The sequence below is a fragment of the Flavobacterium xueshanense genome, from assembly GCF_900112975.1.
GTDB lineage: Bacteria > Bacteroidota > Bacteroidia > Flavobacteriales > Flavobacteriaceae > Flavobacterium > Flavobacterium xueshanense.
This window is the reverse complement of sequence record NZ_FONQ01000001.1, coordinates 1-230,686: the sequence shown is the minus strand read 5'-3', so window position 1 is coordinate 230,686 and position 230,686 is coordinate 1. Positions and strand designations below refer to the sequence as shown.

Annotated in this window: 185 protein-coding genes, 9 tRNA genes and 4 pseudogenes (1 of these 198 cut by a window edge); 128 read left to right on the top strand and 70 right to left on the bottom strand. The window is 34.4% G+C overall.

The window, feature by feature from the left end; genetic code table 11:
• From gpmI to BMZ76_RS00990, 3 genes are all read right to left on the bottom strand, one after another.
• Positions 1-63, bottom strand: partial view of a 2,3-bisphosphoglycerate-independent phosphoglycerate mutase gene (gene gpmI, locus BMZ76_RS01000; RefSeq protein WP_091202663.1) — the 5' end (the start) only. It extends 1,455 nt beyond the left edge of the window; 63 of the gene's 1,518 nt are visible here — the first part of the coding sequence; the start codon lies at positions 61-63; the stop codon falls past the left edge of the window.
• Between the two features lie 140 nt (positions 64-203).
• Positions 204-2,609: a DUF5916 domain-containing protein gene (locus tag BMZ76_RS00995; RefSeq protein WP_091202660.1), complete on the bottom strand. Its 2,406-nt coding sequence runs from the start codon at positions 2,607-2,609 to the stop codon at positions 204-206.
• A 134-nt stretch (positions 2,610-2,743) separates the two neighbouring features.
• On the bottom strand, positions 2,744-5,137 hold the full coding sequence (locus tag BMZ76_RS00990; protein ID WP_091202658.1) for a DUF5916 domain-containing protein: 2,394 nt from the start codon (positions 5,135-5,137) through the stop codon (positions 2,744-2,746).
• A 188-nt stretch (positions 5,138-5,325) separates the two neighbouring features.
• Between BMZ76_RS00990 and BMZ76_RS00985 the strand changes: the two genes are divergently transcribed.
• Complete coding sequence (locus tag BMZ76_RS00985; protein ID WP_091202656.1) at positions 5,326-6,048, top strand: murein L,D-transpeptidase catalytic domain family protein; 723 nt, start codon at positions 5,326-5,328, stop codon at positions 6,046-6,048.
• Here BMZ76_RS00985 and BMZ76_RS00980 read toward each other — a convergent pair.
• Positions 6,037-7,626, bottom strand: coding sequence for a L,D-transpeptidase family protein (locus BMZ76_RS00980; protein ID WP_091202654.1), 1,590 nt, complete (start codon positions 7,624-7,626; stop codon positions 6,037-6,039). The genes BMZ76_RS00985 and BMZ76_RS00980 overlap by 12 nt on opposite strands.
• A gap of 190 nt (positions 7,627-7,816) precedes the next feature.
• Entirely contained in the window at positions 7,817-8,062 is a 246-nt protein-coding gene (locus BMZ76_RS00975; protein ID WP_091202651.1) for a hypothetical protein, read from the bottom strand.
• A 172-nt stretch (positions 8,063-8,234) separates the two neighbouring features.
• Between BMZ76_RS00975 and BMZ76_RS00970 the strand changes: the two genes are divergently transcribed.
• Together BMZ76_RS00970 and BMZ76_RS00965 are read left to right on the top strand one after the other, a co-directional pair.
• Positions 8,235-8,307, top strand: a tRNA-Gly gene (locus BMZ76_RS00970).
• 45 nt (positions 8,308-8,352) lie between these two features.
• Positions 8,353-8,428, top strand: a tRNA-Gly gene (locus BMZ76_RS00965).
• A 158-nt stretch (positions 8,429-8,586) separates the two neighbouring features.
• On the opposite strand, the gene pepE is transcribed toward BMZ76_RS00965, so the two are convergent.
• Positions 8,587-9,294: a dipeptidase PepE gene (pepE, locus tag BMZ76_RS00960; protein WP_091202648.1), complete on the bottom strand. Its 708-nt coding sequence runs from the start codon at positions 9,292-9,294 to the stop codon at positions 8,587-8,589.
• Between the two features lie 143 nt (positions 9,295-9,437).
• Between pepE and BMZ76_RS00955 the strand changes: the two genes are divergently transcribed.
• From BMZ76_RS00955 to BMZ76_RS00920, 8 genes are all read left to right on the top strand, one after another.
• The gene (locus BMZ76_RS00955; protein WP_244281723.1) at positions 9,438-10,196 is read left to right on the top strand and encodes a hypothetical protein; all 759 of its coding nucleotides are present in this window, start codon (positions 9,438-9,440) and stop codon (positions 10,194-10,196) included.
• Positions 10,186-10,914 carry a peptidase associated/transthyretin-like domain-containing protein gene (locus tag BMZ76_RS00950; protein ID WP_091203082.1) on the top strand — a complete coding sequence of 243 codons (729 nt, stop codon included), beginning with the start codon at positions 10,186-10,188 and terminating at the stop codon, positions 10,912-10,914. Before BMZ76_RS00955 ends, BMZ76_RS00950 begins: the two co-directional genes overlap by 11 nt.
• The gene (locus BMZ76_RS00945; RefSeq protein WP_091202646.1) at positions 10,901-11,662 is read left to right on the top strand and encodes a peptidase associated/transthyretin-like domain-containing protein; all 762 of its coding nucleotides are present in this window, start codon (positions 10,901-10,903) and stop codon (positions 11,660-11,662) included. Before BMZ76_RS00950 ends, BMZ76_RS00945 begins: the two co-directional genes overlap by 14 nt.
• A 34-nt stretch (positions 11,663-11,696) precedes the next feature.
• Entirely contained in the window at positions 11,697-12,452 is a 756-nt protein-coding gene (locus tag BMZ76_RS00940; RefSeq protein WP_244281722.1) for a BamP family beta-barrel-assembly machinery protein, read from the top strand.
• A complete protein-coding gene (locus BMZ76_RS00935) occupies positions 12,449-12,952 on the top strand; it encodes a DUF6702 family protein (protein WP_091202644.1) in 504 nt (167 codons plus the stop codon). Before BMZ76_RS00940 ends, BMZ76_RS00935 begins: the two co-directional genes overlap by 4 nt.
• Before the next feature lie 64 nt (positions 12,953-13,016).
• Positions 13,017-15,260 carry a M1 family metallopeptidase gene (locus BMZ76_RS00930; protein ID WP_091202641.1) on the top strand — a complete coding sequence of 748 codons (2,244 nt, stop codon included), beginning with the start codon at positions 13,017-13,019 and terminating at the stop codon, positions 15,258-15,260.
• 111 nt (positions 15,261-15,371) lie between these two features.
• Complete coding sequence (locus BMZ76_RS00925) at positions 15,372-15,773, top strand: twin-arginine translocase TatA/TatE family subunit (RefSeq protein ID WP_091202638.1); 402 nt, start codon at positions 15,372-15,374, stop codon at positions 15,771-15,773.
• Positions 15,773-16,348, top strand: coding sequence for a phosphatase PAP2 family protein (locus BMZ76_RS00920; protein WP_091202636.1), 576 nt, complete (start codon positions 15,773-15,775; stop codon positions 16,346-16,348). The genes BMZ76_RS00925 and BMZ76_RS00920 overlap by 1 nt, the downstream gene beginning before the upstream one ends.
• 115 nt (positions 16,349-16,463) lie before the next feature.
• Here BMZ76_RS00920 and BMZ76_RS00915 read toward each other — a convergent pair whose 3' ends face one another.
• A complete protein-coding gene (locus tag BMZ76_RS00915) occupies positions 16,464-17,105 on the bottom strand; it encodes an O-methyltransferase (protein ID WP_091202634.1) in 642 nt (213 codons plus the stop codon).
• A gap of 82 nt (positions 17,106-17,187) precedes the next feature.
• On the opposite strand from BMZ76_RS00915, the gene rlmN reads away from it, so the two are divergent.
• The 6 genes from rlmN to dnaG all read left to right on the top strand — a co-directional run bounded on the left by rlmN (position 17,188) and on the right by dnaG (position 24,677).
• The gene (gene rlmN, locus BMZ76_RS00910) at positions 17,188-18,231 is read left to right on the top strand and encodes a dual-specificity RNA methyltransferase RlmN (RefSeq protein ID WP_091202631.1); all 1,044 of its coding nucleotides are present in this window, start codon (positions 17,188-17,190) and stop codon (positions 18,229-18,231) included.
• 211 nt (positions 18,232-18,442) lie between these two features.
• On the top strand, positions 18,443-19,420 hold the full coding sequence (locus tag BMZ76_RS00905) for a polyprenyl synthetase family protein (RefSeq protein WP_091202629.1): 978 nt from the start codon (positions 18,443-18,445) through the stop codon (positions 19,418-19,420).
• Between the two features lie 250 nt (positions 19,421-19,670).
• Positions 19,671-20,231: an RNA polymerase sigma factor gene (locus BMZ76_RS00900; protein ID WP_091202627.1), complete on the top strand. Its 561-nt coding sequence runs from the start codon at positions 19,671-19,673 to the stop codon at positions 20,229-20,231.
• Positions 20,218-20,937, top strand: coding sequence for a hypothetical protein (locus BMZ76_RS00895; protein ID WP_091202625.1), 720 nt, complete (start codon positions 20,218-20,220; stop codon positions 20,935-20,937). The genes BMZ76_RS00900 and BMZ76_RS00895 overlap by 14 nt, the downstream gene beginning before the upstream one ends.
• Positions 20,938-20,971: 34 nt before the next feature.
• Positions 20,972-22,567, top strand: a complete 1,596-nt coding sequence (locus BMZ76_RS00890; protein WP_143071034.1) for a coiled-coil domain-containing protein — start codon at positions 20,972-20,974, stop codon at positions 22,565-22,567.
• Between the two features lie 133 nt (positions 22,568-22,700).
• Positions 22,701-24,677, top strand: a complete 1,977-nt coding sequence (gene dnaG, locus BMZ76_RS00885; protein ID WP_091203080.1) for a DNA primase — start codon at positions 22,701-22,703, stop codon at positions 24,675-24,677.
• Positions 24,678-24,804: 127 nt separating this feature from the next.
• Here the strand turns inward: dnaG and BMZ76_RS00880 are convergent, their stop codons facing one another.
• Together BMZ76_RS00880 and nadE are read right to left on the bottom strand one after the other, a co-directional pair.
• Entirely contained in the window at positions 24,805-25,434 is a 630-nt protein-coding gene (locus BMZ76_RS00880; protein WP_091202619.1) for a response regulator transcription factor, read from the bottom strand.
• Between the two features lie 97 nt (positions 25,435-25,531).
• Positions 25,532-26,329: an NAD(+) synthase gene (nadE, locus tag BMZ76_RS00875; protein WP_091202617.1), complete on the bottom strand. Its 798-nt coding sequence runs from the start codon at positions 26,327-26,329 to the stop codon at positions 25,532-25,534.
• Between the two features lie 100 nt (positions 26,330-26,429).
• Between nadE and gldB the strand changes: the two genes are divergently transcribed.
• Both gldB and gldC read left to right on the top strand, forming a co-directional pair.
• On the top strand, positions 26,430-27,386 hold the full coding sequence (gldB, locus tag BMZ76_RS00870; protein WP_091202614.1) for a gliding motility lipoprotein GldB: 957 nt from the start codon (positions 26,430-26,432) through the stop codon (positions 27,384-27,386).
• On the top strand, positions 27,386-27,721 hold the full coding sequence (gene gldC / locus BMZ76_RS00865) for a gliding motility protein GldC (RefSeq protein WP_091202611.1): 336 nt from the start codon (positions 27,386-27,388) through the stop codon (positions 27,719-27,721). Before gldB ends, gldC begins: the two co-directional genes overlap by 1 nt.
• Before the next feature lie 80 nt (positions 27,722-27,801).
• Here gldC and yihA read toward each other — a convergent pair whose 3' ends face one another.
• Together yihA and BMZ76_RS00855 are read right to left on the bottom strand one after the other, a co-directional pair.
• Positions 27,802-28,422, bottom strand: coding sequence for a ribosome biogenesis GTP-binding protein YihA/YsxC (gene yihA / locus BMZ76_RS00860; protein ID WP_091202609.1), 621 nt, complete (start codon positions 28,420-28,422; stop codon positions 27,802-27,804).
• Between the two features lie 31 nt (positions 28,423-28,453).
• The gene (locus tag BMZ76_RS00855; protein WP_091203079.1) at positions 28,454-29,227 is read right to left on the bottom strand and encodes an alpha/beta fold hydrolase; all 774 of its coding nucleotides are present in this window, start codon (positions 29,225-29,227) and stop codon (positions 28,454-28,456) included.
• A gap of 370 nt (positions 29,228-29,597) precedes the next feature.
• Between BMZ76_RS00855 and mraZ the strand changes: the two genes are divergently transcribed.
• From mraZ to BMZ76_RS00770, 16 genes are all read left to right on the top strand, one after another.
• Positions 29,598-30,071 (top strand): division/cell wall cluster transcriptional repressor MraZ, encoded by a 474-nt coding sequence (gene mraZ, locus BMZ76_RS00850; protein WP_091202606.1) that lies wholly within the window; start codon positions 29,598-29,600, stop codon positions 30,069-30,071.
• Positions 30,046-30,954, top strand: a complete 909-nt coding sequence (gene rsmH, locus BMZ76_RS00845; RefSeq protein WP_208857619.1) for a 16S rRNA (cytosine(1402)-N(4))-methyltransferase RsmH — start codon at positions 30,046-30,048, stop codon at positions 30,952-30,954. The genes mraZ and rsmH overlap by 26 nt, the downstream gene beginning before the upstream one ends.
• Positions 30,955-31,062: 108 nt before the next feature.
• Positions 31,063-31,410 (top strand): FtsL-like putative cell division protein, encoded by a 348-nt coding sequence (locus tag BMZ76_RS00840; RefSeq protein WP_091202604.1) that lies wholly within the window; start codon positions 31,063-31,065, stop codon positions 31,408-31,410.
• A complete protein-coding gene (locus BMZ76_RS00835; protein WP_091202601.1) occupies positions 31,401-33,404 on the top strand; it encodes a penicillin-binding protein in 2,004 nt (667 codons plus the stop codon). Before BMZ76_RS00840 ends, BMZ76_RS00835 begins: the two co-directional genes overlap by 10 nt.
• Positions 33,401-34,864, top strand: a complete 1,464-nt coding sequence (locus BMZ76_RS00830) for a UDP-N-acetylmuramoyl-L-alanyl-D-glutamate--2,6-diaminopimelate ligase (RefSeq protein ID WP_091202599.1) — start codon at positions 33,401-33,403, stop codon at positions 34,862-34,864. The genes BMZ76_RS00835 and BMZ76_RS00830 overlap by 4 nt, the downstream gene beginning before the upstream one ends.
• Positions 34,865-34,870: 6 nt before the next feature.
• A complete protein-coding gene (mraY, locus tag BMZ76_RS00825; RefSeq protein WP_091202596.1) occupies positions 34,871-36,100 on the top strand; it encodes a phospho-N-acetylmuramoyl-pentapeptide-transferase in 1,230 nt (409 codons plus the stop codon).
• Position 36,101: 1 nt separating this feature from the next.
• Positions 36,102-37,433 carry a UDP-N-acetylmuramoyl-L-alanine--D-glutamate ligase gene (murD, locus tag BMZ76_RS00820; protein WP_091202593.1) on the top strand — a complete coding sequence of 444 codons (1,332 nt, stop codon included), beginning with the start codon at positions 36,102-36,104 and terminating at the stop codon, positions 37,431-37,433.
• 73 nt (positions 37,434-37,506) lie between these two features.
• The gene (locus tag BMZ76_RS00815) at positions 37,507-38,793 is read left to right on the top strand and encodes an FtsW/RodA/SpoVE family cell cycle protein (RefSeq protein WP_091202591.1); all 1,287 of its coding nucleotides are present in this window, start codon (positions 37,507-37,509) and stop codon (positions 38,791-38,793) included.
• Positions 38,794-38,843: 50 nt separating this feature from the next.
• On the top strand, positions 38,844-39,935 hold the full coding sequence (gene murG / locus BMZ76_RS00810; RefSeq protein ID WP_091202588.1) for an undecaprenyldiphospho-muramoylpentapeptide beta-N-acetylglucosaminyltransferase: 1,092 nt from the start codon (positions 38,844-38,846) through the stop codon (positions 39,933-39,935).
• Between the two features lie 35 nt (positions 39,936-39,970).
• Positions 39,971-41,320 (top strand): UDP-N-acetylmuramate--L-alanine ligase, encoded by a 1,350-nt coding sequence (gene murC / locus BMZ76_RS00805; RefSeq protein ID WP_091202586.1) that lies wholly within the window; start codon positions 39,971-39,973, stop codon positions 41,318-41,320.
• Positions 41,307-42,029: a cell division protein FtsQ/DivIB gene (locus BMZ76_RS00800; protein ID WP_091202583.1), complete on the top strand. Its 723-nt coding sequence runs from the start codon at positions 41,307-41,309 to the stop codon at positions 42,027-42,029. The genes murC and BMZ76_RS00800 overlap by 14 nt, the downstream gene beginning before the upstream one ends.
• A 6-nt stretch (positions 42,030-42,035) precedes the next feature.
• Positions 42,036-43,415 carry a cell division protein FtsA gene (gene ftsA / locus BMZ76_RS00795; RefSeq protein WP_091202581.1) on the top strand — a complete coding sequence of 460 codons (1,380 nt, stop codon included), beginning with the start codon at positions 42,036-42,038 and terminating at the stop codon, positions 43,413-43,415.
• Positions 43,416-43,471: 56 nt separating this feature from the next.
• Positions 43,472-45,409: a cell division protein FtsZ gene (gene ftsZ / locus BMZ76_RS00790; RefSeq protein WP_091202578.1), complete on the top strand. Its 1,938-nt coding sequence runs from the start codon at positions 43,472-43,474 to the stop codon at positions 45,407-45,409.
• Positions 45,410-45,672: 263 nt separating this feature from the next.
• Complete coding sequence (locus BMZ76_RS00780) at positions 45,673-46,122, top strand: GatB/YqeY domain-containing protein (RefSeq protein ID WP_091202573.1); 450 nt, start codon at positions 45,673-45,675, stop codon at positions 46,120-46,122.
• Positions 46,123-46,189: 67 nt separating this feature from the next.
• A tRNA-Arg gene (locus BMZ76_RS00775) sits at positions 46,190-46,263 on the top strand.
• An 83-nt stretch (positions 46,264-46,346) separates the two neighbouring features.
• Positions 46,347-47,147 (top strand): zinc-dependent peptidase, encoded by an 801-nt coding sequence (locus tag BMZ76_RS00770; RefSeq protein ID WP_091202571.1) that lies wholly within the window; start codon positions 46,347-46,349, stop codon positions 47,145-47,147.
• A gap of 35 nt (positions 47,148-47,182) precedes the next feature.
• Here the strand turns inward: BMZ76_RS00770 and rpe are convergent, their stop codons facing one another.
• The 5 genes from rpe to BMZ76_RS00745 all read right to left on the bottom strand — a co-directional run bounded on the left by rpe (position 47,183) and on the right by BMZ76_RS00745 (position 52,550).
• On the bottom strand, positions 47,183-47,845 hold the full coding sequence (gene rpe / locus BMZ76_RS00765; RefSeq protein ID WP_091202568.1) for a ribulose-phosphate 3-epimerase: 663 nt from the start codon (positions 47,843-47,845) through the stop codon (positions 47,183-47,185).
• Positions 47,846-48,286: 441 nt separating this feature from the next.
• The gene (locus BMZ76_RS00760; protein WP_007137700.1) at positions 48,287-49,150 is read right to left on the bottom strand and encodes a sigma-70 family RNA polymerase sigma factor; all 864 of its coding nucleotides are present in this window, start codon (positions 49,148-49,150) and stop codon (positions 48,287-48,289) included.
• 164 nt (positions 49,151-49,314) lie between these two features.
• Complete coding sequence (locus BMZ76_RS00755) at positions 49,315-51,450, bottom strand: polyribonucleotide nucleotidyltransferase (RefSeq protein ID WP_091202566.1); 2,136 nt, start codon at positions 51,448-51,450, stop codon at positions 49,315-49,317.
• Between the two features lie 235 nt (positions 51,451-51,685).
• Entirely contained in the window at positions 51,686-51,952 is a 267-nt protein-coding gene (gene rpsO, locus BMZ76_RS00750) for a 30S ribosomal protein S15 (protein ID WP_091202563.1), read from the bottom strand.
• Between the two features lie 136 nt (positions 51,953-52,088).
• A complete protein-coding gene (locus tag BMZ76_RS00745; protein ID WP_091202561.1) occupies positions 52,089-52,550 on the bottom strand; it encodes a GAF domain-containing protein in 462 nt (153 codons plus the stop codon).
• Between the two features lie 74 nt (positions 52,551-52,624).
• On the opposite strand from BMZ76_RS00745, the gene xrtF reads away from it, so the two are divergent.
• The 5 genes from xrtF (at position 52,625) to BMZ76_RS00720 (ending at position 56,784) form a co-directional block, all read left to right on the top strand.
• Positions 52,625-53,161: an exosortase family protein XrtF gene (xrtF, locus tag BMZ76_RS00740; RefSeq protein WP_091202558.1), complete on the top strand. Its 537-nt coding sequence runs from the start codon at positions 52,625-52,627 to the stop codon at positions 53,159-53,161.
• Positions 53,151-53,594: an exosortase F system-associated membrane protein gene (locus BMZ76_RS00735; RefSeq protein ID WP_091202556.1), complete on the top strand. Its 444-nt coding sequence runs from the start codon at positions 53,151-53,153 to the stop codon at positions 53,592-53,594. The genes xrtF and BMZ76_RS00735 overlap by 11 nt, the downstream gene beginning before the upstream one ends.
• Positions 53,595-53,777: 183 nt before the next feature.
• Complete coding sequence (locus BMZ76_RS00730) at positions 53,778-54,482, top strand: restriction endonuclease (protein ID WP_244281721.1); 705 nt, start codon at positions 53,778-53,780, stop codon at positions 54,480-54,482.
• 43 nt (positions 54,483-54,525) lie between these two features.
• On the top strand, positions 54,526-55,881 hold the full coding sequence (locus BMZ76_RS00725; protein ID WP_091202554.1) for an MBL fold metallo-hydrolase RNA specificity domain-containing protein: 1,356 nt from the start codon (positions 54,526-54,528) through the stop codon (positions 55,879-55,881).
• A gap of 222 nt (positions 55,882-56,103) precedes the next feature.
• Positions 56,104-56,784 (top strand): DedA family protein, encoded by a 681-nt coding sequence (locus tag BMZ76_RS00720; protein WP_091202551.1) that lies wholly within the window; start codon positions 56,104-56,106, stop codon positions 56,782-56,784.
• A 69-nt stretch (positions 56,785-56,853) separates the two neighbouring features.
• Here the strand turns inward: BMZ76_RS00720 and groL are convergent, their stop codons facing one another.
• From groL to miaB, 8 genes and pseudogenes are all read right to left on the bottom strand, one after another.
• A complete protein-coding gene (gene groL / locus BMZ76_RS00715; RefSeq protein WP_091202549.1) occupies positions 56,854-58,482 on the bottom strand; it encodes a chaperonin GroEL in 1,629 nt (542 codons plus the stop codon).
• A 136-nt stretch (positions 58,483-58,618) separates the two neighbouring features.
• Positions 58,619-58,894, bottom strand: a complete 276-nt coding sequence (locus BMZ76_RS00710; protein WP_091202546.1) for a co-chaperone GroES — start codon at positions 58,892-58,894, stop codon at positions 58,619-58,621.
• Between the two features lie 135 nt (positions 58,895-59,029).
• Positions 59,030-59,374: a preprotein translocase subunit SecG gene (secG, locus tag BMZ76_RS00705; RefSeq protein WP_091202544.1), complete on the bottom strand. Its 345-nt coding sequence runs from the start codon at positions 59,372-59,374 to the stop codon at positions 59,030-59,032.
• Positions 59,375-59,377: 3 nt separating this feature from the next.
• Entirely contained in the window at positions 59,378-60,229 is an 852-nt protein-coding gene (locus BMZ76_RS00700; RefSeq protein ID WP_091202541.1) for a tetratricopeptide repeat protein, read from the bottom strand.
• Between the two features lie 69 nt (positions 60,230-60,298).
• On the bottom strand, positions 60,299-60,802 hold the full coding sequence (locus BMZ76_RS00695) for an LptE family protein (RefSeq protein WP_091202539.1): 504 nt from the start codon (positions 60,800-60,802) through the stop codon (positions 60,299-60,301).
• 100 nt (positions 60,803-60,902) lie between these two features.
• Positions 60,903-62,159 (bottom strand): sigma-54 interaction domain-containing protein, encoded by a 1,257-nt coding sequence (locus BMZ76_RS00690; protein WP_091202537.1) that lies wholly within the window; start codon positions 62,157-62,159, stop codon positions 60,903-60,905.
• Between the two features lie 49 nt (positions 62,160-62,208).
• Positions 62,209-62,534 (bottom strand): annotated as a pseudogene (locus BMZ76_RS00685) (GxxExxY protein).
• A gap of 130 nt (positions 62,535-62,664) precedes the next feature.
• The gene (gene miaB / locus BMZ76_RS00680) at positions 62,665-64,110 is read right to left on the bottom strand and encodes a tRNA (N6-isopentenyl adenosine(37)-C2)-methylthiotransferase MiaB (RefSeq protein ID WP_091202535.1); all 1,446 of its coding nucleotides are present in this window, start codon (positions 64,108-64,110) and stop codon (positions 62,665-62,667) included.
• A gap of 230 nt (positions 64,111-64,340) precedes the next feature.
• Here miaB and topA point away from each other — a divergent pair, with 230 nt between their 5' ends.
• The 7 genes from topA to BMZ76_RS00645 all read left to right on the top strand — a co-directional run bounded on the left by topA (position 64,341) and on the right by BMZ76_RS00645 (position 74,072).
• Positions 64,341-66,869 (top strand): type I DNA topoisomerase, encoded by a 2,529-nt coding sequence (gene topA, locus BMZ76_RS00675; protein ID WP_091202532.1) that lies wholly within the window; start codon positions 64,341-64,343, stop codon positions 66,867-66,869.
• Between the two features lie 3 nt (positions 66,870-66,872).
• On the top strand, positions 66,873-68,024 hold the full coding sequence (locus BMZ76_RS00670; RefSeq protein ID WP_091202529.1) for a formimidoylglutamase: 1,152 nt from the start codon (positions 66,873-66,875) through the stop codon (positions 68,022-68,024).
• Positions 68,025-68,296: 272 nt separating this feature from the next.
• Positions 68,297-69,700, top strand: coding sequence for a T9SS ring complex lipoprotein PorK/GldK (gene porK / locus BMZ76_RS00665; RefSeq protein ID WP_091202526.1), 1,404 nt, complete (start codon positions 68,297-68,299; stop codon positions 69,698-69,700).
• A 44-nt stretch (positions 69,701-69,744) separates the two neighbouring features.
• Positions 69,745-70,392, top strand: a complete 648-nt coding sequence (gene porL / locus BMZ76_RS00660) for a type IX secretion system motor protein PorL/GldL (RefSeq protein ID WP_091202524.1) — start codon at positions 69,745-69,747, stop codon at positions 70,390-70,392.
• A gap of 45 nt (positions 70,393-70,437) precedes the next feature.
• On the top strand, positions 70,438-71,982 hold the full coding sequence (gene porM, locus BMZ76_RS00655) for a type IX secretion system motor protein PorM/GldM (RefSeq protein ID WP_091202521.1): 1,545 nt from the start codon (positions 70,438-70,440) through the stop codon (positions 71,980-71,982).
• A 47-nt stretch (positions 71,983-72,029) separates the two neighbouring features.
• A complete protein-coding gene (gene porN / locus BMZ76_RS00650) occupies positions 72,030-72,920 on the top strand; it encodes a type IX secretion system ring subunit PorN/GldN (protein WP_091203077.1) in 891 nt (296 codons plus the stop codon).
• Positions 72,921-73,019: 99 nt separating this feature from the next.
• Positions 73,020-74,072, top strand: coding sequence for an NAD(P)/FAD-dependent oxidoreductase (locus BMZ76_RS00645; RefSeq protein ID WP_091202518.1), 1,053 nt, complete (start codon positions 73,020-73,022; stop codon positions 74,070-74,072).
• A gap of 2 nt (positions 74,073-74,074) precedes the next feature.
• Here the strand turns inward: BMZ76_RS00645 and BMZ76_RS00640 are convergent, their stop codons facing one another.
• A complete protein-coding gene (locus tag BMZ76_RS00640) occupies positions 74,075-74,458 on the bottom strand; it encodes a DUF983 domain-containing protein (protein ID WP_091203076.1) in 384 nt (127 codons plus the stop codon).
• Positions 74,459-74,543: 85 nt separating this feature from the next.
• Between BMZ76_RS00640 and BMZ76_RS00635 the strand changes: the two genes are divergently transcribed.
• Positions 74,544-76,451, top strand: a complete 1,908-nt coding sequence (locus BMZ76_RS00635; protein ID WP_091202515.1) for an ABC transporter ATP-binding protein — start codon at positions 74,544-74,546, stop codon at positions 76,449-76,451.
• Between the two features lie 30 nt (positions 76,452-76,481).
• On the opposite strand, the gene BMZ76_RS00630 is transcribed toward BMZ76_RS00635, so the two are convergent.
• Positions 76,482-77,450, bottom strand: coding sequence for an App1 family protein (locus BMZ76_RS00630; RefSeq protein WP_091202513.1), 969 nt, complete (start codon positions 77,448-77,450; stop codon positions 76,482-76,484).
• Between the two features lie 64 nt (positions 77,451-77,514).
• Here BMZ76_RS00630 and BMZ76_RS00625 point away from each other — a divergent pair, with 64 nt between their 5' ends.
• Complete coding sequence (locus BMZ76_RS00625) at positions 77,515-78,405, top strand: diacylglycerol/lipid kinase family protein (protein WP_091202510.1); 891 nt, start codon at positions 77,515-77,517, stop codon at positions 78,403-78,405.
• On the opposite strand, the gene BMZ76_RS00620 is transcribed toward BMZ76_RS00625, so the two are convergent.
• Positions 78,398-79,546, bottom strand: a complete 1,149-nt coding sequence (locus BMZ76_RS00620; protein WP_091202507.1) for an 8-amino-7-oxononanoate synthase — start codon at positions 79,544-79,546, stop codon at positions 78,398-78,400. The two genes, BMZ76_RS00625 and BMZ76_RS00620, sit on opposite strands and share 8 nt — an antisense overlap.
• 97 nt (positions 79,547-79,643) lie before the next feature.
• Between BMZ76_RS00620 and BMZ76_RS00615 the strand changes: the two genes are divergently transcribed.
• Positions 79,644-79,922 (top strand): 4a-hydroxytetrahydrobiopterin dehydratase, encoded by a 279-nt coding sequence (locus tag BMZ76_RS00615; RefSeq protein ID WP_091202504.1) that lies wholly within the window; start codon positions 79,644-79,646, stop codon positions 79,920-79,922.
• A gap of 58 nt (positions 79,923-79,980) precedes the next feature.
• Here BMZ76_RS00615 and BMZ76_RS16335 read toward each other — a convergent pair whose 3' ends face one another.
• Entirely contained in the window at positions 79,981-80,229 is a 249-nt protein-coding gene (locus BMZ76_RS16335) for a DUF1761 domain-containing protein (protein WP_317615037.1), read from the bottom strand.
• A 412-nt stretch (positions 80,230-80,641) separates the two neighbouring features.
• On the opposite strand from BMZ76_RS16335, the gene BMZ76_RS00605 reads away from it, so the two are divergent.
• On the top strand, positions 80,642-81,496 hold the full coding sequence (locus BMZ76_RS00605) for a leucine-rich repeat domain-containing protein (RefSeq protein ID WP_091202502.1): 855 nt from the start codon (positions 80,642-80,644) through the stop codon (positions 81,494-81,496).
• A 1,385-nt stretch (positions 81,497-82,881) separates the two neighbouring features.
• Here BMZ76_RS00605 and BMZ76_RS00600 read toward each other — a convergent pair.
• The 7 genes from BMZ76_RS00600 to BMZ76_RS00570 all read right to left on the bottom strand — a co-directional run bounded on the left by BMZ76_RS00600 (position 82,882) and on the right by BMZ76_RS00570 (position 96,295).
• A complete protein-coding gene (locus BMZ76_RS00600; protein WP_091202500.1) occupies positions 82,882-84,153 on the bottom strand; it encodes an acyltransferase family protein in 1,272 nt (423 codons plus the stop codon).
• A 79-nt stretch (positions 84,154-84,232) separates the two neighbouring features.
• Positions 84,233-87,232 carry a serine hydrolase domain-containing protein gene (locus BMZ76_RS00595; protein ID WP_091202496.1) on the bottom strand — a complete coding sequence of 1,000 codons (3,000 nt, stop codon included), beginning with the start codon at positions 87,230-87,232 and terminating at the stop codon, positions 84,233-84,235.
• 53 nt (positions 87,233-87,285) lie between these two features.
• Complete coding sequence (locus BMZ76_RS00590) at positions 87,286-88,794, bottom strand: sodium:solute symporter (protein ID WP_091202494.1); 1,509 nt, start codon at positions 88,792-88,794, stop codon at positions 87,286-87,288.
• A gap of 63 nt (positions 88,795-88,857) precedes the next feature.
• A complete protein-coding gene (gene murQ, locus BMZ76_RS00585; RefSeq protein WP_091202489.1) occupies positions 88,858-89,685 on the bottom strand; it encodes an N-acetylmuramic acid 6-phosphate etherase in 828 nt (275 codons plus the stop codon).
• Between the two features lie 112 nt (positions 89,686-89,797).
• Positions 89,798-90,997, bottom strand: a complete 1,200-nt coding sequence (locus tag BMZ76_RS00580) for an exo-beta-N-acetylmuramidase NamZ family protein (protein WP_091202487.1) — start codon at positions 90,995-90,997, stop codon at positions 89,798-89,800.
• 273 nt (positions 90,998-91,270) lie between these two features.
• On the bottom strand, positions 91,271-93,004 hold the full coding sequence (locus tag BMZ76_RS00575; RefSeq protein WP_091202484.1) for a RagB/SusD family nutrient uptake outer membrane protein: 1,734 nt from the start codon (positions 93,002-93,004) through the stop codon (positions 91,271-91,273).
• Positions 93,005-93,028: 24 nt separating this feature from the next.
• Entirely contained in the window at positions 93,029-96,295 is a 3,267-nt protein-coding gene (locus BMZ76_RS00570) for a SusC/RagA family TonB-linked outer membrane protein (RefSeq protein WP_091202481.1), read from the bottom strand.
• Positions 96,296-96,539: 244 nt separating this feature from the next.
• Here BMZ76_RS00570 and BMZ76_RS00565 point away from each other — a divergent pair, with 244 nt between their 5' ends.
• From BMZ76_RS00565 to BMZ76_RS00525, 9 genes are all read left to right on the top strand, one after another.
• Entirely contained in the window at positions 96,540-97,289 is a 750-nt protein-coding gene (locus tag BMZ76_RS00565) for a DeoR/GlpR family DNA-binding transcription regulator (protein WP_091202479.1), read from the top strand.
• A 132-nt stretch (positions 97,290-97,421) separates the two neighbouring features.
• A complete protein-coding gene (nagB, locus tag BMZ76_RS00560) occupies positions 97,422-99,347 on the top strand; it encodes a glucosamine-6-phosphate deaminase (protein ID WP_091202476.1) in 1,926 nt (641 codons plus the stop codon).
• Between the two features lie 171 nt (positions 99,348-99,518).
• Positions 99,519-102,434 carry an FAD-binding and (Fe-S)-binding domain-containing protein gene (locus BMZ76_RS00555; protein WP_091202473.1) on the top strand — a complete coding sequence of 972 codons (2,916 nt, stop codon included), beginning with the start codon at positions 99,519-99,521 and terminating at the stop codon, positions 102,432-102,434.
• A 79-nt stretch (positions 102,435-102,513) separates the two neighbouring features.
• Positions 102,514-103,341 carry an alpha/beta hydrolase gene (locus tag BMZ76_RS00550; protein ID WP_091202471.1) on the top strand — a complete coding sequence of 276 codons (828 nt, stop codon included), beginning with the start codon at positions 102,514-102,516 and terminating at the stop codon, positions 103,339-103,341.
• Positions 103,342-103,351: 10 nt separating this feature from the next.
• The gene (locus BMZ76_RS00545) at positions 103,352-105,190 is read left to right on the top strand and encodes an outer membrane protein assembly factor BamB family protein (protein WP_091202470.1); all 1,839 of its coding nucleotides are present in this window, start codon (positions 103,352-103,354) and stop codon (positions 105,188-105,190) included.
• Positions 105,191-105,402: 212 nt separating this feature from the next.
• Positions 105,403-106,884, top strand: a complete 1,482-nt coding sequence (locus BMZ76_RS00540; RefSeq protein WP_091202467.1) for a glycoside hydrolase family 10-like protein — start codon at positions 105,403-105,405, stop codon at positions 106,882-106,884.
• A 13-nt stretch (positions 106,885-106,897) separates the two neighbouring features.
• Positions 106,898-109,402: a beta-N-acetylhexosaminidase gene (locus BMZ76_RS00535; RefSeq protein WP_091202465.1), complete on the top strand. Its 2,505-nt coding sequence runs from the start codon at positions 106,898-106,900 to the stop codon at positions 109,400-109,402.
• 7 nt (positions 109,403-109,409) lie between these two features.
• A complete protein-coding gene (locus BMZ76_RS00530) occupies positions 109,410-110,714 on the top strand; it encodes a serine hydrolase domain-containing protein (protein ID WP_091202463.1) in 1,305 nt (434 codons plus the stop codon).
• 45 nt (positions 110,715-110,759) lie between these two features.
• The gene (locus tag BMZ76_RS00525) at positions 110,760-111,902 is read left to right on the top strand and encodes an exo-beta-N-acetylmuramidase NamZ family protein (RefSeq protein WP_091202460.1); all 1,143 of its coding nucleotides are present in this window, start codon (positions 110,760-110,762) and stop codon (positions 111,900-111,902) included.
• A gap of 306 nt (positions 111,903-112,208) precedes the next feature.
• Here the strand turns inward: BMZ76_RS00525 and BMZ76_RS00520 are convergent.
• Both BMZ76_RS00520 and BMZ76_RS00515 read right to left on the bottom strand, forming a co-directional pair.
• Positions 112,209-112,281 (bottom strand) — tRNA-Met (locus BMZ76_RS00520).
• A gap of 32 nt (positions 112,282-112,313) precedes the next feature.
• Positions 112,314-112,386 (bottom strand) — tRNA-Met (locus BMZ76_RS00515).
• 117 nt (positions 112,387-112,503) lie between these two features.
• Here BMZ76_RS00515 and era point away from each other — a divergent pair.
• The gene (era, locus tag BMZ76_RS00510) at positions 112,504-113,385 is read left to right on the top strand and encodes a GTPase Era (RefSeq protein WP_091202458.1); all 882 of its coding nucleotides are present in this window, start codon (positions 112,504-112,506) and stop codon (positions 113,383-113,385) included.
• Positions 113,386-113,547: 162 nt separating this feature from the next.
• Here era and BMZ76_RS00505 read toward each other — a convergent pair whose 3' ends face one another.
• A complete protein-coding gene (locus tag BMZ76_RS00505) occupies positions 113,548-114,111 on the bottom strand; it encodes a hypothetical protein (RefSeq protein WP_091202453.1) in 564 nt (187 codons plus the stop codon).
• Between the two features lie 41 nt (positions 114,112-114,152).
• On the opposite strand from BMZ76_RS00505, the gene der reads away from it, so the two are divergent.
• Complete coding sequence (gene der, locus BMZ76_RS00500) at positions 114,153-115,463, top strand: ribosome biogenesis GTPase Der (RefSeq protein ID WP_039109002.1); 1,311 nt, start codon at positions 114,153-114,155, stop codon at positions 115,461-115,463.
• A gap of 81 nt (positions 115,464-115,544) precedes the next feature.
• Positions 115,545-116,336, top strand: a complete 792-nt coding sequence (locus BMZ76_RS00495) for an SDR family oxidoreductase (protein ID WP_091202451.1) — start codon at positions 115,545-115,547, stop codon at positions 116,334-116,336.
• 97 nt (positions 116,337-116,433) lie between these two features.
• Here the strand turns inward: BMZ76_RS00495 and BMZ76_RS00490 are convergent, their stop codons facing one another.
• The 8 genes and pseudogenes from BMZ76_RS00490 to BMZ76_RS00455 all read right to left on the bottom strand — a co-directional run bounded on the left by BMZ76_RS00490 (position 116,434) and on the right by BMZ76_RS00455 (position 121,850).
• Complete coding sequence (locus tag BMZ76_RS00490; protein WP_091203075.1) at positions 116,434-116,676, bottom strand: hypothetical protein; 243 nt, start codon at positions 116,674-116,676, stop codon at positions 116,434-116,436.
• Between the two features lie 133 nt (positions 116,677-116,809).
• Positions 116,810-117,550, bottom strand: a complete 741-nt coding sequence (locus tag BMZ76_RS00485; RefSeq protein ID WP_091202449.1) for a DUF2490 domain-containing protein — start codon at positions 117,548-117,550, stop codon at positions 116,810-116,812.
• 190 nt (positions 117,551-117,740) lie between these two features.
• Positions 117,741-118,361 (bottom strand): annotated as a pseudogene (locus BMZ76_RS00480) (TonB-dependent receptor domain-containing protein); the annotation flags it as partial.
• A 155-nt stretch (positions 118,362-118,516) separates the two neighbouring features.
• Positions 118,517-119,326 (bottom strand): TPM domain-containing protein, encoded by an 810-nt coding sequence (locus BMZ76_RS00475; RefSeq protein ID WP_091202447.1) that lies wholly within the window; start codon positions 119,324-119,326, stop codon positions 118,517-118,519.
• Positions 119,326-119,763 carry a TPM domain-containing protein gene (locus BMZ76_RS00470; RefSeq protein ID WP_091202446.1) on the bottom strand — a complete coding sequence of 146 codons (438 nt, stop codon included), beginning with the start codon at positions 119,761-119,763 and terminating at the stop codon, positions 119,326-119,328. Before BMZ76_RS00470 ends, BMZ76_RS00475 begins: the two co-directional genes overlap by 1 nt.
• Before the next feature lie 11 nt (positions 119,764-119,774).
• On the bottom strand, positions 119,775-120,362 hold the full coding sequence (locus BMZ76_RS00465) for a LemA family protein (RefSeq protein WP_091202444.1): 588 nt from the start codon (positions 120,360-120,362) through the stop codon (positions 119,775-119,777).
• Positions 120,363-120,438: 76 nt separating this feature from the next.
• Positions 120,439-120,771, bottom strand: a complete 333-nt coding sequence (locus tag BMZ76_RS00460) for a MerR family transcriptional regulator (RefSeq protein ID WP_091202441.1) — start codon at positions 120,769-120,771, stop codon at positions 120,439-120,441.
• 101 nt (positions 120,772-120,872) lie between these two features.
• Positions 120,873-121,850, bottom strand: a complete 978-nt coding sequence (locus tag BMZ76_RS00455; protein ID WP_091202438.1) for a M23 family metallopeptidase — start codon at positions 121,848-121,850, stop codon at positions 120,873-120,875.
• Positions 121,851-122,190: 340 nt separating this feature from the next.
• Here BMZ76_RS00455 and alaS point away from each other — a divergent pair, with 340 nt between their 5' ends.
• The 4 genes from alaS (at position 122,191) to BMZ76_RS00435 (ending at position 127,569) form a co-directional block, all read left to right on the top strand.
• The gene (alaS, locus tag BMZ76_RS00450) at positions 122,191-124,845 is read left to right on the top strand and encodes an alanine--tRNA ligase (RefSeq protein ID WP_091202434.1); all 2,655 of its coding nucleotides are present in this window, start codon (positions 122,191-122,193) and stop codon (positions 124,843-124,845) included.
• Positions 124,846-125,080: 235 nt separating this feature from the next.
• Positions 125,081-125,860: a hypothetical protein gene (locus tag BMZ76_RS00445; protein ID WP_091202432.1), complete on the top strand. Its 780-nt coding sequence runs from the start codon at positions 125,081-125,083 to the stop codon at positions 125,858-125,860.
• 129 nt (positions 125,861-125,989) lie between these two features.
• Positions 125,990-126,946 carry a GSCFA domain-containing protein gene (locus BMZ76_RS00440; RefSeq protein ID WP_091202431.1) on the top strand — a complete coding sequence of 319 codons (957 nt, stop codon included), beginning with the start codon at positions 125,990-125,992 and terminating at the stop codon, positions 126,944-126,946.
• 2 nt (positions 126,947-126,948) lie between these two features.
• Positions 126,949-127,569 (top strand): DUF4230 domain-containing protein, encoded by a 621-nt coding sequence (locus BMZ76_RS00435; RefSeq protein ID WP_091202430.1) that lies wholly within the window; start codon positions 126,949-126,951, stop codon positions 127,567-127,569.
• Positions 127,570-127,641: 72 nt separating this feature from the next.
• Here the strand turns inward: BMZ76_RS00435 and BMZ76_RS00430 are convergent, their stop codons facing one another.
• The 8 genes from BMZ76_RS00430 to BMZ76_RS00400 form a co-directional block, all read right to left on the bottom strand.
• The gene (locus BMZ76_RS00430; RefSeq protein ID WP_091203074.1) at positions 127,642-129,399 is read right to left on the bottom strand and encodes an aromatic amino acid hydroxylase; all 1,758 of its coding nucleotides are present in this window, start codon (positions 129,397-129,399) and stop codon (positions 127,642-127,644) included.
• A 326-nt stretch (positions 129,400-129,725) separates the two neighbouring features.
• Positions 129,726-130,223 (bottom strand): hypothetical protein, encoded by a 498-nt coding sequence (locus tag BMZ76_RS00425; protein WP_143071033.1) that lies wholly within the window; start codon positions 130,221-130,223, stop codon positions 129,726-129,728.
• A gap of 90 nt (positions 130,224-130,313) precedes the next feature.
• Positions 130,314-131,447 carry an esterase-like activity of phytase family protein gene (locus BMZ76_RS00420; RefSeq protein WP_091202428.1) on the bottom strand — a complete coding sequence of 378 codons (1,134 nt, stop codon included), beginning with the start codon at positions 131,445-131,447 and terminating at the stop codon, positions 130,314-130,316.
• Positions 131,448-131,508: 61 nt separating this feature from the next.
• Positions 131,509-131,910, bottom strand: coding sequence for a group III truncated hemoglobin (locus tag BMZ76_RS00415; protein ID WP_091202427.1), 402 nt, complete (start codon positions 131,908-131,910; stop codon positions 131,509-131,511).
• A 60-nt stretch (positions 131,911-131,970) separates the two neighbouring features.
• Positions 131,971-132,507: a DUF4136 domain-containing protein gene (locus BMZ76_RS00410; RefSeq protein ID WP_091202426.1), complete on the bottom strand. Its 537-nt coding sequence runs from the start codon at positions 132,505-132,507 to the stop codon at positions 131,971-131,973.
• 49 nt (positions 132,508-132,556) lie between these two features.
• Positions 132,557-134,539: a urocanate hydratase gene (locus BMZ76_RS00405; RefSeq protein ID WP_091202420.1), complete on the bottom strand. Its 1,983-nt coding sequence runs from the start codon at positions 134,537-134,539 to the stop codon at positions 132,557-132,559.
• Between the two features lie 223 nt (positions 134,540-134,762).
• Complete coding sequence (locus BMZ76_RS15810; RefSeq protein ID WP_167547395.1) at positions 134,763-134,939, bottom strand: C1orf53 family protein; 177 nt, start codon at positions 134,937-134,939, stop codon at positions 134,763-134,765.
• A 250-nt stretch (positions 134,940-135,189) separates the two neighbouring features.
• Positions 135,190-139,203, bottom strand: coding sequence for a GEVED domain-containing protein (locus BMZ76_RS00400; RefSeq protein WP_091202418.1), 4,014 nt, complete (start codon positions 139,201-139,203; stop codon positions 135,190-135,192).
• 516 nt (positions 139,204-139,719) lie between these two features.
• Here BMZ76_RS00400 and BMZ76_RS00395 point away from each other — a divergent pair.
• From BMZ76_RS00395 to hemL, 9 genes are all read left to right on the top strand, one after another.
• The gene (locus BMZ76_RS00395; RefSeq protein WP_091202416.1) at positions 139,720-140,055 is read left to right on the top strand and encodes a hypothetical protein; all 336 of its coding nucleotides are present in this window, start codon (positions 139,720-139,722) and stop codon (positions 140,053-140,055) included.
• Positions 140,056-140,642: 587 nt separating this feature from the next.
• Positions 140,643-142,196: an ice-binding family protein gene (locus tag BMZ76_RS00390; protein WP_091202414.1), complete on the top strand. Its 1,554-nt coding sequence runs from the start codon at positions 140,643-140,645 to the stop codon at positions 142,194-142,196.
• A 412-nt stretch (positions 142,197-142,608) separates the two neighbouring features.
• Positions 142,609-143,553 (top strand): ice-binding family protein, encoded by a 945-nt coding sequence (locus BMZ76_RS00385; protein ID WP_143071032.1) that lies wholly within the window; start codon positions 142,609-142,611, stop codon positions 143,551-143,553.
• Positions 143,493-144,029: an ice-binding family protein gene (locus BMZ76_RS00380; protein ID WP_091202407.1), complete on the top strand. Its 537-nt coding sequence runs from the start codon at positions 143,493-143,495 to the stop codon at positions 144,027-144,029. Before BMZ76_RS00385 ends, BMZ76_RS00380 begins: the two co-directional genes overlap by 61 nt.
• A gap of 651 nt (positions 144,030-144,680) precedes the next feature.
• Complete coding sequence (locus tag BMZ76_RS00370; protein WP_143071031.1) at positions 144,681-146,516, top strand: T9SS type A sorting domain-containing protein; 1,836 nt, start codon at positions 144,681-144,683, stop codon at positions 146,514-146,516.
• A 431-nt stretch (positions 146,517-146,947) separates the two neighbouring features.
• Positions 146,948-148,780 (top strand): T9SS type A sorting domain-containing protein, encoded by a 1,833-nt coding sequence (locus tag BMZ76_RS00365; protein ID WP_091202401.1) that lies wholly within the window; start codon positions 146,948-146,950, stop codon positions 148,778-148,780.
• Positions 148,781-148,870: 90 nt separating this feature from the next.
• Entirely contained in the window at positions 148,871-149,767 is an 897-nt protein-coding gene (locus BMZ76_RS00360; RefSeq protein WP_091202398.1) for a 1-aminocyclopropane-1-carboxylate deaminase/D-cysteine desulfhydrase, read from the top strand.
• Entirely contained in the window at positions 149,760-150,698 is a 939-nt protein-coding gene (locus BMZ76_RS00355) for a glucosaminidase domain-containing protein (protein ID WP_091202397.1), read from the top strand. The genes BMZ76_RS00360 and BMZ76_RS00355 overlap by 8 nt, the downstream gene beginning before the upstream one ends.
• 43 nt (positions 150,699-150,741) lie before the next feature.
• Positions 150,742-152,028 (top strand): glutamate-1-semialdehyde 2,1-aminomutase, encoded by a 1,287-nt coding sequence (gene hemL, locus BMZ76_RS00350; protein ID WP_091202395.1) that lies wholly within the window; start codon positions 150,742-150,744, stop codon positions 152,026-152,028.
• A gap of 65 nt (positions 152,029-152,093) precedes the next feature.
• Here the strand turns inward: hemL and BMZ76_RS00345 are convergent, their stop codons facing one another.
• Positions 152,094-152,558: a hypothetical protein gene (locus BMZ76_RS00345; RefSeq protein ID WP_091202394.1), complete on the bottom strand. Its 465-nt coding sequence runs from the start codon at positions 152,556-152,558 to the stop codon at positions 152,094-152,096.
• Positions 152,559-152,751: 193 nt separating this feature from the next.
• On the opposite strand from BMZ76_RS00345, the gene BMZ76_RS00340 reads away from it, so the two are divergent.
• The 8 genes from BMZ76_RS00340 (at position 152,752) to BMZ76_RS00305 (ending at position 159,777) form a co-directional block, all read left to right on the top strand.
• A complete protein-coding gene (locus BMZ76_RS00340; protein ID WP_091202393.1) occupies positions 152,752-153,240 on the top strand; it encodes a c-type cytochrome in 489 nt (162 codons plus the stop codon).
• 15 nt (positions 153,241-153,255) lie between these two features.
• A complete protein-coding gene (gene nosZ, locus BMZ76_RS00335; protein WP_091202392.1) occupies positions 153,256-155,229 on the top strand; it encodes a Sec-dependent nitrous-oxide reductase in 1,974 nt (657 codons plus the stop codon).
• A 64-nt stretch (positions 155,230-155,293) separates the two neighbouring features.
• Positions 155,294-156,310 carry a nitrous oxide reductase accessory protein NosL gene (locus tag BMZ76_RS00330; RefSeq protein ID WP_244281720.1) on the top strand — a complete coding sequence of 339 codons (1,017 nt, stop codon included), beginning with the start codon at positions 155,294-155,296 and terminating at the stop codon, positions 156,308-156,310.
• A gap of 81 nt (positions 156,311-156,391) precedes the next feature.
• Positions 156,392-157,621, top strand: coding sequence for a nitrous oxide reductase family maturation protein NosD (locus BMZ76_RS00325; protein WP_091202391.1), 1,230 nt, complete (start codon positions 156,392-156,394; stop codon positions 157,619-157,621).
• The gene (locus BMZ76_RS00320) at positions 157,618-158,340 is read left to right on the top strand and encodes an ABC transporter ATP-binding protein (protein ID WP_091202389.1); all 723 of its coding nucleotides are present in this window, start codon (positions 157,618-157,620) and stop codon (positions 158,338-158,340) included. The genes BMZ76_RS00325 and BMZ76_RS00320 overlap by 4 nt, the downstream gene beginning before the upstream one ends.
• Positions 158,324-159,091, top strand: a complete 768-nt coding sequence (locus BMZ76_RS00315) for an ABC transporter permease subunit (protein ID WP_091202386.1) — start codon at positions 158,324-158,326, stop codon at positions 159,089-159,091. Before BMZ76_RS00320 ends, BMZ76_RS00315 begins: the two co-directional genes overlap by 17 nt.
• Positions 159,091-159,384, top strand: a complete 294-nt coding sequence (locus tag BMZ76_RS00310) for a cupin domain-containing protein (RefSeq protein ID WP_091202384.1) — start codon at positions 159,091-159,093, stop codon at positions 159,382-159,384. Before BMZ76_RS00315 ends, BMZ76_RS00310 begins: the two co-directional genes overlap by 1 nt.
• A gap of 12 nt (positions 159,385-159,396) precedes the next feature.
• Positions 159,397-159,777 (top strand): group III truncated hemoglobin, encoded by a 381-nt coding sequence (locus tag BMZ76_RS00305; protein ID WP_091202381.1) that lies wholly within the window; start codon positions 159,397-159,399, stop codon positions 159,775-159,777.
• 60 nt (positions 159,778-159,837) lie between these two features.
• On the opposite strand, the gene BMZ76_RS00300 is transcribed toward BMZ76_RS00305, so the two are convergent.
• From BMZ76_RS00300 to BMZ76_RS00290, 3 genes are all read right to left on the bottom strand, one after another.
• Entirely contained in the window at positions 159,838-160,392 is a 555-nt protein-coding gene (locus tag BMZ76_RS00300) for a fasciclin domain-containing protein (RefSeq protein ID WP_091202380.1), read from the bottom strand.
• A gap of 67 nt (positions 160,393-160,459) precedes the next feature.
• The gene (locus tag BMZ76_RS00295; protein WP_143071030.1) at positions 160,460-161,692 is read right to left on the bottom strand and encodes a hypothetical protein; all 1,233 of its coding nucleotides are present in this window, start codon (positions 161,690-161,692) and stop codon (positions 160,460-160,462) included.
• 7 nt (positions 161,693-161,699) lie between these two features.
• Positions 161,700-162,293, bottom strand: coding sequence for a Crp/Fnr family transcriptional regulator (locus BMZ76_RS00290; protein ID WP_091202374.1), 594 nt, complete (start codon positions 162,291-162,293; stop codon positions 161,700-161,702).
• Between the two features lie 257 nt (positions 162,294-162,550).
• Here BMZ76_RS00290 and BMZ76_RS00285 point away from each other — a divergent pair, with 257 nt between their 5' ends.
• The 4 genes from BMZ76_RS00285 (at position 162,551) to BMZ76_RS00270 (ending at position 167,906) form a co-directional block, all read left to right on the top strand.
• Positions 162,551-164,365, top strand: a complete 1,815-nt coding sequence (locus BMZ76_RS00285) for a hypothetical protein (protein ID WP_091202372.1) — start codon at positions 162,551-162,553, stop codon at positions 164,363-164,365.
• Positions 164,366-164,495: 130 nt separating this feature from the next.
• Complete coding sequence (locus tag BMZ76_RS00280; protein ID WP_091202366.1) at positions 164,496-164,837, top strand: hypothetical protein; 342 nt, start codon at positions 164,496-164,498, stop codon at positions 164,835-164,837.
• Positions 164,838-164,972: 135 nt separating this feature from the next.
• Positions 164,973-165,821, top strand: coding sequence for a hypothetical protein (locus BMZ76_RS00275; protein WP_091203071.1), 849 nt, complete (start codon positions 164,973-164,975; stop codon positions 165,819-165,821).
• Positions 165,822-165,908: 87 nt separating this feature from the next.
• Positions 165,909-167,906 (top strand): TonB-copper family protein, encoded by a 1,998-nt coding sequence (locus BMZ76_RS00270; protein WP_244281719.1) that lies wholly within the window; start codon positions 165,909-165,911, stop codon positions 167,904-167,906.
• A gap of 160 nt (positions 167,907-168,066) precedes the next feature.
• Here the strand turns inward: BMZ76_RS00270 and BMZ76_RS00265 are convergent, their stop codons facing one another.
• From BMZ76_RS00265 to lysS, 3 genes are all read right to left on the bottom strand, one after another.
• Complete coding sequence (locus BMZ76_RS00265; RefSeq protein WP_091202360.1) at positions 168,067-168,429, bottom strand: DUF5615 family PIN-like protein; 363 nt, start codon at positions 168,427-168,429, stop codon at positions 168,067-168,069.
• Positions 168,429-168,659 carry a DUF433 domain-containing protein gene (locus BMZ76_RS00260; RefSeq protein WP_091202359.1) on the bottom strand — a complete coding sequence of 77 codons (231 nt, stop codon included), beginning with the start codon at positions 168,657-168,659 and terminating at the stop codon, positions 168,429-168,431. Before BMZ76_RS00260 ends, BMZ76_RS00265 begins: the two co-directional genes overlap by 1 nt.
• A 95-nt stretch (positions 168,660-168,754) precedes the next feature.
• Positions 168,755-170,464 carry a lysine--tRNA ligase gene (gene lysS / locus BMZ76_RS00255; protein ID WP_091202358.1) on the bottom strand — a complete coding sequence of 570 codons (1,710 nt, stop codon included), beginning with the start codon at positions 170,462-170,464 and terminating at the stop codon, positions 168,755-168,757.
• A gap of 265 nt (positions 170,465-170,729) precedes the next feature.
• On the opposite strand from lysS, the gene BMZ76_RS00245 reads away from it, so the two are divergent.
• From BMZ76_RS00245 to lipB, 3 genes are all read left to right on the top strand, one after another.
• Positions 170,730-171,455 carry a hypothetical protein gene (locus BMZ76_RS00245; protein WP_091202351.1) on the top strand — a complete coding sequence of 242 codons (726 nt, stop codon included), beginning with the start codon at positions 170,730-170,732 and terminating at the stop codon, positions 171,453-171,455.
• 273 nt (positions 171,456-171,728) lie between these two features.
• Positions 171,729-172,838 (top strand): glutathione-independent formaldehyde dehydrogenase, encoded by a 1,110-nt coding sequence (locus BMZ76_RS00240; RefSeq protein ID WP_244281718.1) that lies wholly within the window; start codon positions 171,729-171,731, stop codon positions 172,836-172,838.
• A 223-nt stretch (positions 172,839-173,061) separates the two neighbouring features.
• Positions 173,062-173,793, top strand: coding sequence for a lipoyl(octanoyl) transferase LipB (gene lipB / locus BMZ76_RS00235; protein WP_091203070.1), 732 nt, complete (start codon positions 173,062-173,064; stop codon positions 173,791-173,793).
• On the opposite strand, the gene BMZ76_RS00230 is transcribed toward lipB, so the two are convergent.
• On the bottom strand, positions 173,790-174,449 hold the full coding sequence (locus tag BMZ76_RS00230; RefSeq protein ID WP_091202348.1) for a ribonuclease HII: 660 nt from the start codon (positions 174,447-174,449) through the stop codon (positions 173,790-173,792). The two genes, lipB and BMZ76_RS00230, sit on opposite strands and share 4 nt — an antisense overlap.
• A gap of 199 nt (positions 174,450-174,648) precedes the next feature.
• Here BMZ76_RS00230 and BMZ76_RS00225 point away from each other — a divergent pair, with 199 nt between their 5' ends.
• From BMZ76_RS00225 to BMZ76_RS00215, 3 genes and pseudogenes are all read left to right on the top strand, one after another.
• Complete coding sequence (locus tag BMZ76_RS00225) at positions 174,649-177,753, top strand: SusC/RagA family TonB-linked outer membrane protein (protein WP_091202347.1); 3,105 nt, start codon at positions 174,649-174,651, stop codon at positions 177,751-177,753.
• A 4-nt stretch (positions 177,754-177,757) separates the two neighbouring features.
• Entirely contained in the window at positions 177,758-179,308 is a 1,551-nt protein-coding gene (locus BMZ76_RS00220; protein ID WP_091202346.1) for a RagB/SusD family nutrient uptake outer membrane protein, read from the top strand.
• A gap of 253 nt (positions 179,309-179,561) precedes the next feature.
• Positions 179,562-179,867, top strand: a pseudogene (locus BMZ76_RS00215) (lipoyl protein ligase domain-containing protein); the annotation flags it as partial.
• Positions 179,868-179,874: 7 nt separating this feature from the next.
• Here BMZ76_RS00215 and BMZ76_RS00210 read toward each other — a convergent pair.
• Positions 179,875-180,534, bottom strand: a pseudogene (locus BMZ76_RS00210) (ribonuclease HII).
• 198 nt (positions 180,535-180,732) lie between these two features.
• Here BMZ76_RS00210 and BMZ76_RS00205 point away from each other — a divergent pair.
• From BMZ76_RS00205 to BMZ76_RS00170, 8 genes are all read left to right on the top strand, one after another.
• Positions 180,733-183,768 (top strand): SusC/RagA family TonB-linked outer membrane protein, encoded by a 3,036-nt coding sequence (locus tag BMZ76_RS00205; RefSeq protein ID WP_091202345.1) that lies wholly within the window; start codon positions 180,733-180,735, stop codon positions 183,766-183,768.
• Positions 183,769-183,779: 11 nt separating this feature from the next.
• Complete coding sequence (locus tag BMZ76_RS00200) at positions 183,780-185,219, top strand: RagB/SusD family nutrient uptake outer membrane protein (protein WP_091202344.1); 1,440 nt, start codon at positions 183,780-183,782, stop codon at positions 185,217-185,219.
• 115 nt (positions 185,220-185,334) lie between these two features.
• Positions 185,335-187,200 carry a S8 family serine peptidase gene (locus BMZ76_RS00195; RefSeq protein ID WP_091202343.1) on the top strand — a complete coding sequence of 622 codons (1,866 nt, stop codon included), beginning with the start codon at positions 185,335-185,337 and terminating at the stop codon, positions 187,198-187,200.
• Between the two features lie 120 nt (positions 187,201-187,320).
• A complete protein-coding gene (locus BMZ76_RS00190; protein ID WP_091202341.1) occupies positions 187,321-189,279 on the top strand; it encodes a putative porin in 1,959 nt (652 codons plus the stop codon).
• Positions 189,280-189,485: 206 nt separating this feature from the next.
• Complete coding sequence (locus BMZ76_RS00185; RefSeq protein WP_091202340.1) at positions 189,486-190,847, top strand: pyridoxal-phosphate dependent enzyme; 1,362 nt, start codon at positions 189,486-189,488, stop codon at positions 190,845-190,847.
• 99 nt (positions 190,848-190,946) lie between these two features.
• Complete coding sequence (locus BMZ76_RS00180; RefSeq protein ID WP_091202339.1) at positions 190,947-191,429, top strand: 3'-5' exonuclease; 483 nt, start codon at positions 190,947-190,949, stop codon at positions 191,427-191,429.
• Positions 191,430-191,558: 129 nt separating this feature from the next.
• Positions 191,559-192,839 (top strand): DUF2851 family protein, encoded by a 1,281-nt coding sequence (locus BMZ76_RS00175; protein WP_091203069.1) that lies wholly within the window; start codon positions 191,559-191,561, stop codon positions 192,837-192,839.
• 55 nt (positions 192,840-192,894) lie between these two features.
• The gene (locus tag BMZ76_RS00170) at positions 192,895-193,122 is read left to right on the top strand and encodes a PspC family transcriptional regulator (protein ID WP_091202338.1); all 228 of its coding nucleotides are present in this window, start codon (positions 192,895-192,897) and stop codon (positions 193,120-193,122) included.
• Positions 193,123-193,197: 75 nt separating this feature from the next.
• Here BMZ76_RS00170 and BMZ76_RS00165 read toward each other — a convergent pair whose 3' ends face one another.
• Positions 193,198-194,649, bottom strand: coding sequence for an amino acid permease (locus BMZ76_RS00165; protein ID WP_091202337.1), 1,452 nt, complete (start codon positions 194,647-194,649; stop codon positions 193,198-193,200).
• A gap of 256 nt (positions 194,650-194,905) precedes the next feature.
• Here BMZ76_RS00165 and BMZ76_RS00160 point away from each other — a divergent pair, with 256 nt between their 5' ends.
• From BMZ76_RS00160 to BMZ76_RS00065, 20 genes are all read left to right on the top strand, one after another.
• A complete protein-coding gene (locus BMZ76_RS00160; RefSeq protein WP_091202336.1) occupies positions 194,906-195,802 on the top strand; it encodes a ComEA family DNA-binding protein in 897 nt (298 codons plus the stop codon).
• 167 nt (positions 195,803-195,969) lie between these two features.
• Entirely contained in the window at positions 195,970-197,139 is a 1,170-nt protein-coding gene (locus BMZ76_RS00155) for an acyl-CoA dehydrogenase family protein (RefSeq protein WP_091202334.1), read from the top strand.
• 325 nt (positions 197,140-197,464) lie between these two features.
• The gene (rpsU, locus tag BMZ76_RS00150) at positions 197,465-197,659 is read left to right on the top strand and encodes a 30S ribosomal protein S21 (protein ID WP_035670421.1); all 195 of its coding nucleotides are present in this window, start codon (positions 197,465-197,467) and stop codon (positions 197,657-197,659) included.
• Positions 197,660-197,726: 67 nt separating this feature from the next.
• Positions 197,727-198,623 carry a tyrosine-type recombinase/integrase gene (locus BMZ76_RS00145; RefSeq protein WP_091202333.1) on the top strand — a complete coding sequence of 299 codons (897 nt, stop codon included), beginning with the start codon at positions 197,727-197,729 and terminating at the stop codon, positions 198,621-198,623.
• Between the two features lie 30 nt (positions 198,624-198,653).
• On the top strand, positions 198,654-198,956 hold the full coding sequence (gene hpf / locus BMZ76_RS00140; protein ID WP_091202332.1) for a ribosome hibernation-promoting factor, HPF/YfiA family: 303 nt from the start codon (positions 198,654-198,656) through the stop codon (positions 198,954-198,956).
• Positions 198,957-199,046: 90 nt separating this feature from the next.
• A tRNA-Thr gene (locus BMZ76_RS00135) sits at positions 199,047-199,120 on the top strand.
• 33 nt (positions 199,121-199,153) lie between these two features.
• Positions 199,154-199,234, top strand: a tRNA-Tyr gene (locus BMZ76_RS00130).
• Positions 199,235-199,298: 64 nt separating this feature from the next.
• A tRNA-Thr gene (locus BMZ76_RS00125) sits at positions 199,299-199,370 on the top strand.
• A 54-nt stretch (positions 199,371-199,424) separates the two neighbouring features.
• A complete protein-coding gene (gene tuf / locus BMZ76_RS00120; RefSeq protein ID WP_091202331.1) occupies positions 199,425-200,612 on the top strand; it encodes an elongation factor Tu in 1,188 nt (395 codons plus the stop codon).
• A 63-nt stretch (positions 200,613-200,675) separates the two neighbouring features.
• Positions 200,676-200,746 (top strand) — tRNA-Trp (locus BMZ76_RS00115).
• 17 nt (positions 200,747-200,763) lie between these two features.
• Complete coding sequence (gene secE, locus BMZ76_RS00110) at positions 200,764-200,961, top strand: preprotein translocase subunit SecE (protein WP_091202330.1); 198 nt, start codon at positions 200,764-200,766, stop codon at positions 200,959-200,961.
• A 10-nt stretch (positions 200,962-200,971) separates the two neighbouring features.
• Positions 200,972-201,523: a transcription termination/antitermination protein NusG gene (gene nusG / locus BMZ76_RS00105; protein ID WP_091202329.1), complete on the top strand. Its 552-nt coding sequence runs from the start codon at positions 200,972-200,974 to the stop codon at positions 201,521-201,523.
• A gap of 68 nt (positions 201,524-201,591) precedes the next feature.
• Positions 201,592-202,029, top strand: a complete 438-nt coding sequence (gene rplK, locus BMZ76_RS00100; RefSeq protein WP_035639405.1) for a 50S ribosomal protein L11 — start codon at positions 201,592-201,594, stop codon at positions 202,027-202,029.
• A 13-nt stretch (positions 202,030-202,042) separates the two neighbouring features.
• Complete coding sequence (gene rplA, locus BMZ76_RS00095; RefSeq protein WP_091202328.1) at positions 202,043-202,732, top strand: 50S ribosomal protein L1; 690 nt, start codon at positions 202,043-202,045, stop codon at positions 202,730-202,732.
• 22 nt (positions 202,733-202,754) lie between these two features.
• Positions 202,755-203,267, top strand: a complete 513-nt coding sequence (rplJ, locus tag BMZ76_RS00090; RefSeq protein WP_091202327.1) for a 50S ribosomal protein L10 — start codon at positions 202,755-202,757, stop codon at positions 203,265-203,267.
• A gap of 90 nt (positions 203,268-203,357) precedes the next feature.
• A complete protein-coding gene (gene rplL / locus BMZ76_RS00085) occupies positions 203,358-203,726 on the top strand; it encodes a 50S ribosomal protein L7/L12 (RefSeq protein ID WP_091202326.1) in 369 nt (122 codons plus the stop codon).
• A 275-nt stretch (positions 203,727-204,001) separates the two neighbouring features.
• Complete coding sequence (gene rpoB, locus BMZ76_RS00080) at positions 204,002-207,814, top strand: DNA-directed RNA polymerase subunit beta (RefSeq protein WP_091202325.1); 3,813 nt, start codon at positions 204,002-204,004, stop codon at positions 207,812-207,814.
• Positions 207,815-208,055: 241 nt separating this feature from the next.
• A complete protein-coding gene (gene rpoC, locus BMZ76_RS00075) occupies positions 208,056-212,369 on the top strand; it encodes a DNA-directed RNA polymerase subunit beta' (RefSeq protein ID WP_091203068.1) in 4,314 nt (1,437 codons plus the stop codon).
• Position 212,370: 1 nt separating this feature from the next.
• Positions 212,371-212,682: a DUF3467 domain-containing protein gene (locus BMZ76_RS00070; protein ID WP_073354716.1), complete on the top strand. Its 312-nt coding sequence runs from the start codon at positions 212,371-212,373 to the stop codon at positions 212,680-212,682.
• 450 nt (positions 212,683-213,132) lie between these two features.
• The gene (locus BMZ76_RS00065; RefSeq protein ID WP_091202323.1) at positions 213,133-213,492 is read left to right on the top strand and encodes a hypothetical protein; all 360 of its coding nucleotides are present in this window, start codon (positions 213,133-213,135) and stop codon (positions 213,490-213,492) included.
• Positions 213,493-213,610: 118 nt separating this feature from the next.
• Here BMZ76_RS00065 and BMZ76_RS00060 read toward each other — a convergent pair whose 3' ends face one another.
• A complete protein-coding gene (locus tag BMZ76_RS00060; RefSeq protein ID WP_091202322.1) occupies positions 213,611-215,200 on the bottom strand; it encodes a peptide chain release factor 3 in 1,590 nt (529 codons plus the stop codon).
• Between the two features lie 391 nt (positions 215,201-215,591).
• On the opposite strand from BMZ76_RS00060, the gene BMZ76_RS00055 reads away from it, so the two are divergent.
• The 5 genes from BMZ76_RS00055 (at position 215,592) to BMZ76_RS00035 (ending at position 225,864) form a co-directional block, all read left to right on the top strand.
• Positions 215,592-217,022, top strand: a complete 1,431-nt coding sequence (locus BMZ76_RS00055; RefSeq protein WP_091202321.1) for a peptidylprolyl isomerase — start codon at positions 215,592-215,594, stop codon at positions 217,020-217,022.
• A 119-nt stretch (positions 217,023-217,141) separates the two neighbouring features.
• Positions 217,142-218,095 carry an AAA family ATPase gene (locus tag BMZ76_RS00050; protein WP_091202320.1) on the top strand — a complete coding sequence of 318 codons (954 nt, stop codon included), beginning with the start codon at positions 217,142-217,144 and terminating at the stop codon, positions 218,093-218,095.
• Between the two features lie 397 nt (positions 218,096-218,492).
• Positions 218,493-221,264, top strand: a complete 2,772-nt coding sequence (locus BMZ76_RS00045) for a bifunctional aconitate hydratase 2/2-methylisocitrate dehydratase (RefSeq protein WP_091202319.1) — start codon at positions 218,493-218,495, stop codon at positions 221,262-221,264.
• Positions 221,265-221,386: 122 nt separating this feature from the next.
• Entirely contained in the window at positions 221,387-223,654 is a 2,268-nt protein-coding gene (locus tag BMZ76_RS00040; RefSeq protein WP_091202318.1) for an aconitate hydratase, read from the top strand.
• Between the two features lie 713 nt (positions 223,655-224,367).
• Positions 224,368-225,864, top strand: coding sequence for a peptidoglycan endopeptidase (locus tag BMZ76_RS00035; RefSeq protein WP_091202317.1), 1,497 nt, complete (start codon positions 224,368-224,370; stop codon positions 225,862-225,864).
• A 64-nt stretch (positions 225,865-225,928) separates the two neighbouring features.
• On the opposite strand, the gene BMZ76_RS00030 is transcribed toward BMZ76_RS00035, so the two are convergent.
• The 4 genes from BMZ76_RS00030 to BMZ76_RS00015 all read right to left on the bottom strand — a co-directional run bounded on the left by BMZ76_RS00030 (position 225,929) and on the right by BMZ76_RS00015 (position 229,836).
• Entirely contained in the window at positions 225,929-226,438 is a 510-nt protein-coding gene (locus tag BMZ76_RS00030) for a pyridoxamine 5'-phosphate oxidase family protein (protein WP_091202316.1), read from the bottom strand.
• 203 nt (positions 226,439-226,641) lie between these two features.
• Positions 226,642-227,103, bottom strand: a complete 462-nt coding sequence (locus BMZ76_RS00025) for a VOC family protein (RefSeq protein WP_091202315.1) — start codon at positions 227,101-227,103, stop codon at positions 226,642-226,644.
• 82 nt (positions 227,104-227,185) lie between these two features.
• On the bottom strand, positions 227,186-228,238 hold the full coding sequence (locus tag BMZ76_RS00020; RefSeq protein WP_091202314.1) for a glycosyltransferase family 9 protein: 1,053 nt from the start codon (positions 228,236-228,238) through the stop codon (positions 227,186-227,188).
• 278 nt (positions 228,239-228,516) lie between these two features.
• Entirely contained in the window at positions 228,517-229,836 is a 1,320-nt protein-coding gene (locus BMZ76_RS00015; protein ID WP_091202313.1) for a serine hydrolase, read from the bottom strand.
• 261 nt (positions 229,837-230,097) lie between these two features.
• Between BMZ76_RS00015 and BMZ76_RS00010 the strand changes: the two genes are divergently transcribed.
• Positions 230,098-230,325: a CDGSH iron-sulfur domain-containing protein gene (locus tag BMZ76_RS00010; protein WP_091202311.1), complete on the top strand. Its 228-nt coding sequence runs from the start codon at positions 230,098-230,100 to the stop codon at positions 230,323-230,325.
• Positions 230,326-230,392: 67 nt separating this feature from the next.
• Here the strand turns inward: BMZ76_RS00010 and BMZ76_RS00005 are convergent.
• Positions 230,393-230,686, bottom strand: a 294-nt coding sequence (locus tag BMZ76_RS00005) for an integrase core domain-containing protein (RefSeq protein ID WP_143071029.1), incomplete at its 5' end; no start/stop codon positions are given.

Genomic DNA, 230,686 nt, shown 5'->3' with positions numbered 1-230,686 from the left:
TATCTTAGGGTCAGGAGATTTCCCCCAACCGTCCAGAATCATAAGAATTACTTTTTTGTTCATTATACTTTATTTTAAACAAAGATAAAGTATTTCTAAAAATGTTCGATTGAATGGAAATCACTATTATACATTCAGTGGTTATCCATCACAAAAAATGATTATTTTGTTGCGGATAGTTGTCTTTTTTATAGTTAATGCATTTAGAATTTATTCTTAACCTGATTGTAGTCTATAAAATAACGCACACTTATCGAGAAAACATGACTCAAGGCATCGTTATTCAGTAAATTGGTGATATTCTCAGTAAATTCTTTATTGATGTTTCTGTCAAAACCACCTGCATTATTTCGATATAAAACAGAAACTTGACTTCCCGGCGCAAACCACCAAGAATAAGACAAATCAGCATTCCAGGAATAAAAACTCGAGTTTTTGTTGTCTGTGTATCCGGCAAAATCAGCCAGTCTTCCGTTTTGTAGTAATGATAAAGCGTTTTTATTTTCGGCATACGACCAGTATTGACGTAAAGCAATATTAAATGTCATTTGACTGTTCAGTGAATACTTCCCGGAAAGCGTATTGGAATACGTAATTACATTTCTATTCGCAAAAATTATAGTATTTGGCGTAGCTGAATTGAGGTCGTCATTAATGCTGTCAATGTAGCCTTTATTATTGTTTTGTCTAAAAAAGTTAAAGTTGTAATTCAGTGATAATCTATCATTAAAACGATATCTTGGACCGACAGAAAAACCATAGGAATTTCTTCCAGCTTCATCAAAAACAGCGTAAGATGGATTGAAATCAATAGCGAAACTATTGTTGTAATTGGTCGAAATGTATATAAATCCCCCAATCTTCGTAGGTTTTATAACGTATCTGTCAGTGGTTCTCGGTTCATAATAATCATAAGTTTCTACCGGATTAGCATCGAATCCTATTCCTAAATAATGATTTTTTTTAGTATTCGAATTAATCTGAAATTTGATATTGCCGGACTGTAACTTACCGGTTTCTTTTTGAAATTGCGAATAAGTGTTTATTCTGGCATTGAAGGAGTTAAAATACTTCGTTGGATTGAGGATTCGGTAACTGGTGTTACCATATAGACTGTAATAGTTAGTCTCAAAGTTAATTCCTAAATCATTGTTATCAAAATCTTTGGTTGTGATGTCAGCTCCAACACCATAACGGAATTTGCCACTGGTTTCGGAGAAATTCAATTGGGAATTAATTCCTTTTTTATCTTCTGCACGATTGATGTAACTGTATTTGAAATCACCCGCAAGGTTGTAGGTGTTTTTCTTGGTATTCAAATCCCAGACTAATGCCGTCACATTTCCATCTCTAAAACTCCCGTTTCTGGTAACATTTGTGTTTACAAATGCAACGGAGGAATTTTTGCGAAAGCGCTGGTCTAGTACCAAAACATTGTAATTAGCAAGTGGTTCTATTTCATTTCTGATTTCGCCGCTTTCACCGTTGTATATAGACGTGGGTGTTTTTTTCGTGACAGCGTTTAAAATTCCTACTCCTAATCCATCTTTAGTTCTGCCCGAAATTTTAAATGCATTGATAAGACTAACATTTGGCGTCTCTGTAAATGATTCATTTTCATTTAACTTGTATGTTGGAACGCCCCCAATTCGTCTTGAATAAACTAAATTCCCTTTACTGAACAAATCAGTTCCTTCCGTGAAAAAAGGTCTGTTTTCATTAAATTGTTGTTCAAATGGACCTAAATTCAGGATTTGATCATCGTATTTTGTTTGTCCAAAATCAGGAATTAAAATCATATCCAGAGTAAAAGCGTCATTTATTCCATACTTTAAATCCAATCCGCCTTTAAGCGTTCCGTATGTTTTTTGTCTCGCGTCAGCATTTACATAAAAAGAAGAATATGGTAAAAGAAAAAGTCGGGTAGGTGGTTTTATGTTTTCAATTCCTTCCAAAACTCCGGTTTGTTGGGTGAAAGTTCCTAGTTTAGAATCAATGAAATTCCAAGTGTATTTATGACGGTCTCGTCTTATTTCTCTGAAAAAATTAAGTCCCCAAGTTTGTTTGTTTTCTCCAGAAAAACGCAGTGCAGCATACGGAATCCGCATTTCTACCACCCAGCCTTTATCCGTAATGATAGCTTTGCTTTTCCAAACTGCGTCCCACGAATAATCCTCGCCATTGGTATCAGTAGTGATACAATCGGCCTGACCATCAGCAGCATTTACAAAAAACTGAAAATCTTGCTGTCCGTCATTGAACCCATTGATAAAAACACCAAAAACGTCAGAGGTTCCAAAATTATCCCGTTGCGTAATTTCTCTTAAGATTTTTTCAGGATTGTCATCGAGCATCAGCGCTCCGATATAGATAGCGTCATTATCGTATAATATCCGAATTTCAGTTTTCTTATTTTCAGGAATTGTTTTGCCATTGTCAGGTTCAAACATAATAAAATCCGAAGCTACTGCCGCAGATTGCCAAATCGTTTCATCTAAGTTTCCATCAACTTCAATTTTTTCTGAAATGAATTTGGTTTGTAATGTTTTTTTTTGGCTGTAGCCAATAAAAGATAGTAAAAGACAACAAAAGAGGAAGTGATTTTTCATGAAACGATTGATTGATGATTGATGCTAAATTATCAAAACCAAAATAGTTTCAAAGGCAGTAATCACCAATCCACTGAATAGTTTGAATGAATAGACTCCATTTTTAATGATATGTTACAGTTTGATTTAAAAAATTAAAATTTATTTTTTACTGAATTGTAATCAATAAAATAGCGAATGCTTACAGAAAGCACGTTAGTCAGGTCACTATTAAAGATATTTTTAAGATTTTTAGACAAATCTTTTTCTACTACGCTAGCTCTTTCTAAACCATAATTACGGTACAAAATAGATATTTCGCTTCCCGGAGCAAACCACCATGAATACGATAAATCAAAGTTCCAGGAATTAAAATTCCTATCTTTATTTTGTGCGTAAGTGCTGTTTGGGGTCAGATAACCACTGTCTTGTAAAGTGAAAAACTCATGGTTTTTAGAATACGACCAATAATACCTTGCCGTTAAATTGATGGTCATTTTGTTGTTTAGAGCATATTTTCCAGTAAAATCATGCTGAGCAGTTTCTCTGGTACGTTCGGCAAAAAATATCCCGGTTTTGTCAGTGTCAACCCAGCCACGATCGTTAGTTTTGTTAAAATATTCCAATACATAAGTAAGAGAAAATCTGTCATTAAATCTGTATTTTGGACTTATGTACAACCCATAAACGTTTCTGTCTTTCTCATTGAATATTGTTATTGACGGTTGCAGAATTATGGTGAACGGATTATTGTCATTGGAAGTGAAATTTACAGCTGTAAAAACTTTTTGTGGCAAAAACACATATTTACCATATTCACGGGGTTCATAAAAATCATATGTTTTGAATGGTGAAAATTCAACAACAAACTCTAAAGCGTCGTTACTTAATGTTCTTGCTTTAATTTCTGTCCCAAAAGCTCCGGTTTGTAATTTTCCAGAGGTGTTGTCCATTTCAAAATTAATATATTGATTGATCCTGAAAGTATTAAAAAGTTTAATTGGATTTACAATTCTGTAGCTTCCATTGGCATAAGCATTATGATAATTGGAATAAAAATTGATTCCCAAATCATTAATATCATAATTTTCTGAAACATATTTTCCGGAAAACCCATAACGATATTTCCCACTCGTTTTTGCAAAACCTATTTCGGTTTTAAAACCATCGTAATCTTCAAGAGCGTTGATAACGCTGTATTTGAAATCCCCATACAAATTATAGGTATTTTGTTTTGTATTTAAATCAAATAATAAAGCAGAGGAATTTGCATCTCTGAAATCGCCATTTCGGGTGGTATTTGCATTTACAAAAGAAACAGATGAGTTTTGGTTGAAACGTTGATCCAAAACAAACATATTATAATTAGTCAATGGTTCAATTACTTCTTTTCTGATTTCTCCTGTGTCATTATTTTTTATAGTAGCCTTTGTTTTTTCAGTAACGGCATTCAGGAATCCAATTCCTAATCCTTTCTCAGTACGACCTGATATTTTTATGGCATTCAATAAATCTACGGTACTTGGATAATTAGTGGTTTCTTCTTCATTGGCAAGGAGTAATTCTGTAGTGGAACCGCCACCAATTCTTCGGGAATAAAACAAACCTCCTTTGCTAAATAAATCAGTTCCTTCAGTAAAAAAAGGTCTGTTTTCTTCGAACTGTTGCTCGAAAGGTTCTAAATATAATATTGCATTATCAAATTTTGTCTGTCCAAAATCAGGCACCAAAATTGCATCTAATGTAAAGGAATCGTTGATGCCGTATTTTATATCCAACCCAGCTTTTAAAGTAATACCAGAACCAATATCACTTTGTTGGTAGTAAGCAGATGAATAAGGAATTAAAAAAAGTCGAGTAGGAGTTTGTATGTTTTCAATTCCTTGAAGAATTCCTGCTTGTGGAATTACGGCCCCAATTTTAGTGTCAATCCTATTCCAAGTATATTTTTGCACATCGCGCTTAATTTCGCGCATAAAGTTTAATCCCCAATTTTGTTTGTCAGCTTTTGAAAAACGTAAAGCTGCATAAGGAATTTTCATTTCCACAACCCAACCCAATTCGGTTATCGCAACTTCACTGTCCCAAATGGCATCCCAAGTAAAATCTTCATAATCCTCGGTCGCTAAACAATCCATTTGTACACCTGCAGCACTCACGAAAAATCTAAAATCCTGTTGACCATCATTAAAACCATTGATGTAAACGGAGAAATGATCCGAAACCCCAAAAACATCTCTATTGGTTATTTCTTTCTGAATTTTGCCGGGTTCGTTATCATATAGCATTGCCGATATGTAAATAGCATCGTTGTCATACAGCACTTTTACCTCTGTTTTTTTATCATTGTTTATGGGTTTTCCATTATCAGGTTCAAACATGATAAAATCTGAGGCAATTGAAGCCGATTCCCAGATTTGCTCATTGATCTTTCCGTCGATTGTAATGTTTTCTGTGATGGATTTTGCCTGAAGTGTCTTTTTTTGGCTAAAAGCAGTATGGCTAAAGAATATTAAAAAAAATAGAGCTGCAGAAGATAATTTTGACATAAATTGGGATTGAATATGAACAAAAATAGAAAAATTAACATAGAAATTGCCTTTTTTAGGATTACTCACTCAATAATTAGTCGTAGTTTTCGTTATTGTAAAACTAAAGTTTTGTTAAATGCGATTTGATTCCTATTTATTGGCGTACGTTTGCAATCCCGAATTAATCTATAACTTAAAGATAACCAATGATTTACACGATACTTCCTGCTGTTTTGTTTATGCTTGCTTCATTATCTCCAAGTAAAATAAGTTTCTCTGAACTAAAGAATGTTAAACCAATAGTTTATTCTAAGGTGTTAGAAACTAGTGTTGAGAGTAAAATTGAAATAGCCTACAATAATTTACATTCTGACAAATTTGCTTTACCAAAACTGGAAAGTTTTGCTGTTGCCTTGAAAGGATATTATTCTTTGAAAGAAAAAGGATTGATTAAGAAAGACATTTTAACTTTGGTCGATTTTAGTTTATCATCCAATACCAAAAGACTTTGGGTAATTGATTTAACTACTGGAAATGTATTGTTTCATTCTCTTGTTGCTCATGGAAGAAATACAGGCGAAGAATTCGCTAATAATTTTTCAAACTCAGCTGAATCTTTTAAAAGCAGTTTAGGATTTTATGCTACAGGTGAAATTTACAATGGCAAACACGGCACGTCACTTCGTTTAGACGGTTTAGAAAAAGGAGTAAATGACAATGCAAGAGCAAGAGGTGTAGTAATGCACGCGGCTGATTACGTTTCTAATTCGTTTATTAAAAATAACCACAGATTGGGAAGAAGTCAAGGCTGTCCTGCTGTTCCTACTGAATTATCCAAAGAGATTATCAGTGTTATAAAAGACAAATCATGTTTCTTTATCTATCATCCATCAAGAGTTTCTAAATTTGGAGCAAAATCAATTTCGTAATTTATCGTACAAAGCAGCATCAAGATTGTAAATGTCATCTCTAAAAATTAATTTATTGTTCTCGCTCCAAGCGGTCCAATACAATAAGTGAAATGCGATTTCTTTTCTGATATTAACAAATTTTGTTCTCTCGTTTTGTAATGTCTCTGTAATTTCCCCCAGATTCCAATTGACTTCGTCGTTTAGTATATATTCTGTTAACTCTAATGGATTGTCTACTCTGACGCAGCCAGAACTTAATGAACGGTCTATTTTGTCAAAATAATCCCTGTGATTCGTGTCGTGTAAATAAACGGAAAAACGGTTTGGGAAAATGATTTTTACCATGCCCAACGAATTGAAAGTACCCGGGCTTTGCACGTAGCGATACGTTTTAGCCTGAGACAATTGCCATTCATAAGGACTTACAATTCTTCCATTACTATCGTAAACTTTAATATTTGATTGAGTCAAGTAGCTTCGGCTTTTTAGAATAGCGGGAATTACATCTTCTCTCAGGATGGTTGGCGGAACCGTCCAGGTTGGGTTAAAAACGACTTGTGTCAATTTAGAACTCAATACAGGTGTTTTTCTTTTTGCTCTTCCTACAATGACTCTGTGCGTTCTCAACGTATCGTTGTTGTTAACTAGTGTCAACTTGTAATCAGGAATATTAATGATTATGTATTCCTTTCCCATTTGTTTTGGATACCATCTCCAGCGTTCCAGATTTACGAGAATTTGTTGTGTTCGTTGGTTTCTAGAAAAATTAAGGGAAGCAATTGTTCCGGCTCCAATTTTTGCATCGGCGGCTAAACCGTGCCGACTTTGAAATTTTTTTAAGGCATTCGCCGTTTCTTCATCGTAAACTAAGGAAAGGCTATCTTTAGGTTGCAACTCTTTCCAATAAATTAATCGCTTCTTGATGGCAATCAGAGAAGGATTGGTGTCATTAGGAGTTATTATTTTTGTGAATTTTATAGGCTTGAAATCATCTTTTGGAAAAGCATTAATTTGTCGAAGAGCTTTTTTTAATCTTTTGTAAACAATATGATTGGGTTTCAGTTGTTCTATCGTGTAAGCCAAAGAATCGGTTTGTAGTAATAGGGCAACTGTTGCATTTAAGTCAATATAGTTTTCTTTCAAATCCCAGTTTTTGTATAATTTTCGGGGATTTAGTCTTCCGTTAGTGAGATGTGAGATGTATTTTTGCAAACAGGAGGTCAATAAAATGTCATATTCTGCAATGTCTAAAGAGTCTAGAGTTGTCGCTCTTTTTTCAAAATCATATAATGTTTTTAAGTTGTAATCCTCCGGATTGAGTCCCTCTTCATCTGATTTGAGAAGCTCGGCTAAAATTATTTTCCTCTTTTTTTCTGATTGCCAAACCGTTCTGTAATTTGTGGAGATATAAAAATCCTTTAGCACTTTGTTGTGCAGCGAAATTACAACAACAGAATCAATGTTAGTTGGTTTTCCTTCCGGTTGCACACGAGGTTTTACAATCTCTTTTTTCAAGATTACCTCACTTTCTAGTGCTTCTTTCTTGCAGCTAATAAAGGTACACAGTAACACAATCAGAAATAAATTATTCATCATTTATAACTTTAAACATGACAATATGTTCCTCGACTCCTTGTATTTCAAAAGGCAGTCCTTTTGTTTGTTATTCCATTTTTGTATAAAAACAAATGGGTTCCTTTATGGCATTGAGCCAGATTAAATTTGGTTTTTGTTTGCTGCACTGTTTTTCAACATGAATAATCAGTTTTTCGCCCAAATCTTTTTTTTAATGCTGTTCCAAAACGGATATTTTCCGAATTTGAAATTGTTTTTCAATGATAAATGAATTATTTTTTGCTTCAAAAAAGGAAACCTCTCCCAAGAGATTATCGGAGTCATACAGTTCAGAATGAACAGTAGTTTCTAAAGGATCGCGATCAAAATGACAACTTTCTATGGGTTTTTTAGCCCGAAGAACAGGATGGCGCACCGGAAATGTCTTCAAAGCAGTTATTTGTTTGATGTTTTTCATTGTTTTGTAAAAATATTTTTTGGGTACTATAAAGGTATAATATTTTCATATTAAATTCTTTATGATTTGAATCTCCTTAATTAAAAGAAACTGTGGGAGTATGTTTGCGACTTTTTAAGAAAAAAACTTGCATTGAAGCAAACTTATTAATTATATTTGCACCGTTGTTGATGCGAAAGTAGCTCAGTTGGTAGAGCTCCAGCCTTCCAAGCTGGTTGTCGCGAGTTCGAGCCTCGTCTTTCGCTCTAAGTTTCAAGTTTTACTTTGAAATTTTATTTTATTGTTATAATGCGAAAGTAGCTCAGTTGGTAGAGCTCCAGCCTTCCAAGCTGGTTGTCGCGAGTTCGAGCCTCGTCTTTCGCTCCAAAAACCTCAAACTTTTGTTTGAGGTTTTTTATTTTAAGGTTGTGCGAGTCCCGAAGCTTTGAGATATTCGGTTAACAGATTGATATGGGAAGCCTCGGCTTTAACTCTTCAAAGCCGAAATTTAATTGTTTCGGCTTTTTTTATTTAATTTTTCAACATTACTTTATAAAGTTCAAATTAGTTCCCGTTTCTAATTCTTCAATTTCTTGATTTTGTCTAAAGAGTCTAGCGGTAAGATTGCCTTTCAAAATGATTTTATCTCCTTTTACGTCAAGCCAACTGCCTTCTCTCAAACCTAAAACCGGAACAGTATTAAAAGCATGGTATTCCATAATTCGGGTTTCTCTGGTTTCTCCCATGTGTTTGGAACTGGTGTCGGGATCTAAATAGTGGGGATTCAAATTGAAAGGAATTAATCCCAGAGTTTTAAAACTTGGCGGATAAACTATCGGCATGTCGTTTGTGGTTTGCATTGTAAGTCCACAAATATTGCTTCCTGCGCTTGTTCCTAAATAAGGAGTGCCGTTTTTCACAACTTCCGAAAGGATTTCCATAACATTGTTCTTATGTAATTGCAATACAAGTACAAAAGTGTTTCCGCCGCCCGTGAAAATTCCTTCTGCATTTTTTATTGCTTGTACGGCATCCTCAAATTCATGAATTCCGATTACTTTTTTATTTATTTTGGCGAAAGCTAGGCTTACCATTGTGGTATATTCCTCATGCGAAATACCGCCAGGTCTAGCGTAAGGAATAAAAAGAATCGTATTGCAGTTTTGAAAATGCAATTGCAATTCCGGTAATAAATACTCCAGATAATTCTCGTTTGCAAGCGTAGAGCTACTTGCGATTAGTATATTTTTCATTTTTGGTGGATAATTTGTGCTAAAGGTATTAAATCAGTCTTTTTTATTTCAAATTTTTAATTAACATTTTTTTACCAACCCATTAATAATTTATTTGGAATGCATTAAGATACTTTTACGAGGTGTCAATAATGACTGTTTGAATGATGATTAGAATTGTGTATTTATTTTTGGCTTTTGCTGCGACGAATGTTCTGTCGCAAGAGGCGCCCCGAACGCAATTGAACGGAAGAGTGACTGCAGATGTTTCGGTTTTGGAAGGTATTTATATCATAAATAAAAAAACACAGAGGGCTTCTGTTACAAATCAAGAAGGTAATTTCTCAATTCAGGCAGCAGTGGGTGATACGTTGCTGTTTTCGGCATCGCAATTCAAGGAAACTAAGTTACTTTTGACCCACGACCATTTTGCTCAAGGAATTCTTTATGTGAAAGTGACGCCTTTGATGAATCAATTGCGTGAGGTGATTGTTCGAAATGGGATTAACGCCGTTTCATTAGGAATTGTTCCCAAAGGACAAAAAATATATACTCCAGCAGAACGAAAGTTGTATACTGCCACTCATCTCAATGCTAGTGCTAATGTGGGTAGCATGATGGGAGGATCTATTTCCGCAGATCCATTATTGAATTGGTTTTCGGGAAGAACGAAAATGCTGAAAAAAGAACTTGAAATCGAGAAGAAAGAATCCTATTTGAGACAATTAGAGAATCTGTTTGCCACGGATTATTTTGTAAGTACATTAAAAATACCGGCGGAATATGTCAAAGGATTTCAATACTATAGCATCGAAAATGAACGCTTTGTCACTGTTTTAAAATCTAAGAACGTTACAATGACTACTTTTTTGATAGGAGATTTAGCAACAAAGTATAAAGAAATAATTGCCAGTGAAAATTAAAAATACGTTACAGTTTATAATCCTTTTATTGGTTCAAGTTACTTTTGGACAGAGTAATATTATAAAGGGAATTCGGGGAAAAATCACCGCAGATTCTGTTGCAGTGGATCGCATTACTATTGTAAATGTGTCAACAGAAAAAGCAACGGTTTCAGATGTTAATGGCTTTTTTACAATTCCCGTAAAAGAAGGCGATGATTTGGTTTTCACAGCCGTTAATTTAGAAGGTCTTCGCAGGAAAATTAACAAACAGGATATGCTGCAGGAAGTTATTTCGGTTTTGATGATTCCTAAAAGCATTGTTTTGAAAGAGGTTGTAGTCAATGAATCTGCTATTTCGGCCGAGAGTTTAGGCATTATTCCCTATGGTCAAAAAAAATACAGCGCCGCTGAAAGAAAATTATACACTGCAACTTCAGGTGGAGGAATCGATGGATTGTTGAACACTATTTCTGGACGAAAAGCCATGCTGAAAAAAGAAATTATAATTGAGAAGAAAGAACAGTTATTGGCGAGAATTGATGTGCTTTTTGAAGATAAATACTATACGGAAACATTAAGAATACCGGCGGATTATATCAAAGGGTTCCAATATTATTGTGTTGATGATGCTGCTTTTGCAAACGCACTACGAGATAAAAACAAGACATTGGTTATGTATTTAATTGTCAAACTTGCAGAAAATTATAACGAAATAATAGTCCTTGAAAATAATTAGCATTTTAACGGGGATGTTATTATTACTGTGCCAGATTTCTTTTGGACAAACTCTCGATGAAAAGCTGCTGCAAGGAAAAATCAGAGTAGATTCTGTTGGCGCAAATGGAATAAATATCTTAAATTTAACAAACGGAAAAACAACACAAACAAATAATTCTGGAGAATTTTTTATTTTGGCGAAAGCCAATGACATATTGGTCTTCACTGCTGTAAATCTTAAAAAGTATAGGGAAACAATCAGCTCTACTGATTTTGAACTTGGGAAGCTTTCAATTATTCTGGAGCCTAAAATTACAGAATTGAAGGAGGTAATTGTAAATAAAAATGAAATTAACGCGCTTTCATTGGGTGTTGTAACTAGAAACCCGGTGAAATACAGTCCTGCAGAACGAAGGTTGAGAACCGCTGGAGATTTCAAACCGATAGAATTATTGCAGCTTTTAGGTGGTTCGATGCCATTGGATCCGCTGATAAACAAGATCAATGGAAGAACGAAACGGCTTAAGAAATTAGTTGTTTTGGAGAAAAAAGAAAATTTTATCAAATTGATTTCTAAATTGTACAATCAAGAATACTTTACGGTTCAACTTGGAATTGCAAATGATTATGTAAATGGGTTTAAATATTTCATAGTGGAAAATGAAAATTTTTTGAAAGTTTTAGAATCCAAAAATGAAGAAAGAACCTCGTTTTTTATGGTAGCTTTGGCGCAAGAATATAAAGACATACTAAACAATGAAAATTGACTGGAGTATAAAACACAAAACTTAAAACATCGAGATGAAAACGACAATAAAAATTCTTTGTTTGCTTTTCTTTTGCCAACTTTCTTTTGGACAAAACGAAAACAGAAAGTCATTGCACGGTCAGTTTGTAAATGAATTAGCTTTGGTGGATAACGGTTATGTTTTTAATCTGAATTCGAAAACGAGAACTTTCATCAGCAATCAGGGTTTTTTTGATATTATGGCTAAGGCCAAAGATACTTTGCTGGTTTCAAGCCCTTCTTTTAAGTCCAAAAAAATAGTACTTCAGGGAAAAGATTTCTCAAAATCGTTGTTTGTAGTTGCTTTAGAAACGCAAACTACACTTTTGAAAGAAGTAATTGTAAAAGGCAAAACGGATATAAAGCCAGCCATTGGCAATTCTCAGGGAATTGTAGACATGCAATTTACTGACGATGCGAAATCTTCACCGGTAAACAGAACCATGCCTTCGGACGGAACTATAGAAAATGGAATGGATTTTGTTAAAATATTTAAAATGGTTTCCAAAGTATTTAAAAAAGATATGTCTGAACAAGCAGAATTGAATGCGCAAGTAGATTTTTCTGATGCAGTTTCGAAAGGTTTGGACCGCTATTTTTTTACCAATACCTTGAAGTTGAAAACGGAAGAAATTGGCCTTTTTCTGGATTACTGCGAAAATGATCCAAAATCAAAAAATCTTTTGAAAGAAGAAGATGAGTTTTTACTAATCGATTTTTTAATCACCAAGAACGAAGAATTTAAAAGAATTACTACTATACAAAAATGAAAAAAACAATATTAATTACTTTTTTTGGGTTACTATCTTTAACGTTAGCATCTTTTAACGTACATAAGTTTTATGTGGCATTGTATCAAGTGAATTACGCTCCGGAAAAGAAAATGCTTCAAATAACAGCTCGTATATTCGTAGATGATTTAAATAATGCCGTTGGGAAAAAGTATGGTAAGAAAATTAATTTAGGTTCAGAAAATGAAACTGTCGAAGATGTAACTCTTTTAAAAAAATACTTCTATGAAAAATTCTACATCAAGGTAAACGGTCAGACAAAGCCCGTCAATTTTTTAAGTAAAGAGATGGAAGGCGATGTTCTCATCTGTTACTTCAGCATGAAAGAAATCCAAAAAATAAATGCGATGGAAATCTATAATGCAGTAATCACCGAAGGCAATTCAGAGCAACAGAACATTATGCATTTTAATGTTTCGGGAGTCAAAAACACGTTGCTTTTTACGGAGTCTTCATCCAAGGGAATGTTAAAATATTAATTAATTTAGATACATCTACTTAAAATTATTATTTTCACGCATTGAAATAACCAGATTTCCAACTATGAAAAAATTATCTTTATTATTATTTTTTCCTGCATTATTGTTTGCACAGGAAAAAATGGCTCCAGTCGCGCCAAAACCAACCGGAAAGTACGACACCAATAAGTTTAGCCAAATGTATGATTTGTTAGCAACTCCTAATATGTTTCGTACCGCTTCAGGGGCTCCAGGTCCAGCTTATTACCAACAACAAGCGGATTATAAAATCAACATTGAGCTTGACGACAAAAATTCTAGATTAAGCGGTTCAGAAACCGTTACGTATTATAATAATTCCCCGGACACTTTAGAATATTTATGGGTACAGTTGGACCAAAATCAAGCTGCTAAAAACTCACAGACTCCATTGGCAGAAAGCCAAAGAATGGAACAGGTTTTTCCGGCAGGGAACTTTGCTAATAAATTTTTGAAACAAGAATTAGAGCGTGGGTTCAACATCGAGTTTGTGAAAGATGTTAAAGGAAATTCATTGTCGTATACCATCAATCAAACGATGATGCGTATCAATTTGGCAACGCCGATGAAACCTGGTGAAAAATTTTCTTTTGCAATCAAATGGTCTTACAACATCAACAACTACAGACAAGATGGTGGTCGTTCAGGATATGAATTATTCGAAAAAGACGGAAATAAATTATATGTAATTGCTCAGTTCTATCCTAGAATGGCGGTTTATAATGATGTGGAAGGATGGCAGAATATGCAGTTTTGGGGAACAGGAGAATTTACGTTGCCTTTTGGAAATTTTGATGTAAATATTACCGTGCCTGCGGACCACGTTATGGAAGCAACAGGAGAGCTGATGAACAGAAGCGAAGTCTTTACTCCGGAACAAGTGAAAAGATATGAATTAGCTATGAAATCATACGATAATCCAGTTGTTATCGTAACACAAGCGGAAGCAGAAGCAACCGAAAAAGGATTTTCTGATAAGAAGAAAACATGGAGATTTAGTGCTAAAAACGTAAGGGATTTTGGAATTGCAACTTCAAGAAAATTCATTTATGATGCTATGGCAGTGAAATTGAGTGAGAAAACGGTAATGGCAATTTCAGTTTATCCTAAAGAGAGTAATCCTTTGTGGGGAGAAACTTCTACAAGAACGGTAGCACATACTCTAAAAAGTTATTCAGCTCATACATTTGATTATCCTTATCCAAAAGCGGTTTCAGTATCTGCAGAAGATCAAGGTATGGAATACCCAATGATTTGTTGGAATTATGGTCGTCCTGACGAAAAAGGAGTGACCAGCGAACGCATTAAAAATGGTATGATTGGAGTAGTGGTGCATGAAGTAGGACACAATTTTTTCCCTATGATTGTCAATTCTGATGAGCGTCAGTGGTCGTGGATGGATGAAGGATTGAATACCTTTATGCAATACATGGCCGAGCAGGAAATGGGGACGAATTTCCCTTCCAGTCGTGGTCCTGCAAGCAAAATTGTTCCTTATATGAGTGGTGATCAAAATTTTTTAGAGCCTATTATGTCTAACTCTGAAACAATAGTTCAATTTGGTGCAAACGCTTATGGTAAGCCGGCAACAGGATTGAATATTCTTAGAGAAACAATCATGGGAAGAGAATTATTTGACCATGCTTTTAAAGTATACGCAAACCGATGGAAATTTAAGCATCCTACTCCGGAAGACTTTTTTAGGACCATGGAAGATGCATCGGCAGTAGATTTAGACTGGTTTTTTAGAGGATGGTTTTACTCCACTGATTTTGTAGATATCGGAGTGAAAGAAGTAAAACAATATTACGTATCTGAGGCTGCAACTAAAGAATTAAAAGACGCTGTCGTTAGAAGAGGACGTTTTGGTCAGGAAAAAGGACCTTTCGTGTATTTAGTTCCTGGATCTAGCGAAGAATTATCATCTAAAGATAAGAAAGCATTAGCTATTTCAGATGTAAATTTATTATCGGAGTATGTAAATAAAAATTTTACTGCTGATGAAAAAATAAAATTAAAATCACCTAAATATTTCTACGAAGTAGAGTTCAACAAGCCGGGAGGAATGTTAATGCCAATTATTGTTGAGTTAACTTATGATGATAATTCAAAAGAAACATTCAAATATCCAGCTCAAATTTGGAGAAAAAATAATGATACCGCTAAAAAAGTATATGCAACTGAAAAAGCAATTAAAAAAATCCAAGTGGATCCAAAGTTAGAAACGGCGGATATCGATGTGAAAAATAATACTTGGCCGAAAGAAGAAGTAAAGTCCAAATTCGACTAGACAAACAAATATTGAAAATGAAGACTCTGAAAAGAGTCTTTTTTTTTATGAAAAAATTAAAAGTCAAAGATTCAAATTTTAATATCTTTGTAACAATAAAAATAAAAAAATATGTTTGGTATAGGTGGAGGCGAATTAATTTTTATCATGTTTATAGTACTCATGCTTTTTGGGTCAGATAAAATACCGGAAATTGCCCGCACGATGGGTAAAGCAATGGCGCAGTTGAAAAATGCTACAAATGATATCAAAAGTGAAATTCAAAAAGGAGCAGAGGCCAATGGATTTGACACAAAATCATTAAGCGATTTCAGAGGCAATATTACTTCAGAAATTAATAAAGCCAAGGAAAATCTATTGGGTGATACGTCGCAATTTAACGACATAACCGGAAATATCACCTCCGAAATTAATAAAGCTAAAGACAATTTATTGGCAGATACTACCGCTCCTATTGAAACTGCAAAAGAAGTAATAGAAGACATTACAGGGCCTATAAAACGTCAGGTGTAATGTTAGAAAATTTTCTTTCCTTGGATACGGAATTATTTGTTTTTTTAAATGGCTTAGGATCAAAGACCTATGACGGACTTTGGTTAATCATTACCAAACAAAGCAATTGGATTCCACTATTTTTACTTTTGCTGTATATTATTTTTAAAAAACTGGGAGCAAAACAAACGCTGTATTTATTGTTGTTTGTAGCAGTATTGGTTACCTTTACAGATCAAACGACAAATTTGTTCAAGAACGGAGTTCAACGGTTACGGCCTTGTAATAATCCGGAAATCAATTCTTATATACGCATCGTTCAAATCCGAAACTCATTTAGTTTTTTCTCGGGACACGCAGCAAACTCCATGGCAGTTGCGACATTTTTATATTTTAATTTTAAAGATAAAATCAAATTTTTCGGTTTTCTGTTTATATGGCCGTTAATTTTTGCTTACAGCAGAATCTATCTGGGACTGCATTATCCATTAGACATTTTAACCGGCTATTTGTTCGGATTCATTTCTGGATTTTTGATTTTTATTGTATACAAAATAGCACAAGAAAGATATTTTCCGCAACCTATTAATTGGTAGGAGCAATTTCCTGCTGTCCGCTGTATCTTTTCTAGTCCTGAAAAAAGCTCAGGACTAGAAAAGGATGCCGCTTCCATCAGGGCTAGCACATTTGTTATTAATAGAACTTTTTATATTAAAGAACTCTGCTTACCGTTAATCCATCGCGAATAGGTAGTAAAACGGTTTCTACTCGGGGATCCGTTGCTAATAATTGATTGTATTCCAGCAATATTTTTGTGCTCAAATCTTTAGGATTCAGTGGTTCCAAAACTTTTCCGCTCCATAGGACATTGTCCGATAAAATTATGCCGCCTTTATTCATTTTTGGAAGAATCAATTCAAAATAGTTGAGGTAATTTTCCTTATCGGCGTCAATAAAAACCAAATCAAATTTGAAGTCAAGCGTTGGAATAATGTCAACTGCTTCCCCCAAATGCTGAATGATTTGTTTCCCCCAAGGTGATTTGTCAAAATGTTTTCTTTGAAAATCAAGTAATTCTTCTTTGATGTCAATTGTATGCAACTGTCCGTTTTCCTGCATGCCTTCGCACAAACACAACGCGGAATAACCAGTATATGTTCCAATTTCCAGAATATTAACCGGTCGAATCAATTTAGATAACATACTCAGAACCCGACCTTGAAAATGCCCGCTCAACATTCGAGGCAGCAGAATTTTTTGGTAAGTTTCTTTGTTTAAAGCCGCCAGTAAAGCTGGTTCTTTTTCAGAATTTTGTTCGATATAATCTTCTAATTGTTGGGAAATGAAATGCATTTTTTAGAAATTTTTTCAATTGAGAGCAAAGTTATCAAATTATCAAATCAACAAATCAACAAATTGTCATTAAATTTGCACCATGGAAATTGAGAAAAAAGACATACGATCTTTATCAAAAGAACAAATTCGCGATTTTTTTGTCGCTAATAATGATAAAGCCTTTCGGGGTAACCAAGTCTATGAATGGTTGTGGAGCAAGGGTGCACATAGTTTTGAGGACATGACAAATGTTTCTAAAGGAACACGTAGTATGCTGGAAACGCATTTTGTCATCAATCACATCAAAGTGGATACCATGCAGCGCAGTGAAGACGGAACCGTGAAAAATGCGGTACGTTTGCATGATGGTTTGGTAGTGGAGTCGGTTTTGATACCCACAAATACAAGAACTACAGCTTGTGTTTCCAGTCAAGTAGGTTGTAGTTTGGATTGTAATTTTTGCGCCACAGCGCAACTGAAAAGAATGCGAAATCTGGATCCGGCTGAAATTTATGATCAAGTAATCGCCATTGATAAAGAAAGCCGTTTGTACTACAATCATCCGTTGTCGAATATTGTTTTTATGGGAATGGGTGAGCCGCTTATGAATTACAACAATGTATTGAAGGCAATCGAAATGATAACGTCTTTGGAAGGTTTAGGAATGTCTCCCAAGAGAATTATGCTTTCAACTTCTGGAGTGCCAAAAATGATTAAAAAACTCGCTGATGATGACGTGAAATTCAAATTAGCAGTTTCATTACACTCAGCAATCGATGAAATACGTTCCCGAATAATGCCGTTTAGTGCTAATTTTCCTTTGGCAGATTTACGCGAATCACTAGAATATTGGTACCGAAAAACCAAAAGCAAAATTTCTTACGAATATGTCGTTTGGAAAGATATTAATGATAATAAGGCTTCAATCGATGCTTTGGTAAAGTTTTGTAAATACGTTCCTTGTAAAGTGAATCTGATCGAATACAATCCAATTGACGATGGAGAATTTCAGCAAGCTTCCGAAGAATCAATTAATGCATACATAAAAGCACTGGAAGCAAGCGGAATTGTGGTAAAAGTGCGAAGAAGCCGCGGAAAAGACATCGATGCTGCCTGTGGGCAACTCGCCAACAAAGAAGCATAAAAAGGTGTCCACGAATTATGAAAATTCATAGCGATAACTATTGCTTTGAATTACGTAATTTTTTTTTCAGCTAGACAATTTCGTGGAATTCAATTTAATTAATTAATAGAATTTGAGTTAATTCAAGTAATTTGTGGCTAAAAATTTTAAAAGTGAATGCTGTCAAATAGTTGCTGTTTTTTTATTTGGAAAGCAGTATATTTGAACTCCAATGAATATTACTTCACAAATAAAACAGCCCATCTTTGACGAAATGGAACTTTTTGAAAAAAAGTTCTACGAATCGATGACTTCACAAGTAGCTTTATTAAATAGAATTACGTATTATATCGTCAACAGAAAAGGAAAACAAATGCGTCCTATGTTTGTTTTTCTGACTGCCAAAATGGTTTCAGCTGGAATAGTAAACGGAAGAACCTATCGTGGAGCTTGCGTTATCGAGCTGATTCATACCGCCACATTAGTTCACGATGATGTAGTAGATGACAGTAATCGCAGAAGAGGTTTTTTCTCCCTTAATGCACTTTGGAAAAATAAAATTGCTGTCTTGGTTGGTGATTATTTATTGTCCAAAGGATTATTACTTTCTATCGATAACGGAGATTTCGATTTGCTTCGAATTATTTCTGTCGCGGTTCGTGAAATGAGCGAAGGCGAATTACTTCAAATTGAAAAAGCAAGAAGACTTGACATCACAGAGGATATTTATTATGAAATTATTCGACAAAAGACAGCGACACTTATTGCTGCTTGTTGTGCTCTAGGGGCGAGATCCGTTATCGAGGATGAAATTCAGGTAGAAAACATGCGGAAATTTGGAGAACTCATTGGCATGGCTTTCCAAATAAAAGATGATTTATTCGATTACACCGATGAAGCTATTGGGAAACCAACAGGAATTGATATCAAAGAACAAAAGATGACTTTACCGCTCATTTATGTTTTGAATACATGTACTTCAAAAGAGAAAACATGGCTTATCAATTCCATTAAAAATCATAATAAGGATAAAAAACGCGTGAAAGAAGTTATTGCTTTTGTAAAAAACAATAACGGTTTGCTTTATGCGGAACAAAAAATGGTTGAATTTCAGCAAGAAGCACTTTTGTTGCTGGATAATTATCCAAATTCGGAGTTTAAAGACGCATTAATTTTGATGGTTAATTACGTCATTGAAAGAAAAAAGTAATTCTTTTTTAAAACATTTTCTCTCGTTACCGATTGCTTTCATTGACTTTTTTTTTATTCCAACTTTAAAATCAAAAAATTTTATAGATAAGATGCAACCTTTTTGTATTATTATTCGTCTATGTTAATAGAGATGAGGTTCAATATCAAGTATCAATTGCAATAGCAATGAGAAATATTGAAATTGAAATTGAAATTGAAATTGAAATTGAAATTGAAATTGAAATTGATTTTTGCCATTGAAATTATTTATGAAAGTAATCAACTTACATCACGAGGAAAATGAATTAATCCAGTTGGCTGTCGAAAACAATCGACTGGCGCAACAGCAGATTTATACCCAATTTTCTCCAAAAATGTTAAGCGTTTGCCGCCAATACATAAAAGACATTCATCAGGCCGAAGATGTCATGATTACTGCTTTTATGAAAGTGTTTACGAATTTGAAGAATTTTCAGCATAAAGGAAGTTTCGAAGGTTGGATTAGGAGAATCATGGTAAATGAATGTATTTCTTTTATTCGAGTTGAAAAAAAACTGAAATATAGTGAAGAGGAAACCTATTTTGAAGAAAGCTGCAATAACATAGAAAGCCAATTTTCAATAGACGACATTCAATTTATGATTGATAGTTTGCCGGATGGTTATAAAATGGTTTTTAATTTATATGTTATTGAAGGATACAAACATCACGAAATTGCAACTATGTTAGGGATTAAGGAAGGAACATCCAAATCGCAATTATCACATGCTAGGAAAATGTTGCAAGGGCAGATTAATACGTTAAAAAATTACGAGTATGGAACCGAATAAATTAGAAACACAGTTCAAGGAGCAATTAAATTCTAGGGAAATCAAACCATCAGAAATGGCTTGGGGCAAACTGGATGCAATACTTACGGCTGCTGAAAAACCAAAAGCGAAATTCCCTTGGTTGTTTATAGCGGCAAGTTTTGTTGGATTTTTATTGATAGGGACAGTTTTTTTTAAAGGTTTCGAAACTGTAAAAATAAGTACGGATACTCCGGTAGTTTTGGAACAAAAAAAAGAGGTCAATAATTTAAATGAGCCAGAAATAATCAATGAAGCAGTTTTGCCTGGCCAAATTAAAAAAACAAAAATGCAGGAACATGAAGTTGTTGCCGACAATACTATTTTAAAAAAGCATCCAAAGCAACTTAATACTAACGAGGAAGAGGTTTCGATAATCAATCCAACAAAAGAGAATAACGCTAAAGTGAATTCTTCTGAAAACAAGAATTATCAATCAACAAGTGTTAATAAATATGTTTCAGCAGAAAAATTATTGGCAGAAGTTAGCAACACTAAATTTGAACCTAAAGCTACTGATAAATCAATTGAAAAAACTAGAAAAGCTATTTCAATCAATCCACATAGTTTATTGTCAAATGCTGAAACAGAATTAAATCAATCTTTTAGAGAATCAGCATTGGACAAATTCAACAAAAATTTTAATGCTATAAAAACAGTTTTAGTCAATAGAAATTACGAAGAATAAATATAAATCAATCATCAATCAAAAAACGAAAATCATGCAGAAAATCATTTTAGTTACAATAATAATGCTGCTTGCGATGGCAACTAAATTAAGTGCTCAAGAAGTAAATTCAGAAAAATATTCGGTAGAATGGAGTTACAGACAACCTGAAATAGAAAGTTATGAAATAGGTCCTGATAAAAGTCCTGAATTTATAAATCAAAACATTTTAACAATTAAATCAGTTAAAAGTCAAATTATTGGTTTCGGGAATATTATGAAATCCATTACATCTGATCTGTATTTAGGGAAAACAGTTAAAATGACGGGTTATGTGAAAAGTAATAAAGTAAGATCGTGGGCTGGACTTTGGATGCGCGTAAATTATTATGATACTGCCGTTCTCTCTTTTGATAACATGCAAAAAAGAGCCATCAAAGGAACAACTGATTGGACTAAATATGAAGTAGTTTTGTTTGTACCGATGGAAGCAACATCGATATCTTATGGAGTTTTATTAAATGGAACAGGTCAAATTTGGTTTAAAGACATTACACTTGAAGTTGTTGATGATAGCGTTCCTGAAACGGGTTTGGTAAAAGGTAGGGAGCACGGAGGAATTTCATTTGAAAAAAGAGCAAAAGCAATTGCCAATCAAATTAAAACAATAACAGACGCTCAGAAAAATGCTTTAAAAACTGAAATTGATGCATTAGACAAAGAAGTTGCTAAAGGAATAATTTCTAAAGAAAAAGCGGAAGAACTCAAATTGAAAAAAGCGGAAGAACGCGCCGCTAATATTGAAACAAAAGTCGCTATTGAAGAAGTAAAATTAAATGAATTGATTCAAGATAAAGTGGATGGAAAGTTTGATGAGAAAAATGGAAATAATAGTGGTGGTACAAGTATCATTATAGGAAGTAGTACTGATTCCATTGGGAAGAATAAAAGAGAAATCAATATTACATCCATGAAAGTTTACAACGGCCAAAGAGACAAAGAAGACCGACAATCAAAACGAACTACAAGTCAGGTGGTTTTTGCTACAGGATTGAATAATGTGGTAACTAATAAAAGTGTCGAAAAATCAGATTTCAGGTATTTAGGTTCTGATTTTTCTGAAATAGGCGTTTCTTATAATAGCAGAATCGCAAAAAATAATAATTTACTTCATGCTAAATATGGCTTGTCTGTAATGTACAATAATCTTCGTCCTACTGATAATCGCAGTTTTATAATCAATGGGAATCAGACTAATCTTGCGATAAATCCTATTGATATAAAAGATTCTCGTTTCAGGAATGTATATTTAGTGGCGCCAATTCATTTAGAGTTTGATTTTTCGGGTAAAAAAATGAAAGACAATATACCATTTTTCAGAACGCATCAAAGTGTTCGTTTTGGTATCGGTGGTTATGCAGGAATCAATTTGAAGTCTAAGCAAATTATAAAGTATGATGACAATGATTTGAAAGCTACTGAAAGAACTAAAGGGGATTTTAATGCCAGTAATTTTATTTATGGTTTGAGTTCTTATATTGGATATAGATCGACCAGTTTGTACTTGAAATATGATTTGAATCCTTTGTTTAAAGAGAATTTGGTAAAGCAAAACAACGTTTCGTTAGGACTGCGTTTTGATTTCAATTAGAAATTGTTTTAGTTAGTTTTATACTTTATAAAGCACTTTGAAAGAAGTGCTTTTTTTGTTTTTAGATATTGAATTATGAACTTTGATTTGCGTATTTTTACACACTTTTCAACTATTAAATATTTTATCCAATTTGATTTCAAAAGCCACTATTGATACTGTTTTCGAAACTGCTCGAGTTGAGGAGGTTATTGGCGATTTTGTAAACTTAAAACGAGCAGGAAGTAACTGGAAGGGATTGAGTCCTTTTTCTGAAGAGCGTTCTCCTTCGTTTATGGTTTCGCCGGCTAAAGGAATTTGGAAAGATTTTAGCTCAGGAAAAGGTGGGAATTCTGTTGCTTTCCTGATGGAGCATTCTCATTTTACGTACCCGGAAGCCATTCGGTATTTAGCTAAAAAATACAATATTGAAATTGAAGAAACGGAACAAACAGATGAAGAAAAAGCCATTACTGATGTTCGGGAAAGTATGTATTTGGTTTCTGAATATGCAAAAACCTATTTTAATAACACCCTTTTAAATTCTGAAGAAGGCAAAGCAATTGGGTATTCTTATTTTAAAGAAAGAGGATTTACGAATGACACTATTAAGAAGTTTAGTTTAGGATATTCGCCTGAAAGTTGGGATGCTTTTACCAAAGAAGCCTTAGGGAAAGGATATAAATTAGAGTTTCTAGAAAGTACAGGACTCACAATACCACGAGATGACAGGCCGTTCGATAGGTTCAAAGGGCGCGTAATGTTCCCCATCGAAAGCATGTCAGGAAGAGTGCTCGGTTTTGGAGGTCGTATTCTTACCAATGATAAAAAAGCGGCAAAATACCTGAATTCCCCTGAAAGTGAAATTTACCACAAAAGCAAAGTGTTGTATGGTATTTTTCAAGCCAAACAATCCATTGCGAAATTAAATAATTGTTACTTAGTTGAAGGATATACAGATGTAATTCAGTTTAATCAATCTGGAATTGAGAATGTTGTAGCTTCGTCTGGAACTGCACTGACGCCAGACCAAATACGATTAATTAATAGATTGACTAAGAATATAACAGTACTTTTTGACGGAGATGCAGCCGGTTTACGGGCATCAGTTCGAGGAATCGATTTGATTCTTGAAGAAGGGATGAATGTAAAAGTCTGTACTTTTCCTGATGGTGAAGATCCGGACAGCTTTGCCAAAAAAACATCGTATGATGATTTAGTTTTATACCTGGAAACTAACGCTAAGGATTTTATTCAGTTCAAGGCCTCCCTTTTAATGAATGAAGCCAAGAATGATCCTATCAAAAAAGCCGACTTAATTCGGGATATGGTTGTGAGTATTTCGAAAATTCCAGACAGGATTCAACGTGAAATTTATATTCAGGAATGTTCCCGAATTATGGATATTTCGGAGCAGGTTTTGCACAGTACCTTGGCGCAATTAGTTCAAAAAGATGTTGTTGAAGTTGGAAAAAAACAAAAGCAGGAGCAAAAAGCTTTCGAAATTGTGAAAAATGAAAATCCATTTGAAGCTGAAAAAGTAGATACTTTAGGTAATGTAGAACGTGAAATTATAAAAATACTTTTGTTATATGGTAATATTTCTGAAGTATTTGAAGAAGTTTTAATTGGTACAAATTCTGAAGGTGAGGTTGATGATTTGACTGAACAGATAGAGACTAAGGTTTGTCAAAAAATATATTTAAGTTTACAGCAGGATGAAGTAGAATTTGCGTCAATTTTATTTAGAAATATTTATAATGATTTAATAAATGTTTATTTGCAAAATGAAAGTTTTAATTTAGAGCAATATATGATGCATTTAAATCCTGAATTTGCCCAAGCAATTGCAGATATAATAATGGATGATGAAGAACATGTATTGCATAACTGGCAGGGGCAAAATATCTTTCCTAAAACTAAATTAGAAACGTTAAATCAGTTTGTTACGGATAATTTATTTACTTTAAGGTGGTTTTTGATTAGTCAATTTATAGAAAACTCTAAAAACTCTGTTTCAAGAGAGCCTGGAGCTGATAACATTGGCTTTTTGACAGAAGCAAATGATTATAATGGTCTGTTAAAAAAATTTTCTTACAAAACGGGAAGAGTAGTGGTTCGTTATCATTAGAATTAAAAAACTCCATATCATCTGAAGCGAATTCAGATAATACAGAGTCTTTGAATTTAATAATGGATTACAATATCTTAATCCATTCTTTTTCAAAAAAAATAGGAAGAGTAATGTCTAAATATTACTAAACAATCTCTAATTTTTTAGCTTTGTCTACTAAATCTACAAGATTAGTAACGTTCAGTTTGGTCAATAATCGCAGTTTGTACGTACTAATCGTTTTTTCGTTAAGGTTTAAAATTTCAGCAATTTCATGATTCTTTTTTCCTCCACTTAAATAACGTAAAACTTCTACCTCACGGTTAGAAAGCTTGCGGTACAAACGTTCGCTTTTACTTTGTTTAGCAATCAAGGCTAAGTTTTTCTTCACGGTTTCATTCATGATTATCTTACCTTGGGAAACTTTTATAATCGAAATTCCTAAAGTTTCTAACTTTTCTGATTTATGCACAAAGCCAGATACTCCGGCTTTTATGGCATTTGGCGCATAAATTTGTTCTGAAAGCCCACTGAAAATAATAATTTTTGTTTTTGGAAAGTTTTTTAAGACCGCTTTAATCTCAAAAATACTGGAAAGACCTTCCAGCTCCAAATCTAATACTAATACATCAATGTCTTTTGTTTGAAGGATATCCCGTACCATCAAGAAATTGCCGACATTGGCAACTATTGAGATGTCTGCATTATCTTTAAAGTAAGATTTTACTCCAAAATGCACAACAGGGTAGTTATCGGCTATACATACTTTAATCATAATTTTAAATTTTTAGAATTGTTTGTAATTGGAAATGTAAAATTAATAAATAAATTCTGTAATTAATTGTAAATCAATATAAAATATCATTTCTTTATCATTTTGTGATAAAACAAACGGGAATTGGCATCATTTTATGTTGATTGATGGTATTTAATCGTTTGTAAATTTCAAAAACAATTTTTTCTCTTCCTGAAAAATCTTTCGCTGTTTTACCGGCCTCATTTGCTAACATCGCCCACTCTAATTCATCATAACTAGCTCCTAACTGATCTTCATCGCTTCTGTCGTCACCAAATAATCCATCAGTTGGTGATGCGTTTAATATAGACTCCGGAACTTTTAAATAATTTGCTAAAAGAAAGACTTCAGACTTCATTAAATCAGCTATTGGACTTAAATCTACTCCTCCGTCGCCATATTTTGTATAAAAACCCACTCCAAAATCTTCTACTTTGTTTCCGGTACCAGCAACTAATAAACCATGTATTCCTGCGAAATAATATAAAGTGGTCATCCTTAATCTTGCACGAGTATTTGCAAGTGCGAGATGAACTTTTGCGGTGTTTGAATCATCAGGAACTACATTTTTGAACGTTTCAAAAAGATTCGACAAGTCGGCTTCTGTACTGATTACGTTAGGAAATCGTTGTTTTAATTGTTCTATATGTTCACGCGCTCGTGTTACATGGCAAGCTGCCTGATGAATGGGCATTTCCACACATAAAACTTTTAATCCTGTTTGCGCACACAATGTTGAGGTAACTGCTGAATCAACTCCACCTGAAATGCCAATTACAAATCCATTTACTTTTGCATTTTCAGCGTATGTTTTTAACCAGTTTACAATTTGATTATTTACTTTGTCAACTTCGATTGTACTTTTTTTAGTCATAATAATTTACGTTTTAAAAAGCAGGAATGTATATTTGCAAAATCAATTCATTATGCATTCGTTTCCCAGGATTCTTAGGAAACAAATTTAATTAATATATATGAAAAAATATGTGTTTCTTGTAGTCTTTTGTCTCGTTATTTTATCCTGTAACAAGAAAACTAAAGTTGAAAGTGCTGTTACCGCGATTCCTTTGAATATAAAGGTGGAGCGTTTTGATAAGATATTTTTTGAAACGGAACCAAAAGATTTAGAGAAAGTAAAAAAAGAATTTCCATTTTTTTTTCCGGCCGGAAATGACAATAGTGTTTGGTTGAATAAAATGCGAGATCCGTTATGGAGAGAATTGTATACAGAAGTTCAAAAAAAATATGCTGATTTTGAACCTGTGAAACAGGAACTTAATAAACTCTTTAAACATATTAAATATTATTTTCCAGAGACAAAATCACCAAAAGTAATTACCATAATCTCCGAAATGGATTATAATAATAAAGCTATTTATGCGGATAGTATGGTAATTGTTTCACTGGAATTGTATTTAGGAAAAGGACATAAGTTTTATCAGTTTCCAAATTATTTAAAACAAAATTTTGAGGAAAGACAAATCGCTCCGGATGTAGTTTCAAGTTTTTCAGCACGCAAAATCCCAATTGTAACGGAAAAAGATTTGTTGAGTCAAATGATTTATTACGGAAAGCAATTGTATTTAAAGGATTTACTTTTGCCCGAATATACTGATGCCGAAAAGATGGGGTATACTCCTGAACAAATAAAGTGGTGTCAAGAAAATGAAAGTTACATGTGGCGTTATTTTATTGAAAAAGAAATGCTTTACAGTAATGATCAAAAGTTAATTCCCCGATTTATAAATCCTGCTCCATTTTCTAAATTTTATTTGGAAATTGATAATGAATCGCCGGGACAAGTTGGAGCCTGGATTGGTTGGCAAATGGTTCGCTCTTACATGAAAAATAATGAAGTGCCTATTGCTGATTTGCTAAAAACAAGTGCAAAAGAAATATTTGTGAAATCAAAATACAAACCCAAAAAATAATGTCAAATAAAAATACATCAGAAATTAAATTTCTAATTGAATTAGATGAAAATCGTGTTCCGGAAAAATTAATGTGGTCTGCGAAAGACGGTGGAGTAGAACAAGAAGAGGCAAAAGCAATTATGCTGTCGGTTTGGGACAGCAAGGCAAAAGAGAGTATGCGAATCGATTTATGGACCAAAGATATGCCAGTGGATGAGATGAAAATTTTCTTTCACCAGACTTTAGTGGCCATGTCAGAAACATTCAAGCGCGCTACTGATGATGAGAAAATGGCGGATACGATGAAAGATTTCTGTGATTATTTTGCAGAGAAACTGGATTTGAAAAAATAGAGTAACTTCAATTCTAAAAATAAAATCCCAAAACTTTAAAACTTAAGTTTTGGGATTTTTTATACTTTCTTTATTGGTTTCTAAAACTGACTGTTATTCTTGAAAACCTCTTGATTTACTTCGTCAATGTAGCTTAATAATTCTTCTTTTCCTGTAGATTCAGTTGCTGAAGTCACAAAGTAGTGTGGCATTTCGGCCCAATTGTTAGCAAACATTTTCTTTTTGTAAGCTGCAACATGCGAATCAATTTTTACCTTACTGATTTTATCTGCTTTGGTGAAAACAATGCAAAAAGGAATTTCGCTTTCGCCCATATAGGACATAAATTCGATATCGATGGTTTGCGCTTCATGACGAATGTCAATCAGAACAAATGCACAAACTAATTGCTCTCTGGTTTCAAAATAATCAGTAATGAATTCCTGAAATATAGATTTCGTTTTTTTAGAAACTTTGGCGTATCCATAACCGGGTAAATCGACTAAGAACCAATTGTTGTTAATCAGGAAATGATTGATCAATTGAGTTTTTCCTGGTCTTCCAGATGTTTTTGCTAATTTTTTCTGGTTTGTTATCATGTTGATCAACGAGGATTTCCCAACATTTGATCGGCCAATAAAAGCATATTCAGGTAAAAAATCTTTTGGACATTTACTTACATCAGAGTTGCTGATAACAAATTCGGCGGTATTAATTTTCATTTTTTCTAAGTGTAAAATTCTCCTATTAAGTTTAATGTACTGCTAAATGGGTGTTTGTCAACCATTCTTCTAACAAACGATTAAACTCATCTGGATGTTCCATCATGGCAGCATGGCCACATTTGTCAATCCAATATAAAGTAGAATTAGGTAATAATTTATGAAACTCTTCTGCAACATCTGGAGGCGTAACTTTGTCATTTTTTCCCCAAATGATACAAGTTTGAACATGCATTTTTGGCAAATCTTTTGCCATATTATGACGAATCGCACTTTTGGCAATTGTCAGTGTTTTTATCAATTTTATTCGGTCATTTACAGATTCGTAAACTTCATCAACAAGTTCTTTGGTAGCTACTTTCGGGTCATAAAATACATCTTCTGCTTTTTTCTTAATGTATTCGTAATCTCCTCTTTTTGGATAACTGTCACCCATGGCACTTTCATAAAGTCCTGAACTACCAGTAATAACTAGACCTGCAACTTTTTCGGGATACATTTTAGTGTGGTACAAAGCGATATGACCACCTAATGAATTTCCTAAAAGTATGACGCGTTCTAAACCTTTGAATGTGATAAAGTCTTTAACATATTTTGCAAAACTTTTTACATTCGTTTTCAGAATATTTTGAGTGTATATGGGTAAGTCTGGAATGATTATTTTATATCCTTTTGTAGAGAAGTAACTGGCAACAGCGTCAAAATTACTGAGTCCTCCCATCAATCCATGCAAGATGACAATTGGAGTTCCTTCACCAGCTTCATAATAGCTGTACCTACCTTCTTTTTTATAGTGTTTTTCCATTTTTTTTGACTGCGGATTTTCAATTTTGACAAATATAGGTTTTAATAAATAAAAATGAATTTTTACAACAATTTTTAATTGTAAAATTATCCTTGTTGATGTAAAAACAGCTTGATTTTTTTCCAAAATGAAGGTACTTTTTCGCTTTTTATTTACCATTTAAAATTGAAAATTCCTTGAATTTTATCCTCTTTTTTTTATAACATTATGTTTCTTACAAATAAAATAAAATAGGGCTAATGTTCTGATTGTGCATAAATTATACGTTTTTGTCTAAAAGTGGTTAAACTTATTAACAAAGTGGTATATAGTGGTAAATTGTGGTAATATTTTTTATATTTTTGCTCTACACCATTTAATACTTTTTTGCTTGGATACAATTGTCGGGACATATGAATGTAAAGTCGATGCAAAAGGAAGGCTGCTTATGCCAGCACCCTTAAAAAAGCAGTTGGCTACTTCACTTCAAAACGGATTCGTTTTGAAGCGTTCTGTTTTTCAGCCTTGTCTGGAATTATATCCTATGCAGGAATGGGATTTGATGATGCAAAAAATCAATAAACTAAATCGATTTGTAAAGAAAAACAATGACTTTATCCGCCGGTTTACTGCTGGTGTCAAAGTGGTTGAAATCGATGCTTTGGGACGATTATTAGTACCTAAGGATTTAGTGACTTTTGCCAGTATTGCAAAAGAAGTGGTCTTCTCATCAGCAGTGAATATTGTTGAGATTTGGGATAAAGATTTATACGAAAAATCAATAAGTGGCGAAGATGTTGATTTTGCAGATTTGGCCGAAGAAGTAATGGGAAATATAAATGACGACGACAATGGAATATCATAATCCGGTTTTGCTTCAAGCATCTGTAGATGGTTTAAATATTATGCCTGACGGCATTTATGTTGATGTAACTTTTGGCGGAGGCGGTCATTCAAAAGAAATTTTGAAACGGCTTGGGCCAAACGGAAAGTTATTTGCTTTTGATCAGGACCAAGACGCGCTGGCAAATACCCTGCAAGACGAAAGATTTACGCTGATAAATGAAAATTTCCGTTTTATAAAACGGTTTTTGCGTTTTTATGGGGTGAAAAGTGTGGATGGAATTTTAGCTGATCTAGGAGTTTCGTCCCATCAGTTTGATGTTCCTGAAAGAGGTTTTTCTACTCGTTTTGATGCTGGATTGGATATGCGAATGAGTCAGAAAAATGATTTGAATGCCTTCCGCGTGGTGAATGAATATGATGAGGCGAATTTAAAGAGAGTTTTTTTGGATTATGGAGAATTAAAAAATGCTCCCGTTTTGGCAAGAACAATTATAGAAGCCAGAGAACTAAAGCCCATCAAAACAACAGATGAATTGAAAGAGGTTTTGGCGCGCTATTTACCTGAAAGAGTCAAAAATAAAATTTTGGCGCAGATCTATCAGGCGATCCGAATTGAAGTGAATCAAGAGATGGATGTTTTGAAAGAATTTTTGGAACAATCCTTAGAAATATTGAATCCGGGAGGAAAATTGAGTGTAATATCCTACCATTCTTTAGAGGACAGATTAGTAAAAAGGTTTGTAAAAAACGGAATGTTTGAGGGAGAACCTGAACGCGATTTTTTTGGAAATTTTTCTGTTCCTTTTAAAACCATTGGAAAACTAATTGTTCCGGATGCTGCTGAAATAAAAGAAAATAATAGAGCCAGAAGTGCAAAATTAAGAATTGCTGAGAAGAGATAAGTACAACTCAGTTTCCCGAAAAGGGAATTTTCCTAATTGAGACAAGATAAATACTAATTTTTAACATCCCGGCGCCCTTTCCTTTGGAGAGAATCGGGGAGAGGACAAATGAAAAACGGAGTTTACAGCCTATTAAAAGCAAGGTTTCTTATCAATGATGATGCGGTTAAGAATTGGCGTTTCATCGTTTTTATAATTCTTTTGGCTATCGTTATGATCGCGAATACCCAGCGATTTGAGCAAAAAGTATTTAAGATTGCTGAGTTGACCAACAAAGTAAAGGAATTGCGTTCTGAATTCGTTGATAGACGTTCCGAGTTAATGAAATTAAAAATGGAGTCGACTGTATCTGAAAAAATGATAGAAAAAGAAATTTTTCCATCAACAGTTCCACCTATCAAAATAAAAGTTAAAAAAGAAAAAGAGAAAAATCTTTTAGAAAAAATATGGCAGTAGAAGATAAATATATATCCTACAGAATTTATCTGGTAGCTTTTGTCATCTTTTTGATGGCCATAGCAATTGCTGTAAAATTAACAAATATTCAGTGGGTTGAAGGCGACTATTACAGAAAGTTAGCGAAAGAAAGAACCGTTAGAAATTTTGTGATTCCTGCCAATAAAGGAAATATTTATTCTGCGGATGGAAGCCTATTGGCTACCTCAATCCCAAACTATGAAATCCGTTTTGATGCTGTGGCTCCAAAGGCCGAATCTTTTGAAAAAAATGTTAAATCACTTTCGGATTCATTGGCTACTATTTTAGGAAAGTCATCTGGTTTTTTTGAAAACGAATTGCGAAAAGCCAGAGCAAATAAAAATAGATATTATTTGATAGCTCGTAATTTGAGTTACACGCAGTATTTTAAAATAAAAGGATTTCCATTGTTTAATTTGGGTGCTTACAAGGGAGGAATTATAATTGAACAAGAAACCGTAAGAGAACATCCGATAGGGAAAATTGCTGAGCGTACCGTAGGTTACGAACGAACTTCTAACGGAGAATCACTCGATGGAAAAGGAATCGAATGGGCTTTTAGAAAATATCTGAATGGAAAAGACGGTAAGATTTTAAAGCAAAAAATAGCAAAAGGGCAGTGGAAACCCATACGCGACATTAATGAAGTAGATCCTCAAGATGGGTATGATGTCATATCAACAATAGACGTTTATGTTCAGGATATAGCACATCACGCTTTGCTAAAACAATTGGAATTATATCAGGCTGATCATGGTTGCGTTGTGGTTATGGAAACAAAAACGGGTCATGTTAAAGCAATTTCTAATCTGGGAAGAGCTAATGACGGAACCTATTATGAAACCACAAACTATGCAGTAGCCGAATCGCATGAGCCGGGTTCTACGTATAAATTAGCAGATTTAATGGCGCTGCTTGAAGATAAAAAGGCGGATACCAGTTCAGTTTATGACAGTAAAGGCGGAGTGGTTATGTATTCTGGGGAAAAAGTGGAAGATTCCCATAAAGGTGGCTATGGAAAAATTTCATTGGCAAGAGGTTTCGAACTTTCATCTAATACTGTTTTGGTTCAAGCGGTTTATAATGCGTATAAAGATGAACCTTTAAAATTTGTCAATCATCTTAATAATTTTGGATTAAATAAAACTTTAGGACTTTCCATCAAAGGGGAAGGCATACCTTATATTCCGCAACCAAGTGATAAAAATTGGTCAAAAATTTCACTGCCTTGGATGGCTTTTGGATATGGGGTCCATATTACCCCATTGCAAACATTAGCTTTTTATAATGCAGTTGCTAATGATGGTGAAATGGTAAAGCCTCAATTTGTTTCTGAAATCAAAGAATGGAATAGGACCATCAAAAAATATGAGAAAGAAGTTTTGAATCCGAGAATTTGTTCCCCACAAACTATTTCTAAATTAAGAGCAGTTCTGGCAAATGTTGTAAAAAAGGGAACGGCCTCAAAATTATATTCTAAAGATTTTTCTATGGCAGGAAAAACAGGAACAGCGGCGGTGAATTACGGAAAGGCTGGAGGAGTTGGAAAATATTATGCGTCGTCTTTTGTGGGCTACTTCCCGGCAGACAAACCAATGTATTCTTGTATAGTTGTGGTGCATAAACCAAGTACAGCACTCAATAATTATTATGGTGCAGATGTGGCAGGGCCAGTTTTTAAAAGGATTGCACAAAAAATATTTACCGATGCGCCTTCGACAAATGAAATTAAAAACTTAGACAGAAAAATTCCAAAACAAGAAAGTAATTACGATTCCTATTTTGTAAAATTCCAAAAGAAACAACAATTAATTCCGGATTTAAAAGGAATGTCCGGAATGGATGCTGTTGCTTTATTAGGAAATTTAGGAATGAAAGTAAGAGTAATCGGCGTTGGAAAAGTAAAAAAACAATCAGTAGAGGCTGGACAGAATTTAGTAAAGAACACAACGATACTATTGGAATTATCATGAGTATACTAAAAGATATATTGTACAAAGTAGCTATCGAAGCTATAAAAGGTTCGACGGATATTGCTATCAACAAAATGGATTTTGATTCTCGAAAAATCGAGGCTAATGATATTTTTGTGGCTATTCGTGGTGCCGTTTCGGATGGTCATGATTTTATTGAAAAAGCAATTCAGCGAGGAGCTGTTGCCATTGTATGCGATACATTTCCAGAAAATATTGCTAAAGGAATTACTTATGTTCAGGTAAAAGATACGAATTCAGCGCTGGCATTTATGGCTGCAAATTATTTCGGAGATCCATCTCAAAACTTGAAATTGGTTGGAATAACAGGAACAAACGGTAAAACTACCATTGCTTCTTTATTGTACCAATTGTTTAAAAAAGCAGGTTTTAAAGTTGGGTTACTTTCGACAGTTAAAATATTGGTTGACGAAATAGAATATAAAGCGACACACACTACTCCAGATTCAATTACGATAAATCATTATCTGAAGGAAATGGTCAAAAACGGAGTTGATTACTGTTTTATGGAAGTAAGTTCTCATGGAATTCATCAAAAAAGAACGGAAGCATTGCATTTTGTCGGTGGAATTTTTACCAATTTGTCTCACGATCATTTGGATTATCATCCATCTTTTGCAGAATATAGAGATGTGAAAAAATCATTCTTTGATAATTTGCCTAAAACAGCCTTTATATTGTCCAATATTGATGATAAAAATGGACAAGTGATGTTGCAGAATACTGCGGCAAAAAAATTGACTTATGCTTTAAAATCGTATGCCGATTATAAAGCGCAAATCCTCGAAAATCAGTTGTCAGGTTTGTTGTTGAAAATAAACGGAAATGAAGTTTGGGTAAAACTAATCGGAACATTTAATGCCTATAATTTGTTGGCTATTTATGGAACTGCGATTGAATTGGGAATGGAAAGTTTAGAAGTACTTCGCTTGTTGTCTGATTTAGAAAGTGTTTCGGGACGTTTTCAATTTATTGTTTCGGCTTCAAATATTACGGCGATTGTGGATTATGCGCATACACCAGATGCATTAGAAAATGTGCTAAAAACCATCAATGACATTCGTACCAAAAACGAACAACTAATCACGGTTGTAGGTTGTGGAGGAAATAGAGATAAAACCAAGCGACCAATTATGGCTGATATTGCATCGGAGATAAGTGATAAAGCAATTTTTACTTCGGATAATCCAAGAAATGAAGATCCTGTAGTAATTATTACTGAAATGGAACAAGGTGTTGCTCCTCAGAATTATAAAAAAGTGTTGACCATAACCGACAGAAAACAAGCTATAAAAACGGCATGTCAATTAGCTCAGCCCAATGATATTATTTTAATTGCCGGGAAAGGGCATGAGACATATCAGGAAATAAATGGTGTTCGTCATGATTTTGACGACATGAAAATAGTAAAAGAGATATTAGACCAACTCCAAAAATAAAGAAATATGCTGTATTATTTATTTGAATATTTAGACAAAACATTGGATGTACCGGGTACGGGTGTATTTCAGTATATCACTTTTAGATCAGCATTAGCATTTTTGCTGTCTTTGCTTTTGTCAACCATTTATGGAAAAAGAATTATCCGTTTTTTGCAAAGACAACAAGTGGGAGAAACTGTTCGTGAACTTGGTTTAGCTGGTCAAAACGAAAAAGCGGGAACACCAACGATGGGTGGATTAATTATCATATTCGCCACTTTAGTTCCAGTTGTTCTTTTTGCAAAATTGCATAATATATACATTGTTTTGCTGATTGTTACCACACTTTGGATGGGGACAATTGGGTTCATAGATGATTATATTAAAATTTTCAAAAAAGATAAAGAAGGTTTAAAAGGAATATTTAAAGTTTTTGGGCAAGTTGGCTTGGGTTTAATTGTAGGGATTGTTCTTTATTTCAGCCCTGCAGTTACCGTACGTACGGATACAGGAAAATCGGATATTTTTAGAGAGCCGACAGAAACTGTGATTTTGCCAGCGCCAGTAGAAGAAAAATCCACGGTAACTACAATTCCTTTCTTCAAAAATAATGAATTTGACTATGCGGAATTACTGGCTTGGACAGGTGAAGGATATGAAAAATGGGCTTGGTTGATTTTTATTCCGGTGGTGATTTTTATCATTACCGCAGTTTCTAACGGAGCTAATCTGACCGATGGTATTGACGGCTTGGCTGCGGGGACATCAGCTATTTCAGTGCTGGCTCTGGGAATATTTACATTCGTTTCGGGGAATATTATTTTCTCGAATTATCTGAATATTATGTACATCCCTAATTCAGGGGAAATGACGGTTTTTATAGCTGCTTTTGTGGGATCATTGATAGGATTTCTGTGGTATAACTCGTATCCGGCATCCGTTTTTATGGGCGATACAGGGAGTTTGACTATAGGCGGAATTATTGCCGTTCTTGCAATAGCGGTCCGTAAAGAAATGCTGATTCCATTATTGTGCGGAATTTTTCTGGTCGAAAATTTCTCAGTTGTGCTTCAGGTAAGTTATTTTAAATACACTAAGAAACGCTTTGGCGAAGGCCGAAGAATATTTCTAATGTCGCCTTTACACCATCATTATCAGAAAAAGGGATATCACGAAAGTAAAATTGTCACCCGTTTTTGGATTGTTGCTATCATGCTGGCCATATTGTCAATTGTCACTTTAAAATTAAGATAACATGAGGCTAGTAATTTTAGGAGGAGGCGAAAGCGGTGTTGGAACTGCGATTTTGGGTAAGAAAAAAGGATATGAAGTTTTTGTGTCTGATTTTGGAAAAATAAAAGAAAATTACAAAGAGGTTCTTATTATAAATGGAATAGCCTGGGAAGAGGAGAAGCATACAGAAGATTTGATTTTGAATGCAGATGTGGTTATGAAAAGCCCTGGAATTCCGGATAAATCTCCAATAGTGAAACTGCTTTTAAAAAAAGGAATTTCAGTAATTTCAGAAATTGAATTTGCTGCACCTTTTACCGATGCAACAATTATAGGAATTACCGGTAGTAATGGAAAAACAACTACGACCATGCTCACGCATCATTTGCTGAAATCAGCAGGATTAAATGTGGGACTTGGAGGAAATATAGGTAAAAGTTTTGCCTGGCAAATTGCCGATAATAAATACGATTCGTATGTACTAGAGTTGAGTAGTTTTCAATTGGACGGAATAGTGAATTTCAAACCGCAAATCGCCATTATTACAAACATCAGTCCGGATCATTTAGATCGATATGATTATAAATATGAAAATTATATTGATTCAAAATTTAGAATTACGATGAATCAAACTGAGGACGATTATCTCATCTATGATGCGGATGATGAAGCCATGAACGATTGGTTTAAAACGCACACAACAAAAGCAAAATTAATTCCTTTTTCATTGACTAAAACTTTCAGCGAAGGGGCTTATTTAAAAAACAATAAAATGGAAATAAAGATCAATCAAGAGGAGTTTACAATGGACACAGAACACATTGCTTTAGAAGGAAAACATAATATGAAAAATGCAATGGCAGCAACCTCTGTGGCAAAATTAATGCAAATACGAAAGGCTACAATTCGGGAAAGTCTTTCTAATTTTCAAGGAGTAGAACACCGTCTTGAGAAAGTTTTGAAAATCCAGAACGTTCAATACATTAATGATTCAAAAGCAACGAATGTAAACGCTACTTTTTTTGCTTTAGACAGTATGAATACGCCTACAGTTTGGATTGTTGGTGGAGTTGATAAAGGAAATGATTACAATGAATTAATGTCACTAGTTCGTGAGAAGGTAAAAGCTATTATTTGCCTTGGAGTAGATAACAAAAAAATTATCGATGTTTTTGGGAATGTAGTTGATATGATGATTGAGGTAGATAATATGAGTGATGCAGTGCGAATGGCACAACGATTATCAGAAAAAGGTGATGCCGTTTTATTGTCACCAGCTTGTGCCAGTTTCGATTTGTTCGAAAACTATGAAGATAGAGGAAAGCAATTCAAACAGGCCGTTAAGAATTTATAGAAATGTTTAAGGTTTAAATCGCAAGGTTGAAAAACTTTAAATTTTAAACATAAAAACTTTAAACAAATAAAAAATGAAACAACTAATAAACAATTTAAAAGGAGATAAAGGGATTTGGTCATTTGTGGCCTTATTGGCCTTGTTTTCGTTTATGCCTGTTTTTAGTGCGAGCAGTAATTTGGCCTACATTGGTCAGGGAAATGGGAATACATTAGGTTATTTGGTTAAGCATATCATGCATATTGGTATTGGTTTTACTATAATTTTTATGGTGCACAAAATACCGTATCATTATTTTAAGGCTGTTTCTAAAGGAGCACTGTATGTCGTTTGGGTATTATTGGCATATACATTAGTAAAGGGAACAGTAATTGCCGGTGCTAACGCGAGTCGATGGATTCAGGTGCCATTTATTGGGGTTACGTTTCAAACTTCAACATTGGCGGCAATGGTTTTGTTTATATTTGTTGCCCGCTATCTGTCTAAAACACGAGAAGTTCCTATTGATTTTAAGTCTTCAGTTTGGGAGCTTTGGGTTCCGGTTTTCATTACGTTACTATTTATTTTACCGGCTAACTTTTCTACAACGGCATTGATTTTTTCGATGGTATTAATGTTGGTTTTTATTGGTAAATATCCGTTGCGATACATAGGAATTGTGATCGGATCAGGAATAGTTTTTTTGGCTTTTTTCATTCTTATTGCTAAAGCATTTCCAGATGCATTTCCTAACCGTGTGGATACTTGGATCAGTCGTATTGATAATTTTACCAGTGATAAACCAGGCGAAGATGATTATCAAATAGAGAAAGCTAAAATTGCCATAGCTTCAGGTAAAATATATGGATTAGGACCTGGAAAAAGTGTTCAAAAGAACTTTCTGCCACAATCATCTTCCGATTTTATTTTTGCGATAATTGTTGAAGAATATGGACTCATAGGAGGTTTAGGAGTTTTAGCACTGTATTTATTGTTGCTGTTTCGATTTGTGATTGCTTCGCATAAAGCCAAATCTCTTTTTGGAAAATTAGTAGTGGTCGGGTTGGGTTTCCCCATGATATTCCAGGCAATGGTAAACATGGCTGTTGCGGTAGAGTTATTGCCAGTAACTGGGCAAACGTTGCCATTGATAAGTAGCGGAGGAAGTTCTATCTGGATGACCTGTTTTGCACTTGGGATTATTATCAGTGTGACCAAAAAGGAAGAAGAAATTGCGCAGGAATTAAAAGATGCTGCCAAAAGAGAAGAAGCCCTTCAAAAATTAATTGACAGGGAATTAGATGAGGAAGGTGCTATAGCCGGAGGATATTCTATTGAAGATAAAGCTACAAATCCAATGCAGGCAGTATTAAATAAATAATTTATTTGTAAAGTAGTTTAAAAAAATACAACTCAGTAACTTAACAAGAAATGAAACAGTATCGATTCATATTAAGCGGTGGCGGAACGGGAGGACATATCTATCCGGCAATTGCTATTGCAAATGAATTAAAATCTCGATTTCCAGATGCAGAATTTCTTTTTGTTGGGGCTAAAGATAAAATGGAAATGCAAAAAGTTCCTCAGGCTGGTTACAAAATCATTGGACTTTGGATTGCAGGATTGCAAAGAAGAATAACCCTTGATAATGCGCTTTTCCCTGTTAAACTTCTTTCAAGTTTATTGCAATCCAGAACAATAATAAAGAATTTCAAACCAGATGTGGTGATTGGTACGGGAGGATTTGCAAGCGGTCCTTTATTGCAGGTAGCCGAGATTGCAGGAATTCCTACCGTTATTCAAGAACAAAATTCATATCCTGGAATTACAAATAAATTGTTGAGCAAGAATGCAAATAAAATTTGTGTTGCTTATGAAAATTTAGAACGTTTTTTTCCAAAGCAGAAAATGATTTTGACCGGAAATCCAGTACGTCAGGATTTAATTGCTATTGACGGTAAAAGAGAAGAGGCGCTACGTTATTTTAATTTAGATCCTAATAAAAAAACACTTTTGGTTTTAGGGGGAAGTTTGGGTTCGAGAAGAGTAAATCAGTTAATTGCGAAAGAGATTTTAACTTTTGCTGCTCATAATGTACAAGTGATTTGGCAATGCGGTAAACTGTATTTTGAAGATTATAAGCGTTTTGAAGAGAATGAAAATATCCAAATTCACTTTTTTATTGACAAGATGGATTTAGCGTACGCCGCTTCGGATGTTATTATTTCTCGTGCTGGAGCATCTTCAGTTTCGGAATTATGTATTGTGGGTAAACCGGTAATTTTCATTCCATCTCCCAATGTGGCTGAAGATCATCAAACTAAAAATGCTCAGGCTGTTGTTGATAAAAAAGGTGCTATTTTACTTAAAGAATCGGAGCTTGATTCGCAATTTGGTTCGGTATTTGAATCCCTGCTGAACGATCAGGAAAAGCAAAATCAATTGGGAGCACATATAAAACTGTTGGCTTTGCCCGAAGCAACAAAACAAATTGTTGATGAAATAGTAAAGTTAATTAACTAGAAAAAAAAGATAAGAGACCAAAGACACATACAAAAATGAACTTGAATCAAATACATAACGTCTATTTTATAGGAATCGGAGGCATCGGAATGAGTAATCTTGCGCGTTATTTCAAGAATTTGGGTAAGCAAGTTTCGGGATATGATAAAACGCCTTCCGTTCTTACTAATGAATTGATGAAAAGCGGGATTACAATTCATTTTGAAGATAATATTGATTTGATTCCAAAGGATTTTTACATTGAAAATACTTTGGTTATTATCACGCCTGCAGTTCCAATCACGCATTCAGAATGGAATTATTTTTTGGAAAGAGATTATGAAATAAAAAAGAGAGCTGAAGTTTTAGGGTTAATTACCAAAGACACTTTTTGTTTTGCGGTAGCCGGAACACATGGTAAAACAACGACATCTGGAATTTTAGGGCATATTTTGCACGAAAGTGGTGCTGATGTCACAGCCTTTATTGGTGGTATAGTCGAAAATTATAATTCTAATTTGATAGGAAGCGGAACGACAATAACTGTTGTAGAAGCAGATGAATTTGATCGTTCATTCCTGCATTTGCATCCTAATATTGCCTGTATTACTTCAATGGATGCAGATCATTTGGATATTTATGGAACTAGCAAGGCTTTAGAAGAATCTTTCATAGAATTTGCTTCAAAAATTGAAGATAAAAGCAAGCTTTTTATAACTAAAGAATTACCGTTAGAAGGTGTTATTTGCGCGGTAAATGAAGAGGCAGTTTATAAAGCATTTAATGTCAGAATAGGAAACGGCAGTTATGTTTTTGATGTGCAAACTCCGTCTGAAACAATCAAGGATTTGCATTTTGGATTGCCAGGAAAACATAATTTAATGAATGCGTTGATGGCTATTGCAATGGCAAATTTATTCGGCACCCCAACCGATGCCATTGCAAAAGCCATAGCATCATTTAAAGGAATAAAAAGAAGATTTTCGTACCAGATTAAAACGGATGCTAAAGTTTATATAGATGATTATGCACACCATCCTACGGAGATAAATGCCGTGTATCAAGCGGTGAGGGAATTGTATCCAAACCAAAAAGTTTTGGCAGTTTTTCAACCACATTTATTTAGTAGAACAAGAGATTTTGCCGATGATTTCGCTAAAAGTTTATCTGCTTTTGATGAGGTTGTTTTATTAGATATTTATCCGGCTCGCGAACAGCCTATGGAAGGAATTACCTCACAGTGGTTGATGGGTAAAATGACAAATAATAATAAGAAAATTGTTGCTAAAAATAATTTAATTCCAGCAATTTTAGAAAGTACATCAACCATTATTGTGACTATTGGAGCGGGAGATATTGGAGAATTGGTTCCATTAATAAAAAAAGCGATAGATGAAACTCTTTAATTGGACAAACATTCGATTAATACTAATGATTGTATTGGTTATTTTTCTGTTTTCATTTACTTCAAAACGAAATGAAAACAGGAAATTGAAAAAATCCGTCATTGTTTTTGTAGGAGATAGCGCTCCTTTTGTGAAACAAGAAACGGTTAATAAATTGTTAATAGAAAATAATAAAGAGGTATCCAGCATTCAAAAAGTTAATTTAGATTTGAATAAACTGGAAGCAGCTATTGATGCGCAAGAAATGATTGAAAAATCAGACGTATTTGTGAGTATCGATGGCGTGTTAAAAGCGGTGGTAAAACAAAAAACTCCTATTGTTAGAGTTTTTGATGATGGCGGTTCTTTTTATATTGATTATAAGGGAAATAGAATGCCATTGTCAACTAATTTTACAGCTAGAGTTCCACTTGTTTCAGGAGCGATAAATAATAAAAATAACGAAAATTTAGCCGACTTATTTCGCATAATTTATGATGATGCATTTTTGAAAAAAAACATCATCGGAATTGAAATTATGCCTAACGGAAGTTTAAAAATGCACAACAGGAATTTTGATTATCAAATAGATTTTGGTAAAGTGATAAATGTGGAGCGTAAATTTAAAAATTACAAAGCTTTTTTTCAAAAAGCAGTTTTTGATAGTTCGTTATATAAATATAAAAAAATTGACCTCCGATTTACGGATCAAGTAGTTTGCACTAAATAATAGATAATGGAAAAAGAGAACATTGCAGTAGGTCTAGATATTGGGACGACTAAAATTGTTGCCATGATAGGCAAGAAGAATGAATACGGCAAACTAGAAATTTTAGGTGTTGGAAAATCTAAAAGTTTAGGTGTGGCTAGAGGTGTCGTAAATAACATCACACAAACCATACAGTCAATACAGCAAGCAATTCAAGAGGCAGAGAATAATTCAGGCTTTAAAATAAAAGATGTTGTGGTGGGAATTGCGGGGCAACACATCCGCAGTATTCAACATACAGATTACATCAGCAGACACAATCCCGAAGAAGTTATTGGCGGGAATGATATTCAGCTTTTGATTGATCAAGTCAATAAATTGGCAATGTTACCGGGTGAAGAAATAATACACGTATTGCCTCAAGAATTTAAAATTGACGGACAATCTGAAATAAAAGAGCCTATAGGAATGTATGGCGGGAGATTAGAATCCAGTTTTCATGTTGTAGTTGGACAAGCTTCTTCTATTCGAAATGTAGGCAGATGTATTCAAAGTTCTGGAATTGAATTGTCAGGTTTGACATTAGAGCCTTTAGCTTCTGCTGATGCCGTTTTAAGTCAGGAGGAAAAAGAAGCGGGAGTTGCATTAATCGATATCGGTGGTGGAACAACTGATTTGGCTATTTTCAAAGATGGTATTATTCGTCATACGGCAGTAATTCCTTTTGGAGGAAATGTGATTACGGATGATATCAAAGAAGGTTGTTCAATCATTGAAAAGCAAGCTGAATTGCTGAAAGTTAAATTTGGTTCCGCTTGGCCGGGAGAAAATAAAGACAACGAAATTGTTTCTATTCCAGGATTGAGAGGCAGAGAGCCAAAAGAGATTTCATTAAAAAATCTTTCTAAAATAATTCATGCTCGTGTTGTGGAGATTGTTGATCAAGTTTTTACGGAAGTGAAAGCATACGGTCACGAGGATCCTCGTAAAAAACTTATTGCAGGAATTGTGCTTACTGGCGGTGGCGCACAATTGAAACACATCAAACAGTTAGTGGAATATATCACAGGAATGGATACTAGAATTGGATATCCAAACGAACATCTGGCTGGAAATTCAGATGAAGAGATTTCAAGTCCTTTATATGCAACTGCAGTAGGATTAGTGATGAAAAGCATTGAGAATAAAACACAAAGTGCCGTGAGATTGGATATCGTGGAACAGCCTAAAGTTCCTGTTTACAGACAGGCAGTTGTTCAGACTCCAGTGTATGACGCTCCGGAAAAGGTAGAGGAAGAAGATCAAAATGCGAGTGAAAAACAAAATTCTACCGTAAACAGAATACAGCGAAATTTCTTTGATCGTTATGTCGACAAGATTAAAGATTTTTTAGATAATGCAGAATAAGGGATCAGCCCCAAAAAATATAAGGATTAATATAACAATTTCAAAAACCAAATAAAATGATGAGCGACTCAGAATTTGGAAGTATTTCATTTGATTTACCAAAGAACCAATCAAATGTGATAAAAGTTATAGGAGTAGGTGGAGGCGGAAGTAACGCCATAAATCACATGTTCAAGCAAGGAATTAAAGGGGTGGATTTTATCGTATGTAATACGGATTCTCAAGCTTTACAGAGCAGTTCTGTACCTAATAAAATTCAGTTGGGAGTACATTTGACAGAAGGACTTGGTGCTGGAGCAAACCCTGATGTAGGGCAGCAATCTGCTATTGAAAGTATTTCCGAGATCGAAAAAATGTTGGACCGCAATACTAAAATGGTTTTCATTACTGCAGGTATGGGTGGTGGAACCGGAACTGGTGCTGCACCTGTAATTGCACAATTGGCTAAAGAAAGAGATATTCTTACAGTTGGAATTGTGACATTGCCTTTCCTTTTTGAAGGGAAAGTCCGTCAGGAACAAGCCTTGATTGGTATCGAAAAATTACGCAAACAAGTTGATTCACTAATTGTTATCAACAACAATAAATTAAGAGAAGTATATGGAAATCTTGGTTTCAAAGCCGGGTTTTCAAAAGCAGATGAAGTTTTGGCTACAGCCTCACGAGGAATTGCTGAAGTAATTACGCATCACTATACTCAGAATATCGATTTACGAGATGCTAAAACAGTATTGTATAATAGCGGGACGGCTATTATGGGGTCTTCTGTTTCATCAGGTGAAAATAGAGCTAAGGAAGCTATTGTTGCAGCCTTGGATTCTCCGTTGTTAAATGATAATAAAATTACAGGTGCCAAAAACGTATTGTTGCTTATCGTTTCTGGAACTAATGAAATCACGATTGACGAAATTGGAGAAATCAATGATCATATTCAAATAGAAGCGGGTCATAATGCTAATATTATTATGGGAGTTGGTGAAGATGAATCTCTTGGAGACTCAATTGCAGTAACTATCATTGCTACGGGTTTTGATATTGAACAACAAAATGGAATCGTTAATACGGAGCCAAAAAAAATAATTCACACACTGGAGGATGAACAAAGAAGTGTACACAATTTAAGTAACAAAACGGTTGCTGGATTTGATTTTAATATGGAATCTTCACCGGTTTCTAACTCAAATGACAGAATTGTTTTTGATTTAGTCGAAGATACAGTTGTTGTGCCGGAACCTGTTGTTACCGCGCCAACAATCAATAATGATGAATTGATTATTATGTCTAAATTTATTAAAAATTTAGATGTTACTTTCGAAATCGTTTCTCCAATTACAGATATTGATTTTACTTTTTCATCTCCTGTAGCTGAAGTAAAAGCGGTACAGCCAAAAGCAGTTGAAAGACAAGAGCAAACTACGTTCTCATTTGATTTACCACTTTTTAAAACAGAACCGGTAGCGCAAGTTGAGGAAAATAAAGTTATGTTTGAACTAACAAATGAAACATGTGACATTAAAGTAAATGAAGCAGTTCAGTTTGTTCCCGTAACCGAATTGTCAGACAACGGAATCATCAAATATTCTTTAGAAGAATACATGGAAGCGGAGCCTGATTTCATAACTAAGCCAGTTGTAAAAGCACCAGAAATTGTTGTTCCGGCGGAGTTAAATATCACAATGAAACATGTAGAGCGATTTGATAATACGGCGGTTGATTTTGAAGATATTTCTGCTACCGAAATGACAATCGAAGAATCGTTGCGAATGAGAGCTGACGAAAGAAGAAAAAAATTAAAAGAATTCAATTATAAGTTTCATAATAATGTTTCTAAAATTGATGAGTATGAAAAAGAACCTGCTTACAAAAGATTAGGAATTGACATCTCAAACAATCAATTGAATACTATAAATTCAAGAATATCTGTTGGAACCGACAGCAATAACGATTTGCAGTTGCGTTCAAACAACTCATATTTACACGATAACGTAGATTAATTAACTCAAATCAAAATGAGGCAGCCCGAAAATTAAATTCAATTTTCGGGTTATTTTTTTGTACCGCGAGAATGAATCGATCTGTTGTAAATCCCAGTAAAATTCTTTAAATTTGTCGGGATTTAATCCAGTAGTCGTTGCAAGTCCCGCAAAAAAAAAACAGGCGTTTTTCTTTATCATCTGGGGCAAAAAATTATTATGAGAAGTAGTATTTCAACAATCGATTATACAAACATCGATTAACCAAATTAACAAAAGAAAATATGAGTTTATCAGAACAAATTATGGACGAAATAAAAACCGCCATGAGAGCCAAAGATACATTTGCACTTGAAGCTTTGAGAGCTATCAAATCTGAAATCTTATTAGCACAAACAGCAACAGGATCTAAGGAAGAAATTACAGAAGATGATGAGGTTAAATTGCTTCAAAGACTAGTGAAAACCCGTAAGGAAAGCGCTAGAATTTTTACAGAGCAAAACAGAATGGATTTAGCTGAACCAGAATTGGCTCAAATTGCAGTAATTGAGAAATTCTTGCCGGCACAATTAAGTGAGGCTGAAGTAGAAGCAGTGATTGCAAAAATCATCGCCGAAACAGGTGCGTCAGGAATTGCATCAATGGGAAAAGTAATGGGTTTAGCGGCTGCACAATTAGGAGGAACTGCTGAAGGAAAAACTATTTCTACTATTGTAAAAAAATTGCTAACATAAATTAAATTTTTAGATTATTTGATATTTGGATTTTTCCAATATTCTAAAAATCTAAAAATTTTAAACTGGCTGCGTAGTTCAACTGGATAGAATATCAGATTTCGACTCTGAGGGTTGCAGGTTCGAACCCTGTCGCGGTCACAAAGATAGATACAAATGCTTCAAAAAAATTCAAGTAAACTTGGTTGTTTTGAAGCATTTTCATTTTATAAAGGGTACAAAATATGATAATTCAACTTTTTATTTTCCTTTTGTTTGGGGTGTTATTCCTTGTGGTAATTATTTTCGGAATTTTGGAGCCTATTTATTTGTTGCTGTTCAATAAACCGCTTTATATTCATTGGTATCCTTTTTCCAAGAAATTGAAATCAAACCAACGCCAAATTTTAGTAAATTATTTTCCGTTTTATTGTAGGCTTGCCCCAAAAAGAAAAATGTATTTTGAACATCGGGTGAATGTGTTTATTGCGAACTATCAATTTACCGGTAAAGAGATTTTCATTACTGAAGACATGCAAATTTTGATTGCCGGAACGTATGTAATGTTAACTTTTGGAATGAGAAATTATCTAATCCGTTTGTTCGATAAAATAATTATTTATCCTTCCAGTTATTTGTCTACTGTGAATCAAGTGTATCATAAAGGAGAATTTAATCCTAAAATGAAAGCAATCGTTTTTTCATGGGAAGATTTTTTACTTGGTCTTGGGACTTCAAATGATAATATTAATTTGGGTTTACATGAGTTTTCACATGTGTTGCATTTTCATTGTTTAAAAAGCAATGATTCAAGCGCAATTGTGTTTTTTGATGCATTTAATGAAGTCTTGAAATATTACAGCGATCCAGTTTTGAAAATCGACCCGACTAAAAATAATTATTTTAGAGTGTATGCGTTTGAAAATCAATTTGAATTTTTATCGGTAATTCTGGAACATTTTTTTGAGACGCCCCGTATTTTTAAAAGTTCCCATCCTGAATTGTATGAGCATGTTGCTACAATGATTAATTTCAAAGAAGAATAGTTGAAATAAAAAATGGCGCTTGAAGCGCCATTTTTTTAGAAGTTTGTGAGTTTCTTTAAATCGTGTATCGTTTGGGTTGGATTTTCTGCTTTGAAAACAAAACTTCCTGCTACTAAAACATCCGCTCCGGCTTCTACAAGTTGTTTTGCATTTTTATTGGTAACGCCACCATCTACTTCAATAAGTGTTCTGGCCCCTTTTTTGGTGATTAAAGCTTTTAGCTTTTCAATTTTAGCATAGGTGTTTTCTATAAAAGATTGGCCTCCAAAACCAGGATTTACACTCATAATACAAACCAAATCGATATCATTGATTACATCTTCCAATAAATCAATATTAGTATGTGGATTAATAGCAACTCCAGCTTTCATTCCCTCGGCTTTGATTGCTTGTAGCGTTCTGTGAAGGTGTGTACAAGCTTCATAGTGTACACTTAGAATATTAGCGCCTAATTCAGCAAAGGTTTTTATGTAACGGTCAGGATCTACAATCATCAAGTGTACGTCAATTGTTTTTTTTGCATGACGGCTGATGGCTTCCAAAACTGGCATTCCATAAGAAATATTGGGAACAAAAACGCCATCCATAATATCAATATGAAACCAATCGGCTTCACTGTTGTTAATCATTTCAATGTCGCGTTGTAAGTTGGCAAAATCAGCAGCGAGCACTGATGGTGCAATAAGTGTATTCTTCATTGTATAGTTGTTTAATCTGAATTTATTTCAGATTCTTAAGTTGTTGTTTGTGCAAAAGTAGTTTTTTTGCAGCAATTGGAGAAAGTTTTTTATAGATTCAATTAGTGAATCACCCTGCGATTTGCGTAAAGGATAGAGGCGGTATCCTCGAAATGTAACGGAGAGATAAAGCCGAAAGCCTGACCCGAAGTTTTTACAGAGGGGTACGCCATATTAGTAAAAAGTGAAAAGTGAAAAGTGAAAAGTGAAAAGTGAAAAGTGAAAAGTGAAAAGAATTCAAATTAAAAAAAACAAAACTCCGGTAATCAGCCGGAGTTTCAATCATCAATCAAAAAACGAACAGTTAATCAGACCGTCGTTACTTATTAGTCGAACGCAGAAAGTCAAAAATCATATTGTTGTTGGACGATATAATTTTTGACTTTATGGCAGTTGACTATTTTATCCTAAATACGTTTTTAGTATTTTACTTCTAGAAGTGTGTTTCAATCTACGGATTGCTTTTTCCTTGATTTGACGTACACGCTCACGAGTTAAGTCGAAAGTTTCTCCAATTTCCTCTAATGTCATTGGGTGTTGATCGCCAAGACCAAAGTACAAACGAACAACATCAGCCTCTCTTGGAGTCAATGTTTCCAAAGAACGCTCGATTTCGGTACGCAATGATTCGTGGATTAATTCTCTGTCTGGATTTGGAGATTCACCAGAACGTAAAACGTCATAAAGGTTAGAATCTTCTCCTTCTACAAGAGGCGCATCCATTGATAAGTGACGACCAGAGTTTTTCATGCTCTCTTTTACGTCATTTACGGTCATATCAAGTTCTTTTGCAATTTCCTCAGCAGATGGTGGACGCTCGTTAGATTGTTCTAATAAAGCGTACATTTTGTTGATTTTATTGATAGAACCAATTTTGTTCAAAGGCAAACGAACGATACGGGATTGTTCAGCCAAAGCTTGTAATATAGATTGACGAATCCACCAAACGGCATATGAAATGAATTTGAAACCACGTGTTTCATCAAAACGCTGTGCTGCTTTTATCAATCCTAAATTTCCTTCATTAATTAAATCAGGAAGTGTAAGTCCTTGATTTTGGTATTGTTTTGCTACCGAAACAACGAAACGTAAATTAGCTTTTGTCAATTTTTCTAGGGCTTTTTGATCCCCAGCTTTTATCTTTTGTGCTAATTCTACCTCTTCGTCAGCGGTAATAAGGTCAACTTTTCCAATTTCTTGTAAATATTTGTCTAATGATGCAGTTTCACGATTTGTAACCTGCTTGGTGATTTTAAGTTGTCTCATGTTTTTGTCTCCTCAATTTTTTAAGTGTACAAATGGTTATACGTATGGAGTTTCAAAAAAGTTACAATTGTTTTGAAAATAATTTAATTATAAGCGAAAAACCCCAATTCAAATACATGAATTGGGGTTTTCTATAAATAAACCTTTAGTAAACTAAGATCTGATTACTCTTTTCTTTCCTCACGTGGAGGTCTTGGCATAAGTGCTTTTCTTGACACTTTTTCTTTTCTTGTTTTTGGATCCAATCCTAAGTATTTTACTTCGAATACATCACCCATTTTTACTACATCAGAAACATTTTCAGTGCGTTCCCAAGCAAGTTCCGATACGTGTAATAAAACTTCGTTTCCTGGAGCGGCAGTATATTCTACTACTGCACCAAAATCTAGCATTTTGATTACTTTCACTTCGTAAGCTTCTCCCATTTGAGGTTTGAAAGTAATTGACTTAATTTTAGCCAATACTGCTTCAATTCCGGCAGGGTCAGTTCCTAAGATTTCGATAACTCCTTGTTCGTCCACTTCGTTGATTACGATAGTCGTTCCAGTAGCTTTTTGTAATTCTTGAATTACTTTTCCTCCAGGTCCAATCAATGCACCAATAAAGTTGCCAGGAATTGTTCTAGTAATGATTTTTGGAGCATACGCTTTAACATCTGCTTTTGGCTCAGCTAAAGTTTCGATTAATTTTCCAAGGATATGCAAACGACCGTCACGAGCTTGCGCTAAAGCAGCTTCCATAATCTCGTATTTCAATCCGTCAATCTTGATGTCCATTTGACACGCTGTAATTCCTACAGAAGTACCAGTTACCTTGAAATCCATATCTCCTAAGTGATCCTCATCACCAAGAATATCAGACAATACAGCAAAACGTTCTCCATCAGTAATTAATCCCATTGCAATTCCAGAAACTGGACGAATCATTTGGATACCTGCATCCATAAGTGCTAATGTTCCAGCGCAAACGGTAGCCATAGAAGAAGAACCATTTGATTCTAAAACTTCAGATACTACACGAATGGTATAAGGACAATCAGCAGGAATCATGTTTTTTAATGCTCGTTGAGCCAAGTTTCCGTGACCTACTTCTCTTCTTGAAGTTCCTCTCAAAGGACGTGCTTCACCAGTTGAGAAAGGAGGGAAGTTATAATGTAAGTAGAATTTTTCTTCACCTTGTTGTGATGGAGAGTCAATTTGGTTTGCTTCTCTAGAGGTTCCTAAAGTAGCTGTTGCCAATGCTTGTGTTTCTCCACGTGTAAACAATGCTGATCCATGTACCGATGGTAAATAATCTACTTCACACCAGATTGGTCTGATTTCGGTAGTTTTTCTTCCGTCTAAACGTGTTCCTAAATCCAGGGTTACGTTACGAACCGCTTCTTTGTTAGTTTTGTAAAAATATTTAGAAACTAAATCGCCATTTGCGGCTAATTCTTCTTCTGTAAATAATGCTTTTACTTCTTCTTTTACTTCTGCAAATGAAGCAGTACGTGCTTGTTTTGAAGAACCTTTGCTTGCAATAGCATAAATTTTATCGTAAGATGCATCTTTTACTTTAGCATAAATAGTCTCATCTTCTCTTTCTTCTTCATAAGTACGAACTTCTTTTTTTCCAAAAGCAGCTTGCAAACGTAGTTGAGCACCAATTTGGTTTTTAATGTGTTCGTGTGCAAATTTAATTGCTTCTAACATTTCTGCTTCTGAAATTTCTTTCATTTCACCTTCTACCATTGCGATAGAATCCATAGAAGCTCCAATCATCATATCAATGTCAGATAATGCTAATTGTGCGCGACTTGGATTGATGATGAATTTACCATCAATTCTTCCAACTCTAGCTTCAGAGATTAATGTTTCAAAAGGAATGTCAGACAAAGCTAAAGCTGCAGAAGCGGCTAAACCTGCTAATGCATCTGGCATTACATCTTCGTCATGAGACATTAATTGAATCATCACTTGAACTTCGGCATGATAATCATCCGGGAAAAGTGGACGCAATACACGGTCTACTAAACGCATTGTTAACACTTCGTTATCGCTTGGACGCGCTTCTCTTTTGAAGAAACCACCAGGGAAACGTCCTGCTGCAGCAAATTTTTCACGATAATCTACCGTAAGTGGTAAAAAGTCGATACCAGGACTTGCTTTTCTTGAAGATACAACTGTTCCTAAAATAACAGTTTTGCCTATTCTTACTACTACAGATCCATCCGCTTGTTTGGCTAAACGACCTGTCTCGATTGTGATGTTTCTGCCATCACCTAAATCGATACTTTCTACAAATAATTGTGGAATCATAAATTTTATTTATTAGTTAAACATGGGTTTTAGTTGTGTTGTAGTTGTTGTTTTGCGTAGTTAATGCCTAAAACCCAATGAAAAACAAACTTTTTTTATTGATCTATACTAATTAGTACAAACTTTATGGTGAAGTCTTGATTCTAATCCCTTTTGTGTCAGGACTAAAATAGAATCATTAGACTTTAAATTGTAAAATAAAAAAAGAGGCACTTTCGCACCTCTTTTATATTGATTATTTTCTGATATTCAATACTTTGATAATTTCACGATATCTGTTGATTTCTGTCTTCTTCAAGTAATCCAATAAAGATCTTCTTTTACCTACTAGCAATACTAATGAACGCTCTGTATTATAATCATGACGATTTTTTTTCAAGTGCTCTGTTAAGTGGCTAATTCTGAAAGTGAATAAAGCAATTTGAGCTTCTGATTTTCCAGTGTTTGTTTTTTCTCCGTGTTGAGCGAAGATTTCTTCTTTAATCTCTTTAGTTAAATACATTCCAATATTTGTTTAATGATTTTTATGTATGTCTTACAGCTATTGTAGGACGGGTGCAAAAGTAAAAAATAATTATGACACGAACAAAATAAACCTTTCTTTATTTTTCAAACGGGCGAAGCAATTATGAATTATTTTACTTTACAAACAACTGTGCCACTTCCTTATTTACAAACTCTAAAAATAATTCATCGTCTTTAGTAAATGGATCCAAGACATGGCTATCAATATCAATTTGTCCTATATTCTCGCCATTTACAAAAAGGGGTACCACAATTTCTGATTTTACAGTAAAACTGCACGCTATATAATTGTCCTGTGCTGCTACGTCAGGGACTACAAAATTTTCGTTGGAAACGGCAACTTGTCCGCAAATTCCTTTTCCGAAAGGGATTACAGTATGATCCGTTTCAGCTCCTACATAAGGCCCTAAGTGCAATGTTTTAGACTCGTGATTTGCAAAATAAAATCCAACCCAATTATAATAATCTATGGAGTCGCTTAACAATTGACAAATAGATAAAAGTTTTTTGTCTCTGGATTGCGTTGTATTTAATGTGATTTCGGTTACTTTTGGTTGTAATTCTTGAAATGTCATGTTTTTTATTTTATTTATGCAAAAGTATTTAAAGTCAGTTTCAAAAATTACATAAATTTGTTAAAAGATAGATTTTGAAAAAATATTTTATTCTCTACAAACCGTTTTTGCTTTTTCTGGGCACCTTTTTTTTGACATATATAGTACTGACTTTTTTGTATCAGCAATATCTTAAAGGTTTTGAGGAAAATAAAATAGATTCTATCACAAGAATGGTGAGTGAAAATACCGGACAAGTGTTGCAACTTTTTACTGACGAATCTTCAATTGAAGAAAGTGCGGAACATCCTTACATGAAGTTGTTTTATGAGCAGAAATATGTTGCCCGAATTGTGGAAGGCTGTAATGCAATCAGCGTAATTATTTTATTTATTTCATTTGTGGTTGCTTTTTCCGAAAAATTAAAAGCGTCTTTACTTTTTATCTTTGGCGGAAGCCTGCTTATTTATGTACTGAATGTTTTTAGAATTGCAACTTTAAGTGCGCTTATTTTTTATTTTCCAAAACAAGAGCCATTTCTACATGGAGTCTTTTTTCCTTTGTATATTTACGGTGTAGTTTTTATTTTATGGTTAATTTGGGTTCGTAAATTTTCAAGATATGCTTCTTAAGATATTAAATAACAAACTAAGATTAATACAATTCCTTTTTTTGGTTTTACTGTTAGTGCTTATTCGTGCTTTTGAAAATCAGTTGTTTTATGATCCTTTTTTAGATTTCTTCAAAAATGATTTTACTAAATTAAGGTTGCCAAATGTCAATTCAACCCAATTGTTCTTGGCATTATTATTTCGGTATACATTAAATACCGCTATTTCAGTGAGTATTATTTATGTCATTTTCAAAGAAATAGTGATGGTGAAGTTTGCCTTTGTTCTGTATTATTTCCTTTTTTTGATTTTAATTGTTGCTTTTTTCTACATTATTTTCTTCACTCGTGAAAACCATAATTGGGTTCTATTTTATATCCGTCGGTTTTTGATTCAGCCTATTTTTTTATTATTGTTTGTTGCCGGTTTTTATTATCAAAAACAAAACAGATAATTTTTTTATCTGTCTTTAATATTGGTTTAAGTAATTGTTTATCATAACATTATCAACATGAAAATAGTAAAACATTTGGGAGATATTGTCGAATTTAATTTGGACAAACTTAAAAAATAACTTTTAAAGTCTGGCGCCAATGCGCTGGAGGTAGACTCGATTTTGCATGCCATAAAAAAACAAATGTATGAGGGAATTGTTACCAAACAAATTTATAAAATGGCTTTTTCATTATTGAAGAAAACGGCTAATTCCCATGCGGCACGTTATAATTTGAGAGAAGCAATTCGGCTTTTAGGTCCTGCAGGTTTCTTCTTCGAAAAATATATAGGACGGATTTTTTCTTCGGAAAATTATAAAACGATAACCAATTTGACTTTACAAGGAAAATGTGTTTCAAATGAAATAGATGTTTTGGTCAAAAAAAATGAAATTATCGCCATGGTCGAATGTAAGTATCATGCCGGCAGAGATGTTGCTTCGGATGTGAAAGTTCCGATGTGTATTTTGTCCCGTTTTAATGACATTAAGGAAAGAAATCATCCCATTTTTGATAGAAAAGAGATCGTGTCCAAATGTTGGATTGTGACCAATAATCGGTTTACAGCAGATGCAATTACTTTTGCTAAATGTTCCGGATTGAGTTTGTTGAGTTGGAATTATCCTGAAGATAACAATTTGAAAACTAAGAATGACAGTAATTCTCTTTATCCCGTAACCTGTTTGACGACCTTGTCCATCGCTGAAAAAGATAAATTATTGATCTTGGATATTATTTTAGTAAAAGAAATTATAAATAATTCGGATTGTTTAAACAGAATAGGATTGAGTCCTAATCGGATAAAAAACGTGTTAAAAGAAGCGTCAGAATTGTGTAAGTATATTTAAAAGGAGTGATTACTGAGATTGTTAAATTTTAAATTTAAATCAAATGAAAGTTAAATTTATTGGTGGAGCGGGCACTGTGACCGGTTCTAAAACATTAATCGAAAGCAATGGAATTCGGATTTTGATTGATTGCGGATTATTCCAAGGATTAAAACCTTTGCGGGATCTCAATTGGGATCCGCTACCAGTTTTGCCTTCCACAATAGATTTTGTGTTGCTGACACATGGGCATTTAGATCATTGCGGCTGGTTACCCAGATTAGTCAAGCAAGGATTTTCTGGGAAAATATATTGCACCAGTCCCACAAAAGATATTACTAAACTAATTCTTCTAGATAGCGCTAAAATTCAGGAAGAAGAAGCTAAAAATGCGAACGAAGGGAAATATTCTAAGCATGAAATTGCCCAGTCACTGTATAATGTGGAACAAGCTGAAAAAGTTTTTCCGCTATTTAGAGTAATCAAAACCAATGAGCCAATACCTTTGGATGCGCAAATTGAAGCAGTGTATACTAATGCGGGACATATTCTGGGTGCTTGCAGTATTGCGTTAACCCTTGAAAATAAAACATTAGTTTTTTCCGGAGATATTGGTCGGGATGATGATGTGTTGATGTATCCGCCAACTAAACCCAAAAAAGCTGATTATGTTTTTCTCGAAAGTACCTATGGTGATCGGATCCATCCTAAAACGGATGCCAAATTAGAATTGGAAATATACATTAATAACGCGGTTGACAAAGGTGGAACGATTATTATTCCGAGTTTTGCCGTAGAGCGTGCCCAAACCATCATGTACTTGTTGTGGCAGCTCAGGGAAGAAGATAGAATTCCTAATATTCCATACATCATTGACACTCCAATGGGAATTAATGCGCTAAATATTTTTTCTAGTAACCAACAATGGCATAAGTTGTCCTTGGAAGAATGTGCCGAAATGAGTAAAATGTTCTCGTTAGTTTCGGACTATCAGGAAACCATGGAGGTTATTTATGATGAACAACCTAAAGTAGTAATTGCTGCCAGCGGAATGCTCACGGGAGGAAGAGTATTGAGTTATTTAGAGCAGTATATCATTTTGCCACAAACTACTGTAATTATTGTAGGATATCAAGCCGAAGGAACACGCGGAAGAAAATTGCTGGAAGGGGCGAAAAAAATTAAAATTCATGGACAATATTATCCGGTAAAGGCAAAAATTTTAGAAATACAGGGCTTGTCAGCACATGGTGATCAAAATGATTTACTCAATTGGTTATCAGAATTAGAAAATAAACCAACCAAAATATTCTTAGTTCATGGTGAAAATGAGCCGCTGGATGAACTCCGTATAAAAGTCCATGAAAAATATGGTTTTGATTGTAAAGTTCCTTTAATAGGCCAAGAGTTTGAGTTGTGATTAGTTTTGCGTAAGTGATTTCTATTTCTTGCACCAAGTAGCTTAGTGGGAAAACATACAATTTTTTGGAAGATTTTTATAAATGAGCCTGTACTAAGTATTTCTAAATAGAAGCGTGGTGTTCAACCGTTAATAAAACTTTAAAATAAAGCAATAAATTGTTCTTAAGATATATTATCCGTACTTTCACGCACAAATAATTTTAGCATAAAACACCGTAGAATGAACGATTTTGATTGGAAGAATTTAATTGACCCACTTTTTTATATTCATTTTGATGTTAATGGGATTAAACTGGGAATCTATATAGTTTTATTTATCGTATTTGCCGAAACAGGTCTCTTTGCGGGTTTCTTTTTACCTGGAGATAGTCTTTTGTTTTTGGCGGGAATTTACAGCCGAGAATTAATAGAAAACATTCTATTTATTGATAATGATTTTATAAATGTTGTACTTTTATCAACGCTTGTAGCGTTATCAGGAATTTTAGGAAATATTGTAGGATACTGGTTTGGATCAAAAAGCGGATACTATTTGTACAATAAGGAAGATAGTTTTTGGTTTAAGAAAAAATATTTGGTTCAATCAAAAGACTTTTTTGAAAAATACGGTGGAAAAGCAATCATCTTCGCCCGTTTTCTTCCAATATTAAGAACCTTTGCACCCATCGTAGCTGGAATTGTATCCATGGACAAACAAAAATTCATGTTTTATAATGTCCTAAGTTCATTTATCTGGTCTTTCACTTTAATTTTTGCCGGACATTATTTATATGGTTTCTTGCTTGAAAATTATCGGATTGATTTAAAAGAACACATCGAGTTAATTGTATTAATTTTAGTTGCAATTACTGTTCTGCCCGTAATTTACAAGTTTAGTAAGAAATCAAAAGTGCAAGAATAAACAAATTAACTCATAAAAAAACCGTCCCGATTTTATCGGGACGGTTTTTTTATATAAAGGAAAATGCTATTACATCATTCCTGGCATACCACCACCCATTGGGTTTCCACCACCATTATCTTCTTTGATATCAATCAAAGCACATTCAGTAGTCAATATCATTCCGGCAACCGAAGCTGCGTTTTCTAATGCTACACGCGTTACTTTTTTAGGATCAATAATTCCTGCTTTAAGCATATCAACATATTCATCCGTTTTTGCGTTGTATCCAAAATCACCCGAACCTTCAGCAACTTTTGCAACAACAACTGAACCTTCAAGTCCGGCATTTTCAACAATTGTTCTTAATGGAGATTCTACTGCACGAGATACAATTTGAATTCCGGTTGCTTCATCAGCATTATCAGCTTTAATAGCGCTAAGTGCGTTTTTAGCTCTCAATAAAGCAACACCACCACCAGCAACAATTCCTTCTTCAACAGCAGCACGAGTTGCGTGAAGCGCATCATCAACTCTGTCTTTTTTCTCTTTCATTTCTACTTCAGAAGCAGCACCAACATAAAGTACAGCAACTCCCCCAGCTAATTTAGCCAAACGTTCTTGCAACTTTTCTTTGTCATAATCAGAAGTTGTAGCTTCCATTTGACCTTTAATTTGGTTTACACGATTTTTGATCATATCAGCTTCACCAGCTCCACTTACAATCGTTGTATTGTCTTTGTCGATAGTCACTTTTTTAGCAGTTCCTAACATCTCGATAGTTGTGTTCTCTAAAGTGTATCCTCTTTCTTCTGAAATTACAGTTCCTCCAGTTAAGATAGCGATATCTTCCAACATTGCTTTTCTTCTGTCTCCAAAACCAGGCGCTTTTACAGCAGCGATTTTCAGGGCTCCACGTAATTTATTTACCACCAATGTAGATAATGCTTCGCCATCAACATCTTCAGCAATAATTAATAATGGTTTTCCAGATTGAGCAACTGGCTCCAAAACGGGTAATAATTCTTTTAAAGAAGATACTTTTTTGTCATACAAAAGGATGTAAGGATTTTCCAATTCTACTTCCATTTTTTCTGAATTAGTCACAAAATAAGGAGAAAGATATCCTCTGTCAAATTGCATCCCTTCTACAACATCAACATACGTATCCGTTCCTTTGGCTTCCTCGACAGTAATAACACCTTCTTTTCCAACTTTTGCGAAAGCAGTAGCGATTAATTCACCAATTACTTCGTCGTTATTAGCTGAAATTGAAGCAATTTGTTTTATTTTTTCAGAATCACTTCCTACTACTTTTGCTTGTTTTGCTAAGTCAGCTACAATAGCTTCAACCGCTTTGTCAATACCACGTTTCAAATCCATAGGATTTGCTCCCGCAGCGACGTTTTTCAAACCTTCTTTTACAATTGCTTGTGCCAAAACTGTTGCAGTTGTAGTTCCGTCTCCAGCTAAATCATTAGTTTTAGATGCTACTTCTTTCACCATTTGAGCGCCCATGTTTTCCAATGGATCTTTCAATTCAATTTCTTTTGCAACAGTAACACCATCTTTAGTAACAGTTGGTCCACCAAAAGCTTTTCCAATAATTACGTTACGACCTTTTGGTCCTAGCGTTACTTTTACTGCATTTGCTAATGCATCAACACCACGTTTTAATCCGTCACGTGCTTCAATATCAAATTTTATATCTTTTGCCATTTTTGTTGTCATTGCGAGGTACGAAGCGATCGCATCCTCATTATTAATTTAATTTTTTTTAAGTTCCCTTCACCAGTTCCAGCAAAGCTATCGAGTTAAATTGTCTCGATACTTAATTTTTCAGATTGAATACTATTTAGATAATTGCTAAAATATCGTCTTCACGCATAATCAAATAATCTTTTCCTTCCAGTTTTAATTCAGTACCGGCGTATTTTCCGTAAAGGACAGAATCACCAATTTTTACAGTCATGGTGTGGTCTTTTGTTCCGTTTCCAACAGCAACAACAGTCCCTTTTTGTGGTTTTTCTTTGGCTGTATCTGGAATAAAAATCCCTGAAGCAGTTTTTGTTTCAGCAGCAACGGGCGCGATAAGAACTCTGTCTGAAAGTGGTTTGATGTTTAAAGCCATAATTTTATAATTTATATTATTTATTTTAACTGCGATAAAGATTTCAGAAATTGTGCCATCCTACTAACACTGACATAATTTCTTATAAAAAATGCCAGCTTTGACAGGCTGGCATTTAGATTACGTTGTAATGATTTATTGCGCTGGATTTGTTGCGGCAGGTGTGTTTTGTGCAGGAGCAACTGGCGTGTTTGTTGCTGGTACGGAACTTCCTGTGTTTTCAATGATTTTCGAATCTGTATCACTTAATGTTCCTGTAAAGCTTAAGCTTGAAAGTAATATAAGTGCAATTAGTATAGTTGCTAATGTCCATGTGCTTTTGTCTAAAAAGTCAGTGGTTTTTTGTACTCCACCTAACATTTGAGCACCACCTATTGTAGAGGATAATCCGCCACCTTTAGGGTTTTGAACCATGATAACTACGATTAATAGAAAACAAACTATAGTTATTAAAACTAAAAAAATTGAAAATGTGCTCATTGTTTAATTATTATTATGTTGTAAAATCTTAATATCCGATATGCGGTCTGCAAAGAAACTACTTTTTTCTGGATATTTCAAAATTAATATTTCATAAGCTTGAATCGCTTTTTGATATTTTTTTTGTTCCAAATAAACACGGGCTAAAGTCTCTGTCATCAGCGAAGAATTGTCCGCTGCATTTTGGTCGAAATTAGCAGTAGAAGGCACTCCATGTTTTACTGGAGAAATCTTCGGACTCTTTTCAATAAATTTATCGATAAGTTCTATTTTTTTCCTCTTGTCGGCATCTATAAGTGGAGCAGGTTCATTAATTGGTTGCTCACTTTCTCTTTTGATAGGTTCCGTACGCGAAAGCTGAAGCCATTCTTGGAAGGAATGTTGTTCCTTTTTGGAGAAATCCAACGGTGTACCAATGGCTAACTTTTCTTCAACTGTTGTTGGACAATCCTTTTTTTCGATTGGAGAAGCTTCCTTTATTGAAGTCAGAATAGATTGTTCTAATGTGGTTATTTTAAGTTCTAATTTTTCTTTAGCAATAATAATTTCACTATCGATCACTTCTAGGTCTAGAATTTCGAGGGCTTTTCTATCGTACAGACTTTTATGAATTGACGTAAAAGTATCCGATGTGATGAAATCAAATAAAACCAATCTATCCGTTGAATAGGCTGCCGTTATTTTTAAAGCAGCATTGTATTTAAAACTATTTTGATTATAAAGTCCTTTTAATTGAATCGCTCTGGCACTTTGAAAATATGGAAACTCTTCCAATACTTTTTCTAAAGCTTCCGTTTGCTTTTCATGGACAGCATCGGGTTTGTTAATCAAATAAGTATAATCGGTTACGTTCATTTTTAATGTTTAATTGTGGAATTATTAAACTGTTTAATCGATCAAACAGTTCAATAATTAAACTTTAATTTACCATTTAGCTAATGACTCATTAAAGATATCTTGTGTTATTCTTTCAAAAATATCTTTCAAAGCTGAGTTTAATGTAGCTCCTGTTAATTGTTGTTCTGCAGGATAATCATAGAAAAATGTGAATGGTTTTTCAAAATCATCTGCTTCTTTTTTCTTATTGGTAAAACGAACATTCACTCGAATCGTCAGACGGTTTTGAGCAGCTCTCTGATCCGCGGTTGCTGTCATTGGACTTATTCTGTAATCTACAATTTCTCCTTCGTACGTCAAATCAGCACCGTTTTTGACCAAGTTCAAATTGGTTTGGTTCAAAATCAAATCTTGAAGTTCTAATGTAAAGGTGCGGTCAATTCCGGGTTCAATTAGTTCCGCATTATTCTGAAAAAAGCCCACTTGAAATGTTTCGGCATCAATTTTACCGGTTCCTGTAAAGTTATAAACCGAGCAGCTGTTGATACTCACTATAATTATCGAAAGAAGAATAAGTTTTATTTGTTTCATTTTCTATTTTAAAAATTGCTTCGCCAGTGTGCTAAAACTTTGGTCAAATATATTCATTTTCAATCAAAGCATATACGTCCTTGTGTCTTTGTTAAAAAAACTACAAATCAAATTGCTTAATTTTTCTGTATAAAGTTCTTTCAGAAATGCCCAATTCATCCGCGGCAGCTTTTCGTTTTCCTTTGTTTTTTTCTAATGATTTTATAATCATTTCGATTTCTTTTTGTTCTAAACGCAAGGTTTCTTCTTCCTCGACAGTTTCTGCAAAAAGATAATTGTCGTCCTGTTCTTGATATAAATCCTCATTGTTTTGAGCCGCTATTAATGATGCTCTCGGTTCTTCTTCAAAATCTATTTCACTATCGCTTTCTTTTGAACCGTATATTTTTTTAATCAAATTTTGATTCGTCTCTTGTACTTTTGAACCTCCATTTTGAATCAATTCCAGCGTTAATTTTTTCAAATCATTCAAATCACTTTTCATGTCGAAAAGCACTTTGTACAAAATTTCCCTTTCGGTACTAAAATCCGTTTCGCTTTTTTTGTCTTTAATTACAGAAGGTAAATTGCTTCCCTGCGCTGGCAAATAAGATTGTAAGGTCACGGCAGATATATCTCTGTTTGTTTCCAAAACGGAGATTTGTTCCGCTACATTTCGCAATTGTCGGATGTTTCCGCTCCAACGAAATTTTTGCAGTAACTGAACCGCATTTTCGTCTAGTTTCAAAGGAGGCATTTTATATTTATGAGCAAAATCAGCAACGAATTTCCTAAACAATAAATGAATGTCATCTTTTCGATCGCGCAAAGGCGGCAAAGTAATATCCACCGTACTCAAACGATAATATAAATCTTCACGGAATTTACCTTTTTCGATAGCATCAAATAAATTAACATTGGTTGCAGCAACGATTCGCACATCAGTTTTCTGCACTTGTGAAGAGCCTACTTTTATAAACTCCCCATTTTCAAGAACACGTAACAAACGCACCTGAGTGGTTAACGGTAATTCACCAACTTCATCCAGAAAAATAGTTCCACCGTCAGCGACTTCAAAATAGCCTTCACGGGTTCCTGTTGCTCCGGTAAAAGCACCTTTTTCATGTCCAAAGAGTTCACTGTCTATTGTTCCTTCAGGAATCGCACCACAGTTTACGGCAATATATTTTCCGTGCTTTCTATGCGAAAGCGAATGAATAATTCTGGGAATATTCTCTTTTCCAACTCCGCTTTCTCCTGCTACTAGTACCGTAATGTCCGTAGGAGCTACCTGAATGGCTTTTTCTATCGCACGATTAAGCTTCGGATCATTTCCGATAATCTCAAATCGTTGTTTTATGTTTTGAACTGATTCCATATGTTTTTTCTCAACCACAAATTACACAAATTTTCGCAAATGGATAATTTTAGGTATTTATTAATCTTTTGTGAACTAACGATTTATTTTGAAAGTTTGCAATTATTCCAACGGGAGTAGTGGCTAATTTTACGTAATTTAATGTTTGCGCAAGATGATCATTGATGATTTCTTTTATTGATTTTACTTTTAGAATAATATCGGTATACACAACAAAGTCGGCGTAAATTTATGAGGCAAAATAATTCCCTTGTATTCCACACTATATTCTTTTTCTCTTTCGTAAGGAATATTATGATTTTTGAATTCTATTTCTAATGCATCTTTATACACAATTTCAAGTAAACCAAGTCCTAATATTCGATGGACTTCCATACAAATACCAACTATTTCGTAGTTTTCATTTTTTTTGTAATAATATTCATTAGACTCATTGATATTAGATTTTTTAATTTAATGAATTTGTGGGAATTTGTGGGAATTTGTGAAATTTGTGGTAACAAAATCAATTCATTTCACTCAAACCAACTGCTGTTCCTTTTAAGGTTCCGCTGGTGCAGCTTTCAATTTTAACTAAAACAAAAGCACCGATTTTATAATCTTCTTTTGGAAAAACTACCGTAATACTTTGTGAATTCCTTCCAGAAAACTCTTCTGTTGATTTTTTTGAAACTTTTTCTATCAAAACTTCTACTGTTTGACCAATGAATTCCTTAGCGCGCAACCAAGCGTGTTTTTGTTGTAAATCGACAATTTCCTGCAATCTTCGCGCTTTAGTTTCTTCGGTAACATCATCTTCCATTTTCCTTCCTGCCAAGGTTCCCGGACGTTCTGAATACGAATACATATATCCAAAATTATATTTCACATATTCCATCAAACTCAAGGTGTCTTGATGATCTTCTTCGGTTTCTGTTGGAAAACCTGAAATCATATCCTGTGAAATTGAACCATTCGGAATAATAGCCCTGATTTTATCAATCAAAGTCATGTATTCTTCACGCGTGTGCAAACGATTCATTGCCGCTAAAATTCTATTGCTTCCTGATTGAACCGGCAAGTGAATGTGCTTACATATATTAGGATGTTTTGCAATCACGTGCAAAATACTTTCGTGCATATCTTGTGGATTTGATGTCGAAAATCGGATTCTCATTTTTGGGAAATCAATAGCCACCATTTCTAACAATTGATCAAAATCAACTGCAGTAGCTTTTTGCATTTCGGTTGCATTTTCAAAATCTTTTTTCAATCCGCCGCCGTACCATAAATAACTATCCACATTTTGTCCCAAAAGTGTAATTTCCTTAAACCCTTTGTCCCACAAATCCTTAATCTCCTTAATAATGCTTTGCGGTTCCCGGCTGCGTTCTCGTCCGCGGGTAAAAGGTACCACGCAAAACGTACACATATTATCGCAACCACGGGTGATAGAAACTAAAGCCGTAATTCCGTTGCTCATCAATCGCACCGGCGAAATATCGCCATAGGTTTCGTCTTTCGACAAAATCACATTAATTGCATCGCGACCTTCTTCTACTTCTTGCAAAAGGTTCGGTAAATCTTTATAGGCATCAGGACCCACAACTAGGTCTACAATTTTTTCTTCTTCGAGGAATTGACTTTTCAATCGTTCCGCCATACAGCCTAAAACGCCTACTTTCATTTTTGGATTGATGCGTTTGACGGCATTGTATTTTTCTAAACGTTTGCGAATTGTTTGCTCTGCTTTATCCCGAATCGAACAGGTATTCACCAAAACTAAATCGGCTTCTTCCAGAATTTGCGTCGTATTATATCCGTTTCCGGATAATATAGAAGCTACAATTTCGCTATCTGAAAAATTCATTGCGCAACCGTAACTCTCAATAAAAAGTTTCTTCGTGTTCTCGGGTTTATTTTCTAAAACAAGACTTTCTCCTTGTTTGCTTTCTTCAATAATCTTTTCCATCCTATATTTTAAAAGTGCAAAGATAAGGGAATTCAAATAAATATGACAAGATGTCAGATTAAGAATTAACAATGTTTTAAGTCGTTTTATAAAACTGATAAATTGGTCCAAAATTTATTAAATTTAAATGTGTCAAAACCCGCAATTCAACGATTAAATTGACTTTTAAAATTTAAAAAACTCAAAATTTAAAAAAATCATATACTTTTGCCGACATAAACAATCGGAATATGGCAAAGAATTTAGTTATAGTGGAATCACCTGCAAAGGCAAAAACAATTGAAAAATTTCTGGGAAGTGATTTCCAAGTGGAGTCAAGTTATGGACATATTGCCGACTTGCCATCTAAAGAAATTGGAGTAGATGTGGAAAATGGTTTCAAACCTAAATATGAAGTTTCAGCCGATAAAAAAGCATTGGTCACCAAATTAAAAGGACTAGCGAAAAAAGCTGAAATGGTTTGGTTAGCAAGTGATGAGGATCGCGAGGGTGAAGCTATTTCTTGGCATTTAGCCGAAGAATTAAAATTAGACAAAACCAAAACTAAGCGAATTGTTTTTCACGAAATTACTAAAACAGCGATTTTAAAAGCGATTGATAATCCAAGAGAAATCGATTATAATTTAGTCAATGCACAACAAGCACGTCGTGTTTTGGACAGATTGGTTGGTTATGAATTGTCGCCTGTACTTTGGAGAAAAATAAAAGGAGGACTTTCTGCGGGTCGTGTACAATCAGTATCCGTTCGTTTGGTTGTAGAGCGCGAAAGAGAAATTCAGAATTTCAAAGCCGTAGCGACATATTCTATTGTAGCAGAATTCACTAATGAATCTGGAAAAACATTCAAAGCAAAACTTCCTAAAAATTTTAGTACTAAAAAAGAAGCTGAAGATTTTTTAAATAAAAATATAGGTTCTACATATAAGGTAGCCGATTTAGAAACGAAGCCTACCAAAAAATCACCAACTGGTCCATTTACAACGTCAACTTTGCAGCAAGAAGCCGCACGTAAATTGTATTTGCCTGTTGGAATTACGATGCAACTAGCACAACGGTTATACGAAGCCGGACTTATCACGTACATGAGAACGGATAGTGTGAACTTATCCAAAGATGCGATGGAAGCTGCTCAGGCAGAAATAATCAAATCCTACGGAAAAGAGTTTTCTAAACCTCGAACTTTTGTCAATAAAAGCAAAGGAGCACAGGAAGCGCATGAGGCGATTCGTCCTACGGACATGTCACGTCATACGGTAGATATTGACAGAGATCAAGCGCGTTTATATGATTTGATTTGGAAGAGAACGTTGGCTTCTCAAATGAGTGATGCACAATTAGAACGTACTAACGTGAAAATTGAAGCGAACAATCACGGTGAAATTTTTACTGCATCAGGTGAAGTATTGCTTTTTGAAGGTTTCTTAAAAGTATACTTGGAAGGTCATGATGACGATGAAGAAGAGCAGGAAGGCATGTTGCCGGCGATGAAAGTCAACGAGAAATTACAGAACAATTACATCTCAGCAACCGAAAGATATTCTCGTGCAGCTGCAAGATATACGGAGGCTTCTTTGGTAAAAAAATTAGAAGAACTTGGGATTGGACGTCCTTCTACTTACGCACCGACGATTTCTACGATTATAAACAGAAATTATGTGGAGAAAGGAAATCTTGACGGTCAGGAACGTAATTATACGCAGCTAACATTGCAATCCGGGAAAGTAGGAGAGAAGTTGCTAAAAGAAAATACAGGTTCTGATAAAGGAAAATTGGTGCCTACAGATATTGGAACGATTGTTACTGATTTCTTGGTGAAGAATTTCGGAAACATTTTAGATTATAATTTCACTGCAAAAGTAGAACAGGATTTCGATGAAATTGCCGAAGGAAATATTGAATGGACAAAAATGATGCAGGAGTTTTACGATAATTTTCACCCAACGGTAAAAGATGTCGAGGCCAATGCTGAAAGAGAAAGTGGTGAACGAATTCTGGGAACAGATCCAAAAACCGGTAAGCCAGTTTCGGTGCGTTTAGGGAAATTTGGACCAATGGCTCAAATTGGAGCTGCAGATGATGAAGAGAAAAAATTCGCCAGTTTAATGACGGATCAAAATATTGGAAACATCACTTTAGAGGAAACGTTGAATTTGTTTTTGTTGCCAAAAAATTTGGGTGAATATAAAGGAGAAGAAGTTGAGGTAAGTAATGGACGTTATGGTCCTTATATTCGTCATGGTGCGGCTTTCGTTTCTTTGCCAAAAGGCGAAAATCCATTAGACGTAGATTTTGAAAGAGCTCAAGAATTAATTGATGAAAAAACGCTGGCTGATGCGCCAATAGCAGTTTATAAAGGCGAAGGCGTTCAAAAAGGAACCGGTCGTTTTGGTCCTTTTATAAAATGGGACGGCTTATTTATAAATGTGAGTAAGAAATACAATTTTGATAATCTGTCTCAATCGGATATTGAAGCGTTGATTGAGGATAAATTGCAAAAGAATATCGATAAGGTTTTGCACAACTGGGAAGACGAAGGGATTCTAGTCGAAAAAGCCCGTTGGGGACGCTCGGTTATTACCAAAGGAAAAACCAAAATTGAATTGAGTAAAGATGTTGATGCTACTAAATTGACATTGGCAGAAGTTCAGGAAATGATTGCCAAGAAAACGCCTGCAAAAAAAGTAGCTGCAAAAAAAGCACCTGCAAAAAAAGCAGTGGCAAAGAAACCAGCAGTTAAGAAACCCGTAGCAAAAAAGTAAAGAATGGAATTTGATTTTCTGAAACCCGTAGATGATGAAATCCTAGAGTTTATAAACGGATTGACTTCGCAGCAACTGGGAAGTAAAATAGTTTTGCACACCAATGAACAATTCCCTGATTTAAACAAAATTGAAATTGCTGTAATAGGCGTTTTAGAAAATCGAGGAGATAAAAAAGCGGTGTCAGATGTTGATTTAATACCGCTCAGAAAAGAGTTGTATGGTTTGTTTCCCGGTAATTGGGATGCTTCAATTGCGGATTTGGGTGATATTCTCGCCGGAAATTCAGCTGCGGACACTTATTTTGCAGTAAAAAAAGTTGTTGCAGGATTAATCAAGAAAAAAATAATACCAATTGTAATCGGTGGTTCTCAAGATATAACTTATGCGCTTTATAGAGCCTACGATGATTTGGAGCAAATGGTAAATTTAGTTTCTATCGATAGTAAATTTGATTTTGGTAAAGATGAGGAGGAACTTTCTGCTGCTTCTTATTTGACAAAAATAATTGTAGACGAACCCAATAATCTTTTTAACTATTGTAACATAGGCTATCAGACTTATTTTAATTCGCAGGAAGAAATAGATTTGATTGAAAAATTATTTTTTGATGGGTATCGATTAGGAGAAGTTTCGAATAATATTGCTATTTCAGAGCCAGTTTTCAGAGATGCTGATTTGGTAAGTATTGATCTAAATTCAGTTAAATCTTGTGATTCAGGAAATTTTATTTCATTTCAGCCAAATGGTTTTAATGGAAAAGAGATTTGCTCTTTGTCTCGATACGCTGGAATAAGTGATAAAGTATCGTCATTTGGGATTTTTAATCACAATAATTCGAAACAAGAATCGGTGCTGATTGCACAGGTAATTTGGTATTTTATTGAAGGTTTTCATTATCGTTCCAATGAATATCCTTTTGGAAGCAAAGAAAACTATTTAAAATACATTGTTCCATTGGAGGGAGAGGAACTTGTTTTCTATAAAAGTGGCAAAACGGATCGCTGGTGGATAGAAATTCCATTTATTTCTAATGGTAATAATAAATTAAAAAGAAATACGTTATTACCATGTTCTTATGATGAATATTTAATGGCCTGCAATCAAGAATTACCTGAAAGGTGGTGGAAAGCACAGCGTAAGAATATTTTATAAATGCTGGAACTAGATTTACAATTCAATCCTTAAAAAAGGTTTGAAAACTAATGTGTTTTATAGTAGGTTTACCTTTCTGAAATGCATGAAAAAATTCGATTTAAATGTATTTTATCGGTTATTTTAGTATTTTATCGATAATATATTTTTTTTGTATTTTATTTAACATTAGTTTTGAACTTGAATTAATTTCACAATAAAAATATTGTTTTATAAATAAATAATAAATAGGTTTACACACTTTAAAATAATGAATAGATAACAAAATTTATATGAAGAAGTTCATTGCATATACGTCAATTTTGGCCCTTTTGATCGGCTGCGGTAAATCAAGCGATAAAGGAGAATTAGTTGGTATTAATGGCGGCAAATGGCATCCTGAAAAACCGTATGGAATGGCTTTGATTCCCGGTGGTTCTTTTATCATGGGTAAATCAGATGATGATTTAGCTAATGTGGAAGATGCTCCTACAAAAACAGTAACCGTTCGTTCCTTTTATATGGATGAAACGGAAATCACTAATAGTGAATACCGTCAGTTTGTAGAATGGGTAAAAGACTCTACTATGAGAGTTCGGTTAGCAATTATGGCAGACATGAGCGGACAAACAGCTGATCCGGGAGCTGCTAAAGGTAAAAATAGCGGAAGTATTGGTGATTTTGCTTTTAATGATTCTGATCCGGAAAAAATGACGGCGTATGATAAATACATGTATGATAATTATTATAGTGTAGGAACTGCTGATGATCCTTACGCGGGAAGAAAACTGAACAAAAAAGTAAAATTAATCAAAGATACTAAGTTGTATCCGGATGCGGAGTATGCTGAAGTAATGGATTCAATGTACTTGCCAATAGAGGAATCCTACAATGGGTTAAGAACTATTGATGTTAATAAATTGAAATTCCGTTATTCTTGGATGGATATTCAGGCTGCTGCCAAAGCAAAAGTCGGAAGAAGAAAAGATTTTATCAAAACGGAAGAAGTTAACGTTTATCCAGACACTACTGTATGGATAAAAGATTTTGCTTATTCGTACAACGAACCAATGCATAATGATTATTTCTGGCACAAAGCCTACGGAGATTATCCTGTGGTAGGTGTGAAATGGACCCAAGCGAAAGCATTTTGTGCCTGGAGAACATTGAATAAAAATAGTTACGTAAAATCGAAAAAGAAAGGACAAGATTTGATTAATTCTTTCCGATTGCCAACTGAAGCGGAATGGGAATATTCTGCCAGAGGAGGTCTTGAGTCTGCAACATATCCTTGGGGTGGACCATATACTAAAAATGACAGAGGTTGTTTCTTAGCTAATTTTAAACCAAACAGAGGAGATTATGCAGCTGATGAAGCTTTGTACACTGTGGAGGCAAAATCGTATGAGCCTAATGGTTATAATCTTTATAATATGGCTGGAAATGTATCTGAATGGACTGATTCTTCGTATGATCCAAATGCTTATGAATACGTTTCCTCAATGAATCCAAATGTTCAGGATGGCTCAAATAAACGAAAAGTACTTCGCGGTGGTTCATGGAAAGATGTTGCTTATTTCTTACAGGTAAGCACACGAGACTATGAATATGCAGATTCTGCAAGAAGTTACGTCGGTTTTAGAACTGTTCAGGATTATATGGGAGTTCAAACCACGGGAAACGGAAAAAAGAAATAATTAAAAAAAGAAACCAAATCTATTAAATTTTTAAAAACACTATTATGGCATTATTAAGCAAAAAAGCAATGAATTTCGCATACGGTATGGGAGCGGCGGTTGTAATCATTGGAGCATTATTCAAAATTACCCATATTGAATTTGGATTCTTAACAGGTAACTTAATGCTTACGATAGGTCTTGTTGTTGAAGCACTAATTTTTGCGCTTTCAGCATTCGAACCAGTTGATAATGATTTAGATTGGACTTTGGTTTATCCAGAATTAGCTAATGGTCAAGCTAAACCGGCTACCAAAAAAGTGGAGACACCTTCTGATGCACAAGGATTATTGTCTCAAAAGTTAGATGTTATGTTAAAAGATGCTAAAATTGATGGGGAATTAATGGCAAGCTTAGGAAACAGCATTAAAAATTTCGAATCAGCTGCAAAAGGAATTGCACCTACTGTTGATTCTATTGCATCTACAAAAAAATACAGTGAAGAATTAAGTTTAGCTGCAGCACAAATGGAATCATTGAACAGTTTGTATAAAATACAATTGCAAAGCGCTTCCAGAAATGCTCAAATAAATGAGGAAGTTGCTGAAAATAACTTAAAATTAAAAGATCAAATGCTGTCATTGACTTCTAATCTATCGTCTTTAAACAACGTATATGGTGGAATGCTTTCTGCAATGAATAATAAAGGATAATTAGTTTCGAACTATAAAAAAACAATAAACTAATTATTAGAAAATATGGCAGGAGGAAAACTAACCCCTAGGCAGAAGATGATTAACCTAATGTACTTGGTTTTTATCGCGATGTTAGCATTAAATATGTCCAAAGAAGTATTGTCGGCTTTTGGATTGATGAATGAAAAATTTGAAGGTTCAAACATTTCAGCTGAGCAGTCAAACGCTCAAATGTTAGCTGGTTTAGATGCAAAAGCTGCTGAAGCAGGTGGAGAATTTACTACAGCGTCAGCAACAGCTCATAAAGTAGAAACAATAACAAAAAACTTTTACGATTATATTGCAAAAATAAAGTCAGAAGTTTTAGTAGGGACAGAAGTTGATCCTGAAACTGGGAAATTACCTTACGAGGCAATGGACAAAGGAGATAATATCGATAATTTATGGTTTAGCCCTGCAGGTTATTCGGCTAAAGGAAACGAAGTTGTAGCTACGATTGAAAAGTATAAATCAGATATGAAATTAGCATTAGGTAATAATAAAAAATTATCACCTATTTTATCTGAAGTTGATTCTAAATTTAGTTTGGCTGATGTTAAAAATAAAGATGGTATCGCAGTTGATTATTTAGATTATCATTTTAAAGGCTTTCCAGCTGTTGCCTCTTTAGCAAAATTATCTGCTTGGCAGAATGATGTAAAAAAAGCGGAAACAGATGTTTATAATACATTGTTAGGGAAAGCGGCTGTTGCTGCAGCTTCTTACAGTAATTATCAGGCAATTGTTGTACTTGAAAAAAGCGCTTATTTTCAAGGAGAGCAAATAACTGGTAAAGTAGTTTTAGGTAGATATGATGAAAACACTAAACCTACGTCTTTCTCTGGTCCTGGGAAAATTGTAAATGGCCAAGCTGTGATTTCTATGACCGCTGGTGGTGTTGGTGAACAAAACATCAATGGACAGTTTACTTTCTTAGAAGACGGAAAAAATATCCCGCTTAAGTTTCAAGGGAAATATGTGGTTGTTTCTCGTCCGGTATCGGCAACAATTTCTGCTGATAAAATGAATGTCGTTTACAGAGGAGTTGTAAATCCTATGACAGTTTCTTTTGCAGGCATTCCTGATGCAAACGTCAGTGCTTCCGCACCAGGCTTATCAAAGGCAGGAGGTCAAGGAAAGTTTAAGATGAGTCCGCAAGGAGGAAATGAAGTAGTAATAAATGTAAGTGGTAAGATGGCTGATGGAAAATCAGTTACAGATAGAAGAGTTTTTAGAATCAAAGGTATTCCTGGTCCTACTGGAACTATTAGAGGAGAAATGGGCGTGGTAAAAGGGCCTAAATCAAATTTAGAAATAGCAACAATTGGAGCCAAATTAGTTGATTTTGATTTTGAAGTTGGTTTGAATGTTGTGGGGTTTAATTTGAAAGTTACTGGTCAGCCTACTGTGGTTGTTTCAGGAAACAGATTGAATGCACAATGTAAAGCCGTTCTTTCAAAAGCAGGAAGAGGAGATCAGGTTACTATCTCTGAAATTAAAACAAAACTTGAAGGTGCAGGTAGTTATTTATTACCAAGAACCGCTCCGGTAATTTTTGAAATACAATAATAAGTAGATTTTTATAAACCTACTTCAATTCTTATTTGGATAACATGATGAATGTAAGAAATTTTTTAATCGCTATTATCTCTATTACGGGAAGTTTTGCGTCATTTGCGCAATCTAATTTGCTTAATGCCAAAACTCCGGATCAAATAGGACTTAAAACTGCTGCGCAACTTGACTCAGATAATGATAAACCATTAGCTTACGGTTATGTGCATGATAGAGATGTCTTAATGGGTAAGACTACTTGGGAGATTATTGACTTAAGCGAAAAGATTAATTTTGCGTTGTATTTTCCAATTGATACTGCAAATATTGGTTCCGGTAGAAGGTCATTGTATGATGTATTGACCAAAGCAATGAAAAATGGCGAAATCACTGAAGTGTATACAGATAGTTATTTTAATACTAAAAAATCGTTGCAAGACATACAGGGTTCATTAACTCGAATAGACACCACCGATGCAGGAAGAGAGCAAATTAACGCAGGAAATCAAATCTCTGATGAGTACATTTTAAGACAAGATTTATCTGCTCAAGATGTTTCTCAATATAAAATAAAAGGATACTGGTATTTTGATAAGCGTCAGAGTGAACTTAAATACCGTTTGTTGGGAATTTGTCCTGTGACGCCTGATGTGTATTCAATGAATAGCGACGAGAAAGATTATATTGAGTTATTTTGGATATTTTTCCCTGCTGCAAGAGAAGTTTTGCATGATGCGAAAGCTTTTAACGACAAAAATTCAGCGATGCCTGTTTCTTTCGATCAAATCTTAAATTCAAGACGTTTCAATAGTGTTATCTACAAGGAAGAAAATGTATATGGAGATAGAAATATCGATGAATACATGAAAGATAATGCTCAAAACCAATTGTTGGAATCGGAAAGAGTAAAAGACAAGATTCGAAATTTCGAATCGGATATGTGGAATTATTAAAATCTGTTTCATAAATTTATTAATCAACTCTTACCGTAATGGTAAGAGTTTTTTGTTTTAAAATGCTTTCTTTGTATTTAGTTTTAAATGAATTTTTAGATGATTGATTATTTAATTATTGGTTCTGGTTTAGCAGGTATTTCATTTGCAGAGGTTGCTTTGCGCGATGACAAATCTATTTTTGTTTTGGATAATAATTCTCAAAATTCATCGAAAATCGCCGGTGGATTGTATAATCCGGTAATTCTTAAACGTTTTAGTGAAGTGTGGAATGCGCAAGAGCAATTAATAGTGATGAATGATTTCTATTCTTTATTGGAAGAGAAACTTAAATGTAAAGTAGATTTTAAAAAGCCCATTTTAAGAAAATTTTTTTCAGTCGAAGAACAGAATAATTGGTTTGCCGCTTCGGATAAAGTTGGACTTGCTCCATTTTTATCAACTGAATTGATTTCTAAAAAATATGGAGCCATCGATTCTCCCTATGGTTATGGTGAAGTTTTGCAAACAGGTTATGTTGACACAGCTTTGTTGTTAAATAAATATAAAGAATATTTAATTCAAAATAATCTGTTTTTAGAAGAAGCATTTGATTATAACGCGCTTAAAAGCGAGTCAGATGGTATTCGTTATAAAGATATTCAAGCGAAACACATCATTTTTGCTGAAGGTTTTGGTATGCATGCAAATCCTTATTTTAAGTATTTGCCTTTGGACGGTACTAAAGGAGAACTTTTTACTATAAAAGCACCTCAACTGGATTTAGATGTAATTGTAAATACTAGTATTTTTATTTTGCCTCTTGGTAATGATTTATTCAAAGTTGGCGCTACCTATAACTGGAAAGATAAAACGGACTTGCCTACTGAAGAAGGAAAAACGGAATTAATAGAAAGAATTAAAGAAATTATTACGTGTGATTTTGAGATTGTGGAGCACTTTGCAGGTGTTCGTCCAACGGTAAAAGACAGAAGACCATTAGTGGGAACGCATAAAGATCATAATTCGATACATATCCTGAATGGTTTGGGAACTAGAGGGGTTATGCTCGGGCCGTCAATGGCGAAAGCATTATTTGACCACATAGAAAACCAAACTCCGTTAAACCCAGTAATTGATGTTAAACGATTTAAAACAAAAGAAAAGAAATAATATTACTTATGTTTTGCGTTTGGGTCGTACGAAACAAACATATTGATGTAGATGTTTCTGGACAAACGTAAAACAAAAGGGAAAGATAGTATCAAGGATGCTATGATAACAATAAAAGCCACTTTAAGATTGGAATCAAAAAATACAAACGAGATTATAAAAGCGGCAATTCCTATGGCAACATTTAATCCGTAACTAACGTACATGGCACCATAAAAAAAAGAGGGTTCGATTTGATAATGTAAACCACAATGACTGCAATTTTCGTTCATTTTTAATATTTTATTGAAATGCAGAGGATTTTTGTCTAAATACATACTCTCATTCTGACATTTAGGACAAGTTCCTGTTAAAATGCTATATAATTTGGATCCTTTTTTTAACATTTGCAAAAAATTTAATTTTCCTTTTTTGATACCGAAAATTCGGTACACAAATTTACACAATTGTAAAGGAATAAAATCACAATACATGCTTAATATACACAATTTATCCGTTTCGTTTGGTGGTTCTTATTTATTTGAGGAAGTTACTTTTCGATTGGGTGCCGGGGACAGAGTGGGCCTGGTTGGGAAAAACGGAGCCGGAAAATCGACTATGCTTAAAATGTTAGCGAGAGATTTTGCCCCTGATTCGGGTGTTATTTCTCAAGAGAAAGATATTCGAATGGGATTCTTGCGTCAGGATATTGATTTTGAACAAGGAAGAACAGTTCTGGAGGAAGCTTACGAAGCTTTTACGGAGATAAAAATTGTTGAAAAAAAGCTTGAAGAAATCAATCATCTTTTAGTAACGCGTACGGATTATGAAAGTGACGAATATAGCCAAATAATAGAAGACTTATCTGAGTTTACACACCGTTTTGAATTATTGGGAGGTTATAATTATGTGGGTGATACGGAAAAAATCCTTCTTGGATTAGGTTTCAAAAGAGAAGTTTTCGATAATCAAACGGAGACTTTCTCCGGAGGATGGAGAATGCGTATCGAATTAGCCAAATTATTATTGCAGGCCAATGATGTTTTGCTGCTAGATGAGCCCACGAATCACTTGGATATTGAAAGTATCATCTGGTTAGAAAGTTTTCTTCGTAATTATCCGGGAGTTGTGGTGATTGTTTCGCACGATAAAATGTTTTTGGATAATGTAACGAATAGAACTATCGAAATTTCCCTTGGTAAAGCCTATGATTTCAATAAGCCATATTCTCAATATTTAGAATTACGTCATGAAATTCGCGAAAAGCAATTGGCAACGCAAAAAAATCAAGCCAAAAAAATTGAAGAAACAGAGAAATTAATTGAAAAATTCCGTGCCAAAGCTTCCAAAGCTTCGATGGCACAGTCGTTGATAAAAAAATTAGATAAAGTCGAACGTATCGAAGTTGACGAAGATGATAACTCAGTGATGAATATCTCTTTTCCAGTTTCAAAAGAACCGGGTAGAGTGGTGATTGAAGCTGAGAATGTAACTAAAAGCTACGGTGATACTACGATTTTGAAAGATATCAATTTGTTAGTGGAGCGTGGAAGTAAGATTGCTTTCGTTGGACAAAACGGACAAGGAAAATCAACTTTTATTAAAGCTATTGTTGACGAATTTGAATACCAAGGAAATATTAAATTGGGTCATAATGTACAGCTGGGTTATTTTGCGCAAAATCAGGCGGAATATCTGGATGGTGAAATTACATTATTGCAAACCATGGAGGATGCCGCAGCGGACACAAACCGAATGAAAGTTCGTGATATGCTGGGTTCTTTCTTGTTTCGAGGCGATGATGTGGAAAAAAAGGTAAAAGTCCTTTCTGGAGGCGAAAGAAACCGTTTAGCGTTGTGTAAATTATTGTTGCAGCCGATTAATGTTTTGTTGATGGATGAGCCTACGAATCACCTGGATATTAAATCTAAGAATGTTTTGAAAGCCGCACTTCAAAAATTTGGGGGAACTTTATTGTTGGTTTCTCACGATAGGGATTTCTTGCAGGGAATGTCAAATTTGGTTTATGAATTTAAAGATCAAAAAATAAAAGAATATTTAGGCGATATCAACTATTTCTTAGAGCAACGCAATATGGAGAATATGCGTGAAGTCGAGAAAAAAGATGCTGAAAAAGCAGTTGCACCAAAAGAAAGTAACAAAGCTTCTTATGAAGATCAAAAGAAAGGGAAAGCTTTACAAAACAAATTGAGTAAAGTAGAAAGTCAAATCAAACAATTAGAAAAGGACATTCAACAAGATGATAAAATGCTGGCATCTAATTATGATAAGCACATTGAAGATGCGAAGTTTTTCACTGCTTACAACAAGAAAAAATCAGAGTTAGATAAACTGCTCTTAGAATGGGAAGTTGTTCAGGAAGAAATAGATAATTTATAAAAAAGAGAGTTCCATTTTGGAACTCTTTTTTTATACAATAATTCCAATCGATTTGGAGTGCGCGATTGCTTCACTGCTATTTTTGAAGTAACAAATTGAAACGTTTAAGGTTTCTAAATTTTTCATCACATTTATTACTTTTTCTTTTTGCGTTGAACCAGTCTGTCGGATATATACGGCTTTTACGGTGACCGGAAAAATTTTGCAAATGGCTTCGTATAAGTAAGGATCATGTTGTGAATCATCGCCAAGAAGCACATATTCTAGATTGGGGTAAAACTCCAATATGTGTTTTATTTTATCAAATTTATGATTGTGATTTCCGCTGCCGGTCAAGAAAAAGTCAGTGAGACTCGTTTTAATGTCCTTCAAAAGTAACACCGCTTTAGGCAGTTCGTGAAGTTCGGTGAATTTTGTGATGAAGCGGTATAAATTCCACTCGCTGCTGGAAACATAGAAAAAAGCATTAAACTCCTCCTTTTTTTCTCTTCCAGCAGTACTTAAAGCCTGATAATGGGTAACAACATCATCATATATTTTTCTTTTATTTACGTTTTTAAATAACAAAACATATAATTTTTTCAATGGATTCAGTGTGTGAGAAACTAAAAAAGTATCATCAATATCGGATATGATTCCGAGATTTCCTTTGTGTGGCCGAATGTAACTGTCTTTTGTAGTGATGGTTCCGTTTTTATAAACAATACTCACTTCATAATCGATCCAGCCGTAATTCTTGTCTTGGTCTAATGGAACACAAAATTTAAAATAGCCATCCACAAGTGTTTTGGTATGAATTTTGGAATTGTTGTGTTTTAAATAAACATCAGCGTTAGCCTGCGTTTTTATTTGAAACATTTTGATAACAGAAGTGGCATTTTTTAGATTCTTTTTTTGAAAATTATATTCTTCTACCGATGTTGGTTTGAAAACATGCCCCATGACAATTAATTCTTGTTCATTCGCGTAGCCTCGGTATAATTTTAAAATTGGTTTCATATATTGTATTACTTTTGATAAAAGGTCAATTTATAGGTTTTTAATCAATAAAAGAAGAAAAAGTTTGAAAAAAAATATCATGTTGGTTGTAAATCCTATCTCTGGCGCTGTCGATAAGTCAGAACTTATTGATGCTGCTACTGTTTTTGCAGACAAAGAAAATTTAAATCTTGTAATTTATAATACTTCAGGGATTTCAGATAGTGAAAACATAAAAGTGCTTTATGATACCTACATTCCAAAACGAATTATTGTGGCTGGTGGTGACGGAACCATAAAAATGGTTGCTGAAGCTATGGAAACACACGATGTTATTATTGGTATTTTGCCAGCTGGTTCTGCTAACGGTTTAGCAGTAGATTTGAATTTACCATCGACCATTGAAGAAAACTTAGAAATCGCTTTTCACAATGATTTTATGGAAATAGATATGATTTCCATCAACGGGAAAAAAAGCATTCATTTAAGTGATTTGGGTGTAAATGCAGAAATGATAAAGAACTACGAAAGCGGAAGCATTCGAGGTAAATGGGGATATGCTTTGCAAACATTGTCTACTTTGATTGATTTAGACGATCCGTTTATTGCAACAATTACTGGTGATTTTCCAACGATAGAATGTGAGGCTAGAATGATAGTTATAGCAAATTCTCAAAAATACGGCACCGGAGTTTCCATAAACCCAAATGGAATTATGGACGACGGAAAGTTTGAATTGGTTATTTTGAAAAATATGGATTTATTAGTACTTGGTAAAATCATCACTGGAAATATGCCTTTAGATAACAATGATGTTGAAATTATTTCTACTGATAAAGCATTTGTTATTACCAATATTCCGGTTAGTTTTCAAATTGACGGCGAATATTGTGGAACAGAAACGAAACTGAATATCGAAATTTTACCTAAACAAATGAAAGTTGCAATTCCCAATCCAATAACTGAAATTATTTAAACGGATTGCGTTCTTGCCACACAGTTTCAGGTTCTAAATATTTGAATATTTTAGGAAGATATAAATTTACAATCTTGGAACTATGATCCATCAATCCGAACATTTTTACAGGTTTAGCACCAACTGAACTTTTAATTTCCAAAGCCGTTCTGGCAAAGATAATTTCCTTGAAATTTTTATTGATGGAGTAGGCAATCATGTCGTACAGCATGTTTAGATACAGCATTTTTTCACGCTGAATACTTTCGTCGTAACCCAGAAAATAAGTGTCCATCACTTCTCCGTTTTTTATTAAAGTATTAAATCCAATGAGTTTTTCGTTGATAAAATAGCCATAAAAAAGAAATTTATCTTTAAAGATTTCTTTAAAAACCCTAAAATGATTCTTCGGTAAAAAGAAAGTGTTGAAAGGGGCATTTTTGGCTACGTGAAAATACAGCTCGTAAATAGTATCTTCAAGAGCAATAATGTCTTCCAGATGCAATTTTCTTTTCTCAACCAATGCTGCTTTTTTTCGGGCTCTTTTATATTGATCTCTGTATTTTTTTGAAAGTGATTCTATGTAATCTTGCTCAGATTGCCATTTTTCATTAATTGAGAAAACCATGTTGGGTTGCGTCGAAAATTGATAATCATTTTGGAATTCAGGAATGTCAAAATTTTTTATTTCTTTCTTGTCGAAATCTTTGTACGTGGTAATGTGAATCTTTATGCCTTTGGATTTAAAGATTTTTTTTAATTCCGATGTAGCTGCATGTAAGGCTTGCATTGCTCCCTTATTATCAACAGCATTGGACAAGGCAAATGAATTTTGGCCGGTCAGCATATTGTTGCCAATAACAAGTACATGGGAAGCAAAGTTTCTGAAAATAATATTTCGTACAGCGGTTTTAATACATTTGTCGCGTTCACCAAAAGATTCTAATGCAATCAAATCCAAAAATTGCGAAAGTGCGATGCCTACCAAAATCTCATTGTCGAAAATTCCGATGAAATTACAAATCATATTTTCAGGGGAAGATTTTTCTAAAACTTGTAGGTATTTCTTAGATAAAAAAATTGTTGAAACAGCTAAATCATCCCATTTTTCAGGAAGTTGAGCGGTTGAGCTGTAAATTTTGAAGGAATAAGCTGTATTCAATTTGTTTGGAAATATTTTTCCAAAATTAGTTAATAAAGTTAAAGTATTATGGATTGTCTCTAATTTACTTAACTTTATATAAATAAAAAAACAAATTATGAAAACCTATTCAGAGGAATCTATTCAAACCGAGTTGAAAGTACTAAAAGATTGGAAGTTTATCAATAACGGAATAGAGAAAAACTTTAAATTCTTAGATTTTACTCAAGCTCTTGGTTTTATCGTGAAAGTAGGATTAACAGCTGAGAAAAGCAATCACCACCCGGAATTATTCAATGTGTACAACAAAGTTACGATTCGCCTGACCACACATGATGCTGGAGGTATAACTGATAAGGACGTTGATTTGGCAAAAGCCATAGAAAAAATTCAATAAAAATAAATTTTGACTAGCTTATTGATAGCCGAAATTTATTTCAAATCAAAACGAATGTTTATTTCCAGGCACATATAATTCCACCCATAATTGTAAGGCACATTATCCAAAATCCAACCGTTACAAACGTGTATTTGAAACTTCTTCTTTCATACAAAGCATTTGTTGCAATAATTGGTAAAGCAAAAAAGAGTCCAGTCATAAATCCTTGTAAAGCTCCATTTTTTAAGGTTCTAAATGCGGTTCCATAATCATTCATGAATGCAGAGTAGGATGGTTTGGCAATGCTGGAATCTCCTCCAATCATGCCTATTGTGCCCTTTTGATGTATGGTTAATTATTGCAGAACAAAGCTTATAAAAAAAGCATAAAGTAATGAAGTTCCAAATATCATAAGCACATTTCCTCCTTTCAGGTTTTGTAGGTAAGACCTGATTCCTTCATCCAAATAGTTCCAAAAACTTTTGGGCGGTACCAAAAAAATCTGATTATAAGTGTCGATAAAGCCGCAACAAATAGTGTTAAGAAATTGATTTCCATAAATTTGGTTTTGTGGTCATTAAATCAAATTTAATGAATTATAAATTAACGACAAAAAAGTAAAATTGTAAGTTTTTACAGTATATAAAAAACAAAACAATGTAGTTTATCGGTTTTATTTGCAGATCAACTGTAATTAAAGTAGTTTTAGGTACACAAAAAGAAAAAACATCTTAATAATGAAAAAAATAACCACTTTATTATTCATCCTTTTATTTTCTATTTCGATGTTTGCCAATGTGTCCCAATCAGAAAAAGATGCGTTAATTAAACTGTACCAATCGACTAATGGAAACCAATGGACTGTAAAATGGGATTTATTATCGCCAGTTTCTACTTGGTACGGAGTTAAGGTATTGGATGAAAAAGTAATTTCCGTTCGTTTAGCTGATAATAATCTAGTGGGTGAGATTCCCGTTGAAATTGTGAACTTGGTGAGTCTTCAAGAATTGGATTTACACAAAAATCAAATTTCAGGAAATATTCCTTCGACGATCGGAAAACTAAAAGAAATGAAAGTGTTGAATCTTTCGTTCAATAAATTATCAGGAACAATTCCACCTTCAGTTTGCGAAATGAGTAATTTGAAAGATTTAGAGTTGTATATGAATTCTCTATCAGGAGAATTACCAATGCAAATTGGAGCTTTGAAGCAATTAGAAATATTATCATTATTTAATAACGAAATTGAGGGAGAAATTCCAAATTCGCTTTATGACATCAAAACAATAAAAACATTACTTCTTAACAGTAATAAACTTGTGGGAGAATTAAGTCGCGATGTAGAGAACATGACCTCTCTGGAAAACCTTAGTTTGTTTGACAATAAAATGATTGGACAGGTTCCAATGCAATTGGAAAAATTAGATCATCTTAAAGAAATGAACATTTCTTACAACAGATTTAACGGTCTTGTATCTAAAGATTTAGCTGTTTTGGATACCTTGAACATGACGATGTTAAATGAGCAGGGAATTACAGTTTTATTGGATGTGACGACCGACAGAAATTCAGCCATTGTTTCAGAAGATTAAATTTCAAACAAATAACAGATACGTACTTTTAACAAAATAGAATTTAGTTGATTTTTGGTTATGTTAATTTTAATAAACGTAGTTGGTAAAAAACCTGTGAGACTTGTTTCATAGGTTTTTTTTATTAGGTAAATTGAGGACTTTATTTATTACTTATTCGCATTAATTCATTAAATAACAGAACGTTTTTTAACGTGTTAACTATTTAAGAATTTTTAGCTGAGTTTAAAAGGTTATCCAATTCAATACATATTTTTTTTTGTTCTTTACATAAATTTTAAATCTGTCGACACATTTTCTTTCTTAATGTTTCTAAAGATTAATGTCTTTCAAATTAATTTTTCAAAAGTTAATTGAAGTGTAAATAGGTTTCTTAATCCAATCCATTTTAGTTTTCTCTTTTTGAAGTTGTAAAAGTAGCGTTCCAGAAAATAATTGAAAGAGAAATAATTGAAAAAGAATTGAAGTTGTAAAAACATGAAGATAAATAAGGTAACTATTTCTTATGCCAGTTTCTGCCAAAAGGATTCTTAACAGAGGTAAAGATCATACATATAATTCCGAACCGTATTATTGATATTGTTTTGGCTTTTAAAAATATTACGTTTTCTTCCATTACTTAAGTCTAAAAGATTTTACAAATTCTAAACAACAAATTTATAAAAGGTTTTAAAACAAAAAAAGCTCCAGATTTCTCTGAAGCTTTCTAGTAGCGGGTAATCTTGAAAAATCTAACGAATTTCTTGAAGATTATTATAAAATTGTTAGTGTTAAATTAATTGAATCTAAGAACCAATAAAAAGGGATCCTCATGGCAGTCCAACTTTTGATATCAGTGATAAATACAAGTCGTTTGGAACTTTAACCCTATTTCTAATTTCTTGACACTCTCTTTTTAATGCTTTTACAGTTGTCATCACTACAGAATTTTTTTCATTTTCAAAATTAGAGAAAGCTCTTTCTTTTGATAGATTTTATTACCAAAAAAGAATCTATTTTCTTTAGTTGACCATACTTTTTTGAATACGGTTAAATCATTGACAGATGCTGGGGTAATTTGCTGTTCCTCTTGTAATGCAAATAAGTAAATTGTCATAATTTCTTGATCTGTTAAATCTTACTTGTAATTATTGCGGAATCGCTGACAGGTATATTTTAAAATTTTTTCAAATTGTTCGCAAATTGTTGAATAAATTTGGATTAATTTTAAGGCTTTAGTTTGAATAATCACATGTTTAAAAGTGGTTCGAATACACCTTAAATGTACTGATTTTCGGACTTTAAAACAGATTGTATGAAAGAAATTTCTTTCTATTTTGTTATATCTGCAGCTTCTATTTTAATCTTTGATTCGCATTGTATGTTATTTTCGACCGAAATAGCGATTACACTTTAAAAATCATTTTGTTTTTATAGAAAATCCAAAGTATAAAGGACCAAAAAACAGCATAAACTAATGCGTAAGTCAAGGAAGCATCCAATGGATTGCTAAAAAGAGGAACAATATTATGATTATAAATATAACTCTGAAGATTAATTTTTTCAGTTGCTATTTCTGGATTTTTAATCTTAATGGCGCTTAAAACTCTTGGAATAATGCCAGAAAAGAAAAATACAATCATGGGATTTACCCCCCAAATTAAAAACAGTTTAATCCATTTTTTATAATTTAAAACATCAATTATCCAGTATAATAGGGTTAAGCATATTGTGGCAATACCAGCAGTATACAATACATAAGAGCTTGTCCAAAGTGATTTGTTTATAGGAAATACGATGCTCCAAAGCAAACCTGTACTCAGTAAAGCAATTCCTATTATAGCTGTTTTTTTGATAATTTCAATTTTTGGAATTTTTAAGTTTAATACCTGACCTATGAGCATTCCAAAAATCCCAGTTGCAATAGCAGGTAAAGTACTCAAAATTCCTTCTGGATCCCAAGTTTTGGAATAACTCCATAAATGACCTTTTAAGACTAAATTATCCAACCAGGCAGCTAAATTGGTGCCTTTTTCAAAATTTGCGGCACCAAATCCCGGAACGGGAACAAAAGCCATTACGATCCAGTAACCCAATAAAATTGCGGCAGCAACCAAAAGTTGTATTTTCAGATTTGTTTTTAAATATAAAAGAGAGACAAAAAAATATACAATTCCTATTCGCTGTAAAACTCCCGGGATTCGTACATCCTGAAATGTTTCAATTTGACTGTATGCTAAGATTAGTAATATTGCAAAAATTCCAAAAACGAGATAGGTTTTAATTTTTAAACTAAAGTTCCCTAAAAGTGCATAAGCGACTGCAAAGGTTATAATTAGCCTGAGTAGTAACAAGGAAATCCCCTCTAAGCCCAATAATTCAATTCTACTAAAATAATTTAAAAATAATCCCAAACAGAAAATTCGTAAGGATCGAACTATAATTTTATTAAAAACTGCATAGTCAAATTGTTTCGTTGGCATTGCAAAAGGGATTGCGCTACCCATTATAAAAATAAAAAATGGAAAAACTAAATCGGTCGGAGTACAGCCGTGCCATTCTGCGTGTGCCAAAGGCGGATAAATAGCAGTCCAACTTCCCGGGTTGTTGACAATAGTCATTAATAAAATGGTAAATCCTCTGAATACATCTAGTGAAATTAAACGCTCTTTTGTCATTTTTTTGTTTAGATTATTGGGTTAATTTAATCATTTGAAACACACTTTATTTGAGTTTAGTAAGATGGTGTCAACAATTTTATTTGATTATAGCTTCCTGAATTATTTGCTGAATGTCTTCACGAATTTTTTCTTTAGATAATTTATTTCCTTCACCAGAAACTTCCGGATAGGTTCTATTGGATAGGAAAACATAGACGATTTTTGTTTCGGGATCGACCCAGGCTATGTTCCCGGTGAATCCGGTATGACCAAAACTGGATTCAGAAACACAGGTACAGGTAGATCCTTCTTTTCCAATTCTTTTATCAAAACCTAAACCTCTATGAACTCCTTCAGAACTGTAATAGGAAGTGTTGAAGGCATCGAATGTTTTTTCGGAAAAATATTGCCTATTGCCGTAATTTCCTTTTTGTAAAAAAAGCTGCATCATTTTGGCGACATCCATAGCGTTAGAAAAAATTCCGGCATGACCGGCTATTCCACCTTCCATTGCCGCTGCCATATCATGAACGTATCCCTGAACAACTTGGTGTCTAAAATAACTGTCAACTTCAGTCGGTGCAATTCCATTTTTATCAAATTTTTTTAAGGGATTGTAAAGAGTATTATTCATTCCAAGTGAGCTGTAAAAATTTTTCTGGCTTAAAACTTCTAATTTCTTTTTAGTTTTTCTTTCGAGGTATTCTTTCAGGATAATGAAAGTGAAATCGCTGTATTTGTATTCTCTTTTAATGGACAATGGGCTATTGGCAATGATTTTCATTATGGTATCGTGATAATCATTTCTAATAAAAAGACCGTCGGCTACTTTTGTGGAAAATTGGGAGTCAGCTATTTTGTTATAATATTTTTCCAAAGGCTTGTTTTCAGTGTCCAAGGTTGCTTTGTAAAATGGAATCCAGGCCTGAAGCCCCGCATAGTGGGTCAGTAAATCCTTGAAGTTGATGTTTTCTTTATTTGTTTTTGCAAAAAGAGGAACCATTTTTTTTAATTTGGTATCCAGATTCACTTTATTTTGATCGTATAATTGCATCACGTTAGGCAGCGTCGAAATCATTTTTGAAATCGAGGCTACATCATATAAGTCCGAATTTAAAACTTTCGTGGTATTATCATAAGTATGGTAACCATAGGATTTCTGGAAAATCACATTTCCTTTTCGAGCGACAAGCACCTGCATTCCGGGAGTCATTTTACCATCAATTGCTTTTTGAGCTATAGCATCGATTTTAGATAAAATCAGTGGATTCATTCCTTCATTTTCTGGGGTTGTAAAACCCAAACGGTTTAATTTTTTGGTTGATAAGCCCTCATTTGTATGGAAGGATGAATTAATGGATACGGGCAATTTTCCTTTGGCTTCGATAGCTCCAAATAGTAATTCTGCTGAAACTACCTGACTTATATCAGAGTTTTGGTAAGAAACTACTAATCCGTCAATGTCGTCAAAATTAGTGATTGGCAATAGGGAGTAAGGTTTTGTGAAAATATCTAAAATTACTTTGTTGTGCTTTGCAATTTTTTGTAACCAAAGCAATTCAGTTTCCGTAAAATTCTGTTTTTCCCAAGTTTTGTTTAATTTATGGAAACCAATGATAACAGTATTGTATTTTTTTAATTCGGTGTTTAGACTAGCAATATCGGTGTTTGATATTTCGGTCACTTCGGTATATTTTTTTAATGTTGTTAAAAAAGCGCTGTTGACATCATCTCCCAGTTTTACGTATGCAATTTTTTGATCTAAATTTTTGATAGGAAGTATTTCTTTTTCATTTTTTAAAACGGTAATAGCATTTTCATACAATTGATAGTGCAAAGCATCATTGTGTGAAGGATTGATATCATTGTATAAGTTTGCTATGTCGATTGCCTTGTATTTATTTAATCCTGCTTTAAATTTATAATGTAATATTTTTTTTACCGAATAGGACAAACGTTGCTCCGTAATAACACCATCATTATAGGCCGTTTCAAGTTTTTGGACTGCTATTGGAATATCTTCCGGACAAAGTAAAATATCATTACCAGCAAGAAGTGCAGCTAATTCCAGATCACCAGGAGCTTTGAAATTGCTTGCCGCTTTCATTGCTAAACCATCGGTAAAAATTAAACCATCAAAACCTAATTGCTTTTGAAGTAGATTGGTTACCACATTATAAGAAGCTGAAGAAGGATAGTTTTCCTTTGGTTCTAAGCTAGGAATGTTTAGATGTGCAACCATTACAGATACTAATCCTTCATCAAACATTCTTTTGTATGGATACAATTCAACCAAATCAATTCGTTCTTTTGAGAAATTAACTAGAGGTAATGTCAGGTGCGAATCGGTTGATGTATCTCCATGACCGGGAAAATGTTTTCCGGTGCTAAAAACGCCCTGGCTTTGAACTCCTTTCATTAAAGCGACAGCTTTGTTACCAACATTAAGTTTGTTTTCACCAAAAGAGCGGTTTCCAATAATAGGATTTTTAGGATTGGTATTAATGTCAAGGACTGGGGCAAAGTTGAAATGAATTCCCATTCGCTTGCTTTCACTGGCCATATTCTTTCCTACATTTTCAATTAAATTTAAGTTTTGAATTGCTCCCAAAGTCATATTCCAAGGATAACGATATGTAGAATCTAATCGCATACTTAAGCCCCATTCTGCATCAAGGCCAATGAACAAAGGAACTTTGGCTTTAGACTGATATTGATTTGTTAATTTAGCCTGACGAACTGGTCCGCCTTGAAAAAAAATTACACCACCTATTTTATAATTTTCAATTAATGCCTTGGTTGTATTTTCATGAACGGAATCTTTATTGGAATATGCCGAAATCATAAATAGTTGCCCTATTTTTTCCTGAAGCGACATCTTATTGTAAATGCTGTCGGCCCAAATCGTTTCCCTTTCAGAATTTTTAAAAAAAGTCTTTCTTTCTGATTTATTTTTAGGAATATAAATATCTATCTCTTCTGAAAAGGAAGCTTTTTTTAAAGCGGTAATTGTATTATTTTTTTTAAAAGTAGCACAATTGGTAATCAAAAATATAAATGCGGCGTAAAGGCTAATCTTTATAAAGTAATTTTTCATCGAATTATTTTTAGTGCAATTGATTGTTTAATTATATATGTTTTTAATGGGATTTAAAAACTAATTTTTTTAATGCTTTGGGAGCTTGTCAGGAATAATCCTAAGTAAGTTAAAAGTCCGTTTAGCACTATTAATTCATTATCAAACACATAACCCGAAAATAATATTTTAGAGTTTTCATTTATAATGTACGTTAAGAAAGGGGCTAACAGGCATATAAATGGGACTAATTTATCATTTACGTTTCTTGATTTTTGAAACAGACCAAAAGCATATAATCCTAATAAAGGACCATAAGTGTAAGATGCAACCTTAAATATCATTCCAACAACAGAGCTATCATTGATTGAATTAAAAACGAGTATTACAAAGAAGATTAATGCTGAAAAACTGAGGTGAACAATATGCCTTTTACGAACGGAATTTTGTTTATGGCTATTTTCGGCTTTGCTCATTCCCAAAAAATCTACACAAAAAGAGGTGGTTAAAGCCGTCAGAGCAGAATCAGTAGTGGCAAAAGTGGCTGCAATAATTCCTAATAAAAATATAATTGCCGGAATTGTTGCTAAATGATTCAATGCGATTTCAGGAAAAAGCAAATCAGTTCTGGGTTTATTTGTAATTAAATCAACAGGGACTGCAATTCCGTTTTTTTCTGCATAAATATATAGTAAAGCACCAACACTTAAAAAGAAAATATTGATTATAACGAAGATTCCCGTAAAGGTAAACATGTTTTTTTGTGCATCACCAATGTTCTTACAGCTCAGATTTTTTTGCATTAAATCTTGATCCAGCCCAGTCATGGCTATAGTAACGAACATTCCTCCTAATATTTGTTTTACAAAATGAAATTTACTTCCTAAAAAATCATCAAAGAAAAATATTTGTGAATAATTACTGTTTTTAACTTCGTTAAAAGCGCTAACGGCACTTAAATTCATGCTGTCGCAAATAAAATAGATCGTAAGGAAAACCGATGTCACTAGGAAAAAAGTCTGCAAGGTATCCGTAATAATGATTGTTTTCAATCCACCTCTGTAAGTGTAAGAAAAAATGAGCATTAAGGAGATTAATACGGTTAACGCAAACGGAATATTATAATAATCAAATACAAAACGCTGTAATACTATTACCACTAAATAGAGTCTGAATGCAGAGCTTATCGTTCTGCTAATCAAGAAAATAGTAGCGGCTGTTTTGTAGCTGTAAAGCCCCATTCTCTGTTCTATATATCCATAAATAGAGGTTAGATTCATTCTATAATACAGTGGTAATAATAACTTTGTAATTATTATAAATCCGATAGCATTACCCAGTACAAACTGAAAATATTTGAATTGTTCGCCACTCGCGGCGCCTACTTCTCCCGGAACAGATATAAAAGTTACACCGGAAAGAGCGGTTCCTATCATTCCAAAAGCAACTAGATACCATTTTGAATTTTTATTGGCGGTAAAAAAAGCATCATTCCCATCATCATTTTTGCTGACTCTATGTGAAATGTAGAATAATGTAGCGAAATAAACGATGATAAGGATTAGGATTGCACTTGGAGTCATTTTGTATCTTTATGGGTTTACTGTTTTTTAAGAATCTGTAATAGACTTTAAATAGTTTGTTGATTAAATCTCTAGATTTTTATTTTCAGCCAGTAAAACGGCTCTGACACTTTTATGTTTTTTTAGTAATTCAGAAGCTAATTTCTCGTCAATGTGTAGTTCTTCTACAATCATCTCAACACCTCTTTGTACTAGTTTTTTATTAGACAATTGCATGTCAATCATTTTGTTGCCGTAAATACGCCCTAGTTTAATCATAACAGATGTTGAAATCATGTTTAAAACTAATTTTTGTGATGTTCCAGCTTTCATTCTAGTGCTTCCGGTAAGGAATTCTGGACCTACAATCAATTCTATAGGATAATCAGCTTGTTTTGAAATCAGACTTTCACTATTACAGGAAATACTTCCAGTTGCGATATTGTTTTCTTTCGCTTTTTTTAATCCGCCAATAACATAAGGAGTGTTTCCCGAAGCTGCAATTCCTATAACTACATCTAAATTCGAAATGTCGTAAGCTGATAAATCTCTCCAGGCTTGATCAATGTCATCCTCGGCATTTTCTACTGCTTTTCTGATGGCTGAGTCGCCACCTGCAATGATGCCAATAATCCAATTGTCCGGAACTCCAAAAGTAGGCGGACATTCTGAAGCATCAAGAATGCCGATTCTTCCGGATGTACCCGCGCCGATATAAAATAGTCTTCCACCAAGTTTCATTTTAGACACAATAATATCAACCAATTTTTCAATATTGGGAATTTGTTTTTCTATTATATCTGCTACTTTTTTATCTTCATTATTTATATTAGAGAGTAGTTCATTAGTACTCATTTTATCTAAGTTCGAATAAAGAGATTCTTGTTCTGTATCGGTATTAATTTTTGTCATTTCTTATTTTTTTTACTGATTAGAGATTTTTTGTTTTTTGTAGGCCAGATTCAATGTTTGTATTTTATTAAAATAGTTCCCTAGTTTTATATGAAAATAAACAAGCATTTATTTAATAGATCACGTACTTCATGCGCATTTTTTTAAATACTGTTAATCCATTTTTCCAACTTTTTCTTATTTTATTTTCTGAAATTCCGCTTTCAATTTGCTGCTGTAATTTTTTTGTCCCAGCAAGTTTTGTAAAAAAAGGATTGAAGAATTGAGTTTTGTCACTGGTATTTTGATAGGCTTTAATTAACCATTTTAGTTCTAATCGAGATAATTTAGGATAAGTTGTTAAATCTTCACCAAAACATTCTTTTCCATTATAAAGTGGGTCTTTGGCTCCGAAATTTGGTTTTGGAATAAAAGTAAAAGTGCTTTCCGTTAAAAAAGGTGAACCATAAATTTGAAATTGTTTTTCGGTTCCTCTGCCCACACTCACATTGGTCCCTTCAAACAAGCACAAACTCGCATAAAGATTTATGGATTGGTCATTTGGTAAATTTGGAGATGGTTTTACAGGTAAATTATATTCCATTTTTCGATTATAATCAATGCAAGGAATAACGGTCAATTTACATTGTGCCGCATTTTTAAGCCATTTTTCTCCATTTATCATTTGTGCATATTCCCCGATAGTCATCCCGTGAAGTAACGGAATAGGGTGCATGCCTACAAAACTGGTAAATTCTTTTTCTAAAAGTGGACCATCAATAATACTCCCATTAGGATTTGGTCTGTCAAGAATTAAAAGAGGAATTCCGTTTTCTGCACAGGCTTCCATGACATAATGCAAAGACGAAATGTAAGTGTAAAAACGTGCGCCAACATCTTGTAAATCAAATAACATAATGTCAATTCCAACTAATTGTGTTGCTTTTGGTTTTTTATTATCACCGTAAAGAGAAATAATTGAGAGTCCGGTTTTGGCATCTTTTCCATCAACGACATGTTCTCCAGCGTCAGCAGTTCCTCTAAAACCGTGTTCAGGAGCAAAAATGGTTTGGATGGCTATTTTTTTTTCTAATAAAAAGTCTACTAAATGTATTTTGTTTGTCAGAATACCAGTCTGATTGGTAACAATTCCAACCTTTTTATTTTGCAATAACGGCAGGTATTTCTCGTAATTATCAGCGCCTGTTCGAATTGTGATACTATTGTTTTCTAACGTATTTTTTTTTGTAATTATCTGAAATGAATTGGAATAGGATGAGGTGTAAAATATAGATAATACAAGAAGAGCACTTTTTGTTATAAATTTTATCATTTTAAATTAAAGTTTAATAGTTAGAATGATGATCTTGACCAAATAAAATTTTAAATTTTTATTTAATTATTATTTGGTTTTTCCCGTACGATGATCAATTTGAATTTGATTTACTAGAGAAGAGTTTCTCTGAATCTATCAGATAGGACTTTTATTTTGGTAGTTTTTTGATAATCAATACTTATGACAAAGAAAATTACAATACTACCTCTGGGCTATCTGCGCCTTGAGGTAGTTTATAATCTTATAGTATTCAGTTTTTGGGTTACTGAATTACCAACCTGGGTTTTGTTTTAATTCTACACCTTGAGCTTTATATAAATCAATATCATTTGTAGGGATATTTAATAAATAGTGTTTGACTTCAAAGTTTCTTGTACTTGTTGGGTAAATCTTTACATAACCGTTAGCGTCTACTTTAATTTGCGTTCCAACAGGAGTACCAACTCTTGCTCCAAGATTTACATCTGGATTTTTTGTAGTATCTAAATAATCTCCTTTTTTCCAACGGTAAATGTCAATTTGTCTTAGTGTTGTCCAGCTCATAAATTCAATTTGACGCTCACGACGAATTTCCCAAATTAGTGGATTAACGCTACCGGAGATTTGTTCCAAAGCAGCTGTTCTTCTTGGGTCATTAATTTGCACACCTGCGGCAGAAACATTATTTCCGTCAGTAGTTAAAGATGCTATACCTGCACGAGTACGTACTTTATTGATTGACATATCAAGGTCAATATTTGTTGCGGTACCAAGCTCAGCACAAGCCTCCGCGTAGTTCAAATAAATCTCGCTGAGTGTAAATAACGGACTGTCAGTATAATTTCGTCCTCCAGTTGTGACATCTGGACCTGATGTTGCAGGATTATTGTATAATTCAAATACATATCCAGACATTGAAGTTAATGCAGCGGTACCAAAAGGTTTTCCTTTATATCCGTAAACAGTCGGGTTTATAGTTTTTGCAAAACGTGGATCTCTATTAGTAAATGTTTTAGTAACGTTATCATCGCCTATGTATTGGGTGTTTCCGGCTTGTTGTATTGGTAAGCCATTTGTTGTTACATAGCTATCGGCAGCCCATTTTGTTAATCCGTATTGTGTAGTAGAAGTATTGGTGTAGTTCTGCAGAGAATGCATTAATACGTTTGTCAGATAACGTTTTGCAAGTATCACTTCTGAGTTGCCACCCAATTCAACAGAATTATAAAGAGATTGCCAATCGGAATTTAATCTATAGCTTGAATTATTCATTATTGCCAACGAAGCTGTTTTGGCTTTGTTAAGATAAGCACTTCCGTTTTGACCTAAATGATATTTTCTGTAAGTTCCTTCATATAGACAAACATTGCTCAAAGCGGCGTAAGCGGTATATTTATTGACAGTAACATTTTTATCATCAATTGCAAGCAGCAAGTTGCTAGCTTCTTCTAAATCTGCGATAACTTTTTCTACGATTTCTGCCCTTGGTGTTGCTGGTGCATAAACTAAAGGATCATTTTGAGATAAATATTGATCAGAATACGGAACGTCTCCAAATTTTTGCACTAAACGAAAATAAGTATAAGCTCTAAAAAATTTAGCTACTCCAATATAATGATTCTTTTTTGCTTCAGACATTGTAACACTGGGTACTTTTTCCAGCATCAAATTGCAACGGCGAATTAATGAGTAATATTGATTCCAAGAAGTGGCATTAGTAGTAGTCGGAGTTATCGGCATCTGATAAAAAGAGAAAGCCGATAAATTATCATCAACTCTGTTATCACTACCATGGTAATAGAAAAAGGAAAGTCCAATTGTTGTACCATTTCCGTAGCCATAAAACGTATCATAATTATTCCATGAAAATGTTTTTACATTGTCTTCTGTTTGCCAAAAGTTATCGTTTGTAAATTTATCCGCAGGATCTTCTGTTAAGTAGTCCTCACAACTAACTGAAGATATTGCGACAGTAGCAACAGTAAACATTAGTAGTAATTTAGATTTTATATTTAATTTTTTCATTTTAAAATTTTTGAATTGTTAATATTAGAACGATAGCTCAACTCCAAAAGACCATGATTTAGTATAAGGATAAGCTCTTCCCCAGAAAATTTCAGCTTCATTAATTTCTGGGTCAACAGGAAGGCGGCTATCGGCCCAAGTCAATAAGTTTTCACCTGAGGTGTAAAGTCTAACTTTTTCTAATCCGGCTTTTTTTACAAGTTCTTTGGATAAAGAATACCCAAGACTAAAGTTTTTAAGACGCAAATAAGACATGTCTAATAAATATCTTGTTTGAGTAATGAAGTTATTTCTACCAGTAGTACTTCCTCCAAAACCACCTGATTCATCGCCATAATTTGGATTTGGCCAATATGCACCTGTATTTTCAGGTGTCCAATAGTCTAATTGGTTCGCATACATTTGTTGAGGTGAACGATAGAAAGGTAACACGGCGTCAGAGGCAGCCCAATAATCACGTTTAGCAACTCCTTGGAAGAAAGCAGAAACATCAAATCCGTGAAGTTTTCCGCCTAATGTTATTCCGTATTTATAACGTGGAGTTGAGTTTCCAATTTTAGTTAAATCTCCGTGGTCGTCTGCGGTTCCAGCACCGCGAGATATAGCACCATCCCCGTTTGTATCCACGTAATGCACATCTCCAGCTCCAAATTTGAAATTACCGCCCATTGCCCTTGAGTAGTCAATCCCATTTACTGTTTTACCGTTGTTTGTTATTACATCATCCGCTTGAAGAAGCCTATCACTTGTTAAACCCCAAATTTGACCAATTTCATACCCATCATAATAAGTGCTTAATAATTTAGAAGTATTATTCCATTTGGTTATCACGGAGGTGTAATCTGATAAAGCAACATCTAAAAATACCGAAGCATTTTTATTTATTTCTTTATTAAAATTTAATGACAATTCCCAACCTCTTGTTCTTATGTTTCCTGAGTTTGTTTGTGCAGCAGCCTGACCAAAAGAACCAGGAAGAGTTATGCCTGGCGCTAACATTCCTTTTGTCTCACGCTGATACCAATCGAATGAAGCGCTTAACATTTTGAATATTGACACATCCAGACCAATATCATTTGTATAAACTTTCTCCCAAGATAATGTGGGATCAACATTAGTTGGTAAACCAGTAGAGGGAGGCAGTGTAGATCCACTGTTTATCCACCAAGGATTTGAAGAATTTAAAACGGATAAGAAAGCATTATTTCCTACGTTTTGATTTCCAATCGCCCCTACAGAAGCACGCAATTTAAGATCATTCAGCCAACCACGTGTGCTTTCCATAAATTTCTCGTTAGAAATCCTGTATCCGACAGATGCTGAAGGGAAAAATCCCCATTGTTGAGCAGTAGGAAATTTTGAAGAACCGTCATAACGGGCATTCACTTCTAAGAGATAAATTCCGTCATAATCATAATTTATTCGTCCAAAGAAACCAGCGATTGAATAGGAGGTTACTGCTGGATTTAAAGAACTGTTACCAGCTCCTGCAACAAATTGCTCACCTACAGCAAGATTAAATTCCGGTTTTGATTTGTCCAAAAGCGTATTTCTTCTCGCGTAAGTACGTGAAAAATCTTGCCACTCCGAGTTGAAACCTCCTAAAAATTTGATGTTATGTTTATCAAATTGCTTTTTGTAATTTGCGTAGATATTGACAACTTTTGTTGTTGATTCAGCCTTTGATTGCGCTACAAAATCAGCTCCTGCTGCCAAAATAGTGGGCATTGCTGTTTGAATTGTGGTAGCACTATAAGGCATAGCCGACCAACTATCCCAGCCTTGAAATTTGCCTCCGTTTTGTTTTCTGGAATAATAGTCAGTCACATTACTTATTTCACCTATTAAATTAAAATCTTTTGTAATTTCTGCTGTAAATTTAGCACTTAACCTATTATTAACTTGTTTATTTTCATTCGTGGAAGCATTAGATAAATATCCTCCAGCAGTGCGAAAATTGTATCCTCTGTAAGTTCCGAAATTTGGTGTATATTGACCCCAACGAAGAGCATAACCAAGATACCCGCCATATCCTGAATCATCAGTGCCTTCACCACCATAATAATTGAACGGTTGTTTATAATTACTTAGAATTGTCAACACTTTAAAATCACCAGTAAGCCAATCAGCTAATTTTGTTGTAAATCCTAAATTTACATTTGTTCTTTGTTTTTTTTCTTGATTAACTTTTAACATTCCTTCTTGTTCTGTAAGTCCAAATGAAGCGAAGAAAGAACTGTTATTTCCTAGATTACCTTGCGCAGAAAAATTGTGATAAGTTTGAAGAGCATCATTTGCAAACAATTCTTTATTTGTATCCCAAACTCTGTAAAAATAAGGTGTGCCGTTTTTAATCTCCCAATCCTCACCGTAAATCATCTCATTACTGGTACGATTATTTGCATATTTTTCTTTCCAGTTTTGAATTCCAGCCAGCATCGTATTGTAATTTGCACCAAAAAATTCTGGCATTGCACCGTCAGTACGGGTTCCTGCCAAAATCAAACCAGGAATTTCATCTGTTGGGTCTAGGAATTGTAATGTCGAGATTGGATTATAGAAAGCCGTGTTTCCCGAGTAAGAAAATCTAACTTTTCCTTCACCTGTTTTTCCTCCTTTTGTAGTAATAAGTATTACACCAAAGGCTGCACGAGCTCCATATATAGAGGCAGAAGCCGCATCTTTTAGTACAGACATTGTTGCTACGTCATTTGGATTAATAAGAGCTAAATCCGTTGGAACCCCGTCAACTAATACGAGAGGAGAATCTGAGCCATTTACAGTTCCAGATCCACGTATATTCAGATTTGCTGAACGGTTTATATTTCCGGAATTAAAACTAACATTTACACCTGGCGTAGTACCTTGTAATGCTTTACTGATGTCTGTCAAAGGTCTGCTTCCAAGTGTTTTACTAACATCAATAGAGGCTACAGCACCTGTAAGATTCGCTTTTTTCTGAGAAGCAAAGCCCACAATAACAACTTCGTCTAATTTTAAAGCATTTTCTGAAAGTTCTATATTGAGTGTTTGCTGTCCCGTAAATTTTATTTCTTTGGTTTCAAAACCAATGTAACTGAAACTAAGTGTTTGTCCTGATGATGCAGCGATGCTGTAATTACCATCAAAGTCAGTCGTGCTTCCATTAGCAGTTCCTTTAATTAGCACAGAAGCCCCAGGTATTGGAATTCCGTCCGCTTTGTTTTTGACAGTTCCAGTAATTGTTTTGTTTTGTCCAAATGTAACTTGAACAAACAAAACTAATAATGAAACAAGGAATAATTTCTTCATAATTATTGTGGTTTTATGGTTATTGAACAAATATATTTATTTATTGCATATAAATGCAATATTTAGTATTAATTTTTTTTAAAACAAACTAAATAACGCAATAAAATGCATTTTTAGTTTAAAAACAGGCTTTATGTTTGTAGATTATTGATTTTAATGAGGTGTTCTATCGCAGTTGGTGAAATATACCTGCTTTTGAATTAAAATATTTGATATATTTGTCCTGAATTTTTAATTTTAAAAAATGCTAAAAGCCGAAAGACATAAATATATAATGACTAAACTTATTGAGGATCAGAAAGTTGTTACAACTAATTTGGCTTTGGCTTTAGCTTTGTCAGAGGACACAATAAGGAGGGATTTAAATGAGTTAGATAACAAGAATCTTCTTGAAAAAGTTTACGGTGGAGCCATACAAAGCGCAGGAAAGTCTGTTGATGTTTTCGATATCGTCATAACGGCTGAAGAAGAAAAGAAAAAAATTGTTACTAAAGCATTGTCTTTGTTACATGACGGACAGGTAATTATAATGAGTGGAGGGAGTACTAATCTGGTTTTTGCTAAGTTAATCCCTTCTGATTTAAAGGCTACTATTTATACTTATAGCTTGCCTATAGCGATGCAGTTGTCTCAACATCCCAATATAGATTTAATATTTATTGGCGGAAAAATGCAGAAAAACGCAATGGTTACCATAGGAATGGATGTGATTCAAGTTTTATCAAAGATTAAAGCGGATATTTGCTTCATAGGAGCCAGCAGTATTAATGTAAAACAGGGGTTGACGGAAGTCGGTTATGAGGTTTCTATCGTTAAAAAAGCAATGATAGGGTCATCTGATAGAGTAATTTCTATGTTTGCTTCTGGTAAATTAAATACTAAAATGCCGCATATTGTCTGTGATATCAATCAGTTAGACACGATTGTTACGGATTTAGATCCAGAAGATTTAAGGTTGGAAGAATATAGAAAGTTAGGAGTTCTTATTTTGTAATTTAAATTTTAGTTAAAAATTGCGTTATTTTGCATTATTTAAATTTATTTTTATTAAATAATGCAAAATAAAATATTTGTTTTGTTTTTTATTTATATTTGTTAAACTAATTTTTTAATTAAGAGATATATTATGAAAACGAAAACTTCTTTGGCCTACAACATACCGGGAAAATTTGAAGAAACTCGATTTGAAAAAAATCATAATGTAATTTTTAAAAGTGCTGTAGAAGCTTCAAAGGTTGTTGCTCAGGAAATAGCAGTATTAATCAAATCTAAACAGGTCGAAAATAAATTTTGTATCCTTGGCTTGGCTACAGGTTCTTCACCTATAAAAGTATATGAAGAATTAGTTCGAATGCACAAAGAGGATGGACTTAGCTTTCATAACGTTGTCACTTTTAATCTGGATGAATATTATCCGATGACTAAAGAAAACCGCCAGAGCTATCATTATTTTATGCATCAGCATCTGTTTAATCATGTTGATATTAAACCGGAAAATATAAATATTCCAGATGGAACAGTTGTATTAGAGGAACTGAATCAATATTGCATGAATTATGAAACAAAAATAAAAAATGCAGGAGGAATTGATTTTCAGCTTTTAGGAATTGGTCGTACCGGGCATGTAGGTTTCAATGAGCCGGGTTCTCACATTAACTCCGGAACGAGAATTATAACATTAGACCACATTACCAGAGTCGATGCTTCTTCGGATTTTAATGGTATTGATAACGTTCCTAAAAGAGCGATTACCATGGGAGTTTCAACGATTCTGAGGTCTAAAAGAATTGTTTTGATGGCTTGGGGGCAAAATAAAGCGACTGTTATTAAAAGGACAATTCAAGGTGAAATAACTTCAGAAGTTCCTGCTACTTTTTTACAGAATCATTCTAATGCTACTTTTGTTTTAGACCAATTTGCGGCTTCTGAATTAACAAGATTCGAAACACCTTGGCTCGTCGGTCAATGTATTTGGACACAAGAATTAAAAAGTAAAGCAATTATTTGGCTTTGCAAAGAAACCAAACAATCCATACTAAAACTTACCGACAGGGACTACAATAATAATGGTATGTCAGATCTTTTAGCACAAGAAGGTTCTGCTTATGATTTGAATATTAATATGTTTAACGTCTTACAGCATACCATAACGGGTTGGCCTGGAGGAAAACCCAATACTGATGATTCTCACAGACCCGAAAGAGCTAATCCTTCAAAAAAAAGAGTTATTCTTTTTAGTCCACATCCAGATGATGATGTAATTTCAATGGGTGGGACATTTTCTAAATTAATAAAACAAGGACATGACGTGCATGTTGTGTATCAAACTTCCGGAAACATAGCAGTTACGGATGATGAAGCATTAAAGTTTGCTGAAGTATGTCGTGATTTTATCGGAAAAGAGAACAGTGAAATTAATTTCTCATCGGTTATTAATTTTCTAAATAATAAGACCGAAAACCAAGTTGATTCTTTGGAAGTTCGAAAATTAAAAGGTCTTATAAGACGACGTGAATCGTATGCTGCTACCAGATACATAGGTTTAAAAGATGAAAAAACGCATTTTTTAGACCTGCCTTTTTACGAAACAGGACAAATAAAGAAAAACCCTGTAGGTCTGGATGATATTGCTATCGTGAAAGATATTATTGCCAAAATAAAGCCTCATCAAGTTTTTGCCGCCGGAGATTTGGCAGATCCGCATGGTACTCATGAAGTATGTTTGAATTCTATATTTGAAGCGATGAAGCAGTTAAAATCAGAATCTTACATGAATGATTGTTGGTTGTGGTTGTACAGAGGTGCTTGGCATGAATGGGATATTCACGAAATAGATATGGCTGTGCCTTTGAGTCCAGATGAAGTAACGATTAAAAGACATGCCATTTTGTACCATCAATCGCAAAAAGACAGAGTGATGTTTCAAGGAAATGATTCCAGAGAATTTTGGGTAAGAGCCGAGGAGCGTAATAAAAATACGGCAAAACTATATGATGATTTGGGTCTTGCAGAATATGAGGCGATTGAGGCTTTTAAACGTTATGATTATTAGAAAGATTAAAAGTCCTAAATGTTTAAAGGATGAATTTAACTTTAGATGTTACTTTTCGCAAGAGTCGGCAACTGATTGAAATTAACAGTTGACTAAGTTTTTTGCGAAAAGGATTAATCTATATGTGAGATATTTTATATTTTTAGAAATAACAGCAATTTACCGCACTACATGTTAATCACGCCTCAATTACAAGAATTATCTCAGTCATTAGAAGGAACACTTTTATACGATGATCTTTATAAGAAGCTGTATGCCACCGATGCTTCAGCATATCGAATTATGCCAGTTGCTGTAGCGATTCCAAAATCAGAGGAAGATATTGTCAAAATTATTTGCTTTGCAGCAAAAAATAAAATTTCAATTACGCCCAGAACTGCCGGAACATCATTGGCAGGACAAACAGTAGGTAGTGGAATAATCGTGGATGTTTCGAAACATTTTACAAAGATTGTCGCTTTTGATTCCGTGAAAAAAACGGTTACCGTACAGCCGGGAGTAATTCGGGATGAACTGAATTTATATCTAAAACCATACGGATTGTTTTTTGGTCCCAATACTTCGACTTCCAATCGTTGTATGATAGGCGGAATGGTAGGCAATAATTCATCTGGAACAACATCAATTCGGTATGGAGTTACCCGAGACAAAATAGTGGAAATTAAAGCAGTTTTGAGTGATGGAAGTTCGGCAGTATTTAAAGAAATGACTTCTGCAGAATTTATTAAAAAAACAAAAGGGAATACGCTTGAAAGTGCTATTTACAAGACTATTTACCAGGAACTTTCAAATACAGAAAACCAAATAGAGATTATCAAGGAATTTCCGAAACCAGAAATTCACCGAAGAAATACCGGTTACGCGATTGATTTATTATTGAAATCGGAACTTTTTGGGGGAACAGAAAATACTATAAATTTAGGAAAACTTCTTTGTGGAAGCGAAGGAACACTAGCTTTTACCACCGAAATAACGTTAAAAGTGGACGAGCTGCCACCAACGAAAAATGTCATGGTAGTGGCTCATTTTCATACCATTCAGGAAAGTTTAGAAGCCGTGGTTACTGCTATGAAACATCATTTGTATACCTGTGAAATGATGGATGATACGATATTGGATTGTACAAAAACCAACCGGGAACAAGCTAAAAACAGATTTTTCATTCAAGGAGAACCAAAAGCGGTTATCATGCTCGAAGTGGCGTCGCATCAAAGTATGGAAGATGCCGAAAGACAAGCCGATGATTTAATTGCTGATTTGGAAAGAAACAATTTCGCGTATGCTTTACCAAAAATTTACGGAGCTGATATTGATAAAATAATTGAGTTGCGAAAAGCAGGTCTTGGGCTTTTAGGAAGTATAGTAGGCGATAATAAAGCGGCTGATTCTATTGAAGATACCGCCGTTGAGTTGAGTGATTTACCCAATTACATTGCTGAATTCTCCGCAATGATGGAGCGTCACGGTCAGAATGCCATTTATTATGCACATGCCGGAGCCGGAGAAATTCACTTGCGACCGGTTTTGAATTTGAAAACAAAAGAAGGGCTGCATCAATTTAGAAACATCGCCACCGAAGTAGCCATTTTAGTGAAAAAATATAAAGGATCTTTAAGTGGGGAACATGGAGACGGAATTGTGCGTGGCGAGTTTTTGCCTTTTATGATTGGAGACCAGAATTATGAATTGTTAAAAAGAATCAAACATGCTTTTGACCCGAATACCATCTTAAACGTTGGTAAAATCGTAAACGCTTTCAAAATGGATGAAAATCTTAGAGTGGAAGCAGGAAGATTGGAACCGGAAATACAAACGATTCAGGATTTCTCGGATAGTTTGGGAATTTTGCGTGCTGCAGAGAAATGCAATGGTTCTGGTGACTGTAGAAATTTACCTTCGGCGGGTGGGACTTTATGTCCGAGTTACCGCGCAACCCGAAATGAAAAAGATACGACGCGCGCTAGAGCCAATGCGCTGCGAGAATATTTGACGCATTCCGAAAAGGACAATAAATTCGACCACCAAGAATTGTATAAAGTATTTGAATTGTGTGTGAGTTGTAAAGCTTGCGCCAGCGAATGTCCCAGTAATGTGGATGTGGCTGCTTTAAAATCGGAGTTTTTGTACCAATACCAAAAAGCAAATGGATTTTCATGGCGCAATAAAGTGTTTGCTTTTAATGCAAAACTGAATGGACTGGGAAGTATCACTCCAAAGTTTACGAATTTCATGGTGAACTTGCCCTTTGTAAAAAAAAGTATGGGGATTGCTGCCAAAAGAGAAGTGCCGCTTTTGGCTCCAAAGACATTTCGAAAATGGTACGAAAAAAATTGGAATCAAGCGCCAAGTGATTCTTTTGTAAACGGAAAAGTATGTTTGTTTTGCGATGAATTTACTAATTATTATGATGTTTCAGTTGGAATCGATGCGTACGAGTTATTGACAAAATTAGGATACGAGGTGATTCTGGTGGATCATGAAGAGAGCGGAAGAGCTTTTATTTCTAAAGGTTTTCTCGAAGAAGCAAAAGCAATTGCGAATATAAATATTGCCGTTTTTTCGGATTATATTACTGCAGATTTACCTCTGATAGGAATCGAACCTTCTGCGATATTGACATTTAGAGACGAATACATTCGATTGGCAGATGATAAAGAAAGTGCCCAAAAATTAGCCGAAAATGTATTTACAATTGAAGAATTTTTCAAAAATGAGATTACAAAAGGTAAAATTCATGCAGAACAATTTTCTGAAGAGGAAAAAACAATAAAAATTCACGGACATTGCCATCAAAAGTCATTGAGTACCATGGAAGCGACTTTTGCGATGTTAAATGTGCCAAAAAACAGTTCGGTTACAATTTATAATTCGGGTTGTTGTGGTATGGCAGGTTCTTTTGGATATGAAAAAGAACATTATGAAATCAGCATGCAAATGGGAGAAGACACGTTGTTTCCTAAAATTAGAGCAACTGATTCCACAGCAGTCATTGCTGCAGCGGGAACGAGTTGTCGCCACCAGATTTTTGACGGAACCACTAGAAAAGCATTACATCCGGTGACAATTTTAAGGGATTGTTTGAAATAAAATTTTCGAATTTGATTTTATTTTTTCTTTTAAAATGTATTATAAATTTTGTTTTTTAAAAAAAAGACACCATAATTCTATGAAAAAAATAATTTATATAGTACTCTTAGTATTCGTATTTTTTTCTGCCAAAGCAGCTAAGGTTGACACCATACAAGTTTTTAGCGCTTCGATGAAAAAAAATATAAAGACCTGCGTAATAGTTCCCGATAGTTATAAAAAAAGCAAGATAAAATTCCCAGTTGTTTATCTTCTTCATGGATATAGCGGAAATTATGCAACTTGGGTAAAAAGCTTTAAAGAGGTTGGACAACAGGTTGATAAATATGATTTTATTGTAATTGGTGTTGACGGAAATTATTCAAGTTGGTATTTTAATAGTCCAATTGACCCAACTTCTAAATATGAAACTTACATAATCGATGAATTAGTTCCTTTTATAGACAAAAAATATAAAACAATAGCAAGTCGGGAAGGTAGAGCAATATCAGGTCTTAGTATGGGCGGGCAAGGAGCATTGTTTTTATCGTTCAAGCATCAAGAAGTTTTTGGAGCGGCAGGAAGTATGAGCGGAGGTGTTGATTTTCGTCCGTTTCCTGAAAAGTGGGATATAAAAAAACGTCTTGGTACTATAACTGAGTTCCCTGAAAATTGGGATAAAAACACAGTTGTAAATATGCTTGGGTTGTTAGAAAATAGCAATCTAAAACTTATTATTGATTGTGGTGTTGATGATTTTTTTATTGATGTAAACAGGGAGCTTCATACAAGAATGCTTGCTTTAAAAATAAATCATGATTATATAGAACGTCCTGGAAAACACAATATTGAATATTGGGAAAACTCTTTAAAGTTTCAAATGCTATTTTTTTATAACTATTTTAACGATACGGTAAAAACGAACTAAATAAGTAATCATGAAATATCTATATTCCAAAATATTATTGATTTTCATAATTGCATCTGGATTTTCTCAAAAAACAGAAAAATTTGGAAATATCAAGTTTGTACAACTTACCGATTTGCATGTTTCAGTAGGGAACGAAAATGATTTTTTGTTGCAAAATATTGTAAAAGAAATCAACAATTCGGATCATGAATTTGTTGTAGTAACTGGAGATTTGACTAATCGTGGTGCTGATGATGAATTAAAACAGGTTCATGCCATTCTTGCGAATTTAAAAATTCCATATTATGTGATTTCTGGAAATCACGAGACAAATTGGAGCGAAAGCGCTGGTTTAACATATAAAAAACTATGGGGCAACGATCGCTTTGTATTTTCAAAAGGGGACTATCTTTTTGTGGGATTTCCGTGTGGCCCTTACATGAAAATGGGGGATGGATTTGTAAAACATGAAGATGTTCTCTGGCTCGATAAAACATTAAAAGATAGCCTTAAAAACAGTAATAAAAAGGTACTGAATTTTGCACATTACCCATTGGACAATAGTGTCAGTAATTATAAAGAAGTACTTTCTATTTTAGAAAAACACCCTACTGTTGCTAGTTTTTGCGGTCATGGACACACGTTGAAAAAACATGATTTCTCCGGTTTGAGCGGCATTATGGGAGCATCTATTACTTCGCGTGATGGAAAGACAAAAAGTTATAATGAGGTTATCATAAGTAACGATAGTATTAGTATTTATCAGAAAGAAATAGAAAAACCAAGTGTTTTTAAATTTTCAGTTTCATCAAAACCTTCAAAAATTGAAATTAAAAATGATAATTTGGGAACTAATTTCTCTCCTTTCATAAAAGACATTGCGTCTATTTATAGTGTCCCTTGTTTTGATAAAAAGAACGTTTATTTTACTAATTCTATTGGGGAGATACAATCGGTTAATTTGAAAAAGAAGTCCTTAAATTGGAAAATAGAAACAGGGAATTCAATTTATTTCTCACCAATAATTGAAAAGAACATCCTTGTTATTGGTACAATAGAAGGAAATTTGCTAGGATTTAATAAAGATTCGGGCAAGCAAAAATGGAAGATTTCTGTAGGTGGCGTTTTGGTAGCTTCGCCAATTGTCGAAAACAATAAACTTTATACAGCGAGTTCTACAGCGTTTATTTGTATCGATGCAGTTAATGGACATGTTATTTGGCAAAATAAATTGCCGTTGTCTTATTCACAAGGAACCCCTTTGATAGAAGGCGATAAAATTATTTTTGGGGCATGGGACACTAATCTTTATTGCTTGGATAAAAATACGGGAGAACTTATTTGGAAATGGAATAATGGAAACAATAAACAAGTTTTGTATTCGGCTGGAAACGTAAATGCAGTTTCATCAACGAGCAGACTTTATTTTGTTACTCCAGAACGGTTCTTGACAATTTTAGAAATAGAAACGGGTAAAACACTTTTGAGAACCTCTAAATGGAAAGTCCGAGAATCCATGGGAAAAAGCCAGGACGGGAAGTGGTTTTATGCTAAAACAATGAATGGGGAGCTTTTAAGATTGCCCCTTAATGATGAGTTAGAATTGACCGAAGAAAATTTGATTAACCAAAGTAAGGTTTTGGATTTAAAACTTGGATACGAACATAATCCTGCAGCAATATTAGAAAATAACGGCAAGATATATATAGGAAGCCGAAAAGGAGAGGTTGTGATAGTTGATTCTGAAAAATTTCAGATTATAAAAGAAATTCATTTAGGAAGTTCCAGTGTAAATGGATTTTCGGTGGATGATAAAGGCAGCGTGTGGACATCGCTTATTGAAGGAGTAATTTATTTATTAGAGTAATTTGGCAGCATTTTCTAACGTAGAGGAACCTAGTTTAAAAAGTGTGAAAAATACGTTTCAATTTTATAAAGCATCGTAGACTATGTAAAAAAAAATAGTTTTCTGCTGTATCTTCTTCACATTAAGGATGCCCCGTTTCTTTATCTAAAAATATTTTTTAGTTACAGTTTATAATAATTTTAAAGAGTATTAAATAACCAAAAATAGTATTTATGAATAGTGTAAAAATTTTAATTCTATTGTTGCTGTTTCAAACCAATCTTTTTAGCCAACAATCACCAAAAAGAGAAATGCGGGCCGTTTGGATATCTACCGTAGACAATATTGATTGGCCTTCAAAACAAGGCTTGTCAGACCAAGAAATGAAGGACGAGATGATAACGCTTTTGGATAATATGCGGTCTTATAATTTGAACACCGTAATTTTTCAAATCCGTCCTACGGCCGATGCCTATTACAAATCGACCAAAGAACCTGCATCACATTGGATCACCGGAACGCAGGGAGTTGCGCCTAATTTTGACCCGCTCCAGTTAATGATTGATGAAGCCGGAAAAAGAGGAATGAATGTCCATGTTTGGCTCAATCCTTATCGTGCACAAAAAGACACGACCAAAGAAGTGCTTGCAAAAACACATTTATATTTTAAGCAACCAGAGTTATTTGTTACTTATGGAAAAACCAGATATTTTAATCCTGGTTATAAAGAAACTAGGAATTTTGTTTCGTCTGTAGTGGGAGAAATAGTTCGAAATTATGACATTCAGGCAATACATATGGACGATTATTTTTATCCTTATAAAATTACAGGACAAGAATTTCCCGACCAAATAGCGTTTAACAAAGAACCACGCCAATTTAAAGACAAAGATGATTGGAGAAGAGACAATGTCGATTTGATAATCAAACAAATAAGAGACACCATAATTGCAAATAAACCAGAGGTCGAATTTGGGATTTCGCCTTTTGGAGTGTGGCGAAATAAATCTAAGGATTCGGAAGGTTCAAATACTGTGGCAGGAGTTACAAATTATGATGATTTGTATGCTGATATTTTGAAATGGCAGAAAGAAAACTGGATAGACTATGTAACTCCACAACTGTATTGGCATATTGGTTTTGACAGAGCCAATTTTGAAGTTTTGGCAAAATGGTGGGCAACACATAAATACGGGGCAAATGTTTATGTTGGTCACGGTGATTATAAGATTTCGAAAGCCGCTAAAGAAGTAGAATGGAGAAGTCCGGACCAAATTGTCAAGCAAATAGAAATGATTCGGTCCTTACCTTTTATTGACGGCTCTATGCATTTTACAGCTTCCACTTTATTAAAAAAAGGAGATACGCTTAGAAAACCTATTATTGGAAAACAATATAAATATATCGCATTAACACCTGAGGCAAATAGAATTATAAGGATAACACCACAGCCGCCAACAAACGCTGTATTTACTCAAAAAGGCGACAAAGCATTTCTGACTTGGAAGGCAACAATGAACAACAAGAAATTCGTAATTTATAGATTTACTAAAGGAAAAATAACTGATTTCTCCAATTCTGAGAATATTTATTATGTAACAACAGCTAAAACGTTTGAAGTGACCGACGCTAATTTTAAAAATTACATTTATGCCATTACGGCTTTGAGTCAAACACAAACCGAAAGCATCCCAATAGAATTTATAACAAAATAATAAAGATAAAAAGATGAAAAAAAGTATGCTACTACTTGCAGTTTTCTTGAGTTCCTTAAATGCGTTACAGGCTCAGAAACTGGATATAATTCCAAAGCCCGTAAAAATACAACAGAAAGAAGAGGTCTTTATTATTCCTTCATCGGTGCAAATTATTGTTGACAAAAAAATACAGAAAAGTGCAGATTATATAGGAAACAATTTTTTGAAAAATACGGGTATTATTCCAGCAGTATCTATTGGAAATAAGCATAAAAAAAATACAATATTATTTCTGGTAGATGAAAAAATGAATCTTCCACTTGATGGTTATGAATTGAGCGTAACTAAAAAAGGAGTTCGTGTAAAAGGAAAATCTTCAAACGGAGTTCTAAATGGTTTTCAAACCTTATTACAAATCTGCTCCGCAAAAGAGGTGCAAAAAGGAACAATTCCAGTTGTAAAAATACAAGATTATCCTCGTTTTGAATGGCGAGGAATGATGCTTGACGTTTCAAGACAGTTTTTTGATAAACAAACGGTCAAAAATTATATTGACTGGCTGGCAGCACATAAAATGAATGTTTTTCATTGGCATCTTACAGATGATAATGGCTGGAGAGCCGAAATCAAATCAATGCCAGACCTGACCTTAAAAGGAGCTTGGAGAGGCCCGGGAGAAGTATTGTTACCTTCATACGGTTCCGGAAATAAACGGTATGGGGGTTATTACACTCAAGACGACATCAAAGAAGTTGTTGCTTATGCCTTAGATCGTGGCGTATCTATTATGCCCGAAATCGAAATCCCGGGACATTCTCGTGCTGTAACGGCCGCTTATCCTGAAATTGGTTGTGTTACAACTCAGGAAACAAAAAGTGTTCAGGGCGAAGTAAAAAATGTATGGTGTGTAGGTCGTGAAGAAAATTATCAAATTTTAGATTCTATTATCAGAGAATTTACGGAAATGTTTCCTTTTGATTACATCCATGTTGCAGGAGACGAGGTTAATAGAGCTAATTGGGAACAATGCGCAAAATGTAAAGCCTTGATGGAAAAAGAAGGGTACACAGATACTTTTCAACTTCAGAATTATTTCTTTAAGCGTGTTGAAAAAATAGTAGAAAAATACAATAGAAAAACTGCGGGCTGGAACGAAATTCTTAAAGGCGGAGAGATAAATCCAAATACAGAAATTTTTGCCTGGCAAGGCATAAGTTACGGAATAGAATCTGCTAAAAAAGGACATCCAACGATTATGATTCCAGGACAATTTACTTATTTTGATATGGCACAATCTGAAAATGAACGTGGTCATCGCTGGGCTGCCATTACAGATACAAAAAGAGTTTATTCGTTTGAACCCATTCCTGAAAACGATTTAACATCCGAGCAGCAAAAATTGATAAAAGGAGTTCAAGGTGCTTTATGGAGCGAGTATCTTGACCGTCCGACACGATTTATGGAATACCAAAGTTATCCAAGAATAAGTGCCTTATCAGAAATTGCTTGGTCTAAAAAAGAAGATAAAAACTGGGATGATTTTTATGGAAGATTAACAAATAGTCATTTACAGCGTTTGGTTAATATGGGAATTGCTTTTAGGGATTTTCCACCTTCCGCAACTTATAAAAGCGGGATCATTACAGTGACACAGCCTTATGAAGGAGCTGTTGTACGCTATGATGCACAAGGAAATGAACCTACAATATTGTCGCCTTTGTATATAAACCCAATTGAAACAAAAAGTTACGAGCAATACCTGTTCCGTACTTTTTTTAATGAAGATTCAGTAAGTCCTGCAGTAAAAGTAGAGAAACTACCAATTGCAAGTTGGAATACATCTCAAGTTAAAACTTTAACTATTTCGGAGAATATTTCCGAAAATATTGATAAAAATGGAATTTGGTACCTAACTTTTAATCCTACAACTGATGCAGTCACTAGTGGGATCGTTAGAACAGTTTCACTTTTTGAAAATGATAAATTGATACAGACATATCCAGAAGAAAAAACATTGAAATCAAAACCACGCCTGCGGTTTTTGATTGAAAATTACAACGAAAAAAACAATTATCGTTTGAATTTTATTGTTGATAATAAAGAAGCAAAGGAATCTTCTGCTAGGGTAAATTTCAATTGTTCACCGTATCAGGAGCCAGAGGTAAAAGTTACTTCCTCGATGACTGAAAATCCTAAATTTCCACTTTCAAAATTAGAAGATTATAACATAGAGACTTATTTGCGAACAGATGTTCCGTGTGTAAGTGGAGACTGGATTTTATACACTTTCACAAAACCTGTTGTGTCTTTTAAAATTGATGTGTTAACTGGAATTCCCCACCACCCAAGATTTATTGTTAATGATGGCTATGTTGAATATTCATATAACGGTGTAGATTTTGAAAAAGGAGATAGTTATGAATATGGAAATGCTACAATCTTTCCAAAACAGGCCGTAAAAGCCGTTCGAATTACCATCACAGGAACTAATAACGAGCCTATTTTGGCTGCTCAGGATTTGAAAATTTACCCATAAGATAGATATGAAAAAGATAGCAATCAGAATAGGAATTATTTTTTTGATTTTTTCAGTTGCAAGTTGTGTAACTCAAAAAAAATCGAAAAATGCCTTCGATACAAAGAAAAAGGAAGTGTACATCGATTCGATGATGAATAATGCGCTCGAAAAAGGATTTTTTCCCGGAGCTCAAATTGTTGTGGGCAGCAAAGATTCTATTTTTTTATTGAAAAATTACGGCTATCATAATTATTTGAAAACAACGCAAGTAAAGACAGATGACGTATATGATTTGGCTTCCATGTCCAAAGTTTTAGGCGCAACTTTGGTAGCCATGCATTTAGTTGGAGAGGATGAAATAAGTTTAGAAGACAATTTGGGTGAAGTAGTTGCTATGTACAAAAATACTGCGATTGCCAATTTAACACTTTTTGAGTTACTGACGCATACTACGGGTTTGAAATCAGGAATCACATTTTATCAAAGTTTGTTGTCTACATCAAATGGGCTCCCTTTGTTGAGCAATGAAAAATCTGATAACTATCCTGATTTATTTGATACCATGTACGTAAACAAAAATATAGTTTACGATACCATATTCCTTTCTTTTGAACCAAAAGACAGGTACATTCAAATTTATAAAAACATGTGGTTAAATCCCGAATTTTACAAGGGTGTGCATCAAAAAATAGCAGTGGCCAATACCAATCCACGAGGAAATTATTTGTACAGCGATCTAAATTTAATTCTTGTCCAACAAATGTTGGAATCAAAGAGTGGTAAAAAACTAGATCAATTGGCGAAAGAAATTTATAGTGCTGTAGGAATTTCAAAAATAGGCTACAATCCATTAAAGTGGACTGTTGAACATAATGTGGTACCAACTGAAATTGATAATTTTTTCAGGAAAGATACCATCAAAGGATATGTTCACGATGAAGCTGCCGCTATTTTTGGTGGTATTTCTGGAAACGCAGGCTTATTCGCAAATGCGGAATCCATATCGGTGATTTGCCAAATGTTACTTAACAAAGGAAAGTATCAAGGAAAACAAATTTTAAAAATAAGCGTAGTCAAAAAGTTTACTAAATCACCTCTTGTTAAAAAAGGAATTTATCGCGGCATTGGTTTTGACAAACGAAAACCAACTGCCTTTTTTACAAAAAATGATTTTGGTCATACGGGTTATACAGGTACTTTTTTCTTTTTGAATCCTGATAACGAGCGGTTTTTAATTATTCTAACTAATCGTGTCAATCCTACCCGGACCAACAAATTGATTTATCAGGATGATTTTTCATCGAAAATTTGGAAAGAAATAAATAATTGATAATTTTAATTAAATTTAAGTGTAAAAAATAAAAGCCTTGATTCTATGAAAAAACTAACACTCATTTTTGTGCTACTGGCAACCGTTTCCTTTGCACAAAAGATAAAAACAGGAGCAGAGAACTGTACTCAATATTTGCCATTACTGAAAGGGAAATCAATTGGTATTGTAACCAACCAAACAGGAATTATTGATGAGAAAACACATTTGGTTGACTTTTTAGTTTCAAAAAAAGTGAAGATTAAAACCATTTTTGCTCCAGAGCATGGTTTTCGAGGTACCGCCGATGCTGGGGAACACGTATCGGATGAAATTGATACCAAAACAGGGTTGTCAATTATTTCGCTTTACGGTAAAAACAATAAACCAACTCCTGAGCAATTAAAGGGCATTGATATAATGATTTTTGATTTGCAAGATGTGGGAACAAGACTATATACGTATGTTTCAACCATGCATAGAATAATGGAAGTGTGTGCAGAAAACAATATTCCTTTAATCGTAATGGATCGTCCAAACCCAAATATTGCAATTATTGACGGTCCGGTTTTGGATATTGCTTTTCAAAGTGGAATTGGCATGCACCGAACTCCTTTGCTTCACGGAATGACTTTAGGCGAACACGCTAAAATGATCAATGGAGAAAAATGGTTAAAAAATAAGATTCAATGTAAATTGACTGTTATTCCATGTCTGAACTACGATAGAAGTAAGAGTTACAGCTTACCCGTTAGGCCTTCTCCAAATTTGCCGAATGACCAATCTATCAATTTGTATGTTAGCTTGTGTCTTTTTGAAGGTACTAATGTAAGTATGGGACGTGGCACAGAAAAACAATTTCAAATTTATGGTTCTCCTTTTTTGCCAAAAAGTGATTTTTCTTTCACTCCAAAACCTAATTTTGGTGACAAAAACCCTTTGTACAATGGGATAGAATGTTATGGAGAAGATTTATCTGCTGCTCCACGAATTGACAAACTTGAAATAAAATGGCTCATCAAAGCCTATCAAACTTCTGCAGAAAAATCAAAATTTTTTGACAAAAGAAAGTTTTCAATACGCGCTGGAAATGAAAAATTGCAACAGCAAATAGAAGCAGGCCTTTTGGAAGATGAGATAAGAAAAAGTTGGCAATTAGGTTTGCGAGACTTTAAAATAATGAGAGCGCCGTATCTAATTTATAATTAAAAATGGTCAATAGGATTCTAGTTTAAACTTCTTTTATTAACTATTTATATTTTGGATGCGAATTGTAGTTGTTTAAAAGCTTTCTAGTTTTTTTTAATCGTTTGATCGCTTGCTCAAAGCCCAGAAATTTTCAAGTAATTAAAGCGTTCGTAAGTCAGTTTAGAGGGGTTCAAAAAATTGATTTTTTCTTTTTTAGATTATCTAATTTTTTTACCTGATCCCCTACTTTTGAACTCAATCTTTTGGACATTAGAGAATGTAGTAAAAATGAAAAAACCCATCAAAATATTGATGGGTTTCTCTTAGTAGCGGGAACAGGACTCGAACCTGTGACCTTCGGGTTATGAGCCCGACGAGCTGCCTACTGCTCTATCGCGCGATGTGCTTTTGTGATTTCAATGTTATTCTTAGTAGCGGGAACAGGACTCGAACCTGTGACCTTCGGGTTATGAGCCCGACGAGCTGCCTACTGCTCTATCCCGCGTTGTTTCGGGTGCAAATGTACAACGAATTTCCGTATTTCCAATAAAAATTTTTAAAAATGTTTTATTTCATCTATTGACTTGATATGTCTACCTTTGCAAAATAAATTATAATAGAAATGTCACATAAAGCAGGTTTTGTAAACATCATCGGGAATCCAAATGTTGGGAAATCAACATTAATGAATGCCTTTGTTGGAGAAAGATTATCCATAATCACATCAAAAGCACAAACAACACGTCATAGAATTCTAGGAATTGTAAACGGGGAAGATTTTCAATTGATCTTATCGGATACACCCGGAATCATTAAGCCAGCCTACGAAATGCAGGCGTCCATGATGAATTTCGTTAAGTCCGCTTTTGAAGATGCTGACATTCTGATTTATATGGTGGAAATTGGAGAACAAGAATTGAAAGACGAAGCATTTTTTAATAAAATTATACACGCTACAATCCCAGTTCTGCTTTTATTAAACAAAATAGATAATTCGAATCAGGAACAACTTGAAGAGCAGGTGGCTTTCTGGACTGCGAAAGTTCCTAATGCGGAAATTTTTCCAATATCAGCTTTACAGAATTTTAATGTACCGGAAGTTTTTGGACGAATTATTGAATTGTTACCAGAATCGCCTGCGTACTACCCAAAAGATCAATTGACAGACAAACCGGAGCGTTTTTTTGTAAATGAAACCATTCGCGAAAAAATATTGTTAAATTATAGCAAAGAAATCCCATACGCAGTGGAAATTGTAACCGAAGAGTTTTTTGAAGATGAAAACATCATTAGAATCCGATCTTTGATTATGGTGGAACGCGATACCCAAAAAGGAATCATCATCGGACATAAAGGTGCCGCTTTGAAAAAAGTAGGAATGGAAGCCCGTGCTGATTTAGAAAAATTCTTTGGAAAACAAATTCATATTGAATTGTATGTGAAAGTGAATAAAAACTGGAGAAGCAACGTAAACATGTTGAAACGATTTGGTTATAACCAATAATTTTTTCTGTTACGTTTTTTTGAAAAATCAATATTGTAATTCAATTTCTGATATTGATTTTTTTTTTTAGCCCAGATAGCAGCGGCATCCTTTTGTGCAGTCCCGAAACTTCGGGACAGCACAAAAGATATAGCGGAGAGCTGGAATTGCTCCAAATAAAAACTAAGATTCTATAATCTCCAAAAATAAATTTTCCAGATCATTCATTTGGTTGTGGCCGTTACTTCGGATTTGTTTGGCTACAATATAGAGTAAAAACCAGGCGAAAACCATTAATCCCATTACTACTAAATCGAATGTTACGGGATTTTTCAGGATATAATCAGAATAAGCAATTCCCGAAAAAATCAAAAAGATTCCCGCAATAATAAAATGGAAGAACATAAAAAGTGTCCATAAAGTTGGGTCAGGGCCAAATAATGCTCTGACATGAGTCTCGTCTTGGTCTTTTGATTCCATTTCTAGATGTAAATGGGGAGACCAATACGCTTTTTTAGGTCCTTTTATGTTTAACCAAATGTGATAACCACGAATTTTAACGAAGTAATCTTTGGACTTGATTTGGGTGTAATTGGCAAATTTTACACGCAAAGCATCTATATTTTGCGGAACATCTTTGTAAAAACGTAAGCGAAGTCTGAGCTCATTATTAGCATCCATAGTAGTAAACTTGTAAGTATTAAAAAGATAAGGGTTTGCTAATATATCAAAAAAATTGATATTCATGGTTTTAAACACTACCTTTGCAAAATATTTGAATTTATATTATGAATAATATTGTTGCGATAGTAGGAAGACCTAATGTAGGGAAATCAACCCTTTTTAATAGGCTGATACAAAGAAGAGAAGCTATTGTAGATTCAGTATCGGGGGTTACCCGTGATAGAAACTATGGTAAAAGCGAGTGGAACGGAAAAGAGTTTTCTGTAATTGATACCGGCGGATATGTGCGTGGTTCTGATGATGTTTTTGAAGGAGAAATCCGTAAACAAGTGGAACTTGCCATTGATGAAGCTGATGTTATCATTTTTGTGGTTGATGTAGAAGAGGGGATTACTCCAATGGATGATGCCGTTGCGAGATTGTTGCGTAAAGTGACGAAACCGGTTTTACTTGCTGTAAATAAGGTGGATAATGCGATGCGTGAGAAAGATGCAATTGAATTTTACAATCTTGGTTTAGGCGAATATTATACGTTTGCCAGTATTTCAGGAAGCGGAACTGGAGATTTATTGGATGCATTGATTGATGCTTTTCCTATAAAACCAGAACCAACTCAGGAAGAAGTGGTATTGCCTCGTTTTGCAGTTGTAGGTCGTCCCAATGCCGGAAAATCAAGCTTTATTAATGCGTTAATTGGTAAAGACCGATATATTGTTACAGACATTGCGGGAACAACCCGTGATTCTATCGATACAAAATTTGACCGTTTTGGATTTGAATTCAACTTAGTTGACACTGCAGGAATCCGTCGTAAAGCGAAAGTGAAGGAAGATTTAGAGTTTTACTCGGTAATGCGTTCGGTTCGTGCAATTGAACACGCGGATATCTGTATCTTGATTATTGATGCAACTCGTGGATTTGAAGGTCAGGATCAAAGTATTTTTTGGTTGGCTGAAAAAAATCGTAAAGGTGTTGTAATCTTAGTGAACAAATGGGATTTAGTTGAAAAAGAAACGATGTCAACTCGTGATTATGAAGCTAAAATTAGAGAAGAATTAATGCCGTTTACGGATGTGCCTATTCTTTTTGTTTCGGCTTTAACAAAACAACGTTTGTTGAAAGCATTAGAAGCTACTGTAAAAGTTTTCGAAAACAGACAGCAACGTATCGCTACTTCAAAATTCAACGAATTCATGTTGAAAGTGATTGAAGCATACCCACCACCAGCAACAAAGGGGAAATATGTAAAAATTAAATATTGCATGCAATTGCCAACTCCAACACCACAATTTGTGTTTTTTGCTAATATGCCACAATATGTAAAAGAACCGTACAAGCGTTATCTGGAAAATAAAATTAGAGAAAACTGGGACTTTTCAGGCGTGCCAATCGATATTTATATCAGGGAGAAATAATCTTTATTTCCATAATTAAATTAGAAAGTTTATTGAGTTTGTAAAAGCTTGATAAACTTTTTTTATTTTTAGGAAAAAAATATGAACGCAAAAAACGATAAAGTTGTTTGGATTACTGGCGCTTCCAGCGGAATAGGAGAGGCTTTAGCGTATGAATTAGCTACTAAAAATTGCAAACTGATTCTTTCGGCACGAAATAGAGAAGCTTTAGAAATTGTAAAATCAAAATGTTCAAACACTGAAGTAATCATTTTACCTTTTGATTTAGTTGATTTTGACAATGCTAAAAATCATGTAGTAAAAGCTATTGCAGCCTTTGGAAAAATAGATGTACTTATCAATAATGGAGGCGTCAGCCAACGTTCCCTGATTATAGAGACCGATTTTGAGGTCGATAAAAAATTAATCGAAGTTGATTATCTCGGAACGGTTGCGCTGACAAAAGCGTTATTGCCTCATTTTATCAAAAACAAGAAAGGTCATTTTGTTACTGTAACTAGTTTGATGGGGAAATTCGGGTCGCCGTACCGTTCCGGATATTGCGGTGCAAAACATGCCTTACATGGTTTTTTTGATGTGTTGAGAATGGAACATCAAAAAGATAATATTAATGTGACGCTCGTCTGTCCTGGATTTATTCAAACGAATGTGGCCAAAAACGCATTGACGGCAGACGGATCAAAACAGAATATAGATGATACGGCAACTCAAAATGGAATGCCAACAAGTGTTTTTGCCAAAAAATTTGTGGAATCCGTTGAGTCTGAAAAATTTGAAGTTTATATTGGTGGTAAAGAAATTATGGGAGTTTATTTGAAACGATTTTTTCCTAAATGGTTGCATTATTTTGTTTTAAATAGTAAAGTGAGATAAATTTTAATAGTAGCTAATGAAAATTAAAATCAGAAATTCATAGGAGTAGAAAATCCCGAGCAATCGGGATTTTTTGGGTTAAAATGGATTCGAATGATTAGCTTTCTTCTTTTTCCTCTTCCAAAGTTTCCATAGGATGATCACCGTACCAATCTTTGAATGTTTTTGTAGTTTTATAATCATCAGTAAGGACGGTATATACCATTAATAGTATTAATGGAATACCAACGCAATATAGGGTCATTATTACCGGTAAAGCAACATTAGTTTGACATAAACCGGCAAATACAAAAACATAAATGGTAGTGAACCAAACGAGTTTAATTGCAAAATTTTTCATGGTCATATCTTTTAACTAAAGTTACGCCATGAATTGCAAATATTAAGTTAATGTATTGACAATCAATCTTTAAAATGATACTGATGATTTCTTTCTTGTATTCTTACAATCGATTACGGATTCTCAATTCAATTTAACCCTTTTTTTGGATTTTTATTTTGTGGTAAATACTAAATCGAATGATGTCTCTGTTGAAATAATCGACTCCGCCAACTCGTCTTTGGAAGCTGTTTAAGTAACCTAGTTCAAATGCTAAATTGGCATTCATGCCATAGTGTATTGCGGCATAAATTCTATTTTGATCAAACGTATTTTTGATGATTTTTTCTCCAAAATTGAACATTATTTCATCGGATACTACTGCTTTTAATAATTGTTTTTCTTTTCTCCAAAAAGTATAATCACCTTGAAGTCGGTATCTAAATCTCCACGAAAATGCGCTGCCTGGCAACAACTCTTCCTTATTGGCATTGTGAATAAATCGCTCTTCTATTTGAAATCGTTGCATCAATGTTACTTGCTTAACGTTTATTTTCAATGTAATATCTTGTTGTCCCCGGTATTCAGGTACGTTGAAATCATTGTTTGTTTCTTGGACTTGTGTGTCAACAGAGAAATAAGCAAAGCCAAAACCGGTCTCTAAATAATCATTGATTTTATAACGTCCTTGAAAGCGAACTACATATAAATTCCTCTGTATTGGTTTTATAAAAAGCCGGTTGTCAAATTCAGAATGTAAAGACCATTTATCATTTAATAGCAATTGATTGTAATAGCGCGACCAAAGAATACTTTGATGATCTATATTTTTCCCCGTTTGTGCTTGACAGAGTACCGATACAAATAAAAAGATAATGGTTCTAATGGTTTTCACGAAGTTTTATTTGAATTTTTGCAAATTTACATAAAGTCTATAAATCCTATAGAGTTTGTTACTTTTTTTTTAAAGTATTTTAATAAGTTGAAATTATTAATTATGTTATAGAAAAAGTTAAAACAGCATTGTTAAAACCTAAGTTTTAACAATGCTGTTTTAAATTAGATGTTTCTCGAAGTTATTGTGTTTACAATGAATAGCGTAGTGTAATTCCATAAGTTCTCTGATCGCCTAATACTCCTGCATATTGTCCGGAATTTCCGCCGGCAGGTAGTAGTTGTTCGTAATAATCTTTATCTAAAAGGTTACGTCCCCAGAATTGTACAGAAAAACCATCCGTTGCACGAAAACCCAAACGAGCATTGAATAGGGCATAACCCTGAACTACTAAATATTTTGAAGCAGATGGACTTGAAGAGAATTCAGAACGTGCGTAAGAATCAATTCCAAGGAATGTTTTTCCTGTATTCCCAAAAAATCTTGCTTTGTTTGAAAATTCACCTCCTAAAGATCCTGCCCATTTTGAAGCACCTGGCAACGCAGTTCCGGAAACATCTTTAAAGGATACTGCTGCTCCTGTTTCTTCCAACGGAAGAGGTGCATTTGTAAATTTAACATATTTACTATCTGTATAGGTCGCTGCACCATTAATGGTAAAATGTTTACTGATTACAAAACTGGCATCCAATTCTACTCCTTTTACCTTTACTTTATCTGCATTGGCGAGATATCCACGGTTTACACCTAATTCAGCTGCCTGTACATTAGTTTGAAAATCTTTGATATCGGTATTAAAAAAGGTTAAATTGAGTCTAAGATTTAATTTTGAAACACCTGATTAGATGTTTACTCAAAAAGTTGTATTTTTAACTTGAATCCTGCGAATAAAAATTATTTACAATATAAAAAAGCCTTTAATTTTTTGATTTTCAATATTTGTTTTATCAAGAAGGAAACTGGATACTACCAACCTCCACCAGATCCACCACCAGAGAAACCTCCGCCGCCAAATCCACCGCCGAAACCTCCACCGCCAAATCCACCACCAGATGAACCTCCGCCGAAACCACCTCCGCCACTGTTTCTGCCTAGGCTACTCAGAATAATGACATCCAACAAACTAGGTCCTATTCCGCCACCTCTGTTGCCAGAATTTCCTCCGCCTTTGTTTCGCGATATCAGCACTAATATAATGATGACAATAATAATGAGAGGCAAAATGGGGAATCCTTTATCTTTAATTGTTTTTACGCGTTCTCCTTTGTACTTTCCTTTAAAAACATCAATCAATGCATCCGTTCCTTTATCAAGTCCTTTGTAATAACTTCCCGCTTTAAATTCAGGAATAATAATATTTCGGGTAATTTCTCCACCGATACCTGCTGTTAATCGATCTTCAAGACCATAACCTGCGGAGATCCATATTTTCCTTTCGGCTTTAGCCAATAAAATAAGAACTCCGTTGTCATTTTTTGCTGTTCCTCCAATTCCCCAAGTCTGTCCCCATTTTGGTGTAAGAATACCAATATCTTCCCCTTTAAGAGTTTCTATCGTAACAATCACAATTTGAGTGGTTGTAGAATCAGAATATTTGATCAGTTTTTCTTCTAATTGTGCTTTTTCTGTTGCGCTTAAAACATTCGCATAATCATAAACAGAAGTCTGTAAAGTTGGTTTTTCAGGAATGGTAAATTGCGCAAAGCCAATTTGTGTGAGTAACAAACAAACAAACAGCTTTAGGAAAATTATAGTATTCTTTTTTTGTAATAGCATTATCCTCTAGATATTTCGTTTGATAATTCATTTGTGTCGCCTTCCAGCCAAGGGAAATATTTCTGCAATTGCTCTCCGGCTCTGGTAACTCCGTCAATTAGACCTTGTTTGAAATCTCCTTTTTTGAACTCTGCTACCATAATATCTCGGGTACAATTCCAAAAATCATCTTGAACAACATCATTAATGCCTTTGTCACCACAAATTACAAAATGTCTGTCTTCTACAGCTAAGTAAATCAAAACACCATTTTGAAGTTCGGTTTCATCCATTTTTAGTTCATGAAAAACTTCCATGGCACGATCATACGCATCCATGGAAGTTGTTTTTTCTATATGAACTCTAATCTCGCCAGAAGTATTTTTTTCAGCCATGCGAATAGCTTCAACAATTTCTTGTTCTTCTTCTTTGGTTAAAAAATCTTCTACTTTTGACATTGTTTTTTAGATTAGAATTTTACTTCAACTGGTTTATCAGCACCTTCAACTGAAGTAAAGTATGCTTTCTCTTTAAATCCAAACAATCCGGCAAATAGGCTATTTGGGAACGTTTTGATATGAGAATTATAGGGTTTAACAGCTTCGTTAAAACGCGTTCTTGCGGTTAGAATTTGATTTTCTGTACTCGCCAATTCATCCTGTAATTTCAAGAAGTTTTGGTTCGCTTTCAATTCAGGATACGCTTCAACAGTTACTAATAATCTTGATAATGCTGATGAAACGCCACTTTGTGCTTTGTTGAATTCTGCTAATTGTTCCGGAGTAATATTGGCAGGATCAACATTTACTGATGTCGCTTTAGAACGAGCTTCAATAACGGCCGTCAATGTACTTTTTTCAAAATCAGCGGCACCTTTTACGGTATTTACTAAGTTTCCTATAAGGTCATTTCTTCTTTGATACGCAGTTTGGACATCACCCCAAGATTGTTCTACATTTTGGTTTAACGTTACTGCAGTATTGTTAATTCCTTTAACCCAGCTGTAAATTACAAAAATTACAACCGCTCCGATAATCCAAGGCAAAAATCTTCTCATGTTTATTTAATTTAATGTTTATTATTTAGTTTTTATTTTTAATTGATTTTTTAGAAATGCAATTGTCATTGTACTTCTAAAGTTCGTTTTTAATATTTGTTAATTGTGTGCGTATCGTTTCTAATTTTCTAATAATTTCAAACTTGTCCAATGTCTTCTTTTGTCCTTCTTTCAAATGGGTTTTGGCACCTTCCAGCGTAAAACCTCTTTCTTTCACTAAATGATAAATCAATTGTAAATTAGTGATATCTTCCGGAGTAAACATTCGATTGCCTTTAGCATTCTTTTTTGGTTTCAGAATATCAAATTCATTGTCCCAAAAACGAATCAGCGATGCATTCACGTCAAATGCTTTGGCCACTTCGCCAATGCTGTGATATCTTTTGTCTTTAGATAATTCAATATGCATATCTATTTTTATTTTTTTTGTCCAGTTGAATTAGTCACTGAATACTATTTTTTATCTTCTTACTGAACACTGCCAACCGAATACTGAACACTATTTTTGTGTTAGTCTAATGATTGATTCTCTTGGTTCGCCAATTGCGCGATGACAACATACTCCACTGCCGAAATATTTCCGTAATAAAAATTAAGCGGATTCACCACTTTTTTATCCTTATGTACCTCATAATGCAAGTGCGGCCCTTCAGATCTTCCCGTGCTTCCCACATATCCTATAACATCACCTCGTTTTACGCGTTGTCCGGCTCTGGCTTTATATTTGCTCAAATGTGCGTATAAAGTTTCGTACCCAAATCCATGCCGAATAACAATATGATTTCCATATCCTGAGGCGGTATTGTCTGCTTTTGCTACAAATCCGTCGCCAGTGGCATAAATGGGAGATCCAGTTTTAGCTGTAAAATCCATACCTTCGTGCATTTTTCTTGCTTTTGTAAAAGGATCCGTTCGGTATCCAAAACCAGAGGCCATTTGTTTTAAATTTTCATTTTGTACTGGCTGAATAGCAGGAATAGCTGACAAAAAATCACTTTTGGCTTCTGCCAATTTTAAAATCGCATCCAGTGATTTGGACTGAATCGACAATTCTTTGCTCAGGACATCAATCCTTTTTGTGGTATTGATAACCAACTGTGAATTGTCGTAACCTTCTAATAATTGATACCCGTTTTTTCCCGAGAATCCCGCTTTCCGAATAGAATCCGGAATAGCTGATTTGTTAAAATACACACGATACAAATTATTATCCCGATCTTCAATAACATCAACAACGCCATTTAACTGATCTATTTTTTTATTTAAAATGGCGTAATTCAATCTCAAATTTTCAATTTCACGCGCTTGCAAACGATCTTTTGGCGTTTCAAAATAAGGAGTATTCAATAAAATTATAAAACTCAAAAAACCAAACAGCGCCGATGCCAATAAAAACAGGATAATAACACCAAATTTTCTTCTTTTTCGTGTCTTTATTTTTCTATAGGCTAGATTTTCGGAATCGTAATAATATTTTACTTTCGACATATTTTAAAATACCCTATTTTTGCACACTGTAAAAGGTTAGACGAACAAATTTAAGAAATGTTTCATTTGTTACACCTTTTTTTTAGGAATAAATAAAATAATGTGCCTATTCCAGCTATTCGTTGCAAGTTCTCGTTCATACCTCTTTTTTTCAAATGAGCCAGCAGGAGCTTCCTACGGTCGCTCTGCCACCTCAAGAAAAAATAGATGTATAAATCTCGAAGCTTTTCACTTTTATCTGGGGCAAAAGAAATTAAACGATTTAATGATTTTAAGATTGAAAATTTCAATTCTAAATAATCTTTAAATTTTTGAATCTTTAAATATTTAAATTAAAAAAATGAAATCACAAGACGTACGTAAACAATTTCTGGATTTTTTCGCATCAAAAGGGCACTTAATCGTTCCATCAGCACCTATAGTTTTAAAGGATGATCCAACCTTGATGTTCAATAATTCAGGAATGGCACAGTTCAAAGAATATTTTTTGGGTAATGGAACGCCAAAAAGCACCAGAATTGCCGATACGCAAAAATGCCTTCGTGTTTCAGGAAAACATAATGATTTGGAAGATGTAGGTTTTGATACGTATCATCACACCATGTTTGAAATGTTGGGGAACTGGTCTTTTGGGGATTATTTCAAAAAAGAAGCTATCACCTGGGCTTGGGAACTTTTGACAGAAGTGTACAAAATCCCTAAAGAAAATTTATACGTTTCTGTTTTTGAAGGAAATCCAGAAGAAAACGTACCGTTCGATCGGGAAGCTTGGGATATTTGGAAGGGATTGATTGACGAAGACCGAATCATTCTTGGAAACAAGAAAGATAATTTCTGGGAAATGGGAGATCAAGGACCTTGCGGACCGTGTTCAGAAATTCACGTTGATATTCGTTCTGCAGAAGAAAAAGCTTTAGTTTCAGGGAAAAGTTTGGTGAATAATGACCATCCGCAAGTAGTGGAAATCTGGAACAATGTATTTATGGAATTTAACCGTAAAGCAGATGGTTCTCTGGAAAAGTTACCTGCAAAACACGTGGATACCGGGATGGGATTTGAGCGCTTGTGCATGGCGTTACAAGGCAAAACGTCTAATTATGACACGGATGTTTTTACGCCACTTATTGAAAAGGTAGAACAAATTACAGGATTAAAATACACTTTAAACGAAGTTTTAAATAACAGCGAAGAGCAAAATAAAACCAATATCGCCATTCGTGTAGTGGTCGATCACGTTCGTGCCGTAGCTTTTGCTATTGCCGACGGGCAATTGCCATCAAACACTGGCGCAGGATATGTAATTCGTAGAATTTTGCGTCGTGCAATTCGTTACGGATTTACGTTTTTGAATACCAAAGAACCGTTTATCAATCAATTGGTAGCCGTTTTGGCCAAGCAAATGGGTGAATTTTTTCCGGAAATCAAATCGCAAGAACAATTGGTTACGAATGTAATTCGCGAAGAAGAAGCATCGTTCTTAAGAACGTTAGACCAAGGATTACAGTTGTTAGATAAAGTTATCGAAGAGGAAAAAGCCTTTCCTTCGGAAGGGTTGGGGAGGATTTCCGGTACTAAAGCATTTGAATTATATGATACTTTTGGATTTCCAATTGACTTGACAGCATTAATTCTTAAAGAAAAAGGATTGGAACTGGATGAAGCAGGTTTTAACACTGCCATGCAAGCTCAAAAAAATCGTTCCCGTGCAGCATCAGAACTTTCTACCGAAGATTGGTCCGTGTTGATTCCAGGAAATGTAGAAACATTTGTGGGTTACGATCAATCAGAAAGTGACGTAAAAATCACTCGTATTCGTAAAATTGACAGTAAAAAGGACGGGATTTTATACCAGATCGTTTTAGATAACACGCCATTCTATCCAGAAGGTGGAGGGCAAGTGGGTGATAAAGGAACTTTGGTTTCAGCAAATGAAACTATTGAAATCATCGATACTAAAAAAGAAAATAACCTGATTTTGCATTTTACAAAACAATTACCGGAAAATATAAACGCTGGTTTTGTTGCTAAAGTAAATCAGGATTTGAGAAGTTTGTCTTCCAGAAATCATTCTGCCACACATTTAATGCATCAGGCGTTGAGAAGTATTCTTGGAACGCATGTAGAACAAAAAGGTTCTTTAGTAAATCCAAATTATTTGCGTTTTGACTTTTCTCATTTTGCTAAAATGACAGAAACCGAATTGCAACAAGTGGAAGATTTTGTAAACGCAAGAATTCAAGAGCAATTGCAGTTGGTTGAAAGAAGAAATATTCCTTTTGCGCAAGCAGTTCAAGAAGGAGCAATGGCGTTGTTTGGAGAAAAATATGGAGATGAGGTTCGTGCGATTAAATTTGGCGAAAGCATGGAATTATGTGGTGGAATCCATGTAAAAAATACGGCTGAAATCTGGCATTTCAAAATTGTTTCTGAAGGAGCAGTTGCTGCTGGAATTCGTCGAATCGAAGCGATTACAAGTGAGGCGGTAAAAGCACATTTTGCATCGTATGAAAATACGTTGAATGAAGTAAAAACAGCCTTGAAAAATCCTCAGGATATTTTGAAAGCCGTTCATTCTATGCAGGAAGAAAATGCCAAATTAACGAAGCAAATTGAGGCTTTGGTAAAAGATAAAGTTAAAAATTTGAAAGCGAGTTTGATTGCTGAAATTCAGGAAATAAACGGCGTTCAATTCTTGGCTAAACAAGTAGATTTGAATGCTGAAGGGGCAAAAGATTTGGCGTATGAATTAGGAAATTTAGGAAATAACGTATTTTTAGTTTTAGCTACAGCCGAGGAAGAAAAACCAATGTTAACCTGTTATGTTTCTAAAGAATTAGTTGCGGAGAAAAACCTAAATGCTGGGCAAGTTGTTCGCGAATTGGGTAAATTTATCCAAGGCGGCGGCGGCGGGCAACCGTTTTTTGCGACAGCGGGTGGAAAGAATGTAGCTGGAATTCAACAAGCATTGGAGAACGCTATTGAGTTTGTGAAATAGCTTGAATATATTTTTAATTATAAAAACCCTTTTAGATTTATGATCTAAGAGGGTTTATTTTTTAACGACAATACCTTGTTTTAGTATTTTTATGTAGCATTAAAATTAGATTCAAAAGCAGTAGTTTGACTGAAATATAAGGATTATAACGATGAATATTGTGGAGAAAATTTTATTTGTTTAGATTTAAAATCTTTTGTGCCAAAAATTAAATGGTAGAAGCGATAAGTTTATTATGAAAAATAAAATAGTTCTACTTTGGGTCTTATCGGTTTTTGTATTGACACTATCTTCGTGTTCAAATGATTTGGAAGATAATATAAAATTGCTGAAGAAAGTTGTTGAAACTTCAGAAGAAGGCATTTCAGAAACAACTTTATTCAATTATAATGGCAATGAGATCGTGAGTATTGATGGGGCTCAGAAACGTACTGATTTTATATATACAGATGGTTTAATCAAAAAAACGGTACTGCTTAACAAAAAAAATCAGCTTCAGGAGACTATTGAATACAGTTATCTAAAAGGTAAATTATCCGAAGTGCAATCTTTGGGTAATTACAGAATCAGGTACATTCATAATTCCGATGAAACGGTATCTTATGAAAGATTTACGATTGTTTCAACAAATCAGCAAGTAAAAGAATTTCACGGCACGTTGTATTTTGAAAATGAAAATTTGATCAAAGACGATCGAATATTAGACAATGCTAACGCCGGAGTTATCTCGAATTACAGCGTAAGCTATGATTATGATGTTGAGAAAAATCCATTGTTTCAAGTTACGGGGTTCAGAGAATTACTAAATCAAAGTGAAAAAATTTCGCTAAATAATACTGTAATCAGCACTGTGATTAAAAGTGTTTCAGAAGATGACCAAATATCGTCATCAGCTATTATATATAAAAGCTTTTATACTTACGATTTGGAAAATTATCCAAAAGAACGGGTTTCAGAAACGGCAATTTTTGCTAATGGGAATACGGGTTATTTGAAAACACAATATTTCTACTAAGGGAAACATTTATTTTATGGCAACCCTTTCAAATTTTAAAACTGTCAAAGGGTTTTTATGCCAATGAAAAAAGAATTAAACCTCATTTAATTCGCTAAAATTATTGAAATTTGTAGCAAATAGAAAGTAATGCAATTCAGAACCCAAATCCCCATTTCCAAAAGTAATTGTCCAATAGAGTATAATTCTAAAATTATGTCTTTGGGATCTTGTTTTGCGGTAAATATGGCGGAGAAACTGGACTATTTTAAATTTCAAAATAGCTGTAATCCATTTGGTATTTTATTTCATCCATTAGCGATTGAAAAGCTCATTGATTTTGCTGTTTCTGGAAAACAATTTACAGATAACGATATTTTTTTTCATAATGAACGCTGGCATTGTTTTGATGTGCATTCGGATTTGAGTAATTCAAATAAAGAGGATTTATTAGCATCCTTAAATGCACTAATCAAATCAACAAATCAACACATAACCGAATCGACACATATCATCATCACGTATGGAACATCGTGGATTTATCGAAACATAGAAAGCGATTTTATTGTGGCGAATTGCCATAAAGTGCCACAAAAGCAGTTCAAGAAAGAATTACTTTCTATTGGAGAAATAGAAGAAAGTATTGCGAAAACAATCAAATTAATTCATGGTGTAAATCCCAATTGCACTATTATTTTCACCGTTTCTCCAGTGCGTCACATCAAAGATGGTTTTGTAGAAAATCAGTGGAGCAAATCTAACTTGATTTCGGCTATTCACAGTGTTCTAGGTACTGAACACTGTGAATTGAACACAGAATACTTTCCCAGCTACGAAATCATGATGGATGAACTTCGGGATTACCGTTTTTATGCCGAAGATATGTTACATCCCAATCAAGTGGCCATCAATTATATTTGGAAACGTTATAAGGAAACTACAATTTCTGAAACTGCTTTTGCGACGATGGATGAAGTTTCAACTATTCAAAAAAGTCTTTCGCACAAGCCTTTTAATCCGAAATCTGAAAGTCATTTGAAATTTGAGTCTAAAGTCAGAGAAAAAATCACTAAATTGGAATCAGAATATTCATTCATGAAATTTTAATTATGCTTAGAAGAATACTTATTGCAATCGCAGTTATCGGTGGAATATTTTTATTATTCAAATTTTGTGACTTTAAGAAAAACGATGATGAAGACATCAGTTACAATACTAATCTCATTCAACAACAAATTCTAAATGTTGGAAAATTAGTTGTTACTGAAGGTCATTTCTCAGAAGTGATTACCTATAAGAATCAGCAGAAATACTTATTGGATATGCTTTCATTCGAGAAAAAAGCATTAGTGATTGTCAATGCCGATGTGACTGTTGCCTATGATTTGCACAAAATGAAATACGATATTGATGAAAAAAATAAAACAATCACAATTATTAGTATTCCCAAAGAAGAAATAAAAATTAGCCCTGATATTCAGTTTTACAACGTCGAACAAAGTAAATTGAATCCATTTACTGGAGATGATTACAATAAAATTAATAAATCTGTAAAAGCAAATTTAGCCAAGAAAATTGAAAAATCGTCACTAAAAACAAATGCTCAAAATCGATTGATAAGTGAATTGTCTAAAATATTGATTCTGACCAATACCATGGGTTGGAAATTACAATACGAAGGAAAAGTAATTGAAAGCGAAAAAGATTTTGGAAAGCAAATTAAATTGTAATTTAAAAAATGAACCGCAAATAAAGAGATTTTAGCTAATGCTAAAAATTGCTAAAGTTGCGGTTAAATTTTTTTACGCTTTCTCTTTGTCGAAAATTAAATCCAAACCACCTGCAATCAAATGCGCTACTTCAGGTCTTTTTTGTTTTAATTGATCGAGATAAACCGATACTTCCTGTAATAATTGTGGTTCATTTCGATCTTTCAGAAGTTCCGTGATTTCAACAGCCAGCAACCAATCGTTTGGATGATTGTCTCGTAATTTTTCAAAAACTGGTGCTAAAAAAGTTTCCTTATCCTTGGTTTCTCTTATGTTACGAATTTTTTGGTATAAAACCTCTAAATCATCACGTTCCGCGGTATGTTTTGCTTTAATGGTTTTACTTGATGGAACATGCGAAATTATATCAAAACTAATTACATCAGCAGGACCTGAAAAAGCCGAAATCACTTTTTTACCAACAGCCATATCGTAAATTCCCCATTCCGGTTGAAACAAAATAGTTTCTCCATGTGTCACTGTACAATTCTTTAAACTGATTAAAATTATTTCACCGTGCAGATTTCTTGATCCGGTGATAATTTCTCCTTTTACGGTAATATCTCCTTCAAATTCAAGTGTTACGGTTTCACTTTCGGTAATTGAATAAGCGCTTAAATCTCTTGGACTCATGTCTTCAATCGCGAGATTTATACCTTTTAATTTTCCAATAGGACTTCCAAAACCTTGCGGATGTTTAGCCGTTCCATGACCCACTAATTCTTTTTCGCGGTATGATAACGCTGTTTTTCCTGTAGTTTGTATATAAACGGGTTTTCCTTCTTCTTCAATAACATTGGTAAAAACTCCCGAAATCTGAATTCCAGTGCTCAATTCAATTGTTCCTAAAGCATTCGAATGAATCAACTTATTGATTGCTGATAATCCTCCGGTACGCAACGCCATTTTATTGGCAAACTCCTCTAAAACCAAGCTTAAATAAGCAAAATCTGGAGTGACGTAAAGTTGTGGTTGCAGTTTTGTAATGTCAAAACTTTGGTTAGCCGCTGATATGTCATAAGGAATTTTCTTCACGTTATCCGTCATACACCACGCACTTTCTCCAATAGATGAAAGCAGTCCGGCGCCATAAATTTTTGGATTGTCGATAGTTCCTATCAAACCATACTCTACAGTCCACCAATGCAGGTTTCTGATTTGCGCCATTTCGGATAATTCACCCATGTTGTTCTGCAAATCTTCCACTGCTTTTTCGGCAGCATCAATATCAGCTTGCGGCGTATCTTCGGCTTCTTTCAGGATAGAAAGCAGTCGGATGGCTTCATACATTTGGTAATCTTTATGCGAAGAAATCGCTTTGCAGCCTATTTCCCCAAAACGACGCAGGTATTCCGCATATTCCGGATTGGCAATAATGGGAGCGTGGCCGGCGCCTTCGTGAATGATATCCGGAGCAGGCGTGTATTCGATATGTTCGAGCTGACGAATGTCAGAAGCAATTACAAGCACATTATACGCCTGAAATTCCATAAAAGCATTTGGCGGAATAAATCCGTCCACCGCAACCGCTGCCCAACCTATTTCAGTCAAAATACGGTTCATACCATACATGCTCGGAATGTTGTCAATTTCGATTCCTGTTTTTTTCAATCCTTCCAAGTACGAACTATGCGCCACTTTTGATAAGTAGGCTACATTTTTGCGCATCACATAACGCCAAACCGCTTGATTTATGGGCGAGTAATCGCTATAATTCTGAGGTTTGATGAATTGTTTTAAGTGCTTTGGCAATCGGTCTAATAACGGATTGCTTTCTATAGTTGAGATCATATCGAAAACCTTGTAGTTCAACTGCAAAAGTACAAATTTCAGGAGCGATTTCCCGCTTTTCATTGCAAGTTTTTGCAAACCCGTTTGTTTTTCTAATGTTTCCGCAGGAGCTTCCTTTGGTCGCTCTGCAGCAACAAGAAAAACCAAAACGGCTTTCGCAAAAAGCTTTTCATTGCAATCGGGGCTAGGGGAGTTGGGGTATAATTGGAGATTAGGTTTGATTTAATATGATTTCAGCGGCATTCTGTCTTTGCGAGGAACGAAGCAATCACATTAACACATTACATGAAGAAATTCCACTCAGTTTGTCACACTATCGTTTAGGCTTACAAAAATTTTAGAGCTGTCAGCACAACAATCGAAATTGCTATAACAATCCAATTTTTTATGGTAGGGTTGTATTTCTGTCTGAATTCGATATTAATTAATGCTAATATGATAGCTATAAAAATAACTGTAATTATCCCTAAAATAAATATAGAAATCAAATCTAAATCATTAGGATTGCTTTGGTTTAATCTATAAGAATTAATTATCAATATAATTGTAAACATAAACCAAGTTGTAACGCTCATAACCCATCCTTTCGATAAGTTTTTGATTAAAAATATTGCTGATGAAATAGCAATTACTGATACAATTACTAAAGTTACATTTTTTCTGAGAGCCATCTGAACAATGCTTTGATGGTCCACTAATGGATTTTTCCATAAAAAAGTATAATATTGATTACAAGTAAAGTGGACAAAAAACAATATTAAAAGCCCAAAGCAAATCTGAATTCCTGATAGAATAAGTTCAAACATTCTCCAACTATGTTTCATTGCGTTTTTACTTTAAACGTTTTATATTCTCATTATTGTGGGCACATGATGAAATTGTGCGCCAACGGTTGTGCTTATCCGAGCAATAGACTACTTCACCAACTCAAACACCAATACCTGCGTTTTTTGTTTATCTGAAAAATTATTGTCAGATACAAATAGTAGAGATTGATTACCATTTGCCAATTTTGGCCCAAAAGTCAATCCTTCAATATTATCAATAAAAATTCCCAAATCATCCATGTTTAGGATCAGTTTTTTAGAAGCTAATTGAAATTTTTGGTTTTGTAAAAAATTGAAATTTTTAACGTTAGTTGCCTTTTTTAACTCACACAAAAATACTTTTACCGTACAGGCTTGTGTACCGGTAGAAAAGGAACGTTCCACAACCAATAACTGATTTTTGCCATAATACTGAATTGCCGTAACGCCATTCACGGCAAAAGTGCCTTTCGGATTGGGTTCACGAGCAATAGGTTCGAGTTGATAGCCAAATTGAGCGGTGTTCTTTTTTGTTTTGGTATTAAATTGATACAATCTGATCAAACCGCCTTTGCTAGTGTTAGCTTGGTTGCCGTCTTCAAATAAAGGTTCTTCTATGTTAGTATAGATGTATTTAAACTTTTTGTCAAAAGTTATCCCTTCTAAAGTGCCGTTATTTCTTGGACCTTTTTCAAGTTTTTGCATTGACAAATTTTCTGGCAAGGTTATGTTTCCTAAAAAATCACCTTTTAAATCCATGAAATTAACGAAAGGATTTTGTAAAACTTCGTTATCTGCAGTAATTACACGTGCACCTTCGCTACTCCAAACCAAAGTGTTCGTTGTTGGATTGAATCGGATGTCTTCCGGGTCTGCTGAAGTAGTTGGCGTGGTGTTCCAATTACCATACACTTTTTCGGTTTCATTTTTTAAAGTGGCGACACTTTGGAAATCGATACCTTCTACTTTATTTTCGAGCAAACGAATTTTTGCAGTATAAAATCTTGAATCGTTAAACACCGATCGATCGTCACTTATCAAATAATACAAATCATTTTTTGCATCATAATCGATTCCGGATAATCCGCCCACTTTTGTATTCTGAAACGTTTCATCAAAAGGAATTTCAATGGAGCTTATTAATTTTAAACTCGGATTTGCTTTGTTTTCAGCCGTTTGCTTTAAATTGGAACAAGAAAAAAGAAAAGCAGGTAAAATGACAAGTAATAATAAATTGCGCATAAAAGAATGTGTTGCTGTTTGCAAAAAGGAATATATTTTGGATTAAAAAGCCACTCTAATACTAGGAATTGTTTGTTTGATTTTTCTCAAGATTGCGGAAGTAGTCAATTTTGTAATTAAACATTTCAGCCATATTTTTTGCGCGAAGTTTAGCTTCTTCAGCTAATGGACCAGAAAATAAGTTGTCAGTGGTTTCCGTGAAAATTTCCATCCAACGATCAAAATGTTCTTTAGCAACTGGCAATTGTTTGTGTGGAGGAAATGGGCTTCCGGAATAAGAATGAACTTCGAGTAAAATAGTTTGCCAAAAACGATACATTTTTTCTAAATGTTCTGGCCAGCGGTTGCCTATTTTTTCGTTGAATATGGTTCCTATAAACTCGTCTTTTTGAACTTTGGAATAAAAAGTATCAACGAGCAATTTAATATCTTCGAGCGTAGTAATGTCGGTTTGTAGTGTCATGATTGGGTATAAAAAAAGCCTACGCAAAGGTAAGCTTTTATGTTTGAATCTGATGGGAAACTATTTTGCTTTCGGCGGGAATTGCTCTAAAATTTTAGCCACAAATTCATTGATTTGTTTTTCTTTTTCATTGCGGTTTTCAGTTAAATAGCCAATTCCTTCGCCTTGCCAAACCAATTCTTTTTTCTTGGCATCAATTAAATCAACATACAATGTTCCTTCCGTTGATGAGGTAACATAAGTGCTACGACCTCCCCATAAATACGGATTCCATCCCCAACCCCAACCATATCCCCAACCGGCGTTGTATTGGTTTACGTCAATTCTTTCTCTCTCTTTTGTAAGTATATTAATCAGCAAATCTGGATTTTCACTTTTGGTCATTCCTTTTCTGCTTAATTCGGTGTCTATGGCATTGAGTATTCTTTTCTTGTCCAGTTCTGAAATTTCAACTCGATCGATGCCTTTTTTATGAAAAGCATACGTTTTGTATTGAGTAAAATCCACATTATTATCATAATCGGAATATACTTTTACGGAAGTGCATGATGCAATTACGAAAAGTAGAAGTAGCGGAAGTAGTTTAATTGCTTTCATGATTTAATTATTTGATTATTAAATGTTTATTAAAGATACGTTCAAATTTTTAAAAATCCAACAAATTGTCGGCTACCATGTTCGGGATGGTCACTTTCAACAAAGGTTGGGTCTCCATCGCTCTTTTAATTGCAAATAATGCTCCGTCGTTTCGTGCCCAGCTTCTTCGGGAAATTCCGTTGTTAACATCCCAGAAAAGCATTAATGCTAAACGTCTTGACGCTTCTTTTGAACCATCAAGAACCATACCAAATCCACCGTTTATTACCTCTCCCCAGCCTACGCCGCCGCCATTGTGAATGGATACCCAGGTAGCGCCACGAAAGCTGTCTCCAATGACATTCTGTATCGCCATGTCGGCTGTAAATTTTGAACCATCATAGATATTAGAAGTTTCTCTGTATGGAGAATCGGTGCCGGAAACATCATGATGATCCCTGCCCAAAATTATAATTCCTATTTCGCCTTTGGCAATAGCCTGATTAAAAGCTTCGGCAATTTTTACACGCCCTTCTGCATCAGCATAAAGAATTCGGGCTTGTGAACCTACAACTAATTTATTTTCCTGCGCACCTTTTATCCAATGAATATTATCTTGCATCTGTTGTTGGATTTCTTCAGGCGCAGTTTTTGCCATTTCTTCCAGAACTTGGCAAGCAATAAAATCTGTTTGGACTAAATCTTCTGGTTTTCCCGAGGCACAAACCCATCGGAAAGGGCCAAAACCGTAATCAAAACACATAGGACCCATAATATCCTGTACATAACTCGGATACCTGAAATCGATATGATTCTCCGCCATGACATCTGCACCGGCACGGGAAGCTTCCAATAAAAAAGCATTTCCATAATCAAAGAAATACGTTCCTTTGGCAGTATGTTTATTGATAGCAGTAGTGTGTCTGCGTAATGTTTCATGTACTTTTATTTTGAATAATTCCGGGTCATTAGCCATCATTTCATTAGCTTCTTCAAAGGAAACATCAGAAGGATAATAGCCGCCTGCCCAAGGATTATGAAGCGAAGTTTGATCGGATCCTAAATCTATATGAATATTTTCCTGGTCAAATTTTTCCCAAACGTCTACTACATTTCCAAGATATCCGATAGAGACAATTTCTTTATTGGCTTTCGCCAAAGTGACTCTTTTTACCAGTGCATCAATATTTTCAATGACTTCATTAATCCATCCTTGACTGTGGCGAATGTGCGTTATTTTTGAATTTACTTCGGCACAAACGGTGATACAACCGGCAATATTACCAGCTTTAGGTTGTGCGCCAGACATTCCGCCCAAACCAGAAGTGACAAATAAGCCACCTTTTGGACTGCGTTTTATTTTACGAAAACCATTCAAAACCGTAATAGTTGTTCCGTGTACAATTCCTTGAGGACCAATGTACATGTAACTTCCGGCCGTCATTTGTCCATATTGAGAAACGCCCAAAGCATTCATTTTTTCCCAATCGTCCGGTTTAGAATAATTAGGAATTACCATGCCATTTGTTACTACAACTCTTGGCGCTTCTTTATGGGAAGGGAACAAACCCATTGGATGCCCGGAATACATCGTCAAGGTTTGTTCATCAGTCATCTCTGATAAGTATTGCATCGTCAATAAATACTGTGCCCAGTTTTGAAAAACCGCTCCATTGCCGCCATAGGTTATCAACTCATGAGGATGTTGTGCAACTGCGTAATCCAGATTATTTTGAATCATCAACATAATCGCTTTGGCCTGTTCGCTTTTTCCAGGATATTCATCAATTGGACGCGCTCGCATTTCATAATCGGGACGAAAGCGATACATATAAATACGGCCGTATGTTTCTAATTCTTGTCGAAATTCTTGTATTAGCTCACTATGAAGTTCTGGTTCAAAGTAACGCAAAGCATTACGAAGGGCTAATTTTTTTTCCTCTGCCAAAAGAATTTCTTTTCGTTTTGGTGCGTGATTAATTTCTGTTTCGTATGGTTTAAGTTTTGGTAAAACCGATGGAATCCCTTGTAGTATTTGTTCTTGGAAAGTCATTTTTTAAATCTTGTTACGTTAATTTTTAAGTGTATTGTTTTAAAAAAGTATCTCGACTGCGCTCGATAGGACACTATTATAATAAAAAAAAACACTAAGGATAACGAATATCCACCTATAATAGGATTTGTGAATTTTGATTCTGTATTTCTGTAAACAAATATCCATTTTTACATTGATATTTTTAAAACTATATTTTGTTGACTTGGATTCTTAAATGGAGTTACTTTTTATTGGATCCTGTTTTTTTATCAAAACCGTAGGGACAATGACGACAGCCACTTTTACAACAATACCCTCTTTTTAAATGGTGTTTTTCTGTAAAACATTTATAACCTTCGGGTGTAAAATAGAAATCTTCACCTTCAATTAATTTATTTCCATTGTTCTCGTCAATCATGTTTGGGGATATTCTTTTGTGAAAATTATTTACAATATTTCAATTTATACGATTCACTCAAACTATTGAGTTGTTGATTAAAACAGAATTATCTTAGCAATACAAATTTAGAAATTTTATAAGGGAAGTTAGAATGAATCTCTTTCTATTTTTTGAACTAATAAAATTGTTGAATTGCCAGAAATATTTTTAAATTTTTTTCAAAAAAAAACCACTCGGTGAGGAGTAGTTTTTGGAGGATGCGTGTTAATTAGTATATTATTTTTTTGGAAACTACAGTGTCATTATCTAAAGTGATTTTCACAATTAAACCGGCTGTTGTTTTGTTTAAATGACTCAAAGTATATTTTAGAGCATTTACTTTTTTATAATTATCTATTTTTCTTCCCAACAAATCGTATACGACAATATTTTTTATCAGCTGGTTCGAAGACTGAACGGTAACGTTTTGATTTACAACCACAATTACCCCATCAGACTTAGATAAATTAAAGGTATCCGTTCCTAATGTTTTGTCAGTGAAACGCAGGTAGAAACGATCGTTGAAAGTTCCTTTTTCTGTGTTGAAAACATACGGTTTTTCTTTTAAATTATGAATTACACTCAGTTCTTTATCTTCTAAATAGATGTTTTGAGTGTTGAAAAGTCCGTCAATATGATCAATTCTAATTGATAGTTCGCCAGAAATTTCCGAATCATATCCTAAAGTAATCTGATCATTTTCATCAAATGGTAACGCACGCCCTTGAATCGTTAATTCCGCTTCCGGTATAATAGAGTAGAAGCTAACGTCATTTCCTCCCAAAGATTCGCCGTCAAAACTCCGGTCTAATCCTTGTGTCGCATCCTGAATATATCCAACCAATGTTTGACTGAAAGCTCCGGAGTTATTAGTGAGGTTTATCCAAATGCGGTGCCGCTCTATATCAGTAACAGTCTTAGGAATGGCCTCCTCATTATTGTTTTTAGTCAACTTAAAGAAGTTACTATTTTGTCCTGAAATACGCATACTATTGTTAAAAGTTACATTAGCAGTTGTCCCATTTATCATATTATTTGCTGCTTTTACAAAAAATGATTGACCAGAAGCTATATATCCTGTTGGTGCAAATCCGCCTGTGGAAGCGGGCGCAGTAGCGGTTCCGCCCGTTGTGTTAAAAACTGCATAGTCAGTGTCAGTGTAATTCAAAACATAATCCCCATAAAATGGATCAATAGTGGCAGCATTAGGCTGTGAATTATGTGTCCAAAGATATAAGGTTCCATCAATAACAGATGTATTAACAGCGAGATTTAAGAATTTTGCAGCGTCAAGTGCCGAAGGATACGGATTTCCTATAAGATTCCATTCGTCATTTTCAGCATCAACATCCGTAGTTCCGATTAAAGTTCCCTTGCTTATTGGTGCAAATATGTCACCATTGTTAGGAGTTCCAGCGAAGGTTGCGGTATAAGGTGTTTTAATTGAGCTGCTAAAAGAGTTTGGAGCACGCACAATGTATCCTTTTCTTGGATCCATGATTGTAGCTATCGTTTCGTTTTGCCAGTTTCCTGCTCCACCCCCAACAGTTGGTTTCCAAGAAAACATCAAAGGACTGTTAGGAGATAATGATCCTAAAGAAAAATTAGAACCCAATGTTACTGGTGAACCCCAATATGTATAATCAAGTTTAGATATCGGTGGCGTAACTCTTTCAATATTTACAATTCCCGTATTAGCGACATTATTTATTTGTATTAGACTGGCTTTGTCTCTTATATTAAAAACTCCGCTTGTATTCACATTAATCCAGTCCGTTACGGTGAGGCTACTTCCTGTTGAGAGTTCTAAGTTACCGGTAGATTTAACGGTTAGGTTTTTGGCCAAAGCGCCGGGGTTAGGAATGATAGGGATGATAGTTGTACTTGGGATAATCACACAATTATCGGCCGTAGGAACTCCAACTGGTTTCCAGTTGCTCGTATTATTCCAGTCGGTGGTTGAGTTTTGCCAAACTTTGGATTTGTTTGTTACGTTTATGATTGCGCTTGTGGAACAGCTATTTGCTAAATTTGCTTTTGCTGTAAATGAATAAGTACTTTGTTCCAGTTGTGCCAACGTTGGTTTCACGTAAACAATTGACGCAGGTGTACCGGCGGTATAAGGCAAAGTACAAGCGGCATTAGTGTAAGCATCGATAGGAAGAGCACTTGTCCACTGAAATGAAGGGGATAATGGTCTATCACCAAATAATTTGATGTCATCAATCGCTACTCCGTCAAACCATCCATTAGCATAATATCTAATTCTAACTCTTAAATTCGATTTTCCTGCATAACTGTTTAAGTCATACGTTTTGGAGTCAAAACGTGTTCCGATTCCTAAGTCGGTAGTGTAATTAGGATTAATAGTAGTCCAAGCACCATTATTATCTGAAATTTCTATGGCAACAAATTCAGAAAGTGTGCTTGTGTCATCTGGGGTGTACCTTGAGAAATAAATTCTTAAAGAAAGTTTTAAATTTAAAAAGTTGCTAGCATTAATGTTTGTTGAACGAAGTTCATTGTGTATTGAAGAACCTCCAACATCCGACGCAGCCATTGCAAACTTATTTGTTCCAAAACCAGAGGATATTGCAGGAAACCAAACATAAAAAGGCGGATATCCAGGAACAAATGTACTGGATTTAATTTGCCAAGAGGAGCTATTGTCAATAGATGCGCTGTTTGATATAATGTTGTAATTTGAAAAAGCTCCTAGAGAACCGCTTTCAAAATTTTCGTCAATTAGATAAACTTGTTCATTACTTCCTGTTACTTGTAGTGATATAATGCTATTTTCGCCACAAACTTCAGGGTTGGCATTTGGAAAAGTTAGAGTGGGAACCGGTTTTATAGTTGCCACGACCGGGGTTCTAAATAAAGATTCGCAACTCCCATTTAATGCCGTTACGAAATACGTTGTTGTGGCAGTAATAGAAGGGGTTGGCCATGTGGTTGACGCTGTCGTTCCTACTAATGTCCCTCCTGTTTGTGCATCGTACCAACGGTATTGCGTGCTACCGGCTGATCCGGTTATTCCTAATGTAACGGAGCCTGTTCCGCAATTGAATCCATTTGTTATACTTGTGATTGTTGCGGAACAACTTGAAATTACAGTAAATAAATAATCTTCTGTTTCTCCATAAGTATTGATGTTACCACATGGAGTGGCAGCTAGTGTTGAATTGTATGCAACACATCTTATTCTAATTCTATAATCGCCAGAAGCAGTTGTTGGTGGGATAATAAATCCAAAAGTTGTAGATGCGGTATAAATAGTTGAGCCGGAAGCATCACAAGAATACACTTGTTCTCCCGTATCATAAAAGTCTCCATCTTTGTTCCAGTCTACCCAGGCAACAATATTTTGAGAGTTAGGACTTTGAAAGAATACATTGATTCCCTCACCCTGCGCCTGTATCGCTTTGTTGGATAGATTAGAGAAATCCTCATACCCAGGAGTTGTGGATGAGAAGGTTGATGTGTTAGTTACGTCATTCAACGTGCCAATAAAGCTAATTTTTGAAATGTATCTGGTTGTTTCGAGGCCACTACTTACAGAAGGAGTACAATAAGTTATAGGAAAGCTAGTGTTTTCAACAATGCTAATGTCATCTATGTATACAGTAGATAATCTGTTCCCTTGTGCCCCAGATATGACCTGTATTCCAACAAATTTGTTTTCAGTAGCCGAAGCCATAATAGTTGCGGAAAATTGCACATAGCTTGTTGTTGTAACATTAGCTGAAGAAGATGTTAAAATTACGTCAGTTCCTGTCGCAGCAATCATATCGGCATTGGTTGCATTTACTGACTTTTTAATTTTCAAAAAGGAGACATCTCCAGCTGCCTTCGCCCAAACAGAGACCGTATAATACCTTCCGGCGATAAAAGAAATTCTATTCGAAGTAATGATGGAACCTGTGAAGCTGGTATTATCGGCATTTGCCACCATTTTTCCAGAATTTATTCCTGTTTTTTGATTGTCTGTATTAGGTTGGGTAATTATGGTATTTGTACCGGCAGAGCTTGTAAATGTTGCATCACTAGTTTCAAAACCTGAGCTAAAAAGTGTCGTTTGTGCAAATGTATTTCCCGCAAATAAAAACATCATCAGCAAACTCAAGGGAATTATAAACTGGATTTTATATTGTTTCTTTTTTACACTAATTGAAGGAAAATTAGCAATATTCAAAGTAAATTTAAAATTATCGGTATTTTTGGAGAAGTATTTTTGGTCCAAAATATGTAATGATGTTATATGGGTTTAGTAAAATCGAAAAAAAATTATTAAAATGCCGTTAATGTCACAAAAAAAACTGACTAACTGCAAAAATAGTCCTTGTAAAGCATTTTTTATAAATAAAAAGGGATTTTTTTTACGAATTGTTTTTTATTTTCAATGATAGTTATACATTTTGTAAGATTGTAACCAATTAATAAAATTGATAATCAAATAAAGACAGGTGATAAAAAAAATAAAAAGTCAAAGTAAAGGACGAATTATAAACGAATAAAAGTTTTTAATTTACTTTCTTCCGAAACTCAGTTAATTTAAGAATGAAAATAATGCCTAAATTACTATTTTAATTGTTTTCAGGGTAATAAAGGAAATGAGCCAAATGGCATGATGTGATTTGAAATTGTAGAAAAATGAATTCTTTTTAGACGTTAATTTTTGAGTTTGCAAATGTCACTAAATCGGATATTTATTTAGTACTTTACTCCTTAAATTACTAAAATTTACAAACGCTGCCAAATGTTACTAATTGTCACTAAATATTTAATTCCGAAAGGATATCGTGGATTGGCTTTATTTCCTTTTGTATTTGTAAAATATGGTGTGGATAAAGGAAATAAAATTTTTGTCAATCACGAAAAAATTCATCTTCGACAACAATTGGAGTTATTGATAATTCCATTTTTTATTTGGTATTTTATAGAATATTTGGTTCGATTGGCTCAGTATAAAAATGCTGACTTAGCGTATAGAAACATTAGTTTTGAGCGGGAAGCCTACGCAAACGAATTAAATTTAGCGTATTTAAGAGAACGCTCTTTTTTGCGATTTTTAGATTATTTAGCAAAAAAATAATACTGATTTTTGAGTAAAATAGCAGCAAACACATACTGATCTGGTTGTTGACAATCAACATTGTATTTACCCGTTGGTCACTTACAGATTGAATAATTTGTCTAAAATACTATCGAGTGGATTTGGTTTATTAGAAATCAGAATCTTTCAGTTTGTGTATTCTAAACAAGTTATTTAAATAATTTGGACTAATATTCAAGTGTCTATTTTTAAAATCGATAACGTTTTCGTTACAACGAAAACGATGTAGTTTCTAACATTCATAAAATTATCATAAAAATGAATCTAATTTCGCGTCAAAGCAAACAATTAGTCAATTATTGAACTAATTATTTAATTTGCAACAAAAAATAGTCTAGCAGAGGCTTGATGTTGTTTCTATCTATACTTTGTACAAGTTTGATTTATTCAAAATGTGTCCGATACAGTAGCTGCTCTTTGTGGTCTGCTTCCCGCGATTTTATAGTAGTAAAAGGAACAACAACCGGAACTCAAACAGATCTTGATGGATTTTAATACTTTTTTATTTAAAAAAGTTTTGATTTTCTACAGGTCAAGATAAGTCTCAATAGAGTAATCAAAAATATATGAAAAATAGTATTTCGTTCTTATTCATTCTATTATTAATTTCGATAGTATCAAATGCACAAGTAGGAATCGGGACAACAACTCCTGAAATTTCGTCGATATTAGACATTCAATCTACTACTAAAGGATTTCTATTGCCTCGCTTGACTTCAGCAGAACGAGACGCAATAAGCTTACCTGCAACAGGACTTCTCATTTATAACACCACAACTTCACTATTCAATTTTTATAATTTGGGCTGGAACAATTTTGTTACAGGTTTAGTTTTGCCGATAAATGGGGGAACTGGAATAGCCAATAGTAACTTAGCAACGCTTGCATTACCAGGAGCATTTGCTACTACAATTACAACAACGGCAGTAACAGATATTACCTTACCAAAAACAGGAACTTTATTTGGAACAGAAGTAGGAAGTATATTTTCAGCACAAATACAAAATTCTTTGACCGACGAGGCTGGGAGTGGAAAGTTAGTTTTTTCGGAATCTCCAACTTTTACAGGAATATCGGTAGCTCCAACAGCAGCCGTAGGAACTAATACTTCGCAATTAGCAACTACAGCATTTGTTTTGGCTAATTCGAATAATTATAAATCCGTTAACAGTACAGCAGAAATATCTACCAGTTCAGCAACGGACATTTTAGTACCGGGTATGTCAATAAGTCCCTCGACTGGAACTTATGCTGTTACTTTTAATGGGCAATATACTATTGTGCCGGGCAATAAAGCGGCGCAGGCGGTAGCAGATTTACAAGCGGTTTTTAGTCAGCTGGATAATATTCCCGTTACAGTAGCGCACGGAGCTACATTTGGAACGGAGACCTTGTATCCGGGGGTTCATAGTGTAGCTTCCGCCGCTTCCGCCGCAGGTACCCTTACTTTAGATGGACAGGGAAATTCAAATGCTCTTTTTGTTATTAAAGTGGGATCAACTTTAAGTATAGGAGCAAGCACAACGATAGTGCTGCTGAATGGGGCATCGGCAGCTAATGTTTTTTGGTTGGCTAAAGGAGCTATCACTATAGGAGCCCTAACTACTATGAAAGGAACCATCCTTGCTAATACTGGTGCAGTTTCTTTAGGAGCTAATTGTACATTAGATGGAAGAATGTTATCTACTGCCGGGACCATAGGCATTGATACTTCAATGATAACTAAAACTGCAAATAGTTCACATGCCAATTTAGGTGTTTTGTCGTCCTTTGCTATGTTCACTTCTTCTGGTAATGTTAGCAATTCAGGGATTTCAAATATTACTGGAGACATTGGCGTAGGTGCAGGTACTTTTTCAGGTTTTCAAACTGCTGCAGTGAATGGTACTTTTGTAAGCCCCGGAATTGATAATGCTATTGCTACCTTTAGTGTGTATCAAAATGGAGTTTTAATCGCTAACTCAAGTAGAACGAGATCAAGTTCTGTAAATACCGGAGATGTGTCTCTGCAAGCGATTGCAACTGTTTTGGCGGGTGAAAACATTGACGTCCGTTGGAAAACAGATTCAGGATCATTAAAGCTAAATAACAGAATATTGACACTAATCAGTGTTAGATGATTTTTACGGTGGTGCTATGTATAAATATTTTTTTAAATCTTGTTGAAGAGTTTTTTTTTAAATAGAAAATGAATAATGATAACGCGTTGGTTGTAATTAGTTTGTAATTATAATTTTCGTGAGTTCGAGCAATTTTTGTTAGAAAAAGGTATTGAGAAGTAAGAAGTTGTTAGTAATAACGGTTATCGATACATTTTTTATTCCTTTTTTTTAATGCATAAAAACACCTGTAATGATATTTTGAATAAGAGTACCCAGCGGGTAACTTTTATGTAATCAATATTGTTTTTTACAGGCCTAAAGTGACATATTTCAAAAGTGTAATGACAGTACATTTTGATGCTGTAAAATTAAAAAATGAGTTGTCAAATTACAAAATATATTGTTTTTAAAGTATTAATAATTTAGACAAATGAGGAATAATACCCTGTTTTTATATGTTTTATTCCTTCTAATTTCAGAAATGAGCAGTGCACAAGTAGGAATATGTACTAGTAATCCCGAAGCATCAGCAGTTCTGGATGTTTATTTTACCGATAAAGGATTTTTGATGCCGCATCTGACTACAGTGCAGAGAGATGCTATTAGTTCGCCTACTACAGAACTTCTTATTTACAACACTAACACATCAATTTTTTATTTTTATGATTTGCGTTGGAAAGATTTTATTACAGGTTTAGTTTTGCCAATAAATGGGGGAATTGGAATAGTCAATAGTAACGGGTCAACGCTTGCTCTACCGGGAGCATGTGCAACTATAATTACAACTACTGGATTAACAGACGTCACGTTGCCCCGTTCTGGAACTTTGTACGGAACGGAAACTGGAAGTACAACTTCAGTACAAATACAGAATTCATTGACTGATGAGACTGGAACCGGAAAGTTAGTTTTTTCAGATTCGGCAACCTTTACAGGAATACCTTTGGCTCCAACTGCAGCAATTGGGACAAATACGACACAATTAGCAACTATAGCTTTTGTACTGGCCAATTCAGATAATTTTAATTCGGTTAATGCAACGGAGGAGATAGAAACTAATATAAATACCGCTGTTGTAATTCCAGGAATGTTATTGACTCCTGTGGCTGGAACGTATCTGGTTATGTTTAATGGTCAATATAGTATACCTTCCAGCTATACTTCCAGATCAGTAAATACGGCACAAGGCAAATTAGATTTAAAAACGGCATACGATCAATTGATAATTGTTCCTACCACCAATACCATTCATGCACCTTCTTTTGGTAGTGGCGAGATTTTAATTGCCGGAGTGTATGCAATAGGAGCTGCAGCATCTGTTGCAGGAACTTTAACTTTAAATGCGCAAGGAAATCCCAATGCAGGTTTATTTTAAAAATTGGAAGAGCTTTAACTACAGGGTCAGCAACTAATATTGTATTGACAAACGGTGCCTCAGCATGTAACGTATTTTGGGTCGTAGAAAGAGCCGTCTCTATTTCCGCTTCAACTGTATTGAAAGGAACTATCATTGCTAATAAGGGAGTCGTTTTTATGGGCGCTAATGGAACTTTTGAAGGTAGATTATTCGCAACAACAGGGGCTATTAGTTTTGGTCCCGGAACAGCGTATATGCCCTTAAGCTGCTCTTATCTTGACTTCGGTACATCAGCTACTTTTGTTAGATTCACTAGTAACGGTGCAGTTAGTAACAATGCAAATTCTTATTTGACTGGGGATATAGGTACAAAATTAGGCGATATTTCAGGTTTTGAATATTCCAGCGCGAATGGCTCTTTATTTAAACCTGCTAGTACTACTGTAGCGATCACCAGCAAAGCATTAGCAACGCTAAGTATTTATCAAAATTGAGTTGTAGTGCCCTAACTCGAGTAGAACTTGCGCAAGTAATTTGAATACTGGATCAATTTCTTTACAGGCAATTGCTGCGGTTTCTTCGGGGCAAAATATTGACATTAGATGGGAAATTAATTCAGATGCAATAATTCTGAAAAATAGAATTTTAACCATAATGAGTATTAGATAATAGTGTTGCAAAAAAAGATAAATTTGATTTTAGATTTTAATTGGAAAAATTTATAAACACACTAGGCAATATATGTAAAAGTATTTCAAATAGTTGGTGTTTTTGCCAGTTTTTATTTTTAGTATAGAAGTAAAGTTAGATTTTTGAGGTAGTTTTATTTTTACATTTCGCTGTTTTTTTATTTTGTAGTAATAAAAATAACGTGCTAAATTATCTATTTAAGGATAAAAAAACGTATTTCAACGATATATTGAGCTTTTTCAAAGTATTTGCCCTGGAGGTAAAACTATTTTTTTTTTAACAAAAGCTAAAATATTCAGATATTGGTTTTAGTTTTCTGAAAAGTGGGATTATAAACCAATCTGAATTTAGTTGGTATTATAATACCTTCATTGTTTATTATTAAGGATATTTTACATATTAGATGTAATTAAGTTACTGTTAAAAAATTATAAATTGATTAAATTCAACTGTCCATGAATGCAAAAATACTTTATCGATTCTGCCTGTTTTTTGCAGGTTTTTTATTTCATAGCCATGTAAATGCGCAACTGTTTGTAAGTGCAAATACAGATGTCTTTGTAAACAACGAAGTAGTGTATGTAGCGCAAGATGTGGAGTTAAATGCTACAACAAGTAATTTTTATTTGCGGCAAGATGGGCAGCTGCTTCAAGGTACTACAACAGCTGGGGCGAATAAAGGACTGGGTAACTTATCTGTTTTTCAGGAAGGAACTACTAATAATTTTCAATTTAATTACTGGTGTTCTCCTGTAGGAGGAAATGTAGTCAGTGCTGGGAATGCACCGTTTGGAATTACACAATTTAAAGATATTGTTACTTTGACTAGCAGTAATGATCCAACTATTTTAGCTGCAAATAATTATAATGGTACCGCTAGTCCATTTGCAATTGCACCTTACTGGATTAATAAATTAATAGCTACAGCAGGTTATTCCGCTTGGCATCAAGTGGGTTCCAGCTCAAACTTGAATGCAGGAGAAGGTTTTACCATGAAAGGAACTTCAGGAACCAATGCAACTAACGTAAATGGGGTTTTAAATAATCCCGGGAATAAACAACGTTATGATTTTAGAGGAAAACCAAATGACGGAACTATTTCTATTCCAGTTGGCATTGAACAATTTACACTGACGGGAAATCCGTATCCTTCAGCCATCGATTTATCTGCTTTTTTAATTGGAGCTACTAATAGCACTGGTATCGCTTATTTCTGGGAACAGGATAAGCTGGTAAATTCACATTACATTGCGGATTACAAAGGGGGATATGGCGCTTTTTCTCCTGGCACACCCGCTAGCATGGGGCTTTATGTTCCGGCAACTTTTTATTCGTATGATGGTTCGGGGAATGAAGTCACTGCTGCAGGGACAGGAGGAACGTATGAAAGACGTTTTTGTCCCGTTGGGCAAGGTTTTCTAATTGATGGATCGGCTAACGGAGTTGTAGAGATGAAAAATAGTTACAGAGTTTTCGTTAAGGAAGGTTCACTAAATTATAATCAATTTGAAAAGAATGCAAATCAAAATAAAACAAAAAATACGTCAGGCTATTTAAATACAATTCAATCTGTATCAGGATTTGATTATACAACAGTAAGTTTAGCACCTACTCCACAAATAAAATTCAATGCGTTGATGAACAATCAAGGAGTGCGGCAATTGGCCTTGGCCTTGATTCCTGAAGCGACTGATGGCATTGATCGCGGGATGGATGCCATGTCTTCGAGTGATACTACACCGGCAGATGTTTACTTTGTTTTAGAAGAGACAGATTTTGTTATTAATGCAATAAATTTTGACATTGATAAAAAAATCCCCATTGGTTTTAGAAATGATAAAGCAGCTAATTATAAAATTACAGTAAAAGAAATAGTTAACTTCACGGGAGTAAATACGGTTTACTTACACGATAAAGTAAAAGATTTATTTTATGATATTAAAAATGACTTTCATGAATTAGATTTACCGGCTGGAGAGAATAATACTCAGTTCGAAATTACCTTCAAAAGCAACTCAACTTTGGGAGTTGAAGAGGCAGCCAGGGAGAGTTTTATTATTTTTCAAAATAATTTAATGAATAATTTAACAATCGATAATCCTTTATTGATGGATCTTGAGACCTGCGGTTTATACGATGTAGCGGGTAAATTAATTTTTGTTAAAAAAGATTTAGGGGTTGATGTTTCGTACAAATTTTCAACTTCAGGTTTAGGGGATGGAATTTACATCGTAAAATTGACCACGAAAGACAAATTAATGGTTGGTAAAAAAGTGATTATTAAAAACTAAAATTCAGAAATGAGAAACAAAAAAATGCAATCTGTAGGGGTTGCATTTTTTATAAAAAGTATTGATCTCCGAAAGTTAATTCTTTTTTTGTTAAAAAACAGTTCCCTAAGAATTGTCATTATTTCACCTTACTTTTAAAATTTAATTATATAAGAAATTATATATAATATATTGCAAAAGATGTATTTAAACGATTTTTTATACTTTTTGTCGGTAATATTGCTCTTTGCTATTGTCTTTTTTTTGTAGATTTATATAATAATATTAATTATCAGATTTACTTCTGTAAAAAGAGGACTAAAAAGGTTACAAAAAGTAATTTTTAATCTTAATACTTTCATTTTAAGTCTTCAAACTTTTTGATTTAATTTAAAACCATAAAGTATTAAAGGAATAATTGATTTTTATAAATTAACTTAATCCATACGCTTATGAACTCAAAAATACTTAAAAAAGCACTGCTTATTGTGACTGGAATTTTAATTCAGAACAATGTTAGTGCCCAGATGTATATAAGTCCCAATAGTTACGTTTTTGCCAGTAACGAAGTTGTTTTTATTAACCAACAATTAGAGCTAAACGCGGCTACCAGCAATTTTTATTTGAGGGAAAATGGACAGCTTTTGCAAGGATTAACTTCAGCTGGCACAAACAAAGGATTGGGTAGTTTATCTGTTTTTCAGGAAGGAACAACTAATAATTTTCAATATGATTACTGGTGTTCTCCAGTGGGAGGAACTAATGCTACTGTAGGAAATTCTCCTTTTGGAATTACACAACTTAAAGATATTGTCGATTTGACTTCTAGTGTTAGTTCAACACCTTTAGCAATGAATAATTATAATGGCACCGCCAGTCCATTTGCGATAGCCCCATACTGGATAAATAAATTAACCATTTCATCGAATTACTCAAGTTGGTTTCAGGTAGGAGCTAATTCCAGTTTGAATGCTGGAGAAGGATTTACAATGAAAGGAACTTCGGGAACAAATGCGACAACAGTAAACGGGATTCAGAACAATCCGGGAAGTAAACAGCGCTATGATTTTAGAGGAAAACCGAATGATGGCATTATTGCAATACCCGTTGCAATTGAGCAATTTACTTTGACAGGAAATCCGTATCCATCAGCAATTGACTTATCCGCTTTTTTACTTGGCGAAACAAATTGCACCGCGATTGCTTATTTTTGGGAGCAAGATCCAACGGTTAATTCTCACTTTATAGCGGATTATAAAGGAGGTTATGGGGCTTTTGCTCCTGGTACTTTGGGAAGCGCAGGAACTTATGTTTCTGCAACCTTTTATTCGTATGATGGTTCTGGAAATGAAGGATCAGCAGGCGCATCAGGAAAAAATTATGAAAGACGTTTTTCGCCAATTGGTCAAGGTTTCTTAATCGATGGTAAAGCAAACGGTTTTGTTCAAATGAAAAACAGTTATAGAGTGTTTGCCAAAGAAGGACCAAGCAGCTCATTAGCTAAGTTCGCGGGAAATATTATTACACCAAAAAGCAATACTGGTTATATGGCTAAAGTACAATCTGTATCAGGATTTGATTATTCGTCAGTGAGTTTAGCACCTACTCCACAAATAAAATTAAATACGTTGATGAACAATCAAGGCGTGCGTCAATTGGCTTTGACCTTAATTCCTGAAGCGACTGATGGCATTGATCGCGGGATGGATGCAATGTCTTCGAGTGACAGTACGCCGGCAGATGTTTACTTTGTTTTAGAAGGGACAGATTTTGTTATTAATGCAATAAATTTTGACATTGATAAAAAAATCCCCATTGGTTTTAGAAATGATAAAGCAGCTAATTATAAAATTACAGTAAAAGAAATAATTAACTTCGCGGGAGTAAATACGGTTTACTTACACGATAAAGTAAAAGATTTATTTTACGATATTAAAAATGACTTTCATGAATTAGATTTGCCGGCTGGAGAGAATAATACTCAGTTCGAAATTACCTTCAAAAGCAACTCGACTTTGGGAGTTGAAGAGGCAGCCAAAGAGAGTTTTATGATTTTTCAAAATAATTTAACCAAAAATTTAACAATCGATAATCCTTTATTGATGGATCTTGAGACCTGCGGTTTATATGATGTAGCGGGTAAATTAATTTTTGTTAAAAAAGATTTAGGGGTTGATGCTTCGTATAAATTTTCAACTTCAGGTTTAGGGGATGGAATTTACATCGTAAAATTGACCACGAAAGACAAATTAGTGGTTGGTAAAAAAGTGATTATTAAAAACTAAAATTCAATAATGAGAAACACAAAAATGCAATCTGTAGAAGTTGCATTTTTTATAATAGATTAATTTTACCTTTGTAAAAAATAAAATAGTTTGAATCAAAAGGTAATTACAGCATTTCTAAACTCTATTTCAGTGCAAATTAAAAGGGAAGATTTGATCCATCCATTTGTTTCGGGTAATAAGTTTAGAAAACTGAAGTATAATTTGCTTCAAGCGAAAGCAGAAAATCAAGAAACGCTGTTGACTTTTGGAGGAGCTTTTTCGAATCACATTGCCGCTGTAGCTTTTGCCGGAAATGAAAAAGGATTTAAAACTATCGGGATTATTCGCGGAGATGAATTAGCCAGTAAAGTTTCTGAAAATCCCACTTTATTATTTGCGCAAAATTGTGGCATGCAATTGGAATTTATTTCAAGAGAAGACTACCGTTTAAAAAGCGAAGTTTCTTTTTTAGAAAATTTAAAACAAAAATTTGGGGGTTTTTATCACATTCCAGAAGGCGGTACAAATGATTTAGCTATCAAAGGATGTGAGGAAATACTAACTTCGGAAGATGCTGATTTTGATTACATCTGTTGTTCAGTAGGGACTGGCGGAACTATTTCGGGAATTATTAACAGTGTTTTACCGCACCAAAAAGTTTTAGGATTTCCTGCTTTAAAAGGTGATTTTTTAAAAGAGGAAATTCGTAATTTTGTCCAAAATGATAATTGGGAGTTACTAACGGACTATCATTTTGGTGGATACGCGAAAGTTAATGCAGAATTAACTGTGTTTATAAATCACTTTTATCTGGAAAATCAAATTCCATTAGATCCAATTTATACTGGAAAGATGGTTTTTGGCGTTATAGACTTGATAAAAAAGAATTATTTTCCTGCAAAATCAAAAATTTTACTTATTCATACTGGTGGAATTCAGGGAATTCAGGGAATGAATATGAAATTAAAGAACAAACAATTACCAACAATAGATATCTATGTTTAAAAAAATCCTACTAATTCTTATAACGATAACTATGGTAGGCTGTAATGCCACAAAACCAGTTATTACAACAACAAAAAAAGCGCCGTTAAAACCAAAAACGGAAATAGTTCGTACAGGTAAAAAGACAATTGGTACAAAAACAGCAGTTTCAAAGGTACCTGTAAGACAGCCGATTACAACAAATCCGCCCAAACAAGTATACACTAATCAGGTAACGGAAGTAATTGTCTCCACTTCACAAACAGTGGTTAGTAGTGATGTTGTGGCTAACTATATTACTAAATTTAAAGATATTGCAATGGATAACATGAAAGTTTATGGTATTCCTGCAAGTATTGTTTTAGCTCAGGGTATATTGGAATCTGGTGCGGGAAGGGGAGATTTAGCAATAACGGCTAATAATCACTTTGGTATAAAATGCCATGAAGGCTGGAACGGCGAAAGTGTAAAACACGATGACGACGCTGCTCAGGAATGCTTCAGGAAGTACGACAATGTATCGGAGTCCTACAAAGATCACGCACTGTTTTTAACTGGCAGAAGTCGATATTCTAAATTATTTGATTTCTCAAAAGGTGATTATAAGGCTTGGGCCAGAGGACTTAAAGCAGCCGGTTATGCAACAGACCCAAAATACCCGGATAAGCTGATATCATATATTCAACGATACAAATTGCATCAATATGATGATCAGGTTTTAGAGGTAGATTATGTTTCGAAACCCAATCAAATTATTGAAGACTTAAACATTGAACCAAAAAAATCAAAAATAAATATAGATAAGAATCTGATTTCATACGTGGTGCAAAAAGGAGACACGCTATATTCTATTTCAAAAAGATTTAATTTAGAGATTAAAGAGTTAAAAGAAAAAAACAATCTGGTAGAGAATGCGCTTTCAATTGGACAACAGTTGAAAATTTACCAATAGTTTTATTCTTTGAAATGTATCAAATATAAAATCCAAATTTTAAATGTTATATCAAAGAAGTAGTCAGCTTTTTGCTGAAGCAGAAAAAGTAATTCCAGGAGGCGTGAATTCGCCGGTAAGAGCATTTAAAGCAGTAGGCGGAACTCCAATTTTTGTAAAAAGTGCTAAAGGTGCATATCTATACGATGAAGACGGCAACCGCTTAATAGATTATATCAATTCGTGGGGACCAATGATTTTAGGACACGCCTACGAACCGGTAGTACAAGCCGTGATAGAGAAAGCGAAGTTAGGAACCTCGTTTGGAATGCCAACAGAATTGGAAACACAAATTGCAGCTTTAGCTGTGGCGATGGTTCCAAATATTGATAAAATTAGATTTGTAAACTCCGGTACCGAAGCCTGTATGAGTGCTGTAAGACTGGCTCGCGGTTTTACCAAAAGAGATAAAATAATAAAATTTGCAGGATGCTATCACGGTCATTCGGATTCGTTTTTAATACAGGCGGGAAGCGGAGCAATTACTTTTGGTTCACCAAACAGTCCCGGAGTAACTGCAGGAACGGCCAAGGATACTTTGCTGGCACAATACAATGATTTAGAAAACGTAGCCACTTTAATCAAAGCAAATAAAAATGAAATTGCAGCGATAATCGTAGAACCTGTTGCAGGGAATATGGGTTGTATACCGCCTAATAAAGGCTTTTTGGAAGGCTTACGCCAATTGTGTACCGATAACGGAATTCTATTGATTTTTGATGAGGTAATGACTGGATTCAGACTCGCTGCTGGTGGCGTTCAGGAATTGTTTAATGTAACAGCTGATATCGTTTGTTTCGGCAAAGTAATTGGTGGAGGATTACCTGTTGGCGCTTTTGCCGCTCGTGCGGAAATCATGAATTATTTGTCTCCGTTAGGTCCCGTTTATCAGGCAGGAACATTGTCTGGAAATCCGTTGGCAATGGCTGCAGGATTAGCGATGTTACAAGCCTTAAATAGTGATCGTTCTATTTTTCAAAGATTAGAAGAGAAAACAGCGTATTTGGCTGCAGGAATTGATAAAGTGTTAAAAGCTAATAATGTTGTATTTACAATCAACAGCATTGGCTCAATGATTTCGGTTCATTTTGATGCTGCTGTGGTTGTTGATTTTCAAACAGCAGCAAAAGGAGATAACGAAACGTTCAAGAAATTCTTCCACGGATTGTTACAGGAAGGAATTTATATTGCGCCTTCTGCTTATGAAACGTGGTTTATTACTGATGCATTAACGTATGAGGATTTAGATTTTACCATTCGAGCTATAGATAAAGTTTCGAAAACATTTTAAACATAAAAAAGCCCCAAATTTGGGGCTTTTTTATGAAATAAGATAAAATATTTTAAGTGGACAGATTATTTTTTCTCTTCCATTTTTGCTGGTTTTCCTTCTTTATGGTGCACCATTCTTTTTTTTATTCCGTGATGTCTTTTCCCTTTGATTTCCTCCCATTTTTTGTATTGGTCCGCTGAAAGAATTTTTTTCATTCTTTCTTTCATCACAATTTGCTCGTCTAACATTTGATTTTTCTTAGCAAAACGTTCGTCAGCGGTAAACTGTTTTTTTTTCACATCTTTTGTTGCTTTTCTCTCCGCCATTCTAGATTCTCTTTTAGCACTTTCTTCAGCAATAAATTTACTCATTTCTTTTTGCTGAGAAACATTCAAATCTAATTCCAAAGTCATCTTTTTCAAGTGCAATTGGTTTCTTTGCTCTAATGTCATTTGCTCCATTTGAGCTCTTTCTGTAGTTGCTTCTCTTTCTTGCGCAAAACTTGTCATTCCGACAACTAATAATGCAGCGATAAATAATTTTTTCAATTTGTATTGTTTTAAGTTTTATCGATATAAGACAAGGATAGGCTTATAAAGTTTAATCGTTAACAAAAGTTGATCGTTTAGTTGTCTAATTAAAAGTAAAAAATTAAAAAAATACTTGATTAAGTATGATTCCAGTCATAATTAATGCGCTAATCTAATCGCAAATTTGTTAAACAATTCTAAAAACAAATTTATGTACAAATTAACTTTTTTTGTAGTTGCATTCGTAATGTTAACTTCATGTGGTGATAAAACCAAAACTAATGACGATTTTTCAAAAGATGCTGCCGCACCATCTGAAGAATCAGCAACAAACCCAACAGATGCTGTTGCGTATGATCCAAACAGAGGTATCGGAAAACACACTTCAGTGGATTTAGGCGATAAATTGGATGAGGCGATGGCTGCCGAAGGTGAAAAAATACAATCCGTTAAATGTTCTTCTTGCCATAAATTGACCGATGAGAAATTAGTAGGTCCAGGATGGAAAGGCGTTACTTTAAGACAAAAACCAGAATGGATTATGAATTTCATCACCAATCCAGATCCAATGATTGATAAAGATCCGGCACTTCAAGCGCAACTGGAACTTTGTTTGGTTCGTATGCCAAATCAAGCCTTGACGGATATTGACGCAAGAAATTTACTCGAGTTTATGCGTAAAAATGACGGTGTAAAATAATTTAATTTAAATAAAATGAACAATATATTTATAAAATCAAGTCTTGCCATAGTTTTGGTTAGTGCATTTTTTGGTTCTTGCAGACCTAAAGATACTGCGGATGCAGTAGGTGGTGACGCAGCTCAAAAAGTGTATGTTGCTCCGGGAAAATATGACGAATTCTATAATTTCGTTTCAGGAGGTTTTAGCGGACAAATGAGTGTTTATGGTCTGCCTAGTGCAAGGTTATTAAGAGTAATTCCAATATTTTCTCAAGATCCGCAAAGTGGGTACGGATACAGCGAAGAAACAAAACCAATGTTGAATACTTCTCATGGTTATGTGCCTTGGGACGATCAGCATCATTTAAATATGTCTCAAACTAAAGGAGAAGTGGATGGTCGTTGGATTTTTGCTAATGCCAATAATACTCCAAGAATTGCTCGTGTTGATTTAAAAACTTTCAAAACAGTTGAAATAATTGAATTGCCGAATAGTGCAGGAAACCACTCCTCTCCATTTATCACTGAAAATACAGAATATGTTGTAGCTGGAACTCGTTTTAGCGTTCCGCCAGATAATGATAACGGAGATGTACCCATAAACACATACAAGGATAACTTCAAAGGATATTTAAGTTTTGTAAAAGTAGGTAAGGAAGGTCAGATGGATATTGCTTTCCAAATTGAAACTCCTGGTTTGAACTGGGATTTAAGTCATGCTGGTAAAGGCAAATCTCACGGATGGTTCTTCTTCTCTTGCTACAATTCAGAACAAGCCAATACTTTGCTGGAAGTGAATGCCTCAAAAAACGACAAAGATTTTATTATGGCAGTAAACTGGAAAAAAGCTGAAGAGTACATCAAAGCAGGAAAAGGTAAAAAAATAAAAGCTAAATATGCTCATAATACATGGGATGAAAAAACACATACTGCAAAATCTGAAATGAGAACTGAAGTATTAGTATTGGATTCTAAAATGTTAAAAGACATTTGTTACTTGATTCCTTGTCCAAAATCACCTCATGGATGTGATGTGGATCCAACAGGTGAATACATCGTAGGTTCAGGAAAACTAGCTGCTCTAATTCCTGTCTTTAGTTTTGACAAAATGAAAAATGCTATTGCCAAAAAACAATTTGATGGCGATTATGAAGGTATTCCGGTAATCAAATATGAGGCAGCTTTGTACGGAGAAGTTAAAAAACCAGGTTTAGGACCCTTGCATACTGAGTTTGATGGAAAAGGAAATGCCTATACTACTTTCTTTGTTTCTTCAGAAGTGGTGAAATGGGACATTAAAACATTGAAAATTTTAGACAGAGTGCCTGTTTATTATTCTCCTGGACACCTTTCAATTCCTGGTGGAGACAGTAGAAAACCATTTGGTAAATACATGGTCGTTTACAATAAAATCACCAAAGACAGATACTTACCAACAGGACCGGAATTGGCACAAGCAGCACAGTTATTTGATATCAGTGGAGATAAAATGAAACTTTTGTTGGATTATCCTACTATTGGAGAACCACATTACGCACAATCTGCTCCCGCTGATTTGATCAGAAACAATGGTCAGTTGAAATTTTATAAAATCGAAGAAAACAATCACCCTTATGTTGCCAAAGGAGAAAAAGAGGCTAAAGTAATCAGAAAAGGAAACCAAGTTCATGTCTACATGACTTCCATACGTTCTCATTTCGCTTCTGATAATATCGAAGGAGTAAAAGTAGGTGATGAGGTGTATTTCCATGTCACTAATTTAGAACAAGATTGGGATGTACCCCATGGATTTGCTATAAAAGGTGCTGATAATGCCGAGTTGTTAATTATGCCCGGAGAAACATCCACTTTGAAATGGATACCAAAAAAAGTAGGAATGTTTCCTTTCTATTGTACTGATTTTTGTAGTGCGCTGCATCAGGAAATGTCAGGATATCTAAGAGTTTCTCCAGCGGGAAGTAGTGTTCCCCTAACGTTTAGCTTAGGAACAAATATGCCGGCTAAATAAAAATCACTTTAAATTCAAGAGGGAACAAATTATTTAGTTTGTTCCCTTTTTTAATAAAAAAATCATGAATAATCCAAAAATTTCAACGCTTTCAAAAGTGATGCTTTTGTTGGTGATGGTGCTATTAGTGTCATCTGTTTTTGTTCCCATGTGGAGAATTGAATTGTCAGCTCCTCAATATCCCGAAGGTTTAGTATTACAGTTGCATGCTGATAAAATTGGTGGAGATGTCGAGATTATTAATGGATTGAACCATTACATTGGCATGAAAACCCTGCACAAAGAAGATTTTATAGAGTTTACCGTATTGCCTTATATCATTGGTTTTTTTGCATTTTGTGCTTTGGCAGTTGCGATAATTGCGAAGAAAAAAGGACTTTATGCTTTGTTCATTTCATTTATTCTTTTTGGAATATTAGCAGGAGTCGATTTTTACCGATGGAACTATGAATACGGCCATAATCTGGATCCGAATGCTGCAATTCAAGTACCGGGAATGTCGTATCAGCCGCCATTACTAGGATATAAACAACTCTTGAATTTTGGAGCGTATTCTATTCCGGATATTGGAGGGTGGATGTTAATTGTTTCGGGTTTTTTATTGTTTTTACTGGTTATAAAAGAGGCTAATCTGTTGCAGAAATTCAAAAAATCAAATACAACGGCAGCTTTGTTAATCTTTTTATCTTTTTCTTTTTTTTCCTGTGCCAAAACGGAAGTGGTTCCTATTAAATTGAACGTTGATACATGCGATTTTTGTAAAATGACTATCGCCGATGGTAAATATGCGGCAGAAGTGATTACTGAAAAAGGCAGAGTTTTCAAATTTGACGATATCATGTGTATGATACAATATAAAAAAGAAAATTCCAACACAAAAATGACCGCTCATTATGTGAATAATTATACCCAAGATAATGTTTTGATTCCTGTTAAAACCGCTTTTTTCCTTTCCGGAGGAAGGATTCAAAGTCCAATGAGAGGCGGAGTTATTGCTTTTTCTTCTGAAAATGAAGCAAAGGAATTTGGAATAAAATTAAAAGCTAAACAAGTTACTTGGGAAGCTGTAATTGCAAAATAAACCAGTCGTTTTTTAAATCAGTAAAGAATTAAGAACAGTGTGTCTTCTTAATTAAATTCAGATGGTTTAATTTTAAAAATAATGAAAAAACTCCTCTATATATTTCTGTTTTTTTCTTCATTCCTCCATGCTAATGTGATTGAAGTTGGCGCTAATAAACCGATAAAATCAATAAAAATAGCCATTAGTCTGGCTAAAATAGGTGACACGATTTTAGTGCATAAAGGTGTGTATCGAGAAGGCAATATTGTTATTGACAAAAGAATCGTTTTTCTGGGTAAAGGATATCCGGTTTTAGATGGACAAAAAAAGTATGAAGTACTTTCCATTAAAGCAGATAGTGTGGTTGTGCAAGGTTTCAAAGTGATAAAATCAGGGTATGCCTCACTCGAAGATCCCTGCGCAATTAAAGTGTACAATAAAAATCATGTTGTTATTCAAAATAATATTTTGGACGATAATTTTTTTGGAATTTATATCCAAAATGGTAAAAATTGCCTGATAAAAAACAATATAATTGTAGCGTACGGCAAAGAAGAACAGCAAATAGGTAACGGAATTCATTGTTGGAAAAGTGAGAATCTCCAAATTATCGCCAACACCATTTCCGGTCATCGGGATGGGATTTATTTTGAATTTGTTACCAATTCCATTATCTGGAGGAATATTTCAACAAACAATATTCGGTATGGCTTGCATTTTATGTTCTCTAATGACGACGCGTATATTACCAACATTTTCAAGAATAACGGTGCGGGCGTTGCGGTAATGTTTACCAAAAATGTCAAGATGTTCAATAATTATTTCGAAGAAAATTGGGGCGATGGCGCTTATGGATTATTCCTTAAGGAAATCACGGACAGTCATATAATTGGAAATAAATTTTCTAAAAACACTTCTGGAATTCACATGGAAGGAACCAATCGGATTCGGGTTGAAAAAAATGTATTTGAAGCCAATGGATGGGCAATGAAAATCCAGGCCAGTTGCGTAGACAATGAAATCGTGAATAATAATTTTATTGGGAATACTTTTGATATGGGAACTAACGGTAGTTTAGTTTTAAACAAGTTCGATACCAATTATTGGGATAAATACGAAGGATACGATTTAGACAAAAATGGTGTCGGTGATGTGCCGTATCATCCGTTGAGTTTATTTGCGGTTTTAGTTGAAAATAATCCCTCGGCGATGTTGTTGTTCCGGAGTTTCATGATCACACTTTTGGATAAATCCGAAAAAGTGTTGCCCAGCATAACCCCGGATAATTTCATTGACAATTCGCCATTAATGCACTCTTTACCATTATGATTGAAATAAAAAATATATATAAAAAATTCGGAAAATTAGAGGTTTTAAATGATATCAATCTCTCTTTTAAAAAAGGAGAATGCATTGCTTTAATTGGTCCAAATGGCTGTGGAAAAACGACTTTGATAAAAAGTATTTTGGGAATGGTTATTCCTTCTAAAGGCGATATTTTATTTAATAAAAAATCAATTTTAAAGGAATTTAAATATCGGGAACAAATAGGATACATGCCGCAAATAGGTCGTTATCCGGATTATATGACGGTAGGGCAAATCATCGAAATGATAAAAAAAATTCGAAATTCGGATCAGGTTTTGGATGAGGATTTAGTCAAGGCATTTGAACTCGAAAAAATAGTCGACAAACAAATGCGGACACTTTCGGGCGGAACAACGCAAAAAGTAAGTGCAACATTGGCTTTTTTGTTTAATCCTGAGGTGTTGATTTTAGACGAACCAACTGCTGGATTAGATCCATTGGCTTCCGAAATATTGAAAGAAAAAATTATAAAAGAAAAAGAAAAGGGAAAACTCATCTTGATTACTTCCCATCTTTTGAGCGAACTGGATGATTTGATTACGCAAATTATTTACATGCAAGACGGAACAGTACATTTTCATCAAACTATCGCGGATTTATTGGAATCAACAAACGAACAAAAAATATCCAAAGCAATTGCTAAAATCTTAAAAAACAAAAGCAATGAACAGAATCATTAAAATCATTTTTCTAGACATTCTGAAGAACAAGATTATACTTGCGTATACCCTTATTTTAGCTATTCTTTCATGGAGTTCATTCGGGCTTGAAGATAATTCTGCTAAAGGATTGCTTACTATTTTGAATATAATTTTATTCACGGTTCCGCTGGTTTCTATTCTTTTTGCGACGATTTATTTGTACAATAGTACGGAGTTTATTGAGCTTTTGTTAAGCCAACCCATCAAGCGCAAGAAAATTTGGTTGAGTTTATTTCTCGGACTTTCGTTAGCAATGGTTTTAGCCTTTTTTATTGGTGCCGGAATTCCGCTTTTAATCAATGCGCCGGATAGCGTAGGCATTATGATGCTCGTCATAGGTTGTTTGATTACGTTAGTCTTCGTGGCTTTGGCGTTTTTAAGTTCGATATTGACCAGAGACAAAGCAAAAGGGATAGGGATTGCCATCATGGGTTGGTTGTATTTTGCACTGCTTTTTGATGGATTAATTTTGTATTTGTTATTTCAATTTTCGGATTATCCAATCGAGAAAGCAATGATTGTTGTTACGGCGTTCAGCCCAATAGATTTAGCCCGAATTCAAATCCTGTTGCATCTGGATGTTTCGGCGATGATGGGGTACACCGGAGCAATTTTTAAAGATTTTTTCGGGACTTCTTTGGGATTGCTGCTTTCTTTCTCGTTGTTGTGTTTGTGGATTATTATCCCATTTTTCATTTCATTAATCAAATTTAAAAACAAAGATTTATAATGTTTAAAGAGATACTTCAAAAACTAGAAAATGCTGCTAATCCAGTGGCGCAAGTGGTTCAAAATACTTCTTGCAGTAAAGTACTGGTAATTGCTTTTAAAAAAGGAATGATTCTTAAGGAGCATAAAACGGATGTTTCAGCTAAATTATTAGTGATAAAAGGGAATGTGATTTATAAAGAGGAGAACCAACAAAAAGAACTCTTTCTGTATGACGAACAAGAAATTCCGGTAGCAGTTTTGCATTCCGTAGAAGCATTGGAAGACAGCTTGTGTTTATTGTTTAAAGGCTAAAAAAATCTAGAAATGAAAACAGATTTAAAAAATAGAAATGACATTGAGAAACTGATAAACACTTTTTATGGTAAAATAAAAACAGATGCTAAAATCGGTTATTTTTTTACTGATGTAGCCAAGGTGAATTGGGAAGATCACTTGCCTAAAATGTATGATTTCTGGGAAAATATTATGTTTTCGAATGGGAATTACGCAGGAAATCCGATGACCAAACACAAAGAGTTACATCAAAAAAGCGAAATGGAAGAAGCTCATTTCCAGCATTGGAACGCCTTGTTCAATGCAACTGTGGATGAATTATACACAGGAGAAAAAGCAGAAGAAATCAAACAAAGAGCCATGAATATTTCGGCAGTATTGATGTACAAAACAATAGGTTCAAAATCATAAAAAAAGCGTAAACTATTTTAGTTTACGCTTTTTTCAACCGGGCAAAATGAATTAACAATATTATTTTGGAAGTAAAACATCATTTATCACGTGTATAATTCCGTTTGATGTTGAGATAGAAGTGATTATTTCTGAGCCGTTTACAAATACTTTATCACCTACTTTGGTGATTTTTATTTTTCCGGCATTTACTTGTTCATATTCCTGCCCATCTTGCATGTATTCGGTTTTTAAATTTCCAACATATGTGTGGTATTCTAATATGTTTTTCAAATCATCTTTTTTCTCGGGTTTCAATAATCCTTCAACAGTTCCCTTTGGGAGTTTATCAAAAGCAGCATTTGTTGGTGCAAAAACGGTAAATGGCCCGGCATTGCTCAATACATCCACTAATCCTGCTGCTTTTACTGCAGCTACAAGAGTTGAGTGATCTTTGCTTCCGGAGGCTGTCTGAACAATGTTTGGACTGGAATCTTCGTCAACCACGGCAGACTGTCCAAGACCTTGGGTTACTGTGTTTTCTGTTGTTGTTTCAGGGGACGCTTCACTATTTTGTTTGCAGCCAAAAAGGGTTAAGACACAAACGGCAGCTACTAATTGAATTGATTTTTTCATATTTAAGGTTACTTTGGTTATATAGGACGAAGTACTTAATTATCAATTGTTTATTCTATGCGTTCAATCATAAAGGCGGGTTGTTTTTAACTTTTTTGATGGAAAAATAAGAAGTAAACCCTATTCCTAAAAGCAAGATTAATGCGACAACGAAAAGAAGTTCATTCACATACGGAATAATTGTATAAGTGAAAGATGCAACACCTTGAATGGCGAGAACCAACTCGTTTAATAGAACACCAATGGAAAATAGAACCAAGCCAATTTTTATCTTTTTATTGATGAAAATCAAATGACTGGCATAGATGTAAAACAATAGGAATAACGTGATTACTGCCAATAAAACCAAATGTAAATAGGCAATTACAATTGGTCTGAAACCAAAAGCAAGCTGGCTTAAAGATGGTATTGTTGAACCCAATTGCAAAATGAATTTTATACTTAATGCCAAACAAGAAAAGAGCAAAATATAGCGTAATAAAGGAGCGAAATTTTTCAAATACGCTTTTTTTGTTTGTATTAAAATGACAAGAAGTTTAAACCAGGCAAAAACCTGAGTTACCGCTGCAAAGACTGAGATTGCGTAAAGCCAAACGGGTAAATCCAACCAAAGTGTGGACAAAAAATAGGAAGGAATACAAGAAACAGCAAACAGCTTAAAGGAAGTTTCGTAAAAAGAATGTTCTGATTTTTTTAGATTTAAAAAGCCAAAAAATAAACCAATACAACCAAAGAAAAACCAACCGTTATATTGAAAATGGAGAAAATAATAAATGGATGCTAAATACAAATCCTGAATGACATTTTTACTCGCCATCATGTAAGCCAAGTAAAAAGTCCCGAAAGAAGAAATAATATTAAAAAATAAGGCGGCCTTAAACCAGTTTATTGCAGCAAAATTAGCATCTAGTTTTCTCAAATCTTTGATGTAATAATAGCCAAAAACATAGGAAACAAGAATTGATGCCGTTGAGAAAAATATGGAAATCATTCCGTATCCCTGAAAAATAAAGAAAATTAGCATCCCGTAAGAACAAATTAGATTGGCTATAAGTATTTTTCGGTATTTATGTACTTGAAAGTCGGCAGTTTTATTCTGAAGATAATACACCATCAATGTCATCAAAGTATGGGTGATCCATCCTGAAAATGCAAAATGAGAATGGGAATGTAATATGTTTTTTTGATTGAAATAAGGGAATTCAAAACCAATTTTATAACGCATTAAAACGCCAAGAGCGGCAACGATGCAAAGATTTAATAAGGAAAATTTAAGCCAAAATTGAATGTTTAATTTCATTTTTTTTTTAATAAAATATTTTGTGATTGATAATGTCAACTTTGTTGCAATCATTCATTTTCGAAAAAACCCGAATCACCGTTTCGACCCGCAAACCGGTAAAATTTGCAATTTCCTGACGTGTGTAAGGAATTAATATTTTTTGGCCATTGCATTCTGATTTTTTTTTGTGTGTGTTTAAAAAAGCAAGAATTCGGAATTCCGGTTTTTGGTTTATAATCTCTTTTGAAGTATTGGATTTTGAGTGAATTTTATTGGCAAGTAAAATCAGAAATGATTTTTGAATTAAAGGATATTCATCAAGAATTTTTAAAAATTTATCTTTTGATAACTTCATAATAGTACAATCCTGAATGCAAACTGCTTTTGACGGATACGGTTGGTCAATAAATAAAGGAGGTTCGCCAAAACTCTCTCCTTTACAAAAAAGTCCTTGAGTGAACTCTTTTCCTTCGTCATTTGAGTTAAACATTCTCACGCTTCCATCAATAATCTGATAATAAAAATGGGCCACTTCATCTTCATTAAAAACGACTTCGTTTTTTTTATATTTTTTTGCAACAGCACCCCAGGAAAAAAGTAAGTCTATGTCAATTTGCATAATTAAAGAGAAATTAGGAATGTCTTATTTTATAGATAATGTGTTGATTATTGACGTTTTGTGTCAATAAAGCTTTTATAAAATTAACAAAAATAATAATAGGATACTGTAAAATTTTAAGGAATTTAAAATAATTTCAAATAGTACCCAGAATGGCTAAGGTATTGCAAGAATGAATATTATCGCATGATATTTATCAGTTTTTATGCGGTTTGTTTTTTCGATTTTTGTGGTTTATTTATTTAAATCATTTTAGCATGACAACATTTAAATCACTTCATACTTTTCATATCCCGGTGATGGGACTTGCTTACACGATTGATAGTCCGATACGAGTGGCGAAGTATGGAATTTCGTCCGTGATTTCAATTATGGATGATGAACTTATCGAAAAAATGAATGCTTTTTACAGCAAGAAATTCGATTTGCCTTATCAGGAAATTACCCAAAAAATACATGATTATCGCGCAGAACGCATTACTTCTTATTTGAATTTGGTAGACAAAATCGTGAAGGAAAAATTCGAAAATTTCAAAACGGAATTATCGGAAAGTAAATCAGCTTTGGAAAATTACATCGCTATGCTACCCAACAAATCAGAGATTAAAGCAGGCCTGCAAAACCTGATGGAGGACGGTTTTGCCTTCAAAGAAAATATCAAAAATTATCTGGAGAAGAATCTTTATCCGGGCGAAATTGATGTCAATATTATGACCAAACTGGATAAGGAAAATTTCATCAAAGAAGAACAGTTGCCAATTATTTTTAATGATGCGCATGCTGCGCTTCGTGGGTTTGTCAACAGTACATTAGAATCTTCGGTAGTTTTATCGGCAGGGATGAATCCAAGATTATACAGCTATTTCGAAAGTTTTTCGGATTTCTTCCCCGATTCGAATAACACTCTGAAAAAGAAAATCACGCTGAAGGTGAGTGACTTTCGTTCGGCGATGATTCAAGGAAATTTTTTAGCTAAAAAAGGACTTTGGGTTTCTGAATATCGAATCGAATCCGGTCTGAATTGTGGCGGACACGCTTTTGCCACCGAAGGCTATTTGTTGGGACCAATTCTAGAAGAATTCAAACAGAAAAAAGAGCAATTGATTCAATCTGCCCATGAGTTGATGGTGAAAGCATTGGGACAAAAAGAAATTCATGTTCCAGAACAGCCTTTGGATTTAATAATCACGGTTCAGGGCGGCGTAGGAACCGCTGAGGAACACGATTTTCTATTAGACCATTATGATGTGGATTCTGTGGGTTGGGGTTCACCGTTCTTATTGGTTCCTGAAGCCACTTCGGTAGATAAACACACCAGAGCATTATTGGCTGGAGCCAAAGAAGATGATCTGTATTTAAGTCATATTTCACCGTTGGGAATTCCTTTCAATACGTTGCGAGGAACGACAAATGAAAAATTGAAATTGAAACGAATTGAGCAAAGCAAAGCAGGAAGTTCGTGTCCAAAACGATTTTTGGCGTTAAGCAAAGAATACGATGTGAAAGGAATTTGTACGTCATCCAAGAAATTTCAGGACTTGAAACTGGAAGAATTGCTGCTTCAAAAAGACATTTTAACTGCTGAAGTTTTCGAAAAAAAGAAAAACAACATAACTGAAAAAGCTTGTCTTTGTGTGGGTTTAGCCAATGCTTCGTATCTTGAAAATGACATTGAAATAAAAGGGCAGGCGCAGGGTGTAATCATTTGCCCTGGACCTAATATGGCGTACTTTGACCAAGAAGTTTCACTCTCGAAAATGGTGCAGCATATTTACGGAAATACATCTGTATTGACGGTTACAAACCGACCAAATCTATTTGTGAAAGAGTTAAAAATGTATTTGGATTATCTTAAAAACGAAATCACTGCGGTTACGGAAGAAATAACTTTGGGACAAATTAAAAAATGGAATTCATTTAAAAATAATTTACTGCAAGGAATCGACTATTATGAAGATTTATTTTCAACAACTCCTTTTTTCGAAAGCAGTAAAACTGAAATTTTTAGTCAGTTCAATTCGTATAAAATTGAATTAAATGAGATTGAAATTCCCGAATTAAAATTGGCGTAAAGCCTTCAAGTATCTGGTTTTGAGTAGAATGATTTTATTTAAGATTATTCTATTCAAAACTATTTTTTAGCAAACAATCATCTAGTAATTTTGCACTGTGAAAAAAATAATATTCATAATTGTACTTATAATGCTTGTAAAGCCGATTCTTCCGGTTTTAGAGTATGTTGTAAATTATGAATACATTTCAAAAGTTCTTTGTATTAATAAGGATAAACCTAAATTGCAATGTAACGGAAAATGTCATTTGATGAAAGAACTGGCTAAGGCTTCTGATGCTGAAAAACCGCTTTCTTCAGATAAAAAAGGAAATGCTCCAATACTTGACGTACTTATTTTTGAGGAAATCAAATCTTTCGAAATTGTACCCGTTTGTTTTGGTACCAAAGAAAAAATAAACCCATACTATTCTAATTTATATGTTCACTTGAATAGTGCTTCTGTATTTCACCCACCCACTTTCATTTCTTAAATATTTGATGCACATCGTGTGCTTTTATTAATCCGTTTTATATGATGGATAAGTTTTTGTTTGCTTTTTTTGGAAATAAATAATCCAAAAATGGCATGCAAATCAATACTTATATTTAAAATAAAAACTAAAGAAATGAAATTTCAATTAAAAAATATACTAGCTGTAATGGCTATAGTACTCGCGTTTTCTTCATGTTCCTCAGATAGCGAAACTCCGGCCGTAAATGAATTGGCAGAACTGACCAAATTCAAAGAAATCACAAACACCACCCATACTGTCGAATTGTACGCTCATACGGGAGCTTTAGAACAAGGCTATAATGAAATCAGTTTGAGAATTAAAGACAATACAAGTGGGCAGTACGTAAAAAATGCAACTGTCAGTTGGATGCCATTGATGCACATGACTACGAAGACGCATTCATGCCCAAAATCGGAAGTTGAAAAAATGACTGCTGATGGAACTTTATACAAAGGAAATATTGTTTTTCAAATGGCTCAAAACGCTACGGAATACTGGGATTTAAAAATAGATTATACGATTAATGGAACTGCTTACACGGCAACTTCAGTGATTGATGTTCCGGCTTCGGCTAAACAAAGAGTGACTACTTTTACAGGTTCTGATAATGTAAGATATATTGTGGCCTATGTTGAACCACATCATCCAAAAGTGGCGCTGAACGATATTACCGTTAGTGTTTATAAAATGGAATCGATGATGAGTTTTCCAGTAGTTGATAATTTTAAAGTAAAAATTGATCCAAGAATGCCAAGCATGGGGAATCATGGTTCGCCAAACAATGTTGATTTAACGCAGTCTACTTTGGACAAATTATATCATGGAAAATTATCATTGACCATGACCGGTTTATGGAAAATTAACTTGCAGCTTTTGAACGCATCTGACGTTGTTTTGAAAGGCGAAACCATTACAGATTTAGTTCCGGCAAGTAGTATTTACTTTGAGATAGAATTCTAATTCTGTTTCATTTTCTTAACTAAAAAAGGTCAAAAAAACCAAATGTAATTACAGCTGTTCTTTTGGCCTTTTTTTAATTTTTCTATGATGAAAAAGAAATTATACGGTTTTGTACTCTTATGTTTCACTTCGATAACTCTCTGTGCACAAGACCAAGTTGCAGATACGGTCGTTCCAAAAAAATTAAATGAAGTGATTGTCATTGGAAAAAAAACCCAATTATATCAAAAACAAATCAAACCGCTGGCTACAGTGGAGGAGTATTTGCAACAGTCCGGAAAAGTTGGAATGATTAAAAGAGGCGGTTACGCATGGGAACCAATTATTAATAGTATGGCTACCGAAAGAACGTTGATTACTATAGACGGAATGCGCGTTTTTGGGGCTTGTACGGACAAAATGGACCCGATAACTTCCTATGTTGAGGTCTCCAATTTATCGGAAGCCACAATCACATCGGGACAGCTGGGCGGTTGTCATGGGGCAACTATTGGCGGAGCTATTGATTTAAAAAGAAATCGCAGCGGATTTATGAATTCCGGTTGGGATGTTTCACTGCATTCCGGTTTTGAAAGTAACGGCAATCAAAAAATTATTGGATCGGCACTCAATTACGCAAACAATCGTTTTTATATCGATACTGATTTTATGTATCGCGATGCCGAAAATTATTCAGCAGGAAACAATCAAGAAGTTTTGTATTCACAGTTTAGAAAATTCAATATTTCTGCCACTTCTGGTTTTTCTTTTGATGAAAATAAAATGTTGGAAGCTTCATTAATCTATGACAAAGCAACTAATGTGGGGTATCCGGCACTTCCGATGGATGTTTCTTTGGCGGAAGCTTTAATAACTTCATTGAAATTTGAATATGTGCCAAAGTCATCAAAAATTGAAAATTGGGAAACCAAAATTTATTACAACACGATTACACACATAATGGATGACAGCAAACGTCCTTTTGTACCTATTCGAATGGATATGCCAGGCTGGAGCGATACGTACGGATTCTATTCAAAAGCCAAAGGAGTTTATAAAAGACATCATTTTCTGGTCGATTTGAATTCGTTTTATAACCGTTCCATTGCCGAAATGACGATGTATCCGAGCGATCCAAAAGAAAGTTTGATGTTTATGTTTACCTGGCCGGATGTGCGAACACTTTATAATGAGGTGTTTATGGAAGATAATGTCATTTTGAACAGTCAATCCAGTTTGAGGTTTTCAGCTAGCATTGCGAATCATTTTAATAAAGTTGCCGATGATATAGGACTGGAAAGTTTGCAGATTTTTTATCCAAATATGAAAGACGGCAAAAATAGAATTTTAAAAAGCATTTCATCAAATTACGTGTACGATAAAAAAGGGTTTCAGTATGGATTTGGACTTGCTTATGGTGAGCGTGCTCCATCTGTTTCTGAGGGCTATGGATTTTATTTATTCAATAGTTTTGATAGGTACGATTATATTGGAAACCCGGAATTAAGAAACGAAAAATCATCAGAGGCGAATGCTTTTATTGGTTACAAAACCCAAAAAATAAGCACTAAAATCTCGTCTTCCTATTTTCACATCTCAAATTATGTTGTTGGTAAACCAGCTGAGAATTTGATTCCGATGACTATTGGCGCAAGCGGAATAAAAATCTACACAGCACTGGATTATGCTACTATTTTTAATACTGATTTGAATATCGAATACCAATTTGACAAGAACTTTAAGTGGTCAGGGCAATTGGTTTACAGCTATGGACAGGATTATAAAAAAGAGAATTTACCTTTTATAAGTCCGTTGCGGTATTCGTCAACGTTGCTTTATAAACTAAATAGATTCTCTTCTGAAATCGCGGTTCAGGGTAATGCAGTTCAAACACAATTTAGTCCTTTTTACGGAGAAGACAGAACGCCGGATTATGCGATTTTAAACTTCGCATCGAGTTATTCATTTCAGATTGATAAAAGCAAATGGAATGTAAAAGCAGGAATAGAGAATGTTTTAGATGCATATTATTCTACTTTTTCAGATTGGAACAATATTCCTCGTAAAGGAAGAAATTTCTTTTTGAATATTAGTTTTGGGTTTTAGAAAGTATCAGATTTATAGTTTGGAACAAAAATGGAGCTTCAATTGAAGCTCTTTTTTTCATGATTTTTTTTAAGAATGAATCACCAAACTATCAAATCAAATTTCAAAAAAACTACAAAAAGTACAAATTAGACAATTTTTTAAGTTTTGCATCAGTTTATTAAATAGTGGTCACCTTGATAAAATGGCTATCAATTTCAATCATATATTGATTATGGGTTTTGTTAATCGTTTCTATTTCACTGATAAAGTGATCAAAGACCTTAATTAATTGAGTATTTGAGATATTGCCTAAATTTATCTTTATTAATTTTTTTGGACTTTTTTGTACTAGGAACGAGTTTTTAAAATCAAAATCTTTCGTGATTAATATAAAATCGTTTAGGTCGGAAAATTTAGCAATAGTATTATCTGTTGTAAACCATTTATCTAAAATAGTATTGATATGAATGCATTCAAATCGTTGATTGTTGATGTGTTTTGTAAGTTTAATTGAAATATGTACATCACATAGAAATTTCATTAACTTACTTCTTTTAGAATATCTCCTGAAATCGATAATTTCGCATAATATAACGATGCTAAAATATCTTCTCTCTCTAATTCAGGATGATCGTCTAAGATTTCACTGGTTTCCATACCAGAACCTAACATATCTAATATTACTTCCACGGGCCATCTCATATTTCTTACGGTTGGCTTTCCGTGGCAAACATCGGGGTTTATTGTAATTCGTGAAATTAGATTTTCCATCTTGATTAATTTTACTCAAATATAAAGATAATATTCTATAAAAAAAAGGAGCTTCGATTGAAGCTCTTTTTTATAAATATATTTTTCGAATAAACTTATTCTTTCAATCTACAAGCTTTCACATCACCATTTACGACAACTTCGGTCAATCCTAAAGAAGATAAATTTTTCATGGCTTTGTCCCATTTTTTACCACTCAACTCCGATTTTATTTTTAAAAAACCAAACTCCATTTGGTTTTCATTTCCTTGTAATAACGAGACAATTAATTTCTCATCTTCTTCCAATTCAATTTTTACTTGTTTTTTCTCTGGTCGCATTTGAGGGAACAACAATACTTCTTGAATAGAAGCATTATTGGTCAGGAACATCATCAAACGGTCCATTCCAATTCCTAATCCGGAAGTTGGTGGCATTCCATATTCTAACGCTCTCAAGAAATCTTCATCGATAATTCCAGTAGCTTCATCATCTCCTTTTTCAGCTAATCTCATCTGCTCTTCAAAACGTTCTCTTTGGTCAATCGGATCATTCAACTCAGAATAAGCGTTCGCTACTTCTTTACCACAAACCATTAACTCAAAACGTTCCGTCAATTCTGGATTATCACGGTGTTGTTTGCACAGCGGAGACATTTCTTTTGGATAATCAGTGATAAAAGTTGGTTGAATATAATTTCCTTCGCATTTAGCGCCAAAAATCTCATCAATCAATTTCCCTTTTCCCATGGTTGCATCCACAATAATACCCATTCCTGTTGCTGCATCAAATAATTCAACTTCACTTTTTCCTGATATATCAAAACCAGTAAATTGTTTGATAGAATCAGTCATTGTAACTCTAGCATAAGGCGCTTTGAAGTTCACAGTGTGTTCCCCAAAAGTCGCTTCTGAAGTTCCGTTTACACTTATGGCGCAATGTTCCAACAAGTTTTCAGTGAATTTCATCATCCAGTTGTAGTCTTTGTAAGCTACATATATTTCCATGGCGGTAAACTCTGGGTTATGAGTTCGGTCCATTCCTTCGTTACGGAAGTTTTTCGAAAACTCATACACTCCATCAAAACCACCAACAATCAATCTTTTTAAGTATAATTCATTGGCAATACGCATGTACAAAGGCATGTCAAGCGCGTTGTGGTGCGTGATAAATGGACGCGCCGCAGCACCACCAGGAATTGGTTGTAAAACAGGCGTTTCTACCTCAAGATATCCTTTGTCATTAAAGAAAGAACGCATTGCATTGAACAATTTAGTTCTTTTGATAAACGTTTCCTTCACGTAATCGTTTACGGTTAAATCCACGTAACGACGACGGTATCTTTGTTCCGGATCAGCAAAAGCATCGTACGTTTTCCCATCAGCATCCGTTTTTACCACAGGAAGTGGTTTTAAGGCTTTTGCCAAAACCGTCAATCCATAAACATGAACTGAGATTTCACCAACTTGTGTTTTGAAAACCGTTCCGCGAATCCCAATAAAATCACCAATATCTAATAGTTTTTTGAAAACTACATTGTACATTGTCTTCTCTTCATCAGTCGAAATGTCATCTCTCGAAACATAGATTTGAATACGTCCTTCAGCATCTTTCAATTCCGCAAATGACGCCTTTCCCATGATACGCTTACCCATCAAACGTCCTGCTAAAACAACTTCCTTACCTTCGTACTTCCCGAAATCGGCTAAGATTTCGCTGGAATAGGCGGTTGTAATGAATTCAGCTGCTGGATAAGGCTCAATACCTAAATTGCGTAATTCGGTAAGTGCTTCTCTACGTAATATTTCTTGTTCGGATAATGCCATTATATTCTGATTTTAAGAGCGCAAAGATACTATATAAGTTTTAAAATTTAAAGTTTAAAATGTACCGTTTTTTGAAGCAGAATATTTCGTTTTTTCATGACGATTTGTCCCGCTATTCGCTCTATCTTTTTTTCTCGTTCGAAAAAACAAGAAAAAAAGGATGCCGCTGCTATCGGGGCTATGCAATAACTTTTATTTTTCACAGAAACATGAAAAATAGTACAAATCATCTATATTTGAAATCAAATTATTTCGCAAAAATCCAATGAAAAAATACATCACATTATTTCTAACAATATTCTTAACAAGTTGCCAAGTCACAGAAACCATGAATTTAAACCAGGACGGAACCGGGAATATAGAAATTAGCAAACTGCGTGAGGAACAAAGTTACATGCAATTGGTGGGAGAGGAATATTCCAAAGAAGATGTTTTTAAGGATACTACTTATGTTTTTAAGGATTTGATAACAAAACATTCCGAAACGTTTTCCAGATTGCCAGCTTTTGAAAAAGCCATTTTTGAAAAATTTAATACTGTAAAAGTGCATGTCAAGAAAAGTTCTTTTGAGAAAGAATTTCGCACAACAATCACTCAGAATTTTACTAAAATAGAGGAAGTTGCCGATTTACACAAAACCGAAGAATACGCAGATGATATAGAAAATAATTATGCATTGGTTGCCGAGGAGCATTATTACAGTGTGAATTACACTTTTAACGGAAGTGTTTTTAATAGGATAGTCAAAATTACAGATGCGATTGAATTAAAAAAACAGCAAGGCAAGATTCAAAGTTATAAAACGCAAGTTTCTAAATTCAGAATTACGCAAGACTATGTTTTAAAATATTATTTTCCTAAAAAAATAAAATCGGTTTCAAATTCAAAAGCAAATATTAGTGAAGACCGCAAATCCTTGGAACTACAATTTTCTTTAACTGATTGTTTACAAAATCCTGAAATCACTTCGTTAGAGGTGCTTTTAGAGTAATATTAATACTGTACTTTCTTATAAAAAAGGAACCATTAAAAAATACCATTTATTTTCACTCATATTTTCGCTTCCTAAAACTATAACACTATATTAACTAATTGATTTACAATAACTTAAAAAAATAACTATATCTTTAAATTTTTATTAAATTCCAAAAATGTATTGAAATAAAAAGGAATAAATACCTTAATCAATAAGTATAACGATTTAAATATAGATAGTATGAAAGCAATTGTTTATTACGGCCCGCTCGATGTAAGGGTCACAGAAATGCCGGATGCCGTAATTGAGCAACCGACGGACGTATTGGTAAAAATAACCGCAACTAATATTTGTGGATCTGATCTCCATATGTATCAAGGTCGAACCGATATGGAATCCGGAAGGATATTTGGACATGAAAATATGGGTAGAGTTGTGGAAGTGGGTAAAGCCGTGACTCAAATTAAAATTGGGGATATGGTCTGTCTTCCATTCAATATTGGATGTGGTCATTGCCGCAATTGTGAAAGTGGTTTAACGGGTTTTTGTCTTACAATGAACCCAGGATTTGCAGGTGCTGCTTATGGTTTTGCCGGAATGGGCCCTTTTAGTGGCGGGCAGGCTGAATATTTGCGCGTTCCTCATGGCGATTTTAATTGTCTCAAATTACCGGAAGACGCTGTTGAAAAAGAAAATGATTATGTAATGTTATCTGATATTTTCCCGACTGGATATCATGCTACTGAATTGGCATGTGTACAACCTGGTGATTCAGTAGTTATTTATGGCGCAGGTCCAGTCGGACTTATGGCAGCACATTCGGCAAGTATAAAAGGCGCTAGCCAAATAATGGTGGTTGATAATCACCCTGACCGATTGAAGCTTGCTGAAGAACTAGGTGCTATTGCTATTGATTTTTCGAAAGGTTCTGCTGTGGAACAGGTGCTGGAACTTACCAAAGGAATGGGTGCCGATAAAGGTTGCGAATGCGTAGGTTATCAGTGTTGTGATAAACATGGTACGGAGCATTCTAATATTACGATGAATGAACTCGTCCAAGCCGTGAAAGCAACAGGTTGCATCGGAGTTGTAGGGGTTTTTGTGCCAAAAGATCCGAAATCTAAAGAGGAATTACAAAAAGAAGGACACATGGATTTTGACTTTGGTCAATTTTGGATGAAAGGGCAAAAAATTGCCACGGGGCAGGCGAATGTAAAATCATATAACCGCCAACTTTCTACATTGATTTCTACTGGTAAAGCAAAACCATCATTAATTGTCTCGCATGAACTTTCATTAGACGAGGCTCCTGATGCCTACAAACATTTTGATGCCCGTGACAATGGATGGACAAAAGTGATATTAAAACCAGAGATGGTTACGGGTAAAAAATCATAAACTATTTAATTGTTTATTGTAGTAAGTACAAACTGGAACGTAAGTCTTAACAGCTTTTTGCTCGATTCCACGGAGGAATAAATGGATATTAATAATTCTATACAAATAGATTATTAATATCCATTTATTGTTCTTGTCATATAAATTGTGGTCTAATTTTCAAAATTCATATTTCAAACCTTTGTACCTTTGCTCCTCAAAACTTTTGGCATCTCAAAAAAAAATGAACAAAATCATCCAACTTAAAGATTTAGGAACTAAAGATTATAAAGAAACTTGGGAATACCAAGAAGAATTGTTTAAAGAAATAGTTGACTTAAAAATTAAAAACAGGAGAGAGGAAACGAGTTTACAAACGCCCAATTACTTCCTTTTTGTGCAACATCCTCATGTTTATACTTTGGGTAAAAGTGGTGATTTAAGCAATTTGCTTTTATCCGAAAAACAACTCGAAGCCAAAGGGGCTACTTTTTATAAAATCAATCGTGGAGGTGATATTACCTATCACGGGCCAGGTCAAATTGTGGGCTATCCAATTATTGACTTAGAAAATTTCTTTACTGATATTCATAAATACTTGCGTTTTCTGGAAGAAGCTATTATTCTTACCCTTCAAGAATACGGTATTGTTTGCGGAAGAAGCGAAGGGGAAACCGGAGTCTGGTTAGGTGTAGGAACGCCATTTGTTAGAAAAATCTGCGCTATGGGCGTACGTGCGTCCCGTTGGGTAACCATGCATGGATTTGCACTTAACGTAAATGCTGATTTGGGTTATTTTGACAATATTATACCGTGTGGGATTCGCGGTAAAGCAGTGACATCGTTAAATGTCGAGCTTGGAGTCGAAAAAGTAGATGAAGAAGAAGTCAAAGAAAAAATCCTGAAACATTTCTCCATTCTTTTTGAAGCGACTTTTGAGAAATCTGAAAAGGGTAAAAAGCAATCAAAAATCTAAATTCCTAATTTTAATTGTTCCGGTAACAATCGAAATGTCATTCGGTGGTATTTAGTGGTCCCAAATTTCCGAATTGCTTCACGATGTTCCTTGGTAGGATAACCTTTATTTTGTTTCCAATTATACATCGGGAATTCTTCATGTATCCGGTTCATATAATCATCCCGATAGGTTTTTGCTAATACCGAAGCAGCGGCAATACTCATAAATTTAGAATCTCCCTTTATGATACTGGCATTTGGAATTGAATTTAGGATTTCAATTTCCGCGTCAGTGAAAATTTTCCCTCCACGGTTTTTAATTCCGCCTTTAGGTATGAATGGACTGTTTCCGTCTACTATAATAGATTCCGGTCTTGGATCTAATTTAAGAATACTTTCCTGCATGGCTTTGATCGATGCGTTCAAAATATTAATTTGATCGATTATTAAAGGTTCCAGATGTGTTACTGCAAATGATATGGCTTGCTGCTCTATTATTGGTCTTAATTTTTCTCTTATTTTTTCCGATAACTGCTTGCTGTCATTTAATAATTCATTTTGGAAATTCACGGGTAATATTACAGCGGCTGCAGTAACAGGACCGGCCAGACAACCACGGCCTGCTTCGTCAGTTCCTGTTTCTAAATATGGTGTTAAAAAAAATGGACTTAACATTAAATTAATTTTGACAAAAATATTTTTTTTTATAGCGATATCAACATATAATAAGAATAAAGTATTAACATAGGAGAGGTAATCTATTATTTTTAGCAAAAAATTTAACAAATGTTAATTCTGTTATTTTTGAAATAAAGTTGTTTTTTTAAGAAATTATTATGATTTTTGCCAAATAACTAATTCAAAACAAATTAATATGAGATCAAAATTCAAATGGATTTTTTCGTTGCTGTTGGCGTTGTCAATGCAATTTGTGTTTGCACAAGAGAAAACGGTTACAGGTGCAGTTTCAGACGCTACCGGACCTATTCCAGGAGCAAACATTGTTGTTAAAGGTACAAATAGAAGTGCGCAAACAGATTTTGAGGGTAAATATTCCATTAAAGCAAGTGCGGGTGAAGTTTTGGTATTTTCTTTTGTAGGTATGAAGGACATGTCAGCAAATGTTGGAAACTCTTCAACGGTTAACATAAAAATGCTACAAGAGGATAACACTTTAGAAGAAGTTATTGTCGTAGGGTATGGAGTTCAGAAAAAGAAAGACCTTACTAGTTCTATTTCTAATATTAGTGGCGATGCTATAAAAGGTTTAATCACGCCTAGTTTTGAAAGTCAATTGGCAGGTAGAGCTGCGGGTGTTCAGGTTACTACCCAGAACGGGATTTTAGGTGTAGCACCGAGGGTGAGAATTAGGGGTGTAGCTACAATTAATAGTGGCACTCAACCTTTATATGTAGTAGATGGTTTACCAATATACTCTGGAGACATTGGAGGTTCTGCTGATACTAATGGTTTAGCCGATATTAACCCTAATGATATCGAATCATTTGAAGTACTAAAAGATGGTGCCGCGACAGCAATATATGGTTCAAGAGCAGCGAATGGTGTAATTTTGATAACTACAAAAAGAGGTAAAAAAGGTGCGATGAAAGTTTCTTACAGCAATGTCACAGGATTTGCTTCTGCAACAAAAACATTTGATTTACTTAAAACTGCTGACTTTTTGGTAATTAATAATGAAAAAAGAATAAATGCTGGACAAGCAGTTTGGGCAGCTGGTAGTAATTTTGACACTGACTGGCAAAGTGAGGTTTTAAATAAAGGTGCTGTTCAAACAGATCATTCTCTATCCTTTAATGGAGGTTCTGATAAGACTAAATATTTCATGTCATTAGGATACTCCACTCAAGATGGTATTGCGAAATCAAACAGTTTAGATCGGTATTCTCTTAGATCTAACCTTGAACATGAAATAACTTCATGGTTGACTGCTGGAGCTAATATTGGGGTTACCAAAACTAATACAGACGGATTAAATACAGGAAGAAACTCTATTTCAGGAAATATCTTTAGTGCAATAAGACAGTTGCCAAATACTTCTCCTTTTGATTCCAAAAACCCAACGGGTTATAATTTAAATGCTTCAGGAAATATTGGTCAGGGAACAAATCTTACTCAGGCTACGGACAATTTGTCAAATATTAGCTATGTATTAGCAAATAATAAATTTGAATCTAAAGTAACTAGAATTATATCCAGTGCTTTTTTATCAGCTGATATCGTTAAAGGTTTAAATTATCGTTTCCAAATTGGAGTTGACAACGCATCAACAAACGGATTTTTATATTGGAACCCGTTGCATGGTGACGGTCGTGGGACAAATGGACGTTTGAGTAACAATAATAATACTTTAACTCGCTGGAATGTTCAAAATATTTTATCGTACAATAAAACATTTGGTAACGATCATAACTTATCGTTAACCGCTGTTTACGAAGCTCAAAAAGAAAAGAATGAAAGTTTTTTTGCTACAGGAACTAATATAACTGATCCATTTTTTAATCAAAATGTAGTTACAGGAGCTTTTGGTACACAAGAATCAGGTGGCGGAGTTAATGAGGAAGGTATCATTTCTTATATTGGTAGAGCAAGCTACAACTACAAAAGTAAATATTTTATACAAGGAACTGTGAGACGAGATGGACTATCAAAATTTAATTCGGACATTCGTTACCAAAATTTCCCGGGAATATCCGGGGGTTGGAACATAGCCAATGAGGGTTTTATGGAAGATTTTAAAAGTGTCATTTCACAATTCAAAATTAGAGGATCGTACTCTTTAACTGGTAACACAAACGTAGGTAGAAGCAATTATCCTTACTTGAGTACTTATTCTCCTTCGTTTTATGGTCCAAATAATGGTATAGCATTTACAACTTTTGCTAACAGAGATTTGAAGTGGGAAACCAGTACTAAAATAGATTATGGAGTAGATTTAGCGCTGTTTAATAACCGTTTAACATTAAATTTTGACTATTTCAAAAACACTTCTGAAGATGTTGTGTTGCAATTTCCAATTGATCCATCTTTAGGTGTTCCAGGAAATGCAATAGATCGAAACGCTGCAAACGTTTTGAATAAAGGATACGAATTTGGATTAGATTACAGTGTTGTAAATAATAAAAATTTTAAATGGAACGTTAATGCAAATTTAACCTTGCAGAAAAACAAGGTTTACAATTTACCAAATAATGGTGCCGATATTATAGGTGGAAGTTCAGGAGATATAAATATTCAACCAAACATTATCATTCGTGAGGGAGAATCCTTAAATTCACTTTATGGTTTTACCTACTGGGGTGTAAATGCTGCTAACGGTAACCCGGTTTATTACAAGGCTGATGGTAGTTTAGTGCAAGGTAACATAGCCACTAGTAGCTATAGAGTTTTTAATCCAGCTGATCCTACTAACGTATCCGTTGTATCGTCTCTAACACAAGCTGATAAAAAAATCCAGGGAAATTCGCTTCCTACTTATTTTGGGGGATTTAATTCCAGAATGAGCTACAAGGATTTTGATTTTAGCTTTTTGATTCGTTTTAGTGGTGGAAACAAAGTTTTTAATGGTACTAGAAGAGATTTACTTAATTTAGGTTTGAGCAACAACAGCACAGAAATTCTTGGTAGATGGCAAAGTGTAACTAACCCGGGTGATGGAGTAACACCTAGAATAGTCGCTAATCAAAATCCATTTATTAATCAAGCAAGTAATCTAACAACTCGTTTCGTTGAAGATGCGGATTTTATAAGCTTAGACAATGTAAGTTTAGGGTATTCATTTCCAAAACTTTTGACGGAAAAAATAAGTGTTGAAGGGGTAAGACTATATGCTCAAGTTCAAAATTTATTCCTAATAACCAAATACAAAGGATTAGATCCTGAATTAGAAACTTCTGGAGTTGATTTAAACGGTACACCAAGAGCAAGAATTTTTTCAATTGGTATTAACGTAAATTTATAAAAAAATGAAAACATATTTAAAAATAGTAACTAGTCTAATGGTAGTAATGGGTTTATTTTCTTGCTCTGATGAGAAAATACTCGAACTAACTCCTATAAATGCAGTATCTGCCGATGTTGCATTCACAACGCCTACTTTGATAACGGCTTCAATGAACGGTATGTATAACGCGGCTTCGGTTGGTATTTTTAACAATACGGCAAACAACCCGAATAGTGGTCGAGGTTATATATGGGGTGCGGCTTTTGTTCAGCAAGGCGATAATAGAGGAGAAGATGTAATTAATTTAGCTGGATTTTACCAGTTAACATATACAGGTACATATGATGCTGGTACAGCAAACAATACCTATTATTTTGTGGATGGTTACAGATTAATTAATAGATGTAATCTAATTATAGAAGGTGTAACTGATGCAGTAAGTAAAAATGTTATTACAACTCAGCTTGGAAATAGTTACATAGCGGAGGCAAGATTTTTAAGAGCAATAACACATTTTGAAATGTTGAATTATTTCGCAAGGCCTTACAATTTTACTGTTGGTGCAAGTCACCCGGGTCTACCATACAGAGAGGTAGGTGTTGATACTGACGCGGAAGTAGATAGCGAAAAAGCGCAAGGAAGAAATACAGTTGCGGAATGCTACACCAAAGTTTTAGCTGATTTAAATTTTGCAGAGAGTAACCTTATCGGTACAAATAAATTTAGAGCAACAAAAGAAGCTGCTATCGCTTTTAAAACTAGAGTTTATTTGCAAAAAAGAGATTGGGATAATGTAATAGTTGAAGGGTCGAAATTGTCTGCTTTTTCTTTAGCTCCAACTCCTGCAGCTGCCTTTACTTTAGGTACGAATGTTGAGACTATTTTTTCAATTCAACACGGTGCTACAGCTGGTCAAAACCCAGGTGTGAATGGTGCTCTTGCGTCAATGTATAAAAATAGAGCATTAATCTGTATTAGTCCGATTATTTGGAGAGATCCAATTTGGTTAAATGATGACAAAAGAAGAGAAAATGGTGTGATGACAACAATTAATGCTGGCAATGTTTTAACAAACAAATATACTGATATTACAAATTCAACTGATCCTGCTCCAGTAATTCGTTTTGCAGAAGTTCTTTTAAATATGGCAGAGGCCAATGCTAGGAAAATTTCGCCAGATTTAACGTCTGCTTTAGCACAGTTGAATAGAGTTAGAAATAGATCATTAGCGGTTCCTGCTAGTCAAGCTTATACCGCAGCAAATTTTCTTACGGCAACAAATTTGGTTGGTGCAATTCTAAAAGAACGTAGAATTGAATTTATTTGTGAAGGAAGAAGATGGTCGGATATTCACAGATTACAAGGCGATAATTTATTCCCTATAGATGGAATTCCTGCAAAATTAGCAAATGGTAATCCTCCTGCGGGTTCTTTTACACTAGGAACGGCATATACAGGTCCAAGAACAAATGTGGCTATTCCAGGAAGCGATTTTAGATTCTTATGGCCAATTCCATTATTAGTAACAACAACTAATCCAATTTTAGCTGCTCAGCAAAATCCTGGTTGGTAAATTACATTTACAATTTAAATAGAGAAAATCTTCCCAGTCATTTTGATTGTGGAAGGTTTTTTTTTGTAAAATAATTAGATGGTTACAAAAGCATTTCCTTACTATTCGATAATAGATTTTAATTGTTCTTTCACTTTTTTTAATAATTATGTAATGTCGTTAAGAATTGTTTTCAAAAAGTTACATGGCAGTTTGTTGGCTTTTATAAGATTTATAAGAAATATACGGTCTTTTTCATGAATTTTTTTTCTACAGAAGCGAAGGGGAAACCGGTGTTTGGTTGGGTGCAGAAACTCCATTTGCCAAAAAAATTTGTGCTATGGGTGTTCCCGCTTCGCATTTGGTAACCATGCATGGATTTGCACTGAACGTAAATGCTGATTTGAGTTATTTTGATAATATTATTCCGTGTGGGATTCGCGGTAAAGCCGTAACTTCCTTAAATGTAGAACTTGGAGTCGAAAAAGTGGATGAAGCCGATGTAAAAACAAAAATTCTAAAACATTTCTCCATTCTTTTTGACGCAATTTTTGAGAAATCTGAAATCTCCAACCTTTAATCTAAAATCATAAATTAAATTTCAACTGTTCTGGCAACAAGGGAAATGTCATTCGGTGGTATTTTGTAACGCCATAAATTCGGATAGCTTCCCGATGTTCTTTGGTAGGATAACCTTTATTTTGTTTCCAACTGTAGATTGGGAATTCCCTGCGAATCTTATTCATATATTCATCCCGATAGGTTTTTGCTAATACGGAAGCGGCGGCAATACTTAAGAATTTAGCATCTCCCTTTATAATATCGGCATTTGGAATTGAATTTAGAATATCAATTTCAGCGTCAGTGAAAATTTTACCTGCACGGTTTTTAATTCCGCCTTTGGGTATGAATGGACTGTTTCCGTCTACTACAATATGAGCGGGTTTTGGATCTAATTTTAAAATACTTTCCTGCATCGCTTTTATAGATGCATTTTAATTATTGATTTCATTAATAATTAAAGGCTCTAAATGTGTTACCGCAAATGAAATGCATTGCTGTTCTAAAATAGGTCTTAATTTTTCTCTAGCTTTTTCGGATAACTGCTTGCTGTCATTTAATAACTCATTATGAAAATCAGATGGTAATATTACGGTTGCAGCAGTAACAGGTCCAGCAAGGCAACCTCGACCGGCTTCGTCAGTTCCTGTTTCTAAATGTGGTGTTAAAAAGAAGGGGCTTAACATTAAATTAATTTTGACAAAAATATAGCTTTATGTAATACTATAAACTCATAATATGTAGTAAATGTCAAAAAATAATGAGGTAATCTATTATTTTGAGTAGAAACTTTAACAAATGTTCGTTTCGTTATTTGTAAAATAAATTTGTTTCTTTAAGAAATTATTATGATTTTTGTCAAATAACTAATTTAATAAATTAATATGAGATCAAAGTACAAATGGATTATCACGCTATTTTTAGCGTTATCAATGCAGTTATCGTTTGCTCAAGAGAAAACGGTATCTGGAGTAGTATCTGATGCAACGGGGCCTTTGCCTGGTGTAAATGTTTCGGTAAAAGGGTCCAAGTTAGGAGTTCAAACAGATTTAGATGGAAAATATTCTATCAAAGCAAAAACTGGAGACGTTTTAGTTTTTTCTTTTGTTGGAATGACTGAAACTTCAAAAACAGTTGGTTCTTCAAACAATGTAAATGTTGCTATGCAGGATGGAGTGAGTTTGAATGAGGTAATTGTTCAAACTAATCTAGGGTATTATTCAAAAGATTCTAGGAAAGTGTCTTCCTCTGTTTCGACAGTTTCTGCAGATGAAATAGCTAAGCAATCGCCAGCGCTAACTATTCAAAATGCATTACAAGGGCAAGCAGCTGGGGTGCAGGTTACGGCTCAAAATGGGAAGCCTGGAGCTGCGGCTTACGTTACTGTTCGTGGTGCTGTTAGTATTACAGGAGGTACGGCTGAAGCTATTTATGTAGTTGATGGTGCATTTGTTAGCGGAACTGAAGCTTCTGCTTTGAGCTCGAATGATATCGAATCTGTTTCTATATTAAAAGATGGAGCTTCTGCTGCAATTTATGGTGTACGCGGTGGAAATGGTGTAGTAGTTATTACTACTAAAAAAGGTAAAAATGCAAAAGGTAAATTTCAGTTCAATAATTCAATTGGATTTACTCAAAAAATTGCTGATCCATTTGACATGATGAATGCAGACGAAAAAATCCGATATGAAGGTTTAATTGGTGCAGGTTCAACGACGGCAGCCACGGTAACTCCGGCAAGATTAGCATTATTGCGTTCGTATGATCACAACTGGCAAGATGACTTGCTAAGAAAAGGATTTGTGCAAAATAATAATTTTTCTTATTCAGGTGGTAATGATCAATTTACTAATTTTATGTCTGTAGGTTATACCGAGGATAGTGGAATTATAGACAAACTTAAAGGGTTTAATAGAATCACTGGTAGGTATAATAGTGAGTATAAGGCTAATGACAGAGTGAAGTTTGGTTTCAATGTTGGTGGATCATATGAGAAATTCAATGACTCAAGAGATCGTAACAATGCGCAAAGTCCAATTAGAGCAATGTATGACTATAATCCTTACGAGCCGTTTTATGCAAGAGATGCGACCGGAAATGTGATTAATGATGTTTTAGGAAACCCAGTTTTTAATACAAACTTATTAGCAGGATTCCCTATTCAAGAGGCGATTATTACTAACACGGAACAACGTCGATTTTTCAGATTATATGGACGTCCTTATGTAGAGTTAGGAATAGTGAAAGACTTGACATTCAAAACTCAAATGAATATGAACTACGAAAGATATCAGAGAGAGTCTTTCACAAAACCAGGTTCATTTTTAGATCAGATTGTTGGAGATGCTGCTGCTAGAGGTTCAAAGACTGATAATGGATGGGATTCGTTAGAGTATCAGTTAACTAACAGTTTGAATTATAAATATAGTATCAATGGTAAGCATAACTTTGAATCTACTGTTTTGTACGAGTACTTCAAATCTAACTTTAGATCATATACAATGACTAGAAAAGGATATGTAAATGGTGATTTGCCTACCGCAGGGACAGCCGTTATTGGAGTACCTGCAACTGGAAGATCTGAAAATGCGACTGTTTCTATCTTTGGTAACATCGATTACGATTTTGATAGTAAATATTTAGTATCGTTATATGGGAGACGCGATGGTTCATCTGTGTTAGGGACTAATAATAAATACTCATTTGCGAAGGGAATCTCTTTAGGATGGAATGTTACGAGTGAATCTTTTATGAGTAATGTAAAATGGTTGAATAATTTGAAGTTGAGAGCATCTTATGGTGAATTAAATTCAACTAACGGTATTGGTAGTTATACTGCTCAAAGTCTTTTTAGTACTTCACAATATGGTGGAGGTATCGGAACTGTATTAACAAATAGCACTGTTGGAAATAATAACTTGAAGTTTGAAAAAGCGGAGAAATACGAAATTGGTATTGAATCTGCAGTATTAAATAATTGGTTGACTTTCTCAGGTTCAGTATTTAAAGATAAAAGAAATGATTTTATCTACAGTGATAATACTACTGTTGGAACGGCCTTTTCAGCGCTTATTAATGCAGGTGACTGGACTTCTAAAGGAGCTGAAGTAGAGCTTAAGGCTTTTGCAATCAAAAATGCAAACACTACTTTGTCTTTTTATGTAAATGCTGCTGTTTTTGACAGAGAAATTAACGAGTTAAACCGTCCTGGAGATCCTAATAACCAACTTTCAAGAGGGTTAACATGGAATAAAGTAGGTCGTTCTCCTGATGATTTCTTCCTTGTACCTTACGCAGGAGTTAATCCTACTAATGGTCGTGCGACGTACACAAAATTAGATGGTACGGTTACGGATGTTTATAGTGCTGGAGACAGAGTTTTTACTGGTAAAACTCCATATGCCAAATACGAAGGTGGTTTTGGTATGCAGTTTGCTTACAAAGGGTTTGATATTTCTACTGATTTTGTATTTAAAGAAGGAAATTACACTTATAACTACATGTGGCAAAATATGACTGCAGATGGTGCTGCACCAAATAGAAATCAGGCTGTTGCTGCCTTTGATTTTTGGACTGCAACTAACACAACTGCTTCTTTGCCTGCGCCACAACAGAAGTCAGGAATTAACTCTAACCTTGAGTCAGATCGTTTCTTAGAAGATGCAAGCTACATTAGATTTAGAAATCTTAATATTGGATATAAATTTACTAAGAAAGCATTTTCTAATCTTCCTGTAGATGACGTTAGAATATACACTCAAATGCAAAACTTATTTACATGGAGTAAATTCAATGGTGATCCAGAGGTAGGAATCGGTAGTGCTGAAAGTCAAACAGGCTTATTAGTTCCTGGACAATTTGCATTATATTCTTATCCTAGTGTTCAAACATTCCTTTTTGGAGTATCAATTAATTTATAATTAATAAAATTATGAAAAAAATAATATATCTTGTTGCTTTATCTTTCGCATTAAATTCTTGCGATGATGAAGATATCACATTTGCACCTTACAACGCAGTCAGTGAGTCAATTGTTTTGCGTAATGCGGAAGATTTTGAGAATATGCTAAGGGGAGCGTACTCTTACATGATTAAAAATGGTGGTGACGGTGGTTACGGCTCTGAGTTTATCATAGACTCTGAAGTAATGACTGATAACCTAATTCTTAAAGTAGAAGGGCGTCAGACTAATGCTGGTGGTTTTAGATTGCAATCAGTGCCTAATAGTTCTCATTTTAATTATTATATTAGTGCCTATAGAGCTGCAGAAACAGCCACTAGAGTAATTGATAATATTGAGATCATTCCTCAAAATGCTGCTAGAGATAATATAGAAGGACAGGCCCGTTTTATTAGAGCGTTAAACAATTTTGACTTAGTTAGGATTTATTCTAAAATTCCTACTCAGGCAGCTGACGCTAATGCTTCTCTTGGAATGTATTATCTAGATGTTGTTGCCCCTTTTTCTAAACCAACAAGGCCGACTGTTCAAGATACTTACAAGAAAGTAGTAGATGATTTGCTTATTGCTGCTGACAAAATTGGTACAACTAATACAGTTGCCTCAGGAAAGGCTTCAAAGGCTGCTGTTTATGCCTTATTGTCTCGTGTGTATCTTTATTTAGGAGATTTCCCAAAGGTTATTCAATATGGAAATCTTGCTATTGCAGGTAATACTGTTTGTCCTAGAACGGGTTTTGTTAATCTTTGGAAAGATACAGATATAAAAGCCCCTGGTGTTTTATTTAAACTTAGGATAGATCAAGTTGATGCTGTTACACCTGGTGTTGTATACAATCAGACTGTAGCAAGTGGTATTCGTTCTGAGTACGTTGTACCTAAGAGCTTTTCAGATTTGTTTCAAACCACTGATATTAGAAAAGCTGCTTACATTCAGACAAGTGCTTACAATACCATACCTTATAATCACGTTATTAAATACCTAAGCCGTTTAACTGGTAATCCAGCTATTGTTGATATAAAAGTATTGCGTATAGAAGAAGTTTATTTAAACATGGCAGAGGCTCAGTATCGAATTAATGGTGGAGGTTTAGCATTTCTTGATGCGGTAAGATCGCAAAGATATGCTCCTTTTGTTTCTGGTAATGAAACGGGGCCTGCATTACTAAATGCTATTTTACTTGAACGAAGATTAGAACTTGCTTTTGAAATGGATCGTTTCTTTACATTAAAAAGATTAGGTTTGTCTATGGTAAGAAATGCTGTTGAAGGTGATTACGCTAGTGGTGCTGGTACCAAAGTTGAAACTACAGCTTTGACAATTCCTGCGGGCGATTTTAAATGGCAACTTCCTATTCCTCAATTTCAAAGAGATTTGAATAGTAATTTACAGCAAAATCCTGGATACTAATTTATAGATCTGGTATTTTCAAACAACCTCCCTTTTTTAACCATTTGGGAGGTTTTTTTGTTTCAAGTTTTTTAATAAATAATAGTATACTAAAGTCAATACTTAATTTTTATAAATGAAAAAAATATTATTTTGCATACTGATTTTTCAAATTTCTACTGCACAGACCATAGAAGAGCGAAAGAAAATTACACAGTCCTATGACAATGAACAAATCAATAATTTTATTGTTAAATTATCAGAAGCACAAAAGGAGCAAAAAAGAAAAATTCACAATTACAAGCTTCAGTATAGGTTGCTAGATTCGGAAACAAGTTCGCTCCAGCGTATTTATGATGGTGTACCTGTTTTTTACACAATTGAAAACGACGCTTCTGCTGCTTCCATTCGAGCAAATTCATTGCAACCTAACGGTGTTTTAGGTCTTAATTTAACAGGTAGTGGCATTACAGCTGGAGTTTGGGATGGCGGAAAAGTCCGGGGAACACATCAGGAGTTGTCTGGTTCAAAGGTTTCTTTTGGTGATGGAGCAGTGTCTCCTAGCGCTCATTCTACACATGTCACTGGTACCATAATTGGATTAGGTGTTGTTGCTAGAGCTAGAGGTCTAGCATATCAAGCAAAAGCAAAAACTTTTTTTTGGGATAGTGATGTTGAAGAAATGACAAGTTTTGGTGGTGAGGGGTATTTGGTCTCAAATCATTCATACGGTTATAGTATTACAAATTCTTTCGCGAGTGCCAGATTTGGTTATTATGATCAAACCTCGTCTGATTTTGATAAAATTTCAGAGGTTTTTCCGTACTATCAAATTGTTGTTGCAGCAGGGAATTCGCGAAATAGTGACCACCCACAAATAAATGCTAAAGGTGGTTTCGATATGCTTACAGGGGCAACCGTATCTAAAAATACAATTGTCGTTGCGGCTGTTAATTCAGTTTTAAATTATACAGGTCCAGCGAGCGTGACAATGAGTTCGTTTAGTAATTACGGACCTACTGATGATGGAAGGATTAAGCCAGATATCAGTGCTAAAGGAGTAGGAGTGTATTCATGCAACGGACCAAATGATAATACTTATGAAACGTTAAGTGGTACTTCAATGGCCGCTCCCGCAATCACAGGCTTAATTGTGTTATTGCAGCAGCATTATAATAATTTGAATGCTACATTTATGAAAGCTGCAACAGCTCGTGGTTTGTTGTGTCATACCGCAGATGAAGCAGGGTTTTCAATGGGGCCTGATTATTCGTACGGATGGGGCTTAGCCAATGGAGAAGAAGCTGCTAAATTGATTAGTTCAAACGGAAAGACTTCATTGATTTTAGAAACGAGTTTAACAGACAAAGTTGTTTTTACTAAACAGATCACTATTTCTTCTCCAAGGGCATTACATGTTTCTATAGCTTGGACTGATCCTGTTGCTTTGGGTGCTGTTGTTACACCAATCACAGCGGATAACAGGACAACTAACTTGGTCAATAATTTAGATCTTAAAATTATAAATGAATCTGGTACTGTTTATTTTCCTTGGAAATTGGATCCTACTTCTTTAAACAGTGCTGCTACTCAAAGTTCTGATAATAATGTTGATAACATAGAGAAAGTCTTTATTGAAAATGCACCAGCTGGAAAATATACAATCCAAGTAACAAACAAAGGTGCTTTATTATCAGGAACTCAAGATTTTACTCTTATTGCCGGTGGTTTAGATAATATGTTTTTATCTTCTTCAGATTTCGATAAGAACGATCTTATTAAATTTTATCCTAATCCTGTTCAAGAAAATCTTTTTTTTGATTTACCATCGTCTTTCGATCTTTCTGACATTGCAATTTATGATTTAACTGGGAGATTAATTCGTATTCTTAAATATCGACAAATAAACAATATCAAAGTTTCTGATTTGACTTCTGGGATGTATTTTGTCAAATTTATTAGTCCGGATAGAACCATCAATGTCAAGTTCATTAAAAAATAGATAGTATAACTTTTTTTAATAGTAAAAACATCCACTTCCTTGGATGTTTTTTTATTTGTAGCTATTTATGCTATACCTTTGTTTAATTATTTTTAAATCTATTAACAAGATTCCTTCCAGATGAGAATATTATTTTTGTTTTATTTTTTGGCATTACCAATTCTATTATTTTCTCAAAAAAAGGAAATTGGCAGCTTGAGTAAAAATAGTAAATACAATAGTTCTGATACAATTAAAAAAAGTATAAAAAAAACAGCCACCATCGATCTCTACAAGGTTATCACCATAGACAACGATACTACTTACATCGATACTTCTCTGACCATTCAAAAAGAATACAGTCATAACTATTTGCGAAAAGACATTTTTGGACTTCTGCCTTTTGCAAATGATGGACAAACCTACAATACGTTGCAGTATAGCTTAACCGATTTTTCACCATATCCTGAATTTGGTTTTAAAGCAAAACATTTTAATTTTTTAGAGGCGAATCAAATACGTTATTATTCCGTTGCAACTCCGGTGACCGAATTATATTTTAAAACCACTATAAAAAAAGGACAGTCTGTTGATGCTTTTATTACTTTAAATACTTCTGAAAATCTCAATTTTTCCATTGCCTATAAAGGTTTGCGTTCAGAAGGAGAATATCTCAACCAATTATCCAGTACGGGTAATTTTAGATTTACCACCAATTACAACACTAAAAACAAACGCTATTTTGCGAAAGCTCATTATACCTTCCAAGACATTCTGAATCAGGAAAATGGAGGAATCACGACCATTGAGAATTTTGAAAGTGAAGATCCAAACTATAACAACCGACAACGATTTGAAGTCTATTTTAATGACGCTAAGTCATTTCTAAAAGGGAAAAGAGTTTTTCTGGATCATAATTTCAGAATTAATTCTAAGAAAGGAGATAATAATCTATACGTGACACACCAATTTAATTACGAAAATAAGTTTTTCGAATACAATCAGGAAACAGTTCCATCAACCGTTGGTTCTGAGACGGTATATCGTTTTGGAAATTCTTTTCTGGACAGTGAAATTAATGACCAAACCCGTTACAATAAAATGTACAATAAAGTAGGATTAATATATGAGAATACTACTTTGGGAACTTTCCAGTTTTTTGTAGATGATTTCAGATCAAATTATTACTACAATAAGATACTTATCTTTGATAATCAAAATACGATACCAAGCTCATTTAGTCAGGAAATTAACAGTGCTGGGGGACAATACGAATACCGACGTAATAAGTGGAATGGTAAATTTTTATACTCAAGATCCGTAACTGCTCAATCGCTTTCTAATTTGGATACTAAAGTGCAATATGACCTGAATGATGAAATTCAACTTGCATTTCAGTATCAAAATATAAATAAACTGCCAAATAATAATTACAATTTGCACCAAAGCAGTTTTGTACAATACAATTGGTCAAATGATTTCAAAAATGAAAAAATTAATACAATCAAAGCAAATGCGATTTCTCCTTGGGTTGATGCCGAGTTGCAGTTGTCTGTTCTAAATGATCATTTGTATTTTACTGATGCATCAACTGCCCAACAAAAAGTTGATCAAACACAAATTGTTGCGCCGGCGCAATACAACGGAACCATAAATTATTTGTCGCTTAAAATCAGCAGAGAGTTTAAACTTGGAAACTTTGCTTTGGACAATACAATTTTATATCAAAAAACGGAGCAACAAGATGCAATTCTCAATGTTCCTGAAATTGTCACACGTAATACGATTTACTATACGAATTATTTGTTCAAAAAAGCCTTGTTTCTGCAAACCGGTATCTCGTTAAATTACTTTTCCAGCTACTATGCCAATGAATACAATCCGGTGGTAGGAGAGTTTTTTGTACAAAATGAAAAGCAAATCGGAAATCATCCTAATCTTGATTTCTTCATCAACGCAAAAATCCAAAGAACAAGAATCTATTTCAAAGCGGAACATTTTAATTCTGCTCTTATGGGTAACAATTTTTATGCGTCACCTAATAATCCATCGCGTGATTTCACGATTCGATTTGGTTTGATTTGGAACTTCTTCAATTAATTTATTAATAATTACAATTTTCCATATCGTTTTTTTTGGGCGTTTTATCGTGCTATCCGCTATATCTTTCCTTGCTTAAAAAAAGCAAGTAAAGGATGCCGCTGTTATGACGAACGCAAAATCGCGTAAAGAAGAATATTTTATAACAAAATACTATCTTTGCACCAGTTTTTACAACAAAATCACAATCTTAAATTCATACTAAAATGCGCTACGCAGAAAATATATTAGGCACAATAGGCAATACACCTTTAGTTAAACTAAATAAAGTAACTGCCGAAGTAGAGGCTTTAGTACTTGCAAAAGTCGAAACGTTTAATCCTGGGAATTCCGTAAAAGACAGGATGGCCGTAAAAATGATTGCAGATGCTGAGGCCGATGGACGCTTGAAACCAGGCGGAACAATCATCGAGGGCACTTCAGGGAATACTGGAATGGGATTGGCATTAGTAGCTATCATAAAAGGATATAAACTGATTTGTGTGATTTCAGACAAACAGTCCAAAGAGAAAATGGATATTCTTCGTGCAGTTGGAGCAAAAGTTGTGGTATGTCCTACGGATGTAGAACCTACTGATCCAAGATCGTATTATTCTGTTTCTAAAAGATTGGCAGAAGAAACTCCTAATTCCTGGTATGTAAATCAGTACGATAATCCTTCAAATGCAATAGCGCATTACGAGCAAACGGGACCAGAAATTTGGGATCAAACAGGAGGTAAAATTACTCATTTTGTGGTTGGTGTAGGAACCGGAGGAACAATTTCCGGAGTGGCAAAATACTTGAAAGAGAAAAATCCAAACATTAAAATTTGGGGAATTGATACGTATGGTTCTGTGTTTAAAAAATACCACGAAACTGGAATTTTTGATGAAAATGAAATTTATTCGTATATCACCGAAGGAATTGGAGAAGACATACTTCCAAAAAATGTTGACTTTTCTCTAATTGATGGTTTTACAAAAGTAACCGATAAAGATGCTGCGGTGTATACTCGGAAAATTGCGCTTGAAGAAGGAATATTTGTTGGGAATTCAGCTGGAGCAGCAATAAAAGGATTGTTACAACTAAAAGAACATTTCAAACCCGAAGATGTTGTTGTGGTCCTTTTCCATGATTCAGGAAGTCGTTATGTGGGCAAAATGTTTAATGATGACTGGATGCGGGAACGTGGTTTTATGGAAGAAGAAATTACGAAGGCCGAAGATCTCATAAAGGATCATATTGATAAACCATTAATTGTAGTGCGTACTGAAGAGTTGGTTTCGCATGCTATTGAAAGAATGCGTAAATACAAGATTTCTCAAATTCCGGTAATTGATATCACTGGATTTGTAGGCTCTGTTGATGAAAGTGATCTGTTTCAAAGTTACGTGGCTGACAAAGATGTAGCCGATAAACCTATAAAGGAAATTATGGGCAAACCTTTCCCAATAGTGAAATACGGAACACCTATCGAAGAAGTTTCTAAATTATTCACGAAAGAAAATGAAGCTGTTTTAGTGGAATTAGAAAATGGGAGTCACCATATTATTACCAAATATGATATTATTGGGTCGATAAAGTAAAATTTTATTATTCAAAATATTAAATTTTTTACAGCCATGAATTTGACGAGTTTATTTCGTTAAGTTTGTGGCTTTTTAGATTTATAACAAATTTATAATATGAACTTCACTGCCATAGATTTTGAAACCGCAACGGCATTCCATCCGTGTTCAGTAGGAATTGTTACCGTAGAAAACGGAATAATTGTAGATGAGTTTGTTAGTTTGATTAAACCTCCAAACAATTTATATTCTCCCTTTACCATTCAAGTGCATGGTATATATCCTCGCGATACCGTGAATGCAAAGTCATTTACCCAAGTGTATCCTGAAATTCAAAAAAGACTCCGAAATAGAGTAGTAGTAGCCCACAATGAAAGCTTTGATAGGAATGTTTTGACGAAATCAATGGCGCTTTATAATTTAGATTACGCGGATTTGAATATTTCGTCTCGATGGGAATGTACCGTGAAAATTTACAGAGCCAAAGGATTAAAACCAACCAAATTGAGCGATTGCTGTCGGGAAATGAACATCGCACTGAATCACCACGAAGCTTTATCTGACGCCCGTGCTTGCGCCAAATTATATTTGATGAAATAAAATCACGTATATTTTATTAATTATCATAATGTAATTTGTTTTACACCCGATATTGGTATGTCATTTTTAATTTAGATAATTTGCTATTTCTTTTTTCACTACATTAGTATTCAATCTAATATGTTCAATATGAAAGAAGATTTCCTTCATTATCTATGGAAATTCAAGAAGTTTGATACCTTGAATTTGAAAACCTTCAATGGGGAGGAAATCACAATTATCAATGTTGGACAATATTTAGAACTTGCCGGACCTGATTTTTTCAATGCCCAAATAACTATTGGTAATCAAAAATGGGCAGGAAATGTAGAAATTCATCTTAAATCTTCAGACTGGTATGTGCATCATCACGAAAGAGATGAAGCCTATAAAAACGTGATTCTTCATGTGGTCTGGGAACACGACACGGAAATTTTCAGAAAAAACAATACTGAAATTCCCGTTTTGGAACTTAAAAAATATGTTGATGCTGTAACGATATCCAATTATCAATCTTTAATTTCTCCTAAATCGTGGATTTTCTGTGAGAAGCAAATTCAAGAAATTGATGAATTTGTGTTTAAAAATTGGCAGGAACGTTTATTTTTTGAACGGTTGGAAAGAAAATCAAAACCGATATTTGATTTATTGGAACAAACGAATCAAGATTGGGAAGCGGTGTTATTTTGTCTTTTGGCGAAGAATTTTGGATTAAACACGAATGGTGAAATCTTTTTTAAAATTGCCCAAACTATTCCTTTTTCTATTATAAGAAAAGAAAGTTTTGAGGTTGAAAATCTCGAAGCTTTGATTTTTGGAACTGCTGGACTATTGGATTATGAAAAGGAAGATAATTATTTTAAGGATTTAAAATTCAGGTATTTTTATTTGCTGCATAAATATCAATTGGATAAGTCTTATGTTGAACCAGTTCAGTTTTTCAAGCATCGTCCGGATAATTTCCCAACGATTAGGCTTTCCCAATTTGCCAATTTATACCATAGTCAGGAGAATTTATTTTCGAGAATCAACATGTTAAATTCTTTGAAAAGCTGTTATGATTTGTTCCAGGTATCAGCTTCTGAATATTGGCTTAATCATTATCAATTTGATAAAGAAAGTCCGAAGAAAAAGAAATCGCTTTCTAAATCTTTCATCGATTTGATTGTTATAAATACAATAATTCCGTTACAATTTACTTTTGCAAAAAGTCAGGGAAAAGAAATTTCTGAGGATTTGATTCGTCTCTTAAATGAAGTTGCACCAGAAAAAAATGCTATTATTGATAAATTTAATTCTTTCGGAATTGTTTCAAAAAGTGCTTTTGAGACACAGTCATTACTTCAACTCAAGAATGAATATTGTAACAAAAGTAAATGTTTAGAGTGTAGTGTTGGAATAGAACTGCTGAAAAAACAATTAGTGGTTTAGCAAAGGCGTCAATTGGATAATTTTGTAATTTTGCACATAACTAATTATTCATAAAATGTCAGCAATTATAAAACTCAAGTTTTTTTTTGAGAAACACGGTTTTCATGTTTCCTCCCGTTTAGCGGATACTTTAGGAATGCGTGCCAGTAGTGTACGACTTTTTTTTATTTATTTATCGTTTGCTACCGCTGGATTGTGGTTTGCAGTTTATTTAACGCTGGCTTTCTGGATAAGATTAAAGGATTTGATTCGGGCAAAACGGACTTCGGTTTTTGATTTGTAAATGTCTTCACATAAAAAAAGGGATTATAAAGTACTTTAACTACTTTATAATCCCTTTTTTGATTATGATATGAATCTATTTATCCGGATTGTTCAATTTACTATTTTTCTTTCCATATACAAAGTAGATAATAACTCCTAAGGCCATCCAGATAACAAGTCTCGCCCAGCTTTCATTTGGTAATGAATACATCAAAGCCAGACAAATTAATATTCCTGCAATTGGAACGTAAGGAACGAATGGTGTTTTGAATGATCTTGGTGCATCCGGCATTTTTTTACGCATTACTAGTACTCCAATACATACTAATACAAACGCTAATAATGTTCCGATACTTACCATGTGACCCAAATCACTTACGGGTACAAAACCTGCAAAAAGGCTAACAAATACCATGAAGAAAAGATTTGTTTTCCATGGAGTTCTGAATTTTGTATGAATGTCACTAAAGAAAGAAGGTAATAAACCATCTTTACTCATCGTGTAAAAAACACGACTTTGTCCCATTAACATTACTAACATTACAGAAGTGTAACCCGCTAAAATAGCCACAATTAAACCAGTTTGCAAAAAGGTATATCCAGTTCTGGCAAATGCTGTCGCTGCTGGTTTGGCATCTCCTGCAAATTCACCGTAAGGTACAAGTCCAGTCATTACGTGAGCAAATAAAACATAAAGTATAGTACAGATTACTAATGATCCTAAAATACCAATTGGCATCCCTTTTTGTGGATTTTTTGCTTCTTGTGCAGCAGTAGATACGGCATCAAAACCAATGAAAGCAAAGAATACAGTTCCAGCTCCAGCAGCTATTCCTGACCAACCAAATTCTCCAAAAACACCTGTGTTTTCAGGAATATATGGCGTGTAATTTGCAGTGTCAATAAAGCTCCAGCCTAAAACGATAAACATAATAACTACGATTACTTTTACTACAACTAAGAAGTTATTGATAGATGCAGATTCTTTTGTCCCTCTGATTAATAACAAAGACAACATTGAAACTATAAAAATAGCCGGTAGGTTTATTATACCTCCTTCTATAATTGTTCCATCGCTTAATTTTAATGTTTCCCAGGGCGAACATATTAAATTATGGGGTAGATGAACACCATATTTGTTTAGTAATTCAAGTAAATAACGGGACCAGCTTACTCCAACTGTTGCGGCTCCTAATGCATATTCTAGGACTAAATCCCATCCTATGATCCAAGCCATAAATTCTCCCATTGTGGCGTAAGAATAGGTGTACGCACTACCTGCTACTGGTATCATGGATGCAAACTCAGCATAGCAAAGTCCTGCAAATGCGCATCCTACCGCGGCTAAAATAAATGAAAGTGTAACTGCCGGGCCTGCGTGTTCTGCGGCGGCAATACCTGTTAATGAGAATAATCCTGCTCCAATAATTGCTCCAACTCCAAGTGCTACTAATGAACGCGAAGACAAAGTCCTTTTTAATCCTTTTTCAGATTCTGATGCTTCATTTAGCAATACCGAAAGTGGTTTAGTTTTCCAAATTGACATGGGTTATATGGTTTTGTTTGTTATTAAGGTCCAAATGTATTGTTTTTTATAAAAAATAAAAACAATAATTGAATTTTAACTTGTAAAAAGTGATGCATTGCCTTTTTTTATATTGATTTCGTATAATTTTATTTAATCCAGCTTATCTAAAGTGTTAATTTTCACTTGGAATCTTTTTAATTTACAAAGTGATTTGTCTTAATTTTATTTCTAATTTTAGAGGCATTATTTCAAAGATCAAATCCATCAGTACAATATGAGTTTCAAAACGATTCAAACTTATTTTAAGTTCACCAATGAACAGCGCACAAGTATTTTCTTTTTGTTTCTAATTATCGTCGTTTTGCAGCTGGTTTACTTTTTTATTGATTTTAGCACAGTGAGTAAAGAATATCCTGAAAAACAAAAATGGCTTTCTCTACAAACTGAGATGGATTCTCTTAAAATGGACTCTAAAAACAGCCAACCAAAAATATACCTTTTCAACCCGAATTTTATAACGGATTATAAAGGGTATAAATTAGGAATGTCAATTCAAGAGATAGATCGTTTGCTGGCCTTTAGAAGAGAAAATAAATATGTCAACTCACCCGAAGAATTTCAAAATGTGACCAAAGTCTCCGATTCCTTATTGAATTTGATCGCACCTTATTTTAAATTTCCGGATTGGGTAAATAATAAAAAACAGAATAGTAAATTTAAAGAATTCGAAGCGTATCAAAATAAGACTTTCGCCAAAAAAGAAAAAATAATCATTATTGATATTAATCAGGCGACAAAAGAGGATTTAGTCAAAATTTACGGAATTGGTGAAGCTATTTCTGTTCGTATTTTGAAACAAAAAGAAACTTTAGGAGGATTTGTTTCTATGGAACAAATGCAGGATGTTTGGGGATTATCACCTGAAGTAATTGAAAATTTAATAACGCATTTTACAGTTTTGGCAGTACCACGATTTAAAAAAATAGAGATCAATAACGCTTCGTTGAAGGAGCTTTCGCAGTTTTATTATTTCAGATACGCGCTGGCTAAGGAAATAGTAACGTACAGGAGTATGAACGGAAATATTAAGAATATTGAGGATTTAACAAAAATTAAGGGATTTCCTGTTGATAAAGCAAATATAATTGGCTTATATTTGGACTTTAATTAGAAGTATCAAATTTACAGCTATGGATAGTGGTATTGCATTACATTTTAAAATAGATGCATTACTTTTTTATTAGCTAATTATTTTAACCGTTAAAAAAACAAAAACTGAAACATCACCGCATCATTATGTTTCAATTAATACCATTTGTTAAAAAAAATATACAATATATGAATTCAATTTATTTCACTGAAGAACACCAAGCATTTAGAGAAAGTTTAAAAGATTTTTTGCAGAAAGAAGTTGTTCCGCATATTGAAAAGTGGGAAAAAACAGGTACGATAGAGCGTTTTATTTGGGAGAAATTTGGCGAGATGGGGTACTTTGGTCTTGCATATCCAGAAGCTTATGGCGGTCTGGATCTAGATTTATTTTACACTGTTATTTTTCTCGAAGAATTACAAAAAATAAAGTCGTCAGGTTTTGCTGCTGCAATGTGGGCTCATTCTTATTTGGCCATGACCCATTTGAATGCGGAGGGTGACGAAAGAATAAAACAAGATTACTTAATACCAAGTATCGCTGGAAAAAAAATAGGTGCTTTATGTATCTCAGAGCCTTTTGGAGGTAGTGATGTTGCGGGGATGCGCACCAATGCCGTAAAAAAAGGAGACAAATATATTATTAATGGTTCTAAAACATTTATTACAAACGGTGTTTATGCAGATTATTATATTATTGCGGCAAAAACTAATCCTGAACTTGGAAATAAAGGGATTAGCATCTTTTTAACGGATACCAGTTTGAAAGGTATATCGGCTGTCAAGTTGGATAAATTAGGTTGGAGAGCATCGGACACTGCCGAAATTGCCTTTGATAACGTAGAGATTCCGGCAGAAAACTTAATGGGTGAAGAGGGGAAAGGATTTCCTTATATCATGCAGCATTTTGCCTTGGAGCGTTTAATTATGGCGATAAACGCACATGCCAGAGGAGAATATGCGATAGATTATACGATAGATTACATGTCGCATAGAGAAGCATTTGGAAAAAAAATCAGTAAGTTTCAAGCATTGAGACATACTCTTGTTGAGCATGCGACAGAGGTAGAACATTGTAAGGTGTTTAACTACGCCGCAGTCGCTCGTTTGGACAAAGGAGAATACGTTGTAAAGGAGGCGACTATGGCTAAGCTAAAATCTACTAAAGTTGCAGATGAGGCTATTTATAGCTGTTTACAAATGTTAGGTGGTTATGGTTATATGGAGGAGTATCCATTAGCACGTTTGTTTAGAGACAGTCGTTTAGGACCAATAGGCGGAGGGACTTCAGAAATTCTTAAAGAGATTTTAGGAAAAATGATCATTGATAATCAAAATTACGAACCTGCAGTAAAGTAGTTTGGCCTTGATACAATTATGGCAAAAGTGAATAAGTTTTTCTTAACATGATGCTTTAGGCTCAATAAAGTGGGTTTTAATAAAGAAAAAAAAGAGTCAATTTATTTTTTGACTCTTTTTTTGTACCAAAAATACTAGTGGAAATCCTTTACCGGTGCGTCGCTACGGAAAAGATTGCAGCGGATAGCCTGACAGTAAATGAAAACATAATCGTCATACGGAATTGATGTTTTGCAAGCACACTCAAAATAAATTTGCAATTCATGACTCAAAATTCAAAATTTTATTTACTTTTGCACACTTAAAGAAAGGGGGTGTCTATATTATGTTAATTATACCAATTAAAGACGGAGAAAATATCGATAGAGCGTTAAAACGTTACAAAAGAAAATTTGATAAAACAGGAACTGTACGTCAATTAAGAGCACGTACTGCTTTTATTAAGCCTTCAGTTACAAATAGAATCAAAATTCAAAAAGCGGCTTATATCCAAAATATGAGAGATAACTTAGAAAGTTAGTCGATTCAATTAAATAAAAAACCGTTAGTCATCAAAATTTTATAACTTTGATGCTAACGGTTTTTTTATGTCTACAAATAAAGATGCATTTCGAGATTATCTCTGCTTAGAGAAAAAATATTCTCCACACACAATAACGGCTTATTGCACAGATATTGATTCTTTTGACTCGTTTAATAAGCACCATTTTGATCAGGAAAATATTGATCAGGTTCATTACGGTCAAATTAGAAATTGGATAGTTTCATTAGTTGATGATTCGGTATCCAATGTTTCGATAAATAGAAAGATAGCTTCCTTGAAAGCGTTTTACAAGTTTCTATTAAAAACAAGACAAATACAAGTTAGTCCGCTTTTGAAACATAAAGCCCTAAAAACTCCTAAGGTTATACAAATTCCTTTTTCTGAAAAGGAAGTGCTAGCAGTTTTAGATCAAATACAAAATACAATCGGATTTGAAGAGGTTAGGAATAAGCTTATTATCGATTTATTTTACACGACAGGAATGCGAAGAGCTGAATTGATTAATCTTAAAATAGAAAATATTAATTTATCGAGCGGTACTATAAAAGTGTTGGGAAAGCGAAACAAAGAGCGCATTCTTCCTGTTTTATCAATAATTACAGATCAATTTTCATTGTACTTAAATGAAAGAACTTTATTGTCGGATATTGTTGACAATGATTATTTTTTTCTCACAATAAAAGGGTTAAAATTAAATGAATCTTTTGTGTATCGATTAATAAATTCTTACTTTAGTACTGTCTCTGAAAAAGTAAAAAAGAGTCCTCACATATTGAGGCATACTTTTGCAACACATTTATTAAACAATGGAGCAGATTTAAATTCAGTCAAAGAATTATTAGGGCATTCCAGTCTCGCGTCTACTCAGGTGTATACTCATAGTAGTTTGTCAGAACTTAAAAATGTGCACAAAGATGCGCATCCCAGGGGGAAGAAGTAATATAATGTGTAACAATTAAAAAAGATGATTATGAAGGTAAGTGTTCATGCAGTTAACTTTACTATTGACAAAAAGTTAGTAGATTTTGTTCAAGAAAGAATGGACAAGTTGGAAAAGTACTATGACAAAGTTGTGTCAGCGGATGTTTTTTTGAAAGTTGAAAAGACAAGTGATAAAGAGAATAAAATTGTGGAGGTCAAAATTAATGTTCCCGGAGATGATTTTTTAGTAAAAAAGCAGTGTAAAACTTTTGAAGAGGCTGTGGAACTTTCGGCAGAATCTTTAGAACGAATGTTATTAAAAAGAAAAGAAAAGATAAGTTCTCATATTTAATAGAAATTTTTTCGAAAAAATGTTTTGATTGAGAGATAAAATCTCTACATTTGCAGTCCGTTAGAAATAGCGGACTTTTTTTATTGATTCGCCAGCGTAGCTCAGTTGGCTAGAGCAGCTGATTTGTAATCAGCAGGTCGTGGGTTCGAGTCCCTCCGCCGGCTCAAGACTGTAAAGGTTTGATGATAGTAAAAGTAGGGGAGATACTCAAGCGGCCAACGAGGGCAGACTGTAAATCTGCTGTGTGAACTTCGCAGGTTCGAATCCTGCTCTCCCCACTATTAATCTTTTAAATGTTAAATTAATTTAAATTTAACATTTATAGTTTAAATGGAATTCTCTGCCGGTGTAGCTCAGGGGTAGAGTGCTTCCTTGGTAAGGAAGAGGTCTCGGGTTCAATTCCCGACATTGGCTCAAGTAAGTAGGAAATAGAAATTAATATATAACTAAGATTAAAAATTAAGTAAAATGGCAAAGGAAACCTTTAACCGTAACAAGCCCCACTTAAACATTGGTACAATTGGGCACGTGGATCACGGAAAAACTACATTAACAGCAGCAATCACTAAAGTATTATCTGATGCTGGTTACTGTCAAGCAAAATCATTTGATCAAATTGATAATGCTCCTGAAGAAAAAGAAAGAGGTATTACAATTAATACATCTCACGTTGAGTACGAAACTGCAAACCGTCATTACGCTCACGTTGACTGTCCTGGTCACGCGGATTACGTAAAGAACATGGTTACTGGTGCTGCTCAAATGGACGGTGCTATCCTTGTTGTAGCTGCTACTGATGGGCCAATGCCACAGACACGTGAACACATCCTTTTAGGTCGCCAAGTAGGTATTCCTAGAATGGTAGTATTCATGAATAAAGTGGATATGGTTGATGACGAGGAATTATTGGAACTTGTTGAAATGGAAATCAGAGACTTATTGTCTTTCTATGAATATGATGGAGATAATTGTCCAGTTATTCAAGGGTCTGCTCTTGGAGGATTGAATAGTGATCCTACTTGGGTACCAAAAATTATTGAATTAATGGCCGCTTGTGATTCATGGATTGAAGAACCAATTCGTGATACAGCAAAACCATTTTTGATGCCGGTTGAAGATGTATTTACAATTACTGGTCGTGGAACTGTTGCTACAGGTCGTATCGAGACTGGAATTGCTAATACAGGAGATGCTGTTGAAATCATTGGTATGGGAGCTGAAAAATTGACTTCTACTATTACTGGAGTTGAGATGTTCCGTAAAATTCTTGATAGAGGTGAAGCAGGAGATAACGTAGGTTTATTGTTACGTGGTGTTGATAAAGAATCTATCAAAAGAGGAATGGTTATCATTAAGCCAGGTTCAGTTAAGCCACACGCTACTTTCAAAGCTGAGGTATATATCTTGAAAAAAGAAGAAGGTGGTCGTCATACGCCATTTCATAATAACTACCGTCCACAGTTTTACGTACGTACGACTGACGTAACAGGAGTTATTACTTTACCAGAAGGTGTGGAGATGGTAATGCCAGGAGATAACTTAACTATTAATGTTGCTTTGTTAAGCCCAATCGCAATGAGCGTTGGTTTACGTTTCGCTATCCGTGAAGGTGGTAGAACTGTAGGTGCTGGACAAGTAACTGAGATTGTAGGATAATATCTTAAAAATTATATAAAGCCAGTTGATTTTCATAACTGAAAAATCGCTGGCTTTTAACTAACGGGCGTAGTTCAAGGGTAGAATAGCGGTCTCCAAAACCGTTGATGGGGGTTCGAATCCCTCCGCCCGTGCAAAAAAATAAATCATAATGACAAAAGTTGTTAATTACTTATCAGAAGCATTTGAGGAATTAAAGTCAAATGTAACTTGGCCTGCTTGGCCTGAGGTGCAACGTCTAACGATTGTTGTTGCTGTTTTTTCAGTATTATTCGCCTTGGCAACATGGGGGGTAGATGAAATTTTCGCAAAAGCTTTAGCTGGATTTTTTAACTGGATAAAAGCTTAATCTTTTTATTATGGCAGATAGTAATGTTAAAAAGTGGTATGTCGTTAGGGCAGTAAGTGGACAAGAAAATAAAGTGAAAGCATACATCGAAACTGAAATTGCAAGATTAGGGATGGGTGATTACGTTTCGCAGGTTTTGGTTCCTACTGAAAAAGTCGTTACTGTGAAAGAAGGAAAAAAAATCGTAAAAGATAAAGTTTATTTTCCTGGTTATGTTATGATTGAAGCGAATCTTATTGGTGAAATACCGCATATTATTAAGTCTATAACAAGTGTTATTGGTTTTCTAGGCGAAATAAAAGGTGGAGAGCCTGTTCCTTTGAGAATTTCTGAAGTAAACAGAATGTTAGGTAAAGTTGATGAGTTGGCTGTAAATACAGACACACGCTCAATTCCTTTCAATATCGGTGAGACAATTAAGGTTATTGATGGGCCTTTTAATGGATTTAACGGTACTGTTGAAAAAATTAATGAAGAAAAGCGTAAACTGGAAGTAATGGTTAAGATTTTCGGAAGAAAAACACCATTAGAGTTGAGTTTTATGCAAGTTGAAAAAGTATAATTTTTTGTTACATCTATAATATCCATTACAATCGCTTCCACTGATTGTAGTGTTAAATTTTTTAAAAAATGGCTAAAGAAATTAGTAAGGTAGTTAAACTACAAGTTAAGGGAGGTGCTGCGAATCCGTCGCCACCGGTTGGACCTGCTTTAGGAGCTGCTGGGGTAAACATCATGGAATTCTGTAAGCAATTTAATGCTAGAACTCAAGATAAACCCGGCAAAATATGCCCAGTACAAATAACTGTGTATAAAGACAAATCATTTGATTTTGTTGTAAAAACTCCTCCAGCTGCTGTCCAGTTATTGGAAGCTGCAAAGCTAAAGTCAGGATCAGGTGAACCAAATCGTAAAAAAGTAGCAAGCGTTACTTGGGACGTTATCAAAGCAATTGCTGAAGATAAAATGGTAGATTTAAATGCATTCACAATCGAATCTGCTATGAGCATGATTGCTGGAACTGCTAGGTCTATGGGTATAACTGTATCAGGAGATTCTCCTTTTTAATTAAGAGAAAGACATGGCAAAATTGACAAAAAAGCAAAAAGAGGCTGCTTCAAAAATTGAAAAGAACAAACTATACTCTCTTAAAGATGCTGCGGCATTGATAAAAGTAGTTGCTTCTGCAAAATTTGATGAGTCTGTTGATATCGCAGTACGTTTGGGTGTAGATCCAAGAAAAGCGAATCAAATGGTTAGAGGTGTGGTAACATTACCTCATGGAACTGGTAAAGACGTTAAAGTGTTAGCATTAGTTACTCCAGATAAAGAAGCGGAAGCTTTAGCAGCTGGTGCAGACTATGTAGGTCTTGACGATTATTTACAAAAAATTAAAGACGGTTGGACAGATGTTGATGTTATCATCACTATGCCTTCTGTTATGGGTAAATTAGGTCCATTAGGTCGTATTTTAGGACCTAGAGGTTTAATGCCAAACCCCAAAACAGGTACTGTAACTATGGATGTTGCAAAAGCTGTTCAAGAGGTTAAAGCTGGTAAAATTGACTTTAAAGTTGATAAAACTGGTATTGTGCATGCAGGAATTGGTAAAATTTCTTTTGGAATCGAGCAAATCGTTGACAATGCGCACGAAATTATTCAAACATTAATCAAACTTAAGCCAACTGCTGCTAAAGGAACATACATCAAAAGTATTTACCTAACTAGCACTATGAGTCCTGCAATTGCATTGGATCCTAAAGCAGTATAATTGGTAGTTAAAAATTTTTAGTATGACTAGAGAAGAAAAATCAATCGCGATTGAAGTTTTAACTGCACAGTTAGCTGGTACAAACATTGTTTATGTATCTGATATTTCTGGAATGAATGCAGAATCAACTTCAAACTTGAGAAGAGCTTGCTTTAAAGCAGGGATAAAATTAGAAGTAGTTAAAAATACCTTGCTTGCAAAAGCAATGGAAGCTTCAGCTAATGATTATGGAGATTTACCTTCAGTTTTGACTGGTAATAGCGCTATATTCATTTCTGAGATAGCAAACGCTCCTGGTAAAATTATCAAAGATTTCAGAAAAAAATCAGCTAAACCTGTATTAAAAGGAGCTTATATTAACTCTGAAATTTATATTGGAGATGATCAATTAGATGCATTAGCAACTATCAAGTCTAAAGAAGAGCTTATCGGCGAACTTATTGGATTATTGCAGTCACCAGCACAAAGAGTTATTTCTGCTCTTCAAAACCAATTCGCAAAAAGCGAAGAGGCTACAGAAGAAGTGGAAGCATAATGAAAATAGAGTTTTACTCTAATTTTATTTAAAAAACGCGCACAATAAATAAATTATATTTTTACAAATCATTTTAAAACGATAGAAAAAATGGCAGATTTGAAACAATTCGCAGAACAATTAGTTAACCTAACAGTAAAAGAAGTTAACGAATTAGCAACAATATTAAAAGATGAGTACGGAATCGAACCAGCTGCTGCAGCTGTAGTAGTTTCAGGTGGTGGCGAAGCTGCTGCTGAAGAAGTTCAAACAGAATTTACAGTTGTATTGAAAGAAGCTGGTTCTTCTAAATTAGCAGTTGTAAAATTAGTTAAAGAACTTACAGGTTTAGGTTTGAAAGAAGCTAAAGATGTAGTTGATAGCGCACCGAGCAATGTTAAAGAAGGTGTTTCTAAAGAAGAAGCTGAAGGGCTTAAAAAATCTTTAGAAGAAGCTGGAGCTGTTGTTGAGCTTAAATAGTTAAACTCAGTTTAAAGAATTAGGTTTAGGTCTTGGGTTTAGTCACCCAATGACCTAAACCATTTTTCGTATAACAAAAGTCTACCTTGTATATTTACACAGTAGTCTTTGAAAACAGATTCATTTTACCCATTACGAGGAAAAAAAATTAACAGATAATAAGAAAGTAGTTATCGTAAATTGGTTTTTAAAGATGTAATGGTAGTAAAAGAAAAGTATAAATAAATCCATATTTGTACAAAAAAATTACTTTTTAATCAAAATTTTGTCCATAGATGATAACAAATCAGACTGAAAGATTGAATTTTGCCTCAACAAAAAACATTCCTGATTATCCAGATTTTCTAGATGTTCAGGTTAAATCGTTTAAAGATTTTTTTCAATTAGAAACCAAATCTGACGAAAGAGGCGACGAAGGGCTTTACAATACCTTCATGGAAAATTTCCCAATTACTGATACAAGAAATAACTTTGTATTAGAATTCCTTGATTACTTTGTAGATCCACCACGTTATACAATTCAAGAATGTATAGAAAGAGGTTTAACATATAGTGTGCCTTTAAAAGCAAGGCTAAAATTATATTGTACAGATCCAGAACATGAGGATTTTGAAACGATTGTTCAAGATGTTTATCTTGGTACAATTCCTTATATGACACCAAGTGGTACATTTGTTATTAATGGTGCTGAGCGTGTAGTTGTTTCTCAGTTACACAGATCTCCCGGTGTTTTCTTTGGTCAATCATTCCATGCAAATGGTACAAAATTGTATTCTGCCAGAGTAATTCCTTTTAAAGGTTCTTGGATAGAATTTTCTACAGATATTAATAGCGTAATGTATGCTTATATCGATAGAAAGAAAAAATTACCAGTTACCACTCTTTTTAGAGCAATTGGTTTTGAAAGAGATAAAGATATTCTAGAAATTTTTGATCTTGCTGAAGAAATTAAAGTTTCTAAGACAGGTTTAAAAAAATATATCGGTAGAAAATTAGCTGCACGTGTATTGAATACATGGCATGAAGATTTCGTTGATGAAGACACTGGTGAAGTAGTTTCTATCGAACGTAACGAAATAATCCTTGATAGAGATACTATTATCGACAAAGATAATGTGGAAGAAATCATTGATTCTAACGTTAAATCTATTTTGTTGCACAAAGAAGATGCTAATCAAGGTGATTATGCGATCATTCACAATACGCTACAAAAAGATCCAACAAACTCTGAAAAAGAGGCTGTTGAGCACATTTACAGGCAACTGCGTAACGCTGAACCGCCTGATGAAGAAACGGCGCGTGGTATCATAGACAAATTATTTTTCTCTGATCAACGTTACAACTTAGGTGAAGTAGGTCGTTATAGAATAAATAAAAAATTAGGGTTAGATACACCAATGGAAAAGCAAGTCTTGACCAAAGAAGATATCATAACCATTGTGAAATATTTGATTGAATTGATCAACTCTAAAGCAGAGATTGATGATATTGATCACTTATCAAACCGTCGTGTTAGAACAGTTGGAGAACAATTGTCTCAGCAATTCGGTGTTGGTTTAGCGCGTATGGCAAGAACTATTCGCGAAAGAATGAACGTTAGAGATAACGAGGTGTTTACGCCAATAGATTTAATTAATGCGAAAACATTATCATCTGTTATCAACTCTTTCTTTGGAACAAACCAGTTGTCTCAATTTATGGATCAAACGAATCCACTTGCTGAGATTACGCACAAGAGAAGATTATCTGCACTAGGACCAGGTGGACTTTCGAGAGAAAGAGCAGGATTTGAGGTACGTGACGTTCACTATACGCATTACGGACGTTTATGTCCAATTGAAACTCCAGAGGGACCAAACATTGGTTTGATATCATCTCTTGGTGTTTATGCTAAAGTAAACGGAATGGGTTTCATTGAAACACCGTATCGTAAAGTAACTAACGGAACTGTAGATTTAGTTTCTACTCCGGTATACTTAAGCGCAGAAGAAGAAGAAGGAATGATGATTGCTCAAGCAAACATTCAAATGGATGCTACTGGAAAAATTACTGCCGAAGACGTAATTGCGCGTCAAGAAGGTGATTTCCCGGTAATTGAACCAACACGTGTAGATTATACGGATGTTGCTCCAAATCAAATTGCTTCTATCTCGGCTTCATTGATTCCTTTCTTAGAACATGATGATGCGAATAGAGCATTGATGGGATCCAACATGATGCGTCAGGCCGTACCATTAATTCGTCCTGAAGCTCCAATTGTTGGAACTGGTTTAGAGCGTCAAGTAGCTTCTGATTCTAGAGTATTGATTAATGCTGAAGGAGATGGAGTTATAGAATATGTAGACGCAAATATCATCACTATCAAATACGATCGTTCTGAAGAAGAAAGAATGGTGAGTTTTGAGCCAGATGAGAAAACATACAATCTAATTAAATTTAGAAAAACCAATCAAGGTACAAGTATCAACCTTAAACCTATCGTAAGAAAAGGGGATAGAGTGGTTCCTGGACAAGTATTATCAGAAGGATATGCGACTCAAAATGGTGAATTGGCTTTAGGTAGAAACCTAAAAGTTGCCTTTATGCCATGGAAAGGATACAACTTTGAGGATGCTATTGTAATTTCTGAAAAAGTGGTTCGTGACGATATTTTTACCTCTATTCACGTGGATGATTATTCATTAGAAGTTAGAGATACTAAATTAGGTAACGAAGAATTAACGAACGACATACCGAACGTTTCTGAAGAAGCTACTAAAGATCTAGATGAAAATGGTATGATTAGAATTGGAGCCGAGGTAAAACCTGGGGACATTCTAATTGGAAAGATTACTCCAAAAGGGGAATCAGATCCTACTCCGGAAGAGAAATTGCTTCGTGCAATCTTCGGGGATAAAGCAGGTGATGTAAAAGATGCTTCATTAAAAGCTTCTCCTTCTTTACATGGTGTGGTTTTAGACAAAAAATTGTTCGCAAGAGCAGTTAAAGATAAACGTAAACGTACTCAGGATAAGGATGCTTTAGGAGCACTTGAAATGGAGTTTGAAGTTAAATTTGTTGAATTAAAAGACAAATTAGTAGAGAAACTGTTCTTGATCGTAAACGGGAAAACATCTCAAGGTGTAATGAATGATTTGGGTGAAGAAGTTTTACCAAAAGGTAAAAAATACACTCAAAAAATGCTTTATGCTGTTGAAGATTTTGCTCACTTAAGTAAAGGTCAATGGGTTGCTGATGATGCAGCTAATAAAATGGTTAATGATTTGATTCATAACTATAAAATTAAATTGAACGATTTACAAGGTGCTTTACGTAGAGAGAAATTCACTATTACTGTTGGAGATGAATTGCCAGCAGGAATCTTGAAATTAGCGAAAGTATATATTGCCAAAAAACGTAAACTTAAAGTTGGGGATAAAATGGCGGGACGTCACGGTAACAAAGGTATTGTTGCTCGTATCGTTCGTCATGAAGATATGCCTTTCCTTGAAGATGGAACGCCAGTTGATATCGTGTTGAACCCATTAGGTGTACCTTCACGTATGAACATTGGACAAATTTATGAAACGGTACTTGGTTGGGCTGGACAAAACTTGGGTAGAAAATTTGCTACACCAATTTTTGATGGAGCAACTTTAGATCAAATTAATGAATTGACTGATGAAGCTGGAATACCACGTTTTGGACATACATATTTATATGATGGTGGTACAGGAGAGCGTTTCCATCAAGCGGCAACAGTAGGAGTTATATACATGTTGAAACTTGGTCACATGGTTGACGATAAAATGCACGCACGTTCTATAGGTCCATACTCATTGATTACACAACAACCACTTGGAGGTAAAGCTCAATTTGGAGGTCAGCGTTTTGGTGAGATGGAGGTTTGGGCACTTGAAGCTTATGGAGCATCAAGTACGCTTAGAGAAATCTTGACTGTGAAGTCTGATGATGTTATTGGTAGAGCAAAAACTTACGAAGCAATCGTTAAGGGTGAATCTATGCCAGAACCAGGATTACCGGAATCATTCAATGTATTAATGCATGAATTGAAAGGTCTTGGACTTGACATTCGTTTAGAAGAATAAATAATAGTTGAAGTAATCAGTCCCAATTTTTATTGGGGCTGATTACTCATTTATAAAAGTTTTTAGGATTTATACCCGTAAACCGTTCCGATTTTTTACTAAAATCTAATAGGTTTTGTAAATAGCACTTCAAAATTTTTATTTGAAGTTTAGAGAAGTAATTCGAGGTGATAGAGACGCAGCATTGCTACGTCTGGACAAAATCAATTTTTTAATTGCAAATAAATCAATAGTAAAAGCTATGATGAATAATAGAAATAATAACAATAAAGATAAAAACCCGATAAAAAGGTTTAATAAAATTTCAATAGGACTTGCTTCTCCTGAATCGATTTTGAAAGAATCAAGAGGTGAAGTATTGAAACCTGAAACTATCAACTATAGAACGCACAAACCGGAGCGTGATGGTCTTTTCTGTGAACGTATTTTCGGACCAGTAAAAGATTTTGAATGTGCTTGTGGTAAATACAAAAGAATTCGTTACAAAGGAATCATCTGTGACCGTTGTGGTGTTGAAGTTACTGAGAAAAAAGTACGTAGAGACAGAGTAGGTCACATCAATCTTGTTGTACCAATTGCTCATATTTGGTATTTCCGTTCTCTTCCTAACAAAATTGGTTATATACTTGGTCTTCCATCTAAGAAATTAGATATGATTATCTACTACGAAAGATACGTAGTAATCCAAGCTGGTATTGCTAAAAATGCAGAAGGGGAATCATTACAAAGATTAGACTTTTTGACAGAAGAAGAATATTTAAATATTTTAGATACGCTTCCTGCTGACAATCAGTATCTTGATGATTTTGATCCTAATAAATTTGTTGCCAAAATGGGAGCAGAGTGTATTATGGATTTATTGGCAAGAATTGATCTTGATGCATTGTCTTATCAATTGAGACACAATGCTAACAATGAAACGTCTAAACAACGTAAAACTGAAGCGCTAAAAAGATTGCAAGTAGTTGAATCTTTCCGTGAGTCTAACTTGAACCGTGAGAATCGTCCGGAATGGATGATTATGAAAGTGGTACCGGTTATTCCACCAGAATTACGTCCGCTTGTGCCACTTGATGGAGGTCGTTTTGCAACTTCAGATTTAAATGATTTATACCGTCGTGTAATCATCCGTAACAACCGTTTGAAAAGATTAATGGAGATTAAAGCTCCAGAAGTAATCTTAAGAAACGAAAAACGTATGTTGCAGGAATCTGTAGATTCACTTTTCGATAATACTCGTAAAGCCTCTGCAGTAAAAACAGAATCTAACAGACCATTAAAATCATTATCTGATTCCCTCAAAGGTAAACAAGGACGTTTCCGTCAAAATTTACTTGGAAAACGTGTAGATTATTCTGCTCGTTCGGTAATTGTTGTTGGACCTGAATTGAAATTATCTGAATGTGGTATCCCTAAAGATATGGCAGCAGAATTATACAAACCTTTCGTTATCCGTAAATTGATAGAAAGAGGAATTGTAAAAACTGTAAAATCAGCTAAAAAAATAATAGATAAGAAAGAGCCTGTAGTTTGGGATATCCTTGAAAATGTTATCAAAGGTCATCCAATATTGCTGAATCGTGCTCCTACTTTGCACAGATTAGGTATTCAAGCATTCCAACCAAAATTAATTGAAGGAAAAGCAATCCAATTGCACCCTTTAGTTTGTACTGCATTTAATGCGGATTTCGATGGGGATCAGATGGCAGTTCACTTGCCTTTAGGACCAGAAGCTATTTTGGAAGCGCAACTATTAATGTTGGGTTCTCACAATATTCTGAATCCTGCAAATGGTGCTCCAATTACGGTACCTTCTCAGGATATGGTTCTAGGTCTATATTATATGACCAAAGAACGTTTATCAACTCCTGAGCTTAAGATTTTAGGAGAAGGAATCACTTTTTATTCTGCTGAAGAAGTAAATATTGCTTTGAATGAAGGTAGATTAGAATTGAATGCTTCTGTAAAAATCAGAGCAAAACATTTTAATGAAGCGGGTGACTTAGTTTACCAAATTATTAAAACAACTGCTGGTCGTGTATTATTTAATGAAGTAGTACCGGAAGCAGCTGGATATATCAATGATGTATTGACTAAGAAAAACCTTAGAGATATTATCGGACACGTTTTAAGCGCTACCGATGTACCTACAACTGCGGCTTTCTTGGATAATATGAAAGACATGGGTTATAAATTTGCTTTCAAAGGTGGATTGTCATTCTCTCTTGGTGATATTAGAATTCCAGATCAGAAACCTAAATTAATTGCAGACGCCAGAGAACAAGTTCAAGGTATTTCTGCGAATTATAACATGGGTCTTATCACTAATAACGAACGTTACAACCAAGTTATTGATGTTTGGACTTCTGCGAATGCTCAACTTACAGAATTAGCAATGAAGAACATTAGAGAAGACCAACAAGGTTTCAACTCGGTGTATATGATGCTTGATTCTGGAGCAAGGGGTTCCAAAGAACAAATTCGTCAGTTAACCGGTATGCGTGGTTTGATGGCTAAGCCAAAAAAATCTACTGCTGGTGGTGGTGAAATTATTGAAAATCCAATTCTTTCTAACTTTAAAGAAGGGCTGTCTATCCTTGAGTACTTTATTTCTACTCACGGTGCGCGTAAAGGTCTTGCGGATACGGCATTGAAAACTGCCGATGCAGGATATTTAACAAGAAGACTGCATGATGTATCTCAAGATGTTATTGTTAACATCGATGATTGTGGTACACTTAGAGGTGTTGAAGTATCAGCATTGAAAAAGAATGAGGAAATAGTTGAAACTTTAGGAGAAAGAATTTTAGGACGTGTAGTTTTACAAGATTTAATTAATCCTTTGAATAGTGAAATTATAATTCATTCAGGTGAGCAAATCACAGAAGTTATAATGAAAGCAATTGATGCTTCTCCTATCGAAAAAGTAGAAGTTCGTTCTCCGTTAACTTGTGAAGCGCTAAAAGGTATTTGTGCAAAATGTTACGGTAGAAATTTAGCTACTGGAAAAATGACACAAAGAGGTGAAGCAGTTGGTGTAATTGCAGCACAATCTATTGGAGAACCGGGTACACAGTTGACATTACGTACATTCCACGTTGGTGGGGTTGCGGGTGGTATTTCTGAAGAATCTAGTATTGTTACCAAATTTAATGGTAAACTGGAAATTGAAGATTTAAAAACGGTAAAAGGAGAAGATAGTGAAGGTAATGCAGTTGATATTGTAGTATCTCGTTCTACTGAGTTGAAATTAATCGATGAAAGAACAGGTATTTTACTAAGTACTAATAACATTCCTTACGGTTCTAGTATCTTCGTTAAAGACGGACAGTCTGTAGTTAAAGGAGATGTGATTTGTAAATGGGATCCTTATAATGGAGTTATCGTTTCTGAATTTACCGGTAAAATTGCTTACGAAGAATTAGAGCAAGGTCAATCATTCATGGTTGAAATTGATGAGCAAACTGGTTTCCAAGAAAAAGTAATTTCTGAATCCAGAGCTAAAAAATTGATTCCAACTTTATTGGTTTACGGTAAAGACAATGAATTGATTCGTTCTTATAACTTACCAGTTGGAGCCCACTTGATGGTTGAAAACGGTGAGAAAATTAAAGCAGGTAAAGTATTGGTAAAAATCCCTCGTCGTTCTTCTAAATCAGGAGATATTACAGGAGGTTTACCTAGAATTACAGAGTTGTTAGAAGCTCGTAATCCTTCAAACCCAGCTGTTGTTTCTGAAATTGATGGTGTCGTTTCTTTTGGAAAAATCAAAAGAGGTAACCGTGAGATTGTTATCGAATCTAAATTTGGTGATGTTAGAAAATACTTGGTTAAATTATCAAGCCAAATTCTAGTTCAGGAAAATGACTTCGTAAGAGCAGGGGTGCCTTTATCTGACGGTGCAATTACTCCGGATGATATTTTAAGAATTCAAGGACCAGCGGCTGTTCAACAGTATTTGGTAAATGAAATTCAAGAAGTATACCGTTTACAAGGGGTAAAAATCAACGACAAACACTTTGAAGTAGTGATACGTCAAATGATGCGTAAAGTAAGAGTGCAAGATCCAGGTGATACTTTATTCTTAGAAGATCAATTGATTCACACTAAAGATTTTATTGTTCAAAATGATAAATTGTACGGTATGAAAGTGGTTGAAGATGCTGGAGATTCTAGTGCATTAAAAGAAGGACAAATTATTACGCCTCGTGAGTTGCGTGATGAAAACTCTTTATTGAAACGTACAGATAAAAATCTTGTTGTGGCTCGTGATGTTGTTACTGCAACAGCAACACCAGTTTTACAAGGTATCACAAGAGCATCGCTTCAAACGAAATCGTTTATTTCTGCTGCATCTTTCCAAGAAACCACTAAAGTATTGAATGAAGCTGCTGTTGCAGGTAAAATCGATTACTTAGAAGGATTGAAAGAGAATGTAATTGTAGGACATAGAATCCCTGCCGGAACGGGTATGAGAGAATATGACAACACAATTGTAGGTTCGAAAGAAGATTACAATGACATGATGGCTAACAAAGAAGAATATATTTATTAAGATGAGTAATTCTAATCAACAACAAGAGCAGATTAATATTGAGTTAGATGAAAAAATTGCAGAAGGAATTTATTCCAACTTAGCAATAATTAATCACTCATCATCAGAGTTTGTTTTAGATTTTGTCAGTATCATGCCAGGTATTCCTAAAGCTAAGGTGAAATCAAGAATCGTCTTGACGCCGCAACATGCTAAAAGATTGCTGAAAGCAATTGGAGAAAATATTCATCGTTTTGAAGTCGCTCATGGCGAAATAAAAGACACTGAACAAGCACCGATTCCGCTTAATTTTGGTCCTGCGGGACAAGCATAATATTTTTAAAAGGCTCCAGAAATGGAGCCTTTTTTATTAGTAAGCTATTCTTAAATGAGACGAATTGTTAATGATTTGCAATTTTTTAAAATGGGATACACCAGTTATTTGAAAAGATTTTTCAGGGTTATACAAATCAAATGTAAGTCTCTACATCCATTTTAATTTAGCATTTACCAATAGGTGTTCAATCAATTTCTGTACTATTTATTCATTTAATACTTAGTTATTGTTTGGGTCCTCCCAATATCTTACCACTTTAAACTGAGGTCTTTATTTAGTGCGCCAACATTAACTCACCATTAAATCTTCGGTGTAAACAACAAATTTGTGCTTTAAACGATTATTACGGCATTTCATCGGATATGTTTTTTACTGGAAAACAAAAGATATACTTTCGCTCTCGAAATAAAAGAGTGAATTTTATCCTCTGTAAAAAAGCAAATTACTATGAAATACTTTTCTTTAAAAGCAAACAATCAAGCGTTATTTAACCTTGTTATTTTGTTTGTTTTTATTTTATTATCAAATGTTTCTGTTTTTGCTCAATCTGCTAAAGATGTGGTTGATGTGAATTCCTTAGAAATTAATGCTAATAAAAAAACAGAAAATGCTTCAATAGGTTCTTCTTCTAACAATATGAATTTTGTATTGTGGTTTATGGGTTCAAAACAAGATCCCAATAGCACAATTTCGACAGAAGGGACAAATACTAAAAAACAAATTATTACTTCGGGCGTAGCACCTAATCGTTTGCTAATAAAATCATTTTTGAAAAAAGCAGTAAATTTGGATAGTATGATTGCGTAGTCCTAAATTAATTTTAAATCATAAAAAAAAACGCTAATTTTCTAAGAATTAGCGTTTTTTTTATGTGGATGTGTAAAAATCGATTTTTAATAAAACTTTTTTCTCTCCAAGCAGAAATTTACTCAAATTCCGAAGTAAAATATAATTTCACATTTGGATATTTATTTTGTGTCATTTGAATCGTAAAATCAGAATCAGCTAAAAATACTAATTGTCCGTATTTATCATGTGCCAAGAATTTTTGTTTGATTCTTCTAAACTCTTTAAACTCCTCGCTTTTTGGATCATTTGGTTTTACCCAACATGCTTTATGCACGGGGAAGTTTTCATAAGTACATTTTGCGCCATATTCATGTTCTAAACGATATTGGATAACCTCATATTGGAGCGCACCAACCGTTCCAATGATTTTTCTGTTGTTCATTTCCAGTGTAAATAACTGCGCCACACCTTCATCCATTAACTGATCAATTCCTTTATCCAATTGTTTCGCTTTCATCGGATCTGCGTTATTAATATATCGGAAATGTTCCGGCGAGAAACTTGGAATTCCTTTGAAACTCATGATTTCTCCTTCGGTTAACGTATCCCCGATTTTGAAATTTCCAGTGTCATGTAAACCAACAATATCACCAGGATAGGAGATGTCAACGATTTCTTTCTTTTCAGCAAAAAAAGCATTCGGACTGGAAAATTTTAAATTCTTTTTTTGCCGTACGTGATAATACGGTTTGTTTCTTTCGAAAGTTCCAGATACAATTTTTATGAAAGCGAGACGGTCTCTGTGTTTCGGGTCCATGTTAGCATGGATTTTAAAAACAAATCCAGTCATTTTTTCTTCTTTGGGATCTACCAATCGTGTTTCTGAATCTTTCGGTCTTGGTGATGGTGCAATTTGAACAAAACAATCCAATAATTCTCTAACTCCAAAATTATTTAAAGCAGAACCAAAAAATACAGGTTGTAGTTTTCCGTCCAAATAATCCTGACGATCAAATTTTGGATATACTTCGTCTATCAACTCTAGCTCTTCACGTAATCTGTCAGCAGGTTTTTGACCAATAATTTTCTCTAATTCTGGATTTTCAACATCAGAGAAAGCAATTGTTTCTTCAATATTTTTACGGCTGTCACCACTAAATAAGTTGATGTTTTGTTCCCATAAATTATAAATTCCTTGAAAATCATAACCCATTCCTATCGGGAAACTTAGCGGAGTGACCTTTAAACCCAGTTTTTGTTCGACTTCATCCATCAAGTCAAAAGCGTCTTTTCCTTCTCGGTCTAATTTATTGATGAATACAATAATTGGAATTTTTCGCATTCTACAAACAGCCACCAATTTCTCTGTTTGTTCCTCAACACCTTTGGCAACATCAATTACAACGATAACACTATCAACAGCAGTCAAAGTTCTAAAAGTATCTTCGGCAAAATCCTTGTGTCCCGGAGTATCGAGAATGTTTATTTTCGTGTCTTTATAATTAAACGCTAAAACCGAAGTAGAAACCGAAATTCCTCTTTGGCGCTCAATTTCCATAAAGTCACTAGTTGCGCCTTTTTTAATTTTATTATTCTTTACGGCACCTGCTTCTTGAATCGCACCACCAAAAAGGAGGAGTTTCTCAGTAAGTGTTGTTTTTCCGGCATCAGGATGTGAGATAATCCCGAAAGTTCTTCTGCGTTGTATTTCTTCTAAAAAGCCCATATTTGTATAAATAGTTTGCAAAAGTACTATTTATAAATGCCATTTGAAAAAATTGTATTCTCTTAATTGTTTATGTTAATACTAAAAGTACTGTTTTTTATCTTTTTAAAGTAAATAATAAGCGAGGTACGATAATTTTTAGAACGGATTTAAACTAGTAATTAAATGCGTATATAATTTTTTGTTAATAGTAGTTAGGAAACTTGTATTGTGTAATTGAATTGCTATTTTTGTTCGTTTTAAATTTAAAGAATGTTGAAGAATTGTATTATAAATTTCAATTCCATTCTTGATTCTTAAAGTGTATATTTGCCAAAATTATTCTGGCCTTTACAAAAAGGTTCAAATACAACGGAATAGGGATGTTTTACAATCAATATAAATTATAATAATGCCAATAAATAAAATACAAATGAAATTCATTAATAATAAAATTGCACTTACTTTTTTCCTTTTGCTTTTTACAAGTGTAGTAACAAGTGCGCAAGAAATTATTAAGGACTCAGTGGTTGCCCCGATTAAAAAAATCCAGTCAACTGGAAAACAAAAAATTGATGGTGTTATTGCTACTGTTGGCGATTACATTATTTTAGATTCAGATATTGACAAGTCATATCTAGAAATTTCAACCGGAGGCGGATCTATAAAAGACATTACAAGATGTCAAATGTTAGGGAAATTATTAGAAGATAAATTATATGCGCATCAAGCGATTCAAGATAGTATTGTAGTTACCGATGCCGAGATAAAAGGTATGTTGGAAGACCGTTTAAATTATTTGATAGAGAAAATCGGCTCTATGGAAAAAGTGGTGCAATTTTATAAAAAGGATTCTGAGGAAGAATTTAGAACTTATTTCTCTGATATTTTAAAGGAAGGGAAGTTGACATCCGAAATGCAAAAGAAAATTGTTGATGCTGTAGAAATTACTCCTGAAGAAGTTCGTAATTATTTCAAAACAATTCCAAAAGATGATCTTCCATTCTTTGGCGTAGAATTAGAAGTAGCGCAAATTGTTGTTACTCCTAAAGTTTCTGCAGAGGACAAGCAAAAAGTGATTGACAGATTGAACGGTTTCAAAAAAGAAATAGAAGAAGGTTCCAGTTTTTCAACGAAAGCAGTTTTGTATTCGCAAGACCCAGGATCTAGGTCAAATGGAGGATTCTACAAAATGAACCGTAAAACACCATTTGTAAAAGAATTCAAGGACGTTGCTTTTAGTTTAGCAGAAGGTGAAATTTCAGCTCCTTTTGAAACGGATTTTGGGTACCACATCATTTACATAGAAAAGATAAAAGGGCAAGAAGTAGAATTGCGTCATATATTATTGTCGCCAACAGTAACTGAAGCGGCTCTTAATGAAGCGAAAGAAAAAATAACTTTGATCAAAAAAAGAATCGAAGACAAGGAAATTACTTTTGCGGAAGCAGCCAGAACAATATCTGATGAAAAAGAAACAAGAGCGAATGGTGGCGCGTTAATTAATCCACAAACACAAGATACGCGTTTTGAATTGACCAAAATGGATCCTACTTTTTACAGTCAAGTTTCTAATTTGAAAGAAAATGAAATTTCAGTTCCAATATTAGACCAAGGAGAAGAAGGTAAGAAAAAATTCAAATTAATAACTGTTACCAACAGAATTGATGAGCATGCAGCAGATTATGCAAAAGATTACATCAAAATTAAAGAATTGGCTTTGAAATACAAACGAATTACTGCTATTGGAAAATGGTTTGATGAGAAGATCAAAGAAACATATATTAAAATTATTGGGGAATATAGAGATTGTACCTTTACCAACAATTGGCTTAAAAAATAGAATTCTTTTTTACCCTTGAGGGTTGATTAGCAACAAAAATTTTTTCGTTAAACAAAATAAAAAGAGTTAGTTTTATGATTTCATAACGCTAACTCTTTTTAATTTAAATACTTTTATAAATGTCAGACGTAGCAGCAATACATAACTTGGTTCAAAAAAGAAACGAGCTAAAAAACGAAATCGCAAAAATTATTGTAGGCCAGGATGCTGTGGTGGACCAAATTTTGCTGTGTATTTTTTCTGGTGGTCATGCCTTGTTGGTAGGTGTTCCCGGATTAGCTAAGACTTTGATGGTAAATACGCTGGCGCAAGCATTAGGGCTTGATTTCAAAAGAATTCAGTTCACGCCAGATTTAATGCCTTCTGATATCCTTGGAAGTGAAATATTGGATGAAAATCGTCAATTTAAATTTATAAAAGGACCTATTTTTTCGAATATTGTTCTGGCAGATGAAATAAATCGAACGCCGCCAAAAACGCAAGCTGCATTATTGGAAGCCATGCAGGAACGTTCCGTTACTATCGCGGGTGAGAATTATAAATTAGACTTGCCATATTTTGTTTTGGCGACACAAAATCCAATTGAACAGGAAGGAACTTATCCGTTGCCTGAAGCCCAATTAGACCGATTTATGTTTGCTATAAAACTCGAATATCCTTCTTTTTTAGAGGAAGTTCAAGTGGTTAAGCAGACTACTTCTGATATAAAAAACACTATAAATCCATTGTTTACTGCTCAAGAAATTATTGATTTTCAACATTTGATTCGCAGAATTCCTGTAGCGGATAATGTAATTGAATATGCAGTGACATTGGTTAGTAAAACCCGTCCTGATAATCCATTGTCGAATGAGTTTGTTAAGAATTATCTGGATTGGGGAGCAGGACCAAGAGCATCGCAAAATTTGATTTTGGCTGCAAAAGCCAATGCGGCTTTTAATGGAAAATTTTCTCCCGATATTGAAGATGTAAAAGCTGTGGCAACCGGGATTTTGCGTCATCGAATTATTAAGAACTACAAAGCCGATGCTGAAGGTATTAGTGAAGAAACTATTATTGAGAAGCTGATGTAATAATTTTTAATAGTGAGAAGAAAGCCAAACAGATTTCTAAAATCTGTTTGGCTTTCTTGTTTTCAATTAATATGTTGGTTTGACCAAAAAGAGTCTTTAAAAATACAACTACAACGTTGTAAATGATAATTTAGAAAGGTTCTTAGCTGAAAGTAGTGTAAAATCTCACTCCCTAAGGGACATTAAATTTCAACTTTTTCAAAGAAAAGATTTTAAATTATTGATAATTCATTATTTTAATTTAAAATTGAATTTTTGACAATAAAAAGTAGTGAAACTCTTTATTTTGTAATAATAATTTTTGAAAAAGCGACATCTATTATATTTTTTTTAATTCTCGGCTTTAATTCTTAAATTTGCGTACAAAAAATAAAAATACCAAGAAAAGACTTTTATTATGAATATTTATAAGGATTACATTCAAGAGATTGAAGAACGAAAAGGCCAAGGGCTTCACCCTAAACCAATTGATGGCGCTGAATTATTGAGCGAAATCATTGCGCAAATTAAAGATTTAAATAACGAGTACAGAGCAGATTCTCTTAACTTCTTTATTTATAATGTTGTGCCTGGAACTACTCCTGCTGCTAATGTAAAAGCTGATTTTTTAAAAGAAATCGTTTTAGGTCAATCTGTAGTTGCTGAAATTACGCCTGCTTTTGCTTTAGAGTTATTGTCGCATATGAAAGGTGGAACTTCTATAAAGGTATTACTTGATTTAGCTTTAGGTAATGATGTTGCTATTGCAAAAGATGCTGCGGAAGTTTTAAAAACACAAGTTTTTCTTTATGAAGCAGATACGGATCGTTTAGAAGCTGCTTTCAAAAGCGGTAATGAAATCGCTGCGGCTATTTTAGAGAGCTATGCTAAGGCTGAGTTCTTTACTAAATTACCAGAAATAACAGAAGAAATTAAGGTAATTACTTTTATTGCTGGTGAAGGAGATATTTCAACTGATTTACTTTCTCCAGGAAACCAAGCGCACTCAAGATCAGATCGTGAACTTCATGGTAAATGTTTAATTTCTCCTGAAGCACAAGCTGAAATCAAAGCATTAGAAGAGGCGAATCCTGACAAGAGTGTAATGTTGATTGCTGAAAAGGGTACAATGGGTGTGGGTTCTTCAAGAATGTCAGGTGTAAACAACGTGGCTCTTTGGAGTGGTAAACAAGCAAGTCCATATGTTCCATTTATTAATATTGCTCCAATCGTTGCTGGAACAAACGGTATTTCTCCAATTTTCCTTACGACTGTTGATGTTACGGGTGGTATTGGTCTTGACCTTAAAAACTGGGTAAAAAAATCAGATGAAAATGGTAACGTTCTTCGTAATGAAAGCGGTGATCCTATTCTTGAGGAAGTGTATTCTGTTGCTACTGGTACTGTTCTTACAATCAACACAAAAACAAAGAAACTTTATAGTGGAGATAAAGAATTGATTGATATTTCTAAGGCATTTACGCCTCAGAAAATTGAATTTATAAAAGCCGGTGGATCTTATGCTATTGTATTTGGAAAAAAACTTCAAACATTTGCATCAAAGACTCTAGGTATTGATATAGTGCCTGTATATGCTCCGTCAAAAGAGGTTTCTGTTGAAGGACAAGGTCTTACGGCGGTAGAAAAAATATTTAATAAAAACGCAGTTGGTTCAACTCCGGGTAAAGTTTTACACGCTGGTTCAGATGTTCGTGTTACCGTAAATATTGTTGGTTCGCAAGATACAACTGGTTTGATGACTTCTCAGGAATTAGAGTCTATGGCTGCTACTGTGATTTCTCCAATTGTTGACGGTGCTTACCAATCAGGTTGTCACACTGCTTCTGTTTGGGATAATAAATCTAAAGCAAATATTCCAAGATTAATGAAATTCATGAACGACTTCGGTTTGATCACAGCTCGTGACCCAAAAGGCGTTTATCATGCAATGACTGATGTAATTCACAAAGTACTTAACGATATTACTGTGAACGAATGGGCTATCATCATCGGTGGTGACTCTCATACAAGAATGTCTAAAGGTGTTGCTTTTGGTGCTGACTCAGGAACAGTTGCTCTTGCACTTGCTACTGGTGAAGCTTCAATGCCGATTCCAGAATCTGTGAAGGTAACATTCAAAGGAGATATGAAAGGGTATATGGATTTCCGGGATGTGGTTCATGCTACACAGTCTCAGATGCTTAAGACCTTTGGTGGAGAGAATGTATTTCAAGGAAGAATTATTGAGGTTCACTTAGGAACTCTTAATGCGGATCAAGCCTTTACGTTTACGGACTGGACTGCAGAAATGAAAGCAAAAGCTTCTATCTGTATTTCTGAAGATTATACTTTGATTGAATCTTTAGAGATGGCGAAAGGCAGAATTCAGATAATGATTGACAAGGGCATGGATAATAAAAATCAAGTTCTTAAAGGATTGATTGCTATTGCTGATAAAAGAATTGCTGAGATTATATCAGGTGAAAAACCAGCGCTAAGACCGGATGCAAATGCGAAGTATTATGCTGAAGTTGTTGTTGATTTGGATCAGATAACTGAACCAATGATTGCTGATCCAGATGTTAATAATGCTGATGTTTCTAAAAGATATACGCACGATACTATTAGACCTCTATCTTTCTATGGAGGAGTTAAAAAAGTAGATCTTGGATTTATCGGTTCTTGCATGGTTCACAAGGGAGATATGAAAATCCTTGCTCAAATGCTTAAGAATATTGAAGAGCAAAAAGGTAAAGTAGAGTTTCTAGCACCGCTTATAGTAGCGCCACCTACCTATAACATAGTAGATGAGCTTAAGGCCGAAGGTGATTGGGATGTTTTAAGAAAATACTCTGGTTTCGAATTCGACGATAATGTTCCTAAAGCTGCGGCCCGTACTTCATATGAAAATATGCTATATCTAGAGCGTCCAGGTTGTAATCTTTGTATGGGTAACCAAGAAAAAGCTGCCAAAGGAGATACTGTAATGGCAACATCTACACGTCTTTTCCAAGGTAGAGTTGTAGAAGATACGGAAGGTAAAAAAGGAGAATCTTTGCTTTCGTCTACACCGGTTGTGGTTTTATCTACAATCCTTGGTAGAACTCCAACAATAGAAGAATATAAAACGGCAGTGGAAGGTATCAACCTAACTAAGTTTGCACCATCTCATAAGTTATTAGTTAAATAATGTACATAAGTAGTTAATTATAATTTTAAAAGCCTGAGTCTATGACTCAGGCTTTTTTTATACTCTATTTTTTTGTATCTTGTATGTCTAAAATAGAATAGTAACAATTATATATAAATCTTATGGCTTTTGATATTGAAATGATTAAAAAAGTGTACGACAACATGACAAATCGTGTTGATAAAGCACGCGAAATTGTTGGGCATCCACTTACTTTAACAGAGAAAATTTTGTACAATCACCTTTGGGATGGAATGCCGTCTCAAGCTTTTACAAGGGGTGCAGATTATGTTGATTTTGCACCAGACAGAGTTGCTTGTCAAGATGCAACGGCTCAAATGGCATTGTTGCAATTCATGCATGCCGGAAAATCTAAAGTGGCTGTTCCTACAACAGTTCATTGTGATCACTTGATCCAAGCTAAAGTTGATGCTGTAACCGATTTGGCCAGAGCAAAAACGCAAAGTAATGAAGTATTTGAATTTCTTTCATCAGTATCAAATAAGTACGGAATTGGTTTCTGGAAACCAGGAGCAGGTATTATTCACCAAGTGGTTCTTGAGAATTATGCTTTTCCAGGTGGAATGATGATTGGTACTGATTCTCACACTGTAAATGCAGGTGGTTTAGGTATGGTAGCTATTGGCGTTGGTGGTGCTGATGCTGTTGATGTTATGTCGGGAATGGCTTGGGAATTAAAATTTCCTAAATTAATTGGAGTGAAATTGACTGGAAAACTTTCAGGTTGGACAGCTCCAAAAGACGTTATCCTTAAAGTTGCAGGAATTCTTACTGTAAAAGGGGGAACAGGTGCTATCGTAGAATATTTTGGTGAAGGAGCGACTTCTATGTCTTGTACTGGAAAAGGAACTATCTGTAATATGGGTGCCGAAATTGGTGCTACCACTTCTACTTTTGGTTATGACGATTCTATGAGCCGTTATTTACGTTCAACTGACAGAGCTGATGTTGCTGATGCAGCTGATAAAATTGCTCCTTACTTAACAGGTGATGCTGAAGTATATGCTAATCCAGAATTGTATTTTGATCAAGTTATCGAAATCAACTTAGACGAATTAGAGCCACATTTAAACGGTCCTTATACGCCAGATTTAGCGACTCCAATTTCTAAAATGAAAGAGGAAGCAATCAAAAACAATTGGCCTTTGAAAATCGAAGTAGGTTTGATTGGTTCTTGTACGAACTCTTCGTACGAGGATATCGCTCGTGCAGCTTCTTTGGCTAAACAAGTTACCGATAAAAATTTAAAAATAAAATCTCAATTTACCATTACTCCAGGTTCTGAAGTAGTGCGTTATACCATAGAACGTGACGGATTTATCGATATTTTCAATAAAATGGGAGCAACTGTTTTTGCCAATGCTTGCGGACCATGTATAGGAATGTGGGACAGAGAAGGAGCTGAAAAAGAAGAACGCAACACGATCGTTCACTCTTTCAATCGTAACTTCTCAAAACGTGCTGATGGGAATCCAAACACTTTGGCTTTTGTCGGTTCACCTGAGTTGGTAACCGCTTTAGCAATTGCTGGAGATTTAGGTTTCAATCCGTTGACTGATACTTTAATCAATGAAAATGGTGAAGAAGTAAAACTGGACGCTCCAACAGGAAATGAATTGCCGCCAAAAGGTTTTGATGCTGAAGACCCAGGTTTTCAGGCTCCAGCTGAAGACGGTTCAGGTGTTCAGGTTTCTGTAAGTGAAACTTCAGAAAGATTACAATTATTAGCTCCGTTCTTGCCGTGGGATAGGAAAAACATCACAGGTGCTAAATTGCTTATCAAAGCTTTCGGAAAATGTACAACAGATCACATTTCTATGGCTGGACCATGGTTGCGTTTCCGTGGACATTTAGATAATATTTCTAATAATATGTTGATTGGTGCTATCAATGCGTTCAACCAAAAACCCAATACAGTAAAAAATCAGTTGACTGGCACTTACGATGCAGTTCCGGCTGTAGCACGTGCATACAAAGCAGCTGGCGTTCCTTCAATTGTTGTTGGAGATCACAACTACGGGGAAGGATCTTCCCGTGAGCATGCAGCAATGGAACCTCGTTTCTTAGGTGTGAAAGCAGTATTGGTAAAATCATTTGCTCGTATCCATGAAACAAACCTTAAAAAACAAGGTCTTTTAGGATTGACATTTGCTACCGAAGCGGATTACGATAAAATCCAGGAAGATGATACGATCAACTTCACTGATTTAGTTGATTTTGCTCCAGGAAAACCATTAACATTAGAATTCATTCACGCTAATGGAACTAAAGATATCATCTTGGCAAACCATACGTATAACGAAGGACAAATTGGTTGGTTCGTTGCTGGTTCAGCATTAAACTTGATTGCTGCTGCTGGAAAAGCATAAGCATTTAAATAATTTATTTTTAAAACTCTCAAGGAAACTTGGGAGTTTTTTGTTTCAATTGCAATTTATTTTAGGAGCTATTTCCTGCTCACCGTTTCAAGCTTTTTCGCTCAATTGCTTTTTTCCAAGATAAAAAAAGAGCTTCTTTCAGTCGCTATTTTTTCTCAGGAAAAATAAGCAATTCTGCTTCATAAGGCTTTCCACTTTCATCAGGGCTAAGCCGGAACAAAAAATTCACCTATAAATCACAATTCGACAAAAAAAATGATTTTTCAATAGAGAATAGTTTTCAATTGAAAATGATTAGAATTAATCAAAAAAAGAAGCGAATAAATGAAAATAACGTTAAAATTAAAAAAAAAGAAGCGTTTTTTGATATTATAGTTTAAATTAGCAATCAAGAAAAATAAAATTATTATTGAAATTTTATTGAATTGGTATATTAATCGATTCTGTTCCTATAATTTATTTTCTGCGCAAACATAATTACAATTGTCTTGCGTTATGTTGTAAATTGCTTTTGCAATTTGAACAAAAAAATCAACAAAATAATAAAACGCACATTTTACTCCCCTCTTTTTACAAAAGAGATTAAGATTTTTTATGTTTTTTAAATAAAACAATAAAAGTGCAAGCCTGAGCGAGATTTAATAATTATATCCCGAAATCGCTAGGAAGAATACAATGGGGTAAGTAATTTGAAATAAATGAATATGAGTTTAAGAGTAATAGTAACATTAATTTTTTTAAATAGTATCGTTCTTTTTTCACAGGAAAAAATCACAAAACATACTATAACAAAAGGGGAAACAATATCGAGTATCGCTGAGAAATATGAAGTTAAACAAAGCGCTATTTTTAAATTAAATCCCAATGCCAAGAATCTTTTAAAACTCAATTCAGTTTTATTAATTCCCATCGCTTCCACAAAAAAGACTACCGATAAAACCAAGATTGCAATAAAACATTCCGCTAAAGAACACGAAGTTCAACCCAAAGAAACACTTTACGGAATCGCAAAACAATATGGAATCTCCGTTAAAGAATTAAACCAAGTCAATCCGACACTAGCTTCTTCAGAATTAAAAATTGGTCAAAAAATAAATATTCCCGACAACGCTATTGTAACGGAAACAACGACTTCAGCACTTGCAAAGCAGACCGAAACCAAAAAAGAATTAGCTACTGCTTCTTTGTCAATCGAAACTCCAACTTCAAGTCCAGAAACATTTACTTGGGAAGTGTTGCCAAAAGAAACCAAGTATTCCATCACAAAAAAATACGGAATCACGATTAAGGAATTTGATAAAGCGAATCCGGGAATAGGCGTAAAACCGCTTAGAGTTGGTCAGAAAATCAATATTCCGGGAACTCCTTTAGAAAGCACTAAAACAGTTTTAGCAGCACAAGAATTTAAAGAATTGCCTGAAATTTCTTCAAAAAATGTTACTACACTTCCAGCAATTACGCCAAAATTAGAAGAAGCTTTAGTTTCAAAAGCTTCCGATTTGCAACGAACAGTTACTAATTTAGTTTCTCAAAACGAAACATCTGAAATTAATTTGTCACAGACAATTATCCGTGAGGTGTTGCCTAAAGAAACTAAATATGCTATCGCAAAACAATACGGAATTACAGTTCAGGAATTAGAAAAACAAAATCCTGAAGTTAGAAAAAGTCTGCCGGTAGGTTACACATTAAATATTCGAGTAAATAATATAACTACTAATGACGATGCAATTGTGAGCACGGATTTAAAAAATAATACCAGCTTAGAAATTTCCAAAATCGATTTTAATAATTCAGTTACTCCTACGTTCAGTCATGAGTTTTTAGACCAGTTGATAGAACGTGCTTCGGAAAATATAGGTTCACGGTACCGCACAGGTGGAACAACAAAATCTGGATTTGACTGTTCTGGTTTAATGTGTACGACTTTTGGCGCATTTGATATTAAACTACCACGAACATCTCGTGAACAATCCAGTATTGGTACTATAATTAATACACAAGAAGCTAAAAAAGGTGATTTGATTTTCTTTAAAACAAATGGCAGAAGTCAGATTAATCATGTAGGAATGGTCGTTGAAGTTTGTGAAGATGAAATTAAATTCATTCATTCCTCGGTGAGTAATGGCGTTATTATTTCTTCCACAAAAGAAAAATATTATCAAAAATATTTCTCTCAAATCAACAGAGTACTACAATAATTTTCTCTAATATTTAGCAATGTAGTTACAAAAACGCGCCATTATTTCGCGCGTTTTAAATTATTTAAATTTTTATTTCTCCTTCATTACCACTTATATAATTGTTGCCTGTTGCAACAGAGGCAGCCATTTTTAGAAAATTAACCATTTGGTTTCCGTCCGTGTCCCAATAGTAAGCACTTGTCGGTTTTACTTTAATTAGAGAAATGTTCGGGTCATTTTTACCATCTTTAAACCATATATTTACTACTGGAGACCAAAGTTCTTCTATTTTTTCACGGTCAGTTATAATTGTTGCTGCACCGTTCACAACCATATAACTTCCTTTACCAGGATGTGCAAAAAACAATTGAACATTGGAATCTTGCTCTACTTCTTTGTTTTTATCGCTGTCTTTTTCGCTGAAAAACCAAATATTTCCTTTGTCACATACTTTTACAGCTCCCATTGGTCTGGTGGTTGCTCCATCATTAGTTTTGAGATTGGTACAAAAAAGACAGGTGTTGATTTCTTTAACCAGACTTCTAAGTTTATCTATTCCTTCAACTGTGTGTTCATTTGCTTTATCACTCATGGTCCTAATTTTTATTTTTATGAAAATACATTGTAAATTTGTTTTACAAAGTTAGGATGCAAAACAGCAAAATCTATTACATAATTCAATACAAAAGTTTCATTTTTCGCAGATTTATTGTTGCGTAAAAGTTGTAAGTGCGAATTTGAATGCTTAAAAAATGGGAGTATAAAATGGCGTTTATAGTTTTGAAAGAATATTTATTATTTCTCATCGCTATTAATCTCAATCCAGTATCCATCAGGATCCTGAAGGTAGATTTGTTTGATGCCATCCGCGCGAACAGTGATTTTATCAAGTGTTCCCGGCCAGTCTGAATACGTAATATTTTGGGATTTCAGTGCCTTAATCAATGCGTCAAAATGAGTGACTTTAAAAGCTAAATGAATAGCTTTGTTTATAGTAACAGGTTCTTTAATAGTAGAAACAAGATGCAATTCTTTTCCTTCTCCTAAAGAAACCCATCGAATGCCTTCCTTTTTGGTAAGGTTGGTAATTTCTGAAAGTTTCAAAACATTTTTATAAAACTCAACTGATTTTTCCAGATTTTTTACTGAAAGCGCCATGTGATCTAATTTTAAAGTAAAGTTATCTTGACTCTGTCCCCAAAGGTTTCCTGTACAAATGCAGGCGAATAATATTGGGATTAAAAATTTTGTTTTCATGTTGTTAAATTATAATTAAGCAGTTTTATTTTTTACTTTTTTACCTTAAATTATTTCGCTTTAATTTTATTTTGAGCAATAATTAGACTTTAGCAAGTACGGTGTTTATTATTTTAACCCAGTCCTCTTTATCGCCAGTATTCGTATCTATGGCTGTGCTATTATTGTTGTACGGCCTATACATGTTTATATTTTGACGTGAAAAAAGCCCAATTGTCGGTGTTTTCGCAGCACTGGCTAAATGCATTATTCCGCTGTCCGCACCAATAAAAAGTATAGTATTCGCAATTACTGAGGCAATTTCTCGAACATCTTTACTGTAAAAAGTAGTTGCCTTAAAGCCTATCTGTGAAATGTTTTCAACGGGTAAGATTTCAATAATATTATAATCTTGGTATTCTGTTTTCAATCGGTCGTAAAATTCTTCCCACCAAGTAGTTGAATAGCATTTATCAGAAGTTGCATAAGTAAATATACTAATGGTTTCTTTCTCATTTTTAATAAGGTCTTTTACTATTTTTTGACCTTGATTTATTTCCGAAACAGTCAATTTTAGGTCTAAGGAAGGTACAGGATTTTCATTTTCAGGAAAACCTAATTTGGTTAAAAAGCTTCTGAATTCATATACGGGATATTTTGCAATGTGCTCATAATCGTTATATTTCAATGGCATGTTTTGATCCATTTCTCCAAAAAATTTGTATTTGGCGTCCGCAAATTGTGCCGATAATCGTCCCGAAGAGGAGTTTTTATCTACATTGATAACAATGTCATATTTTTGCTTTTTAATTTTTAGCCAAACCTTAAAATAATCAATTAAGTCTTTGAAAGGTTTTTTGGGAAGTTCAATAATGTAATTGATGTTCGTGAAATTTTTAAATATAATTGGCGCTAAACCACCTTTTACAAACAGGTCAATTTTACAGTCTGGAAAAGTTGTGATTACATCTTGTACCAGCGGCGTAATGAGTAATAAATTGCCCAGTCTGTGATTGGGTCTGGAAATTAAAACCCTTTTTATCTCGATTTTTTGAGTTAAATCTATTTTGTAATTTTTTTGTGAACTGCCAATGTTTTTGGTTAATCCATGTGTTACAATTCTTCGAAATATATTTACTTTTTTTAAGATACTCATGCTTTTAAAATAGGATTTACAAGTGAATTTTTTTGTTTAAAAATGAATCTGATGTTGATAATTGGTGTTTTTAGCTTTAAGGTATATTCATAATCTAAGGCGTACTTCGTCTCGACAAATGTACAAAATACATCGAAATATCGTGGTTTGCGTCCTTTGATATAATCCAATCTTGTGTGCAGCTGAAAAATATTTCGTTTGCATTACTAGAACATGCAAAATTTAGTAAAAGGTATGCGATAGGATTCTTTTGCATATAGGCGCTTACGAAATTCTTTTTATTTTTTCGTCAAAGCAAATTTTCCACCGCCTTGTTTTAAAATCATCTGTTTTTCGTTTGGTTTAAATTCTAATTTTATTCCTGCCATTATAAATTCGAAACTATCTTTTTCAGTAGGTTCCAGTGGAAAGGCAGATTGACCTGTTGCTTGCGCAAAAAGTTTAGTATTTTCTTTTGTGATTGTAATTTTCATTGGAAACCCTGCATCTGAATATTCCCCTAAATAAGGATCTAAATCCTCACTTTTCAGCGCAATAGTTTTAAAAGTCGGAATTGTAAATGGTTTGTTGTAATATGCACTTAAAGCGGCAATGATAATGTCATTATTGTCATAAGTTTTGCCGTTAGAGGTTAAAGCAACAGCTAATTTGTCTTCTGGAAAATAAGATAATGTCGATCTGAATTCATCAATTCCTCCGGTATGACCAAAGCTTTTCTTGTCATAAAACGGATACTGGAAAATCCCCATTCCGTAATTTTCCTGTAAGGTCGTCATTTGCTTCAAACTATTTTTGGTGATTAGTGCATTGGCGAAAAGCTTTTGAATAAACAGCGTCAAATCTTGTGGATTAGAAACCACTGCGCCAGCTCCCATTGGGATTGACATATCCGTTTCCGTTTCTTTTATCCATTTTTCAGAAAAAGAATAGGAATTGCTTTCGTTGTTCTGAATATTGATTTTACCTCCTAAATAGGTGTTTTTTAAGCCTAAGGGTTTTACAATTTTATCGTTCAAAATGGTTTTGAATGACTTTTTATAGATTTTCTCAAGAATGTAACTCAATAAAACATAATTGGAATTGCTGTAATCGGCTTTGCTGTTGGGCTCAAAAATACTTTTCCCTTTGGCAATTATTTCCACCATTTCTTTTTCAGATTTTGGTTGAGTGTTGTAGTTCATGTATTCCGGAGCATTGGTAAAATTGTAAATGCCACTTCGGTGGTTTAATAGATTACTAATGGTTATTTTATTTGCATTTTCTATGTTTGGGAAAAAAGTTTCGATAGTTTGTTTCAACGATAGTTTTTTCTCTTCAATCGCCTTAAATATTAATGCCGAAGTAAACATTTTTGAAATCGAACCGACACGGTATTTTGAAAAATTACTTGCTTTTTTATTGCTTTCTATATCATCCATTCCGATGGATTTCGAATAAACTAGTATTCCGTTTTTTGATACGGCAATGCTGCCCATAAATTTATCTTTGGTCTCCAAAATCTGAAATAAACTGTCCAGTTTGGCGATGTTCATTTTTTGAGCATGGCTTGTACTAATTAGAAATCCTAAAAATAGGGTGATTACGATTTTATTTTTCATGAGAGTTTGATTAATGAATTGATTTAAAGCTCTAAAAATAGTCAATTATTTGTTTAGTAGATTTATTATTTATGCTGATTGTTGGTAAAGAAATGAGGGTATTTCTGATCAGCCGTGCCAAGTAAAATTTCCTCCATATCAGGTTATGCAAAATAGAATTAATGTAAATTACGATTTGAAATCATAAAAAAAGCACAGCAATGCGAAAAGGTCCTGAAATATTTTGCAATCTTTGAACTCTAAAAATAAATAAATAGCATTATGAGCAAGACTAAATTAACAATCAATCGCAATGGTTCTATAAAAATAGAAGGCGATTTCGAAATAACAGACTGCGAAGGAAAAACATACGGATTAGAAGGAAGAACGACTTTGGGTCTCTGTCGTTGTGGTTTGTCAGCAAACAAACCTTTTTGTGATGGTTCCCACCGTAACGGTTTTGAGCATGAATCAGCTGCATTTGACTTGCCACCAGTGAAAACGAAATAATACCGTTTTCTGATTCGAATTGTCTAGTCCTGAAAAAAGTTGACACGAATTAGATTTTAAAATTACACTAATTATTAACCTCGGAAGTAAAAACTTTCGAGGTTTTTTTCTTCCATTTTTTTGATTTGATTACTTGTTGTAAATGCGTCTGATTTGGCGTTAACATTTGACAACTTAAGTGAGGCCTATTTTGGTTATAAATATCAATAGATTCCCTTATTGCTTTTAATGCCTGTACATGATTTATAAATCCATCTATTAGTAAAAATTCATATTTTAAAATACCATTTATTCTCTCTGCTATTGCATTTTCGTAAGGATCACCATTTTCAGTCATACTAATTTTGATGTTGTTTTCAGT

Coding starts and splice junctions, on each gene's coding strand:
- BMZ76_RS00995 (WP_091202660.1), bottom strand. CDS start 2,609: ATGAAAAATCACTTCCTCTTTTGTTGTCTTTTACTATCTTTTATTGGC.
- BMZ76_RS00990 (WP_091202658.1), bottom strand. CDS start 5,137: ATGTCAAAATTATCTTCTGCAGCTCTATTTTTTTTAATATTCTTTAGC.
- BMZ76_RS00985 (WP_091202656.1), top strand. CDS start 5,326: ATGATTTACACGATACTTCCTGCTGTTTTGTTTATGCTTGCTTCATTA.
- BMZ76_RS00980 (WP_091202654.1), bottom strand. CDS start 7,626: ATGATGAATAATTTATTTCTGATTGTGTTACTGTGTACCTTTATTAGC.
- BMZ76_RS00975 (WP_091202651.1), bottom strand. CDS start 8,062: ATGAAAAACATCAAACAAATAACTGCTTTGAAGACATTTCCGGTGCGC.
- pepE (WP_091202648.1), bottom strand. CDS start 9,294: ATGAAAAATATACTAATCGCAAGTAGCTCTACGCTTGCAAACGAGAAT.
- BMZ76_RS00955 (WP_244281723.1), top strand. CDS start 9,438: ATGATGATTAGAATTGTGTATTTATTTTTGGCTTTTGCTGCGACGAAT.
- BMZ76_RS00940 (WP_244281722.1), top strand. CDS start 11,697: ATGAAAACGACAATAAAAATTCTTTGTTTGCTTTTCTTTTGCCAACTT.
- BMZ76_RS00935 (WP_091202644.1), top strand. CDS start 12,449: ATGAAAAAAACAATATTAATTACTTTTTTTGGGTTACTATCTTTAACG.
- BMZ76_RS00930 (WP_091202641.1), top strand. CDS start 13,017: ATGAAAAAATTATCTTTATTATTATTTTTTCCTGCATTATTGTTTGCA.
- BMZ76_RS00925 (WP_091202638.1), top strand. CDS start 15,372: ATGTTTGGTATAGGTGGAGGCGAATTAATTTTTATCATGTTTATAGTA.
- BMZ76_RS00920 (WP_091202636.1), top strand. CDS start 15,773: ATGTTAGAAAATTTTCTTTCCTTGGATACGGAATTATTTGTTTTTTTA.
- BMZ76_RS00915 (WP_091202634.1), bottom strand. CDS start 17,105: ATGCATTTCATTTCCCAACAATTAGAAGATTATATCGAACAAAATTCT.
- rlmN (WP_091202631.1), top strand. CDS start 17,188: ATGGAAATTGAGAAAAAAGACATACGATCTTTATCAAAAGAACAAATT.
- BMZ76_RS00905 (WP_091202629.1), top strand. CDS start 18,443: ATGAATATTACTTCACAAATAAAACAGCCCATCTTTGACGAAATGGAA.
- BMZ76_RS00900 (WP_091202627.1), top strand. CDS start 19,671: ATGAAAGTAATCAACTTACATCACGAGGAAAATGAATTAATCCAGTTG.
- BMZ76_RS00895 (WP_091202625.1), top strand. CDS start 20,218: ATGGAACCGAATAAATTAGAAACACAGTTCAAGGAGCAATTAAATTCT.
- BMZ76_RS00890 (WP_143071034.1), top strand. CDS start 20,972: ATGCAGAAAATCATTTTAGTTACAATAATAATGCTGCTTGCGATGGCA.
- BMZ76_RS00880 (WP_091202619.1), bottom strand. CDS start 25,434: ATGATTAAAGTATGTATAGCCGATAACTACCCTGTTGTGCATTTTGGA.
- nadE (WP_091202617.1), bottom strand. CDS start 26,329: ATGACTAAAAAAAGTACAATCGAAGTTGACAAAGTAAATAATCAAATT.
- gldB (WP_091202614.1), top strand. CDS start 26,430: ATGAAAAAATATGTGTTTCTTGTAGTCTTTTGTCTCGTTATTTTATCC.
- gldC (WP_091202611.1), top strand. CDS start 27,386: ATGTCAAATAAAAATACATCAGAAATTAAATTTCTAATTGAATTAGAT.
- yihA (WP_091202609.1), bottom strand. CDS start 28,422: ATGAAAATTAATACCGCCGAATTTGTTATCAGCAACTCTGATGTAAGT.
- BMZ76_RS00855 (WP_091203079.1), bottom strand. CDS start 29,227: ATGGAAAAACACTATAAAAAAGAAGGTAGGTACAGCTATTATGAAGCT.
- rsmH (WP_208857619.1), top strand. CDS start 30,046: ATGACGACGACAATGGAATATCATAATCCGGTTTTGCTTCAAGCATCT.
- BMZ76_RS00840 (WP_091202604.1), top strand. CDS start 31,063: ATGAAAAACGGAGTTTACAGCCTATTAAAAGCAAGGTTTCTTATCAAT.
- BMZ76_RS00835 (WP_091202601.1), top strand. CDS start 31,401: ATGGCAGTAGAAGATAAATATATATCCTACAGAATTTATCTGGTAGCT.
- BMZ76_RS00830 (WP_091202599.1), top strand. CDS start 33,401: ATGAGTATACTAAAAGATATATTGTACAAAGTAGCTATCGAAGCTATA.
- mraY (WP_091202596.1), top strand. CDS start 34,871: ATGCTGTATTATTTATTTGAATATTTAGACAAAACATTGGATGTACCG.
- murD (WP_091202593.1), top strand. CDS start 36,102: ATGAGGCTAGTAATTTTAGGAGGAGGCGAAAGCGGTGTTGGAACTGCG.
- BMZ76_RS00815 (WP_091202591.1), top strand. CDS start 37,507: ATGAAACAACTAATAAACAATTTAAAAGGAGATAAAGGGATTTGGTCA.
- murG (WP_091202588.1), top strand. CDS start 38,844: ATGAAACAGTATCGATTCATATTAAGCGGTGGCGGAACGGGAGGACAT.
- murC (WP_091202586.1), top strand. CDS start 39,971: ATGAACTTGAATCAAATACATAACGTCTATTTTATAGGAATCGGAGGC.
- BMZ76_RS00800 (WP_091202583.1), top strand. CDS start 41,307: ATGAAACTCTTTAATTGGACAAACATTCGATTAATACTAATGATTGTA.
- ftsA (WP_091202581.1), top strand. CDS start 42,036: ATGGAAAAAGAGAACATTGCAGTAGGTCTAGATATTGGGACGACTAAA.
- ftsZ (WP_091202578.1), top strand. CDS start 43,472: ATGATGAGCGACTCAGAATTTGGAAGTATTTCATTTGATTTACCAAAG.
- BMZ76_RS00780 (WP_091202573.1), top strand. CDS start 45,673: ATGAGTTTATCAGAACAAATTATGGACGAAATAAAAACCGCCATGAGA.
- BMZ76_RS00770 (WP_091202571.1), top strand. CDS start 46,347: ATGATAATTCAACTTTTTATTTTCCTTTTGTTTGGGGTGTTATTCCTT.
- rpe (WP_091202568.1), bottom strand. CDS start 47,845: ATGAAGAATACACTTATTGCACCATCAGTGCTCGCTGCTGATTTTGCC.
- BMZ76_RS00760 (WP_007137700.1), bottom strand. CDS start 49,150: ATGAGACAACTTAAAATCACCAAGCAGGTTACAAATCGTGAAACTGCA.
- BMZ76_RS00755 (WP_091202566.1), bottom strand. CDS start 51,450: ATGATTCCACAATTATTTGTAGAAAGTATCGATTTAGGTGATGGCAGA.
- rpsO (WP_091202563.1), bottom strand. CDS start 51,952: ATGTATTTAACTAAAGAGATTAAAGAAGAAATCTTCGCTCAACACGGA.
- BMZ76_RS00745 (WP_091202561.1), bottom strand. CDS start 52,550: ATGACATTTCAAGAATTACAACCAAAAGTAACCGAAATCACATTAAAT.
- BMZ76_RS00735 (WP_091202556.1), top strand. CDS start 53,151: ATGCTTCTTAAGATATTAAATAACAAACTAAGATTAATACAATTCCTT.
- BMZ76_RS00730 (WP_244281721.1), top strand. CDS start 53,778: ATGTATGAGGGAATTGTTACCAAACAAATTTATAAAATGGCTTTTTCA.
- BMZ76_RS00725 (WP_091202554.1), top strand. CDS start 54,526: ATGAAAGTTAAATTTATTGGTGGAGCGGGCACTGTGACCGGTTCTAAA.
- BMZ76_RS00720 (WP_091202551.1), top strand. CDS start 56,104: ATGAACGATTTTGATTGGAAGAATTTAATTGACCCACTTTTTTATATT.
- groL (WP_091202549.1), bottom strand. CDS start 58,482: ATGGCAAAAGATATAAAATTTGATATTGAAGCACGTGACGGATTAAAA.
- BMZ76_RS00710 (WP_091202546.1), bottom strand. CDS start 58,894: ATGGCTTTAAACATCAAACCACTTTCAGACAGAGTTCTTATCGCGCCC.
- secG (WP_091202544.1), bottom strand. CDS start 59,374: ATGAGCACATTTTCAATTTTTTTAGTTTTAATAACTATAGTTTGTTTT.
- BMZ76_RS00700 (WP_091202541.1), bottom strand. CDS start 60,229: ATGAACGTAACCGATTATACTTATTTGATTAACAAACCCGATGCTGTC.
- BMZ76_RS00695 (WP_091202539.1), bottom strand. CDS start 60,802: ATGAAACAAATAAAACTTATTCTTCTTTCGATAATTATAGTGAGTATC.
- BMZ76_RS00690 (WP_091202537.1), bottom strand. CDS start 62,159: ATGGAATCAGTTCAAAACATAAAACAACGATTTGAGATTATCGGAAAT.
- miaB (WP_091202535.1), bottom strand. CDS start 64,110: ATGGAAAAGATTATTGAAGAAAGCAAACAAGGAGAAAGTCTTGTTTTA.
- topA (WP_091202532.1), top strand. CDS start 64,341: ATGGCAAAGAATTTAGTTATAGTGGAATCACCTGCAAAGGCAAAAACA.
- BMZ76_RS00670 (WP_091202529.1), top strand. CDS start 66,873: ATGGAATTTGATTTTCTGAAACCCGTAGATGATGAAATCCTAGAGTTT.
- porK (WP_091202526.1), top strand. CDS start 68,297: ATGAAGAAGTTCATTGCATATACGTCAATTTTGGCCCTTTTGATCGGC.
- porL (WP_091202524.1), top strand. CDS start 69,745: ATGGCATTATTAAGCAAAAAAGCAATGAATTTCGCATACGGTATGGGA.
- porM (WP_091202521.1), top strand. CDS start 70,438: ATGGCAGGAGGAAAACTAACCCCTAGGCAGAAGATGATTAACCTAATG.
- porN (WP_091203077.1), top strand. CDS start 72,030: ATGAATGTAAGAAATTTTTTAATCGCTATTATCTCTATTACGGGAAGT.
- BMZ76_RS00645 (WP_091202518.1), top strand. CDS start 73,020: ATGATTGATTATTTAATTATTGGTTCTGGTTTAGCAGGTATTTCATTT.
- BMZ76_RS00640 (WP_091203076.1), bottom strand. CDS start 74,458: ATGTTAAAAAAAGGATCCAAATTATATAGCATTTTAACAGGAACTTGT.
- BMZ76_RS00635 (WP_091202515.1), top strand. CDS start 74,544: ATGCTTAATATACACAATTTATCCGTTTCGTTTGGTGGTTCTTATTTA.
- BMZ76_RS00630 (WP_091202513.1), bottom strand. CDS start 77,450: ATGAAACCAATTTTAAAATTATACCGAGGCTACGCGAATGAACAAGAA.
- BMZ76_RS00615 (WP_091202504.1), top strand. CDS start 79,644: ATGAAAACCTATTCAGAGGAATCTATTCAAACCGAGTTGAAAGTACTA.
- BMZ76_RS16335 (WP_317615037.1), bottom strand. CDS start 80,229: ATGATTGGAGGAGATTCCAGCATTGCCAAACCATCCTACTCTGCATTC.
- BMZ76_RS00605 (WP_091202502.1), top strand. CDS start 80,642: ATGAAAAAAATAACCACTTTATTATTCATCCTTTTATTTTCTATTTCG.
- BMZ76_RS00600 (WP_091202500.1), bottom strand. CDS start 84,153: ATGACAAAAGAGCGTTTAATTTCACTAGATGTATTCAGAGGATTTACC.
- BMZ76_RS00595 (WP_091202496.1), bottom strand. CDS start 87,232: ATGAAAAATTACTTTATAAAGATTAGCCTTTACGCCGCATTTATATTT.
- BMZ76_RS00590 (WP_091202494.1), bottom strand. CDS start 88,794: ATGACTCCAAGTGCAATCCTAATCCTTATCATCGTTTATTTCGCTACA.
- murQ (WP_091202489.1), bottom strand. CDS start 89,685: ATGACAAAAATTAATACCGATACAGAACAAGAATCTCTTTATTCGAAC.
- BMZ76_RS00580 (WP_091202487.1), bottom strand. CDS start 90,997: ATGATAAAATTTATAACAAAAAGTGCTCTTCTTGTATTATCTATATTT.
- BMZ76_RS00575 (WP_091202484.1), bottom strand. CDS start 93,004: ATGAAAAAATTAAATATAAAATCTAAATTACTACTAATGTTTACTGTT.
- BMZ76_RS00570 (WP_091202481.1), bottom strand. CDS start 96,295: ATGAAGAAATTATTCCTTGTTTCATTATTAGTTTTGTTTGTTCAAGTT.
- BMZ76_RS00565 (WP_091202479.1), top strand. CDS start 96,540: ATGCTAAAAGCCGAAAGACATAAATATATAATGACTAAACTTATTGAG.
- nagB (WP_091202476.1), top strand. CDS start 97,422: ATGAAAACGAAAACTTCTTTGGCCTACAACATACCGGGAAAATTTGAA.
- BMZ76_RS00555 (WP_091202473.1), top strand. CDS start 99,519: ATGTTAATCACGCCTCAATTACAAGAATTATCTCAGTCATTAGAAGGA.
- BMZ76_RS00550 (WP_091202471.1), top strand. CDS start 102,514: ATGAAAAAAATAATTTATATAGTACTCTTAGTATTCGTATTTTTTTCT.
- BMZ76_RS00545 (WP_091202470.1), top strand. CDS start 103,352: ATGAAATATCTATATTCCAAAATATTATTGATTTTCATAATTGCATCT.
- BMZ76_RS00540 (WP_091202467.1), top strand. CDS start 105,403: ATGAATAGTGTAAAAATTTTAATTCTATTGTTGCTGTTTCAAACCAAT.
- BMZ76_RS00535 (WP_091202465.1), top strand. CDS start 106,898: ATGAAAAAAAGTATGCTACTACTTGCAGTTTTCTTGAGTTCCTTAAAT.
- BMZ76_RS00530 (WP_091202463.1), top strand. CDS start 109,410: ATGAAAAAGATAGCAATCAGAATAGGAATTATTTTTTTGATTTTTTCA.
- BMZ76_RS00525 (WP_091202460.1), top strand. CDS start 110,760: ATGAAAAAACTAACACTCATTTTTGTGCTACTGGCAACCGTTTCCTTT.
- era (WP_091202458.1), top strand. CDS start 112,504: ATGTCACATAAAGCAGGTTTTGTAAACATCATCGGGAATCCAAATGTT.
- BMZ76_RS00505 (WP_091202453.1), bottom strand. CDS start 114,111: ATGAATATCAATTTTTTTGATATATTAGCAAACCCTTATCTTTTTAAT.
- der (WP_039109002.1), top strand. CDS start 114,153: ATGAATAATATTGTTGCGATAGTAGGAAGACCTAATGTAGGGAAATCA.
- BMZ76_RS00495 (WP_091202451.1), top strand. CDS start 115,545: ATGAACGCAAAAAACGATAAAGTTGTTTGGATTACTGGCGCTTCCAGC.
- BMZ76_RS00490 (WP_091203075.1), bottom strand. CDS start 116,676: ATGAAAAATTTTGCAATTAAACTCGTTTGGTTCACTACCATTTATGTT.
- BMZ76_RS00475 (WP_091202447.1), bottom strand. CDS start 119,326: ATGCTATTACAAAAAAAGAATACTATAATTTTCCTAAAGCTGTTTGTT.
- BMZ76_RS00470 (WP_091202446.1), bottom strand. CDS start 119,763: ATGTCAAAAGTAGAAGATTTTTTAACCAAAGAAGAAGAACAAGAAATT.
- BMZ76_RS00465 (WP_091202444.1), bottom strand. CDS start 120,362: ATGAGAAGATTTTTGCCTTGGATTATCGGAGCGGTTGTAATTTTTGTA.
- BMZ76_RS00460 (WP_091202441.1), bottom strand. CDS start 120,771: ATGCATATTGAATTATCTAAAGACAAAAGATATCACAGCATTGGCGAA.
- BMZ76_RS00455 (WP_091202438.1), bottom strand. CDS start 121,850: ATGTCGAAAGTAAAATATTATTACGATTCCGAAAATCTAGCCTATAGA.
- alaS (WP_091202434.1), top strand. CDS start 122,191: ATGAAATCACAAGACGTACGTAAACAATTTCTGGATTTTTTCGCATCA.
- BMZ76_RS00445 (WP_091202432.1), top strand. CDS start 125,081: ATGAAAAATAAAATAGTTCTACTTTGGGTCTTATCGGTTTTTGTATTG.
- BMZ76_RS00440 (WP_091202431.1), top strand. CDS start 125,990: ATGCAATTCAGAACCCAAATCCCCATTTCCAAAAGTAATTGTCCAATA.
- BMZ76_RS00435 (WP_091202430.1), top strand. CDS start 126,949: ATGCTTAGAAGAATACTTATTGCAATCGCAGTTATCGGTGGAATATTT.
- BMZ76_RS00430 (WP_091203074.1), bottom strand. CDS start 129,399: ATGATCTCAACTATAGAAAGCAATCCGTTATTAGACCGATTGCCAAAG.
- BMZ76_RS00425 (WP_143071033.1), bottom strand. CDS start 130,223: ATGAAACATAGTTGGAGAATGTTTGAACTTATTCTATCAGGAATTCAG.
- BMZ76_RS00420 (WP_091202428.1), bottom strand. CDS start 131,447: ATGCGCAATTTATTATTACTTGTCATTTTACCTGCTTTTCTTTTTTCT.
- BMZ76_RS00415 (WP_091202427.1), bottom strand. CDS start 131,910: ATGACACTACAAACCGACATTACTACGCTCGAAGATATTAAATTGCTC.
- BMZ76_RS00410 (WP_091202426.1), bottom strand. CDS start 132,507: ATGAAAGCAATTAAACTACTTCCGCTACTTCTACTTTTCGTAATTGCA.
- BMZ76_RS00405 (WP_091202420.1), bottom strand. CDS start 134,539: ATGACTTTCCAAGAACAAATACTACAAGGGATTCCATCGGTTTTACCA.
- BMZ76_RS15810 (WP_167547395.1), bottom strand. CDS start 134,939: ATGATTGACGAGAACAATGGAAATAAATTAATTGAAGGTGAAGATTTC.
- BMZ76_RS00395 (WP_091202416.1), top strand. CDS start 139,720: ATGTTACTAATTGTCACTAAATATTTAATTCCGAAAGGATATCGTGGA.
- BMZ76_RS00390 (WP_091202414.1), top strand. CDS start 140,643: ATGAAAAATAGTATTTCGTTCTTATTCATTCTATTATTAATTTCGATA.
- BMZ76_RS00385 (WP_143071032.1), top strand. CDS start 142,609: ATGAGGAATAATACCCTGTTTTTATATGTTTTATTCCTTCTAATTTCA.
- BMZ76_RS00370 (WP_143071031.1), top strand. CDS start 144,681: ATGAATGCAAAAATACTTTATCGATTCTGCCTGTTTTTTGCAGGTTTT.
- BMZ76_RS00365 (WP_091202401.1), top strand. CDS start 146,948: ATGAACTCAAAAATACTTAAAAAAGCACTGCTTATTGTGACTGGAATT.
- BMZ76_RS00355 (WP_091202397.1), top strand. CDS start 149,760: ATGTTTAAAAAAATCCTACTAATTCTTATAACGATAACTATGGTAGGC.
- hemL (WP_091202395.1), top strand. CDS start 150,742: ATGTTATATCAAAGAAGTAGTCAGCTTTTTGCTGAAGCAGAAAAAGTA.
- BMZ76_RS00340 (WP_091202393.1), top strand. CDS start 152,752: ATGTACAAATTAACTTTTTTTGTAGTTGCATTCGTAATGTTAACTTCA.
- nosZ (WP_091202392.1), top strand. CDS start 153,256: ATGAACAATATATTTATAAAATCAAGTCTTGCCATAGTTTTGGTTAGT.
- BMZ76_RS00330 (WP_244281720.1), top strand. CDS start 155,294: ATGAATAATCCAAAAATTTCAACGCTTTCAAAAGTGATGCTTTTGTTG.
- BMZ76_RS00325 (WP_091202391.1), top strand. CDS start 156,392: ATGAAAAAACTCCTCTATATATTTCTGTTTTTTTCTTCATTCCTCCAT.
- BMZ76_RS00320 (WP_091202389.1), top strand. CDS start 157,618: ATGATTGAAATAAAAAATATATATAAAAAATTCGGAAAATTAGAGGTT.
- BMZ76_RS00315 (WP_091202386.1), top strand. CDS start 158,324: ATGAACAGAATCATTAAAATCATTTTTCTAGACATTCTGAAGAACAAG.
- BMZ76_RS00310 (WP_091202384.1), top strand. CDS start 159,091: ATGTTTAAAGAGATACTTCAAAAACTAGAAAATGCTGCTAATCCAGTG.
- BMZ76_RS00305 (WP_091202381.1), top strand. CDS start 159,397: ATGAAAACAGATTTAAAAAATAGAAATGACATTGAGAAACTGATAAAC.
- BMZ76_RS00300 (WP_091202380.1), bottom strand. CDS start 160,392: ATGAAAAAATCAATTCAATTAGTAGCTGCCGTTTGTGTCTTAACCCTT.
- BMZ76_RS00295 (WP_143071030.1), bottom strand. CDS start 161,692: ATGAAATTAAACATTCAATTTTGGCTTAAATTTTCCTTATTAAATCTT.
- BMZ76_RS00290 (WP_091202374.1), bottom strand. CDS start 162,293: ATGCAAATTGACATAGACTTACTTTTTTCCTGGGGTGCTGTTGCAAAA.
- BMZ76_RS00285 (WP_091202372.1), top strand. CDS start 162,551: ATGACAACATTTAAATCACTTCATACTTTTCATATCCCGGTGATGGGA.
- BMZ76_RS00280 (WP_091202366.1), top strand. CDS start 164,496: ATGCTTGTAAAGCCGATTCTTCCGGTTTTAGAGTATGTTGTAAATTAT.
- BMZ76_RS00275 (WP_091203071.1), top strand. CDS start 164,973: ATGAAATTTCAATTAAAAAATATACTAGCTGTAATGGCTATAGTACTC.
- BMZ76_RS00270 (WP_244281719.1), top strand. CDS start 165,909: ATGAAAAAGAAATTATACGGTTTTGTACTCTTATGTTTCACTTCGATA.
- BMZ76_RS00265 (WP_091202360.1), bottom strand. CDS start 168,429: ATGAAATTTCTATGTGATGTACATATTTCAATTAAACTTACAAAACAC.
- BMZ76_RS00260 (WP_091202359.1), bottom strand. CDS start 168,659: ATGGAAAATCTAATTTCACGAATTACAATAAACCCCGATGTTTGCCAC.
- lysS (WP_091202358.1), bottom strand. CDS start 170,464: ATGGCATTATCCGAACAAGAAATATTACGTAGAGAAGCACTTACCGAA.
- BMZ76_RS00245 (WP_091202351.1), top strand. CDS start 170,730: ATGAAAAAATACATCACATTATTTCTAACAATATTCTTAACAAGTTGC.
- BMZ76_RS00240 (WP_244281718.1), top strand. CDS start 171,729: ATGCCGGATGCCGTAATTGAGCAACCGACGGACGTATTGGTAAAAATA.
- lipB (WP_091203070.1), top strand. CDS start 173,062: ATGAACAAAATCATCCAACTTAAAGATTTAGGAACTAAAGATTATAAA.
- BMZ76_RS00230 (WP_091202348.1), bottom strand. CDS start 174,449: ATGTTAAGTCCATTTTTTTTAACACCATATTTAGAAACAGGAACTGAC.
- BMZ76_RS00225 (WP_091202347.1), top strand. CDS start 174,649: ATGAGATCAAAATTCAAATGGATTTTTTCGTTGCTGTTGGCGTTGTCA.
- BMZ76_RS00220 (WP_091202346.1), top strand. CDS start 177,758: ATGAAAACATATTTAAAAATAGTAACTAGTCTAATGGTAGTAATGGGT.
- BMZ76_RS00205 (WP_091202345.1), top strand. CDS start 180,733: ATGAGATCAAAGTACAAATGGATTATCACGCTATTTTTAGCGTTATCA.
- BMZ76_RS00200 (WP_091202344.1), top strand. CDS start 183,780: ATGAAAAAAATAATATATCTTGTTGCTTTATCTTTCGCATTAAATTCT.
- BMZ76_RS00195 (WP_091202343.1), top strand. CDS start 185,335: ATGAAAAAAATATTATTTTGCATACTGATTTTTCAAATTTCTACTGCA.
- BMZ76_RS00190 (WP_091202341.1), top strand. CDS start 187,321: ATGAGAATATTATTTTTGTTTTATTTTTTGGCATTACCAATTCTATTA.
- BMZ76_RS00185 (WP_091202340.1), top strand. CDS start 189,486: ATGCGCTACGCAGAAAATATATTAGGCACAATAGGCAATACACCTTTA.
- BMZ76_RS00180 (WP_091202339.1), top strand. CDS start 190,947: ATGAACTTCACTGCCATAGATTTTGAAACCGCAACGGCATTCCATCCG.
- BMZ76_RS00175 (WP_091203069.1), top strand. CDS start 191,559: ATGAAAGAAGATTTCCTTCATTATCTATGGAAATTCAAGAAGTTTGAT.
- BMZ76_RS00170 (WP_091202338.1), top strand. CDS start 192,895: ATGTCAGCAATTATAAAACTCAAGTTTTTTTTTGAGAAACACGGTTTT.
- BMZ76_RS00165 (WP_091202337.1), bottom strand. CDS start 194,649: ATGTCAATTTGGAAAACTAAACCACTTTCGGTATTGCTAAATGAAGCA.
- BMZ76_RS00160 (WP_091202336.1), top strand. CDS start 194,906: ATGAGTTTCAAAACGATTCAAACTTATTTTAAGTTCACCAATGAACAG.
- BMZ76_RS00155 (WP_091202334.1), top strand. CDS start 195,970: ATGAATTCAATTTATTTCACTGAAGAACACCAAGCATTTAGAGAAAGT.
- rpsU (WP_035670421.1), top strand. CDS start 197,465: ATGTTAATTATACCAATTAAAGACGGAGAAAATATCGATAGAGCGTTA.
- BMZ76_RS00145 (WP_091202333.1), top strand. CDS start 197,727: ATGTCTACAAATAAAGATGCATTTCGAGATTATCTCTGCTTAGAGAAA.
- hpf (WP_091202332.1), top strand. CDS start 198,654: ATGAAGGTAAGTGTTCATGCAGTTAACTTTACTATTGACAAAAAGTTA.
- tuf (WP_091202331.1), top strand. CDS start 199,425: ATGGCAAAGGAAACCTTTAACCGTAACAAGCCCCACTTAAACATTGGT.
- secE (WP_091202330.1), top strand. CDS start 200,764: ATGACAAAAGTTGTTAATTACTTATCAGAAGCATTTGAGGAATTAAAG.
- nusG (WP_091202329.1), top strand. CDS start 200,972: ATGGCAGATAGTAATGTTAAAAAGTGGTATGTCGTTAGGGCAGTAAGT.
- rplK (WP_035639405.1), top strand. CDS start 201,592: ATGGCTAAAGAAATTAGTAAGGTAGTTAAACTACAAGTTAAGGGAGGT.
- rplA (WP_091202328.1), top strand. CDS start 202,043: ATGGCAAAATTGACAAAAAAGCAAAAAGAGGCTGCTTCAAAAATTGAA.
- rplJ (WP_091202327.1), top strand. CDS start 202,755: ATGACTAGAGAAGAAAAATCAATCGCGATTGAAGTTTTAACTGCACAG.
- rplL (WP_091202326.1), top strand. CDS start 203,358: ATGGCAGATTTGAAACAATTCGCAGAACAATTAGTTAACCTAACAGTA.
- rpoB (WP_091202325.1), top strand. CDS start 204,002: ATGATAACAAATCAGACTGAAAGATTGAATTTTGCCTCAACAAAAAAC.
- rpoC (WP_091203068.1), top strand. CDS start 208,056: ATGATGAATAATAGAAATAATAACAATAAAGATAAAAACCCGATAAAA.
- BMZ76_RS00070 (WP_073354716.1), top strand. CDS start 212,371: ATGAGTAATTCTAATCAACAACAAGAGCAGATTAATATTGAGTTAGAT.
- BMZ76_RS00065 (WP_091202323.1), top strand. CDS start 213,133: ATGAAATACTTTTCTTTAAAAGCAAACAATCAAGCGTTATTTAACCTT.
- BMZ76_RS00060 (WP_091202322.1), bottom strand. CDS start 215,200: ATGGGCTTTTTAGAAGAAATACAACGCAGAAGAACTTTCGGGATTATC.
- BMZ76_RS00055 (WP_091202321.1), top strand. CDS start 215,592: ATGCCAATAAATAAAATACAAATGAAATTCATTAATAATAAAATTGCA.
- BMZ76_RS00050 (WP_091202320.1), top strand. CDS start 217,142: ATGTCAGACGTAGCAGCAATACATAACTTGGTTCAAAAAAGAAACGAG.
- BMZ76_RS00045 (WP_091202319.1), top strand. CDS start 218,493: ATGAATATTTATAAGGATTACATTCAAGAGATTGAAGAACGAAAAGGC.
- BMZ76_RS00040 (WP_091202318.1), top strand. CDS start 221,387: ATGGCTTTTGATATTGAAATGATTAAAAAAGTGTACGACAACATGACA.
- BMZ76_RS00035 (WP_091202317.1), top strand. CDS start 224,368: ATGAGTTTAAGAGTAATAGTAACATTAATTTTTTTAAATAGTATCGTT.
- BMZ76_RS00030 (WP_091202316.1), bottom strand. CDS start 226,438: ATGAGTGATAAAGCAAATGAACACACAGTTGAAGGAATAGATAAACTT.
- BMZ76_RS00025 (WP_091202315.1), bottom strand. CDS start 227,103: ATGAAAACAAAATTTTTAATCCCAATATTATTCGCCTGCATTTGTACA.
- BMZ76_RS00020 (WP_091202314.1), bottom strand. CDS start 228,238: ATGAGTATCTTAAAAAAAGTAAATATATTTCGAAGAATTGTAACACAT.
- BMZ76_RS00015 (WP_091202313.1), bottom strand. CDS start 229,836: ATGAAAAATAAAATCGTAATCACCCTATTTTTAGGATTTCTAATTAGT.
- BMZ76_RS00010 (WP_091202311.1), top strand. CDS start 230,098: ATGAGCAAGACTAAATTAACAATCAATCGCAATGGTTCTATAAAAATA.